Below are 229537 nucleotides of genomic sequence, written 5' to 3'. Positions count from 1 at the left end.
CGACGCGGTCACGCATGGTGCAGCCGACCTGAACGAAGGTGCGGATCAAGGCGTCGAGCGGGTCGATTCCCGGTCCGGGTTCGATCATCGCCCTCCGCATGAGCGATCCCTCGGCGTGCAGCACCGCGGTAGCGACCCCGTGCATGTCTCCGTGCAGGTGTGCGACGATCTCGACGTCGCAGCATGCGGCTGCGGCGACGTCGTCGAGACGGACTTCGACGAATGCACTCCGCGCGAGAAGGGTCGACGCGGCCCGTAGCACCCGGTCCTGCATCGCGCTGTCGGTGGCGTGGTCGCTCACGGGAGTTCCTGGTACGCCAGGCGTGCGTCCGCGTGCACGCCGTCCGACCCGAGCGACTCGACCACGAGATCGTGCATTCGCACGCCTCCCCGGTCGACGAGTGTGTCCCGCAGCACGCGTGTCGTCGTGTCGATCGCGACCGGAAGGGGTGCGGGCCGCGGGACGTCGGAGATCCGCATGGTCCGCATCCACAGGTTGCTCATGCGGTCGCGGTCGGTCGAGTTGAGCCCCTGCACGAGAGCCTGCACGAGCTGACCCATCGTGACGAGATGATCGATCACGGTGAGTGCCGGCCGGTACGCCGACTCGAGGCCGCCGACTGGGCCGAGGTCCGTCGGGTCGTCCGTGGCGAACGAGCGCACGGACCGCACGCTGCACGTCTCATGGTCGATCGGGTCGACCACCGTGCGGTTCGTCGTGCGCCGGGCGGACCCGCCGTAGACGCTGCCAATACTGGGCGTTGCCGACGCTTCCAGTGCTGGCGGCGTCATGATCACGGCCGTGCGGATGGTCCCGACCGTGCCATGCACACACAGACCGAGATCGGTCTCCTGGGCAACGAGGGCGAGCGGGACGTCGTCGAGCTCCCAGCACGGCTCGTGGCTCGCCCGCAGCTCGATCGCGCGCACCCAGCGGCCTGGAGCATCGGCACCGACCAACCTCTCGGCGGCGAGCACGGTGAGGGCGATCGCGTCGACCGAGCTCAGATGCGGACGCCGGGGAGTGCCGTCGGTGCCGACCGACCAGGCCGCCGGGTAGCTGACACGCGCACTGCCGGACCACGTCGGTCCATACTCGCCCGCCGACGGCAACCATCCGCTCACCTCGAGCGCATGCTCGACGTGACGGTATCCAGCGGCGAAGTAGCGTCCAGTGCTCGGTCCGAGGAGATCCTCCAGGGTGCTCACACGTGTCCGCGTCACCATGCGCCTCCGGTTAGTCGCATTACGCCGTCAGGCGTAAGCGAATCGTGAAACCGTCGGCCGTGCCATCGGAGGCAGGATCCTCGCGTGCCGCGGGCATCACACGAGGTGCCGTTGGTAGCGTCACCAGCATGTCGTCGTCGCCGCCGGGGCGGCCCCAGGACCCTGCGATCACCGACGCGCTGCTGCGCGTGGGCGAGCGCGTCATGCGCACCGACGGCTACTCGCGGCTCACCGTGGAGAGTCTGTGCAGCGAGATCGGCACGACGCGTCCGGCGTTCTACCGCCGCTTCCCGAACGTCGCGCACCTCGCGTTCGCCGTCATCGCGTCGCGGTACGGCAACGAGCCCACCCCGGACACCGGGTCGCTCGCCGGCGACGTGCTCGAGCTCCAGCGCGGCGAGGTCCTCATGTTCGCGGACCCGCTGCTGCACAAGAACCTGCCCGGGATCCTCGAGTCGGTGCGCACGGACCCCGACGTCGCGCGCCTGTACGGCGAGGGGTTCATGGGCCCGCGGCGGGTGCGGGTCGTGCGCGTGGTCGACCGGGCCGTCGCGCGCGGCGAGATCGGGCCGCCGCACGACCTGCCGTTCGTGTGCGACGTGCTCGTCGGGCCGATCCTGACCCGCGCCCTGCTGCCCGGGCCCGGCGGGCTCGACGAGGACCTCGCCCGCAGCACGGCCGACGCCGCGCTCGCGCTGCTGCGTCGGGGCCGCGCTGACTCCTTCTCGTAGGTGTGTCTCTTCCTGGCGCCGCTGATCTCGCCGCAGTTCCGCCCGAAGACCCACGAGCGGATGCCTGTGGGTGTGGCGCTGGGGGCAGCCGCGTGGCTTGTCTGGTGTGGGCCGGGTCGGGTGCCGGTGTGTGGGGCACCCGACCCGGTGCGTTGTGCTGAACGCCGTCGGGGCGGGCGTCAGCAGACTGCGGTCAGCAGATCACGATGAGCGAGGTGAGTGCGGTGCAGCTCGCCGTCGCGGTGTCGTTGGCCGGGTTGGGATCGTTCGGGGTGCTCGTCGTGCGCACGGAGGTTGCCGTGAACGGGCCGAGAGCCAGGAGTCCTGGCTGGACGGAGAACTCGGCCGTCGTCGAAGCCCCTGACGCCAGTGCGCCGATCGGGCACGAGACCGTTCCACCCGCAGAGGTGCACCCGTCGGGAGATGTGACGTTGGTGACCGCACCGGAGAAGGTCGTCGTGATCGTTGCCGCGCTGAGTGCGCCGGGACCGCCGTTGGCCACGTCGAGCTCGTACTTGACCGTCGAGGTGAGGATTCCGTTGGGCGATGCCGAGAGGTCAACTGCGAGATCGGCTGCTGGTGCCGTGATGTTGAACGCGGGCCCGTTGCCCGACCCGCGGGTCTGGCCGCCCGCGTTGAACGTGTAGTACAGGAACGCGTTGCTGGAAGGCGCGTCCGCGTCAACCTGCAGGGTCATGGTGAGGTTGATCGGCTGGCCGGTCGTCAGGTTCCCCAGGTTCACGCGCTGGGCCTCGAAGTGCTCCTCGCAGCTCGCCGCACCGCTGCAGGCAACCAGCGACGTCACGTCCGCGAAGTCGGGCGAGTTGGTGTTGCTGATGCGGAAGTTGGCGTCGGTGTAGTTGCCGTCGGACGTGCCCGTGATCGTCAACGTGAACTGGTCGCCGGGCGCGGGAGACAAGTTGCTCGACGTGAAGGTGACGCTCGGGGCAGCGCTTGCGGGTGCGGCGCCGAGCGTGATGCCAAAGAGTGCGGCCAGCGTGGCCGCCACGACGGCGAGGGCGACGCCTGGTCGCCGCGTGCGAGATGAATGCATGGGAGTGCTCCTTTTCCGTCGCCCGACCGCGAAGGGGTCAGGGCGGTTCGGCTCGCAAGAGATGTCCCACCAGTGCGATTGCGGTGGATCGCCACCGATGGCGCAGAAAGTTCCTCCCCCCCGGGCACGGCCGTTGGATCGACCCATGCAAAAGAACTGTGATGAGCGTCGACACGCACGAGTTGCGTCACCATTGAGCGCTCGCTGCCTGGACCATCGCCAGCATGCCATCCTCGATCGCCGCACCCCGAGCCTACGACTCCTCGCTGGACTCCGCGAAGGCTGCACGCACACGGCTTGCGCCTACTTGGGCGTGACTCATGCTTGTGGGTGCGGGGGGAGCGCACGGCGCGGACGCGACTGGTGCAGGGGAACCTCTCGCGGACCGCGAGGAGCAGGGCATGTCCATGCTGATCCGAACGATCGAACCCATCCCGTCCGAGGCGCACTCACGGCGGGTCGCGGCCCTGCGAGACGACATCCATGTCGCGCTCGACCGGGTCGTCGACGAGGGCAGGTTCCACAAGGGCAGTCAGGTGCGGGCTCTCGAACGCTTTGTCGAGGACTCCTGGGGCGGGCACGCGGTCGCTGTCTCGTCCGGCACCGTCGCGTTGCAGGTCGCTCTGCGGGCGGCAGGCGTCGGTCCGGGCGACGAGGTGGTGATGCCGGTGACGACGTTCGCGTCGACCGCGTTCGCCGCAGCATCCATCGGCGCGGTCCCGGTGCTCGTGGACGTCGACCCGCTGACGCGCACGCTCGACCCCGAGTCCGTCGCTGCGGCCGTGACGGACAGGACCACAGCCATCGTCCCGGTGCACATGCACGGCGCACCGGCGGATCTGCCTGAACTGTCCGTGCTGGCGGCCTCGCACGGCATCGCGCTGGTCGAGGACTGTGCCCAGGCCCACGGTGCCTCGATCGCCGGACGGCGGGTTGGGACCTTCGGCGACTTCGGGTGCTTCTCGCTGTGGGTCGGCAAGTGCGCGGGCGGTCTGGCGGACGGCGGCCTCGTGATCGCGCGCGACCCGTCGGCGACGCGTCGGGTCCGGCGGCTCACTGACCTCGGGCGTGATCCCGAGGATCGCTACGTCCACCACGAGCTGGGAACTCGGGGACGGATGGACGAGCTCACCGCGGCGGTGACTCTCTTGGAGCTCGATCGCCTCGACGCCTGGCGGGACCGGCGCGACGAGATCGCGCAGCACTACCTGAGTGCGTTCGCCGGCCTCCCGGTCGGGCTCCCGCAGGTGCCGGTCGGGGCACGGCACGCCTGGTACAAGTTCGCGATCGAGGTGGCCGACGCGGAAGCGTTCATCTTCGCGGCCGGCCGCCGCGGGGTCGTGTGCGAGCGCGTGTACCCGACCACCTTGGCGGAGCAGCCCGCGCTCACCGGGATGCCGCACCGTGCGACGTCGACCCCGGTCGCGGACGGGCTGACGCGGCGACTCGTATGCATCCCCTGCTACCCCGAGCTGACGTCTCAGGAAGTCGACCGCGTCGTGGAGGCCGTGCGCGTGTGTGCGCCAGCCCTCGACGCGGCGGCGCTCAGATGACCACAGGTCGGGCGTGGCATAGAGCAGGCCGTCGTTCGCATGCGGATGAGTCGGCTCGCCGGACCCGCAACGCGAGGGCGCGGTCGGTCTGACGGGGCGGTCCACAACGCCGTTCACAAGGCGAGCTTCCTCTCGAACGTCGGCACCGACCGCATCGCCAGCGCTTGTCCAGGCCAAGCAACCGGGCAGTCCATGCTCGGCGCGTCGACCTTGACTCGCACTCATGTCCACCAAGCCCGTCGTTGCGGACGGTCCGCACGTGCAGATCGTCGCGGTGCCGGTTGAACGCGGTGCCGATTGAACTCGGTGCAGCGGCTGCAGGTCTCCGCCAACGAGACCGAGGCCGTGAACGTCGGCGACACCGACCGACCGCAGACTTGTGATGCGCCCGGCACCCATACCAAGGAGCTCGATGGGCCGCCCGAGATATGACACTGCGCCCGACGCCTCTCTCCTGACGGCTGCCTGCCAGGGCGACGACCTCGCGTTCGAGGCGCTCTACCGCCGCCACGTCAAGGCCGTCTACCGCCACACGTGTCGTCGGCTCGCGCGCGTCGCATCCACGTCCGGGGAGAGTTCGTTTGCAGAGGACATCACGTCAGAGACGTTCCTGCACGCATGGCGTCGCCGTAGCGACATCGTCCTGGGGGATTCGATGCTCCCGTGGTTGCTCGCCACGGCGAACCGCGTCGGCGACAACTACCTGAGAGCAGCCCGTCGTCAGCGTCGCCTGTGGGCACGGCTCGCGTCCATGCGCGACGCTCTTTCGTCGGGTTCCGGTGCTGCGGAGATCGTTGTCGCAGGGGAACTGGGACGGAAGGTTGGCCAGGCGATCGGTCGGCTTGACGCGCGTGATTCTCAGGTCGCGGCGCTGTGCATTCTCGCCGACCAAAGCGTCAATGACGTCGCCCGATACCTGGGGATGCCGGTCGGGACCGTGAAGTCACGTCTCTACCGTGCTCGACACGCGCTGAGGCACGACCTCGGGCGTCCTGCGACATAGCCGACTGCCGGTGGAGAACCTTTGTCGGGGGGCCGGACATGTCCAGGGGTAGTCCTGCGAGCGGGCGTCAACGCGTCGTCCGCTCGTCTCAGGTCCGGGCGACGAAGCTCGGGCTTTGCCGCCACCTCGCGGTGCCGGCTCAGCAATGACTCACCTGAAAGGGTTCACCATGAGCGTCAAACGCGTACGTGCCAGATTCTTTGCCGCCCTCACAGTTGTCGCCGTCGCGGTGGGCGGCGCTGTCGCTTCGGCGAGCACGGCCACAGCTGCCGGTATCGCCGATCTCAGCGTCACGCTGACAGCATCCGGCACCACGGCACAGGTGGGGGGCACCCTCACCTACGACGTCCTTGTGACGAACAACGGGCCGGACGCCGCGACGGACGTGGTCCTCAAGGGAACACGGAGCGGAGCCGCCACGGGGAGCATCACGGGGACGTCCACGGCAGCCACATGCACGTCGGGGGCCACGTCGGACTGCACCCTCGCGAGTCTTGCCTCGGGGGACAGCTTCACCGCCACCTACTCGATCGAGTTCACGCAAGCGGGCAGGGGCGGCTTCAACGCCACCGTGTACTTCAACGAGAGCGACCCGTATCGCGCCGACAACGGTCGCGGCGCGACCTACACCATCTCTCCGGCACCGCTGTCGTCAGATTTCGGAGTCGAGGTGACTGACAGCCCTGACCCCGTGTCCGTGGGCGACACCGTCACCTATGAGGTCGAACTCTCCAACGACGGGCCCGACGCTGGCTCGGCCGGCTTCGTCGTGGACTTCTCCGGCGCAGGAGTCACCCTCGGCTCCCTCACTCCGCCAGGTGCTGCATGTACGACCAGCGGCTCGACGCTCGAGTGCTACCCGGTGAGTGTCGCTGACGGAGCGTCCACGACGATCTCGGTCGACGCGACGACGACGTCGGTGGGGGTGGTCACCGCTGACGCGGCGATTGCCGGGGCGAGCAACGCCGACCCAGCCGCGGGCAACAACACGGACTCGACCACAACAACCGTCAACGCGGCATCAGCGGATGTCGGAGTCACGCTGGGCGCAGTCGCCGGACCGATCCTGACGTCGTACATCACCTACACGCTGACCTCGAGCAACGACGGTCCAGGCGACGTGCTCGGAGCAACCGTGAGCATTCAGCTCCCGTCAGCAGTGACCTCAGCCTCGAACCTCCCTGCTGGGTGTGGGTACACCAGCAGCACCGACGTCGTCACGTGCGTGACAGGAGCGATCACGAACGGCAGCGCTGCTTCTCAGACGTTCCGCGCGAACCTGGGGTTGCTCTCACTCGGGTCGCTCTCGGCAACTGCGACTCGAACGTCGTCATCACCAGACGACCCGAACACGGCCAACGACACGGCGAGCACGTCGTGCAGCGTTCTGACGGGGCTCATCATCAGCTGCAGCTGAGCCCAGCGTGGACGGCGCCTCGCTTGATGAGTGGGACGCCGTCCACGCCTCCGCCCCACGCCATTCCACCCGACGCCGCCACAGGCGAAGGACAACGAGCAAGGCCGCGAGGAGCTCGGCGGGCGATCATGCCGAACGTTTCATCACCCCTACGGGAGAAGCGCCTAGGCGAGCCCGCCGCTCGTGGGCCGGTCGTCGTCGGTCGGGCGCTCGTCGGGCTCGTCGCCCGCGCCGGCGGGTCCGTCGGACGGCGCACCGCCCGCGGCCGCGTCGTCCGACCCGGGGCCGGACGGCGCGTCGTCCGTCCGGTCACCGGTCGGGGTGCCGCCGCCCGACTCGCGCTCGCGGCGACGGCGCTCCTGCTCGAGCTTCCACAGGAAGTCGGGGTCGTCGTCGGGCGCGACCGGGCCGCGACGCTGGGCGCCCCGTGCGGGGCGCGAGCCGGTCCCGGCGACCCGGGTCGTGCGCGAGCGCCGGGAGAGGATCCAGGCGAGCGGACCGAACAGCGGCAGCACGACGATGATCAGGTACCACAGCCACTTCGGGGCACCCCCGCGCTCGTTCGAGTCGCTGCTCGCGCAGTCGGCGAGGGCGTAGACGGCGAGGCCGACGGCGGCCAGGACCATGACGAGGCGGAACATGCACCCAGCCTATGCGCCTACCCTGGGAAGCGTGCCCCTCGTGACCTACACCGTCCTGCGCCTGCTGCTGTTCGCCGCCGCCCTCGGCGGTCTCTACCTCGCGGGCGTACGCGACTGGCTGCTCGTGCTCCTGGCCGCGGTCGTCGCGCTGCTCCTGTCGTACCTGCTGCTCGCCAAGCCCCGCGACGCCGCGGCGACCTACCTCGCGACGCGCGGCGAGCGTCGTCGCGAGCTCAAGGCCGACGGCAAGGGCAGCCGGTTCCAGCGCGGTCTGGCGGACGACGACGCCGCCGAGGACGCCGCGGACGACGCGCAGCGCTCCGCGGGCTGAGGACCGTCCGCCTGACGCCGGGCTAGAGCGCGAGCCCCAGGCCCAGCAGCACCCCGAACGCGAGCTCGTACATGCCCGTGCCGGCGAGCACGGGCACGAGCGCGCGTCCCCGCGCGCCCGCGACGACGGGCACCGTCAGCACCGCGGCGGGGGCGAGCAGCAGGATCAGCAGGAAGCTCCACGGCGCGACCGCCGCGCACGTGAGCCCGAGCACGAGCGGCAGCCAGACGAGCGCCGCGTACGCGAACCGCGCCCGCCGGTCGCCCAGGCGCACGGCGAGCGTGCGCTTGCCCGCGACCGCGTCGGTCGGGATGTCGCGCACGTTGTTGACCATGAGGATCGCGCACGCGATGAGCCCCACCGCGACCGCGCCCACCCACGCGACCCAGGGGACGGCGTCCGCCTGCACGTAGGTCGTGCCCACGGTCGCGACGAGGCCGAAGAACACGAACACCCCCACCTCGCCGAGCCCGAGGTACCCGTACGGGGTCTTGCCGCCCGTGTAGTACCAGGCGGCGACCACGCACGCCGCACCCACGGCGAGCAGCCACCAGTGCCCGCTGAGCACGACGATGACGAGTCCGAGCACCGCGGCGACGCCGAACGCGGCGAACGCCGCGACCTTGACCTGACGCGGGGGCACGAGCCCCGTGGCGGTCAGCCGCAGCGGCCCGACCCGGTCGACGTCGGTGCCGCGCACGCCGTCCGAGTAGTCGTTGGCGTAGTTGACGCCCACCTGCAGGGCGAGCGCGACGCCGAGGGCGAGCAGCGCGCGCAGCAGGTCGAACCCGTCAGCGTAGGCGGCGGCGCCGGTCCCGACGATCACGGGGGCGGCGGCGGCGGGCAGCGTGCGGGGTCGAGCGCCCTGGAGCCACTCGGAGGCGGAGGCCATGCGTGTCCTGTCTGTGGTGCGGGCCGGGGCGGGGAGGGTCCCGGGCGGGTCGGTCGTGGTCACCGGCCGAGCGCGCGCGTCGCGTGGGCACGCACGGCCGACCGGTCGATCTTGCCCGGTCCGCGGTGCCAGAGCGCGTCGACGACGAGCAGGTGGCGGGGCGCCCAGGGCGAACCCAGGGTAGTCGCGACGCGCACGCGGGCCCGCCCGAGCAGCGTCTGCTCGTCGCGGGACGCGCCCGTGGCCGTGACGACCGCGACGACGACCTCGCCCCACTCGGGGTCGGGGACGCCGACGACGCACACCTCGCCGATCCCGTCGACGCCCGAGAGGGCGGCCTCGACCGCGGCGGGCGCGACGTTGACGCCTCCCGTGAGCACGACGTCGTCGGCGCGCCCGAGCACGGTGACGCGCGCAGCGCGACCAGGGCTGGCATCGACCGTGCTCACCTCGACCGTGCCCACGTCGCTCGTGCGGAACCAGCGCACGCCCGTCGCGTCGGTCGTGAACGCGGCCGCGGTCGCGTCGTCGTCCCCGAGGTAGGCGGTCGCGAGCGTCGGCCCGGTGATCTCGAGCAGCCCGCCGTCCCCGACCCGCACCCGGACGCCGTCGAGCGGGACGCCGTCGTACACGCAGCCGCCGCTGGTCTCGGTCATGCCGTAGGTCGTCACGACCCGGACGCCGCGCGCGCGGGCGTCGGCGAGCAGCGCGGGCGGGGTCGCGGCCCCGCCGAGCAGGACCGCGTCGAGGGTGCGCAGCGCGGCGAGGGCCGCCGCGCCGTCCGGGTCGCCCGCGTCGGCGGCCTCGAGCGCGCGGTGCAGCTGGGTCGGCACGAGCGACGCGTAGCGGCGCGGCCCGGGCGCCGAGCCGACGAGGCGAGCGAGCGCTCCCAGGTCGACGCGCGTGCCGGGCGGCGGGGCGACGAGCGGAGTCCCGGCGAGCACCGAGCGCACGACGACCTGCAGGCCCGCGACGTGCGCCGTCGGCAGCGCGAGCACCCAGGTACCGGGCCCGCCGAGCCGCGCGTGGGTCGCGTGCGCGGACGCCGTGAGCGCGTCCGCACCGAGCGCGACCCCGCGCGGGGTGCCCGTCGACCCGGACGTCGCGACGACGAGCGCGGTCCCGGCAGGGACCTCACCGACCACCGGGGCGTCACCCGCGACGACGCACGGGCCGCCTGCGAGCGCCGCGGCGAGCGCGGCCCGCAGCGCGTGGGGGTCCGACGGCGCGCGCAGCGTGCCTCCGGCCGGGGCGTCGGGGGTGGTGGGACGATCAGGCACGGACCCAGCCTAGGCTCGCCCTCGGGCGGCACGCACACGCCCGCCGCGCGGGCGGAGGGAGCACCATGAACCGGTCGACGAGGACCCGTCCGATGCTGGCGTGCGTGGCGTTGGGGGCGATCGCGCTCACCGGGTGCGGTGACGACGGCGAGGCCGAGCCCGCCGTTCCCGACGCGTGGCCGTTGACCGGCGTGCGGTCGGACGACGTGACGGTGCGTCCGGCGCTCGCGGTCAAGATCGAGAACTCGGTCCCGGCCCGGCCGCAGACGGGTCTCGACCAGGCGGACGTCGTCTGGGAGGAGGTCGTCGAGGGCGGGATCACGCGCTTCGTGGCGGTCTACCACTCGCAGGTGCCGGGCGAGGTCGGCCCGATCCGCTCGGTGCGTCCCATGGACCCGGCGGTCGTCGCCCCGCTGGGCGGGCCGTTCGTGTTCACGGGCGGGCAGGACCCGTTCCTCGCGGACGTCGCGGACGCGGGCATCCAGGCGATCGTGATGGACGACGGTGACCCGGGCTTCTACCGCACGGACGACCGTGCGGCGCCGCACGACGTCTACGCCGACCCGCAGGACTTCTGGGATCAGGCGGACGCCGACCACGACGACCTGCCGCCCGCGCAGTTCGCGTTCGCCGAGTCCGCGCAGGAGTCGACCGCGGCGACGGCCGGCGACGCGGCCGGCACGCTCACGGCGAGGTTCTCGGGCGTGCAGACGACGGTGTGGACGTGGGCGTCGGGCGCGTACGAACGCTCGGACGGCGACGTCCCGGCCGTCGACGCGGGCGGTTCGCGGCTCACGGCGGCGAACGTCGTCGTGCTCTCGGTCCGCATGGTCGACACGGGATACCTCGACCCGGCCGGGAACCCCGTCCCGGAGTCGGAGCTCGTCGGGACCGGCACGGGCCTGCTGCTCTCGCAGGGCAAGGCCGTCGAGGTCGCGTGGTCGAAGGACGACGTCGGGGCCGTGCTCGCGCTCACCGGTCCGGACGGCGAGCCCGCGCTGCTCGCGCCGGGCAGCACCTGGGTCGAGCTCGTGCCGAGCGAGGGCGGGTCGTTCACGACGAGCTGACGACGCACCCCCGGGCGGGTGGTCGTCCGCGGGGTTCGTCGTCCGCGGGGTTCGTCATCCGCGGGGTGGTCCTCCGTGGGGCCGTCGCCCGCGGGGTTGTCCTCCTCAGGGCCCATCGTGCGCGCACGGGTATCCCCCGCGGGGACGATGTGCCGGGCCTGGTCGCCGGGCGAGGATCGTCCTATGACGACGCCCGCCCGCTCCTCCCGTCCGCTCTCCCCGGCGCTCGTCCCGCCGATCGACGGTCGGGACGAGCGCCGGGCGGTGCGGCGCACGACGGTCCGGGCCGTGGTGGGCGCGGTGCTCGCGCTCGCGGTGCTCCTGGGCGTGGTGACGGCGGTCGTGGTCCAGCTCGCCGAGGGCGTCCTCGGCTCGGTCGGCGGCGCCTGAGGCTCAGTAGGCGTACGGGAAGCCCGACCAGTCGGGCGCACGGCGCTCGAGGAACGCGTCGCGCCCCTCGACGGCCTCGTCGGTCATGTACGCCAGGCGCGTGGCCTCGCCCGCGAAGACCTGCTGGCCCACGAGCCCGTCGTCGGGCAGGTTGAACGCGAACTTGAGCATGCGCACGGCCTGCGGCGACTTGGTCGCGATCGTCCGGCCGTACTCGATCGCGAGGCGCTCGAGCTCGGCGTGGTCGGCGACCTCGTTGAGCGCACCCCAGCGCTCGGCGTCCTCGGCGGAGTACTCGCGGGCGAGGAAGAAGATCTCCCGGGCGCGCTTCTGGCCGACCTGCCGGGCGAGGTAGGCCGAGCCGTACCCGCCGTCGAACGAGCCGACGTCGGCGTCGGTCTGCTTGAACCGCCCGTGCTCGCGGCAGCCGATCGAGAGGTCCGCGACCACGTGCAGCGAGTGGCCCCCGCCCGCGGCCCAGCCGTCGACGACCGCGACGACGACCTTGGGCATGGTCCGGATGAGCCGCTGCACCTCGAGGATGTGCAGCCGCCCGGCCCGGGCCGGGTCGATGCTGTCGGACGTCGTCCCGAGCGTCCCGTCCTCGTCCGCGGTCGCGTAGCGGTACCCGTCCCGGCCGCGGATGCGCTGGTCGCCGCCCGAGCAGAACGCCCACCCGCCGTCCTTGGGCGAGGGGCCGTTGCCGGTGAGCAGGACCGTCCCGACGTCCGAGCTCATGCGCGCGTGGTCGAGCACGCGGTAGAGCTCGTCGACGGTGTGCGGGCGGAACGCGTTGCGCACCTCGGGGCGGTCGAACGCGACGCGGACGATCGCGAGGTCGCGCTCGCCGTCCGGCCCACGCTCGACGCCGCGGTGGTAGGTCACGTCGGTGAGGTCCTCGAACCCGGCGACGTCGCGCCAGGCCTGGGGGTCGAACGTCTCGGACACGGTGCGGGGGAGTGCGCTCACCTGTTCAGCCTAGCCGGGCGACGGGTCGACGGCGGAGCGCGGTGCGGGCGGCCCGCACGGGAATCTGGTACGGTCGTCCAGGAAATGACGGTCGAACCGGAGGTGTGACGTGGCGTGGGCCGTGCTGGTGGTCTCGGGGATGCTCGAGGCGGGATGGGCGCTGAGCCTCAAGGCGTCGGACGGATTCAGCCGGCTGTGGCCGAGCGTCACGTTCGTCGTGCTCCTCGCCGCGAGCATGGGCGGCCTCGCGTTCGCCCTGCGCACGCTGCCCGTGGGCACCGCCTACGCGGTGTGGGTCGGCATCGGCGCGACCCTCACCGCGGTGATCGGGATGATCTGGATGGGGGAGACTGTCTCCGTGCTCAAGCTGATGTCGATCGTCCTCATCGTCGCCGGGGTCGTCGGCCTCAACCTCGCCTCGGGCGGTGACCGGTGACCGGGCCCGCAGCGGCGACCACGGACGCCTCGACCACCGACGCCTCGACCGCACAGGCGCCGGCAGCAGACGCGACGACAGCCGCAGACGCGACGACCGCGGCCGCCGGCACCCCGGAGGCCACCGGGAGCACGCCGCGCCGCCAGGCCCGCGGCACACGCCGGCACGACGCGATCGTGCGGGCCGCCGCCGACGTGATCCTGCGCGACGGGCCCGCGGCGCTCACGCACCGCACGGTCGCGGCCGAGGCGGGCGTCCCGCTCGCGGCGACCACGTACTACTTCCACGGCCTCGACGAGCTCGTCGCCGAGGCCGGCGCGGTGCTCGCCGCCGGGTGGGCCGACCACGCCGCGCAGCACGTCGAGGTCGCCCGCGCGGCCGTCGCCGACGGGATCCGGCCCGGCACCGACGGGCATCGCCGCCGTGCCGAGCTCCTGACCGACGCGATCCTGCCCGTGGGCGACCGGACCGCGACCACCGGGTTCTACGAGCACCTCGTCGGCGCGGCGCGCAGCACGGCGCTCGCCGCCGCCTACGCGAGCGGACGCGCTGCGCTCGACGCCGCGCTCGCGCAGATGCTCGACGTGCTCGGCCTCGGCCTCGACGAGATGCTCGTCGTCGCCGTGGTCGACGGCGCCGCGGTGAGCGCGCTCGCCGAGGGGCGTGACGTGCGGGCGCACGCGACGGACCTGCTGGAACAGCTGCTCAGCGCACTCGACCGCTGACCCCTCGGGCCGTGCGCCCGCCGACGATCACGCCTCGTCCGGCGTCGGGGTCTCCTTGCGCTCGACCCCGGAGATCTCGGGGAACTGGTGGTCGAGCACCTGGAAGAACTGCAGGCCCGACTGCAGGCCGCACTCGATGTGCTGCGCGAGCTGGTCGTCGGCCGCACCGAACTCGAGGTCCGTCGAGACGTCGACGAACACCGACACCGTGCCCTCGGCCGAGCGCCAGAACGTCTTGGGCCAGAACCGCTCGAGGTTCCACGCGTTGGTGATCCCCGCGATGCGACCCGTCTCGGACGCGTCGAGCGTGTGCTGCCACTGCCCGCGCACCTGCAGGATCTCGTCGTTGCGCCCCGTGACCATGAAGTGGAAGGTGTTCCCGTTCCACGCGCCCGCGAGGTCGCCCTTGCCGGCCTCGGTGAACTGCCACTCGCGCAGCTCGAGGTAGGCGGCCACGCGCTCCGTCGAGAGCGGACGGTTCGACGGGACGTGGACGAGGCCTTCGATGTTCTCCATGCTCCGACGATAACCGCGCCGAGCCTGCCCGCGGCGCACGCGTCCGCGGCTCGGCCGCCAGGTGCGGCATAGCCTGGGAGCGTGCAGCCGCCCGTGAATCCCGTCCCCGCCGCGACCCGGCCCGGGGCGACGACCCCGCCCCTCGACGTCCGCGTCTGGAGCACGCCCCTGCACGTGCGGTTCCGGGGGATCACGGTGCGCGAGGGGGTCCTGCTGCGCGGCCCCGCGGGCTGGGGCGAGTTCTCGCCGTTCCGCGAGTACGACGACGCGGAGGCCCTCGCGTGGTGGCGGGCGGCGCGCGAGGCGTGCGACGTGGGGTGGCCCGCGCCCGTGCGCGACGTCGTGCCCGTGAACGTGACCGTGCCCGCCGTCGGCCCCGAGCAGGCCGCCGCGATCGTGCGGGCCTCCGGGGGCTGCCGCACGGCCAAGGTCAAGGTCGCGCAGCGGCTCGCGGACGGCACGGTCGAGCCGGTCGACGTCGAGGCCGAGCGTCTCGCCGCGGTCCGCGACGCGCTCGGCCCGGGCGGGCGCATCCGCATCGACGCGAACGGTGGCTGGGACGTGGACGAGGCCGTCGCGCGCGTGCGCCGGCTCGACCGGGCCGCAGGCGGCCTCGAGTACGTCGAGCAGCCGACCGCGGACGTCGCCGGGCTGGCCCGCGTACGCCGCGCGGTCGACGTGCCCGTGGCCGCGGACGAGTCGATCCGCCGCGCCGAGGACCCGTTCGCGGTCGTGCGGGCCGAGGCCGCCGACGTCGTGGTGCTCAAGGTCCAGCCGCTCGGCGGGGTGCGGGCCTGCCTCGAGCTCGCCGAACGCGTCGGGCTGCCCGTGGTCGTCTCGTCCGCGATCGAGTCGTCCGTGGGGATCGCGGCAGGCGTCGCGCTCGCGGCCGCGCTGCCCGAGCTGCCGTACGCGTGCGGGCTGGCCACGACCCAGCTGCTCGTGCGCGACGTCGTCGCCGAGCCGCTCGCGCCCGTCGACGGCGCGATCCGGGTCGCCCGCCCCGTGCCCGACGACGAGCACCTCGACGCCCTCGCCGCCGACGACGCGACGTCCCGCTGGTGGCGCGAGCGGCTCGAGAGGGTCGCGGCCCGTGCGGTGACCGCCTGAGCGCCGTGGCATCGTGAACCCCGTGCCACCCACGACCCCCGACCCCACCCCCGAGCCCCCGGCGGTCACCGCCGCCCGCCGCACGGTCGACGCGCTCGTCGCGCACGGCGTGCAGGACGTCGTGCTCGCGCCCGGGTCGCGCTCCGCGCCCCTGGCGTACGCCCTGGCCGCGGCCGACGACGCCGGGCGCCTGCGCCTGCACGTGCGCGTCGACGAACGCTCGGCCGGGTTCCTCGCGCTCGGTCTCGCGCGCGGCGCGACCCTGCGCACCGGCCGCCCCACCCCGGCGGCGGTCGTCACGACCTCCGGCACCGCCGCCGCGAACGTGCACCCCGCGGTGCTCGAGGCCCACCACGCGCAGGTGCCGCTCGTCGTGCTCACGGCCGACCGCCCGCACGAGCTGCGGCGCTCGGGCGCGAACCAGACGACCGACCAGGTCGGCCTCTACGGCTCCGCGGTGCGCGACGCGACCGACGTGCCCGCCCCCGACGGCCGCACGGGCGAGACGCGCGACCTGCGCGCGACGCTCGACCGGGTGCTCGCCGCCGCCCGCGGGGTGCGCAGCGCATACCCGGGGCCCGTCCACCTGAACCTCGCCTACCGCGAGCCGCTCACGCCACCCGCCGGCGTCGTGCCGTCGTCGGGAGCGGGAACGTCCGCCGTTCTCCCGCCCGACGTGCCGGGCAGCATCGTCGTCGAGGGCATCGTCGTCGAGGTCGCAGGCGCCGGACACACCAGCGCCGGCCTCACCAGCGTCGAGTTCACCAATGCCGGACACGCCAGCGCCGAACACCCGGGCGCACCGAGCGTCGTCCTGCCGGACGACGTGCCGCCCGCCCTCGTCGCGACCGGACCCGACGAGCCCCCGACCGTCGTGGTCGCGGGCGACGGCGCCGGTCCCGAGGCCCGGGCGCTCGCCGAGGCCCGGGGCTGGCCCCTGCTCGCCGAGGCGTCGTCGGGCGCCGCGGGCGGCACGCACGCGATCGCCGTGCACCGGATCGTGCTCGACGTGCTCGGGCCGCAGGTGCGTCGCGCCGTCGTGCTCGGACGTCCGACCCTGTCCCGGCCCGTGCAGGCGCTGCTCGCGCGGGACGACGTCGCGACCGTCGTCGTCGCCCCCGGTGCCGGGCCCTGGCCCGACGCGAGCCGCACCGCGGCGCTCGTGCTGCCCGGCATCCCCGCGGCGTGGGGCACGGGGACCGGGGCGCCCGCGCCGTGGCTCGCGACATGGCGCCGGGCGGGGAAGACTGCGCGCGACGTCGTGCTCGCGAGCACGACCGACACGAACCACACGACCGGCACCACGACCACGACGGGCGCCACGACCACGACCGGTGTCAGGACCACGGGACCCGCAGCCGCCGACGGGGTCGCCGTCGCCCGCGCCGTCGTCGACGCGTGCGGGCCGGACGACGTGCTCGTCGTCGGCTCGTCCAACCCCGTGCGCGACCTCGACCTCGTGGTCGGCGACACCCCGCCCGTGGTGCTCGCGAACCGTGGCCTCGCCGGGATCGACGGGACCATCGCGACCGCGACCGGCGTCGCGCTCGCGTCCGGACGCCGCACCCGCGCGCTCGTGGGTGACCTGACGTTCCTGCACGACGCCGGCTCGCTGCTGCGCGGCCCGCTCGAGCCCGCGGCCGACCTGACCGTCGTCGTCGTCAACGACGACGGCGGCTCGATCTTCTCGACCCTCGAGCAGGGCGCCCTCGCCGGCAGCTCGCCCACCGCGGCGCGCACGTTCGAGCGCGTCTTCGGCACCCCGCACGGCGCCGACCTCGCCGCGCTGTGCGCCGGGTACGGCGTGCGGCACGACCTGGCCGACGACGCGGCCGCGGTCTCCCGGCTCGCCGCGGGGCCGCCGTCCGGCACCCGGGTGATCGAGGTGCGGGTCACGCGCGACGACCGACGCGAACGGGGGCGGGCGCTCGCGGACGCCGTCCGGCGCGCGGTCCGCACCGCGACGGGGCAGGATTCCTAGGGAGCTCGATTCCTAGAGAACTCCCAGCAACGCTCAAGCCGCGGCCCAGCCGGGGGGTGTGGAGTAGTCACCGAACGAGGAGGCCACGCGATGAGCGACGAGACCACGCCGGACCAGCCGGTCGATCCCAGGACACCCCACGCCCCGCACGAACCGCAGCACCCCACGCACCAGCCGACCCAGGCGATCCCGGCGCAGACGCCGACGCCCGCTGCACCCCAGCCGGCACCGGCACCGCCCGCCCCTGCCCCGCAGGCCGCGCCCGGGTACGAGCAGTCCGCCCACCAGCCGACGGCGCCCCAGGCGCCCGTGCCGCAGGCGGCACCCCAGCAGGCTGTGCCCCAGCAGGCTGAGCAGACGACGCACCAGGGTCCCCAGGAGCACCTGACCGCGCCGATCCCCGTGCCGCTCGCGCAGGGCACGGGCTACCCGGAGCAGGGCTACCAGCCCACCGCACCGGGTGGTCCGGGTGCGCCGGGTGGTCCAGGTGCGCAGGGCGGGCCGGGCGACCCGGCGACGCCGACGCCGGCCGAGCCCCGGCAGCGCAAGCAGTCCGTGTGGCTCCCGGTCACGGTGACCGCCGTCGTCGCGGCCCTGCTGGCCGCGGGCGGCACGGCCTGGGCGACGGGCGCGTTCGACGACGACGGAGGGTCGTCGTCGGCCTCGCTCGCGGACGTCGGCTCGAACGACAAGGCCGACCCTCCGGTCTCCGACTCCGCGGGCACCGCGGTCGACTGGTCGACCGTCGACGCGACCGTCGCGCCGTCGGTCGTCGCGATCGCGATCACGACCCAGTCGGGCGGCGCGGAGGGCTCGGGCGTCATCATCGACGACCAGGGCCACGTCCTGACCAACAACCACGTGGTCTCCGGGGCGGAGTCCGTGCAGGTCACGCTGAGCGACGGGCGGCTGTACGAGGCGGAGATCGTCGGCACCGACCCGACGACCGACCTCGCGGTCATCCAGATCACCGACCCGCCCAAGGACCTCGCGCCCGCGACGCTCGGCGACTCCGACGACGTCGTGGTCGGCGACCCCGTGCTCGCGGTCGGCAACCCGCTGGGCCTCGCGAACACCGCGACCACGGGCATCGTCTCGGCGCTCGACCGACCCGTGTCGGCCTCGGGCGAGGACGGCAGCGACGCGGTCGTGACCAACGCGATCCAGATCGACGCCGCGATCAACCCGGGCAACTCGGGGGGCCCGCTGTTCAACGAGAACGGCGAGGTCGTCGGCATCACGTCGTCGATCGCGACCCTCTCGAGCGGCGCCTCGGGGCAGTCCGGGTCGATCGGTCTCGGCTTCGCGATCCCGGTCAACCTGGCCAAGAACATCAGCGACCAGCTCATCGCGGACGGCTCGGCTGAGCACGCGTTCCTCGGCGTGACGCTGCGCGACTCGACCGCGACCGCCGACGGCGTGACCCGCCGCGGCGCCGAGGTCGGCGAGGTGACCGAGGGCTCGCCCGCGGCCGACGCGAAGCTCCAGGCAGGTGACGTGATCGTCGCGATCGACGACGAGGCCGTCAACGGTGCCGAGTCGCTGACCGCGCAGGTGCGCGAGCGTGCGGCCGGTGCCGATGCGACGCTGACCTACGTGCGCGACGGCAAGGCCGCCCAGGTCGACGTCACGTTCGCGACGCGGCCCGCCGACCAGCAGGTCACGGGCAGCAGCGACGACCAGAGCGGCTCGGGCGACGGGTCCCAGGGTTCCGACGGGCAGGGTTCCGACGGGCAGGGTTCCGACGGGCAGGGTTCCGACGGCTCGCAGGGCGGTCAGAGCGACCAGGGCCAGGGCGGGTCGACCGACCCCGGTCAGGTGCCGGACTGGCTCAAGCAGTTCTTCGGTGACGGCAGCTGACGTCACCGTCCGATGATTCCCGCCGCGTGCACCCCCTGCGCGCGGCGGGAGACCGAGGAGCCTGCGATCCCCCCTGCGGGGCGCCTCGGGTGCCGGGCCCGGCCGGTGCGCCACGTGCGCACCGGCCGGGCCCGCGTTCTGTCGGCAGGTCTCGGGCGGGAGCGCTCCTACACCCAGCCCTGTCGCACCGCGTGCCAGCCGAGCTGGACCCGTGAACCCACCCCGGCGAGCACCATGAGCGCCTTGACGCGCCGTTGCACCGTGCGGGCCGAGAGCCCGACGTGCGTCGCGACGGCCGCGTCCGTGAGCCCCGCGAGCATGAGCTCGAGGATCCGGCGGTCCTCGGGCTCGAGACCGGCCCCGCCCTGGAGGTAGGGGCGGGCGGAGCGCCACGTCGCCTCGAAGAGCTCGCGCGCGAGCACCACGAGCGGACGTCGCAGCATGACCGACGTCCGCGGCGTGACCTGGACCATCGCGACGTCGTCGTCCGCGATCGCGAGCTTGGTCACTGGCTCGTCCGAGACCCGGATCTCCTCGCCCCGGGCGACCCAGGTGTCGAGTCGCTGGCTCGCACCGGGTTCACGGAGGTAGGCGGGATCGACGACGATCCGGAGCCGTCGTCCGGTCGTGCTCGGCGGCGTCGTGCCGTCGGCGGCACCGTTCGAGCCGCCCGTGCGGCCACGGTCGTCCGGCGCGCCTGCGGGTGACGCCTCCTGCGGCCGGCGCAGGAGGGGTACGACGGTGTTGCTGCCCGACTGCAGCGCGCAGATCTCGCGCCGCGCGCTGCGCTCGAGCTGCCGCAGACGCAGGGCCTGCGCGGCCGAGCCCTCGACGAGCTCGACGAGCTCCGAGCCCGTCCGCGGGGAACGTTCGCGGTGGTAGGTCTCGACGAGGTCCTCCATGACGCTCTCGGCCCGGCGCAGCCGCTCGCGCGAGCGGGCGAGCACGGGCCCGAGCACGAGCTCCGGGGGCGACGCGGTCCAGCGCTGGTCCGCACGGTGCGGTGCCGCGGGGTCGTCCGACGGCTCGTCGGCGCGGGCGACGAACGACTGCGCGGCGAGCCGGTCGAGGGCGGCGAGCACCTCGTCGACCTCCCAGCCGAGCGTGCCGGCGACCTCGTGCGCGTTCGGCGCGGGCGCGGTGATGACCGCGCGGTAGACCGCCTCGTCGTCGGCGTCCCCGGGGAGGCCAAGATCCGTCAGCACAGCGCGATTGTCGCAGATGGCGACATCCCGCCATGTCGTCATCCCGCCACCGTGAGGTCTCCCGCCGGGCATGTGCCCTGGGCGATCGTTGGTCGCGGAAAGGAGTCCACACATGGATGCACGACGATGGCGCAAGGTCGGGGTGGCGGTCACCACGCTCGCCCTGCTCGCCACAGGGACGACGGCCGCGACCGCGGGACCGGGAGACACCGGGTCCGGGACGCCGCCGACCACGCAGGACGAGGACGGGGGGTCGTCCTCGGCGGTCTTCACGCTCGTCACGGGTGACACCGTCGAGGCCCGGGTCGACGCCGACGGCCGGGTCACCCCCGGCGCGGTGCGCGGTCCGGACGGCGAGGCGGTGCTGGCCTCGACCGTGATCGACGGTGACGACGTGTACGTGCTGCCTGGCGGCGTGCAGGCGCTCATCGACGCCGGCACGGTCGACCGTGAGCTGTTCAACGTCACCAAGCTGTGGACGAGCGGCTACGACGACGCTCACCGCGACACCCTCCCCGTGATCCTGCAGTACGCGGGCGGCCGCCAGGCGCGGACGACGACCCCGGGCGTCGACGTCACGGCCTCGCTCGGCTCGATCGGCGGCGCGGGCGCGCAGGTCGACAAGGCGCAGGCGGCGCAGGCGTGGGCCGCGCTGGTCCCCGCGTCCTCCGCGAAGGCCCGCAGCGCGGGCGCGGTCGAGAAGATCTGGCTCGACGAGGTCGTGCACGGCACGGCCGTGACCGACCTTCCCGACCCGACGGTCCCGCTCACGGGCGCCGGGACGGCGCACGAGGCCGGGTTCGACGGCAAGGGCGTCACGGTCGCCGTCCTCGACACGGGCTTCGACGAGACCCACCCCGACCTGGCCGACCAGGTCAGCGTCTCCAAGACCTTCGTCGGCGGCACGACGCACGACGTCAACGGGCACGGCTCGCACACCGCGTCGACCGTCGCAGGCTCGGGCGAGGCGTCGGACGGCGCGTACGCGGGCATGGCCCCGGGTGCGGACCTCATCGTCGGCAAGGTGCTCGGCGACGACGGGTCGGGCTCGACCTCGGGCATCATCCAGGGCATGCAGTGGGCCGTCGACCAGGGCGCCGACATCGTGTCGATGTCGCTCGGCGCGGACGGCGCGAAGTCCTGCACGGGCCCCGACGTGGACGCGGTGCAGGCGCTGTCGAAGGACGCGCTGTTCGTGATCGCGGCCGGCAACGCGTCGCTGCGCAAGACCGTCTCGACGCCGGGCTGCGCGCCCGCCGCGCTCACGGTCGGCGCGATCGACCGCGAGGGCGAGACCGCCCCGTTCTCGAGCCGCGGCCCGTCGGTCGACGGCTGGAGCGCCAAGCCCGACATCGCGTCGCAGGGCGTCGACGTGGTCGCGGCCCGTGCGAACGGCTACCCGACCAAGCCCTACGTGGCCTACTCGGGCACGTCGATGGCGACGCCGCACGTCGCCGGCGCCGCAGCGATCCTGCAGCAGGCGCACCCCGACTGGAGCCCGGTCGAGCTCAAGGACGCGCTGACGTCGTCGGTCGCCGAGACCGCGGCGCCCGTGCTCGAGCAGGGCGCCGGGCCCCTCGACGTCGCGCGCGCCGTCACGCAGCCGGTCATCGGCGCCCCGAACCTGCGGCTCGGGTCGTTCACGTACCCGCAGGCCGACCTCGAGGCGGTCACGAAGGACGTCACGCTGACCAACCTGAGCGACCACGACGTCACGCTCGACCTGTCCGTGAGCGCGATCGGCGACGGCGGCGACCCCGTCGGGTCCGACCTGTTCACGGTCGACGACGACCCGGTCGTGGTGCCCGCGCACGGGACCGCCGACGTGCCCGTGCGCATCGACCCGTCCGCGGGTCTCACCGCCGACGACTACGGCACGATCACCGGACGACTGGTGGGCGTGGGCGACGACGTGCGGGTCACGGTCCCGTTCTCGATCGCGTTCCAGGCGCCGTACGCGACCGTGCACCTCGTGACCAAGGACCGGTTCGGCAACGCACCCGACTCGCTCTCGGCCGTGCAGATCATCAACAGGCACGACGGGACCGGCAACGGGTACTCGGCCGCCGGCGGCGACCTCGCGGTGAACCTCACGCACGGCACGTACGACTTCGCGGCGACGATCATCACGCGAGACACGGCCCAGGGGGGCCTCGCGCGCTCGGTGACGCTCGACTACGCGGCGCACGTCGAGATCGACGGCGACACGACCGTCGTCCTGGACGCCCGCGACGCCGACGAGCTGTCGTGGAAGACCCCGCAGGAATCGCAGACGCAGGGCTACTCGCTGGGGTACACGTACGGTCTCGCCGAGGACGGCTGGGTCAAGACCGGCAAGCTCACGACGATCCCGTCGACCGTCGAGCACCTCTACGCGACGCCGACCACGGTCGACGACCGCTTCACGTTCGAGGCCACGACCCGGGCGTTCGCGCCCGAGCACACCCTGACCGCGGACGACGGCTACGCGCTCGACCCGATCCCGATGTTCCTGGGCGCCGAGCTTGACGCCCAGGGCGCGGCCCCGGTGGTCGACGTCGGACCGGGGACGGACGCCAACCTCGCGGCGACGGACGTGCGTGGCAAGATCCTGCTGGTCGACGCCTCGACCGCGAACGCGGGCGGGAACCCGCTGGGCTGGGACCGCGCGCTCAAGGGCCGCGGCGCGCAGGCCGTGCTGGCCTACGTGCCCGGGACGGTCGGGCGCTTCCAGAGCTCGGGCAACGGCACGACCGTCCCGATGTTCACGATCACCGCGCAGGACGCCGAGCACCTGCAGGCGTTGCTCGCGGACGGCGGCGGGACCGTCGCGTGGGACGGCACGGGCCTCTCGACGAGCCCGTACGCCTACAACCTCGGGATCGTCCAGGAGGGCAAGATCGTCACGGGCGAGCACAAGGTCAAGAACAAGGACCTCGCGAAGGTCTCGGCCGACTACCACGCGCAGGGGTACGACGCGCGCAAGTGGATCTCCGACCTCGGGCTCTCGATGCCCGGTGCCGGGTCCGTCTACGCGAGCGCCTCGTTCATCCCCGTAGCCCCGCAGAGCCGCACCGAGTACTTCTCGGCGTCACCCGACGTGCGGTGGACCTCGATCATGCGGGCCAGCACCAACCTGCAGGGCACGGCGTCGTTCGACGGCCCGCGCTCGTACGAGCCCGGCGCCAAGGAGTCGACCTCCTGGTTCGACACCCCGTACGGGGCGACGCTGCGCACCGACGGCGTCGACCTCGCGAACCGTGACATCGACCGGATGACGCTCTCGGTGCCTCACTTCGGTGATGCCGCGGGGCACGACTCGCTCGGTCAGTACGGCGACGGGACGCTCAAGAACGTGTCCGTCGGCGACACGCGACTGGTCCCGACGGGCGGCGCCTACGAGCTGCCGTCCGAGCCCACCCGGGTCACGGTCGAGCAGGGCTTCGACCGGCGCGAGACGACCAACCAGTCGTTCGGGCTGTCGTTCCGCACCACCTGGGGCTTCACGACGAGCACCGCGGTCGAGGGCCCGCAGCCGCTGCTCGTGCCCACGGTCGACGTGCCGATCGGTCTCGACAGCCGACTGCCCGCGGGCGAGCCGGTCAAGATCGCGCTCGGCGCCGTGAGCGACGCGCACAACGGTCCGGTCGACCTCGACTCGGTCCGCCTCGAGTACGCCTACGGCACCGAGACCCAGGTGACCAAGGTCGCGAGCTGGACGACCGCGTCGATGAAGCACAACGCCGGCAAGGGGACGTGGACCGCGACCGTGCCGAACGACGGCGAGGCCGGGCAGTACGTCAACCTGCGCGTCGTCATGGAGGACTCCGACGGCAACACCGTCACGCAGTCCATGGCCCGGACGTACCAGCTCGGGGCCGAGTACGCGTTCTCCGTCAGCGCACGCAGCCAGTGCGTGAACGGTGACGCCGCGGTCGCGGTCTACGCGTACAACACCGGGACGCTCCCGGCCGACGTCACCCTCGCCAGCCCCTGGGGCAGCACGGTGGTCGAGGACGTCGCGCCCGGCAAGGCCGCGTACACGCTCTTCGACACCGGGCTCGACGCGGTGTGGGCGGGCGAGGCCGACGTCACGGCGTCCGGCACCGTGGGCACCCTCGCGGTGACCACGCCGTTCGCGAAGGACTACGCCGCGGTGACCTGCGGCTGACCTGCGCCCGACCGGCGGACGACGGCCGCCCGGCTCCCACGAGGAGCCGGGTGGCCGTCGTCGTGCGCCTCGGGCGACGTCGGATTCAGTCGAGGTCGGTCGTGAAGTACGTCGCGTCCTCGCGGTACCCGAGCGCGCGGTAGAAGTCGCCGCTGAGCGGGGTCGCGAGGCTCATGCGCACGGCCCCGACGCTCCGGCTCCACGTCTCCGCGGCGGCCACGAGCGCACGCCCGACGCCGCGCCCGCGCACGTCGGGCAGCACGGCGACCTCCTCGACCCACACGACCGTCCCGCCGGCCGCCATGGTGCGGTGGTAGTTGGCGAGCAGGTAGCCGACGAGGCCCTCGGTAGGGTCCTCCGCGACGACCAGGTAGGTGTCGAGGGCGCTCACGAGCGGGCCGAACGAGCGGTCGTACGCCGCCCGGTCCGGCTCGTCGCCGGGGATCTCCTGGACGAGCGGCCAGACGGCGTCGCGGTCGCCGATCGTCGCGCGGCGCACGAGCAGGTCGTCGAGGGAGGCGGCTGGTGCGGGGTCTGTGGACAAATCGGGCACGGCGGCGACGTTACCAGTGGGTCACCGTTTCGTCGCGGGATGCCGCGCCTCGGGCGAATGTTCGCGCCGGGTACGTGGTCGGCTCAGAGGCCGAGCGCCCCCGTGATCGGCTCGAGCTTGGCCTCGGACTCCGCGAGCTCCGCGTCCGGGTCGGACGCGCCGACGATCCCGCAGCCGGCGAAGAGCCGCACCGCGAGCGGGTCGGACGGCAGGATCTCGCACGACCGCAGGGCGATGCCCCACTCGCCGTCGCCGTCCGCGCCGAGCCAACCCACGGGCGCGGCGTACCGCGCCCGGTCGAGGCCCTCGATCTCGCGGATCAGCGCGCGCGCGTCCGCCGTAGGCGTGCCGCAGACCGCGGCCGACGGGTGCAGCGCCGCGGCGAGGCCGAGGCTCGTGGGTGCCGGACCGTCCTCGGGCGAGGCGAGCACGCCCGTGACGTCGGAGGCGAGGTGCAGCACGTTCGGCAGGTGCAGCACGAAGGGGGCCTCGGGCACGTTCATCGAGCTGCACGAGGGCGCGAGCGCGTCGGCGACCGAGCGCACCGCGTACTCGTGCTCCTCGAGGTCCTTGGACGACTGCGCGAGGAACAGCGCCGGGTCGTGGGGCGCGCCGGCACCGGGCTCGCGGCGGATCGTCCCCGCGAGCACGCGCGACGTCACGAGACCCTTCTCCGAGCGCACGAGCAGCTCGGGCGTCGCGCCGACCATGCCGTCGACGCTGAACGTCCAGCACGCCTCGTACGACGCCGCGAGCCGGCCCAGCAGGTAGCGCGGGTCGACGGGGTGCTCGGTCGTGGCGACCGCGTCGCGCGCGAGCACGACCTTGTCGAGGTGCCCGGCCCGGATGCGCCGCGCGGCCTCGGCCACGAGATCCTTCCAGTCCTGCGCCGCGACCGACCCGTCGCGCAGCACGACCCGGCCCGGCGACGTCACGGGCGCGGGGCGCGGCAGCACGTGCGCCCCGGGCGGGGACGCGAGCGACCCCGACGTCTCGAACGTCGTCATCCACGTCGTGCCGCCGCGTCGCCCGACGACCACCCGCGGCACGACGAGGACGCCGTCCGGCCGGCCGTCGTCCGCCACGTCGGGCCCGTCGGTGCCGGCGTCGTCCGCGGCACCCGGCCCGGCGTCGTCGAACGCGAACGACCCGAAGGCGACGGCGCCCGTGCCGGGCAGGTGGACCTCGTCGCGCACGACGGCGCGGCGCAGCACGGCCCGCCACGCGGCGTCCGCGTCGGCGAACCGGCCCGGCCCCCACGACTCGATGCGTGCGACCTCGCCCCAGCCGACGATCCCGTCGCCGCGGCGCACCCACGCGAGCGGGTGCGCGTCGGGCAGGAGGTCGACCAGCGCGGTCGGCCCGCCGGGCAGCGCGTCGATCGCGACGGTGCGGACCACCAGCGTGCCCGGGGCGGGGCTGGTCCGGGGGGCGGGGGCCGACGCGTGCTCTGCAGTCATCAGGATCCAGCGTAGACGTGAAACGATGGGAGGCATGTCGCGCGCCAGCCTGGACAAGAAGCCCGCCGAGGTCGCCTCGATGTTCGACGGCATCGCCTCGAAGTACGACGTCACCAACGACATCATGTCGCTGGGGCAGGACCGCCGGTGGCGGCGCCTGACGGTCGACGCGGTCGCCGCGCTGCCGGGGGAGCGCGTGCTCGACCTCGCGGCGGGCACGGGCACGTCGTCGGAGCCGTTCGCGGACGACGGCGTCGAGGTCGTCCCGTGCGACTTCTCGATCGGGATGCTGCGCGAGGGCAAGCGCCGGCGCCCCGACCTGCCGTTCGTCGCGGGCGACGCGACGCACCTGCCGTTCGCGGACGAGAGCTTCGACGCCGTGACGATCTCGTTCGGCCTGCGCAACGTGGTCGACACGTCGGCCGCGCTGCGCGAGATGCTGCGGGTCGTGCGCCCGGGCGGCCGCGTCGTGATCTGCGAGTTCTCGCAGCCCACCTGGAAGCCGTTCCGTACGGTGTACACGGGCTACCTGATGCGCCTGCTGCCGCGCGTCGCGGGACTCGTGACCAAGGACCCGGGCTCGTACGACTACCTCGCCGAGTCGATCCGCTCGTGGCCCGACCAGCCCGCGCTCGCGCACCTCATGATCGACGCCGGCTGGGACTCCGTCGCCTACCGCAACGTCACGGGCGGCGTCGTCGCGCTGCACCGCGGGACCCGCCCCGCCTGACCGCGCCCTGCCCGCGGACGCCGCGACCGGCGTCCGCGCGCCGCGCCCGCCTCAACCAAGGTGAGCCTTGGTACACAACGGGCGGCGGGTGTGGTTAGAGTGTCGCCTGCGCGTTGTGACCGACTTCACAAGTCGTCTGGATGCGGCGCGTGCACGGCCGGAGCAGGGTGGGGCGCAAGCGCGGCCCGCGACGGTCGTCCGGATCGGACCGAGGACGTCCGCGCAGGTGAGCGGGCCGCACGAGCGAGGAGGTCGGGGTGAGCACGAGCGACGACGCCGACGTCATCGTCGTCGGCGCGGGCCCGGCCGGGTCGACCGCCGCGCACTACTGCGCCGCGGCCGGTCTCTCCGTGCTCCTGCTCGAGAAGGCCGAGTTCCCGCGCGACAAGATCTGCGGCGACGGTCTGACCCCGCGCGCGGTCGCCGAGCTCGTGCGCATGGGCGTGCCCGTGCGCCCCGAGGACGGCTGGATCCGCAACGAGGGCCTGCGCGTCGTCGCGGGCGGCCGCAGCTGGGAGCTCGCCTGGCCCGACCTCGCCTCGTACCCCTCGTACGGCCTGGCACGGTCGCGCATGACGCTCGACCACACGCTCGCGCAGCACGCGCAGCGCACCGGCGCCAAGCTCCAGGAGCGGACGGCGGTCACCGGCCCCCTGCTCGACGAGCGCACGGGCCGCGTGGTCGGCGTCACGGCACGCCCCGTCGACGGCAAGGGCCGGCGGGCGGGCGACGAGACGACCTACCGGGCGCCCGTCGTCATCGCCGCGGACGGCGTCTCGTCGCGCTTCGCGCTCGCGCTCGGCCTCGAACGTCGTGAGGACCGCCCCATCGGCGTCGCGGTGCGCACCTACTTCGAGACCCCGCGGCACGACGACGCGTGGATGGAGAGCCACCTCGAGCTCTGGGACGGCGAGCCCCAGGCGTCGAACCTGCTGCCCGGGTACGGCTGGATCTTCGCGCTCGGTGACGGCACCGCGAACGTGGGCCTCGGGGCCGTGAGCTCGACGCCCGCACGGCAGTCCGCGGCGAACGTCGACTACAAGGACCTCTTCGCCCGGTGGATGGCCAACGCGCCCGCCGCGTGGGAGTTCACGCCCGAGAACCAGCGCGGACCGGTGCGCGGTGCCGCGCTGCCCATGGGGTTCAACCGCAAGCCCCTGGCCACGCGCGGCATGCTGCTCGTGGGCGACTCGGGCGGCATGGTCAGCCCCTTCAACGGCGAGGGCATCGCGTACGCGATGCAGGCCGCGCGCGTCGCGGCCGACGTCGTCGCGCAGTCCCGGGCCCGCGGCACCGACGCCGCGCGCGACCGGGTGCTCGCGCGGTACTCGCGCACCATGCGCGACGAGCTCGGCGGGTACTACACGCTCGGCCGGTACTTCGTCCGGCTCATCGAGCACCCCGAGATCATGAGGATCTGCACGCGCTACGGCCTCCCGCGGCGCGTCGTCATGCGGTTCGTGCTCAAGCTCCTGTCGGACTGCTACGAGCCCCGCGGCGGCGACTGGGTCGACCGCGTGATCGCCGGCCTCACCAGGGTGGTGCCGGCGTCATGACCTGACGAACCCGACGCACCGAGTCACGAAGCACTGTCAACGACGACACACCCACGAGACCTTCGCTCGAGGAGCTTTGAGATGACCGACCCGTACGTCCCCGTCCTCGTCCTCATGGCGATCGGCGCCGTCCTCGCCCTCGGTGGCGTGGGCGCGAGCGCCGTCATCGGCCCGCGCCGGTACAACCGCGCCAAGCTCGACGCCTACGAGTGCGGCATCGAGCCCACTCCCCACGCCGTCGGCGGCGGCCGCTTCCCGATCAAGTACTACCTCGTCGCGATGACGTTCATCGTGTTCGACATCGAGGTCGTGTTCCTCTACCCCTGGGCGGTCGACTTCGCGACGCTCGCGACGTTCGGGCTCGTCGCGATGCTCTCGTTCCTCGCCCTCATCACCGTCCCGTTCGTCTACGAGTGGCGGCGCGGGGGCTTCGAGTGGGACTGACCGGGCACGGACCAGGGGCGGCCCGCGCGGGCCGCCGCACACGCACGCAGCGGGCTGGAAGGTAGAGGCGCATGGGGATCGAAGAAGCTCCGTCAGGGTTCCTCCTGACCACCGTCGAGGACCTCGCGGGGTACTTCCGCAAGGCCTCGCTGTGGCCCGTGACGTTCGGGCTCGCGTGCTGCGCGATCGAGATGATGGCCGCGGGCGCGTCCCGGTTCGACCTCTCGCGCTACGGCATGGAGGTGTTCCGCGCCTCGCCCCGCCAGGCCGACCTCATGATCGTCGCGGGCCGGGTGAGCCAGAAGATGGCGCCCGTCGTGCGGCAGGTCTACGACCAGATGTCGGAGCCCAAGTGGGTGCTCTCGATGGGCGTGTGCGCGTCGAGCGGCGGCATGTTCAACAACTACGCGATCGTCCAGGGCGTCGACCACATCGTGCCGGTCGACATCTACCTGCCCGGCTGCCCGCCCCGCCCCGAGATGCTCATCAACGCGATCACGACCCTGCACGAGCAGATCGGCGCCGAGCCGCTCGGCGCCAACCGCCGCGACGCCGCCAAGGCGGCCGAGGCCGCCGCGCTCGAGGCGACCCCGACGCACCAGATGAAGGGACTCCTGCGGTGAGCGCGAACGGCGCCGAGGGCGCGAAGGGAGCCGACGGCGCGACGTCCGACGGCACGACGTCCGACGCCGCCGTGACCGGCCCGCCCCCGCAGGGCGCGCCCCAGCCGGACGACGCGCAGGGCCCCCGGGCAGACGACCTCGTCACGGGCAGCGAGGGCCGCAGCACGCTCGAGGTCGTCGAGGTCCGCACCGGGCTGTTCGGCGTGCACGGCTCGGGCGACACGTCCGGGTTCGGCGGGCTGCGCCGCCCGGTCGCGATGCCGGGCGCCTCGACCCGCCCCTACGGCGGCTGGTTCGACGAGGTCGTCGACGTGCTCGGCGAGGTGCTCGCCGAGGGCGGGCTGAGCCTCGACGCCGCGGTCGAGGGCGTCGTCGTCGACCCGCCCGGCGCGCACGCCGAGCTCACGCTGCGCGTGCGGCGCGAGCACCTCGTGGCCGTGTGCCGCGCACTGCGCGACGACCAGGACCTCCGGTTCGAGCTGAGCCTCGGCGTGAGCGGCGTGCACTACCCGCACGACGCGGGCCGCGAACTGCACGCCGTCTACCACCTGACGTCGGTCACGCACGGACGCAGCCTGCGCCTCGAGACCACCGCGCCCGACGCCGACCCGCACGTGCCGTCGACTGTCGCGGTGTACCCCACCAATGACTGGCACGAGCGCGAGACCTGGGACTTCTTCGGGCTCGTGTTCGACGGCCACCCCGCGCTCGCGCGCATCGAGATGCCGGACGACTGGCCCGGCCACCCGCAGCGCAAGGACTACCCGCTCGGCGGCATCCCCGTCGAGTACAAGGGCGCCACGGTGCCCCCGGCGGACCAGAGGAGGTCGTACTCGTGAGCACCACCGGAGCGCCCCACGCCACGAAGAACGCGCCGGACGACGCGTCGTCCGCCCCCATGTTCGAGGCCTCGGGCGGGGACTGGTCCGAGATCGCGGACTCGATCGCCGAGGCGGCCGCGCTCGGCGAGGAGCGCATCGTCGTCAACATGGGCCCGCAGCACCCCTCGACCCACGGCGTGCTGCGCCTCATGCTCGAGATCGACGGCGAGACCGTGCGCGAGGCCCGCTGCGGCATCGGCTACCTGCACACGGGCATCGAGAAGAACATGGAGTTCCGGACGTGGACGCAGGGCGTCACGTTCTGCACCCGCATGGACTACCTCGCGCCACTGTTCCAGGAGTCCGCCTACTGCATGGGCGTTGAGAAGATCCTCGGCATCACCGACGACGTGCCCGAGCGCGCGCAGGTGATCCGCGTGCTCATGATGGAGCTCAACCGGGTCTCGTCCCACCTCGTGTGCCTCGGCACGGGAGGCAACGAGATGGGCGCCACGACCGTCATGACGCTCGGGTTCACGGCGCGCGAGGAGATCCTGCGGATCCTCGAGGCTGTCTCGGGCCTGCGCATGAACCACGCGTACGTGCGCCCCGGCGGCGTCGCGCAGGACGTGCCCGACACGCTCGACGCGCAGGTGCGCGACGCGCTCCCGCGGATCCGCGGCTACCTCGGCCAGCTCGGCGACCTCATGCTCGCCAACCCGATCTTCAAGGCGCGCCTCGTCGGCGTGGGCCACCTGTCGCTCGCGGGCTGCATGGCGCTCGGCGTGACCGGCCCGGTGCTGCGCTCGGCCGGCCTGCCGTACGACGTGCGCAAGGCCGCGCCCTACGGCGGCTACGAGACGTACGACTTCGACGTGCCGACGTCGACCGACGCCGACTGCTACTCGCGCGTCGTGCTGCGCATCGAGGAGTGCTACCAGTCGCTGCGCATCGTCGAGCAGTGCCTCGAACGGCTCTCGGCCTCGACCGGGGCGCCCGTCATGGTCGCCGACAAGAAGATCGCGTGGCCCGCGCAGCTCGCGATCGGCAGCGACGGCCAGGGCAACTCGCTCGACCACATCAGGGAGATCATGGGCACCTCGATGGAGGCCCTGATCCACCACTTCAAGCTCGTGACCGAGGGGTTCCGGGTGCCCGTCGGCCAGTCCTGGACCACGGTCGAGCACCCGCGCGGCGAGCTCGGCGTGCACCTCGTCTCGGACGGCGGCACGCGACCCTACCGGGCCCACTTCCGGGACCCGTCGTTCAACAACCTGCAGGCGGTCGCCGCGATGTGCGAGGGCGGTCAGGTCGCCGACGTCGTCGTCGCCGTGGCGTCGCTCGACCCGGTGCTCGGAGGGGTGGACCGATGACTCTGGAGACGCGGCGCGAGGGAACCTGCGCCTACGACGACGCCACGTACGAGCGCCTCGCGGCCGACGCCGCGGCGATCGTCGCGCGCTACCCGCAGGCCCGCTCGGGCCTGCTGCCCATGCTGCACCTCGTGCAGTCCGAGGAGGGGTTCGTCTCGCGCGACGGCATCGCGTTCTGCGCCGAGCAGCTCGACCTGAGCACCGCCGAGGTCTCGGCCGTCGCGACGTTCTACACGCAGTACAAGCGGCACCCCAACGGCACCTACACCGTCGGGGTGTGCACCAACACCCTGTGCGCGGTCATGGGCGGCGACGAGATCTTCGACGCGCTCAGCGACCACCTGGGCGTGGGGCACGACGAGACCACCGACGACGGCGCGATCACGCTCGAGCGCGTCGAGTGCAACGCGGCCTGCGACTACGCGCCCGTCGTGATGGTCAACTGGGAGTTCTTCGACAACCAGACGCCCGACTCGGCCCGCGCGCTCGCGGACGGCCTGCGCCTCGGGCAGGACGTCGCCCCGACGCGCGGCGCCGCGTCGGTGTGCACGTTCAAGCAGATGAGCCGCGTGCTCGCCGGGTTCTCCGACGGGCGGGCGGACGAGGGCGTCGGCGCCGGGCCGGCGACGCTCGAGGGGCTGCGCATCGCGCGCGAGCAGGCCGGCCCGTCCCGGCCCGGCCCGGGAACCGGCACGGGGGCGGACGACGGCCCCGCGGCGCCGTCCGACGGCGCGGCTGTGGACGGCGCGGCTGACGACGGAACCGCGGCAGGCGGCGCGGCGGCAGGCAGCGCGCCCGAGCCCGGCGACGAGCAGTCGAGCGCCGAGCGGGAGCCCGCGACCCCGTCCGACACGACGCCCGGCGGGCCACCGCCCTCGGACGAGACGCCCGGCGCCCCCAGCACCTCGACCCCCGGCACCTCCACGGCGTCCGGCACGGCGGAGCCGAAGGAGGACGACGAGTGAGCACCCCGCTGACCCCGGTCCTGAGCGACACCTGGGACGCCGAGCGGTCCTGGACCCTCGACGCCTACCGCGCGCGCGGCGGCTACGACGCCCTGCGCGACGCGCTCTCGCGCGACCCGGCCGACCTCGTCCAGCTCGTCAAGGACTCGGGCCTGCGCGGGCGCGGGGGAGCCGGGTTCCCCACGGGCATGAAGTGGGGGTTCCTGCCGCCCCCGGACGGCGGGCCGCGGTACCTCGTGGTCAACGCCGACGAGTCCGAGCCGGGCACGTGCAAGGACATCCCGCTCATGCTCGCCTCGCCGCACCTGCTGCTCGAGGGCGTCGCGATCACGTCGTTCGCGATCGGCTGCCACCACGCGTTCGTGTACGTGCGCGGCGAGGTGCTGCACGTGTACCGCCGGCTGCTGCGCGCGGTCGAGGAGGCGTACGAGGCGGGCCTGCTCGGCAAGGACGTGCTCGGCACGGGGTACGACCTCGACGTGACCGTCCACGCGGGCGCCGGGGCGTACATCTGCGGCGAGGAGACCGCGCTGCTCGACTCGCTCGAGGGCCGGCGCGGGCAGCCGCGGCTCAAGCCGCCGTTCCCCGCGGTCGCGGGCCTGTACGCGCGGCCCACCGTGGTCAACAACGTCGAGTCGGTCGCGAGCGTCCCGGCGATCGTGGCGCGCGGCGCCGACTGGTTCACGGCGATGGGCACCGAGCGCTCGGCGGGGCACGGGCTGTTCTCGCTCTCGGGGCACGTGGTGCGGCCCGGGCAGTACGAGGCCCCGCTCGGGGTGACGCTGCGCGAGCTGCTCGACCTCGCCGGGGGCGTGCGTCCCGGGCACGAGCTCAAGTTCTGGACGCCGGGCGGGTCGTCGACGCCGATCTTCACGGCCGAGCACCTCGACGTGCCGCTCGACTACGAGTCGGTCGGCGCGGCCGGGTCGATGCTCGGCACGCGCGCGCTGCAGATCTTCGACGAGACCACGTGCGTGGTGCGCGCGGTCACGCGCTGGACGGAGTTCTACGCGCACGAGTCGTGCGGCAAGTGCACGCCGTGCCGCGAGGGCACCTACTGGCTGCAGCAGGTGCTGCGCCGCATCGAGGGCGGCGAGGGCACCGAGGCCGACCTCGACCTGCTGCTCGACCTGTGCGACAACATCCTCGGCCGGGCGTTCTGCGCGCTGGGGGACGGCGCGACGTCGCCCGTGACCTCGAGCGTGCAGCTGTTCCGCGACGAGTACGAGGCCCACATCACCGGTGGGGGCTGTCCGTTCGACCACTCGCGCTCGGCGCTGTTCGAGTACACGCCGCGCGCGCCGAAGGCCCTGACCGGGGCGGGGGTGCACCGATGACGGCGACGACCACGGGGTCCGGGGGCGCGGAGCTCTCGGCCCCGCCCGAGCAGGTCACGTTCACGATCGACGGCATCGAGACCTCGGTGCCCAAGGGCACCCTGGTGATCCGTGCGGCCGAGGAGCTCGGCATCACGATCCCGCGGTTCTGCGACCACCCGCTGCTCGCGCCCGCGGGGGCGTGCCGGCAGTGCCTCGTCGAGGTCGCCGCGCCGGACCGCTCGGGTCAGGTGCGGCCCATGCCCAAGCCGCAGGCCTCGTGCACGCTCGAGGCGACGCCCGGCATGGTCGTGAGCACGCAGCGCACGTCCGAGGTCGCGGACAAGGCGCAGCACGGGGTCATGGAGCTGCTGCTCATGAACCACCCGCTCGACTGCCCGGTGTGCGACAAGGGCGGCGAGTGCCCGCTGCAGAACCAGGCCATGAGCAACGGCCGCTCGACGAGCCGGTTCGTGGACGTCAAGCGCACGTTCCCCAAGCCGATCGCGGTCTCGACGCAGGTGCTGCTCGACCGCGAGCGCTGCGTGCTGTGCCAGCGCTGCACCCGGTTCTCGCAGGAGATCGCGGGCGACGCGTTCATCGACCTGCAGATGCGCGGCGCGCACCAGCAGATCGGGCGGTTCGACGAGGACGTGCTCGACTTCGCGGCCCCCGCGGCCCCCGCGGGGGCCGCGGGCGACCCGGGGGACGCGCCCGTGGGCGCGGCGCTGCTCGACGAGTCGGGCCGCACGTTCGCGTCGTACTTCTCGGGCAACACGGTGCAGATCTGCCCCGTGGGCGCGCTCACGAGCGCGGCGTACCGGTTCCGGGCACGGCCGTTCGACCTCGTCTCGTCGCCGTCGGTCGGCGAGCACGACTCGTGCGGCTCCGCGATCCGCGTCGACCACCGCCGCGGCGTCGTGATGCGGCGCCTCGCGGGCGACGACCCCCTGGTCAACGAGGAGTGGATCACCGACAAGGACCGCTTCGCGTTCGCGTGGCAGAGCGCGCCCGACCGGCTCACGACGCCCCTGGTCCGCGACCGTGTCGTCGCGCCCGACGGCACGACGACGCGTGGCGAGCTGCGCCCCGCGAGCTGGGTCGAGGCGCTCGAGCTCGCGGCCGAGGGGCTCACGGCCGCGCGGGCCGCGGGCGGCGTCGCGGTGCTGCCCGGCGGCCGGCTCACGGTCGAGGACGCCTACGCGTACGCCAAGCTCGCGCGCGTCGTGCTCGGCACGAACGACGTCGACCACCGGGCACGCACGCACTCCGACGAGGAGGCCGCGTTCCTGGCGCACACCGTCGCGGGCAGCGGGATCGGGGTGACGTTCACCGACCTCGAGAAGGCTCCCGCGGTGCTGCTCGTCGGGCTCGAGGCCGAGGAGGAGGCCGGCGTCACGTTCTTGCGGCTGCGCAAGGGCGCCGAGCGGCACGGCGTGCGGGTGTTCTCGGTCGCGCCGTACGCGACGCGGGGCCTGCAGCGCATGCACGGCACGTTGCTGCCGGCCGCGCCCGGCACTGAGGCCGAGTGGCTCGACGGCATCGCCGGCTCGGGCACGCTCGACACCCCGGACGTCGTGGACGAGGCGACCGAGGCGCTCTCGCGGCCCGGTGCCGTCGTTCTCGTGGGCGAGCGGCTCGCGGGCGTGCCCGGCGGGTACAGCGCGGTGCTGCGGCTCGCCGGGCGCACGGGCGCCCGCGTCGCGTGGGTGCCCCGGCGCGCGGGTGAGCGCGGCGGCGTCGAGGTCGGCACGCTCCCGGGCCTGCTGCCCGGCGGTCGTCCCGTGGCGGACGCCGCGGCGCGCGTCGACGTGGCCGCGGCCTGGGGGGTCGGGACGCTGCCGGCCGAACCCGGCCGGTCGACGTCCGAGATCCTCGACGCGCTCTCGGTGGGCCAGCTCGCGGGCGTCGTCGTGGGCGGCGTCGAGCCCGCCGACCTGCCCGACCCGGCGCACGCGCTGCGTGCGCTCTCCGCCGCGTTCGTGGTCTCGCTCGAGGTGCGCGCCTCGGCCGTGACCGAGCTCGCCGACGTCGTGCTCCCCGTCGCCCCGCCCACCGAGCGGGCCGGGTCGTACTGGAGCTGGGAGGGGCGGGTGCGCGCGTTCGACCGCGTGCTCGACTCGTCCGCGATGGCCGACCACCGGGTGCTCGACGCGCTCGCCGAGGCCTGCGGCACGCCGCTCGGCCTCGCGACGCCCGACGCGGTGCGCGAGGAGCTCGGCGCGTTCGGGCCGTGGGACGGCGCCCGCACCGACGCGCCCGACGTCGCGGCGGTCGAGCCGCCGCGCGTCGACCCTGGCCACGCCGTCCTCGCGTCGTGGCGCCTGCTGCTCGACGCGGGCCGGGGGCAGGACGGCGAACGGTTCCTCGCGGGGACCGCCAAGCGGCCCGTGGTGCGGATGTCCGCGGCGACCGCCGCGGGCGTCGGTGTCGAGCCCGGCGCGCCCGTGCGCGTCGCGACCGAGCGCGGGGCCGTCACGCTGCCGGTCGTCGTCACCGACATGGTCGACCACGTGGTCTGGCTGCCGATGCGCTCGCCCGGCAGCGCGGTGCTCGACGTGCTGGGCGTGGAGCCCGGCGCGGTCGTGCAGGTCACGGCGGCTGACGGCACGGCGGATCCGTACGGCACGACCGAGGGAGGGGCATGATGCGCGCGTTGCTCGCGACCCCGGGGCTCGCCCCGCTCGCCGACGGCACCCCGGGGATCCCCGGGATCCACGCAGACTTCTCGCAGGACACGTTCTGGTCGTACCTCGTCAAGGCCGTCCTGATCATCGTGTTCCTGCTCACGAGCGTGCTGATCGCGATCTGGTTCGAGCGCAAGGTCGTGGCGCGCATGCAGCTGCGCCCCGGCCCGAACGTGCACGGCCCGTTCGGGCTGCTGCAGTCGCTCGCCGACGCCATGAAGCTCCTGCTCAAGGAGGACGTCACGGTCACGGCGGCCGACAAGTTCGTCTACCTGCTCGCGCCGATGATCTCGGTGTTCTGCTCGCTGCTGGTGTTCGCCGTCATCCCGTTCGGGCCCGAGGTCACGATCCCGTTCACCGACTACACGACGCCCGCGCAGCTGACCGACTTCCCGGTCGCGGTGCTGTACATCCTCGCGTGCGCGTCGCTCGGCGTGTACGGGATCGTGCTCGGCGGCTGGTCGTCGGGCTCGACGTACCCGCTGCTCGGCTCGGTCCGCTCGACCGCGCAGGTCATCAGCTACGAGCTCGCGATGGGTCTGTCGCTCGTCACGGTGTTCATCATGGCCGGGTCGATGTCGACGTCCGAGATCGTCGAGTCCCAGACGCAGATCTGGTGGGCGATCCCGCTCGTGCCCGCGTTCGTCATCTACATCATCGCGATGATCGGCGAGACGAACCGGCTCCCGTTCGACCTGCCCGAGGCCGAGGGCGAGCTCGTCTCGGGCTACATGACCGAGTACTCGTCGATGAAGTTCGCGTGGTTCTTCCTCGCCGAGTACATCAACATGCTCAACGTCTCGGCGATCGCGACCACGCTGTTCCTCGGCGGGTGGCGCGCCCCCTGGCCGCTGTCGACCGTCAACGACGGGATGTTCAACGAGGGCTGGTGGCCGATCCTGTGGTTCCTGGTCAAGCTGTGGGCCCTGATGTTCGTGTTCGTGTGGGTGCGCGGCACGCTCCTGCGCCTGCGGTACGACCAGTTCATGAAGTTCGGCTGGAAGGTGCTCATCCCGGTCGCGCTGACCTGGGTCGTGCTCCTGTCGATCTCCCAGGCGGTGCGCCGGTTCATGGACGTCGACACGTCGGGGATCCTCATCGGCGCCGGGGTCGTCGCGGTCGTGGTGATGCTCGCGATCCTCTTCTGGCCCGACAAGGTGGCCCGCGCCGAGAAGGAACGGGCCGAGGCCGCACGCCGCTCGCCCTACCGCACGCCCGTCGAGACCGCACCGTTCGACGCGTTCGCGGACGGCTACCCCGTCCCGCCCCTGCCCGGCCAGAAGCTCCCGCCGTCGCCGCGCCGTCGTGCGGACGTCTCGACCACCACCGAGGAGGCACCCCGTGGCTGACCGCCCCGCAGACGAGGGCACCGGATACGAGCCGCTGCGGCCGCAGCCGAAGGGCCTCAAGGAGCTCTTCGCGCCGGTCGCCGGGTTCGGCGTCACGTTCTCGTCGATGTTCAAGCCGGTCGTGACCGAGCAGTACCCGCGCCAGAAGGTGCCGCCGCAGCGGCGGTACCACGGGCGGCACCAGCTCAACCGGTACGCCGACGGGCTCGAGAAGTGCATCGGGTGCGAGCTGTGCGCGTGGGCGTGCCCGGCCGACGCGATCTACGTCGAGGGCGCGTCGAACGCCGACCTTCCCGACGGCGCGCACGTGTCGCCCGGCGAGCGGTACGGCCGCGTCTACCAGATCAACTACCTGCGCTGCATCTTCTGCGGCCTGTGCATCGAGGCGTGCCCGACGCGGGCCCTGACGATGACCACCGAGTACGAGCTCGCCGGCCCCACGCGCGAGGGGATGATCTGGGAGAAGCAGGACCTCCTGGCACCGCTGCGCGAGGGCATGCTCCAGGGCCCGCACCCGATGGTCCCCGGCACCGACGACACCGCGTACTACCGGGGCGAGGTCACGGGCCCCACGCCCGAGCAGGAGCAGTGGGTCGCCGACCACCCCGACGCCGCGGACGCCGTCCGGCACGCCGGCGAGCCCACTGAGGGGGTGACCCGATGAGCACGGGGGAGGACGTGCTGTTCTGGGTGCTCGCGCCGCTCATGGTGCTCGCGGCGCTCGGGCTGCTGTTCGCGCGCAAGGCCGTGCACGCCGCGGTGTGCGTCGTGTTCGTCATGATCAGCCTCGCGGTCATGTACATCGCGCAGGACGCACCGTTCCTCGGCGTCGTGCAGATCGTGGTCTACACCGGCGCGGTCATGATGCTCTTCCTGTTCGTGCTGATGCTCGTGGGCGTCGACGCGTCCGACTCGCTCGTCGAGACGATCCGCGGCCAGCGCTGGATCGGCGTGCTGCTCGGCCTCGGCCTCGGCGCGGTGCTCGGCGGCGTCGTCGCGCAGGCGACGTTCCCGCCCGCGGTCGGGCTCGCGTCGCCCGACGAGGAGAACCCCGTGACGCTCGCGCGCGTGCTGTTCGGCGACTACGTGTTCGCGATGGAGGTCGTGGGCGTGCTGCTCGTCACGGCCGCGGTCGCGGCGCTCGTGCTCACGCACCGGCGCTCGCTCGAGCCGCGCGTGGGGCAGAAGGAGACGGCCGACGCGAAGGTCGCGGCGCTGCCCTCGGGCGGCCGGCTCACGCCGCTGCCCGCCCCGGGCGTCTACGCGCGCAACAACGCGATGGACACCCCGGCGCTCGACGCGAGCGGACGACCGATCCCCGAGTCGGTCTCGCGCATCCTGCGCATCCGCGGCCAGGAGCGGTCCGCGACGGCGATCCTCGCCGCCGAGCACGAGGTGCTCGCCGACCACGAGCCGACGCGCCACCGCGACCGGCGCGACGACGACGCGCACCCCGACCGCGTGACGCGCACGACCGACGAGGAGGCCTGACGTGGAGCTCACCCACTACGTGGTGCTGTCCTGCATCCTCTTCGCGATCGGCGCGACGACGGTGCTGCTGCGGCGCAACGCGATCATCGTGTTCATGGGGGTCGAGCTCATGCTCAACGCCGCCAACCTCGCGTTCGTGACGTTCGCCCGCATGCACGGCGACCCGCACGGCCAGGTCATCGCGTTCTTCGTCATGACGGTCGCCGCGGCCGAGGTCGTCGTCGGGCTCGCGATCATCGTCGCGATCTTCCGCACGCGCCGCACCGCGTCGGTCGACGACGCCAACCTCCTGAAGAACTGAAGGGCACACCATGCTGCAGGGAGCACAGCTGCTCGCCGCCGAGGTATCGACCGACGTCCCGTCCCCGATCGGGCTCGCCCCGCTCGTGATCCTGCTGCCGCTGGTCGGCGCCGCGGTGCTGCTCCTCGCGGGCCGGCGCAGCGACCGCTGGGGCCACTGGCTCGGGCTCGCCGCGTCGGTCGGGGCGTTCGTCGTGGGCGTCGTCCTGCTCGTGGGCCTGCTCGGCCAGGACGCCGAGGCGCGCGCCTACGACCAGCACCTGTTCGACTGGATCCCGGCGGGCACGCTCGACGTGAGCGCGGGCCTGCGCGTCGACCCGCTGTCGGTCACGTTCGTGCTGCTCGTGACGTTCGTCGGCTCGCTCATCCACCTGTACTCGGTCGCCTACATGGAGCACGACGACGACCGTCGCCGGTTCTTCGCGTACCTGAACCTGTTCGTCGCGGCCATGCTCGTGCTCGTCCTCGCCGACTCCTACCTGCTGCTGTTCGTCGGGTGGGAGGGCGTGGGCCTCGCGTCCTACCTGCTCATCGGGTTCTGGTACCGCGAGCGCAAGAACGCCGTCGCGGCCAAGAAGGCGTTCATCATGAACCGCGTGGGCGACATCGGGCTCATCGTCGCCCTCATGCTCATGCTCGCGAACTTCGGCGGGGTCGACTTCGCGACCGTGCACGCGCAGGCGCCCGCGGCGTCGACGGGCATCACGACCGCGATCGGCCTGATGCTCCTGCTCGCGGCCTGCGGCAAGTCGGCGCAGGTGCCCCTCCAGGCCTGGCTCGGTGACGCCATGGCGGGCCCGACGCCGGTCTCGGCCCTCATCCACGCCGCGACCATGGTCACGGCCGGCGTCTACCTCGTGGTGCGCTCGGCCCCCGTGTTCGAGGCCGCGCCCGACGCGCAGCTCGTCGTCGTGATCGTCGGCGCCGTAACCCTCGTGTTCGGGGCGATCGTGGGGTCGGCCAAGGACGACATCAAGAAGGCGCTCGCGGCCTCGACCATGTCGCAGATCGGCTACATGATCCTCGCGGCGGGCCTCGGCCCGATCGGCTACGCGTTCGCGATCTTCCACCTCGTGACGCACGGGTTCTTCAAGGCCGGGCTGTTCCTCGGGGCCGGGTCGGTCATGCACGGCATGGACGACCAGGTCGACATGCGCCGGTTCGGCGGGCTGTCGCGGTACATGAAGGTCACGTTCGTGACGTTCGGCCTGGGGTGGCTCGCGATCCTCGGCGTCCCGCCCTTCTCGGGCTTCTGGTCCAAGGACAAGATCATCGAGGCGGCGTTCGTGCCGGTCGACGGTCAGGAGTGGCGGGCCTGGGTGTTCGGCACGGTCGCGCTCGTCGGCGCGGGCATCACCGCCTACTACATGTCGCGCCTGTTCTTCATGACGTTCACGGGTCGCCGGCGCTGGAACGACGGCTCGGGCTCGCTCGACGGCACCGGGCCGCAGGACGGTCCCGTGCGGCACCCGCACGAGTCGCCCGCGCTCATGACGGCGCCGATGGTCGTGCTCGCGGTCGGGTCGGTCGCGCTCGGCGGCCTGCTCGCCTGGGGCGACACGTTCGTGACGTGGCTCGAACCCGTGACCGGGCACGCCGAGCACGGCGAGCCCGTGCTGCCCGCGTGGCTCCTGATCGTCCTGACGCTCGTGCTCGTGCTCGCCGGGATCGCGCTCGCCTGGCGGCAGTACACCGTCCAGGCGGTCCCCGTGGTCGCGCCGCACGGGAACGCGCTGACCCGCGCGGCCCGCCGCGACCTGTACCAGGACGACGTCAACGAGAACCTCGTGATGCTGCCCGGCCAGGTCGTGACCCGCACGCTCGTGCACGCCGACCGCGAGGTCGTGGACGGCGCGTGGACGGGGCTCGCGGGGACGCTCGGCCTGCTGGGCGACCGGTGGCGTCGTGCGCAGACCGGGTACGTCCGCTCGTACGCGGCCACCATGCTCGGTGGCCTCATCGTGATCGTCGTCGTCGCTCTGGCGCTGGCGAGCTGAGGAAGGTGACCGACATGATCGACCTCCCCTGGCTGACGACGCTCGTCGTCGTGCCGTTCGTCGGAGCCCTCGTGGTGTGGGGCCTCGGCGCGACCCGGGCACGCACCCGTGTGCGGGGCGTGGCGCTCGCGTTCTCGCTGGTCGAGGTCGTGGTGCTCGTGGCCGCGATCACGCAGTTCGACACCTCGCGCGCGCAGGAGTTCCAGCTCGCCGAGACGGCGTCGTGGATCCCCTCGATCGGTGCGAGCTGGGCGCTCGGCGTCGACGGCGTTTCGCTCCTGCTGGTCGCGCTCGCGGTCGGCCTGGTGCCGCTCGTGATCGGCGCGGCCTGGAAGGAGAACCTGACGCCCGACGGCGGCCTCGGCCGCACGGGCACGTACCTCGTGCTCGTGCTGCTGCTCGAGGCGTTCATGGTCACGGTGTTCGCGGCGCGCGACGTGTTCCTGTTCTACGTGGTCTTCGAGGCCATGCTCATCCCCGTCTACTTCATGATCGGCGGGTTCGGGCAGGGGGCACGGCGGCGCTACGCGGCCGTGAAGTTCCTGATGTTCTCGCTCGCGGGCGGCCTCGTGATGCTCGCCGCCGTCATCGCGCTCTACCTCCAGGGGCCGGGCGGCGACCAGGGCTTCCTCACCGACAACCTCACGGGCCTGGCGCTCGACGAGACCACGGGCCGCCTGCTGTTCTGCGGCTTCTTCCTGGCCTTCGCGATCAAGGCGCCCCTGTTCCCGGTGCACTCCTGGTTGCCGGACGCCGCGCAGTCGGCACCCGCCGGCACGTCGGCGCTCCTGGTGGGCGTGCTCGACAAGGTCGGCACGTTCGGGATGCTCACGCTGTGCCTCCCGTTGTTCCCGGAGGCCTCCCGGTGGGCCGCGCCCGTGGTGCTCGTGCTCGCGGTCGTGTCGATCCTGTACGGGGCGATCATGGCGATCGGGCAGTCCGACATCATGCGGCTCGTGGCGTTCACGTCGGTCTCGCACTTCGGGTTCATCGTGCTCGGGATCTTCGCGTTCACGTCGCTCTCCGTGACCGGCTCGTCGTTGTACATGCTCAACCACGGCATCTCGACGGGGGCGCTGTTCCTGCTCGCCGGGTTCCTCGTGGCCCGGCACCCCCGGCGCTCGCAGCGGATCGCCGACTACGGCGGCATGCAGAAGGTCGCCCCCGTGCTCGCGGGCACGTTCCTCGTCGCGGGCCTCTCAGCGCTCTCGTTGCCGGGCCTGTCGACGTTCGTCTCCGAGATCATGGTGTTCCTCGGCACGTTCGCCCGGCACGAGCCGCTCGCGCTCGTCGCGACGCTCGGCGTCGTGCTCGCCGCGCTCTACGTGCTGCTGACCTACCAGAAGGTCTTCACGGGCGCGGTGCCCGAAGGCCTCGAGACCCTGCCCGACCTCGGGCACCGCGAGCGGTGGGTCGTCGCGCCGCTGGTCGCCGGGCTGCTCGTGCTCGGCCTCTACCCGGCGCCCGCGCTCGACGTGCTGCGCGACCCCGCGCAGCAGACCCTGACCGCGGTCGGGGTCGAGGACGTCGCGGTCGACCTTCCGGCCGCCGGGCCTGACGAAACCACCAGTGACGACACGACAGCCACGCACGACGGGAGTGACCAGTGACGACGTTCTTCGCCCCCACGGTCGACTGGGCGTACCTCGCGCCCCTGGTCGTCGTGCTCGGCGCCGGGGTGGTCGGCGTGCTCGTCGAGGCGTTCGTGCCCGCGTCGGCCCGCCGTGCGACGCAGCTCGCGCTCGCGCTCGTCGCGCTCGTCGCCGCGATCGTGCTCGTCGGCACCCTGTGGACGGACGTGACCGACCAGGGCTACGTCGACGTGCTCGGCGGCGCGCTGCGGCTGACCGTGACGACGCTCGGGATCCAGGCCGTGGTGCTCGTCCTCGCGCTCGTCGCGGTGCTCGTGGTCGCGGACCGCAGCGCGGACGGCCTCGACGCGTTCGCGCCGACCGCCGCGGCGGTGCCGGGCTCGCCCTACGAGGAGCTCGCGCGGCGCAAGGGGCTCGTGCAGACCGAGGTCTTCCCGCTCACGATGTTCGCGGTCGGCGGGATGATGATCTTCGGCGCGACGATCGACCTGCTGACGATGTTCGTCGCGCTCGAGGTGCTCTCGCTCCCGCTGTACGTGCTCACGGCCTCGGCCCGGCGGCGTCGGCTGCTGAGCCAGGAGGCCGCGCTCAAGTACTTCCTGCTCGGGGCGTTCGCGTCGGCGCTGTTCCTGTTCGGCACGGCGCTGCTGTACGGCGCGACGGGCTCGGTCAACCTCGAGGCGATCGCCGAGGCGCTCGCCCAGGGTGGGGCGGGCGGCCCCACGGCCGGCATGACGGGGATGGTCGTGGTCGCCGTCCTGCTGCTGCTCGCGGGCGTGCTGTTCAAGGTCGGCGCGGTGCCGTTCCACGTGTGGACGCCCGACGTCTACCAGGGCGCACCGACGCCCGTGACCGGGTTCATGGCGGCGTGCACCAAGGCGGCCGCGTTCGGTGCGCTCGTGCAGGTCGCGCTCTACGTCGGCACGGGCCTCCAGGCCGGTGCCCCGGACACGTTCCGGGCCCTCGAGGTCGCGCTGTGCGTCGTCGCGGTCGCGTCGATGGTCGTCGGCACGGTCGTGGCGCTCCCGCAGACCGACATCAAGCGCGTGCTCGGCTACTCCGCGATCGCGCACACCGGGTTCGTCCTGGTCGCGGTCCTCGGGCTCCTGGGGCGCCCGACGCCGGAGGCCGGGGTCGATGCGCTGGGCGCGGTCGTGTTCTACGTCCTCGCGTACGGGCTCGCGACGATCGGGGCGTTCGCGGTCGTGACGCTCGTGCGCGAGTCGGACGGCGCGCGTGACGGCGTGGTACTCGGCGAGGCGACGCAGATCCGGCAGTGGTCGGGCCTCGGCCGGCGCAGCCCCTGGCTCGCGGGGCTGTTCGCGCTGTTCCTGCTCTCGATGGCGGGCATCCCGCTCACCGCAGGCTTCATCGCGAAGTTCGGGGCGTTCCGCGCGGGCGTCGACGGCGGCTTCGCGTGGCTCGCGGTCGTGGGCGTCCTGGCCTCGGCCGTCGCGGTCTTCTTCTACGTCCGGATCGTCGTGATCATGTTCTTCGCCGACGCCCCCGCGGACGACGACGCCGCGCCGCGTCCGGACGGTGACGCCCTCGTCCCGGACGTGCCCGTGCGCGCCGTGCGACCGCGCGCACCGGTGCTCGTGGCGCTCGTGCTGTGCGCGCTCGGCGTGATCGGTCTGGGCGTGTTCCCCGCGCCGGTTCTGAATCTGCTCGGGTAGGGCGCTAAGTTCATACCGTGACACCCGTTCCCAGCGCCTCGGCCATCGCGTTCCCGCTCCCCGACCCCGAGCTCGCGGCACGCGTCTCGGAGCGCATGGAGCTCGTCGAGACGCGGCTGCGCGCGTCGGTCGCGCAGTCGGACCGCCTCGCGGACACCGCCTCGCGCCACCTCGTCAACGCGGGCGGCAAGCGGTTGCGCCCGATGCTCGCGCTGCTCGCGGCCGAGCTGGGCGACGGCGCGGCCCCCGAGGTCCTCGAGGCCGCCGTCGGGGTCGAGCTCACGCACCTCGCGACGCTCTACCACGACGACGTCATGGACTCCGCGCCGGTGCGCCGCGGGGCGCCGGCCGCGCACGAGGTGTGGGGCAACAGCGTCGCGATCCTCGTGGGCGACCTGCTCTTCGCGCGTGCGTCGACGACCGTCGCGGGGCTTGGCCCCGAGGCCGTGCTCATCCAGTCGCGCACGTTCGAGCGACTGTGCCTCGGCCAGCTGCACGAGACGACCGGCCCCGACGAGGGCGAGGACCCGGTCGCGCACTACCTCCAGGTGCTCGCCGACAAGACCGCCTCGCTGCTCGCGACGTCGGCCCGGCTGGGCGCGATGTTCGGCGGCTGCCCGCAGGACGTCGTCGACACGGTCGCCGCGTACGGGGAGAAGCTCGGCGTGGCGTTCCAGCTCGCGGACGACGTCCTCGACCTCGCGTCGACGGGTGCGGAGTCGGGCAAGACGCCGGGCACCGACCTGCGCGAGAAGGTGCCGACCATGCCCGTGCTCCGGCTGCGTGCCCGCGCGACCGCGGGGACGGCGTCCGCGGACGACCTCGCCCTGCTCGCGACGCTCGACGGGGACCTGTCGGACGACGCGGTGCTGGCCGGCGCGGTGCGCTCCCTGCGCGAGCACGCCGTGCTCGACGAGACGCGCGCGCTCGCGGCGCGCTGGGCCCAGGACGCGGTGACCGAGCTCGACGGGCTGCCCGAGGGCACGGTCAAGGCGTCGATGGTGGCGTTCGCCGAGGCGCTCGCGGAGCGCGCGTCCTGAGTCCGTCGACCCCTGCCGTCTGAGATCGCGCGCCCGAGGACCGGACGGATTCACGCTCGCAGCACCTGAGCGGCTATGGTATGGCCGCAGTTGACCGGAGCATCCTGTGCAGCGATGCCGGAGGTCGACGTCGGCGAGCGCGGGGGAGCGGTTTCTGTGGGTGTGTTGGGACGACTTCGTGGTCGTGGACGATCGATCGCGTCCGCCGGCGCCGTCACGGTCTTCGCGACCGTGCTCGTCGCGCTCGCCGTCACGGCGCAGGGCGAGGAGACCGCCGACATCGACCTGAACGACTCGGGCGTGTGGATCACCCGCTCGGCCGGGGCCCAGGTCGCGCGCTTCAACGACGAGGCGCAGGCGATCGACGGCGAGGTCGTGGTCGGGTCGGCGACCTTTGACGTCCTCCAGGACGCGGGCCAGGTGCTGCTCGACGACTCGTCGTCGGCCGCGGCCAAGACCATCGACCCGGCGCGGCTCGACTACACCGCGACCGCCGACCTCCCCGAGCAGGCGACCGTGGCGATGGCCGGTGCCGCCGTCGCGGTCGTGGACGGGAAGAAGGACGAGCTGTGGGTCCTGCCCTTCGAGGACCTGCGCAGGTTCGACGCCGAGGAGACCGAGCCCACCGCGACGCTCGGCGGGCCGAGCCTGCTCGTGGGGGCGACCACCGGCGACGTGTACGCGGTCTCGGCCGCGGCGGGCCAGGTCGTGCACGTCGCGACCGACGCGGACGGGAACCCGGGCGAGGTCTCGACCTCGAGCCTGGACGTCGCGGCGGGTGACGAGCTGGATGCGACCGCGGTCGGCTCCGACCTCGTGGTGCTCGACCGCACGAGCGGCCTGCTGACGCTGCCGGGAGGCGACGAGGTAGAGGTCCGCGACGCCGGGCGCAGCCGCCTTCAGCAGCCGAGCGCCGCGAGCGACGAGGTCGCGTACGCGACGAGCTCGACCTTCGTGATCCAGCCGCTCGGTGGCGGCGAGGCGGTCGTGCACGACGCGATCGGGACGCCCGCCGCCCCCGTGCACGTCGCGGGCTGCTACTACGGCGCGTGGTCCGGATCGGGCAAGTACCTGCGCGACTGCGCGGGCGACGCGCACGACGTCGCCGGCACCCTCGACGGGTTCGACGAGGACAACCCGCTCGAGTACCGCGTCAACCGCAAGGTCGTCGTGCTCAACGACCTCGCCTCGGGCACCGTGTGGATGGCCGCCGAGCAGTTCGAGAAGGTCGACGACTGGGAGGTCCCCGTCGACGAGAGCGCGGCCGAGGGCGAGGAGTCCGACGCGTCCGAGACCATCCCCGAGGTGACCGACGAGTTCCTGGTCAACCGTGGCGAGAAGAACCGCGACCCGGTCGCGGCGAACGACGCGTTCGGCGTCCGCCCGGGCACGTCGACGCTGCTGCCGGTGCTGGGCAACGACATCGACCCGGACGGCGACGTCATGACCGCGACGGTCAAGGGCGACGGCCCCGAGAACCTCGACGTCCAGCGGGTGCTCGACGGCGGTGCGCTGCAGGCCGTCGTCCCCGAGGACGCGACCGGGACCGCGACGTTCACCTACCAGGTCGACGACGGACGCGGCGGCACCGACGAGGCAACGGTCAAGCTCACGATCTCGCCCTGGGACAAGAACGAGGGCGCCGAGCAGATCGGCACCCCGGTGCTCACGCTCGAGCGCGGCACGACCGCCTCGATCAACGTGCTGCAGTACTTCCGCGACCCCGACGGGGACCCGCTCCAGCTCGTGCGCGCCGAGGTCGAGGGCAAGGACGACGTCGAGGCCCGGCCCGACGGCACCGTGACCTTCCGCGACGCCGGAGGGTCGACGGGGCGCAAGGAGGTCAAGATCACCGTGAGCGACGGCAAGATGGTCGCCGAGGGGCAGCTCTGGGTCCAGGTCAAGCCCAACGAGCCGCTCCCGCCCGTCGCGGTCGCCGACCACGTGACCGTGCCCGCGGGCGAGACGATCACGGTCGAGCCGCTGACGAACGACACCGACCCCAACGGGGACGAGCTGCGGCTCGCGGGCGTCGACCAGGCGAAGGGCGCGACGATCAGCACGAACGTCGGCGCGGGCACGTTCCGCTTCACCGCCCCCGAGGTCGGGGCCTACGACGTGCTCTACAAGGTGACCGACGGCCCCGAGACGGTCACCGGTGTGGTCCGGGTCGACGTCGTCGACCCCGAGGCCAAGGACGCCCCGCCCATCGTCGTCGACGACGTCGTGCTGCTGCCCAGCGGCGGATCCGCGCTCGTGGACGTGCTCGCGAACGACCAGGACCCGTCAGGCGGCGTTCTCGTCGTGCAGGACGTCGAGGTCGCCGACGACGCGGGCGTCACGGTCGCGGTGCTCGCGCACCAGGTGCTGCGCGTGACCGAGCTCCGCCGACCCGCGTCGACCGTCCTCGTGCGCTACACCGTGTCCAACGGCACGGCGACCGCGACGGGCACGGTGCGCGTCATGCCGGTGCCCGAGCCGGAGGAGTTCTCCCCGCCCCAGGCGGTCGCCGACGACGTGGTGGTCCACACGGGTGACGTCGTCGACATCCCCGTGCTGCGCAACGACACCCACCCCGACGGCCTCTCGATCGAGCTGGTCGACGAGCTGACCGAGAACACGGAGCCCGGACTCGGCGACGCGTTCGTCTCGGGCGACATCGTGCGCTTCAAGGCGGGCGACGACGCGGGGACCGCGCACGCCGTCTACTCGGTGCGCGACGTCAACGGCCAGGTCGACTCGGCGCAGATCACGATCCGCATCCAGGAGGGTGAGGACAACTCGCCGCCCCAGCCGCGCGACGTCGTCGCCCGGGCGCTCGCGGGTCAGCAGGTGCGCATCGAGATCCCGACCGCCGGGATCGACGCGGACGGTGACTGGGTCCGGCTGACCCGCGTCACGAGCGCACCCACGATGGGATCGGTCAAGGTCGACGACGGCGCGGTCGTGTACAGCCCGATCGACTCGGCGACCGGCACCGACAGCTTCACGTACGAGGTCAAGGACTCGCGCGGCCTCAGCGCGACCGGCACGGTGCGCGTCGGGATCGCGGCACCGCCGCAGTTCAACCAGCCGCCGGTCGCGACCGACGACGTCGCGCTCGTGCGCCCGGGCCGCGACGTCGCGATCAGTGCGCTCGCGAACGACTCCGACCCCGAGGGCAACGCGATCTCGCTCGTGGCGAGCGAGATCTCGGACGACAGCACGCTCGAGCCGACCGCTCAGGGCACGTCGATCGTCGTGACGACGCAGGACGAGGGCACGCAGGGCTTCTACTACACGATCGAGGACACGTTCGGCGCGCGGGCGTCGGCCGCGGTCTCCGTGACCGTCGACGCCGAGGCTCCGCTCCTGCGGCCCGTGCCGCACGACGACGTCGTGCCCGACGAGGACGTCGTCGACGCGACGAGCGTCACGGTCGACGTGCTCGACAACGACGCCGACCCCGACGGCACCGCGGACGCCCTCGAGGTCTCGACCGAGGCGCCGACCGCGACGGTCGGGGACGACGGGGTCATGACCGTCGAGCTCACGGACGCCCCGCAGCTCCTGCGCTACGTGGTGACCGACCAGGACGGTCTCGCCGGGCAGGCGTTCGTCCGTGTCCCGCCGCTGCCGGGCTCGGAGGACGCTGCGGCGGACGACCCGGAGAACCGGCAGCCGCCGATGCTCCGCCCCGGCGCGCCCGAGCTCTCGGTGCTCGACGGCGAGCAGCTGACCTTCGCGCTCTCCGACCAGGTCGTCGCCGCCGACGGGCGCTCGGTGCGCCTGACCGGCGCGAGCTCGCTGCGCGCGCTCAACGGGGACGTCACGGCGCCCGACACCACGTCGCTCACGTTCACGCCGCAGCCGGAGTTCACCGGGACCGCGACGGTCTCGTTCGAGGTCACCGACGGCGACGGGCCTGGAGATCCGGACGGCCTCACCTCGGTGCTCTCGGTGCCCGTGACGGTGCTCCCGCCGGCCAACGTGCCGCCCGAGATGCAGGCCTCGGCGCTCGACGTCTCGTCGGGCGACCACAGCACGCTCGACCTCGCCAAGACCGCGACGGACGCCGACGGCGACCCGTTGACGTTCACCGTCGGGCAAGGGGCGCCCGCGGGCGTGACCCTGACGCTCGTCGGCTCGACGGTCACCGCGGAGGCCGACCCGAGCGCGGTCAAGGGCACGGTCGCGGACGTTCCCGTGACGGTCACGGACGGCGAGAGCGAACCCGTCGCGACGAGCCTGCGCGTGAGCGTGGTCGCCTCGACCCGGCCTCTCGCAGTCGCGAACGAGGACGTCGTCGCGGAGGCCACGCAGGGGATCGCGAGCACGGTCGACGTGCTCGGCAACGACATCGACCCGTTCAAGAACGAGGGGACGGGCCTGGACCTCAAGTCGGCACGACTGACGAACCCCGACGGCGAGGTCCGGATCGACGGGGACTCGGTCGTCGTCACGCCCAACCCCGAGTTCCACGGGTCGATGGTCGTGGTGTACCGGATCGGCGACTCGACCCACGACCCTGACCGCGAGGTCGAGGGCAAGATCACGCTCACGGTGCTGGGACGTCCCGACGCGCCGGCCATCCCGACGATCGACGACGTCCGCAGCAAGACCGTGGTGCTCTCGTGGGAGCCGCGCGCCGACAACGGCACCCCCATCACGGGCTACGTCGTGACGTCGGACCAGGGCGACACCTTCGCGTGCGAGACGACGACGTGCACGCTCGAGGGACTCACGAACGACGTGACCTACACGTTCACGGTCGTCGCCGAGAACAAGGTCGGCCCGTCCGACCCGTCGCCGCCCTCGCCACCGGCGCGCCCGGACCAGAGCCCCGACGCGCCCGACGCCCCGACGCTGGGTCTGGGCGACGGACAGCTCACGGTGACCTGGGAGAACAAGACCTACTCCGACCGGTCGCCCATCCACTCCGTCAACCTCATGATCTCGCCCGCACCGCCGACCGGATCGGCCGAGAAGAAGGGCGTGACCGGCACCGAGATCGTGTGGGACGGCCTCGCGAACGGCACGCCGTACACCGTGATGGTGCAGGCCGTGAACGACGCGCCCCTGCCGTCGGACTGGAGCGTCGCGTCCAAGGCCGAGACGCCCACGACCGTGCCGAGCGCACCGGGCACCCCGACCGTCTCGATGGGCGGCCTCGGCAGCACGGTGCAGGCCGAGGTGTCGTGGAAGGCGCCGTCGGACAACGGTGGCTCTGACATCTCGGGCTACGTGCTCGAGGTCTACGAGGGCAGCTCGCTCAAGAGCACGCTCGAGGTCAAGGGCGCGACCACCTCGCAGGCCGTGGACCTCAAGGCCAGCACGTCGGGCTACCAGTTCCGGGTCAAGGCCAAGAACCGGGCGACCGAGGAGCTCAAGATGACCGCGCCGTGGTCGGGCAAGTCGAACGCGGTGCGTGCCTATGCCAAGCCGGGCACCGTCACGGGGGTCAAGGCCACCCCGACGGGCTCCAACGGGCAGGCCAAGGTGACGTTCTCGGCGATGTCCGTCGCGGGCGTCGCGTCCGGCGAGCTCTCGTACCAGGTGTCCCGCGACAACAACTCCTGGAGCGCCTTCTCGAGCGGCGGGACCGTCAGCGGCTTCACCAACGGGAAGACGCAGGACGTCTACGTCCGTGCCGTCGTCAAGGTCGGCGGCGTGACCACCCCGGGTGGGTCCGGGTCGGCGTCCGTCTCGACGTACGGGCCGATCCCGACGCCGCAGATCTCGGCGTCCCGGGCGAACAACGGCGTGTCCTTCTCCTGGAGCAGCTCCGGCAACGGGCGCAGCTACACCGCGACGCTCTCGGGCGCGGCGAGCGGGACCGTGGGTGCCAGCGGATCGAGGACGGTCTCGGCGGGTCCGGGCCAGTCCAAGGAGGTCTGCATCACCGTCACGGCGGCCAACGGCGAGGGCGGTAGTGCCAAGGACTGCGCGAGCGGGAGCGCGTTCGACGTCGAGCTGACGTCGTCCGCCGGGTCACGCGTCTCGATGTCCGACTGCCGTAACAACTGTGCCTACATGGTGGTCACGGTCCGTTATGCCCAGCCCAACACCGACTTCACCGCGCATTGCCACGACCCCAACTGGACGAACAGCTACGCGAACCCGGGTCGCACCAACGCCGACGGCTACGCCTCGATGCAGCTCTCCTGCTACCACGACGTCAGTGAGACGGCGTGGACGTCGACCGACAAGTGGGGCAAGGCATCGAACTGGTAGGTCCGGAGGCGCCACGCGGCGCCTCCGGGTCCACCGTCCGCACCTCGACCGATCAGAAGGACTCCCGATGACCACGACCATGACTCCCGAGCAGGCGACCTGGTTCGCCCAGACGTTCACACGCCTGACCCAGAACGTCGGCACCGCCGTCCTGGGCAAGGACGAGGTGGTGCGTCTCGCGATGACCTGCATGCTCGCCGAGGGGCACCTGCTGCTCGAGGACGCGCCCGGCACGGGCAAGACCGCGATGGCGCGCGCCATCGCGGCGAGCGTGCAGGGGTCGCACAAGCGCATCCAGTTCACGCCCGACCTCCTGCCGTCCGACGTCACGGGCGTGACGATCTACGACCAGAAGACCGGGTCGTTCGACTTCCACGAGGGTCCGATCTTCGCGTCGGTCGTGCTCGCGGACGAGATCAACCGTGCGTCGCCCAAGACGCAGTCGGCGCTGCTCGAAGTCATGGAGGAGGGCAACGTCACGGTCGACGGCGTCCGGCACTCCGTGGGACGCCCGTTCATGGTCGTCGCGACGCAGAACCCGATCGAGCAGGCCGGCACCTACCGCCTGCCCGAGGCACAGCTCGACCGGTTCCTGATCAAGACCTCGATCGGCTACCCGAACCACGCGGCCACCGTCGAGCTCCTCGCGGCGGCGTCGGTGCGAGACCGCAGCGCGGCGCTGTCCCCGATCGTCACGACGCAGGCCGTGACCGAGATGGCCGACCTCGCGGCGACCACGCACGTCGACGGTGCGGTGCTCGACTACGTCTCGCGGCTCGCGGAGGCGACGCGCGAGTCGTCGAGCACCCGGCTGGGCGTCTCGGTGCGTGGCGCGCTCGCGCTCGTGCGCTGCGCCAAGGTCTGGGCCGCGACCCAGGGTCGGCACTACGTGCTGCCGGACGACGTCAAGCACCTGCTCCAGCCCGTGTGGGCTCACCGCGTGGTGCTCGACGCCGAGGCGGAGTTCGCCGGGGCGACGGCCGAGGGCGTGATCGACGACGTGCTCGCCGCGGTCGCCCCGCCGCAGGAACGCATGTCGGCCTGACCATGTCCCGTCCCTCCTTCGCAGACTCCCGCCTCGTGACCTCGGGGCGTCGCACGCTCGCGCGCGCGAGCGCCCCGCTCGTGCGGGTCACGGCCCGCCCGGTCGCGGCGGTGCGCCGCGCCGGCGCGGCCGCGCGGCCCGTCCTGGCGCTCGTGAGCCCGTTCGGCTGGGCCGTGCTCGTCGCCACCCTCGCCTGCTGGGCTGCGGGCCTCGCGCTCGGGTGGGAGGAGCTCGTGGTCGTCGCGGTCGTGTGCACCGTGGCGCTCCTGGGCGCGGTCGTGTTCGTGCTCGGGCGGCTGCGCTACGAGATCGGCGTCGACCTGGCCGACCACCGCGTCGTCGTCGGGGACCGCGCGTTCGGCCGCCTGCTCGTGACGAACGCCGGCGCGCGACCCGCGCTGCCCGCGACCGTCGAGCTCGTCGTGGGTCGGGGCGTCGCGACGTTCCCGGTCCCGCGGCTCGCGGCGGGCGCCGCCCACGAGGACGTGTTCCGCGTGCCGACGTCGCGACGCGCCGTGATCCCCGTGGGGCCGGTGCGCTCGGTGCGCGCCGACCCGTTGGGCCTGCTGCGCCGTGAGGTCGTGTGGGACGACGCGCACCAGCTCGTGGTGCACCCACGCACCGTGCGACTCAGCGGTACGTCGGCGGGGTACATCCGTGACCTCGAGGGACGAGCGACGAGCGACCTGTCGCAGTCCGACATCTCCTTCCACGCGCTGCGCGACTACGTCGCCGGCGACGACCGGCGGCACGTGCACTGGAAGTCGACCGCGCGCACGGGGCAGCTCGTCGTGCGGCAGTTCGAGGAGACGCGGCGGTCGCAGCTCGCGGTCGTGCTCTCGACGCGTGCGGACGACTTTGCCGACGCGGAGTCGTTCGAGATGGCGGTCAGCGTGGCCGGGTCGCTCGGGCGCCAGGCGCTCATGGAGTCGGGCGCGCTGACGCTGCTCACGCACGCGGGCACGCTCGCGGGCACGGACCGCACGCGCATGCTCGACGACCTCTCGGCCGTGCAGACCGTCGCGACGCGGCTCCAGCTCGCGGACGTCGTGCGCTCGGCCCACGCGTCCCTGCGCGACGCGTCCGTGGTGGCGTTCGTCGTCGGGTCGCGGCCCGCGCCTGCCGACCTGCGAGCCGCCGCGGCGCGGCTCCCCGCCGACGTGCGCGCCATCGCGGTGCAGTGCGTGCCGGGGGAGACCCTCGCACGGCACACGATCGCCGACCTGGTCGTGCTGACGCTCGGCACGCTCGACGACCTGCCCCGGGCCATGCGGAGGTTGAACGACTGATGTCCACCACCGTGCAGGGGGCCGTGACGCCCCCCGGGATCGACGAGGTCGTCGTCCCGCAGTGGGGCGGCGCAGGGCCGCACACCGCGCCCACGACCCCCGCGGGTCAGGGCCGACGCCGCCCGCGGCGCGCGCTCACGCTCGGCGGCCTGGCCGACGGGCTCGTCGTCGTCGTGCTGCTGGTTGCCGCGGCCGTGGGCCTCGGCCCGGTCTGGGGCGACTCGACGTGGGTCGTCCCGGCCGCCGCCGGGCTCGTCCTCGGTCTGGTCGTCGCGTGGGTCGGGGCGGTGCGCCGCTGGCCCGCCGTCGCCGTCGCTGCCGCGACCGTCGTCGCGTACCTCCTCGTCGGCGGGGCGGTCGCGCTGCCCGACACGACGGTCGCGGGCGTCGTCCCCACCCTGGACACGCTGCGCGAGCTGCTCGAGTCGTCCGTGACGGTGTGGAAGGACGCGCTGACCGACGTCCCCCCGCTCGGCGGGTTCCCCGAGCTCAAGGTGCTGCCGTTCCTCCTGCTCCTGCTCGCGGGAGTGACGACCGCGACGATCGCCTGGCGTGCGCGGGCCGCCGCGTGGGCGGTCGTCCCGCCCGCTCTCACGCTCGCGCTCGTGATCGCGTTCGGCACGACCGAAACCGCGTGGCCCCTCGCGCAGGGCCTCGTGCTCGTCGCGGTCGGGCTGCTGTGGTCGTCGTGGCGCGTGACCGAGGCGCGCATCGCCCGACAGGGCGAGATCACCCAGGCCTCGGCCGACGCGACGAGCCGGTTGCGTCGACACCGTCTGCTCACGGGGACGTCCCTCGTGCTGGTCGCGGTCGCGGTCGCGGCGCTCGCGGCCCCGGCGATCTCTCCCGGGGACCGCACGGTGCTGCGCGAGACGGTCGTGCCACCGCCGGACCTGCACGAGTACACGAGCCCGCTCGTCGGGTTCCGCGACTACGCCAAGACCAACGCCGACGTCGAGATGCTCACGGTCGAGGGGCTGCCTGCGGGCGGTCGCGTGCGGATCGCGACGCTCGACACCTACGACGGCGTGGTCTACGACGTGTCGAACGGCGAGCCGGGCTCGGGAGTCTTCAGCCGGGTCGGCCCGAAGATCCTGACCGACGCGACCGGCACGCCGGCCGACGTCCGGATCACCGTCAAGGGCTATCACGGCCCGTGGCTGCCCGACGTCGGCACCCTGACCGCGATCGACTACGAGGGGCCGCGTGCGGCGGACCTGCTCGCGTCGACGTACTACAACTCGACGACGGGGACCGCGATCGCGTCGGCCGGGATCCGCGAAGGCGACACCTACACGCTCAGCGCGCTCGTCCCCGACGTGCCGAGCGTCGACGACCTCGGCGGGTCGACCGTCGTGGACGAGCCGCTCCCGCAGGCGATCAACGTGCCCGACTCGGCCGTCGCCAAGGCGAGCCAGTTCGGCGGGGACGAGACCGACCTCGTCGAGCGCCTCCTGAACATCCGCACCGCGATCGTCGCGGACGGCGTGTACTCGAGCGGCCTCGCGAACCAGGCCCCGTCGCGCCCCGGCCACTCGACGGCGCGCATCGACGAGCTGCTCGGCGGCGACACGATGGTCGGCGACGACGAGCAGTTCGCCGTCGCCTTCGCGCTCATGGCCCGCCAGGCGGGGATCCCGGCGCGCGTGGTCATGGGCTTCTACCCGGACGAGGGCGAGCTCGTCGACGGGGCCCCCTGGGTCGCGACGGGCAGCGACGTGCACGCCTGGATCGAGGTCCCGCTCGCGGGCTACGGCTGGGTCCCGATCGACGCGATCCCGGACGACGACGTCGCCGCCAAGCCGCGGCCCAAGACCGAGAAGGTGCCCAAGCCGCCGGTCATCGACGACCCAGTGCCGCCGGAGGAGCCGTCGCAGGCCGACGTCGGCGACGCCGAGGACGACGACGAGATCGTCGACACCGAGGGCTTCGACTGGGGTCGGGCCGCGCTGATCGCGACCGTCGTGGTCGTCCCGCTCGCACTCGTGGCGGCTCCCTTCGCGGCGATCCTGGCCGCGAAGGCACGACGCCGTACGCGACGCCGTACCGCGCCCCGCGCCGTCGACCGCTACAGCGGCGGGTGGAGCGAGGTCGTCGACACGGCGACGGACCTGGGCCGACCGGTCGCGCTGGGCGCGACGCGGACCGAGGGTGCCGCGCAGCTCGTGGAGTCGTTCCCGACCGCGGACAGGTCCGCCGTCGCGGTGCTCGCGCACTCGGCCGACGTCTCGGTCTTCGGTACCGCGCTGCCCTCGGAGGCGGACGCGGGGACGTACTGGACCGGGGTGGACGGTACGGTGCGGGCCATGCGCAAGGACGCCGGGTGGCGTGCGCGCGTGCGGGGCGCGGTGTCGCTGCGCTCGTTGCGAGGACAAGGACGGCGCGCGACGGGCGCGACGCGAGAGGGGACGAGATGAGCACCCAGGTGTGCGCCGCGTGCGGTGCCGTGATACCCGAGGTCGCGACCTACTGCACGACCTGTGGCTCGCCCGTGCAGGCACTGGCCCCCGCCGCGCCGAGCGCTCCGGAGCACTCCGAGCAGCGGTTCGCCGCGACGACCGAGAAGCTCGGCGGCCCGCCGCGCGTGGCGTCGGGCCAGGGCCTCCTGGGTGCGCCGGCCGGGGCAGGGACGCCGCTCGCCGCGGCCCCCCTCGCCGGTGTCGGACGCCGCGTGGGGGCCTTCGCGATCGACCTCGTCGCGCTGATCGTGGTCGAGGTCGTCGTCGCGATCCTGCTGCTGCTGGCCGACCCCGACGCCGCCATGGACCCGGCGCGCACGCAGGTCGTCTCACTCGCCGTCATCGCGGTGTGGGCGATCGCCCTCGGTGTCGTGGAGGGCGCGACCGGACGCACGCTCGGCGGCGCCGTGCTCGGCATCCGCACGCTCGGTGCGCAGAACCTCGGGAATCCCGGCGTCGGGCGCGGGCTCGTGCGGTGGCTCCTGCTCGCCGTGGGCTCGGCCTTCGCGCTGCTCCCGCTCGTGCTGCTGCTCGTGAGCCCCCGGTTCGACCCCGTGCGTCGGCAGGGCTGGCACGACAAGGCCGCGGGGACGGTCGTGGTCGACGTGCGGGGCGGCGGTTTCGCCCCCGCGCGCACGCCGTCCCTCGAGAGCATCGCCACGCCCGGGCCGGGCTACGGGCAGCCCTTCCCAGGAGCGCCCGTCGGGTCGGTGCCTGGGCCGCAGGGGCAGGCGTTCCAGAACGACGGCTTCCAGAACGGCCGTGCCCAGGGCGGTGCCGGTCAGAACGCCGGTGGCCTGCAGGCGCCCGCACCCGCACCCGTGGCTGGTGGCTATCCCGCCGCGATCGCGGGACCGATCACGGGCGTCCCCGGGATGTCCGGTCAGGTGCCCGCGCAGGCCCCGGCCCCCGCGCCCGGGCAGTTCGCTGCTCCTGCTCCTGCTCCTGCTCCTGCTCCTGCTCCTGCTCCCGCACCCGTGCCGACGTCCATGCCGACACCCGCTCCTGCTCCTGCGCCTGTGCACGCCTCTGCTCCTGTGCCGGCCCCTGCGCCTGCGCCCTCTGCCGCCCCTGCGCCCGCGCCCGCGTGGCCGCAGGCACAGAACGCCCCCGGAGACGAGTTCGACGAGCACACGCACCTCGGCGGCGGAGGCGCGCTCGGCACGCCGCGTCCGGTCGGGTACTCGATCGAGCTCGAGTCGGGCGAACGGTTCGACGTCACGGGGCCCGCGCTGCTCGGGCGCAGCCCTCGGAGCGCGGACCCGCGTTACGTGCTGCTCGTCCCGCTCAACGACCCCACGGTGTCGCGCACGCACCTCGAGCTCGGCGTCGACGGCGGCTGGTGGGTCCAGGACCTCGGCTCGACGAGCGGGACCGTCGTGGTCCCGCAGGTCGGGCCTCCCGTGCTCGCGGAGCACGGCCGCCGGATCCCGGTCTCGGACGGCGCCGTCGTCCAGGTCGGCGACCGCAGGCTCGTGGTGCGAGCGGCGTCGGACCGATGACGGCGCGTGCAGGGGCGCGCCACCACCTGGTCTCCGGCGCCCGGTCGCACCGTGGCATGCGGCGTCTGCTCAACGAGGACAGCTTCGTCGCCGAGGGCTCGATCTTCGTCGTCGCCGACGGCATGGGCGGGCACGAGGCCGGCGACGTCGCGAGCGCGGCGGCCATCGAGGCCGTCCGCCCGCTCGTGGGTCTCGGCGTCCTCGCGGCGGAGGACGTCGTCGCGCACCTCGAGATCGCGCAGGCCGCGGTCCGGTCGATCGACACCGCCGCCGGGCGGGGCGCCGGGACGACCTTCACGGGCGTCGTGGTCGCCGAGCAGGACGGCGAGCCCTACTGGCTCGTCGTGAATGTCGGCGACTCCCGCACGTACCAGATGTCGGGCGGATGCCTCGAGCAGGTGAGCGTCGACCACTCCGAGGTCGAGGAGCTCGTCGCCGCCGGCACGATCACGCGCGCCGAGGCGGCGACGCACCCGCGCCGGCACGTCGTGACGCGCGCACTCGGCTCGTGGCCCGCCCCCGAGCCCGATCTCTGGTACGTGCCGATGGTGCCGGGGGACCGTATGGTCGTGTGCTCCGACGGGCTCACGGGCGAGCTCGCGGACGCGCGGATCGCGGAGGTGCTGCGCGAGCACGCGGGCCCGCAGGAGGCCGCCGACGCGCTCGTCGCCGAGGCGCTCGCCGCGGGCGGGCGTGACAACGTGACCGTCGTCGTGGTCGACGTCGTCGCCGAGCGGGGGCGTGCCGGGGCCGACGCCGCGGCCGCCGTCCCGGGCGCCGAGGACCCCTGGGACGACACGCTGCCGCGCGAGAACCGAGAGATGGAGGGAGTGGGCTGATGCTCCGCTACGACGACGGCGACGGGTGCGCCCTGGTGACCGAGCGGGCCGTGGTCCTGCTCGCCGAGCGCCCCGTGCAGACGCTCACCGACGCGCTGTGGCAGGCGCTCACGGCCGACGCCGGGGTGCTCGACCTGCTCCAGGTGCTGACCGGCACGGGAGGCCTGCGCGACCTGCCCTCGTTCGCGATCGTGGTCGACGACGGCGCCGGCACCCACGTCGCGGTGCGCGGTGACGTCGACGTCCGGCTCGTCGGTGCGGCGGGTCGCGTCGAGGTCGACGGGCGCGGCGTCATGACGTGGGCCGAGCGGACCGTCGACGGTGTCGTCGAGTTCGACGTGGTCGCGTCCGCGATTCCCGGCTCCCGCTCGTACCCGCTGGTCGCGGGGGTCGTGGCCGCCGGGCGCGTGCGACGCGGCACGCAGGTCGTGTCGGGGTCCGAGGCACCGACGTCCGAGGTCGAGGCGCCGTCGCCTTCGTCGGCGTCGCCTTCGTCGGCGTCCTCCCCGTCGGCCCCTGCGTCGGCTCTCGCTCCGGGAGCGGTGCTGGGCGTCCCGGCGTCCTTCGCCGAGCCGCAGGCCACCGCCGACGTCTCGTCGGGCGATGCCTTCAGCGACGCCGCGTCAGAGAGCACCCCCTCGGACGTCGCTCCCGACGCCGTCGCTCCCTCGGACGACGCTCCCGGCGCCGGCGTGCCCGCGGGCGACGCGTCGTCGGACGAGCCTCCGGCAGCGGATGCTCCCGCCGACACTGCGCCCGGGACGGACGTGTCGTCCGACGACGCGCCGTCCGACCACGCGCCGTCCGACGAGGCTCTCGACGAGGTCGGGGCCTCCGACGGTGAGCCGGTCGAGGCAGCACCGGTCGAGGAGCCCGAGATCGACGGCTACACGCACCTGTGGGGCCGCACCGTCGCGAGCACGGTCGAGGCGGCGGCCGTGCGCCCCCTCGAGGAGGACGAGGACGCGCAGGATGCCGACGCGCAGGACCGCGACGCGGCGGGCCACGGCGCAGCCCCCGGCCCCGTGCCCTCCCCGGCGGGCGACGCCGCCCCCGACCCCGTCGTGCTCGAGACGATGGTCCCCGAAGCGACCGTCCCGCCGACGCGACCGCTGAGCGAGGGCATGATCTCGGGCATCCCGCGCGAGCTGTCGACGCCCGGGCCCGTGCACGCCGCGGCGGTCCCGAGCCCGCCCTCGCCGAGCCCCGCGGGTGGTCCTGCCGGACGGCCCGCCGCGCCCCCGCCGCCCACGGACGACGAGCTCGAGGCGCACACCGTGCACTCGTCGGCCATCGCGAGCCTGCGCGTCGCGGCGCAGGCCGCGTCCGCGGCGTCCGGCCCTGCACCGGCACCCGGCCCGTCCGGGCCGATGGTCCTGGCGCGCGTGTGCGCGTGCGGGCGCACGAACCCGCCGCAGTACGAGCGGTGCGTCGCGTGCGGCGCGTCGCTCGAGGCCGACGCGGTCCAGGTGCCACGGCCCTCGCTGGGCACGGTGCGGGTCTCGGACGGGCGCACGGTCGACCTCGACCGCCCGCTCGTGGTGGGTCGGCGTCCGCGCTCGACGACGGCGGCGTCGTCCGACCTGCCGCGGCTGGTCACGGTCGCGAGCCCGCAGCAGGACATCTCGCGCTCGCACGTCGAGGTGCGGATCGAGGGCTGGCACGTGCTCGTCAACGACCTCGACACGACCAACGGGACGGTGCTGCGACGCGAGGGTGCGGCGCCGCGACGACTGCACCCGCACCTTCCCGAGCTCGTCTCGGCGGGCGACGTGATCGACCTGGGTGACGACGTCACCCTGACCTTCGACGACCTGCTGTGACGGAGGACGACCAGTGAGCTCGCGCAGGGTGGCGGCCCCTCCGCCGCGGATCGACGGCTACGAGTACGTCTCGACCATCGGGTCGGGCGGCTTCTCCGACGTCTACTGCTACCAGCAGCACCGACCGCGACGTCGCGTCGCGGTCAAGGTGCTGCTCCAGGAGTGGTCGAGCGAGGCGCAGCGCGCGGCGTTCGACGCCGAGGCCGACCTCCTGGCGACGCTCTCGACGCACCCGTCGATCGTCACGATGTACGAGGCGCGGGTCGCGGACGACGGCCGCCCGTTCCTCGCGATGGAGTACTGCTCGCGGCCCAACATGGGGTCGCGGTACCGCACCGAGCGGATGGGCGTGCCCGAGGTGCTGCGCACCGCGGTGCTCATCGCGGGGGCGGTCGAGACCGCGCACCGCGCCGGGATCCTGCACCGCGACATCAAGCCCGCGAACCTCCTCGTGACCGACTACGGGCACCCGGTCCTGACGGACTTCGGCATCTCGTCGACCGTCGCGCAGGCCGAGCGCGCCGAGGGCATGTCGGTGCCGTGGTCGCCGCCCGAGTCGTTCGCCGAGGTGCCGACGAGCTCGGTCGCGACCGACGTGTGGGCCCTCGCCGCGACCACGTACTCGCTCCTGGCGGGACGCACGCCGTTCGAGGTGCCGGGCGGTTCCAACGGCAACGCCGCGATGATGGCCCGGATCGAGTCGTCGCCCGTGCCGCCGATCGGGCGCACCGACGTCCCGGCGTCGCTCGAGCGCGTGCTCGCGACGGCGATGGCGAAGAACCCGAGCGCCCGCTACGGCTCGGCGCTCGCGCTCGCGCGCGCGTTCCAGAGCGTCCAGGCCGAGCTCTCGCTCGCCCCCACGCCGATCGACGTGCTCGCCGACACGGGCGTCGTCCAGGACCCGGTCGACGACGTCGCCGACGACCCGTTCGACGCCGACCCGGGCACGAGGCTCCGGCAGGTCGTGACGATCGACCCGGACGGCCCGGGCCTGGTCGAGGGGACCGTGCTGCGCCCCGCGGGGGGCCGGGCCCCTGCCCCGGCTCCGGTCCCGTCGCCGTCCACGACCGGGACCCGGCCGACCACGCCCGCGTTCGGACCTCCGGCGCCCGCGCCGACGCCGTACTTCGACCCGGCAAGCGCCGAGGCGGTCGAGGACACGCTCTACCGACCGGTCACGGTCGGTGCCGACGGCCAGGACCCGTCGAAGGGCGCACCGCACGCCACGACCGGTGCGCACCCGGGCCCCGAGCAGGCGCGGGGCGGGCGTGCGGGCTGGGTCCCGTTCGCGGTCGGCGCGGTCGTGCTCGCCGGCCTCGGGGCCGGCGCGTTCGCGCTCCTGTCCGACGCGGGCGACGAGCCGGCGGGCGTCGAGCGCACGGCCGACGAGACCGACGCGGTCGACGACGTCCCCGCCGACAACATCGGCGGGATCGTGCCGCCCGTGACCGACCTCCAGGGCGAGCCCTCGGCGGACGGCTCGACGATCGAGTTCACCTGGACGGGCCCCGAGGGGATCGACGACCAGCGGTACATCGTCCGCAACCTCGACCCGGCCAAGGACTATTCGCCCGTCATCACGAGCGTCGCGTCGTACGTCGCGCCGGCGTCGTCGGGCGACACGTGCGTCGAGGTCGCGGTCGTCGTGGGCGGCCGGGAGTCCGCCAACCCGGAGAAGCTGTGCGTCGGCGCCGACGGCGAGGCGTCGTCGTGAGCGAGATCGCGCTCGAGTACTGCGGCGAGTGGTTCTACCCGAACGACGAGGGGACGATCGACGTCGGCCGGGACGGCGACCTCGCGATCGACGACAACCCGTACCTGCACCGCCAGTTCCTGCGCGTGCTGCAGGACTCGGGCATCTGGTGGCTCGTCAACCGAGGCTCGCGCATCTCGGCGACCGTCTCGGACGCCGTCGGCGGGGTCCAGTCCTGGCTCGCGCCCGGGACCCGGCTGCCCGTCGTCTTCCCGACCACGACCGTGGTCTTCACGGCCGGCCCGACGACGTACGAGCTAGGGCTGCGGCTCACGGGCGCGCCCTACCAGGAGATCCGCTCGGACGACCCGGTGGGCGGCGCGACGACGATCGGCGCGGTCGGGTTCAGCACCGGCCAGAAGCAGGTCATCGTCGCGCTCGCCGAGGCGATCCTGCGCCGCGACGGCACGGGGCTGTCCGAGATCCCGTCGACCGCGGACGCCGCGGCCCGGCTCGGCCTGCCCGTGACGACGTTCAACCGCAAGCTCGACACGGTCTGCGACAAGCTCGACCGCATCGGCGTCAAGGGACTGCGCGGCGGCCCCCGCTCGCTCGCGACCAACCGTCGCGCCCGCCTGGTCGAGTACGCGGTCGCGTCGCGTCTCGTCACGGCGGACGACCTGCACCTGCTCGACGACAAGGACGGCTCCTCGTGCGCCTGAAGGTGACGCTGGTCCGTGCGGACCACAGCTCGGACGACCTGGTCGTGACCGCGGACGCCGCGACCACGATCGGCGAGGTCGCCCGCACGGTCGCGACGCGCGACCCGCGCGCGGTGCCCGGCACGCAGGTGCCGCCGCAGCTCACGCTGCACGCGCAGCTCCCCGGTCAGGACGCGCCCGTGCTCCTGCCGCCCGACGCCGCGCTCGGCGAGGCGTGGATCGGCTCGGGGGCGCGGCTCTCGCTCGTCGACCACGCCACGTACCGGTCGAGCGTCGTGACGGACCGCACGCCGCGCGCGAGCGTGCGCGTGGTCGAGGGGCCGGACGCCGGGCGGTCCGTCGACCTGCCGGAGGGCAGCTACGTCGTCGGCCGGGCGCCCGGGGTCGACCTCATCCTGTCGGACCGGCTCGCGTCCAAGCGCCACGCGCGCATCGACATCGGCGACACGATCGAGATCGTCGACCTCGGCTCGGCGAACGGGGTGGTCGCGGACGGCGCGTCCGTGACCCGGCTCCGGGTCGAGCAGGCGGTCACCGTGCAGATCGGCGACACGTTCCTCGTGGTCGAGCCGCACGCCGCACGGGCGACCGCGGGCGTGGTCGCCAAGGCCGGGCCGGTGCCCTTCAACCGGTCGCCCAAGGTCGAGCCGCGCTACCCGGGGGAGACGTTCACCGCGCCCGAGCCTCCGCGCGAGGAGGAGGAGCAGACCTTCCCGTTCCTGGCGCTGCTCGCCCCGGTCCTGCTCGGTGTCTCGATGTTCGCGATGACGGGGCGCGTGTCGTCGCTCATGATCGTGCTGATGAGCCCCCTCATGCTGATCGGGAGCCACATCACGTCCAAGCAGCGCGCCAAGCGGCGGCTCGCCAAGGCGATCGCCCGGTTCGACGAGCGACTCGAGACGCTGCGCGACGCGCTCGCGACCGAGGAGACTCTCGAGCGCTCGGCCCGTCTCGTCGAGGCCCCCGCCACGCCTCTGGTGTACGCCGAGGCGATGCGTCGCGGACCGGTCCTGTGGACGCGCCGACCTGAGCACTGGTCGTTCCTCAACGTCCGGTTCGGCACGGGCACGATGCCGACCCGCTGCACGGTCGACACCCCGGGCAAGGGCGAGCTGCTCGCCGAGTTCCAGGAGCGGCTCGACGACCTGCTCGCGAAGCACACCGAGGTCAGCGGCGTGCCCGTCGTGGAGAACCTGCACGACGCCGGCGCGATCGGCCTCGCGGGCGACCAGCAGCACCTCGTCGGCCCCCTCAACGCGCTGCTCGTGCAGCTCACGGCGCTGCACTCGCCCGCCGAGCTCGTCGTCGCCGCGATGGTCTCGCCCTACTGGACGTCGTCGCTGCGGTGGCTCACCTGGCTCCCGCACACGTCGTCCGCGCAGAGCCCGATCGAGGGCACGCACCTCGCCGACTCGGCGGGCAGCGCGGGCGCGCTGGTGGCGCAGCTCGAAGAGATCGTGCGCGTGCGTCTCGCCGAGCGGCGCGGGGCGGCGGCGCGCCGTGGAGCGATCCGCGAGGACGACGCGGCCCTCGACCGCGGCGCCGACGTGTCGGAGGGCAAGGTCGACGGCACGCAGTCCCCGCTGCCCGCGATCGTCGTCGTCGTCTCGGGCGACGTCGACGTCGACCGGTCGCGCCTGGCGCAGCTCGCCGAGGCGGGGGCCGACGCGGGTGTCTTCCCGATCTGGGTCGGGGCAGACGTCGCGTCCCTCCCGGCGGCGTGCCGCACGTATGTCCAGGTCTCGGCCACGGGGGCGCGGGTCGGTCTCGTGCGCCTCGGCCGCACCATCGACGACCTCGTGCCCGAGGTCGTCGAGCCGGACGCCGCGCTCGAGTACGCGCGCCGCATGGCGCCCGTGTTCGACGCGGGCGCGCTCGTCGAGGACTCCTCGGACATCCCGCGCTCGGTGTCGCTCGTGACGCTGCTGGGGCACGAGATGGCCGAGTCGTCCGACGCGGTCGTGGACCGGTGGCGGCAGAACCGTTCCCTGCGCGACCGGACCCAGCCGCCCACGCGGCGCAAGGCGGGGAGCCTGCGCGCGATCGTGGGCTCGGCCGGCGTCGACCCGATGCAGCTCGACCTGCGCACGCAGGGACCGCACGCGCTCGTGGGCGGGACCACCGGCTCGGGCAAGTCGGAGTTCCTCCAGGCGTGGGTGCTGGGCATGGCCGCCGAGTACAGCCCCGACCGCGTGACGTTCCTGTTCGTCGACTACAAGGGCGGGTCGGCGTTCGCCGAGTGCACCAACCTGCCGCACTGCGTCGGTCTCGTGACCGACCTGTCGCAGCACCTGGTGCGTCGCGCGCTGACGAGCCTGCGCGCCGAGCTGCACCACCGTGAGCACCTGTTCAACCGCAAGAAGGCGAAGGACCTGCTCGAGCTCGAGAAGCGCGGGGACCCGGACGCACCTCCCGCGCTGGTCATCGTGATCGACGAGTTCGCGGCGCTCGTGGGCGACGTCCCCGAGTTCGTCGACGGGGTCGTGGACGTCGCCCAGCGAGGGCGCTCGCTCGGCATCCATCTCGTGATGGCGACGCAGCGCCCGGCGGGCGTGATCAAGGACAACCTGCGCGCCAACACCAACCTGCGCATCGCGCTGCGCATGGCCGACGAGTCCGACTCGAGCGACGTCGTCGGCGTGCCCGACGCCGCGCACTTCGACCCGGGCATCCCCGGGCGCGGCGTCGCGAAGTCCGGGCCGGGGCGCCTGCAGGTCTTCCAGTCCGCCTACGCGGGCGGGTGGACGACGGCCGAGCAGCAGACCGCCGGGATCGAGGTCGCGGCGCTGCGGTTCGGCGGCGAGGTGCGCTGGGAGGAGCCCGAGGGCACGGTCGTCGAGATCGAGGACGACCTGGGCCCGAACGACCAGGAACGCCTCGTGCGCACGATCGTGGCGGCGGCGAAGCACGCGCAGGTCGAGCCACCGCGCCGGCCGTGGCTCGACGAGCTCGCGACGGCCTACGACCTGCTCCGGCTGCGCCAGCGCACCGACGCCGAGCTCCTGGTGGGTGTCGCCGACCTCCCGCAGGTCCAGGCGCAGGAACCCATCTACTTCCGGCCCGACGTCGACGGCAACCTCGCGGTGTACGGCACGGGTGGTGCGGGCAAGAGCACCGTCCTGCGCACGCTCGGGGTCGCGGCCGGGATCACGCCCCGCGGCGGGCCCGTGCACGTCTACGGGCTCGACTTCGCGGGCGGCAGCCTGCGGATGCTCGAGTCGCTCCCGCACGTCGGGTCGGTCGTGATGGGCGACGACGTCGAGCGTGTGGTGCGCCTGCTGCGCATGCTGCGCTCCGAGCTGGACCGGCGCGGTCCGCTGTTCGCCGAGGCCTCGGCGTCGAGCATCAGCGAGTACCGGGCGCTCACCGGGAACGTGCACGAACCGCGCATCCTCCTCCTGGTCGACGGTTTCGGCGGGTTCCGCGACGACTTCGAGTCGGGCACGGGCAGGGCTGCGTGGTTCGACGTGTTCCGTGACGTGCTGGCCGAGGGCCGCCAGCTCGGGATCCACGTCGCGCTCACCGCGGACCGCGCGGGCGCGGTGCCGACCGCGGTGCGGTCCGCCGTGCAGCGCAACGTCGTCCTGCGCCTGTCCGACGACAGCTACGGACTGCTCGACGTCCCGGGCGACGTCCTCACCCCGGCCTCGCCGCCGGGACGCGCCGTGGTCGACGGCGCCGAGACCCAGGTCGCGGTCGTGGGCGGCACGACCTCGGTCGCCGAGCAGGCGCGTGCGTGTGCGCGGCTCGGGGAGTCGATGCGTCGGGCCGGCGTCGCGCAGGCGCCGCGCGTCGGTGCGCTGCCGCGCGAGTACACCGCCGACGTCCTGCCCGGCTCGACGGAGGGGCTGCCGGTGCTCGGGATCGGCGACGAGACGCTCGGCCCGGTGGGCTGGGCTCCGCAGGGCACCTTCCTCGTCTCGGGCCCGGTCGGGAGCGGTCGCACGACCGCGCTCGCGGCGCTCGCGCGGTCGCTGGTGCGCGCGGTCCCCGGGGTGCGGCTCGTGCTCGCGGGCCGCCCGGGATCCCCGCTCCTGGACGCCGTCGCCTGGGAGCGCACGGCGCACGACGTCGACGCGGTCGCCGCCCTGGCCCAGGACGTCGCGCAGGATCGTGCGGACGCACCGTTCGCGATCTTCGTCGAGGGCGTCGACGAGTACCTCCAGTCGGCTGCGGACGCTCCGCTCGTGGCCCTCATGAAGGCGGCGCAGCGAGGCCAGGGTCTCGTGGTCGCCGAGGCCGAGTCCTCCGGGTGGAGCTCGCCGTGGCCACTGCTCGCCGAGATGAAGAACGGCCGTCGCGGTCTGCTGCTGCAGCCCGAGGCGATGGACGGCGACGCGCTGCTCAAGACCTCTCTGCCCCGGGTCTCCCGCGCGGAGTTCCCGCCCGGGCGGGGCTACTACGTCGCACGCGGTGCGGTCACACGGGTCCAGGTGCCCGTGGGATGACGTGTGCGCATGGGGAGAACTCCCCATACCCAGGCGCCGTGCCGTTCGGTACGGTTGCCACGACAACGGGCCGCACGGCCCACGACGGATCAAGAAGGCAGGGATCGACATGGCGAACGTCAACGTCACCTACAGCGAGATGCGGGACGCAGCGGGCCGTCTGGAGATTGGCAAGGGGCACCTCGACGACATCCTCGCGGACCTCATGAAGCAGGTGACGGCGCTCGTCTCCTCCGGCTTCGTGACGGACCAGGCCTCGACCCAGTTCATGGCGTCGTACGACCAGTTCAACCTGGGCGCGAAGAACGCCGTCGAGGGCCTCGTGGAGATGCACACGTTCCTCACGCGTGCGGCCGACTCGATGGAGGAGCTCGACGCGCGTCTCGGCTCCGCCATCGCGCGGTGACCTCGGCACGACCCTCGGACGGCCGCCCCGACGTGGGGGCGGCCGTCCTGCCGTACGTCGAGACGGGCGGCGGCTACGGCCGCGCGCTGCGCTGGGTCCTGGTGCCCGCGGCGCTGGGATTCGTCGTCGACACCGCGGTGCGGGGATGGTGGGACGCCCTCGTGTGGCCCATGGTCGCCCTCGTCGTCGGGCCGATCGTGCTCCTGACCGTCTGGTCGACCCGCCGGTACGAGAAGGTCGTGGTCGACCGCGCGGGCCTCACGGCGGGACGCGAGCGCTTCCCGGCGTCGGCCATCGACCCGGTGGTGGTCGATCACGTCGCGGCCCACGGCATGCTCGCCCCGGGGCAGCTGCTCCCGGACGGCTCGACCGTCACCGACGGGCGGCTGGTGGGCGGGGCCTACGCGCCGACGGTCGGTGCCGGCGTGCTGCGCCTCCGCCTGACCGACGGGACCTGGATCCGGGTGCAGTGCAGCGCTCCGCCCCGCGTCGTCGCAGCGCTGCAGGCGTGCCTGGCGGGCGGCGACGCGCACCGGGCCTGAGGCCCGTCAGACGGTCCCGCTCCACCAGCTCAGCGCGGCGGACCAGACCAGCAGCGCCTCGTCGTCGGACCGCGGGTCTCCCAGCGTCAGCAGGCGCTCCTTGCCCTCCGTGCGGACCGACGCGAGCTCGCGCGACCCGCGCCACGCGCGCGCGGCCGACGGCCGCGAGGGGTGGAGCACCTGCGGGTCCGCGCGGATCGGCTCCGCGGCGGCACCGACGACGGGGACGACCTCCCAGGGCCCGTGCGTGCCGGCGGGAGCCACGACGTGCGCGATCACGGTGCCGTCCGCGAGGCTGACGTCGCGGATCGTGCGGTCCCCGCGGCGTCGGCGCGCCGGGGTGCTCCGCAGGAGCACCTGGCCGTCCGTGCCGATCAGCTCGACCGGGGCCGGGTCGTCGTCACCGCCGTAGGAGTTGGCCAGGGTGTCGACGGCCAGGTCGACCGCGAGCCTCGCGGCGGACGAGGCCCTGGACTCCCGCGGCGGCGGGACGACCCGCACGAGGGCGACCGACTCCGGCGCCCCCACCCCGTACATCCGACCGGTCCACCCGAGCGTGCCGACGTCGCCGCGCACGAGCGACGTGCTGAGCACCACGGACCGTGGCAGCAGCCGCGCGACCTCGCCCACGTCCCGCACGAGCACGTCGTCCGGGGCGGCGGGCACCCCGACGGCCGGTGCGACGGGCCCGAGGAGACCGCCGGGCGCTCGCACTCGCCGCCCGAGGGCGCTCACGCTCGCCCGGGCGGACCCGGCCCCCGAGAGCGCCGCGCGCCCGCGGTCCACCAGGGATCCAGGCACGAGCCCTCCGAGACGCCGTCCTGTGCCGGCCTCGGACCGAGGGGTCCCGGACGACGTGCCTGGACCGGTCGGTGGCTCCTGCGAGGGGTGGTCGGGGTGCTCGGGCTGGTCGCTCACATCGACACGCTACCGCCCCGCTCGCGGGCCGGGCACCGGCAGAGGGGAGTTCTCCCCATGGTGCTGCGGCTCCGCCGTCTGGCACGATGGCGGCGCGCGGTCCACGACCGCCCGAACGAGAGGAGACGACCATGACGCTTCGCGTCGACACCGAGGCGATCGACGCGGCGGCGACGTCGCTCGGCAGCCTCGCGGGGGCGCTCGCGGACCACGCGGGCGACGCCGTCACCTCGGCCTCGGCGGCGTCCGGTGCCGCCGGGCACCCGCACGTGACGACGGGCGCGACGGAGTTCGGCGAGTACTGGGGGGCCGGGCTCGGCGCGCTGGCGGTCGCCCTCGGCGAGCTCGCGACCCAGTTCGGCGACGCGGGCGCGGCCTACGAGGAGCAGGACCGCGTGCTCGCGCGCGGCGCCCAGGAGATGCGATGACCTACGTCGGGGGCGCGTGGGCCCCGTCCGCGCCGGTCCTGACGCCGGTCGACGGCGATCCCGAGGCGATCAGGTCGGCCGCCCGTGGGCTCGACGCCGTGCACGACGAGCTCGCCGCGGTCATGCGGTCCATGCGGGCGCGGGCGCGGTCCCTGGGTGACGCCTGGGTCGGGGTGGCGGGGGACGCCGCCCCGACCGCGGTCGAGGGCGTCGCGCTGCTCGTGGAGTCGGCGAGCACCGCGATGACCACCGGGGCGGGGGCTCTGCGGACCTACGCCGACGCCCTCGAGACGGCGCGCACGACGGTCGCCACCGCGCAGGGGCACGCGGACGACGCCGCCACGCGCTGCGCGACGAACCTGCGGACGATCGACGCGACGACCACGCCCGACATGGCCTACTACACCGACCAGCAGCGGCAGTCGGCCGTCTGGGACGCGCAGCTGGCGTTCGCGGCGCAGAGCGCTGCGGCGGACCGGGCGCGCGAGACGCTCGCGAGCGCCGCGCTCACGTGCCGGCGGGCGCTCGAGGACACGCGGTCGGCCCTCGTGCGCGGGCACCGCGAGTCGTTCGAGGACTACGTGAACGGGATCGTGGTCGCGGGCCTGGGCCAGCTGCCGGGCATGGACGGGCACGAGGGGACGCTGGGCTCGGCGGTCTGGGCCGCGACCTCGGCCGGCGGGGTCGCGGGTGCCGCGACCTACGCGGGGCGGTACGGCGCGAAGCTCTGGATGCACTGGGCCAAGGACAAGGCCCTGACCCAGAACTCGATGTCCAGCGTCCTGGTCAAGGCCCTGAGCCCGCGCCTGGACGCGCTCGGCTCGCGGCTCGGCCTCGCCGGGAGGCTCGGCGCCGAGACGTTCGGCGGCATCAACCGGTTCGGCAGCGTCGTCTTCGGCACCTCCGGGGTGACGGGGACCGCGGGCGGTACGCCCTGGGCGGCGGCTCGCGGCGCGGCGGCCGCCGCGGGGGACTCGGGCGCGCTGCGCGCCGGGCTGACGGCGGGCGCGAAGAGCGCGGGGCTGCTGCGCGGCCTGGGCGTGGTCGGCGCGGTCGGGGCGACGGGCATGAGCGCCGTCAACGTGATCTCGCAGGGCAACCCGGTCGACGCGTTCAAGGAGAACGGGATCGACTACGTCGCGGACGTCGCGGAGCTCGGCTTCAACGTGAGCCTCACGGCTGCGATGATCGCACCGAACCCTGTGACGATCGGCGCGGCCGTGATCACGGGCGCGATCTACGGCACGACCGAGATCATCGCGCACTGGGACGAGATCGAGGACCTCGCCGCGAACGGCGCGGAGATGGTCGCCGACGGATGGAACGCCACGACCGAGGTCGTGGGCGACGCGGTGGACGCCGGCGTCGAGAAGGCGAAGGAGTTCGGTTCATGGCTCAACCCGTTCGACTGACCGACGGTCTCCCGGCGGCCATGGACCGCCGTCGGCGACGTTTCCTGCTGTTCCCCGACCACCTGGCCGTGCTGGGGCTGCTCTCCGAGGGCGCGACGCTCGACGAGGCGCTCGCGCCCGCGCGGGACGCGCTGGTGGAGGCAGGGGTCGTCGACGCGGACGGCCGGCTCGACCCGGCCGCGGTCGAGCTCTCGGCGGCGCTCGCCGGGTCGTCGGTGCTGGTCGACGTCGAGACCAGCGCGGACGACGGGATCGTCTACCACGGGCTGGCGTTCGCGCAGGTCGACGGTGCCGCCGTCTGCTGGGCGCGCTCGGGCTGGCCCGGCACGGCGCAGGCCGAGTACCTGCCCGTCGACGTGGGCATGGTCGTTCCCTGGATCGCGACGACGGTCGCGCTGGGTCGCGACGGGGGCGTGGGCGCGCAGCACCTGCCCGCGGTGATCGAGACCACCGTCGGCGAGATCGAGGGTGCGCAGGGTGACGTCGCGCGCGTCGTCGACGCGTCGCGGCTCTCGTGGCGCGTGACGGTGCACGGCCCCGGCCGGGCGACCCGCGCGCTCGCCGTGACCGACGCGGGTGAGCTCGGGCTGTGGGAGCGCACCGCTCCTGCGGAGCCGTTCGGCCTCGACGTGCCCGACCCGGCCACGCGCGTCGTTCTCGAGCGGCGTGCCCCGGGCGACCTCTGGCGCGCGCTCGTGGGGTTGCTCGAGCGCACGGACGAGGACGCCGCGGCCTGACCGCGGCCGTGCGCGGCGGGTACGGCGCGCACGGCATCATGGACCTATGACGAGCGTCGCGTACCCCAGCCCGCAGTTCCCCGGCCCGCCGCAGGTCGGGCTCGAGATCCCGGACGGCTGGTCGCCGGTGGTCGGGCTCGGCCCGGCGATCACGGTCGAGCGCGACGCGGGCACGCCGAGCGCAAAGGTCGAGGTCGTCGTCACGCGCCTGCGCGACTGGGAGAGCCTCGACGAGGCGTCGATGCGGATCGCGGGGGCGCTCGAGAAGCTCCCCGGCTACGACGAGATCGCGCGCGACGCCGACGACGTCGCGGGGCACCCGGGGTTCCGGCTCGACGCGACCGTGCAGAACCCGGCGGGCGGCACGTTCGTCCAGGCGATCCGGTACGCGCTCGTCGAGCGCGAGAACGCGCGCGACCTGGTGCAGGTCATGGGCTCGTGCGCGGGCGCGCAGCGCGACCCGGCCCTCGCCGAGATCCACGCGATCCAGGACTCGCTCACGATCGGCTGACGGCTCCCGAGGCCGTCGCGGTTCGAGCCGTGGACGCGGACGCCGGCGGGCGGGGCGGGCTGGGACGATGCGCTGGCCCGGCGGCCGTCGGGCGCACGCACGAAGGGGAGCGGACGATGGACGCGAAGTCGAGGCGCTGGATCTGGATCACGTCGCTGGTGGTGTTCTGCGTCCTTGCGGCGGGCAGGCTCGCGACGAACGGCACTGACGGGCAGACGTTCCTCATCGCGTTGCTCGTGGTCGTGCTGATCGGCGCGTGCGTCTTCCCGTGGCTCGTCCGTCGGCTCACCAAGGTCGTCGCGAACGCCCGCACCCACCGTCCGGGCGCCGTCGTGATCCCCGGCTACACGGCGTCCGAGATGCTCGACGTCGCACGCGCGGCCGGAGCCTCGACCGCCGGGATCGCGAGCCAGGGCGGCAGTCCCGTGGCGATCGTCGTGCTCCCGCACGCGTACGAGGTGTGGGTGCGCACCGAGTCGGCCCCCCGCTGGTCGGTGCCGCGCGGTCCGAGCACCGAGGTCGGCGTGCTTCCCGGCGTCTACGGGTCGCGGTCGGTGCCGAGCGTCGCCGTGCTGGTCGAGGGCTACCCGGGCCTCGTCGTGATCCCGGCGTACCGTCCGCTGCGCAACTCCGCGGGCAGCGACCAGGCCGGCATCGAGCGCGCGCTGGTCGAGCTCGGCGGGGCGTCCGTCGCCCCGCACGCCGCGTCCTGACCGTTACATTCGCCCACCGGGTGGACGGCGCCTGTCCGGTCGGCGGGACGGGTGGCAGAGTGAGGGTCGGCTAAGTCAGTCGTACACTGGAACCGGCTCCACGGGCGCCGTCACGGCTCGCGCGATCGCGCGGGGCGGGGCGCCGACGGCCCGGAGCCCCCGGCTCCCCGCGTGCCGCGCACCGAGGAGCCCCGTGCACGAGTCACCCGATCGGAAGGCGCACGTCCCTGTGAGCAGCAACCGTCCCTTGCGCGTAGCAGTCGTCGGCGCGGGTCCCGCCGGGATCTACGCGTCGGACATCCTGTCCAAGACCGACCTCGACGTGAGCATCGACCTGTTCGAGCGCCTGCCCGCGCCGTTCGGCCTCGTGCGCTACGGCGTCGCGCCCGACCACCCGCGCATCAAGCAGATCATGGTCGCGCTGCACAAGGTCCTGGACCGCGGCGACGTGCGCCTCATCGCGAACGTCGACTACGGAGTCGACCTCAAGCTCGACGACCTGCGCCAGTTCTACGACGCCGTGATCTTCTCGACCGGTGCGATCAAGGACGCCGCGCTGCCGATCCCGGGCATCGACCTCGAGGGCTCGCACGGCGCCGCGGACTTCGTCTCGTGGTTCGACGGGCACCCCGACGTGCCGCGCACCTGGCCCCTGCAGGGGCAGCAGATCGCGGTGCTCGGCGCCGGCAACGTCGCGCTCGACGTCGCCCGCATCCTGTCCAAGCACGCGGACGACCTGCTCACGACCGAGATCCCGCAGAACGTCTACGAGATCCTCAAGGCCTCCGAGGTCACCGACGTGCACGTGTTCGCGCGTCGCGGCCCGGCGCAGGTCAAGTTCTCGCCGCTCGAGCTCCGCGAGCTCGGCCACGTGCCCGACGTCGACGTCGTCGTCTACCCCGAGGACTTCGACTTCGACGAGGGCTCGACCGCCGCGATCAACTCGTCGAACCAGACCAAGCAGGTCGTCAAGACCCTCACGGACTGGACCCTCAACGACCCGGCCGACATGAAGGCCTCGCGTCGCCTGCACCTGCACTTCCTGCACCGCCCCGCCGAGGTGCTCGGCGAGGACGGCAAGGTCGTGGGCCTGCGCACCGAGCGCACGCAGCTCAACGGCGACGCGACCGTCTCGGGCACCGGCGAGTACCACGACTGGCCCGTGCATGCCGTGTACCGCGCGGTCGGCTACTTCGGGTCCCCGCTGCCCGAGATCCCCTTCGACGAGCTCAAGGGCGTCATCTCGAACCGCGAGGGGCGTGTCGTCGACATCGACGGCGAGCAGGTCCCCGGCGTGTACGCGACCGGCTGGATCAAGCGCGGCCCGATCGGCCTCATCGGCCACACCAAGTCGGACGCCTCCGAGACGATCCGCCACCTCGTCGAGGACGTCACGTCCCGCGAGGACGAGGGCCGCACCGCCCCGCACGGGTCGCCCGACGCGATCCTCGACTTCCTGCGCGAGCGCGGCGTCGGGTTCGTCGAGTGGAACCACTGGCAGGTGCTCGACGCGCACGAGCGCACGCTCGGCGAGGCGCAGGGCCGCGAGCGCGTCAAGGTCGTCCCGCGCGACGAGATGATCGCGATCGCGCACGGCACGTACGAGATCTGACGTCCCGACGACGGCCCCCGACCCCGCCCGGGTCGGGGGCCGTCGTCGTCCCCCCGGGGGAACGACGCACGGCGCGCGGACGTTGAGCAGACCAGGACGAGCACGACACGTGCGGGACGAGGACGACAGGAGGACCCGTGGGCAGGCGTCACTACAACGGTCTCAAGACGGCGATGCTGTTCGGCGGCATGTGGGCCGTCCTGCTCGGTCTGTGGTGGCTGTTCGGCCGCAGCGCCGGCACGCTGTGGATCTTCATGGCCGTGGGCCTGGTGACCACGGCCTACGGGTACTGGAACTCCGACAAGATCGCGATCCGCGCCATGCGCGCACGGCCCGTGAGCGAGATCGAGCAGCCCGCGATGTACCGGATCGTGCGCGAGCTCTCGACCGCGGCACGCCAGCCCATGCCGCGCCTGTACGTCTCGCCCACGCCCGCGCCCAACGCGTTCGCGACCGGGCGCAACCCCCGCAACGCCGCGGTCTGCTGCACCGAGGGGATCCTCGCGATCCTCGACGAGCGCGAGCTGCGCGGCGTGCTCGGCCACGAGCTCATGCACGTCTACAACCGCGACATCCTGACCGCGTCGGTCGCGTCGGCGCTCGCGGGCGTGATCACGTCGCTCGCGCAGATGCTGCTGATCTTCGGGGGCGGGCGCGACCGCGAGGGCGGGGGCAACCCGCTCGCGGCGCTCGCGATGGTGATCCTCGCGCCGCTGGCCGCGACCGTCGTCCAGCTCGCGATCTCCCGCACGCGCGAGTACGACGCCGACGAGGACGGCGCGCGGCTCACGGGCGACCCGCTGGCCCTCGCGTCGGCGCTGCGCAAGCTCGACGCCGGCACGCGCAAGGCGCCGCTGCCGCAGAACCGCGACCTCGTGGACGTCTCGCACGCCATGATCGCGAACCCGTTCCGCGGGGGCGGCGTCGGCAAGCTGTTCTCGACCCACCCGCCCATGGCCGACCGCGTCGCGCGGCTCGAGCGCATGGCGGGCCCGACCGGCCCCGGCGGCATCACGTACCACTGACGGGCTACGGCGAGCGGACGACCTGCGGTGACCGGCGTCGAGCGGCGACCGGCGGCGAGGCTCAGGACCCGCCCGTGAGCCGGGCGTCGAGCCAGTCGCGGGTGCGCGTCCACGAGGTCGACGCCGGGTCGAGCTGCGCGAAGTGCTCCTCGCCGTCGACGACCTCGAGCGTCACGTCGTCGCCCGCGGCGCTCGCGGCGTCCGCGTACCCGGTCGACTGCGCGACCGGGACCGTCGTGTCGTCCGCCCCGACGACCACGAGCGTCGGGACGCCCGTGGGCAGGCGACGGGCCGGGTCGGCGAGCGCGTAGCGGTCGTCGGTCACCTCGTCGGGGGCGCCGCCCATGAGCGCGTCCACGGCCCCGCCGCCCGCGCCCGCGGCGCTCGCCGCGGCGAGGTCGTTCACGCCCGCCTGGCTCACCACGACGTCGGGCACGAGCCGCGGGTCGGCGCCCGGGGCCCCGTCCGGCAGCGTGTCCCGCGAGGCCAGCCACAGCGCGAGTGTCCCGCCCGCCGAGTGCCCGACGACGGCCGTGGGGCCGCGCTCGACCCCGGCCTCGGCGAGGGCGTCGGGCAGGAGGTCGACGGCTGCGGCGACGTCCTCGAACGTGCCGGGCCAGCCCCCCTCGGACGCCGGGTCGGTCGCGCCCACGCCGCGGTACTCGACGTTCCACACCGCGTAGCCGTCGCCGACGAGGTCGCGCACGAGCGCGTCCTCGAGCGACCGGTCGTACTGCGCCGACCAGTATCCGCCGTGCACGAGCACGACGACCGGCACGGGGCCGACCTCGGTCCCGGTCGGGAGCCAGAGGTCGGCGACCTGCTCGGGCGCGGTGCCGTAGGAGAAGCTCTGCTGCGTCCCGTCCGTCGCGCTGCCGTCCATCCCGCCGTCGTCCGTCCCGCCGTCGTCCGTCCCGCCGTCGGACGGCGCAGCCGGGCTCGCGCCGTCGTCCGACCCGGGTCCGGGCGAGCACGCGGCGAGGGCGGCGCAGACGGTGACGGCGGCGAGCACGAGGACCAGGGGACGGCGCGAGGGTCGGGGCACCCGCACAGTCTCGCGCACGTCGCGGAGCGGTTCGCCCGGTGGGGGCCTCGTGCGGCACCATGGTCGCCCGTGACCAGGGTCGAGCAGTGGGAGAAGCAGACGGAGTGGCCGCTCGCAGGGGCGGCGGTGCTGTTCCTCGCCGGGTACGCGGTGCCGATCGTGTGGCCTGACGCGAGCCCGACGGCCTTGGGGGTCGCCTCGGCGGTCGTCGCGATCACGTGGGTCGTGTTCGGCCTCGACTACCTCGCGCGGCTCCTGCTGAGCGACGACCGGCGCGCGTTCGTGCGCAGCCATCTCTTCGACCTCGCGATGCTCGTGCTGCCCATGCTGCGCCCGCTGCGGCTGCTGCGGCTGTTCACGCTGCTCCAGGTCCTCAACCGGACGACGGCGGGCGGCCTGCGCGGGCGCGTGGTGACGTACGCGGTCGGCGCGACGGCCCTGCTCGTCGTGTGCGGCGGGCTCGCGATCACCGAGGCCGAGCGTGGCGCCGAGGGGTCGACGATCGACGGCGTCGGCGACGGCACCTGGTGGGCCATCGTGACGATGACGACGGTCGGCTACGGCGACACGTTCCCGGTGACGTTCACGGGCCGGTGCGTCGCCGTGGCGCTCATGGGCACCGGGATCGCGCTGCTCGGTGTGGTCACCGCGACGCTCGCGTCGTGGCTCACGGACCGCGTGAGCGAGATCGACGACGACGCGCACGACGAGACGCAGGCGCAGGTCGCCGAGCTCACGGCCGAGGTGCGCGCGCTGCGCGAGCAGATCGCGCGGCTCCTGCCCGTGGACGCGGACGACGGTGCCGGGCCCTCCGCCGTCCCCGCGGTCGCGCTCGCCCGGCCGTCAGCCCGCGAGCAGCGTCCCGACCACTAGCGCCGCGGCCCAGAGCGCACCCACGACCGCGGGGCGCGAGGGGCGGCGGCGCACGTCGGTGTCGGCGCTCGCGGGGGCGGCCGCCTGCGCGCGCCGCACCGCGTCGCACGCCTCCTCGGGCGTCGACGTGCCGCGCACGAGCGGCAGCGACGGGTCGTGCTGCGCGCACCAGTAGGCGTCGGCGGGCGAGACGCGCGTCGCCGAGACGCGCACGACGACCGAGAGCTCGTCCGCGACGACCCGCTCGACCCGGGACCAGGGCAATACGGTGTCGAGCACGCCCGAGCGCAGCACCAGGCCCCGGGAGGTCGGCCGCGCCCAGGGCAGCGGCGCGCCCGACCACGCGGAGCCCCACCAGGCGGCCGTCGCGGCGCCGCCGGCCACGAGGTACCAGGGCGAGTCCGCGAGGACGAGGACGCCGACGAGCGCCAGCACGGGCACCGCGAGCCACGGCCCGAGAGACCCGGTCCGCCGCGCGGCGCGCAGGACGGGCCCGGCGCCCGTGGGGGCGGGTGTGCCTGCGTCACTCGTGCCTTCGTCAGCAGTGCGTTCGTCGGTCGTGCCGGTCGGGTCGAGCGAATCGACCCCGTTCCCGTGGCCGATGTCGTCGGACAGGTCCGACACGCTCGGGGTGCCCGGGGCGAGCGTCCCGTCGGCCTCGTCGTCGTTCACCGGCGCGAGCGGGAGTCCGCCCCGCCCGGGCCATGCCACGGGGTTCCCTGCGGTCGCGAGGTACCAGGCGCCGTCCGGCCCCTGGAGCGCGAGCGGCGCACCGTCGCGCACGAGACCCACGACCACGACCGGCGTCCTGGCCCAGTGATCGGGTGCGGCAGGATCGGTGCCGGGCGCCGCGTCCTGGTCGTGATCGTCGACACCGGCTGCGGCCATCCGGAGCAGCTCGTCGTCGTCGACCTCGGTCACCGCGCGGTGCGCGAGCTCCTCCCAGGGGTCGGTGGAGTCCGGGCCGTCGGGGAGCAGCGCGAGCCCCTCGACGTCGTCGGCGAGCACCACGGGCGCCGGGTCGTCGACCGCCGTGAGCACGACCCCGCCCGCGTGCCACGTGGCGTGCATGAGGACGGCGGCCCCGCCGTCGTCGAGCAGGTGCCGGCGCGCGCGGCGCCGTCGTCGGGCCGTCACGAGCAGGACGGCGCCCGGCGGCACGAGGGCGCCCACCGCCAGGAGCGGCATCGCGGGGTCGAACACGTCGTCGACGAGCTCCGCGCGGCCGGGGGAGTAGCGCACCTCGACGCTCTCGCCGACCGTGCGGTCGAGCGTGGGGGTCGGGACCTGGAGCTCGACCGCGCCGTCCGCGGTGCCGTCGTCGGGGCCGACGGCGACCGTGACCGAGTCCTCGTCGACCTCGAGGACGGTCCCCGGCGCGACGGTCGCCGAGGCGCGGAACGCGCGCGCCGCGGCGTCGTCGTGCAGCCAGAGCCCGACCGCGGCCGCGCCCACGGACAGCAGGACGACGCCCGTCACGGCGCGCGCGGGCCAGGCGCGCAGGTGGTGCCCGAGCACGCCGGGGTGGCCGTCGGGGACGGCGCGGGGCGCCCGGACCGCCCAGCCGGCGGCGGCGGACGCCTGCCGCGCGGGCGTCGAGCTCGCGACGAGCGCGCACACCGTGAGCGCGAGCGCGACGACGGCGCACCACGGGACCGTCGGGGGCCACGCGACGGTCGCGAACGCCCCGGCCCACAGGGCCGTGAGCCACAGCCCGACGCGGGGCGCGACGCCCAGGACCACGAGCAGGCCCAGCGCGCGGCCGACGAGCAATCCCGTGAGCCAGTACACCGGGTCCTCGACGAGCTCGGCCGGGTACGGGATCGCGGGCAGGGAGAACTCCGCGACGATGTCGCGCGCGCACACCGCGACGATCCCCGCCCACCCGAGGGCGGGCAGCACCAGGCGGGGCGGGCGGGCGCGCCAGAGCGCCACGTCGGCGGCCTGCAGCGGCAGGGCGCGCACCAGGGAGTCGTTCGTCACGGCCGGATCGTAGGGCCTGGCCCTCGTGCCGGACGACGGACGCCCGGCGCGTCGCGGGGACACGCCGGGCGTCGGGGGAGGCGGGGTGCCTCAGCGGTAGTTCGTGAACTGCACCGCGAAGTCGAGGTCGGCGCCCTTGAGGAGCGACTGCACGGCCTGGAGGTCGTCGCGCGACTTGCTGGTCGCGCGCACCTCGTCGCCCGTGATCTGCGTCTTGACCCCCTTGGGGCCCTCCTCGCGGATGATCTTGGTGACCTTCTTGGCGTTCTCGCCCGCGAGGCCCTCCTTGAGCGACCCGGCGAGCACGTACTCCTTGCCCGAGAGCTGCGGCTCGTTCTCGCCCGTGTCGAACGCCTTGAGCGAGATGCCGCGCTTGATGAGCTTGGTCTGGAACACGTCGAGGATCGCGAGCACGCGCTCGGCCGAGTTGGCCTTCATGACGACGTTCTCGCCGCTCCAGGCGATCGACGCCCCGATGTTCTTGAAGTCGTACCGCTGCGAGACCTCCTTGGCGGCCTGGTTCACGGCGTTGTCGACCTCCTGGCGGTCGACCTTGCTCACGATGTCCATCGACGCATCAGCCATGGCTGTCTCCCTCGGGTGGGTTGGGGTGCGCGGGTCTGCTGGTCCCCGCCGCTTCTGGTCCCACGGTAGTGCGTCGGGCCAGGCGGGCGCCCTGCACGGCACGCAGCGCGTCCGCGGTCAGGATCACGAGCGCGACCCACACGAGCGCGAACCCGACCCAGCGCGCGGTCGGCATCGGCTCGTGGAGCACGAGCAGCCCGACGAGGAACTGCAGCACCGGCGCGAGGTACTGCAGCATCCCGACGACCCGCAGGGGGACGCGCCGTGCGGCGGCCCCGAACAGCAGCAGCGGCAGGCCGGTGACGACGCCGCACGAGGCGAGCAGCAGCGCGTGGCCCACGCCCTCGGTCGTGAACGTCCCGCTGCCGGTCGCGGCGAGCACCGCGAGGAACGCGAGCGCGAGCGGCGCGAGCACCCCGGTCTCGACCGCGAGGGCCGGCAGCGCCGCGACGTGCGCCCCCGTGCGGTTCTTGACGAGCGCGTACAGCCCGAAGGACACGGCGACGCTCATCGCGATCCAGGGGAACGTACCCACCCCGACCGTGAGGACGACGACGGCCACGCCGCCGAACCCGAGCGCGACCCACTGCGCGGGCCGCAGGCGCTCGCGCAGCACGACCACGGCGAGGCCGATCGTCACGAGCGGGTTGATGAAGTACCCCAGCGCGGCGTCGAGCACGTGGCCGTGCAGCACGCCCCAGACGTACACGGTCCAGTTGACCGCGACGAGGACGGCGCCCACGGCGAGGCGGCCCAGCAGCCGGCGGTCGCGCAGCACGGGGGCGACCTGCGAGGTGGTCCGGGTCGCCACGAGCAGGACGACGCAGAACACCAGGGACCACACGATCCGGTGGGCGATGATCTCGAACGCGCCCGCGGGCTCGAGCAGCGGGAAGAACAACGGCATCGCGCCCCACAGGAGGTACGCGGTCGCGCCGAGCAGGACTCCCTGGCGGGCGGCGGACGGGGACGGTGTGGTCACGGTCCCAGGCTAGGGCCGGGGGCGGCGTCCGGCGTCGTGCGACCGGGGCGGACGACGCGCGGCCCGGCCCGCAGGAGCCGGGCCGGCCGGGCCGATTTCAGTTTGGGGCGCGCGGGGTTGTAGTGTTGGCTCGCTCCCGCGGGCCCGGTCCGGCCGCAGGGGACAACTCAACACTGGCAGGTTGCCCGAGCGGCCAAAGGGAGCTGACTGTAAATCAGCCGTCATCGACTTCGGGGGTTCGAATCCCTCACCTGCCACGCCTGACGGGGCGGCACCTCACGGTGCCGCCCCGTCGTCGTTGTCGTGCGACCCCGTCGACGCGGGCCGGCGCGCGAACGACTCCCGGAGTGTGGTCCGGGTCACGGTGCGGGCGCCCTCGGGCGGCCCCGGAGCCGCGGGATCGTGCGGATTTCTCATCCACCCCGGAACCCGTGTAGAGTTTCCGTCGCTGCCCCGATAGCTCAGTCGGCAGAGCGTCTCCATGGTAAGGAGAAGGTCAAGGGTTCGATTCCCTTTCGGGGCTCTGTGATGATGGACGTCTGCACCGCAGGAATTCTGCGGTGCAGACGCCTGTTGTCCCATGCGGCGGGGTAGCTCAGCTGGTCAGAGCGCACGGCTCATAATCGTGAGGTCGCGGGTTCGAGCCCCGCCCCCGCTACCAAACCTGACATCTATCGCACGGCGGCCGGCGCCGATGCGGTTCGCGAGACACGTAGCGCCCCCCGGCGGCGCGAGAGGTGGCACTGCCATGGCTAGCAAGAGCTCAGACGTTCGCCCGAAGATCACGCTCGCGTGCGTGGACTGCAAGGAGCGCAACTACATCACGAAGAAGAACCGTCGGAACAACCCCGACCGGCTCGAGCTCGCGAAGTTCTGCCCCCGCTGCGGCAAGCACACCGCGCACCGCGAGACCCGCTGACCCAGCGCCCCGCGCAGCTCGACACCGATCGCTGACGACCGATGCCGATCAACGCCGACTACAGCGGCCGCGAGTACCCGGCGACCGCGCCGTACTCGGTCGGTCGCGAGAAGCTCCGTGAGTTCGCGTCGGCCGTCGGGTCGACCCACCCCGTGCACCACGACATCGTGGCGGCGCGGGGTTCGGGCTATCCGGACCTGGTCGCTGCGCCCACCTTCGCGGTGGTCGTCGCGCAGCGTGCCGAGTCCCAGCTCATCGAGGACGAGGCCGCCGGGATCGACTTCACGCGCGTCGTCCACGCCGACGAGCGCTTCACGCACCACCGTCCCATCGTCGCCGGCGACGAGCTCGTGACCGTGCTGCACGTCGACTCGATCGTCGAGCGCCGCGGGCTGTCGATGGTGACCACGCGCTGCGAGATCGCGGCGCTCGCGGCCGACGGCTCGACCGAGCCCGTCTCGACCGTCGTCTCGACGCTGGCCGTCCGGGGGGACGACGCATGAGCACGCAGGCTCCGCGTCCGCAGATCGCCGACCTCGCGGTCGGTGACGTCGTCGGCTCGCGCGAGGTCGTCGTCGACCGTGCGCGCCTCGTGCGCTACGCGGGCGTGAGCGGCGACTTCAACCCCATCCACTGGAACGAGCGCTTCGCGACCGAGGTCGGTCTGCCCGGCGTGATCGCCCACGGCATGTTCACCATGGGTGCGGCCGTCGCGCTCGTCGAGGACTGGGCCGGCGACCCGGGGGCCGTCGTCGACTACCAGACGCGCTTCTCGCGTCCCGTGCCCGTGCCCGACCCGGGCAGCGCGACCGTCGCGGTCGAGGCCACGATCGGCGCGATCGACGCCGAGGCCGGGACCGTGCGCGTCGACCTCGCCGTGACGTTCGAGGGCCAGCGCGTGCTCATGAAGGCCCAGGCGGTCGTCCGCCTCTGACGGCCGTCCGGCCAGGTGCCGGGTCCGCCGAGGGCGTGGCCACCGTCGCCGTCCGCCCCGTCCACGCGTCGTCTCCGCGCACTCGCTATTCGTCGTGCCGCGTCACGGCGGCACGCTGCCCCGGAGGGCTCCGCTCAGCGCTGCGGCGCGGGTCCCGTCGTCGTGCCGACCACGAGCTCGACGGGCATGTCGACGCGGGCCGGTGCCTCGCCCGCCAGGAGCGCGAGCACGGCACGGCCGAGCTCGGCCCCCTTCTCGGCGAGCGGCTGCGCGACGGACGTGAGGCGGTCCGGTGCGAGCCAGGGCAGGTCGAGCCCGTCGAACCCGGCGACCGACACGTCCTGCGGCACGCGCAGGCCGAGCTCGTGCGCCGCGAGCACCGCGCCGCCCGCGAGCAGGTCGGAGTGCGCGAGGATCGCCGTCGGGCGCTCGTCGCCCGCGAGGATCGCGAGGGCGGCGGCCTTGCCGTGCTCGACGAGCGACGCCTCGGTCTCCCAGGTCACGACGGGCTCGAGCACGTCGCGCACGCCGGCGAGCCGGTTGGCGGTGGGGGTCTTGTCGACCTGCGCGAGCCGTGCGGCGTCGACCGGGCCGGTGCGGCCCGTGTTGTCGAGGGGCAGCGAGATCTCGGCGACGCGCGTGTGCCCGAGCGACGTCAGGTGGCGCGCGACGTCCGCGGTGCCCTCGCGGTCCTGGATGCTCACGAGCGGCACGCCCTCGACCGCGCGTCCCTCGCCGATCACGACGGGGAGCCCGCGACGCTGGATCGCGTCGAGCGTGGCGTCGTCGCGGCCGATGCCCCACACGAGGACGGCGACGTCCATCGCGGCGGACTCCACGAGCGGGTCGACGGGTCGCGCGGTCGGGTCGGTCGAGGGGATCCCCGGGATCAGCAGCACGCCGAGGCCGTGCGTGCCGAGCGTCGAGACGAGGCCGTCGAGCACCTGGACGGCGACCGGGTCGCGGAAGGTGCGCGTGAGCTGGCCGCCGATGACGACGCCGACGATCCCCGAGCGGCCCGAGCGGAGCTGGCGGCCGAGCGGGTTGGGACCGGCGTAGTCGAGCTCCTGCGCCGCGGCGAGCACCTTGTCGCGGGTCTCGGGCGTGATCGGGCCGGCGCCCGAGAACGCGAGCGAGGCGGTCGAGACCGACACCCCGGCCCGCTCGGCGACGCGCGCGAGCGTGGGTCGTGCAGAGCCGGACATGGTCCCCCTCGTGATCTGCGGGCCGCCGTCGGGCCCGGCGCGTGGTGCGAAAACTCCGCTTGACGGCGGCGCCAGCGTACTAGGACACTTCTGATCATGCCTCGAAACGATTCGAAGGCGCGAGCGCAGCATCATGCCGAATCGATTCGAGACGACGCTGCCGCGGAGACGCGCCATGCCCGCCTGACCCTGCTGGGGATGTTCGCGCTGCTCGGCATCACGATGTCGAGCTGGCTCTCGCGCATCCCGTCGATCCGTGACGCCCTCGACCTGTCGACGAGCACGCTCGGCGTCGTGCTGCTCGCCGGGGCGGTCGGCGGCCTGCTGACCGTGACGGTCGCCGGACCGATGGTCACCCGCTGGGGCGGGCGCCTCGCGTTCCTCGTCTCGGCCGCCGCCTTCGCGGTCGGGTTCGTCCTGCTCGGCGTCGGCCCCGCGACCGGTTCCGTCGCGCTCCTGGCGACCGGGATCTTCCTCTCGGGCGTCGGTGCCGCGCTCGGCAACGTCGTGCTCAACGTCGAGAGCGCGGGCGTCGAGCGGCGGCTCGGACGCACCGTGCTGCCGCAGTTCCACGCGGCGTTCAGCATCGGCGCCGTGATCGGCTCGCTGCTCGGCGCCGCGTGCGCCTGGGCGGACGTCCCCGTCGCGGTCCAGCTCGTCGCGACCGCGGTGCTCGCGACCGCGTGGCGCCTGCACGCCGTGCGGGCCATCATCCACGACACGGCCCGCGGTGCCGGTGCCGGCGCCGGCACCGGCACCGGTTCCCGTGCCGACGCGGGCGTCGAGCCCGCGGTGCACGGCACCCTCGGCGACGCGGTCGCCGACGTCGAGACCGTCCACGCGCCCCGGGCCGGCCGCGGCGTGCGACTGGGCGCCGCGCTCGGCGCGTGGCGCGAGCCCCGCACGCTGCTCATCGGCCTCGTGGTGCTCGCCGCGGCACTCTCGGAGGGAGCCGCGAACGACTGGCTCTCGATCGCGGTCGTCGACGGCTTCGACAGCCCCGAGGCCGTCGGTGGGCTCGTGTTCGGCACGTTCGTCGCGGCCATGACGGTCATGCGCCTCGCGGGCACCCGCCTGCTCGACCGGTTCGGACGTGTCGCGGTGCTGCGCGCCTCGGGCCTCACCTCGATCGTCGGCCTCCTGCTGTTCGGCTTCGCACCGACCCTCGGGCTCGCCGGGATCGGCGTGGTGCTGTGGGGCTTCGGGGCCGCGCTCGCCGTGCCCGTCGGCATCGCGGCCGCGTCGGACGACCCGCGCCGTGCCGCCGCCCGCGTGTCCGTCGTCTCGGCGTTCGCGTCCGTCGCGTCGCTCGCCGCCCCGCCGCTGCTCGGCTTCGCCGCCGAGCACGTCGGCGCGCGCCACGCGCTCGTGCTGATCGTCGCCGGGATGCTGCTGAGCACGCTCGTCGCCGGGGCCGTGCGCCGCGTCGAGGCGCCGGGATACGCTCGCCCGGCACCCGTGCCGAGCAACCCCTCCCCGGAGGGCCATGCCCCCGGCGTGCGGACGCCGTCGTCCGACACCGTCCACGAAGGAGCCTCCGCATGACCGCCCCCACGACCACCACGTCCGCGGTCCGCCGCGCCACCTGGGCCGTGCTCGCCGTGTTCTTCGTCGCCGGCTTCGGCTTCGCGAGCTGGGCCTCGCGCATCCCCGCGGTGCGCGACGAGCTCGGCTACAGCGAGGGGCAGATGGGCCTGCTCCTGCTGTTCATGGCGATCGGGTCGATCGTCTCGCTGCCGCTCGCGGGCATGGTCGTGCAGCGCCTCGGCGCCTCGCGCACCGTGCTCGCGTTCGCGGGGCTCAACGCGGTCGGCTGGATCGGCACGGTCGTCGCGATCGACCTCGGGCAGCCCGTGCTCGTGCGCGTCGCGCTGCTGCTCACGGGCATCGGGACCGGCGTGTGGGACGCCGCGATGAACCTCGAGGGCGCCACGGTCGAGCAGCGCCTCGGCCGCGCGATCATGCCGCGCTTCCACGCGTTCTTCTCGTTCGGCACGGTCGCCGGCGCCGGCCTCGGGTTCGTCGCGGCGTGGGCCGGGGTGCCGGTCACGGTCCACCTGGTCGTCGCGGTCGGCGCCGGCCTGGCCGTCGTCGCGTGGGCGGTGCGCGCGTTCCTCGCCCCCGCGGACGACGCGGGCGCCGGGAGCACGGTGGCGGCGTCCGACGCGCACGAGGTCGTGGACGTCGCGGCGGGCCCCGCGACCATGTCGGACAAGGCGACGCCGAGCACGGCGACGCCGAGCGCCGCGAAGGCCGCACTCGCGGCCTGGCGCGAGCCGCGCACGCTCCTCATCGGGTTCGTGGTGCTCGCCGCGGCGCTGACCGAGGGCGCGGCGAACGACTGGGTCAGCCTCGCGGTCGTCGACGGGTTTGACACCGCCAACGAGGTCGGCGCGCTGGGCCTCGCGGTCTTCCTCGCCGCGATGACGGGCATGCGGCTGCTCGGCACGGGCCTGCTGGACCGGTTCGGACGCGTCGCCGTGCTGCGCATCTCGGCGGGCCTCGCGCTCGCGGGCCTGCTGGTGTTCACGCTCGTGCCGTCGCTGTGGGCCGCGCTCGTCGGCGTCGCGCTGTGGGGGCTCGGCGCCGCGATGGGCTTCCCGGTCGGGATGAGCGCGGCCTCGGACGACCCGGCGCACGCGGCCGCGCGGGTCAGCGTGGTCGCGACCATCGGCTACTCGGCGTTCTTCATCGGTCCGCCGCTGATCGGGTTCCTCGCCGAGCACATCGGCGGCTACCGGCACGCGCTGCTCGTGATCGCCGTCCCCCTCGTCGTGGGTCTCGTGGTCGCGGGCGCGGCACGCCCGCTGCCGTCCACCGACACGACCGGTTCCCCGCGGGCGGACGCCGCGGCCTAGGCTGGTCCGGTGAGCCCCGACACCCGGCACGACCTCGAGCCCACGGTCGACGACGTCGACCCGAACCCCTACCTCGCGGACATGACGTCGCTGCGCGTCGGCGGACCTGCCGACCGCTACGTCCTCGCGTCGAGCGAGGCCGAGCTGGTCGAGACGGTGCGTGCCGCCGACGACGCGGGGATCCCGGTGCTCGTCATCGGCGGCGGGTCCAACCTGCTCGTCTCGGACGAGGGGTTCGGCGGGGTCGTGGTGCGGGACGGACGCCAGGGCGTCGAGGTCGACGCGCAGGACACCTGCGGTGGCGCGAGCGTCCACGCGCCCGCGGGCCAGGACTGGGACGCGCTCGTCGCGCGCGCGGTCGGCGAGGGATGGGTGGGCCTCGAGGCGCTCTCGGGCATCCCCGGCACGCTCGGCGCCGCGCCCGTGCAGAACATCGGCGCGTACGGGCAGGAGGTCGCGGGGGTCGTGGCGTCGGTGCGCACGTACGACCGCGCTCAGCAGCGTGTGCGCACGCTCGCGTTCGGCGAGCTGGGGTTCGCGTACCGCACGTCCCTGCTCAAGGAGTCGATGTACTCGCCCGCCGACGGTGGGCCCTGGTACCCGACGCCGCGGTTCGTGGTGCTCGACGTCGCGCTCCAGATGCGTCTGGGCACCCTCTCGGCGCCCGTGGCGTACCCCGAGCTCGCGCGCACGCTCGGCGTGCAGGTCGGCGACCGCGCGCCGAGCGACGAGGTGCGGGCCGCGGTGCTCGCGCTGCGCGCCGGCAAGGGCATGCTGCTCGACCCGGCCGTGCGGCCCGACGCGCCGTCCGTGGGTCGGCCCAACGGGTCGGCGTCGGACGGCACGGTCGCGCCCGACCACGACCGGTGGAGCGCCGGGTCGTTCTTCACGAACCCGGTGATCCCGGTCGAGGGCGCCGACCGTCTGCCCGAGGGCGCCCCGCGCTACCCGGTGCGCTCGCCGCTGCCGAGCACCACGACCGGGCCGAGCCTGGGCGTCGTCGACCCGGCGTGGGTCAAGACGTCGGCCGCCTGGCTCATCGAGCACGCCGGGTTCGGCAAGGGCTGGGGGGTGCACGGCGAGGCGAGCCTCGCGCGCCTCTCGACGCGGCACACGCTCGCGCTGACGAACCGGGGCGGCGCGAGCGCGCAGGACGTCGTGCAGCTCGCCCGGGCCGTGCGCGACGGCGTGCTCGACGCGTTCGGGGTCGAGCTCGTGCCCGAGCCGGTGCTCGTGGGCCTGTCGCTCTGAGCCCGACGACCTCCGGGGACGCGTGGGGTCAGTAGACCAGCACGCGGGTCCCGGGAGGTGCGCCCCACACGTCCCAGATGTAGTTGATCGACGCGTTCGTCACGCGCACGCACCCGTGCGACGCGGGCCAGGCCGGTACGGACGGCGACCCGTGCACCGCGATGCCGCCGTTGAAGAACTTCGGGCGGTACATGTCGCCGAGCTCGAGCCCGGACGCGTAGTTGCCGTCGACCTGCCGCCCGACGGCGTACGAGCCGGTCGGGGTCGTCGCCCAGTAGGTGTGGCCCTTGGCCTCGAACTCGTCGCCGTTGCCCGACGACGCGTTCATGATCGCGCCGACCGTGCCGTCGTCGACGAGCAGCACGAGCTGGCGGGCGACGTCGAACTCGAGCACGTGCCCGGACGTCGAGCGGGCCTTCGGCCGCACGCCGTCCTCGACCGCCGCGAGCGTCGCGGGCCCGACGACGCCGTCGCGCGCGAGGCCCGCCGCCTTCTGCAACGCCCACACGGCCTGCGTCGTGCCCGCCCCGAACGACCCGTCGACGCCCGTGCCCCGGTAGCCCAGGTCGACCAGGGCCTGCTGGAGCTCGCTCACCCGCTCGCCGCTCGACCCGGGTCGCAGGTAGTCCGCCGTCGGGTCGGGCCTCTCGGTCGGCGCGGGGGTCGGGCCGGCGTCCGCGTCGGCCGGCGGCTCGGTCGCGTGGCCCTCGGCCTCGTCGGTGGGGGCGCCCGTGGGTGCGTCGGTCGGCTCGCCGGCCGCTTCGTCGGTGGGCACGTCGGTGGGCACGTCGGCCGGCACGGTGGGGGTGGCGGACGTCGCCGGGTCGGCCGTGGCCGTCGCGGTGGCCTCCCGCGTCGGTGCCGTCGTGCTGGTCGCCGAGGCGCTCGCCGACCGGTCCGGTGCCGCGGTCCCGGAGCCCTGGCTGCAGCCGCCGAGCGCGAGCAGGCCCGCCAGGATCAGTCCCAGGCCTGCGGGGACTGCGGTGGGTCGACGTCTCGGCGTCGGAGCTGCTGGCACGGATCCCCCTCGGTCACGCCCGCACGGCGCGCGGCGCAGCACAACGCTAGGGCACCTCGGACGACGCGCACGCCCGCGGGCCGCGTCGTGGCCGAGCCGTGACCGAGCCGTCACCGAACCGTCGCAGAACCGTCGCCGAACGGGTGCTGCCCCCGGGTCAGTCCTCCCGCGTGCGTGCGAGCTCGCCGCGCACCACGTCGAGCGCGGCCTCGTCGTCGAGCCCCGCGGCGCGGGCCGCCTCGACGTACTCGCGGGCCGCGGTGCGCACGAGCACGTCGGCCGCGACAGCGCCGTCCGCGACGACCGTCCCGGCCCGGCGGCGTCCGACCACGACCCCCGCCTCCTCGAGCTCGCGGTACGCGCGCGCGACCGTGCCGGGGGCGATCCCGAGCTCGGTCGCGAGCGCGCGGATCGTGGGCAGGCGGTCGCCCGGGCGCAGGTGCCCGGCGCTCACGTGCGCGACGACCTGGGTGCGCACCTGCTCGTAGGGCGGCACGCCCGACGCGAGGTCGACCGTGACGTCGAGGCGGGCGACGTCAGGTCCCGTCATGCGTCCGTGGACCGCGTGGCCGCGGCGGCGCCCGCGACCGCCGGGTCGCCGCCCGTCGCGCGTGCGGCAGGTGCCGGGTCGCGGGGCACGGGCCCGGGCACGAGCGCCACGCCGACGCCCACGAGGAGCAGGAGCACCCCGGGTGCGGCGGCGAGCGGGACGCCCGCCACCGCGGTCGTGAGGAGGGAGCCCGCGCCCACGAGCACGACGAGGAGCGCCGCGCCCCGCAGCACGCGGTGCGCGGCGAGGCGCCGCAGGTCCGCGTCCCAGCCCGCGTCGACGCCCGGGGTGGCGGTCCGGGTGGCGACGACACCGAGCACGAGGTGCGCCCCGAGCGCGGTCCCGACCGCGACCACGAGGAGGCCGCCGAACCCTCCGGCGGTCGCGACGACCTCGGCGGTGCCCTCGGTGAGCCCGAGCAGCACCGCGCCGGGCAGGGCGACCGCGACCGTGGTGATGCCGAGGGCGACCGTGAGCCAGACGCGCAGACCGCGGGGCGCGACGTCGGCGGCGGACGGGGGCGTGAGCGACGCGGTGCGGACCACGCCGCGCTCGCGCGGGCGACGACGCTCGCCGAGCGCGTGCACGCCCAGGAACGTCGCGCTCGCGGCGGCCGGGACGAGCCCGACGAGCACCGCGCCCGCGACCCACGACGACCGGACGGCGACGAGGACGACGAGCGCGACGGGCGGGGCGACCACGAAGGCCGCGACCGCCGCGAGCGCGGCGGTCAGGCCCGCGTGGCGCCGGGACTGCCGGGCCGCGGCGAGCGCGGTCTCGGCCGGCGTCGCGCCGGTCGCGGGTGCGGCGCCGCACGATCGCTCGAGCAGCACGGCGAGGACGATCGCGGGGACGACGCTCGCGCACCACAGCGGGGCGAGCAGCAGCACGAGCACGGTGTAGTTGGCCACGGGGAGCTCCAGGGACGGACGACGGTAAGTAGCAAAATGCTAGATCATTGATACAAATGGTGTCCAGGGGTGAGCGGCACGCAGCACTGCCTCCTCACCTCGGGTCGTGCGCGAGCCACGCGTCGACCCCGGCCAGCAGGCGCTCGCGCGTCGCGGCCGTCGCCCGGCTCGCGCGCACCGACGACCGCGCGAGGTCCGCGAGCGCCGCGTCGTCGAACCCGTGCACCGTGCGCGCGGCCTCGTACTGCGCCACGAGCCGCGAGCCGAACAGCAGAGGGTCGTCGGCACCGAGCGCGACCTGCGCACCCGCGTCGACGAGCGTGCGCAGGGGCACGTGCGCGTCGTCCGCGTACACGCCGAGCGACACGTTCGACGCGGGGCACACCTCGAGCGCGACCCCGCGACCCACGAGGTCGTCGAGCACGCGCGCGTCCTCCGCGGCCCGCACGCCGTGACCGAGCCGGTCCGGCACGAGGTCGCGCACGACGTCGTGCACGTGCGCCGGGCCCAGGAGCTCGCCGCCGTGCGGGACCGACGCGAGGCCCGCGTCGCGGGCGATCCGGAACGCGTGCGCGAACTCCGCCGTGTCGCCGCGGCGCTCGTCGTTGCTCAGCCCGAACCCCACGACCTCGCCCGCACCCGACCCGGCGTACTGCGCCGCGAGCCGCGCGAGCGTGCGCGCGTCGAGCGGGTGCCGCATGCGCGACGCCGCGACCACGACCGCGACCTCGATCCCGTGCGCGGCGCTCGCGGCCCGCGCGGCGTCGAGCACGATCTCGACCGCGGGCGTGATGCCGCCCACGAACGGGGCGTACGACGTCGGGTCGACCTGGATCTCGAGGCGGCCCGAGCCCTCGGCGGCGTCGTCCTGCGCGGCCTCGTCGACGATGCGCCGCATGTCGGCCTCCGAGCGCACGCACGCGCGTGCCGCGTCGTACAGGCGCTGGAACCGGAACCACCCGCGCTCGGTCGGCGGCAGGCGCAGCGGGTCGCCGTCGACCAGCGCGGCGGGCAGCCGCACGCCGTACCCGGCGGCGAGCTCGCGCAGGGTGTCGACCCGCATCGAGCCGGTGAAGTGCAGGTGCAGGTGGGCTTTCGGGAGCTTCGACAGGTCGCGCACCGGTGCAGTCTCGCACCCCCTCAGGTGCCCGGCAGGTCGTCCCGCGGCGTCGCGACCGTGACCGCGTGCGCGCGGTCGTCGGCGCCGAGCGTGGCCTAGGCGCGCAGCAGGTGCGTCGTGACGGTCGCCTCGGCCACGGACGGCCGTCGCGCGAACTTCGCGTCGGCACCAGGCTGTCGTCCGCCGGGCCCGCCCGCCAGGCACCTCCCGGCGGGTCCTGGCGTCCACCGGACGGTGGGCACGCGGCGGACGCACGGTGGTCGCGGGCCGGGCGCGGATCCGGACGCCGGAGGGCGGTTCGACCCAGCGCCCCGGTTCGCGTACAGTGGTCCCTCGGTGGTTGACGTCCACCATGATGAGTTGCGCCACACGGTGCTGCCCGTCGGACGTCGGTCGCGAAGGGTAGTGGCGCAATTGGTAGCGCAGCGGTCTCCAAAACCGCAGGTTGCAGGTTCGAGTCCTGTCTACCCTGCTCGGCGAGCACGTCGCACCACGGTGCGGGTGACCGTCATCCGGAGCGGGCGGGTCCGCGAGGTGCCACCCGGCACCGCGCAGGGGCTCGGTCGCACACACCGAGTGGGGAAGATCAGTGAGCGAATCGCCGTCCGGTGCAGTCGGTGCCGAGGGTGCCCGCGCCAAGGAGCCGCGCTCCGGCGAGAAGCGGCCGGGGTTCTTCGGCCGCATCGCCCTGTTCGTGCGCCAGGTGGTGGCCGAGCTCGGCAAGGTCGTCGCACCGACGCGTTCCGAGCTCGGGACCTACATCGCCGTCGTGCTCGTGTTCCTCGTCGTCATGATGGGGTTCATCACCGTCCTCGACCTTGGCATCGGCAAGGTCGTCGAGTGGGTCTTCGGGGCGTAACCACCCGTCGAACCGCCCGAACGATGTGCGTCGCCCGAGCGTCCCGCCAGGGGTGCCCGGGCATTCACGTCCCATCCGCAGGCCAAACGTAGAAAGCAGGTCGTCCGTGTCCGAGGAGTCGCTGGACCAGACTGAGAACGTCGAGCCGGACGCCGAGACCGCACCCGCGGACGAGGCCGAGCCGGCCGTCGTCGACCCCGCCGAGGAGTTCCGCCGCGAGCTGCGCATGCAGCCGGGCGACTGGTACGTGATCCACTCGTACGCGGGCTACGAGAACCGCGTCAAGGTCAACCTCGAGAACCGCACCCAGTCCCTCAACATGGAGGACTACATCTTCCAGGTCGAGGTGCCGATGGAAGAGGTCGCGGAGATCAAGAACGCGCAGAAGAAGATCGTGCGCCGGGTCCGCATCCCCGGCTACGTCCTCGTGCGCATGGACCTGACCGACGAGTCGTGGGGCGCGGTGCGCCACACTCCCGGCGTGACCGGCTTCGTCGGCCACACCCACCAGCCCGTGCCGCTGACCCTCGACGAGGTGTTCTCGATGCTCGCGCCGGTCTTCGAGGAGGCGCCGGTCGCCGGCAAGCCCGCCCAGAAGTCCAAGGCGCCCGTCGAGGTCGACTTCGAGGTCGGCGAGTCCGTGACCGTCACCGACGGTCCCTTCGAGACCCTTGACGCGACGATCTCCGAGATCAACGCGGAGAGCCAGAAGCTCAAGGTCCTCGTCTCCATCTTCGGCCGGGAGACCCCGGTCGAGCTGTCGTTCGACCAGGTCTCCAAGATCTGATCCTCGCGGCGCGAGCCGCACGGCAGCACTGCAACCGGGTCATCGCCCAGGGCGTCGGTCCACAACACCAGGAAGTCAGGGAACAGCATGCCTCCCAAGAAGAAGGTCTCCGGCCTCATCAAGCTCCAGATCAAGGCCGGCGCGGCCACCCCCGCGCCGCCGATCGGTCCGGCGCTCGGTCAGCACGGCGTCAACATCATGGAGTTCTGCAAGGCGTACAACGCGGCGACCGAGTCGCAGCGTGGCAACGTCGTGCCGGTCGAGATCACCGTGTACGAGGACCGCTCGTTCACGTTCATCACCAAGACCCCGCCGGCTGCGGAGCTCATCAAGCAGGCCGCGGGCGTCGACAAGGGCTCCGCGACCCCGCACACCGTCAAGGTCGCCAAGATCACCGCCGAGCAGGTCCGTGCCATCGCCACGACCAAGCTCGAGGACCTCAACGCGAACGACCTCGAGGCCGCCTCGAAGATCATCGCGGGCACCGCGCGCTCGATGGGCATCACGGTCGAGGGCTGACCTCACGGTCACCGCACCACCGGTGCGGCGCCCTCGCGGCGCCGCACCGCAGCACGACCAGCATGACCTGCACCACCAGCAGCATCAGCATCACCAGCACGCCCGGACGTCCGTCCGGGCAGTGGGAGGGTCCGCGCGGACCCGCACCACGACTGCTCGACACGAAGGAGAAGCAGATGGCAACGCGCAGCAAGGCGTACCGTTCCGCCGCCGAGAAGATCGACCGCGAGAACCTGTACACCCCCCTCGAGGCCGTGCGCCTCGCGAAGGAGACCTCGTCGACCAAGTACGACGCGACCGTCGAGGTCGCGTTCCGCCTGGGCGTCGACCCCCGCAAGGCCGACCAGATGGTCCGCGGCACGGTCAACCTGCCGAACGGCACGGGCAAGACCGCCCGCGTCATCGTCTTCGCGAACGGTGAGAAGGCCGAGCAGGCCCTCGCCGCGGGCGCGGACGAGGTCGGCGGCGACGACCTGATCGCCAAGGTCGCGGCCGGCTACACCGACTTCGACTCGGCCGTCGCCACGCCCGACCTCATGGGCAAGGTCGGTCGTCTCGGAAAGGTGCTCGGCCCCCGCGGCCTGATGCCGAACCCGAAGACCGGCACCGTGACCATGGACGTCGCGAAGGCCGTGAGCGACATCAAGGGCGGAAAGATCGAGTTCCGCGTCGACAAGCACGCGAACCTCCACTTCATCATCGGCAAGGTCTCGTTCTCCGAGACCGCGCTCGTGGAGAACTACGCCGCCGCGATCGACGAGGTCCTGCGTCTCAAGCCGTCGTCGTCCAAGGGTCGCTACATCACCAAGGCGACCATGACGACGACCATGGGCCCGGGCATCCCGCTCGACCAGTCCAAGACGACGAAGCTGCTCGAGGGCGACGAGGCCTGATCCTCGCCCCTCGCGGTCGCTCCGCACGCACGAAGGCCCGGTACCTCGCAGGAGGTACCGGGCCTTCGTCGTTCACCCTCGCGGGGCGCCGGGCGGGCGAACGCCCCGGCCCCGCGACCGCCGGCGCCCGTGGGGGCGCCGGCGGCGGTGGATCAGCAGGCGCCGAGGTCGGTCCACACGCCCCACTGGCTGGGGGCGGGCTTCTCGTTCGTCGTCCACCACTTGGCCTTCCACTGGTGGCCGTCCGCGGAGACCACCGCGCCGCCCGTGTAGACGGCCGAGGCCGACCACGCGGGAGCGGTGCAGGCGCCGGGGTTGCCGGTCGCCGTGGGGGTCGGGGTCGCGGTCGCCGTGGCGGTCGGCTTCGGCGTGGTCGTGGCGGTCGGCGTCGCGGTCGCCGTGGGGGTGGTCGTCGGGGTCGGCGTCACGGTCGGCGTGCCGCTGCCCGAGCCCAGCTTGGGGCCGAACAGGTTGGCGAGCGCGTAGTTGTTGGTCTTGTCCCAGTTGATCGACCAGGTCATGACGCCACCGATCTTGCCGTACTGCTTCGCGGGCTTGAACGAGCCGCAGCCCGTGCCCTTCTCGAGGCAGTCGACGGCGTTCGCGACGTTGGCGAGCGGCTGGTAGCCGCCGCCCGCGGCCTTCTGCACCGCGGGCACGCCGATCCCGACCTGGTCGGGGCGCAGGCCCATCTCGAGCTGGATGCAGGTGAGCGACGTCAGGAAGTCGACCGAGCCCTGGCTGTAGACCTGCTGGTTGCAGCCCATCATCGCGCCCGAGTTGTAGTACTGCGTGTTGACGATCGTCAGGATGTCCTTGATCGCGAGCGTGAGCTGGTAGTAGCCCATCGACGTCGCCTGGTAGTCGATCGTCTGCGGCGCCATCGCGATGATGAGGTCGCTGCCGGCCTTCGCGCGCAGCTGGTGCAGCGCGTCCGACATGTACGTCGCGTTGATGCCGTGCTCGAGGTCGATGTCGACGCCGTCGAAGCCGTACTCCTGCATGAGGGCGTACGCGGTGTCGGCGAAGTTCTTCGCCTCGGTGGCGTTGGAGACGATCACGTTCCCCTTCTCGCCGCCGACCGAGATGATGACCTTGCGGCCCTGGGCCTGGATCGCCTTGATGTCGGCCTTGAACTGCGGGACCGTGTAGCCCTTGAGCTCGGCGCTCGCGAGGTTGAACGTGATGCCGCCCGGCGTGCCGGTCTTGTTGTCGGCGAACGCCACGGCGATCAGGTTGTACGCGGACGGGATCTCGCTGAGCGGGAACACGACCGAGCCGTTGTCGAAGTTGTGCCAGTAGCCGGTGAGCCACTGCGAGTTCGCGGACGGCGCGGCGGCGGGGACCGCGGCGGGCGCGGCCGCGGGGACCGAGGGCGTCGTCGCCCCGGCGGTGCCCACGATGCCGAGGCTCGCGACGGCGAGGGCCGCGGTCGTGGCGAGCAGGCGGGCGACCCGGCCGGCTCGGGGGGTCTGGGAGTTTCTCACGGATGCTCCTCACCCGACGTCCGACATCGGCCGCCGGGGGTGAAATGGTAGGGACGTGCTGACGGTACGCATGCCGCGGGTCGGGCGGGATGAGGGATTCCACGGCTTCTGGCCGCGACCTACGTGACTCCACGTACCCCCGGAACCCGGTCGTCAGGGATGTATCAGACACGGGTCCCGTCCCTCTCTCCGGGGTGATGGTGCGCGAGCGTCGCCGGCAGGGGCCGGGGACGTCGCACCCGAGGAGGGGCATGCGACCCGTTGGCTCTGTGGAGCGCGCCGCCATAGGCTCGAGGCACGAACGCCCGGCCCCGCGACGCCACGGACCGCCACGCCGTGCACCGACCGGGGGCCCTCACCGAGGAGACCGCCCGATGACCCGCCTCGCAGAAGACGCGCCCCAGACGGGGGAGGAGCCGACCGAGACGCTCGGCGACCGCGGCGCGCGAGCGGTGCTCGCGTACCGTGACGGCCGCACCGAGCCGCTCGGGGAGTTCGTGCGCGAGGCCACGCCGCTGCTGTGGCACACGGTGCGCTCGCAGGGCGTGCCCTACGACCTCGCGGACGACGTGGTGCAGGGCGTGTGGGTCGCGCTCGTGCGGCACGTCGAGACCATCCAGGAACCGCACGCGGTCCTCAAGTGGATCCTCGTCGCGGCCAAGCGTGCGGCCTGGGAGGCGACGCGCAAGCACCGCGGCGAGCAGTCGCGCACCACGGCACTGCCCGACGACAGGGACGACGGCGCCCCGCGCGAGCTGCCGGACCGTGAGCCGGGGCCCGAGGCGGAGGTCCTCACCTCGGAGCGCGACCGCATCCTGTGGGCGGCGGTCGCCGAGCTCGCACCGCGGTGCCAGACGCTGCTGCGTCTGGTGGCCCGCGCCGACCGGCCCGACTACCGCGCGATCGCGGAGGCGATCGGCATGCCCGTCGGGAGCATCGGCTCGACGCGCGGCCGGTGCCTGGCGAAGCTGCGCACGATCCTCGACCACAACGGTGACGACCTCTGGGGGCAGGTATGACCGTCCACGACGCACGAGGACCGGTCGACGACGTCGACGTCGCGATCCTCGACGACCTCGCCCGGATCCACGACCTGCTCGACCCGGTCCCCCCGGGCCTCGCGGAGCGCAGCCTGTTCGCGATGACGCTCGCGGCGCTCGAGACCGAGGTCATGGAGCTCGCGGAGGTCGTCACCGACCCCGCGGGCGTGCGCTCCGCCGAGCCCGTGCCCGCACGCACGGTCACGTTCACGTCGGCCGCCACGACCGTCATGATCACGTTCCAGGCGTCCGGCCCGTCCGTGGTCCGCCTCGACGGCTGGGTCGCGCCCGTCGGCGAGGGCGTCGACGTCGAGCTGCACAGCACCGACGGCGTGGTCCCGGGACGCGCCGACGAGGACGGCCGCTTCGCGTTCCCGCAGGTCGCGCACGGCCCCGTGAGCCTCGTCGTGCGGCCCGTCGGCGGGGCGGCGATGAGCACGCCCGTCGTCGAGGTCTGACCACCCGCGCAGCACCCGCACCACCCGCAGCCCTGAGCCGTGCGGTCCGCCAGGGCCGCGCGGACGCCCCGGCCCGCCGTCCGGCGCGCCGACACTCGACGACGAGCAGGAGCGACCATGACCGAAGGACCAGTCGACGGCGTGCCCGACCGCCGCGGCGCGACGCGCCCCGTGCGCACGCTCGACCCCGAGCGGGTGCGCCGCAGCCCCGGCCGCCGTCAGGTGCAGGCGACGACGTACGTCGCGGACCGCGTGATCGTGCCGGGTACCTTGCCCGCGGCGGTGCGCCGCGCGCTGCTCGCCGAGGACGACGGCACGCTCGAGCTGGAGTCCGCCGACCCGACGTGGGACGCGCCCCTCGCGGACGTGTGGCGTGCCGCGGACGACGCCGGGTACGTCGTCGTCCTCGACGCGGACGACCTGGTGCGCCGGAGCCCCGCGGGCCAGGGCCTCGCCGTGGACGACGACGCGGACGACGACACGGACGACGACGCGGACGACGACACGGACGACGACGCGTCGGCCGGGTTCGTCGTCCGTCTGCGCCCGCGCGACCCGGACGTCGAGCCGGACGCCTGGGACGTCGTCGGACGTCGGCCGGGCGGGTCGGGGGAGCGGCCGCACCTCGACCACGTGATGCGCGCCCACCGGCACCTGTTCCCGTTCCCCGTGGTCCCCTCGGCCGAGCCGTTCACCACGCCGTGGCCCTACGAGGGCGTCGAGCAGTACGGGCAGCCGGGCTGGGGCGGGCGCGCCCCCGTCGCGCGCGTCGGGGCACCGCCGCGCCGCACCCTCGCCGACGGCGACTCCCCGTGGGTCGCGGCAGACGGCGTGCGGCGGCCCGTCGTGGCCGTGGTCGACACGGGCACGGGCACCCACCCGTGGCTCGGCACCTACGACCCCGACGCGCCGACGGACGGCCCGCACGGCGTCGTCGTGCGCGACGCGCTGCTCGACGGCGCACCGCTCGGCACGTTCCCGCACCCGCGCTACCCGGCCGAGGACCCCGAGATCGGCGGGCTGAGCGTCAACCCGCTCGTCGGGCCGCTCGACCCGGTCGCGGGCCACGGCACGTTCATCGCGGGCGTCGTGCACCAGGTGTGCCCCGACGCCACGATCCTGTCGGTGCGGGCCTTCGGCGGCAGCGGCGAGGTCTCCGAGTGGGACGTCACGCACTCGCTGCGCCGCGTCCTCGAGTTCCACCGGCGCGGGCTCGCGGGCGTCGACGGGTGCGAGCCCGTCGACGTGCTCGTCCTCGCGACGGGGTACTACCACGAGCAGGCCGAGGAGGGCCGTCGCGCCCGCCTGCGCGGCGTCCTGCGCCGTCTGCGCCGCGCCGGGGTCCTCGTGGTCGTCTCGTCGGGCAACGACGGGAGCCCGCGCGAGCTCTTCCCCGCCGCGTTCGCGCAGCACGTGGACCGGACCGGGCCGCAGGTGCGGTGGGCGGACGGCGCCACGGTGCCCGCCGACCGCACGCCGCTGCTCGCGGTGGGCGCGGCCAACCCCGACGGCACGACGGCGCTGTTCAGCAACGAGGGCCCCTGGGTCACGTGCGACCGGCCCGGCGCCGCGGTGATCAGCACCATGCCCACCACGCTCGACGGTCCCGCGACGCCGAGCCGCCGCCTCGCCGACCGGCTCAGCAGCGGCGTGCGCGCCACGATCGACCCGGACGGCTTCGACGGCGGGTTCGCGACCTGGAGCGGGACGTCGTTCGCGGCGCCCGTGCTCGCGGGCGAGCTCGCGGCGAGCATCCTCGCGGCGCGTACGGGCGGGACGGGCGCCGAGCGGTCGGACCGCGATACCGTGGACGCGGCGGCAGGCCGCGTGGCCGAGGCCTGGGCCGCCGTCCAGGAGGTGCTGGGCCTGGCCCCGACCGACTGACCCCGACGCCGACCCACCAGCACGCCGGCCGACATCCGGAGGACCGATGGCGCACGTGCCGACCGAGGAGCTCCTCGAACGGCTCGGCCGGGCCCGGGGGCTCAACGCCCGGGCCCGGGTCGCGGACGCCGCGCAGGCATTCGACGAGGTCCTCGACGCCCTCGGTGCGGCCGCCGACCCGGCGGCCCCCGACGCCGCGACGCTCGAGCACGACCGCCAGACCGTGCTCGTGCGGGCGCTCGCGGGCCGCGCCGCGTGCTCCCTCGCGCTCGGCGGCACGATGGACGCCAGCGGCACGGTGCTCGACGTCGCCCGCGACCACGCGCGCCGGGCCCGGCGCCCCGACCTCGAGGGCGTCGTCGCCGGCCAGCGCGGCATGCTCCGCGTGCGCACGGGCGACGTCGCCGGCGCCCTCACCGCGTTCGACGAGGCGCTCGCGCTCCTGCCCGACGACGACGTCTCGGACCAGGTCGTGCTCCGCCTCAACCGGGGCTCGGCGCTCGCGGACGCGGGCGAGCTCGAGCGCGCCGAGGCCGACTACGCCGAGGCGCAGGAGCTCGCGACCGCGGCGGGCCTCACCGTCTACGCGGCGGGCGCCCTGCACAACCTGGGCTACGTGAGCTACCTGCGGGGCGACCTGCCGGCCGCGCTGCGGGCCATGGACGCCGCGACCGAGATCACGGGCGAGCAGCCCGCGGCGGTCGCGCTGCGCGGGCGCGCCTACGTGCTGTTCGAGGCGGGGCTCGTGCGCGAGGCCGACGCCGCGCTCGCGACCGCGGTCGAGCTGCTCACGGCCGAGGGCAACGAGGTCGAGCTCGCGGACGTCGAGCTCGACCGTGCCCAGTGCGCCCTGGGTCTGCGCCGGCTCGACGACGCAGCCCGGCTCGCGACGTCCGCGGCCCGCCGCTTCGCACGCGTCGACCACCAGGTCCCGGCCGTGCGGGCCGGGGTGCTCGCCGCCGAGGTCGAGGTCGAGCGCGCCGCGCAGGCCGACGACCCCGCCCGGTGGGACGCGCTGCTCGCCGCGGTGCAGGGGCTCGTCGCGCAGGCCGTGCGGCTCGACCCGCGCACCGCGCGCAGCCTGCGGGTGCACGCCGAGCTCGTCGAGGCGGAGGCCTACCTGGCCTCGGGCCGCGCGGAGGCCGCGCAGGAGCGTGTGCGGGCGCTGCGCCCGCGCACGCGGTCCGAGTCGCTCCAGGTGCGCGTGCGGCTCGAGCTCGCCTGCGCGCGCCTCGCGTTCGACGCGGGCGACCGCCGCACGGCCCTGCGCGCGGTGCGGCGCGGGCAGCGCCTGCTCGCCCAGCACCGCGGGCACCTCGGGTCGGTCGAGGGCGTCACGGCCTCGGCGCGGCACGGCGTGCACCTCGGCCGGCTCGACGTCGAGCGCGCGTTCGACGCGGGGCGCGCCCGTGCGGTGTTCGACGCCCTGGAGCGGGGCCGTGCGACCTTCGCGGGGCTCGGCTCGGTCTCGCCGCACCCCGACCCGGTCGCCGCGGGGATGCTCGCCTCGGCGCGGCGCGCGCTCGAGGAGGCGCGCGAGATCGGTCCCGACGCCTCGCCGGACGACGCGGCCCGCCGGCTCGAGCTCGTCGCCGCGGCACGACGGGACGAGGACGCCGCGCGCCTGCGCTCGCTGCACCGCGCCGGGGACGGCGGGGTGCCGGCCCCGGCGAGCGCCCGCGACGTCGCCGAGCGGCTGCGTGCGGGCGGCAGCGACCTCGTCGTGGTGAGCCTCGCGGTGCACGACGGTGCGGTGCACGCCGTGCGGGTGGGTGCGCGCGGCGCACGGCTGGTGCGGCTCGCCCCGATCGACGAGGTGCGCGAGCGCGTGCTGCGCGTGCGGTCGGACCTCGCGCACGTGGCGAACGGACTGCTGCCCGTCGAGATGCGGCGGGCGGTGCGCGCGTCGCTGCGGCGCTCGCTCGCCGCCCTCGACGACACGCTGCTCGTGCCGCTCGACGTCCCGGGCGCGCTGCACGTCGTCGCGCGCGGCGACCTGCTCGGCGTGCCGTGGTCGTCGCTGCCGTCGCGCGCGGGCCTGCGCACGAGCGTCAACTCGTGGGTCGACGCGACCCTCCTGGACGCGTCGTCCCTCGTGGACCCGCTCGTGGACGGCGCGGCGGGCGGGGCGCCGTCCGACCACGGCGGGGTGCTCGCGCTCGCGGGGCCGGGACTGCGCTGCGCCGAGGAGGAGGTCGAGCGGGTCGCGGCGCGGTGGCCGGGCGCGGAGGTGCTCGCGGGGGACGCGGCGACGTGCGCGGCGGCGACCGAGGGCGTCGCTGGCCGCGCGGTGGTGCACGTCGCGGCGCACGGGAGCCACGAGGAGGACAACCCGTTGTTCTCGTCGATCCGGCTCGCCGACGGTCCGCTGTTCGCGCACGAGCTCGAGCAGGTGCCCCTGCGGGGGAGCGTCGTCGTGCTCTCGGCGTGCGAGACGGGCGCGGTCACGACGCGGGTCGGGGGAGAGGTGCTGGGCCTGACGCAGGTGCTCCTGCGGCTCGGCGCACGCGCCGTGGTCTCGGCCCTCGCGCCGCTGAGCGACGCCGAGGCGCTCGAGCTCATGCCCGCGCTGCACGAGAGCCTGCGGCGCACCGGCTCGCCCGAGGTCGCGCTCGCCGACGCGCTCGCGCTCGCGCAGGACCCGGTGCCGCTCGTGTGCTTCGCCCCCGTGGTGCGCTAGCCCCGCGATCCGGGGCCCCGGCCGGGATTTGGTCCTCGCTCCCGCGTCGCGTACAGTGGTCCGGTACCCAAGACCGCCGGTCGTCCGATCGTGCCCCGAGCCTGTGCCCGGAGCGGGATCGACCGAAGTTCCGCAGCAGCGGAGACCAGCGCAGGTGATGTTCCCGAGACTGCACGGTTCTCCGTGCGGCGTTGAGAGCCCCGCCTGCGCGGGGCTCTTTTTCTTTGCCCGGGACGGTACGCCACGAGGCTCCGCCTCGGGGCGCCGGCGGCACCACCACTGGAAGGATTGCCATGGCGAGGCCGGACAAGGCAGCCGCAGTCGCAGAGCTCTCGGACAAGTTCCGCGAGTCGAACGCGGCCGTGCTGACCGAGTACCGCGGGCTCACCGTCGCGCAGCTCAAGCAGCTGCGTCGGTCGCTCAGCGGCAACGCAACCTACGCCGTGGTGAAGAACACGCTGACGTCCATCGCGGCCAAGGAGGCAGGTGTCGAGGGTCTCGACGCCAGCCTCGAGGGCCCCTCGGCGATCGCCTTCGTGACCGGTGACCCGGTCGAGGCTGCCAAGGGTCTGCGTGACTTCGCCAAGGCGAACCCCGCACTGGTCATCAAGGGCGGTGTCCTCGACGGGCGCCCCCTGACCACTGAGGAGATCACCAAGCTCGCGGACCTCGAGTCCCGCGAGGTGCTGCTGGCCAAGCTGGCCGGCGCTTTCAAGGGCAAGCTGTACCAGGCGGCTTACCTGTTCACGGCGCCCACGGCCCAGGCCGTGCGCACGATCGATGCCCTGCGTCAGAAGCAGGAGTCGGAGAGCGCCGCAGCCTGATCGCGTCGGGGCCCCGCCCCGTCGAGTTCGTGCGGCACTCGCTGTCATCACCTGATCCACACCCTGCTTCGTGCGGGCCCGGTCCCGGGCCGACGACCAGCACCAACCGAAAGGAACGCCATCATGGCGAAGCTCAGCACCGACGAGCTGCTCGACGCTTTCAAGGAGCTCACCCTCATCGAGCTCTCCGACTTCGTGAAGGCCTTCGAGGAGACCTTCGAGGTCACCGCTGCTGCCCCCGTGGCCGCTGCTGCCCCCGCCGCTGCCGGTGGCGGCGCCGCCGCTGAGGCCGAGGAGGAGAAGGACGAGTTCGACGTCATCCTCGAGGCTGCCGGCGACAAGAAGATCCAGGTCATCAAGGAGGTGCGCGCCCTCACGAGCCTCGGCCTCAAGGAGGCGAAGGACCTCGTCGACGGCGCTCCCAAGCCCGTCATCGAGGGCGCCAACAAGGAGACCGCGGAGAAGGCCAAGGCTGCCCTCGAGGGCGCCGGCGCCACCGTCACGCTCAAGTGACCTCCGCCTTCGGGCGACCCTGACGGAATACGCGGCCCCGCCGCGACGTTCCCGTCACCAGGCGACGAGGCCCGCACCCTTCGGGGTGCGGGCCTCGTCCGGCCTGTGGCATGTTTCTCCACGGAGCGCCTCGCGCTCCTCGTAGTTGTCGCCCGCCCTCGCGTGCGACCTGCGGCCCGGCGGCGACGTCGGACGGCGGGTGGTGCGTCCCGGGGCGGGAGTGTTCTTGGGCGGCAAATGGCGGCCACCGAGAAGACGTCCGCACCGGTCGGTGCGCGGCGGTGCAGCGCGTGCGAACGACCCGTCCTCGTCACCCCTGGGGTGGCGGCGCGGGACGAGCATCCACGTGCTGGACAGTCTTGCGCTGACCGGGTATGCTAACGCTTTGCGCTCGCGTGCGCCCTCGGCCCCTCGTCCCCGTCTCTCCTCGCCTGTCGTGCGTCCATCGTGCACCCCAGGCGGCCCAGGCGGAAGAGACCCTGCAGCCACGCAGCGTACAGCGTGCCATCGATCTGCAGGGAAGGACCCCTCTTGGCTGCCTCGCGCACCCCTTCTGCTCCGTCCGCCGACGCCATCGCGAACCGCACCGCATCCCGTCGCCTCTCCTTCGCCAGGATCTTCGAGCCCCTCGAGGTGCCCGACCTCCTCGGCCTCCAGACCGAGAGCTTCGACTGGCTGCTCGGCAACGCCGCCTGGCGCTCGCGCGTCGAGGCCGCGAACTCGTCGGGCCGGCAGGACGTCCCGACGACCTCGGGCCTCGAGGAGATCTTCGAGGAGATCTCCCCGATCGAGGACTTCGGCTCCTCCATGTCGCTCTCCTTCTCGGACCACCGCTTCGAGCCGCCGAAGTACACGGCGGACGAGTGCAAGGAGAAGGACTTCACCTACGCGGCCCCGCTGTTCGTGACCGCCGAGTTCGTCAACTACACGACCGGTGAGATCAAGAGCCAGACGGTGTTCATGGGCGACTTCCCGCTCATGACGGCGCGTGGCACGTTCATCATCAACGGCACCGAGCGCGTCGTCGTCTCGCAGCTCGTCCGCTCGCCGGGCGTCTACTTCGAGCGCGTCGCCGACAAGACGAGCGACAAGGACATCTTCTCCGCGAAGATCATCCCCTCGCGCGGTGCGTGGCTCGAGTTCGAGATCGACAAGCGCGACGCCGTGGGCGTGCGCGTCGACCGCAAGCGCAAGCAGCCCGTCACGGTGCTGCTCAAGGCGCTCGGCCTGACCGAGGCCGCGATCCGCGAGGAGTTCGCCGACTTCCCGTCGATCCTCGACACCCTCGAGAAGGACCACGTCCACACCGAGGAGGAGGCGCTCGTCGACCTCTACCGCAAGATCCGTCCGGGCGAGCCGCCCACGGTCGAGGCGGGGCGGTCGCTGCTCGAGAACTTCTACTTCAACCCCAAGCGCTACGACCTCGCGAAGGTCGGCCGCTACAAGGCCAACAAGAAGCTCGGCGTCGACGCCGCGATCGACGACTCGACCCTGTCGGTCGGCGACATCGTCGCGACGATCAAGTACCTCGTGTCGCTGCACGCGGACCGCACGACGATGGACGGCACCAAGAACGGCGAGGCCGTCGAGGTCCGCGTCGAGACGGACGACATCGACCACTTCGGCAACCGTCGCATCCGTGCGGTGGGCGAGCTCATCCAGAACCAGGTCCGCACCGGCCTGTCCCGCATGGAGCGCGTCGTCCGCGAGCGCATGACCACGCAGGACGTCGAGGCGATCACCCCGCAGACCCTGATCAACATCCGCCCCGTCGTGGCGTCGATCAAGGAGTTCTTCGGGACGTCGCAGCTGTCCCAGTTCATGGACCAGAACAACCCGCTCGCGGGCCTGACGCACAAGCGTCGCCTGTCGGCGCTCGGCCCGGGCGGTCTCTCGCGCGACCGTGCCGGCATGGAGGTCCGTGACGTCCACCCGTCGCACTACGGCCGCATGTGCCCGATCGAGACCCCTGAGGGCCCGAACATCGGCCTCATCGGCTCGCTCGCGTCGTACGGGCGCATCAACCCGTTCGGCTTCATCGAGACGCCGTACCGCAAGGTCGTCGCGGGCAAGGTGACCGACGAGGTCCAGTACCTGACCGCCGACGACGAGGACCGCTACGTCATCGCCCAGGCGAACCAGGCGCTCAACGCGGACGGCTCGTTCGTCGACGACCGCGTGCTCGTGCGCACCAAGGGCGGCGAGGTCGACATCATCCCCGGCACCGCCGTGGACTTCATGGACGTCTCGCCGCGCCAGATGGTGTCCGTCGCGACGGCCCTGATCCCGTTCCTCGAGCACGACGACGCGAACCGCGCCCTCATGGGTGCGAACATGCAGCGCCAGGCCGTGCCGCTCGTGCGCTCGGAGGCCCCGCTCGTGGGCACCGGCATGGAGCGTCGTGCCGCGGTCGACGCCGGCGACGTCATCGTCGCGACCAAGGCGGGTGTCGTGACCGAGGTCTCGGCCGACCTGATCCTCGTCGCGAACGACGACGGCACGACCGGTTCGTACCGTGCCGCGAAGTTCCGCCGCTCGAACCAGGGCACGAGCTACAACCAGCGCGTGCTCGTGGACGAGGGCGCCCGCGTCGAGGTGGGCTCCGTGCTCGCCGACGGCCCGGCCACGGACGACGGCGAGCTCGCGCTCGGCCGCAACCTCATGGTCGCGTTCATGTCGTGGGAGGGCCACAACTACGAGGACGCGATCATCCTGTCGCAGCGCCTCGTGCAGGACGACATCCTCTCGTCGATCCACATCGAGGAGCACGAGGTCGACGCGCGCGACACCAAGCTCGGCCCCGAGGAGATCACGCGGGACATCCCCAACGTCTCGGAGGAGGTCCTCGCGGACCTCGACGAGCGCGGCGTGATCCGCATCGGTGCCGAGGTCGGCGCGGGCGACGTCCTGGTCGGGAAGGTCACGCCCAAGGGCGAGACCGAGCTGACCCCGGAGGAGCGCCTCCTGCGCGCGATCTTCGGCGAGAAGGCGCGCGAGGTGCGCGACACCTCGCTCAAGGTCCCCCACGGCGAGTCGGGCACCGTGATCGGCGTCCGCGAGTTCAACCGTGAGGACGGCGACGAGCTGCCCGCCGGCGTGAACCAGCTGGTCCGCGTGTACATCGCGCAGCGCCGCAAGATCACGGACGGCGACAAGCTCGCCGGCCGTCACGGCAACAAGGGCGTCATCTCGAAGATCCTGCCGGTCGAGGACATGCCGTTCCTCGCCGACGGGACCCCGGTCGACGTCATCCTCAACCCGCTGGGCGTGCCCGGGCGCATGAACGTCGGCCAGGTCCTCGAGACCCACCTCGGGTGGATCGCGAAGCAGGGCTGGGACGTCGAGCTCGCCGAGGGCGACGACCTGTCCTGGAAGGACGACCTGCCCGCGGTGGCGGCGAAGTCCGAGCCGGGTCGCCCGGTCGCGACGCCCGTGTTCGACGGCCTCCAGGAGAACGCGCTCTCGGGCCTGTTCACCGCGACGCTGCCGAACCGTGACGGCGAGCGCATGGTCAAGGGCGACGGCAAGGCGCGGCTCTTCGACGGCCGCTCCGGCGAGCCGTTCCCCGAGCCCGTGTCGGTCGGCTACATGTACATCCTGAAGCTCCACCACCTGGTCGACGACAAGATCCACGCGCGCTCGACCGGCCCGTACTCGATGATCACGCAGCAGCCGCTGGGTGGTAAGGCGCAGTTCGGTGGTCAGCGCTTCGGCGAGATGGAGGTGTGGGCCCTTGAGGCCTACGGCGCGGCGTACACGCTGCAGGAGCTCCTCACGATCAAGTCGGACGACGTCCCAGGCCGTGTCAAGGTCTACGAGGCGATCGTCAAGGGCGAGAACATCCCCGACTCGGGCATCCCGGAGTCCTTCAAGGTGCTCCTCAAGGAGATGCAGTCGCTCTGCCTGAACGTCGAGGTGCTCTCGAGCGACGGGACGCAGATCGAGATGCGCGAGTCGGACGACGAGGTGTACCGCGCCGCGGAGGAGCTCGGCATCGACCTCTCCCGCCGTCCGAACGCCGCCTCGAGCGTCGACGAGATCTGATCTCGGGCACGGTGACGGCGGCCCGTCCAGCACGGGCCGCCGGCACCGCCGCTCATCCGAGGGGTTTCCCCTCGTTGGAACTCCACCGCGCCGACCGGGCACCACGCACCGGTCGGCTACGAAGGAAGTAGGACACCTTGCTCGACGTCAATGTCTTCGACGAGCTGCGCATCGGACTGGCCACTGCCGATGACATCCGTGCCTGGTCGCACGGTGAGGTCAAGAAGCCCGAGACCATCAACTACCGCACCCTCAAGCCCGAGAAGGACGGCCTCTTCTGCGAGAAGATCTTCGGCCCCACCCGGGACTGGGAGTGCTACTGCGGCAAGTACAAGCGCGTGCGCTTCAAGGGCATCATCTGCGAGCGCTGCGGCGTCGAGGTGACGCGCTCGAAGGTGCGCCGTGAGCGCATGGGCCACATCGAGCTCGCCGCGCCCGTGACCCACATCTGGTTCTTCAAGGGTGTGCCCTCGCGCCTGGGCTACCTGCTGGACCTCGCCCCGAAGGACCTCGAGAAGGTCATCTACTTCGCGGCGTACATGATCACGTCGGTCGACGTGGACGGTCGCCAGGAGGACCTGCCGAACCTCCAGAACGAGATCGACCTGGAGAAGAAGGAGATCGCGGACCGCCGCGACAACGACATCAACGCGCGCGCCCAGCGCCTCGAGGCCGACCTGGCCGAGCTCGAGGCCGAGGGTGCGAAGGCCGACGCGCGCCGCAAGGTGCGCGACTCGGCCGAGCGCGAGATGGCGCAGCTGCGCAAGCGTGCCGACGCCGAGCTCGACCGCCTCGAGCAGGTCTGGGACCGCTTCAAGAACCTCAAGGTCGCCGACCTCGAGGGCGACGAGATGCTCTACCGCTCGCTGCAGGACCGCTACGGCACCTACTTCGAGGGGTCGATGGGCGCTGCCGCGATCCAGAAGCGCCTGCAGGACTTCGACCTCGAGGCCGAGGCCGCGTCGCTGCGCGAGATCATCACGACGGGCAAGGGCCAGCGCAAGACGCGTGCCCTCAAGCGCCTCAAGGTCGTCAACGCGTTCCTGACGACGACGAACTCGCCGACCGGCATGGTGCTCGACGCCGTCCCGGTCATCCCGCCGGACCTGCGCCCCATGGTGCAGCTCGACGGTGGCCGGTTCGCGACGTCGGACCTCAACGACCTGTACCGCCGCGTGATCAACCGCAACAACCGGCTCAAGCGCCTGCTCGACCTGGGTGCGCCGGAGATCATCGTCAACAACGAGAAGCGGATGCTCCAGGAGGCCGTCGACTCGCTGTTCGACAACGGCCGTCGTGGACGCCCGGTGACCGGTCCGGGCAACCGCCCGCTCAAGTCGATCTCCGACATGCTCAAGGGCAAGCAGGGTCGTTTCCGTCAGAACCTGCTCGGCAAGCGCGTCGACTACTCGGGCCGTTCGGTCATCGTGGTCGGCCCGCAGCTCAAGCTGCACCAGTGCGGTCTGCCCAAGCAGATGGCTCTCGAGCTGTTCAAGCCGTTCGTGATGAAGCGCCTCGTGGACCTCAACCACGCGCAGAACATCAAGTCGGCCAAGCGCATGGTCGAGCGCGCGCGCCCGGTCGTGTGGGACGTCCTCGAAGAGGTCATCACCGAGCACCCCGTGCTGCTCAACCGTGCACCCACGCTGCACCGCCTGGGTATCCAGGCGTTCGAGCCGCAGCTCGTCGAGGGCAAGGCCATCCACCTGCACCCGCTCGTGTGCGGCGCGTTCAACGCCGACTTCGACGGTGACCAGATGGCGGTCCACCTGCCCCTGAGCGCAGAGGCGCAGGCCGAGGCCCGCATCCTCATGCTCTCGAGCAACAACATCCTCAAGCCGTCGGACGGCCGTCCGGTGACCATGCCCTCGCAGGACATGATCATCGGTCTGTTCCACCTGACGAGCGACAAGGACGGCGCCGAGGGCGAGGGCCGCGCGTTCTCGTCGGTGGCCGAGGCCGTCATGGCGTTCGACCAGGGCACGCTCGACCTGAACGCGGTCGTCAAGATCCGCATGGACGGCCTCGTGTTCGACGAGGGCGACGCCCCCGAGGGCTTCGTCCCGGGCGAGTCGTTCGTGTTCTCGACGACGCTGGGCCGCGCGCTCTTCAACGAGACGCTCCCCGTCTCGTACGGCTACGTCAACGGCGTGGTCGACAAGAAGAAGCTCTCGACGATCGTCAACGCGCTCGCCGAGCGCTACCCCAAGGTCGAGGTCGCCGCCTCGCTCGACGCGCTCAAGGCCGCCGGCTTCCGGTGGGCGACGCGCTCGGGCGTGACGATCGCGATCTCGGACGTCGCGACGCCGAGCGCCAAGGCCGAGATCCTCGAGGAGCACGAGGCCAAGGCGCTCAAGGTCCAGCAGGAGTTCGACAAGGGTCTGATCACGGACGACGAGCGCCGCCAGGAGCTCATCGAGATCTGGACCCAGGCGACCGACAAGGTCGCGTCGTCGATGCGCAAGAACCTCGAGGCGAACGACCGCAACACCGTGTTCCGCATGGTGGGCTCGGGCGCGCGTGGTAACTGGATGCAGGTCCGTCAGATCGCCGGTATGCGCGGTCTCGTGGCGAACCCGAAGGGTGAGATCATCCCTCGCCCGATCAAGTCCAACTACCGCGAGGGCCTGTCCGTCCTCGAGTACTTCATCGCGACGCACGGTGCCCGCAAGGGCCTCGCGGACACCGCCCTGCGTACCGCCGACTCGGGCTACCTGACCCGTCGTCTGGTGGACGTCTCGCAGGACGTCATCATCCGCGAGGAGGACTGCGGCACCGAGCGCGGCCTCAACCTGCCGGTGGGCGAGCGCCTCGCCGACGGGTCGCTCGTGGAGCACCCGAAGGTCGAGACGAGCATCTACTCGCGCACCCTCGCGACCGAGGTGTCCGACAAGGACGGCAACGTCATCGCGGGTGCGGGCGACGACGCGGGCGACGACGTCATCGAGCGTCTGCTCGCGGCGGGCGTCGACACGGTCAAGGTCCGCTCGGTCCTGACCTGCGAGTCGCGCGTCGGCACGTGCGCCAAGTGCTACGGCCGGTCGCTCGCGACCGGCAAGCTCGTCGACATCGGCGAGGCCGTCGGCATCATCGCGGCCCAGTCGATCGGTGAGCCCGGCACGCAGCTCACGATGCGTACCTTCCACACCGGTGGTGTGGCCTCGGCCGACGACATCACGCAGGGTCTGCCGCGTGTCACGGAGCTCTTCGAGGCCCGCACCCCCAAGGGTGAGGCGCCCATCGCCGAGTTCTCGGGCCGCGTCGTCATCGACGACTCGGAGCGTTCGCGCCGTCTGGTGCTCACGCCGGACGACGGCTCGGAGGAGATCGCCTACCCGGTGACCAAGCGTGCGCGCCTGCTCATCAACGACGGCGACCACGTCGAGGTCGGCACGCAGCTCGTCCAGGGTGCGGTGGACCCCAAGAAGGTCCTGCGCATCCTCGGCCCGCGCGCGACGCAGAAGCACCTCGTGGACGAGGTCCAGGAGGTCTACCGCTCGCAGGGCGTGGACATCCACGACAAGCACATCGAGGTCATCGTCCGGCAGATGCTGCGGCGCGTCACGGTGCTCGACTCGAGCAACTCCCGGCTCCTGCCGGGCGAGCTCGCGGAGCGCACCAAGTTCGAGGACGCCAACCGTGCGACGGTCGCCGAGGGCGGCACGCCCGCGGCCGGTCGTCCGGAGCTCATGGGCATCACGAAGGCGTCGCTCGCGACCGACTCGTGGCTCTCGGCCGCGTCGTTCCAGGAGACCACGCGCGTGCTCACGGAGGCCGCCATGAGCGGTCGCCGCGACCCGCTGCTGGGCCTCAAGGAGAACGTCATCATCGGTAAGCTCATCCCGGCCGGCACGGGTCTCCCGCGCTATGGCCAGGTCGACGTCGAGCCGACGGAGGAGGCGAAGACGGAGCTCTACCCGAGCTTCGGCTACGACGAGATCGACTTCCCGGCGCTCGGCATGGGCTCCGGCGAGGCGATCCCGCTCGAGGACCTCGACTTCGGCGACTTCCGCTGATCGACGCCGGCCACGGCCGGCGAGCTGGACCGCGAGGCGCGGCACCTTCGGGTGCCGCGCCTCGCGGCGTTCGGGCGCCGGGTCCGGGGCCGTCGTGGCTCGCAGTGGCTTGTCGGACGGCAGGGGAGCCGTGGCGTCCAGTAGCGCCGTACGGCGTACGGACCTGAGACCCTCCCGACGCGGTACCGCTCTCGCCGGCCCGGATCCGCGGTACCGCTCTCGCGGTGTCTCCCTCGCGGCATGTCGCCGCGTGTGGCCGGGCGCACGTTGACTCGTGCAGCCTCGGAGAGTAACGTTGGAGGCCGTGCCCGCGCCGTCGGGCCCTTCGTGCTGTTCCACACGACAGAACTGGTCGAACCCGGTGCAACCGGACCCACCAGAAGATGTCGGCGCGACCCCCGGGTCGCGCACCCCGGTCGCCGGGGTGGACGCGTCCCGCCGATCCGAGTCCTCTCGGGTCGCCCCGGGCACCGCGCCGAACAGCTCCGCAGGGCGTGATGTGAGTGCCCGGGCGCTCCGGAGCTCGACCCGCAGCCTGCTGCGGCGCAGAGCCCCGGACCATCGAGCCGGTGGTAGGTGGCTGTCGCGACGCGAGCGTTGCGCGGACGTCGTGCTGTCGGCTCCGCCAGACCACCCGTCGGGGCTGCGGCCCCGAGCAGTTCGAGAAGACCGGAGCCGTAGTGCCTACGATCCAGCAGCTCGTCCGCAAGGGGCGGACCTCGAAGGTCGGGAAGTCCAAGACTCCCGCCCTCAAGGGTTCCCCGCAGCGGCGCGGCGTGTGCACGCGTGTGTACACCACCACCCCCAAGAAGCCGAACTCCGCGCTCCGCAAGGTCGCGCGCGTCAAGCTCTCCTCCCAGGTCGAGGTCACGGCCTACATCCCCGGCGTCGGCCACAACCTCCAGGAGCACTCCATCGTGCTCGTGCGCGGCGGTCGTGTGAAGGACCTCCCGGGTGTGCGCTACAAGATCGTCCGCGGCGCGCTCGACACGCAGGGCGTGAAGGGTCGCAAGCAGGCTCGTAGCCGCTACGGCGCCAAGAAGGAGAAGAGCTAATGCCTCGCAAGGGTCCGGCCCCGAAGCGGCCGCTCATCGTCGACCCGGTCTACGGGTCCCCGGTCGTCACGCAGATGATCAACAAGATCATGCTCGACGGCAAGAAGTCCACGGCCGAGGCCATCGTCTACGGCGCGCTCGAGGGCGTCCGTGCGAAGGTCGACGGCGACCCGGTCGTCGTGCTCAAGCGTGCGCTCGACAACGTGCGCCCCGCGCTCGAGGTCCGCAGCCGCCGCGTCGGTGGCGCGACCTACCAGGTGCCCGTCGAGGTCCGCCCCGTGCGCGCCACGACGCTGGCCCTGCGCTGGCTCACCGACTACTCGCGCGCCCGTCGCGAGAAGACGATGACCGAGCGTCTGATGAACGAGATCCTCGACGCGAGCAACGGCCTCGGTGCCGCGGTCAAGCGTCGCGAGGACATGCACAAGATGGCCGACTCCAACAAGGCCTTCGCGCACTACCGCTGGTGACCCCGAGGGCCGGCGTCGAGCACGAACCGACGCCGGCCCCGGGCCCACGCGGCCTGCGCACCCGACCCACCCCACGACCCAAGGGAACTCACCGTGGCACTTGACGTGCTGACCGACCTGAACAAGGTCCGCAACATCGGCATCATGGCCCACATCGATGCCGGGAAGACGACGACCACCGAGCGGATCCTGTTCTACACCGGGGTCAACTACAAGATCGGTGAGACGCACGACGGTGCGTCGACGATGGACTGGATGGAGCAGGAGCAGGAGCGCGGCATCACGATCACGTCCGCCGCGACGACCTGCTACTGGAAGAACAACCAGATCAACATCATCGACACCCCGGGCCACGTGGACTTCACGGTCGAGGTCGAGCGCTCGCTGCGCGTGCTCGACGGCGCCGTCGCTGTCTTCGACGGCAAGGAGGGCGTCGAGCCCCAGTCCGAGACGGTCTGGCGCCAGGCGGACAAGTACAACGTCCCGCGCATCTGCTTCGTCAACAAGATGGACAAGCTCGGTGCGGACTTCTACTTCACCGTCGACACCATCATCAACCGCCTCAAGGCCAAGCCGCTGGTCATCCAGCTGCCGATCGGCTCCGAGAACGACTTCACCGGCGTCGTCGACCTGCTCGAGATGAAGGCGCTCGTCTGGCACGGCGAGACCAAGCTCGGCGAGGCGTACGACATCGAGGAGATCCCGGCCGACCTCCAGGAGAAGGCCGAGCAGTACCGGGCCGAGCTCGTGGAGGCCGTCGCCGAGGCCGACGACGAGTTGCTCGAGAAGTTCCTCGGTGGCGAGGAGATCTCGATCGCCGAGATCAAGGCCGGCATCCGCAAGCTCGTCATCGCGAGCGAGGCGTTCCCGGTCCTGTGCGGCTCCGCGTTCAAGAACAAGGGCGTCCAGCCCATGCTCGACGCGGTCATCGACTACCTCCCCACCCCCCTCGACGTCCCGGCCGTGGACGGCCTCGACGTCAAGGACGAGACGGTCACGATCCAGCGCCACCCCGACGCGAACGAGCCGTTCTCGGCCCTCGCGTTCAAGGTCGCCACGCACCCGTTCTTCGGCAAGCTCACCTACGTCCGGGTCTACTCGGGCAAGGTCGCGCAGGGCGCCCAGGTGCTCAACTCGACCAAGGGCAAGAAGGAGCGCATCGGGAAGCTCTTCCAGATGCACTCCAACAAGGAGAACCCGGTCGAGGAGGCCACGGCCGGCCACATCTACGCCTTCATCGGCCTCAAGGACGTCACCACGGGTGACACGCTGAGCGCGCTCGACGCGCCGGTGATCCTCGAGTCGATGACCTTCCCGGAGCCCGTCATCGACGTGGCCATCGAGCCGAAGACGAAGGGTGACCAGGAGAAGCTCTCGGTCGCCATCCAGAAGCTCGCCGAGGAGGACCCGACCTTCCGCGTCAAGCTCGACGAGGAGACCGGCCAGACCGTCATCGGCGGCATGGGCGAGCTCCACCTCGACATCCTCGTCGACCGCATGCGTCGCGAGTTCAAGGTCGAGGCCAACGTCGGCAAGCCGCAGGTCGCGTACCGCGAGACGATCCGCCGCACGGCCGAGAAGATCGACTACACGCACAAGAAGCAGACCGGTGGTTCGGGTCAGTTCGCCAAGGTCCAGGTGACCTTCGAGCCGCTCGACATGACCGAGGGTGGCGAGCTCTACGAGTTCGAGAACGCCGTCACCGGTGGTCGCATCCCGCGTGAGTACATCCCCTCGGTCGACGCCGGCATCCAGGCTGCGATGCAGCACGGCGTGCTCGCGGGCTTCCCGCTCGTCGGCGTCAAGGCCATCCTGCTCGACGGCGCCTACCACGACGTCGACTCGTCGGAGATGGCGTTCAAGATCGCCGGTACCCAGGTCCTGAAGGAGGGCGTCAAGCGCGCCGACCCGGTCCTGCTGGAGCCGGTCATGGCGGTCGAGGTGCGCACGCCCGAGGAGTACATGGGCGACGTCATCGGCGACCTGAACTCACGTCGTGGAATGATCCAGTCCATGGAGGACGCGACGGGTGTGAAGGTCGTGCGCGCCCAGGTACCGTTGTCAGAGATGTTCGGGTACATCGGTGACCTGCGTTCCAAGACGCAGGGCCGTGCGGTGTACTCGATGCAGTTCGACAGCTACTCCGAGGTTCCTCGGGCAGTTGCCGAAGAGATCATCAAGAAGACCCGGGGCGAGTGAGTCCCCACAGGTCGACCCCTGCACCACCCATCAACCTGTAGCGACCCGCACGCCCCGCAGATGCATCTCGCATCTGCATCGTTCGGCACAACTACCCAAGTCCCAGGAGGACCCCAGTGGCGAAGGCCAAGTTCGAGCGGACCAAGCCGCACGTCAACATCGGCACCATTGGTCACGTTGACCACGGTAAGACGACGCTGACGGCTGCGATCTCGAAGACGCTCGCTGACAAGTACGGCGACCTGCCGGCGAACAAGCAGCGCAACTTCGACGAGATCGACGCGGCGCCGGAGGAGAAGCAGCGCGGTATCACGATCAACATCGCGCACATCGAGTACGAGACGCCTGCGCGCCACTACGCGCACGTCGACGCTCCGGGTCACGCCGACTACATCAAGAACATGATCACGGGTGCGGCGCAGATGGACGGCGCCATCCTCGTGGTCGCCGCGACCGACGGCCCGATGGCCCAGACGCGTGAGCACGTCCTGCTCGCCCGTCAGGTCGGCGTGCCCTACCTGCTCGTCGCGCTCAACAAGTCCGACATGGTCGACGACGAGGAGATCCTCGAGCTCGTCGAGATGGAGGTCCGTGAGCTGCTGTCGAGCCAGGGCTTCGACGGCGACAACGCTCCCGTCGTGCAGGTCTCGGGCCTCAAGGCGCTCGAGGGCGACGAGAAGTGGGTCGAGAAGGTTCTCGAGCTCATGACGGCCGTGGACGAGAACGTCCCGGAGCCGGAGCGCGAGCTCGACAAGCCGTTCCTCATGCCCGTCGAGGACGTCTTCACGATCACCGGTCGTGGCACCGTCGTCACCGGCAAGGTCGAGCGTGGCACGCTCGACATCAACTCGGAGATCGAGATCGTCGGTATCCGCGCGCCGCAGAAGACCACGGTCACGGGCATCGAGACGTTCCACAAGTCGATGGACCAGGCCCAGGCCGGCGACAACACCGGTCTGCTCCTGCGCGGCATCAAGCGCGAGGACGTCGAGCGTGGCCAGGTCCTGGTCAAGCCCGGCTCGATCACGCCGCACACGCAGTTCGAGGCCCAGGTCTACATCCTCGGCAAGGACGAGGGCGGGCGTCACAACCCGTTCTACTCGAACTACCGCCCGCAGTTCTACTTCCGCACCACGGACGTCACCGGCGTCATCACGCTGCCCGAGGGCACCGAGATGGTCATGCCCGGCGACAACACCGAGATGACGGTCGAGCTGATCCAGCCGATCGCCATGGAGGAGGGCCTCGGCTTCGCCATCCGTGAGGGTGGCCGCACCGTGGGCTCGGGCCGCGTCACCAAGATCCTCAAGTGATCTCCCGCTGATCCCCGGCCGGTCCGCCGGCCGGGGATCAGCACCGGCGGAGGCCCGGCACCCCTCGGGGGGCCGGGCCTCCGTGCGTCCCCCTGCACGCGCTCCTGCCCTCGGGCGGTCCTCGCGTGCAGAAGCCTCGTGCACGTTCCTCGTGCAGAGCCCTCGTGCAGGGCCTTCGTGCGGGGAGCCCTCGTGTGGAGATCCCTTGCGGGCCCGGTCCCGAGGGTCTGGTCCCGTGGGTGCCCGTGCCCGTTCCCGTGCCGGACGCCGGTCACGTCGTCTCCCGACAGGCCGGCCACGCGCCGTCCGACCGTTCGGACGGGCGCGGCGCGAGGGTGGTACCACGGAGACATGGATCGGGGGACCGAGGTCACACCCGGGCGGGCTTGGATTCAGGCCGCGGGTGTGTCAAGATAGTCAGGTTGCCTGTTACGGGCGCGCTCTTTCAAGTTTCGAACAGTGTGTTGAACCGCCCTCGGGGGAACCGAGGCGCTGCGGCCGAGGCCGCGGGTTGAGCTCGCTGTCGACGAGGATCGAGCGCATCGCGGAACACACGTTCTGAGACAGGCTGAAAACGTTGCGGCACGCTGCCGCGTCCACCGGTTCGCCGGCGGGGCACGGCGTGACGCATATCCAACGGCCCCACATCATGCTGGTGTGCGCGTCGAGGTGGGTCGCACTACGCGACACGCCCGAGCGCGGGGGTCGGACAGCTAGCGGTTCGAGAGAGAGAGTCAGACGACGCCATGGCGGGACAGAAGATCCGCATCCGGCTCAAGTCCTACGACCACGAGGTGATTGACAGCTCGGCGCGCAAGATCGTCGACACTGTCACCCGCGCTGGTGCAACGGTCGTGGGCCCGGTGCCGCTGCCGACGGAGAAGAACGTCTTCTGCGTCATCCGATCGCCTCACAAGTACAAGGACAGCCGCGAGCACTTCGAGATGCGCACGCACAAGCGGCTGATCGACATCATCGATCCCACGCCGAAGGCCGTCGACTCGCTCATGCGACTCGACCTGCCTGCGGACGTGAACATCGAGATCAAGCTCTGAGGCTGGAGGACATCATGACTACCCCCCAGCAGAACGCACGCGCCGTGAAGGCCGTGCTCGGGACCAAGCTCGGGATGACCCAGGTCTGGGACGAGGCCGGTCGCCTCGTGCCCGTGACCGTCGTGGCCGTCCCCACGAACGTGGTGACGCAGGTCCGCTCCGCGGACGCCGACGGCTACGCCGCGATCCAGCTGGCCGCAGGCCAGATCGATCCGCGCAAGGTCACCAAGCCCCTCAAGGGTCACTTCGAGAAGGCCGGCGTCACGCCGCGCCGTCACGTGACCGAGGTCCGCACGAGCGACGCCGCCGAGTTCACGCTCGGCCAGGAGATCAGCGCGGCGGCCTTCGAGGCCGGCGTGAAGGTCGACGTCATCGGGACCACCAAGGGCAAGGGCACCGCCGGTGTGATGAAGCGTCACGGCTTCTCCGGCGTCGGCGCCTCGCACGGTGCTCACCGCAACCACCGCAAGCCCGGCTCGATCGGTGGGGCCTCGACCCCGTCGCGCGTGTTCAAGGGTGTGCGCATGGCGGGTCGGATGGGCTTCGACCGTCAGACCACGCAGAACCTGACCCTCCACGCGGTCGACGCCGAGAAGGGTCTGCTGCTCGTCAAGGGCGCAGTGCCCGGCCCCAAGGGCGGCGTCGTTCTCGTGCGCAGCGCCGTGAAGGGAGCCTGACACTCATGGCTGCACAGACTGTTGACGTCCTCGACGCCAAGGGCGCGAAGGCCGGCACCGCCGACCTCCCCGCCGAGGTGTTCGACGTCCAGACGAACGTCCCGCTGATCCACCAGGTCGTCGTCGCCCAGCGCGCTGCCGCGCGTCAGGGCACCGCCTCGACCAAGACCCGCGGCGAGGTCCGCGGTGGTGGGCGCAAGCCGTACAAGCAGAAGGGCACCGGCCGAGCCCGTCAGGGTTCGACGCGTGCTCCGCAGTTCGCCGGTGGTGGCACCGTCCACGGCCCGCAGCCGCGCAGCTACGACCAGCGGACGCCCAAGAAGATGAAGGCTGCCGCGCTCCGCGGTGCGCTCTCCGACCGGGCTCGCGCCGGTCGCGTGCACGTCGTGTCGGGCTTCGGCATCGACGGCGTGCCCTCGACCAAGTCCGCTCTGGCGACGATCGCGACCCTGTCGCCGCGCCCGAACGTGCTCGTGGTGCTCGAGCGTGGCGACGAGCTCTCGCTCAAGTCGCTGCGCAACGTCGAGCAGGTGCACCTCCTGGTCGCCGACCAGCTGAACACCTACGACGTGCTCGTCTCCGACGACGTCGTCTTCACCGAGGGCGCGCTCGCCGCGTTCCTCGCCGGGCCGGCCGCTGGTCGCTCCGCGAAGGCCGTCGCCACGTCCACCGAGGCCGACGAGACCGTCGCTACCGAGGAGGACGCCAAGTGAGCGCCGAGAACACCGCTCCCGAGCGGATCGTCATCCCGAAGGACCCGCGCGACATCCTGATCGCGCCGGTCGTCTCGGAGAAGAGCTACGGGCTGCTCGACGAGGGCAAGTACACCTTCATCGTGCACCCGAGCGCGAACAAGACCGAGATCAAGATCGCCGTCGAGAAGGTCTTCGACGTCAAGGTCAAGTCGGTCAACACGATCAACCGCAAGGGCAAGGCCCGTCGTACGCGGTTCGGTCTCGGTAAGCGCAAGGACACCAAGCGTGCGATCGTCACCCTCCGCGAGGGCACGATCGACATCTTCGGCTGAGCCGACGAGAGCAGATTGAGGACAGATCCCCATGGGAATCCGTAAGTACAAGCCGACGACGCCAGGCCGCCGCGGCTCGAGCGTCGCCGACTTCGTCGAGGTCACGCGCTCGCAGCCGGAGAAGTCGCTGGTCCGTCCCCTGTCGAAGACGGGTGGCCGCAACAACTCCGGTCGCATCACGACCCGCCACAAGGGCGGTGGCCACAAGCGCGCCTACCGCGTGATCGACTTCCGTCGTCACGACAAGGACGGCGTGCCGGCGAAGGTCGCACACATCGAGTACGACCCCAACCGCACCGCGCGCATCGCGCTCCTGCACTACGCGGACGGCGAGAAGCGTTACATCGTCGCGCCGAACAAGCTCAAGCAGGGCGACATGATCGAGAACGGTGCCGGGGCCGACATCAAGCCCGGCAACAACCTGCCGCTGCGCAACATCCCGACCGGTACGGTCATCCACGCCATCGAGCTGCGGCCCGGTGGCGGTGCGAAGATCGCCCGTTCGGCCGGCGCCTCGGTGCAGCTCGTCGCCAAGGACGGCCCCTACGCCCAGCTGCGTATGCCGTCCGGCGAGATCCGCAACGTCGACCTGCGCTGCCGCGCGACCATCGGCGAGGTCGGCAACGCCGAGCAGTCGAACATCAACTGGGGCAAGGCCGGCCGTATGCGCTGGAAGGGCAAGCGCCCGACCGTCCGCGGTGTCGCCATGAACCCGATCGACCACCCGCACGGTGGTGGTGAGGGCAAGACGTCCGGTGGACGTCACCCGGTGAGCCCGTGGGGCCAGCCCGAGGGCCGTACCCGTCGTCCGAACAAGGCGAGCGACAAGATGATCGTCCGCCGCCGCCGCACCGGCAAGAAGCGCTGACAAGGAGCCTGAAAGATGCCACGCAGCCTCAAGAAGGGCCCCTTCGTCGACGGCCACCTCCAGAAGAAGGTGGACGTGCAGAACGAGAAGGGGACCAAGAACGTCATCAAGACGTGGTCCCGTCGGTCGGTCATCACGCCCGACTTCCTCGGCCACACCTTCGCCGTGCACGACGGCCGCAAGCACACTCCGGTGTTCGTCACCGAGTCGATGGTCGGCCACAAGCTCGGCGAGTTCGCCCCCACCCGGACCTTCCGCGGCCACGTGAAGGACGACAAGAAGGGCCGTCGCCGCTGATCCGTGGGCTCTGCCCGCGAGAACAGCAGCGACGACCCCGACGGTCATAACGAGACAAGAAGGCAGGACAGCAATGGAAGCCAAGGCGCAGGCGCGGTTCGTCCGTGTCACGCCCCAGAAGGCCCGGCGCGTCGTGGACCTCATCCGTGGCAAGCAGGCCTCTGAGGCCGTGGCGGTGCTCAAGTTCGCACCCCAGGCTGCGAGCGAGCCGATCCGCAAGGTCGTGGAGAGCGCGATCGCGAACGCACGGGTGAAGGCCGACAACGCGAGCGTCCGGTTCGACGAGCAGGAGCTCGTCGTCTCGGAGGCGTTCGTGGACGAGGGCCCGACCCTCAAGCGGTTCCGGCCTCGTGCGCAGGGTCGCGCGAGCCAGATCCTCAAGCGGACCAGCCACATCACCGTGGTCGTGGCTCCGCGCGAAGACACGAAGGGAAGGGCCCGATAGTGGGACAGAAGGTTCACCCGCACGGGTACCGTCTCGGCATCACCACCGACCACCGGTCGCGCTGGTTCGCCGACAGCACCAAGCCCGGCCAGCGGTACCGCGACTACGTCCGCGAGGACGTGCAGATCCGCAAGCTCATGAGCACGGGTCTCGAGCGCGCCGGCATCTCCAAGGTCGAGATCGAGCGCACCCGTGACCGCGTCCGCGTGGACATCCACACGGCGCGCCCGGGCATCGTCATCGGTCGCCGTGGCGCCGAGGCCGACCGCATCCGCGGCGAGCTCGAGAAGCTCACGGGCAAGCAGGTCCAGCTGAACATCCTCGAGGTCAAGAACCCCGAGATCGACGCTCAGCTGGTCGCCCAGGGCATCGCCGAGCAGCTCGCGAGCCGTGTGTCGTTCCGTCGCGCCATGCGCAAGGGCATCCAGTCGGCGCAGCGCGCCGGCGCGAAGGGTATCCGCGTGGCGGTCTCGGGTCGTCTCGGCGGCGCCGAGATGTCCCGCTCGGAGTTCTACCGCGAGGGTCGTGTGCCGCTGCACACGCTGCGCGCGAACATCGACTACGGCTTCTTCGAGGCCCGCACGACCTTCGGGCGCATCGGCGTCAAGGTCTGGGTCTACAAGGGCGACATGACCGAGAAGGAGTTCGCCGCACAGCAGGCGACCGCCGCTCCGCGCCAGGGCCGTGGCGGCCCCCGCGGTGGCGAGCGTGGCGGGGACCGTCGTGGTCCGCGTCGTGGCTCCGAGCGTCCGGCCGAGCGTGCCGCCGAGGCTCCTGCTGCAGAGCAGGCCGCCCCGGCCGAGGCACCCGCGGCCCCTGAGTCCGGAACGGAGGCCTGACCATGCTGATCCCTCGCAGGGTCAAGCACCGCAAGCAGCACCACCCGTCGCGCTCCGGCGCGGCCAAGGGCGGCACGCAGATCGCTTTCGGCGAGTACGGCATCCAGGCTCTCGAGCCTGCGTACGTCACGAACCGTCAGATCGAGTCGGCGCGTATCGCCATGACCCGTCACATCAAGCGTGGCGGAAAGGTCTGGATCAACATCTACCCGGACCGTCCGCTCACGAAGAAGCCTGCCGAGACCCGCATGGGTTCCGGTAAGGGTTCGCCCGAGTGGTGGGTCGCCAACGTCAAGCCGGGCCGGATCGTCTTCGAGCTGGCCGGCGTCCCGGAGGACCTGGCTCGCGAGGCCATGCGCCGCGCGATCCACAAGCTCCCGATGAAGTGCCGTTTCGTGGTGCGTGAGGGTGGTGGCAACTGATGGCTGTCGGTACCAAGGAGCTGGAGACCAGCAACCTGGACGGGTTCGACAACGAGCGTCTCGTCGCCGAGCTCAAGAAGGCCAAGGAGGAGCTTTTCAACCTCCGTTTCCAGTCGGCCACCGGCCAGCTGGAGAGCCACGGCCGTCTCAAGGCCGTGCGTCGTGACATCGCGCGGATCTACACGATCATCCGTGAGCGTGAGCTCGGGATCCGCACCGCACCGAGCCCGAGTGAGTGAGGCTGTAATGAGCGAGAAGGCAACTGAGTCGCCCGCCGTCGCGGCCGACCAGCCCACCGAGGCCCGGGCCAACCGCAAGACGCGGCGCGGGTACGTGGTGAGCGACAAGATGGACAAGACCGTGGTGATCGAGGTCGAGGACCGGGTCAAGCACCCGCTCTACGGCAAGGTCATCCGTCGCACGACCAAGGTCAAGGTGCACGACGAGCAGAACTCTGCCGGCGTCGGCGACCTCGTCCTGGTCATGGAGACCCGCCCGCTGTCCGCCACCAAGCGGTTCCGGCTCGTGGAGATCCTCGAGAAGGCCAAGTAGTACCCCCTGATCGCGGTGGGCCGGGTGCCGTATCCTGGTACCCGGCCCTCCCCGCGATCACCCAGTGACTGACCCAGCCACCGCCGAGGCGATCACGCCAGTGGCGAGCGGCTGACACTGACAGCTATCCGTTCGGCAAGGCTCGCGCAGCGAGAACCGGCTCGACGACAGGAGTTCACTACATGATCCAGCAGGAGTCGCGACTTCGTGTCGCCGACAACACGGGTGCGAAGGAAATCCTCTGCATCCGCGTTCTCGGTGGCTCGGGCCGTCGCTACGCCGGAATCGGCGACACCATCGTCGCCACCGTCAAGGACGCGATCCCCGGCGGCAACGTGAAGAAGGGCGACGTGGTCAAGGCCGTCGTCGTCCGGACCGCCAAGGAGCGCCGTCGTCCGGACGGTTCCTACATCAAGTTCGACGAGAACGCCGCCGTGATCCTCAAGAACGACGGGGAGCCGCGCGGTACGCGCATCTTCGGCCCCGTCGGTCGCGAGCTTCGTGACAAGAAGTTCATGAAGATCATCTCGCTGGCACCGGAGGTGCTCTGACCATGGCGAAGATCAAGAAGGGCGACCTCGTCGTCGTCATCTCCGGCAAGGACAAGGGCAAGCAGGGCCGCGTCCTCGAGGTCCTCAAGGACAGCGACCGTCTGGTCGTCGAGGGTGTCCAGCGCGTCACGAAGCACGTCAAGGTCGGGCAGTCGCAGCGCGGCACCCGCACCGGCGGCATCGAGACCGTCGAGGCCCCGATCCACGTGAGCAACGTGATGGTCGTCGACCCGGAGACCAAGAAGGGCACCCGCGTCGGGTACCGCACCGAAGAGGTCGAGCGTGACGGCCGTACGCGTACCGTTCGCGTGCGCGTCGCCAAGCGTTCCGGGAAGGACATCTGATGAGCGAGAACACCACGCTCGAAGCCCCCGCCCTGCCGCGCCTCAAGTCGCGGTACCGCGAGGAGATCATCGCCGGCCTCCGCGAGGAGTTCGGGCACGTCAACGTCAACCAGGTCGCCGGTCTGTCGAAGATCGTCGTCAACATGGGTGTCGGTGACGCCGCCAAGGACTCCAAGCTCATCGAGGGCGCGATCCGCGACCTGACCGCGATCACGGGTCAGAAGCCGCAGGTCACGAAGGCCCGCAAGTCCATCGCGCAGTTCAAGCTGCGCGAGGGCATGCCGATCGGCGCGCACGTCACGCTGCGCGGCGACCGCATGTGGGAGTTCCTGGACCGTCTGCTCTCGACGGCCCTGCCCCGCATCCGTGACTTCCGCGGTCTCTCGGCCAAGCAGTTCGACGGTCACGGCAACTACACGTTCGGCCTCACGGAGCAGTCGATGTTCCACGAGATCGATCAGGACAAGATCGACCGTGTCCGCGGTATGGACATCACGGTCGTCACGACCGCGACGACCGATGCTGAGGGCCGCTCCCTGCTGCGCCAGCTCGGCTTCCCCTTCAAGGAGAACTGACATGGCGAAGAAGGCCCTGGTCAACAAGGCGGCCGCGAAGCCCAAGTTCGCGGTCCGTGCCTACACCCGGTGCCAGAAGTGCGGTCGCCCGCACTCGGTGTACCGCAAGTTCGGCCTCTGCCGCGTGTGCCTTCGCGAGATGGCCCACCGTGGTGAGCTCCCCGGCGTCACCAAGAGCAGCTGGTAACAACTACGTCGCAGGTCTGACGACGTCGCCGGCCCCTCGGGGCCACAGCGCGGCAGGTCAGATACCCCGGCGAGGAAGGGCTGAAGCCCAATGACGATGACCGACCCGATCGCAGACATGCTGACGCGTCTGCGAAACGCGAACTCGGCGCACCACGACACGGTCACCATGCCGTTCTCGAAGCTGAAGTCGCACATTGCTGAGATCCTGCAGGCCGAGGGATACATCTCCGGCTGGAGCGTCGAGGACGCTCGCGTGGGCAAGAACCTGACCATCGAGCTCAAGTACGGGCCGAACCGCGAGCGCTCGCTCGTCGGGATCACCCGTGTCTCGAAGCCCGGTCTTCGCGTGTACGCGAAGTCGACCAAGCTGCCGACCGTCCGTGGCGGCCTCGGCGTGGCGATCCTGTCCACGTCGTCGGGCCTCCTCACGGACCGCCAGGCACACTCCAAGGGCGTCGGCGGCGAAGTCCTCGCCTACGTCTGGTAATCGGAACTCGGAAAGGAGAGATACGCCATGTCTCGTATCGGCAAGATCCCCGTTCCGGTTCCCGCCGGAGTGGACGTCACCATCAGCGGCGCGCTCGTCACGGTCAAGGGGCCCAAGGGCACCCTTGAGCACACGGTGCCCGCACCCATCTCGGTCGAGCAGGAGGACGGCACGCTCGTCGTGTCCCGTCCGGACGACGAGCGCGCGTCGCGCTCGCTGCACGGCCTGACCCGTACCCTGCTGGCCAACATCATCACCGGTGTGACCCAGGGCTACGAGAAGAAGCTCGAGATCGTCGGTACCGGTTACCGCGTCGCGGCCAAGGGCTCGGAGCTCGAGTTCGCGCTCGGTTTCAGCCACCCCGTCGTCATCGCTGCGCCGGAGGGCATCTCCTTCGCCGTCGAGTCGCCGACCAAGTTCTCGGTCGCCGGCATCGACAAGCAGCAGGTCGGCGAGGTCGCGGCGAACATTCGCAAGATCCGCAAGCCCGAGCCGTACAAGGGCAAGGGTGTGCGGTACGCCGGCGAGGTCGTCCGCCGCAAGGTCGGAAAGGCTGGTAAGTGATGGCTCTCAAGGTTCTGGGCAAGGGCAAGGCCGTCTCGCGCCGCCGTCGCCACCTGCGCCTGCGCAAGAAGGTCGTCGGGACCGCGGCTCGTCCGCGTCTCGTCGTGACCCGTTCGTCGCGTCACATCACGGCTCAGGTCGTGGACGACGCCGTCGGCCACACGCTGGCCTCGGCCTCGACGCTCGAGGCCGACGTCCGTGCGGCCGAGGGCGACAAGAGCGCCAAGGCCCGCAAGGTCGGCGAGCTCGTCGCCGAGCGCGCGAAGGCCGCTGGCATCGACTCGGTCGTCTTCGACCGCGGTGGCAACAAGTACCACGGCCGGGTGGCAGCAGTCGCCGACGGGGCCCGCGAAGGCGGTCTGGCCCTGTGACGACGCTCACCATCTCCGCACGGAAGCAAAGGATTCTCTGATGGCTGCAGGGCAGCGCAGCAGCACCGGCGCCCCCCAGGGTGCCGCCAACGAGTCGGCCGGCCAGGCCGGTCGCGGCGACCGCCGCGGCCAGGGCGGCCGTGACGGCGGTCGTCGCGACGGCCGCCGCAACGAGGCCGCCGAGAAGAACGCCTTCGTCGAGCGCGTCGTCACGATCAACCGTGTCTCCAAGGTCGTCAAGGGTGGTCGTCGCTTCAGCTTCACCGCCCTCGTCGTCGTCGGCGACGGTGACGGTCAGGTCGGCGTCGGCTACGGCAAGGCCAAGGAGGTGCCCGCGGCGATCGCCAAGGGTGTCGAGGAGGCGAAGAAGAGCTTCTTCCGCGTCCCCCGCATCCAGGGCACCATCCCTCACCCCATCCAGGGTGAGGCCGCCGCAGGCGTCGTGTTCCTCCGTCCGGCCGCCCCGGGTACCGGTGTGATCGCCGGTGGTCCGGTGCGCGCCGTCCTGGAGTGCGCCGGCATCCACGACGTCCTGAGCAAGTCGCTCGGTTCGTCGAACGCGATCAACATCGTCCACGCAACGGTCGAGGCTCTCCGTAACCTGGAGCAGCCGGAGTCGGTCGCCGCGCGTCGTGGCCTTCCGCTCGAGCACGTCGCCCCGGCGGCGCTGCTGCGTGCGCAGGCTGCGGGCAAGGCCGTGGCAGCAGAGGCAGGTGCGTGATGGCTCGTCTCAAGGTCACCCAGACCAAGTCCGCCATCGGCGGCAAGCAGAACCAGCGCGACACGCTGCGCACTCTGGGCCTCAAGCGGATCGGCGACACCGCCGTGAAGGAGGACCGCCCGGAGATCCGCGGCATGGTCGCGACGGTGGCGCACCTCGTCGCCGTTGAGGAGGTCGACTGATCATGGCTGAGAAGGCCAAGAAGGACGTCGTCGAGGCTCCGGCCGAGACCGTCAGCACGCTGAAGATGCACCACCTCCGTCCGGCTCCGGGCGCCAAGACCGCCAAGACCCGCGTGGGTCGTGGTGAGGCGTCGAAGGGTAAGACGGCAGGTCGCGGTACCAAGGGTACGAAGGCTCGCTACCAGGTTCCGGAGCGCTTCGAGGGTGGGCAGATGCCCCTCCACATGCGTCTCCCGAAGCTGCGCGGGTTCAAGAACCCGTTCCGCACCGAGTACCAGGTCGTGAACCTGGACAAGCTCTCCGCGCTGTACCCCGAGGGTGGCTCCGTCACCGTCGAGGACCTGGTCGCGAAGGGCGCGGTCCGCAAGGGCCAGCTCGTCAAGGTTCTCGGTACCGGCGAGGTCACGGTCAAGCTCGAGGTCGCGGTCGACGCGTACTCGGGTTCCGCGAAGGAGAAGATCCTCGCGGCCGGTGGCTCCGTCTCGGAGGACTGACCGACTGACAGGGCCGGTGGCGCACGATGCGCTGCCGGCCCTGTCGGCGTATCCGGGGCCGTCCGACGGGCCGCGGGTGCAGCTCTGCTCCCCGGAGCACGTAGAATCTCTGACCGTTCGACTTGTCATGACGCATCGACGAGGGTGCAGCACGGGCTAAGGTGCCTGTGGCGCCCGTCACGGTGGTGTCAGCTCTCGCCGCTCGCGGCGCACTAGCTCCCGCTTCGGCGGGCCAGGAGGATAGGTGCTCAGCGCATTCGCCCGGGCTTTCCGGACGCCCGACCTGCGGCGCAAGCTGTTGTTCACGCTCGGAATCATCGTCATCTACCGCGTCGGCTCGTTCATCCCCGCGCCCGGTGTCGACTACCCGAACGTCCAGCAGTGCATCGCGCAGCAGGGCAACAACGACCTTCTCGGTCTGGTGAACCTGTTCAGCGGCGGAGCCCTGCTCCAGCTCTCGATCTTCGCGCTCGGCATCATGCCGTACATCACCGCGAGCATCATCGTGCAGCTGCTGCGCGTCGTGATCCCTCGTTTCGAGGCGCTCCACAAGGAGGGCCAGTCGGGTACCGCGAAGCTCACGCAGTACACGCGCTACCTGACGATCGCCCTCGCGATCCTCCAGTCGACGACGGTCATCACGACCGCGCGCAACGGCGTGCTGTTCCCGGGCTGCGGCGTCGACGTCATCCCTGACGACAGCTTCATGACCCTCACGATCATGGTCATCACGATGACCGCCGGCACGGGCCTGATCATGTGGCTCGGCGAGCTCATCTCGGAGCGCGGCATCGGCAACGGCATGTCGCTCCTCATCTTCACGTCGATCGCCGCGAGCTTCCCCGCGGCGCTCTGGTCGATCTCGGCCGGCGTCGGCGGCATCGGCAAGTTCGCGATCGTGATCGTCGTGATCATCATCGTGATCGGGCTCGTGGTGTTCGTCGAGCAGTCGCAGCGACGGATCCCGGTCCAGTACGCCAAGCGCATGGTGGGCCGCAAGATGTACGGCGGCTCGTCGACGTACATCCCGATCAAGATCAACATGGCCGGCGTGATCCCCGTGATCTTCGCGTCCTCGATCCTGGCGGTCCCGGGCCTCGTCGCGCAGTTCGGCGACCCGACCGCCGGGTGGGTGCAGTGGGTCTCGCGGAACCTCGTGCCGCAGTCGGCGCCCCTGCACATCGCGCTGTACGTGCTCATGATCATCTTCTTCGCGTTCTTCTACACCGCGATCACGTTCAACCCGGACGAGGTCGCCGACAACATGAAGAAGTACGGCGGCTTCATCCCCGGGATCCGGGCGGGCCGCCCCACGGCGGAGTACCTCGACTACGTCATCACCCGCATCACCTCGGCGGGTTCCATCTATCTCGCGCTCGTCGCGCTGCTGCCGACGCTGGTGCTCGTCGCCCTCGGCGTCTCGACCAACATCCCGTTCGGTGGGAGCTCGATCCTCATCGTCGTCGGTGTCGGCCTGGAGACCGTCAAGCAGATCGACTCGCAGCTGCAGCAGCGCCACTACGAAGGGTTCTTGCGTTGAGCCAGAACGACCAGAAGTCCGCCCGCCTGATCATCATGGGCCCGCAGGGTGCCGGCAAGGGCACCCAGGCCGCGCGCCTCGCCGAGCGGTACGACGTCCCCGCGATCTCCACGGGCGACATCTTCCGGGCCAACATCAAGGGCGGCACCGAGCTGGGTCGCCTGGCCCAGGAGTACTCGGCCAAGGGCGAGCTCGTGCCCGACGAGGTCACGAACGCGATGGTCCGCGACCGTCTCGCGGCCGACGACGTCGCGCAGGGCTTCATCCTCGACGGCTACCCCCGCAACGCGGCGCAGGTCGTCGAGCTCGACGCGATCCTCGGTGACCTCGGCGTCTCGCTCGACGCGGTGCTCGAGCTCACGGCCGAGCGCGGCGAGCTGCTCGAGCGTCTGCGCAAGCGTGCCGAGCTCGAGGGTCGCGAGGACGACACCGAGGAGGCGATCGCCCGCCGCCTCGACATCTACGACGAGCAGACGGCTCCGCTCACGTCCGCCTACGCCGAGCGTGACCTGCTCGAGCGCGTGGACGGCATCGGCGACATCGACGAGGTGACGGCGCGCCTGGTCGCGGCCCTCGCCCCGCGCGTCACGGCCTGATGTTCGGTCGGGAGCGCATCGAGTACAAGACGCTCGAGCAGGTCCGCGTGATGCGCCGGGCCGGTCTCGTCGTCGCGGACGCTCTCGACGCCGTGCGCACGGCCGCCCGGCCGGGCATGACCACGGCAGACCTCGACGCGCTCGCCGCCGGTGTGATCACCGCGGCGGGCGCGTCGCCGTCGTTCCTGGGGTACCACGGGTTCACGGGCGTGATCTGCGCTTCGGTCAACGAGGAGGTCGTGCACGGCATCCCCGGCTCCCGGGTGCTCGCCGTCGGCGACCTCGTGTCGATCGACTGCGGGGCGATCGTGGACGGCTGGCACGGCGACTCGGCGCTCTCGTTCGTGCTGGGGGAGGACGGCGCGCTCGACCCCGCCGTCCCGGAGCGTGCGGTCGGCGCCCGGTCCGCGGACGACGTCGTGGCCGACCTCGCGCTCGTGACCGCGACCGAGCGCTCGATGTGGGACGGGATCGCGGCGCTCGCGACCGCCGCACGGCTCGGCGAGGTCGGCGACGCGATCGACGACTCGATCACGGCCGCCGGCGACGAGAACGGTACGGCGTACGGGATCGTCACGGAGTACACGGGCCACGGGATCGGCACCGCGATGCACCAGCCGCCCGACGTGCTGAACTTCCGCAGCGGGCACCGCGGGCCGCGCGTGCGGCCGGGGCTGTGCGTCGCGATCGAGCCGATGATCACGCGCGGGAGCGCGGAGACCGCCGTGCTCGCGGACGACTGGACCGTCGTCACGACCGATGGCTCGCGCGCCGCGCACTGGGAGCACTCGGTCGCCGTGACCGAGCGCGGCGTGGTCGTGACCACGGCGCGCGACGGGGGAGCGGCGGAGCTCGCGGCCCGCGGCGTCACGATCGCTTCGCTCGACTGACCGGATCGCCGGCGGCTGACCGGATCGCCGGGGGCCGACCGACCGAGACCGTTCGACCGACCGACCGGCCGCTCGACTGGTCGGTCGCTCGCCCCGCCGATCGCACGCCGTGCGCGCCCGGTGTGACCGCCCGCTGAGTTCGCCAGTTGTGACCGCCCGCTGTGTGTGACCGCTGCGCTCGCCTGCTGTGACCGGTCTCTCTGCCCGCGGCGGGGTCGGCGTGGTTTCCCGATCGTCGGCGATGCCGTACGATAGACCGTTGGGTGTAGTCCGTTCGATCGATCCTCCCCGCACCGGCCGTCGTCACGACGCGCCCGCGCGTGAAGGCATGAGCTGACGGCGCACGCGAACAACCACGTCACCTCGACCGTACGGTCGTGTCGTCGTGGGGAAGCAGTCAGACGAGAGTTAGCGGAGGACATGGCAAAGAAGGACGGTGTCATCGAGATCGAGGGCAGCGTGATCGAGGCTCTGCCGAACGCGATGTTTCGCGTGGAGCTGGCCAACGGTCACAAGGTTCTCGCACACATCTCGGGGAAGATGCGACAGCACTACATCCGTATCCTCCCCGAGGACCGGGTCGTGGTGGAGCTCAGCCCGTACGACCTGTCCCGCGGCCGGATCGTCTACCGCTACAAGTAACCACCACTCGATCGAACGCCGTCAGCACGGCACGGACCACCGTGACCTGCGCACGGCGGCGGAGGAACTCTGATGAAGGTCAAGCCCAGCGTCAAGAAGATCTGCGACAACTGCAAGGTGATTCGTCGCCACGGTCGCGTCATGGTGATCTGCGACAACCTGCGCCACAAGCAGCGCCAGGGCTGACGCCCTCGCTCCTTGGGTGCCGGGGCGTCACGCCCTGATCACCAGGTGACCTGATCCGTCACCACCACGACGCACCACCACGAACCCGCACACCGCACCGGCACGGCCGGCGCACGGTGCGGGGGAACCCTCGGCTCGGAGGCCGGGGCCCGCGACACTGCGGGAGGGCGGTGCGACAGACCTCCGAACGAAGTACAGGAGCCGGAAGGCATGGCACGTCTTGTCGGCGTCGACCTCCCCCGCGAGAAGCGGCTCGAGATCGCGCTCACCTACATCTACGGCGTCGGCCGTACCCGCGCCCAGCAGACGCTGGCAGCGACGGGGATCGACCCCAACCTCCGCGTGAAGGACCTCGGCGACGCCGAGCTCGTCGCGCTCCGCGACCACCTCGAGGGCAACTTCAAGCTCGAGGGTGACCTCCGCCGCGAGGTTGCTGCCGACATCCGCCGCAAGGTCGAGATCGGCTGCTACGAGGGCCTGCGTCACCGCCGCGGCCTCCCCGTGCGCGGTCAGCGCACGAAGACGAACGCGCGTACCCGCAAGGGCCCCAAGCGCACCGTGGCCGGTAAGAAGAAGGCCCGCTAAGCAGCAGTCCGTCGCGCGACGACCGGCCCCGGCCGGTGCCCGTCGCCGCGGTCCGAAGACCTCAGACCAGGAGAACCACAGATATGCCTCCCAAGACTCGCGCGGCCGCCGGCCGCAAGCCGCGTCGCAAGGACAAGAAGAACGTCCCGCTCGGCCAGGCGCACATCAAGAGCACCTTCAACAACACGATCGTCTCGATCACGGACCCCTCGGGCGCCGTGATCTCGTGGGCCTCCGGCGGCGACGTCGGCTTCAAGGGCTCGCGCAAGTCGACCCCCTACGCCGCCGGCATGGCTGCCGAGGCGGCGGCCCGCAAGGCCGCCGAGCACGGCGTCAAGAAGGTCGACGTCTTCGTCAAGGGCCCGGGCTCGGGCCGCGAGACCGCGATCCGCTCGCTCCAGGCCGCCGGCCTCGAGGTCGGCTCGATCTCCGACGTGACGCCCCAGGCGCACAACGGCTGCCGCCCCCCGAAGCGTCGCCGCGTCTGATCCCGCACCACGCGTCGTCGTCCGGTCCTGCTCTGCGCCGCAGGCCGGGACCGGACGACGACGCACCTGCGCCCGACGGGTGGACCGAGACTCCCGGGCGGCTTCTCCTGCGTGACCGTGATGCGTCAAATGGCGGACGCACACTGAAAGGAACTGACCCTTGCTGATCGCACAGCGCCCCACGCTGACCGAAGAGGTCATCTCCGAGGACCGTTCGCGGTTCTCGATCGAGCCGCTCGAGCCCGGCTTCGGCTACACGCTCGGCAACTCGCTGCGTCGCACGCTGCTCTCGTCCATCCCGGGCGCGGCAGTGACCTCCATCCGCATCGACGGTGTGCTCCACGAGTTCACCACGGTCGCGGGTGTCAAGGAGGACGTCACCGAGATCATCCTCAACGTCAAGAACCTCGTGGTCTCCTCGGAGAACGACGAGCCCGTCGTGATGTACCTGCGCAAGACGGGTCCGGGCGTGGCGACCGCGGCGGACATCGTCCCGCCGGCCGGTGTCGAGGTGCACAACCCCGACCTCGTGATCGCGACGCTCAACGAGAAGGGCAAGCTCGAGGTCGAGCTCACGGTCGAGCGTGGCCGCGGCTACGTCTCGGCGAACCAGAACAAGTCGTTCGAGGCCGAGATCGGCCGCATCCCGGTCGACTCGATCTACTCGCCGGTCCTCAAGGTCACGTACAAGGTCGAGGCGACCCGCGTCGAGCAGCGCACGGACTTCGACAAGCTCGTCGTGGACGTCGAGACCAAGAACGCGATCAGCCCGCGTGACGCGCTCGCCTCGGCGGGCAAGACGCTGGTCGAGCTGTTCGGCCTGGCCCGTGAGCTCAACGTCGAGGCCGAGGGCATCGAGATCGGTCCGTCGCCGACGGACGCCGCTCTCGCTGCGGACCTCGCGCTCCCGATCGAGGAGCTCGACCTCACGATCCGGTCGTACAACTGCCTCAAGCGCGAGGGCATCCACCAGGTGGGTGAGCTCGTCGCTCGCAGCGAGGCCGACCTGCTCGACATCCGCAACTTCGGTGCGAAGTCGATCACGGAGGTCAAGGAGAAGCTCGCCGAGCTGGGTCTGGCACTCAAGGACTCGCCGCTCGACTTCGACCCCGCCAAGGCCGACTACTACGAGTCGGACGACGAGACCTTCTCGGGCGACCAGAACTACTGACGAACTCTGCGGGGTCTGGTCCGGCTGGACCCCCTGACCCTGCACGACAAGGAGCATGACAATGCCTACCCCCACCAAGGGTCCGCGGCTCGGCGGAGGCCCGGCTCACGAGCGCCTCATCCTCGCGAACCTCGCCACCGCGCTCTTCGAGCACGGCCGCATCACGACCACCGAGACGAAGGCCAAGCGCCTGCGTCCGCTGGCCGAGCGTCTCATCACGTTCGCCAAGCGCGGCGACCTGCACGCGCGCCGTCGCGTCATGACGGTCATCCGTGACAAGGGCGTCGTGCACACGCTCTTCACGGAGATCGCGCCGACCATGGCCGAGCGCCAGGGTGGCTACACGCGCATCACGAAGGTCGGCAACCGCAAGGGCGACAACGCGCCCATGGCGGTCATCGAGCTCGTGACCGAGCCCGTAAGCCCCAAGCAGGCCGTCGTCAAGGAGGCCGAGAAGGCCACCGAGAAGGGCGCCAAGAAGGCCCCGGCGAAGAAGAAGGCCACCACGGTCGAGGAGGCACCCGTCGAGGACGCCGCCGTGACCGACGCACCGGTCGAGGACGCACCGGTCGAGAAGGACTCCTCCGACAAGGAGGACTGAGCGAACGGCCGGCACCCCCGGTCCCGCTCACGACGGCCCGGCCCCGAGACACCCTCTCGGGCCGGGCCGTCGTCATGCCCGGCGTCGTCATGCCCGCCCTCGTCATGCCCGCCCTCGTCATGCCCGGCGCCGTCATTCCCGCAGTCGTCGTGCCCGGCCCCGGCCTAGGCTGGGTCGATGGAGCCCGACGACGTACGGCCCCGACAAGCCACCCGCACGCCCGGGCGCACGCCCGTGGTCCTCGTGCACGGCTCGCGCACGTCGTCGACGATGTGGCGCGCCCAGGTCGCCGCGCTCGAGAGCGACGGGCGCCGCGTCGTCGCGCCCGACCTTCCGGGTCACGGCCGACGCCGCGGCGAGACCTTCACGCTCGACGGCGCGGTCGACGCGGTGCGGGCGGTCGCGGACGACGTGGGGGCTCCCGTTCTCCTGGTCGGGCTGTCGCTCGGCGGGTACCTCGGGATCGAGGTGCGGGCGCGTGAGCCGGGCCTGGTCGCGGGGCTCGTCGCGGCGAGCTGCTGCACGGTCCCGTCGTCACCGCTGCGCGGCGCGTGGCTGCGCGCCGCGCGCCGTATCGAGGCGTCGGCGGACTCGGGGGAGCGCCTCAACCGGTGGATGGTCGACCGGACCGTGCCGGCCGCGGGACGTGCGGACCTCGCGGCCGGAGGCTTCGCGCTCGACACGATGGCCGCGATCCTCGAGGCCGTCGGGGCGACGGACCCGCTCGGGAGCCTCGCGCGCGCGTCCTCGCCGGTGTGGCTCGTGAACGGACGGTTCGACCACTTCCGGCTCGACGAGCGCCGCTTCGTCGAGGCCGCGCGCGCCGGTGGCGCGCCGGTGCGCCACGTCGTCGTGCCCGGGGCGAAGCACCTCGTGAGCCTCGACCGGCCGGTCGCGTTCACGCGCGTGCTGCTCGAGGCCGCGCACCTGCTCGACGCGGACGGCGCCGGGCACGGCGGCGATCAGGGAGCGGGCGTGCGCCCCGGCAGGTCCCAGCTGCGCGAGCCACCGACCAGTGCGGCCGAGTTGGGGACGACGACGACGTCGTCGCCGAGCCGGCCCAGCGCCGTCGGCGTGATCGCACGCGAGTTGCCGCCACCCAGGTAGACGCGGTCCCACCGGAACACGGGGCGCAGCCCGTCGACGACGTGCAGCACGCGGCGCGACCACAGCGCGTTGCCGAGGCGCCGCCGCTCGACCTCGCCCACGTACTCGTCGTAGGTCGTGGCGCGCCGCACGGGAGCGTGCGACCACTCGAGGTGCGGGGCGAGCCGGCCGCCGTCGAACAGCGCCGAGCCGAGCCCGGTGCCGAAGGTCAGGACGAGCTCGAGTCCCGTCCCCGCGACGACCCCCGCGCCGTGCACCTCGGCGTCGTTGAGCACGAGCACGGGCAGGCCGAGCCGCTCGCCGAGCGCCGCCTGGACGTCGAAGCTCGACCATGCCTCGACGAGGCCCGGGTCGACCCTGGTCCGCGGCCCGCTGCGCGTCACGTAGTGCGGGGTGTGCACGACGACGCCGTGCCGGATCATCCCGGGCATCCCGACGGTCACGCGGTGCGCGCGGGGGAGGCCCGCGGCGATCCCGGCGATCGTCTCCACGAGCCGCTCGGGCGGCAGGGGGTAGGGCGTGGGCACGCGCACGGGCGCGGCGTGCGCCGTCCCCGACGCCGCCAGCACGCCGGCCTTGATCGACCCGCCGCCGCAGTCGACCGAGAGCGTCCGCACCCGCGCGTCGTCGGACGCCGCGGGGCCGGGCACCGCAGAGGCGGACGCCGGGGGGCCGGGCGCCGCAGAGCCGGACGCCGCGGGGCCGGGCCGGTCGTCGGACGGAGCGCTCATGCTCGCACCCTAGCCCCGCCGAGGTGACCGGGCCGGTCGGTGCTCGCTACCGTTGTCCCGTGAACGGCGGACCTCTCGACGACCGCGCGCAGGTGCGCGTGCGCATCGACCTCGCGTACGACGGCACGGACTTCGCCGGGTGGGCCACCCAACCGGGGCTGCGCACCGTGCAGGGCGTGCTCGAGGCCGGGCTCGTGCGGATCCTGCGTGACGTCGCGCCGCGCGTGACGGTCGCGGGGCGCACCGACGCGGGTGTGCACGCGCGCGGTCAGGTCGTGCACGTCGACATCCCGGCGCAGCAGTGGCAGCGACTCCCGGGGCGGTCGGACCGCACGCCGGGCCGGGCCCTCGTCGACCGGCTCGCGGGCGTGCTGCCGGGCGACGTCGTGGTGCGGCGCGCGTGCCTCGCACCCGCCGGGTTCGACGCGCGGTTCTCGGCGCTCGACCGCAGCTACACGTACCGGATCGTCGACGACGTCGAGCGCCGCGACCCGCTGCGCCGCGACTGGGTGCTGTGGCACAAGCGGCCGCTCGACGTCGCCGCGATGCACGCGTCGATGCAGCCGCTGCTCGGCCTGCGCGACTTCGCGTCGTTCTGCAAGCCCCGCCCGGGCGCCTCCACGATCCGCGAGCTCCTGCGCATGGACTGGGAGCGGGTCGTCGGCGGCCCTGAGGACGGGCTCGTGCTCGCGCACGTGCGGTCCGACGCGTTCTGCCACAACATGGTGCGCTCGCTCGTCGGCGCGGCGATCGCGGTGGGGGAGGGGCGGCACCCCGTCGAGCACCCCGCCGAGGTACTCGCCGCGCGGTCGCGCGACGTCGCGCCCGCCGTCGTCCCGCCGCAGGGTCTCGTGCTCGAGGCGGTCGCGTACCCGGCCGACGACGCGCTCGCCGCCCGCGCCGAGCGCGTGCGCGCGCGCCGCATGGACGAGGAGGTCGCCGAGCCGGCCGGTCGGCCTGGGGCGTCGGACGTCGCGGGGCGGCCGGGCGCGTCGGAGGTCGTAGGCCCGGCCTAGGTCGTCGGACGTCGCTCGCCCGGCGGAGGTCGTCGCGTGCGGCTGGCGGAAGCATCCGGAGATGCGCCCTGGCGGCGGTCGTCGAGCGTAGGGCGTAGGTCGTCCGGCGTGCGGCTGGCGGAAGCAGCCCGAGTTGCGACCTGGCGGAGGCTGTCAGGCGTCGCGGGACTGGCGGACGTCGTCGGGCGGACTCAGCAGGGCGGGCGGGCAGGTCCCGGAAGGATCCCGGTCGTCGCGCCATCGCCCGGGTGACCGGTCCGGAGGGTCAGCGGGTCGCAGGTCGCGGCGCGGTGCTGCCGGACCCGGGCGGGACTCGACGCCAGAGCGCGCGCCACGCGGCAAGCGGCCGGGGGCTCTCCGACGACGGGCCGGCGACGGGCGTGGGCGCCGCGGTCCGGTCGGCCCCGGCATCCTCGGCGCTCGCGGACCGCCGCGCGGACGTTCCGCTCGCGGAGCCTGACCTCGCGGAGCCCGACCTCGCGGAGCCCGACCTCGCGGAGCCCGACCTCGCGGCGACGCCGGACCTCGCGGCGACGTCCACGCCGCGTGCGGCGACTCGCGCGCCGTGCTCGATCTCGTCCAGCTGCCAGGCGTGCGCGGTGCGCACCTGCTCGTGCCGCTCGGCCGCGGCGAGCAGCAGCGTGGCGGGTCGCGCCCACGTCCCGGGCGACGGCAGCGACGGCACGGGGCTCAGCCCGAGCGCGCGCGAGAGGGGCCGACCGTGGGCCAGGCGCCCGACGGCGGCGTCCCACCACGCGTCGTCGTCGCGCGTGGGCGCCCCGACCCGGGCCAGGTGCGCACGCACCTCGGGGGCGCGGTCCCGCAGCTCGGCGGCGGCCGTGGAAACCTCCGACGTCCACCGGCTCTCCGGGCCGAGCAGGTAGTCCGTGAGCCCGAGGTGGGCGGCGGTGCCGCGCACCCGCGCGGCGTGTAGGGGGTCGTCGACGAGGCCGAGCCAGGGTGCTCGCGCGCGGCCCGCGACGAGGGCCGCCTCGTAGCCGTCGCCCACGACGAGCGCCGCGTGCGCGGCGACGTCCGTCAGCACGTCGAGGTCACGGGCGCTCGCGGACCGGACCCGGGCGTCGTCCGCGACGGCGCACACCCGCGCGACGCGCCGCTGCGCGCGGGTCGGGGCCGAGCCCGGCGGACGCTCGCGCGTGGGGACGACGAGCACGGGGACGCCGTGCAGCGCGGCGAGCCCGACGAGCGTCGCCGCCCAGGTGGCGTCGGTCGTCGCGTCGGGGTCGCCGGGTCGGGCTGCACCCGAGAGCAGCGCGAGCACGACCGGGCCGTCACCGTCGCGCGGTCGCCGACCGTGCGGCAGAAACACGTCGGGGGGCATCACGCCGTGGGACATCACGTCGTGGGACGCGAAGGCCAGGCGACCGTCGTCGTCCGGCGGTCCGGGCCGCTGCGGAAGGGCGGCGTGATCCTGCGACAGGTCACCGGAGGTGCCCCGCACCGACGCGGCGCCGACGCCGAGCGCGACGTGGCGTGGCCACGGTTCGACCGTGCGCACCAGGCGGTCGTCGAGCGCACCGTGCGCGGCGGCGAGCGCGAGCGTCGCGTCGTCGACCGCCCCCACCGCGGCCGCACGGGCGAGCAGGGGCGTCAGGAGCGCCTCGTCGGCGCGGTGCACCACGGGCTCGACCGACTGGCCGACGAGCACGACCGGCACGTCGAACCGGTTCGCGACGGCGGCCACGGTCGCGCGCTCGCGCAACGCGGACGGGCGTCGTGACGACAGCGGAGCGGCGCCCGTCACGATAACGCCCGCGCACGAGCGCACGGTCTCGATCACGAGCCGTGCCGGGTCGTGCACGCCGAGGCGTTGCGTGCCGTGCGCGGCCGCGTCGAGCACCGTGCGGTGCCGGAGCATCGCGTACCGCCGGTCGAGGTCGCTCCAACCGCCGACGGCGCCGACGGCCGCGACGTGGTGCCGGGCCGCGACGAGGTCGGGGCGTGGCGCGCTCACGACGAGGTCGCCCTCCCCGCGCGCGCGGAGCGCGGCGAGCGTCCCGGCGAGCGCGGCGTCGGCCGCGAGGTCGAGCGTGCCGCCCGCGCCGACGTCGCTCACGACGAGGATCGACATCCGCAGCCCGCCCGACCCGCGTGGCCCTCACGCGTAGGCGTCCATCCCAGCGCAGGGACGTGACCTCCGGGCGAACTCCGTCCGCAGAGGATCGGTGCGTGAGGTGAACGTCGTGCGCAGACGCACTCGACCGCGGGGCCGGACGCGGAAAGTCGACCACCTACCGGCGCGACGACCACCTACCGGCGCGACGTCGACCGACCGCCGGCCCGACGTCGAGCGCGCGTCGGCACGACGTCGGGTCGGCACCGTGTCGACCGCGCCGCGGCCCGACGCAGCGTCCTAGATCTCGTCGACCACGTGCATCGAGGCCTCCTCGGCGCTCGCACCCGCGCCGTCGATCCCCGCGTCCTCGGCGTAGAGGTCGTTCTGCCGGCCGTCGGCCGCGTCCGGGTCCTCGGCGAGTCGTCCCGCCCGCCGCTCGTCGCGCGGAGCGTCGGTGTCGGGCTCCTCGGCGGCGAGCCGTCGGTCCAGGCCCTCGCCGTGCAGCTCCTCCCAGGCGGTCTCACCGTGGTGGTTCGACCGGTCGCGCTCCGGGGGCGAGTAGCCCTCGTCGAGGAGGTCGGCCACCCCGCGGTCGAGCAGGGTGTCGTTCGCGGAGAGCTGGTCGCTGTCGCCCTCACGCGTGCCGTCGGGTTCGGGGCTCGTGGCGCTCGTGTCGTTGCTCATGACTCCACGGTCGCACCGGGCCGCGCACCTCGCAGCGTGTCGTGCCGTCGTGCCCGGGATGCGTGGTGCGTCGTGATCGCTCGGGATGTGCTGAGCCGACCGAACGCGGGTGATTCATGACGGGTCGTCCGCACATGGTGGAGGACGACACCTTTGCGGTGGTAGCGTTCCCGCGCGCACGGGAACGGCCCCACGGGCCAGGGGATCCCTGCGCCCTCGCGCGCCGGGAACGGACCCGGCGCGACCGACAAGGAGCCGTGCACGTTGAGAACCCGACGCCCTGCCCTGCTGACCGCGCTCGCCGTGGCGCTGACCCTGACCTCGAGCGCGACCGCGGCCACCGCCGTCGGGCCTGCCGCCACCGGTCACGCAGCCACCGGTCACACCGCCACCACGCGCGCGGGAGATGCACCCGCCAGCGATGCACCCGCGTACGCGGTGTCCTCGCCCGGAGGCACGATCCACCGCGCGCACCGTGACGCGACGTCCCACGAGGTCGCGGTCTACCTCTACAAGAAGGACGACACGGCCCGCCCCGCGTCGTGGGAGAACTCGCTCGAGCAGGTCCTGCTCACCACGACGGAGCGCTCGACCTGGCTCGACGAACTCCCGGCGGGCCTCCTGCCGGCGACCGCGATCGTCGACGACGTCGTGACGCCCGTCTGCGGCGACGGCTGGGCCCTGCAGCAGGACGCCGCGGACGTCGAGGTCACCTGGCCCGAGACCGTCGAGTACCCGTTCATCACGTTCGGCTGGGCGGCGGACAAGATCGTGGACGCCAAGCACACCGACCTCGTGGGCCTGCCCGCGTGCGGGAGCACGACGCCGGCCGTGCCGGTCGTCACCGTGACCCCGCCCACCTGCGACGCGCCCGAGAGCACCGTCGCGGTCGAGCCGCGCTCGGCCGACGTGCGCCTCGAGACCGTCGTCGACGGCGAGGCCGTGCGCATCCGGATGGAGGACGTGCCCGCGGACGGGTTCGGGCTCGAGAGCGCGCTCGCCGCGCACGGGATCACGCCCGCGTACGGCACGCTCGCGCTGCGCGCCGTCTACTACGACCGCACGGCGAAGCGCGACGTCCCGCTCGGCACGCTCGACGTCACCGTCCAGGACCCGGCCTCGCTCGAGTGCGCGACGGCGCCCGCGCCCACGCCGGTCGCGCTCGCGACGCCCGCCCTCGTCGACCAGTGCGGCACCGACCTCGACGGCCTCGCGCCCCTCGCGACCGAGGGCGTCGAGTACGCGCTCGACACGACCGACGGCGGGTGGACCGTGATCGCGACCGCGACCCCCGGCCACGTGATCGAGGCCGCTGAGGGGTGGACCGCGGTGGGCGACGGCACGTACGCGTTCGACCTCGGTACCGGACCGACCGACGAGGCCTGCGACGAGGGCACGACCGACGACGGCACGACCGGCACGACCGACACCACGGACGTCGACACCACGGACGTCGGCGGCTCGGGCGAGGACGCCACCGACGCGCCGTCCGACGCCGTGCCGTCGGCCGAGGTGCTCGGCACGTCGGTGCCCTCGCCCGGTGAGGTGCTCGACGCGTCCGACGACCTCGCGAGCACCGGCTCGGACGCGCTGCTGTGGGGCGGGATCGCCCTCGCGCTCGTCGCGGCCGGCGGTCTGACCGTGGTCGTCGTGCGCCGTCGCCGCGCCTGACCCGCTCCGCGGGGGGCCGGGACCCGGCCCCCCGCGGCCTAGGCTTGTCGCCATGGCAGTGAACAAGATCGTGCTCTTCTACGGCTTCGCGCCGCTCGCCGACCCGGAGGCCGTGCGCCTGTGGCAGCGGGCGCTCGCCGAGCGCTGGGAGCTCACGGGTCGCGTGATCGTCGCCGCGCACGGCATCAACGCGACGCTCGGCGGGACCGTCGAGAACCTCAAGCAGTACGTCCGCACGACGCGCTCCTACGCGCCGTTCGCGGGCGTCGACGTCAAGTGGTCGGACGGCACGGGCCGGGACTTCCCCCGGCTCTCGGTCAAGGTGCGCCCCGAGCTCGTGAGCTTCGGCGACCCGGGCGCGGTGCGCGTCGACGACGGCGGGGTGGTCGGCGGGGGAGCGCGCCTGACCCCCGACGAGCTCGACGCGCTCGTCGCCGAGCGCGGGGACGACGTCGTCCTGTTCGACGGGCGCAACGCGTTCGAGGCCGCGATCGGGCGGTTCCGCGGGGCCGTCGTCCCCGACGTCGCCACGACCCGGGACTTCGTCGCCGAGCTCGACTCGGGACGGTACGACGACCTCAAGTCCCGGCCCGTCGTGACGTACTGCACCGGCGGGGTGCGGTGCGAGGTGCTGAGCTCCCTCATGGTCGAGCGCGGCTTCTCGGAGGTCTACCAGCTCGACGGCGGGATCGTGCGCTACGGCGAGCAGCGCGGCGACGCGGGCCTGTGGGACGGGTCGCTGTACGTGTTCGACGAGCGCCGGCACGTCGAGTTCGGCGACGCGACCGTGCCGCTGGGCCGGTGCGCGACGTGCGCCGCGCCGACCGCGCTGTACGAGAACTGCGGCGACCCGTCGTGCAGCACGCTCACGCTGTGCTGCGACGACTGCGTGGGGGCCCACCGGGCCGCGCAGTGCGAGGCCTGCTCCGCCGTCCGCCCGGGAGCGGAGCTGCGGGACACGCGGTCGTGGGCGCGGGTGTGACCTATCTGCTTTTGACCCGCCCGCCCGCCGCCCGGTATTGTTGGTAGCCGTTGTGCTTCCCGCTCGGAATCCGATGTCACGCGTGTCTCCCACTCGCCGTCTGACGAAGCCCGGTTGATCGAGCACCGACAACGACCTCGTCGGCCGCAGTCCTCTGCGCCGAAGAAGACATCGAAGACATCGAAACGAAGGCTACGACCGTGCGTACGTACACCCCGAAGCCCGGCGACGTCCAGCGTGACTGGTACGTCATCGACGCGACCGACGTCGTCCTGGGCCGCCTCGCGACCCACGTGGCTACCCTGCTGCGTGGCAAGCACAAGGCGACCTTTGCACCGCACGTCGACGGCGGCGACTTCGTCATCGTGATCAACGCTGACAAGGTCGCACTGACCGGCAACAAGCGCGAGCAGAAGCTTGCCTACACCCACTCGGGCTACCCGGGTGGTCTGCGGGCCGTCGCCTACGGCGACCTGCTCGAGAAGCACCCCGAGCGTGCTGTGGAGAAGGCCGTGCGCGGCATGATCCCCAAGACGTCGCTCGGGCGCGCGCAGTTCGGCAAGCTCAAGGTCTACGCAGGCTCTGAGCACCCGCACGCCGCGCAGCAGCCGAAGACGTTCGAGATCACCCAGGTCGCTCAGTAACGCAGGAGCACCGGAGCACAGCGCTCACGCGCCGCCCGACTTCCCAGAATTCCCTTAGGACGCGAGGACACAGTGGCCGAGACCACCGTCGAGAACGACACGCTGGACGAGACCCCCAGCAGCTACACCTCTGAGACCGCCGCCCCCACGGGCCAGGGCCAGAGCATCACCGCACCGGGCCAGGCGCTCGGTCGCCGCAAGGAGGCGATCGCTCGCGTTCGCCTGATCCCCGGCACCGGTCAGTGGAAGATCAACGGTCGCACGATCGAGGACTACTTCCCGAACAAGGTGCACCAGCAGCTCGTCAACGACCCGCTCAAGCTGGTCGACGTCGAGGGTCGCTTCGACGTCATCGCCCGCATCACGGGTGGCGGCGTCTCGGGCCAGGCCGGCGCGCTGCGCCTCGGCATCGCCCGTGCGCTCAACGCGATCGACGAGGACAGCAACCGCGCCGCCCTCAAGAAGGCCGGCTTCCTGACGCGCGACCCCCGTGCGGTCGAGCGCAAGAAGGCTGGTCTCAAGAAGGCCCGCAAGGCTCCGCAGTACTCGAAGCGCTGATCCAGCGCCTCACCCTCGACGGCCCCGACGGACACTGTCCGCCGGGGCCGTCGGCGTTCCAGGACGCATTTGCACGCCCTGCTCACTATCGTGGGCACCCGATCACCCTCACGGAGGACTGACCCATGGCCCGCTTGTTCGGCACCGACGGCGTGCGAGGGCTCGCCAACAAGGACGTCACGGCCGAGCTCGCGCTCGACCTCGGGGTCGCCGCGGCGCACGTGCTCGGGACGACCGGCGAGTTCGGCGGGCACCGACCGCGCGCCGTCGTCGGCCGCGACCCGCGCGCCTCGGGCGAGTTCCTGTCGTCCGCGGTCGCCGCGGGCCTCGCGAGCGCCGGGGTCGACGTCGTCAACGTGGGCGTGCTGCCCACGCCCGCGGTCGCGTACCTGACCGCGACCACGGGCGTCGACCTGGGCGTCATGCTCTCGGCGTCGCACAACCCCATGCCGGACAACGGCATCAAGTTCTTCGCGCGTGGCGGGGTCAAGCTCGACGACGACATCGAGGACCAGATCGCCGCGCGGCTCGAGGAGCCGTGGGAGCGGCCCGTCGGGCCCGAGGTCGGGCGCATCCAGACCGACTCGGGACGCATGGGCGAGCGGTACGTCGAGCACCTGATCTCGACCATCGGCGGGGGCGAGTACTCGCGCCCGCTCGCAGGCCTGCGCATCGCGGTCGACTGCGCGAACGGCGCGGCGAGCGACGTCGGCCCGGCCGCGCTGCGCGCCGCGGGCGCCGACGTCGTCGTGATCAACGCGAGCCCGGACGGGCGCAACATCAACGAGAAGTGCGGCTCGACGCACCCCGAGCAGCTCCAGGCGGTCGTGGTGGCCTCCGAGTCCGACTTCGGGGTCGCGTTCGACGGCGACGCGGACCGTTGCCTCGCGGTCGACCACGGCGGCGTGCTCGTCGACGGCGACCAGATCATGGGCGTCCTCGCGCTCGCCGAGCACGACCTGGGCCGCCTCGCGCAGGACACGCTCGTGGTCACCGTCATGAGCAACCTCGGCCTCCTGCTCGCCATGAAGGACGCGGGCATCGCGACCGTCCAGACGGGCGTCGGCGACCGCTACGTGCTCGAGGAGATGCGCGCGCACGGCTACACGCTCGGCGGCGAGCAGTCGGGGCACATCATCCTCTCGGAGTACGCGACCACGGGCGACGGCGTGCTGACCGCGCTGCACCTCGCGGCGCGCGTCAAGGCGACCGGGCAGAAGCTCGCCGACCTCGCCGCGGCCGTGCGCCGGCTGCCGCAGACCCTGCTCAACGTCGGCGGGGTCGACAAGGCGCGCGCGGCGACCGACGAGGGCGTGCTCGCGGGCGTCGCTGCCGCCGAGTCGCGCCTCGGCGCGACGGGTCGCGTGCTGCTGCGCCCCTCGGGCACCGAGCCCGTCGTGCGCGTCATGGTCGAGGCCGCGACGCAGGCGCAGGCCGACTCGGTCGCGCACGACCTCGCGGACGTCGTGAGCGACAGGCTCGCGCTGTGAGCGCCGCGCACCCGGCGCCGTCCGCGGACGGCGCGGGCCCGGCCTGGGACGGCGTCGTGGCCGACGACGCGCGCGTCGACCCCGCGCTGCGCGACGACGTCGCGCGCCGGCTCGCCGCCGCGGTCGACGGCGTGCTGCCGATCGTGCACGCCGGACACCCGGTGCTGCGCACGCCCGCCGCGACGTACACCGGTCAGCTCGGCACGCTCCTGCCCGCGCTGCTCGACGCGATGCGCGCGACTATGCTCGACGCCCCGGGCGTCGGGCTCGCCGCGCCGCAGGTCGGGATCGCGCTGCGGCTCGCGGTGATCTGGGACCCCGGGTCGCAGGACCCGGCCGACCCGCGCGAACGCACCCCGGTGCCGCACCGCACGCTCGTCAACCCCGCGTACGCCGCGACGTCCGACGACGAGGTGTCGTTCTACGAGGGCTGCCTGAGCGTGCCGGGCTGGCACGCGGTGCGCACCCGGCACCGCACGGTGCGGCTCACGGGCCAGGACGCCGACGGCACGCCGCTCGACGAGGAGCTCACGGGTTGGCCGGCACGGATCGTGCAGCACGAGACCGACCACCTCGGCGGCGTGCTCTACGTCGACGCGGCCGAGCTGCGGTCGCTGAGCACCGACGAGAACATGGGCCGGTTCTGGGCGGGCACCGCCGACCCGTCGCCCGCGGCGCGCGTGCTGGGGTTCGACGTCGCGCAGCGGCCCGACGCGTCGGGTGCGCCCACGGTCTGAGACCTCTCACAGGATCTCCCCCTCAGGGGCGAGGTGGAGGCCCCCGGGATGCGAGAGGATCAGGGTCGGGCCAGGGCGACCCCTGATGCTCGCGGGTCGACCGTTCCCTAGGCTCGTCCCGAGGGCCGACGGCCCTGCTCGACTCCCGCCTGACCGCGTCCCGCGCGGCCGACGAACCGAGGTCCTCCGTGCACGACCCGTTGACTGTGTTCCTCGAGAACCTCGAGACCTGGATCATCGCGCTGTCGTCGTCGCTGTGGGTGTACCCGGCGCTGTTCACCATGGTCATGGTCGACGGGTTCTTCCCGCCCGTCCCCAGCGAGTCCGTCGTCATCACGCTCGCGGTCGCGTCGTGGGGCGAGAGCGCGGCGAACCTCTGGGTCGTGCTGGGGGTCGCGATGGTCGCCGCCTGGACGGGCGACCAGGTCGCCTACTGGCTCGGGCGCCGGATCGGCACCGAGCGCATCCCGTTCCTGCGCTCGCGGCGCGGCCTCAAGGCCGTCGTGTGGGCGCGGCACGCGCTCGCCACGCGCGGGGCGTCGTTCATCCTCGCGGCCCGGTACGTGCCCGTGGGGCGCGTCGCGGTCAACATGTCGGCCGGGGCGCTCGGGTTCCCGCGCCGCCGCTTCATGGTCTACTCGGGCATCGCCGCGGTCGCGTGGGGCCTGTACGCGGTCGCGATCGGGATCGTCGCCGCGCAGTGGCTCGGCCACAACATGCTGCTCGCCATGGCGGTCGGCGTGGTGCTGGGCGTCGCGACCGGGCTGCTGGTCGACCGTGCCGTCGCCTGGTGGAGCTCGCGCCCCGGCGCGCGCCCGCTCTCGCCCATCCCGCCGTTGCCCGCCGAGCTCGTCGCCGGCGCGGCGGAGGCCGGTGCCGAGACCGCGGACGCGGTCGACGCCACGGCGCCCGAGCACGCCGGCCGGGCGGCGTCCGAGGCCGTGCGCGCCCCGGCGCGGGCCCGCGCCGACGGCTGACGCTCAGAGCTTGCGCAGCCGGACCCTTTGGACCGTGTGGTCCAGCCCCTTGGTCATGACGATCGTCGCGCGACCCCGCGTCGGGAGGATGTTCTCCTCGAGGTTCGGCGCGTTGATCGAGTCCCAGATCCGCTTGGCGGTCGCCACGGCCTCGTCGTCGCTCAGGCCCGCGTAGCGGTTGAAGTAGGACGACGGGTCGGCGAACGCGGTCCGGCGCAGCTTGAGGAACCGGTCGACGTACCACTGCCGGATGTTGCGCGTGCGCGCGTCGACGTAGATCGACAGGTCGAAGAAGTCGCTCACGGCGACCGTGGACCCGTCGGCGCCGCTCGGTCGCGCGGGCTGGAGCACGTTCAGTCCTTCGACGATGAGGACGTCGGGTCGGTGCACGACCGCCTCGGCGCCCTTGACGATGTCGTACGTCAGGTGGTCGTAGACCGGGGCGCGCACCTCGGACTGCCCAGCCTTGACGCGCGAGAGGAACCGCACGAGCGCGCGCCGGTCGTACGACTCCGGGAACCCCTTGCGCTCCATGAGCCCGCGCCGACGCAGCTCGGCGTTGGGGTAGAGGAACCCGTCGGTCGTGACGAGCTCGACGCGCGGGGTCTCGGGCCAGCGCGCCATCATCTCGCGCAGCACGCGCGCGGTCGTCGACTTGCCGACCGCGACCGACCCGGCGACGCCGATCACGTACGGCGTACGGGCCGGGTGCTCGCCCAGGAACGTGCTCGTCACGTCGTGCAGCCCCGAGGTCGCCTGCACGTACAGGTTGAGCAGCCGCGACAGCGGACGGTAGATCGCGTCGACCTCCGCGAGGTCGATCGGGTCGCCCAGGCCGCGCAGGTGCTCGACGTCGGTGTCGGTGAGCGGCAGCGGGGTCGAGGACGAGAGCCTGCTCCACGCGGCGCGGTCGAGGTCGACGTACGGGGTCGGGTGCTCGCTCAGGTGCGCGAACGGTGTGCCCGCGAGGGGCTCCAAGGGCTGTGCCACACGTCCGATTCTGCCTGATCCGCGTGCGGCGGCGCGCCGCGGTCGGGCCGGGGCGGCGTCCGTCGGAGGTTCGGGAATCGTTGGGGGTGGTCGCAAAAAACCGCAGGATCGTGCGGCCGAGAGGGTGTCGCGGGGTCGGGATACACTCCCAGATCATGTGTGGAATCGTGGGATACGTAGGGCCGCAGGAGACCTCGGGGCGACCCCTCGACGTCGTCCTGGAAGGGCTGCGCCGGCTCGAGTACCGGGGCTACGACTCGGCGGGCGTCGCGCTCGTCGGAGCGGGTGACGGACAGGTCGCGGCGGCCAAGAAGGCGGGCAAGCTCGCCAACCTGGTCGCGGAGATCGACGCGAACCCGCTGCCCGCGGCCAGCGCCGCGATCGGGCACACGCGCTGGGCGACGCACGGCGGACCGACCGACCGCAACGCGCACCCGCACCTCGCGGACGACGGCCGCCTCGCCGTGATCCACAACGGGATCGTCGAGAACTTCGCGGTGCTCAAGGCCGAGCTGGTCGACGAGGGCGTGACGTTCGCGTCCGAGACCGACACCGAGGTCGCGGCCCAGCTCCTCGCGCGGGCCTACCGCGACAGCAAGGACCTCACGACCGCGATGTGCGAGGTCGCGCGCCGCCTCGAGGGCACGTTCACGCTCCTCGCGGTGCACGCCGACCTGCCCGGCACCGTCGTCGGCGCGCGCCACGACTCACCCCTCGTCGTCGGCCTCGGCGACGGCGAGAACTTCATGGGCTCGGACGTCGCGGCGTTCGTCGCGCACACGAGCGAGGCCCTCGAGCTCGGCCAGGACCAGGTCGTCACGATCCGCCCCGACGCGGTCGAGGTCCTCGACTTCGACGGCGCGCCCGCCGAGGCCAAGCACTTCACGGTCGACTGGGACGCCGCGGCCGCCGAGAAGGGCGGCTTCGAGTCCTTCATGGACAAGGAGATCCACGACCAGCCGCAGGCCGTGGGCGACACGCTGCTCGGACGCACCGACGCGGACGGGCGCCTCGTGCTCGACGACGTGCGCATCGACGAGGCCGTGCTGCGCTCGATCGACAAGATCATCGTGATCGCGTGCGGCACCGCCGCCTACGCGGGGCACGTCGCCAAGTACGCGATCGAGCACTGGTGCCGCATCCCCGTCGAGGTCGAGCTCGCGCACGAGTTCCGCTACCGCGACCCGATCGTGAACGAGAAGACCCTCGTCGTCGCGGTCACGCAGTCCGGCGAGACGATGGACACGCTCATGGCGGTGCGGCACGCGCGCGAGCAGGGCGCCAAGGTCGTCTCGATCGTCAACACGCACGGCTCGACGATCCCGCGCGAGTCCGACGCGGTGCTCTACACGCACGCGGGCCCCGAGATCGCGGTCGCCTCGACCAAGGCGTTCCTGTCGCAGATCACCGCCGCGTACCTGCTCGGCCTGTACCTCGCGCAGCTGCGCGGCAACAAGTTCCCCGACGAGATCGCGACGCTGCTCGACGACCTGCGCGACATGCCCCGCAAGATCCAGACCGTGATCGAGCGCGGCGAGTACGTGCGCGCGGTCGCGCGGTCGATGCGCGGGGCCTCGTCGGTGCTGTTCCTCGGCCGGCACGTCGGGTTCCCGGTCGCGATGGAGGGCGCGCTCAAGCTCAAGGAGCTCGCGTACATCCACGCCGAGGGCTTCGCCGCGGGCGAGCTCAAGCACGGACCGATCGCGCTCATCGACGAGGGCCAGCCAGTGTTCGTCGTCGTCCCCTCGCCGCGCGGGCGCGACTCGCTGCACTCGAAGGTCGTGTCGAACATCCAGGAGATCCGGGCGCGCGGGGCGCGCACGCTCGTGATCGCGGAGGACGGCGACGACGCGGTGCTGCCCTACGCCGACGAGATCTTCTGGATCCCGCAGGCGCCGACGCTCCTGCAGCCCCTGCTCGCGACCGTGCCGCTGCAGATCTTCGCGATGGCGCTCGCGACCGCGAAGGGCCTCGACGTCGACCAGCCCCGCAACCTGGCCAAGTCGGTCACGGTCGAGTAGCACGGACCATTGCTGCGCCGAACCGGCGATTGTCGTCGTTCCCGGATCTCGGGGCGATCACGATCGCCGGGTCGGCGAATCATGACCCGTAGGCTGGCGCGATGATCATCGGTGTCGGGATCGACGTGGTGGACGTCGACAGGTTCATGGCGACGCTCGCGCGCACCCCGAGGCTGCGCGAGAAGCTCTTCACGCCCGCCGAGCGCGAGCTCGCGTCCGCGTCGCTCGCCGCGCGGTTCGCCGCCAAGGAGGCGATCGCGAAGGCCCTCGGGGCGCCCGGTGGCATGTCGTGGCAGGACGCGACCGTGCACCGGGTGCCGGGCGGACCGCCCGAGGTCGAGATCACGGGGACGGTCGCGGCCCGGGCGGCCGAGCTCGGGATCGTGAGCTTCCACCTGAGCATCTCGCACGACGCGGGGATCGCCTCGGCAATGGTCGTCGCCGAGGGCTGAGCCCCCTCCTGCCGGCCCTGCCCTCCTGCCGGCCCTGCCCTCCTGCTGGCCCCGCCCTCCTGTCGCCGAACCGGCGATCATGGTCGCTCACGGGCCGTCGAACCACCACGACGACCGGATCGGCGGGACAGGATCGCCGGTTCGCGCCCGGGCGAGCACGCCGCGCACCGTCGTCCCGATCCGCCCGAGGTCGTGCGACGTGAACCGCAGCACGTCGATCCGCCCGGTGCCGACGAGGGCGTTCTGCCGACTGCGGTCGGCGTAGACCGCGTCGGGCAGACCGTGGACCTCACGCCCGTCGACCTCGGCGACGAGCCAGCGGCCGTGGGGAAGCCGCCAGGCCATGTCGCCCCGGGCGCGCACTCGACCCGCCAGGTCCAGGACCGGCAGCTGCAGGACGTCGGGCGGCACCCCGGCGTCGATGCAGTCGAGCCGCGCGAACGACTCGAGCGGCGACTCCGACCGCGCGTCCGCGAACGCCCAGAGCTCGTGCCGGGAGGCGACGCCGCGACGTCCGCGCGCGAGGTCGTGCACACGGTCGAGCCCTGACCGGTCGAGCAGCCCCCGGTGCAGGACGTCGTCGAGGACCGCGAGCCCGTGGGCGCGGGAGAGCTCGGGGACCGCCTGCGCCAGCGCGAGGTCGAGGGCGACGACCCGCCGTCCGGCGACGAGGACGGTCCGCAGGTCGGTGTCGAAGTGGCGGCACACGATCTGGTCGCGGGTGCGGCGTCGGTCGGCCCCGGGCATCGCGACCTCGGGCGTGATGCGCGACGGCAGCCCGGCGACCCGGTGCATCACGAGGGCGCACGCGCCGACCGCCACGGCGTCGGGCCCGAACGCGAGGAGCGCGGTCCAGGCGGCCGCGCGGCGTCCGTCGTCGACCGAGCGCGGACCGGGCGTCGTGTCGTAGACCCCGCGTCCTGGTCGGGTCCACTCCCGGCGGGCGACGAGGCCCCGGCGCACGGTGGGGCCGATCCCGGCGGCGTCGCACTGCCGGGTGCTGACGAGTCCGGCCTGAGCACGGGCCAGACGGAGGATCTGAGGGGGCAGGGGTGTGCGGCGCATGCGCTGATCCCAGCGCGCGCGGACGTCGTCGTGCGGCGGGTGTCGACGCGGGTGTGGACGGCGGCGCCTCGGCGCGCCCTGTGGCCGACCGTCGAACCGGTGGTCGTGGGCCGGCGACCCGGCACGTGTGATCACTCAGGATGCCGCGAGCGAGCACGATCGCCGGTTCGGCGGCTGGAGGGGGCGGCGGGTCACGGTGTCTCGGCGATGCGGCGCAGCGCCCCGAGGTACCTCAGCGCGATGGCCTGCTGGCCGAGGATCCCGACCGCGCCGAGACGGCGCAGGACCGGCCGGGGAGACGACACCGACGAGACGTCGCCCCAGACCGCGCCGTCGCTGGTCGTGAAGAGCGCGAAGGTCTGCGTCCCGGACTCGGCGTGACCGTCGAGGGTCTGGTACGTCATCGTGAAGGTCCCCGGGCCGTCCTCGACGTGCACCACCACGCACGACCCGTGCAGGCCCAGCAGCGCCGGGCCCAGGCGGACGGCGACGACCCCACCCACGACGGCGGGCCCGTCGGCCCGGACGCGGACGCCGGCACGGCGATGCATCTGCCACGTGAGGACGGCGTCGCGCGCGGCGGCGAGGGCGCCGGGTCCGGTACCGACCCGCCGCACGACGGCGAGGCCGTGTGGCGGGTCGGGTCGGTCCCGGGCGCCCCGGGTCGGGTCGGTCCCGGGCACCGCGGTCAGCCCTGCAGCGCCGGGACGACCTCGCGCGTGAACAGCTCGAGCGACGCGCGGTCGTACGCGGCGTCCGGGAAGTACGTGATCGCGTACTCCATGCCGAGGCCCTGCAGCGTGGTCAGCGTCTCGACGATCTGCTCGGGGGTGCCGACGAGCGGACCGTTGCGCAGGCTCTCGATCTCGCCGTCGGCCTTCGCGGGCACGACGCGACGGTAGTGGTCCTCGGCCCACGCGAGGCGGTCGCGCACTGCCGCGTCGTCCGCCCCGATGATGACGTTGTAGTTGCCGGACCGCGTGATCTCGCCGAAGTCCCGGCCCACGTCCGTGCAGTGCGCCTCGAGCACCGACGACTTGTGCGCGAACCCCTCGGGCGAGCCGTCGAAGTTCGTGTACTGCGCGTACTTCGCGGCGGTCCGCAGGGTCTTCTTCTCCCCGCCGCCCGCGATCCACAGCGGGATCGACGGCCCGACGCCGTCGCCGGCCCCGTGCTGGAGCGGCTGCGGGTAGCACAGGGCGCCGTCGGTCGAGTAGTACGAGCCGTGGAAGGTCGACGAACCCTCGCGCCACATCGACGCCATGATCTGCACGCCCTCGTCGAGCGCGGCGAGGCGGTCCCCGGCGGTCGGGAACCCGTAGCCGTACGCGCGCCACTCGTGCTCGTACCAGCCCGCCCCGATGCCCATCTCGGTGCGGCCGCCCGAGATCGTGTCGACCGTCGCGGCGACCTTCGCGAGGTAGGCGGGGTTGCGGTAGGCCATGCACGTGCACATCTGCCCGAGGCGCACGCGCTCGGTCGACGCGGCGAACGCGGCCATGAGGCTCCAGGCCTCGTGCGTGGCCTCGGTCGAGGGCTCGGGCACGGTGTGGAAGTGGTCGTACACCCACACCGACTCGAACGCCGGCGCGTCGCCCGGCAGGCCCTCGCCCGCCGCCGTGGTGTCTGCGTACCGGGCGAGGGAACGCATGGTCTCCCACTGCTCGGAGGGGTCGATGCCGACGAGGTCGTGCCGCCAGCCCTGCGGGATGAAGAGTCCGAATCGCATGCGTCCAACGTACCCGGGCGCCTCCTGGCTCGCGGGTCGGGCGTTCGCGCCGGGGCGGGCGCTGCGTGGCCCCGGCCGAACCGGCATCATGAGCGCATGATCGAAGCCTGGACCGCGGCCGACGTGCGCGCCGCCGAGGAGCCCCTGCTCGCGCAGGGCGTGCCGCTCATGACGCTCGCCTCGACCGCGCTCGCCGCGGCGTCGTCGCCCGAGCTCGTCGCGGCGGCCGGCGACCCGGGGGCGAGCCTCGACGGCATGCGCGTCGCGCTCCTGGTGGGCAGCGGGTCGAACGGCGGCGACGCGCTGCACGCGGGCGCGATCCTTGCGGGCAGGGGAGCGCAGGTCACGGCGTTCGCGACGAGCGCGACGGTGCACGACGAGGGGCGGGAGGCGCTCGCGGAGGCGGGCGGGACGCTCGTCGACCTCTCGGGCGGGCCTGCCGCCGACGGCTGGTCGAGCGCCGTCGCGGACGTGCTCGCGGCCGACATCGTGTTCGACGGGATCCTCGGCATCGGTGCGCGCGGCGCCCTGCGCGGCGCAGCCGCCGACCTCGTGAGCGCGCTCACTGGTGCGGGCGAGCTCGAACGCGTGCTGGACGCCGCCCGTCCGAGCACGGGCCCCGGTTTCGTGATCCAGGGCTCGACCGACGGCGAGGACGCGCGCACGCGCCCGGCCCGGCGTCGGCGTCCGCGGGTCGTCGCGGTCGATGTGCCCAGCGGGATCGGTGTCGACGACGGCACGGTGCCCGGCCCGGTCCTCCGGGCCGACCTCACGGTCACGTTCGGCGCGACCAAGCCGGGTCTGCTGCTGCCGCCCGCGACCCACCTCGCGGGAGACCTGCGGTTCGTCGACATCGGGCTGAGCCAGCCGATCGTCGAGCTCGGGGTCCAGCCCGCGGTGCGCCGTCTGCGCGACGACGACGTCGCCGAGCTGTGGCCCGTGCCCGGCCCGCACGACCACAAGTACTCGCGCGGCGTCGTCGGCGTCGTCGCGGGCACGCCGTCGTTCCCCGGCGCGGCCGTGCTGACCACGACCGCCGCCGTGCGCGCGGGCGCGGGCATGGTCCGGTACGTCGGGCCCGACGCGGTCGGGTCGCTGGTGGTGACGATGCGACCCGAGGTCGTGCCGGCCGTCGGGCGGGTCCAGGCGTGGGCCCTCGGCCCCGGCGTCCCCGCCGACGGCGCGGACGACGCCGGGCAGCGCGCCCGGATCCAGGACGCGCTGGCCGACGTCACCGCGCCGCTGCGCGACGAGGGTCGCGACGACGGCGACGGACGTCGGCGCGTGCCCGCGGTCATCGACGCGGGCGCGCTCGACGTCGTGGCCGAGCTCCTCGCCGCGGACGACGCGGCCCGGCTCCCGGCGTCCGCGCTCCTGACGCCGCACGCCGGCGAGCTCGCCCGGCTGCTGCGCGCGCTCGGGCAGCGCGTGACCCGCGAGGACGTCGAGGCCGCCCCGCTCGAGCACGCGGTGCGTGCGCACGAGCGCACGGGCGCGACCGTGCTGCTCAAGGGATCGGCGACCGTCGTGGTCGGGCCCGGGGTCGTGTACTCGCAGGCCGACGCGCCGCCGTGGCTCGCGACCGCGGGCGCCGGCGACGTGCTCACCGGCATCGTCGCGACCCTGCTCGCGGCGTACTCCGAGCGCCTCGTGCACGAGCCGCAGGGCGTGGCGCGGCTCGCGGCGTCCGCGGCGCTCGTGCACGGGCTCGCCGCCGACCGCCTCAACCCCGGCGGGCCCGTCGCGGCGCTCGACGTGGCCGACACCGTGCCCGGGGTGATCGCGGAGCTGCTCGAGGACGACGAGTGACGGGCGTCGCGGCGCTCGCCGAGCGGTGCGTCCGGCTCGCCCGCGACCGCCGCGCGCTCGTGGGCGTCGCGGGAGCGCCCGGCGCGGGCAAGTCGACGGTCGCGGCCGCGCTCGTCGCGGCGCTCGGCGAACGCGACGTGCCCGCCGTCGTCGTGCCCATGGACGGGTTCCACCTGGCCGACGCCGCGCTCGTGCGCCTCGGACGACGCGAGCGCAAGGGCGCGCCGGACACGTTCGACGTCGCGGGGTACCTCGCACTCCTGGGACGGCTCCGCGACGAGGGCGCGACGGTCTGGGCGCCCGAGTTCCGGCGCGAGATCGAGGACGCCGTGGCCGGGGCGATCGAGGTCCCGCCCGCGGTGCGCGTCGTGGTGACCGAGGGCAACTACCTGCTCGGCTCGCTGACCCCGGACCGGACCGTGGTCACGAGCGCCGCGGACCCGTGGGTCGGCGTCCGCGGCCTGCTCGACGAGGTCTGGTACCTCGACCTGCCCGACGACGTGCGGCGGGCTCGGCTCGTCGCGCGGCACGTCGCGCACGGCCGCACCCCGGCCGACGCCGAGGCCTGGGTCGCACGCTCGGACGAGGCGAACGCGCGCGTGGTCGCGGCGCTGCGCGACCGCGCCGACCTCGTGGTCGACGGCAGCGGTCTCGAGCGCCACCTCCCGGCCCCTTCCCGCCCCGAGGAGGGGGCCAGGACGTGACCCTCGAGGGCGACCGGCGGTCTACGCTGCGCGGATGAGGATCCGGCGCACCACGAAGGACGACATCGGCGTCGACGGGGTCGCGATGACGCTCGCCCTCGACTGGACGCGAGGGACACGCTCGCGCGTCGACCTCGCGTACCTCGAGCCCGGGGCGAGCCTGCCGCGGCACCCCGCGGGCGCCGACCAGACGTTCCTCGTGATCGGCGGGGAGGGCCTGGTCGCGGGCGACGACGACGTCGCGCACCCCGTCCGCGCCGGGGACGCCGTCGAGTGGGTGCGCGGCGAGCAGCACACCTCGTGGGCGACGACCGCGATGCAGGTGCTGATCGTGCAGCGCACGCCCGAGGGCTGACGGCGCCCCGGCCCGGCTTAGGCTCGGGGCATGCCCGCCCGCCGCACCACGCGCCGCCGTGCGCCCGTCCCCCCGCTGCGTGACGGGCTCAACCCGACCCGCGTCGTCCTGCCGCCGCTCGACGTGCTGCGCGGGCTCGCGACCGAGGGGACGCCCGACCCGGCGACAGTGCTCGACTACCTGGTGGGTCGGTTCCCGGACGACGCGGCGCGGGTCGCGCAGAAGGTCGTCGAGGGCGAGGTGCTCGACGCGTGGCTGCAGCCCGTGACGGCCTCGACTCCCTACCGGCCCGGCGCCACGGTGTTCGTGCACCGCGACCCGCCCGCCGACGAGCCGCACGTCCCGTTCGAGGTCGACGTGCTGCACCGTGACGACGACCTGCTCGTCGTCGACAAGCCGCACTTCCTGTCGACCATCCCGCGCGGGGCGTGGGTCGTGCAGTCCGTGCTCGTGCGCCTGCGCCGCGACCTCGACCTGCCCGAGCTCGTGCCCGCGCACCGGCTCGACCGCGCGACCGCGGGCGTGCTCGTGCTGACCGTGCGGCCCGAGGCGCGCGGGCCCTACCAGACCCTGTTCGCGCAGCGGCGCGTGCGCAAGGAGTACGCCGCCGTCGCACGGTTCGACCCCGACCTCGCGCTGCCCGCGACGGTGCGCAGCCGCATCGTCAAGGAGCGCGGGGTCCCGCGCGCGTTCGAGGTCGACGGCGAGCCGAACGCCGAGAGCCTCGTCGAGATCGAGACCGCCGGGCACGATCTCGCGGGCTACCGGCTGCGGCCCCGCACCGGCAAGACGCACCAGCTGCGCCTGCACATGCAGCGACTCGGGGTGCCGATCCTCGGCGACGACTTCTACCCCGAGCTGCGCCGCCGCGCGCTCGACGACTTCACCGACCCGCTCCAGCTGCTCGCCCGGTCGATCGAGTTCGACGACCCCCTCACGGGCGCCCCGCGCAGGTTCGAGTCCCGGCGCACGCTGGAGCGCTGGCCCGGAGTGAGACAATCGCAGGCGTGAGCGACGACCGTGTGAGCACCAGCACCACGTTCCCGGCCCGTGCCGTCGTCGACCTCGACGCGATCGCGGGGAACGTCGCGGCGCTGGCCGCCCACGCGCCGTCCGCGGCCGTCATGGCCGTCGTCAAGGCCGACGCCTACGGCCACGGGCTCGTCCCCGCCGCCCGCGCGGCGCTCGCGGGCGGTGCGACGTGGCTCGGCACCGCGCAGGTCGCCGAGGCGCTCGCGCTGCGCGCCGCGGGGATCACCGCTGCGGACGCCCGCGTGCTGACCTGGCTGTACGCGCCCGGGGCGCCCCTGGCCGCGCTGCTCGAGGCCGACGTCGACGTCTCGGTGCACGCCGACTGGGCGCTCGCCGAGGTCGTCGCGGCCGCCCGGGCGACGGGCCGCGTCGCGCGCGTGCACCTCAAGGTCGACACCGGGCTCGGTCGCAACGGCCTCGTGCCCCCCGACCTCGCGCGCGTGCTGCCCGACGCGATGACGGCGCGCGCCGAGGGACTGATCGACGTCGTCGGCGTGTGGTCGCACCTCGCGTTCGCGGACGAGCCCGGCAACCCGACCGTGCTGCACCAGGCCGAGGTGTTCGACGACGCGGTGCGCCTCGTCGAGCAGGCGGGCGCCGCGCTCGAGGTGCGGCACCTGGCGAACTCCGCGGCCACGCTCACCGCGCCGCGCATGCACTACGACCTCGTGCGCCCCGGGATCGCGGTGTACGGGCTCACGCCCGTGCCGCAGATCGCGTCGTCCGCCGACCACGGCCTGACCCCCGCGATGACGCTCGAGGCGCGCCTCGCGAACGTCAAGCGCGTGCCCGCCGGCCAGGGCGTCTCGTACGCCCACCGGTACGTCACGACGCAGGAGACGACGCTCGGCGTCGTCCCGCTCGGCTACGCCGACGGGATCCCGCGGCACGCGTCGGGCGAGCCCGGCCACCCCGGCGGGCCCGTGCTCGTGGGCGGGGCGGACGCCGCGGACGCCGCGAGCGGGGCGCTGCCCGACGGCGCGCGCGTGCTGCACGTCGCGGGGCGCGTCTGCATGGACCAGCTCGTGCTCGACCTCGGCCCGTACGCGACCGAGCGCGCGGGTGACGTCGTGACGCTGTTCGGCGCCGGCGCGGGCCTCGCGCACGGCGGTGCCCCGACCGCGCAGGACTGGGCGGACGCCGCGGGCACCATCAGTTACGAGATCGTGACCCGCCTCGGCGCGCGCGTGCCGCGCACCTACGTGGGCGGGCTCGCCGGCGACCTGCGGGAGCAGGGTCCGGACGGCGAGAGCTCGCGTGGATCGGGCCCGCACGACGAGGTTCCGTACGACCGGGGGACCGCATGACCACCGAGAACAAGGAGGACCTCGTGCGCGAGGTGAGCTTCGACCTGCCCGACGCCGACGCGACCCGCGCGTTCGGCCGTGCCCTCGCCGACGTGCTGCGCGCGGGCGACCTCGTGGTGCTCACGGGCGACCTGGGCGCGGGCAAGACGACCCTGACGCAGGGCCTCGGCGCGGGGCTCGGCGTGCGCGGTCAGGTCGCGTCGCCGACGTTCATCGTGGCGCGCGAGCACCCGCCGCTCGCCGACGGTCCGGCGCTCGTGCACGTCGACGCGTACCGGCTCGGGTCCCTCGACGAGCTCGACGCGCTCGACCTCGACTCGAGCCTCGACGAGGCCGTGACCGTGGTCGAGTGGGGTGCCGGGCTCGCCGAGGCGCTCGCCGAGGACCGGCTCGAGATCGACCTCGCGCGCCCCCGGGGCGGGATCGCCGCGCACGACGCCGATCTCGACGGTCTCGAGGCGGGCGTGCGGCGCGTGACGCTGCGTGCGCTCGGCGCGCGCTGGGACGCGGTCGCGCTGCCGGGCGCCCCGGCCTGACCGACCGGCCACACCCCCGGCCGAACGCAACCTTGTGCACCACGATCGGCCCGTTCGCGGTGCACAAGGTTGCGTTCGGCCGTGGGGGATCCGGTCGGCCGTGGGGCAGGGGTCGTAGGCTGGGGCCGTGGCACTCGTATCGATCGACACCTCCGCATCCGTCGCTGCAGCGATCGTCGCCGACGACGGCACCCGCCTCGCCTCCGCGAGCGTCCCCGAGCAGCGTCGGCACGCCGAGCTGCTCGCCCCGCTGATCACCGACCTGCTCGCCGAGGCCGGCGTCGCCCGCACCGACGTGCGCGCCGTGGTCGGCGGCACGGGACCGGCGCCGTTCACCGGGCTGCGCGTCGGCCTCGTGACCGCGCGGACCTTCGCCCTCGCGCTCGGCGTGCCCGTGCTCGGCGTGCCGAGCCTCGACGCCGTCGCCGCGCAGGCCGTCCTCGACCTCGCCCTGGTGGCGGACGACGCGGTGCTCGTCGCGACCGACGCGCGCCGCAAGCAGGTCTACCGGGCCCACTACGTGGTCGAGACCGCCGACGGCCCGTACGGCGTACCGCGGCTCGTACGCACGCACGACTTCGACGTGTGCGCCGCGTCCGACGCCGCGGCGCTCGCGGCGGACGGCGTCGGTGCCCGTGCCGTCGCCGTCGGCCCCGGCGTCGGCCTCTACGCCGACGCCTTCGCAGGGCTGCGCACCGCGCCCGACGTCGCGCTCGACCCGGTCGTGCTCGCGCGGCTCGCGCTCGCGCGCCGCGACGCGGGCGAGGACCTCCCGACCGAACCCCTGTACCTGCGACGCCCCGACGTGCAGCTGCCGGCCGAGCGCAAGCGCGCGACGGCACCGGCCGCAGGAGCGGCAGGACGATGAGCGTCGCGGGCGCCCCCGACGTCCACGCGGACGACGCGGGGCGGGCCGAGACGCCCGAGCCCGGACCCGCGGCGCCCGAGACGCCCGCGCAGACCGGCCCTGTGCAGCCTGTACCTGTGCAGCCTGGATCAGCGCAGACCGGACCTGTGCAGCTTGGACCCGCGCAGACCGGCCCCGCGCAGCCGGCGTCCCTCGCCGACCGTGCGCCGTACGAGGTGCGGCTGCGGCCGCTCGAGGCGCCCGACCTGCGTCGCGTCGTCGAGCTCGAGCAGGTGCTGTTCGGGCGCGGCGCGTGGAGCTACGGGATGCTCGCCGACGAGCTCGGGGGCTGGGGTCGCTGGTACGTCGCGGCCGAGCCCGTACGCCCCGACACGGTCGGCCCGCAGGACGTCGTCGGCTACGCGGGCCTGTGGTTCGACGACGAGGTCGTGCAGATCATGACCATCGGCGTCGACCCCGCGGTCCAGCACCGTGGCGTCGGGCGCGCGCTGCTCGAGGCGCTGCTCGACCGGTCCCGTGCCGTGCGCGCGCAGGCCGTGCTGCTCGAGGTCCGGGTCGACAACGAGCCCGCGATCCGGCTCTACGAGGGGTACGGGTTCACGCGCATCTCGGTGCGCAAGAAGTACTACCAGCCCGAGGGGGTCGACGCGTACGTCATGCGGCTCGAGCTCCGCGCCGCCGACGCCGGCCCCGGACCGGTCGGCGCATGAGCCGCGCCGATGTGCTCGTCGACGTCGCCGGGCTCGCGGCGGCGCTCGGGCTCGCCGACGCCCCGGGGGAGCAGGTCGCGGGGGCGTTCGACGACGTCGAGCCGCCCGTCGTGCTCGACGTGCGGTGGGCGCTCGGGCAGACCGACGGACGCGAGCGTTACCTCGAGGCGCACGTGCCCGGCGCGGTGTTCGTGGACCTCGAGACCGAGCTCGCCGGCCCGCCGTCCGCGGCCGAGGGACGGCACCCGCTGCCCGACCCGGCCGTGCTGGAGGCCGCCGCACGGCGCTGGGGCGTGCGCGCCGGCGCGAGCGTCGTGGTGTACGACGCGGTGGGCGGCACGTCCGCGGCGCGCGCGTGGTGGCTGCTGCGCTGGGCCGGGCACACCGACGTCCGCCTGCTCGACGGCGGCCTTGCCGCGTGGGAGCGGGCCGGGCTCCCGGTCGAGGACGGCGAGGTGCGGGCCGAGCCCGGCGACCTGACCGTGACGCCGTCCGGGGGCACGGTCGACGCGGACGACGCGGCCCGGCTCGCGTCGTCGGGCGTCCTGCTCGACGCCCGCGCGGGCGAGCGCTACCGCGGCGAGGTCGAGCCGGTCGACCCGCGCGCCGGTCACGTCCCCGGGGCGGTCAGCGCCCCGACGTCCGACAACCTCACGGCCGACGGCACGTTCCTGCCCGACGACGCATTGCGGGCCCGGTTCGCGGCGCTCGGCGTCCCGGGGCGGGGGGAGGTCGGCGTGTACTGCGGGTCCGGCGTGACGGCCGCGCACGAGGTCGCGGCGCTCGCGATCGTCGGCGTCGACGCGGTGCTCTACGCGGGCTCGTGGTCGCAGTGGTCGAACGACCCGGACCGCCCGGTCGCGACGGGCGCCTGAACACGACGGCGCCTGATCGCGACCGGCACCTGAACACGACGGGCGGCTCAGCCGCCGGGCGCTACCCGGCGAGGTGCCGACCGAGGAACGTGAGCTGCGCGGGCGCCATGCGGCGCCAGTAGTCGTTGGTGTGCTCGCCCGGCTCGAACCCGCCCGCGGGCGGCGTCGCGAACCCGTCGCGGTAGGCGCGCGTCGCGGGAGCGAACGGGTCGGCCGTGCCGCAGTCGACGCGCACCGGCGCGCCGGCGAGGTCGGCCTGGTGGCCCATGACGTCGTGCTCCGCAAAGTCCTCGGCGTCGTCGAACGCGCCCGGGGCCGTGTCGGCGGCGTCCTCCCAGAGCGCGGGGCTCTCGGCGACCACGGCCGCCGTGCCCGCGCCGCGCAACGCCCCGAGGCGCAGGGCGCCGTAGCCGCCCATGGACCAGCCGAGGAACCCGATCCGGTCGGTCGCCAGTCCCAGCTCCGCGAGCCGGGGGACGAGCTCGTCGAGCACCATCGCGCCGGCGTCGTCCCCCGACGCGCGGGGGTGCCAGTACCCGTTGCCGCCGTCGACGCTCGCGAGCGCGAAGGCGGGGGTCCCGGCGGCGACGGCGGCCGCGAGGTAGCGGTCGAGGTGCAGACCCGTGTCGAAGGCCGAGGTGTGGTCGCCTCCCTTGCCGTGCAGGACGACGCACACCCCGAGCGTGTCGCCGGGGGTCGAGCCCGGCGGGTAGGCGACGGTCCAGGCGACGTCCGTGCCGCGCGCGGCCGAGGTGAACGTCGCGTCGTGACGCGGGCCGGGGACGTCGTCCGGCACGACGCCCGGCTCGCCCACCAGGCCGAGGTGACGCAGCGCCCAGCCGCGGCCCGGCAGGACGTCGGTCGCGACCCCGGCGGCGACGCCCGCGCCCACCAGCACGGTGGACGCGCCGGCGACGAGAAACCCTCTGCGGCTCAGCACGCACCGAGTGTGCCACCGCGCGCCCCACGAGGGTCGGCGGGACGCGCCGAGGGGGTCGGGCACGCGCGGCGGCGCCGCGCGTGCCCGACCCCTCGGTCGTGCTCGACCTCGTGGTCGACCTCGTGCTCGGCAGGGTCCGTGCGTCAGACGGCGGTCGAGACCTCGTCGAACGACAGGCGCGCCTGGCGCGGGTACGAGGCGCCCTCGGCGGCGGGCGTGCCCACGTTGATCACGAGCTGCGAGCGCCAGCCGTTCTCGGCGAAGAACTCGGCGTCGACACCGTCCTTGTCGAACCCGCCCATGGGGCCGGCGTGCAGGCCCGCGGCGCGCAGGCCGACGACGAGGTAGCCGATCTGGATGAGCGCGGACTGCTGCGCGACGTCCGCGCGACCGTCGACGCCGTAGCCCTCGAACATGTCGTGCGCACCGGGCATGTGGGGGGCGAGCACGTCCATGCGCTCGTGGAACGCCGGGTCGGCGGCGGCGACGATCGTCAGCGGCGCGGCGAGGGTCTTGGCGCGGTTGCCCTCGTTCATGTGCGCGGCGAGGCGCTCGCGGGCCTCGGGGGTGCGCACCAGGAGCAGGCGCAGCGGCAGGGTGTTCATCATGGTCGGGCCCCAGCGCACGAGGTCGTACGCGGCCTGGACCTGGGCGTCGCTCACGTCGCCGTCGTCGAACCGGACGACGGTGCGGGCCTCACGGAAGAGGAGGTCGGCCGTCTCGGGGTCGATCGTCAGGAGGTCGTCGTGGGGGGCGTCGACGGCGGGGGCGAGGATGTCAGTGCTCATGCCTCGGGCAACGATCTGGTGCCGGGGGTGCATTCCTGCTCGGCGTGTGACGTCAGCGACACGGCGGCCCGCGAGGGCGTCGTCCGAGGCCGGGGGCCGTGCCCGCGCCCGCCCGCGCCGACTATCCTCGGACGCATGGCATCCGGAGATCCCCTCGTCCTCGGCATCGAGACCTCGTGCGACGAGACGGGCGTCGCGCTCGTGCGCGGCAACGACCTGCTGTTCGACGCCGTCGCGAGCTCGATGGACGAGCACGCGCGCTACGGCGGGATCATCCCCGAGGTCGCGTCGCGCGCGCACCTCGAGGCGATGGTCCCCACGATCGAGCGGTCGCTCGGCGAGGCGGGCGTCTCGCTCGACGAGGTCGACGCGATCGCGGTGACCGCGGGCCCGGGCCTCGTGGGGCCGCTCACGATCGGCGTGTCGGCCGCGAAGTCCCTCGCGGTCGCGCTCGACAAGCCGCTGTACGGCGTCAACCACGTGATCGGGCACGCCGCGGTCGACCAGCTCGTGCACGGCGAGTTCCCCGAGCGCGTCATGGCGCTCGTGGTCTCGGGCGGGCACTCGTCGCTGCTGCTCGTCGACGACGTCGCGACGTCGGTCACCGAGCTCGGCTCGACGCTCGACGACGCCGCGGGGGAGGCGTTCGACAAGGTCGGGCGCCTGCTCGGCCTGCCGTACCCCGGCGGCCCGCACATCGACCGGCTCGCGCGCGAGGGCGACCCGACCGCGATCCGGTTCCCGCGCGGCCTGACGGCGCGCAAGGACCAGGCGGAGCACGCGTACGACTTCTCGTTCTCGGGTCTCAAGACGGCGGTCGCCCGCTGGGTCGAGACGCGTCAGGACGCTGGGGAGGCGTTCTCGCTCGAGGACGTCGCGGCGTCGTTCGCGGACGCCGTGGCGGACGTCCTCACGGCCAAGACCATCGCGGCGTGCCAGCGGCACGGCGTCGACACGCTCGTGGTCGGCGGCGGGTTCTCGGCGAACAGCCAGCTGCGCGACATGGCGGCACTGCGCTGCGCCGAGGCGGGCATCGAGCTGCGCATCCCGCCGATCCGCTACTGCACCGACAACGGGGCGATGATCGCCGCGCTCGGCTCGGCGGTCGTGCGCGCGGGCGTCGCGCCGTCCGACCTGGGCATCGGTGTCGACTCGTCGATGCCGCTCACGACCGTCACGGTCTGACCTCCCGACCGCCCGCGCAGGTTTCCGCGGGCGGCCCGACGGACGACGACGGCGCGTGACCCCCGCGGGGGTCACGCGCCGTCGTCGTGCCGGGCTCGGGTCAGGCGCGCGGCGTCGCCTCGCGCGACTCCTCGGGCGTCCCGGCCGGGGCGTCGGCCTCGGCGTGCGGGTGGTGCCGCTCGAGCGCGGCCCCCTCGACGTCGACGTCGGGCATGATCCGGTCGAGCCAGCGCGGGATCCACCACGCCTTGTCGCCGGCGAGGTGCATGACGGCGGGCATGATCGTCATGCGCACGAGGAACGCGTCGACGAGCACGCCGAACGCGAGCGCGAACCCGATGGGCCGGATCATCGACAGGTCGGAGAACACGAACCCGCCGAACACCGAGATCATGATGATCGCGGCGGCCGTGACGACAGCGCGGCCGGCGCGCACGCCGTGCACCACGGCGACGCGGGCGGGCGCGCCGTGGACGTACGCCTCGCGCATGCCCGAGGCGATGAACAGCTGGTAGTCCATCGCGAGGCCGAACAGCACGCCGATGAGGATCGTCGGCAGGAAGTTCAGCACCGGGCCCGGGTCGTGCACGCCGAACACGCTGCCGAGCCAGCCCCACTGGTAGATCGCGGTGACCCCGCCGAACGCGGCGAACAGCGACAGGATGAACCCGAGCGTCGCGACCACGGGCAGCAGGATCGAGCGGAACACCAGGATCAGGATCAGCAGGGACAGGCCGATCACGACCGTCAGGTACAGCGGCAGCGAGTCCGAGAGGATCTCGGAGATGTCGATGTTGCCGCTCGCGGCGCCCGCGACCTCGAACGTCGCGTCGGTGCCGGGGACGGTCGTGTCGCGCAGGGTGTGCACGAGCTCCTCGGTCGAGACGCTCGACGGCCCGTCGACGGGCACGACCTGGAACGCGAACACCGTGCCGTCGTCGGAGACGCCCACTGGGGCGACCGCGACCACGTCGTCGAGGCCCATGAGGGCCTGCCCGAGCTCGACCTGCTCGGCGGTGGTCTGGTCGGCCGGCACGGCCTCGTCGAGCTCGGCGACCGCGAGCAGCGGGCCGTTGACGCCCGCGCCGAACTTGTCGGCGGTGATCGCGTACGCCTGGTACTGCGGCGAGTCGACCGCCTCGGACGAGCCGTCGGGCAGGCCGAGCCGCATGTCGAGCGAGGGGATCGCGATGACGAGCAGCGCGGCGACGCCGAGCACGAGGCGCAGCACGACGCGCGGCGTCGACATGGGGCGGTCCGCCGCGGGGTCGGCGGCGGTCTCGGCGGCGGCGGCGGGGCCGGGCGCCGCGGCGAGCTCGGCGCGGGCCGCGCGCTCGGAGCGCTTGAGCACGCGCTCCTGGACGAGGCCGAGCATCGCGGGCAGCAGGGTGATCGCGACGAGCACCGCGACGAGCACGCCGCCGGCCGCGACCGAGCCCATGACGCCGAGGAACGGGATGCCGGTGACGTTGAGCGCGAGCAGGGCGATGAACACGGTCATGCCGGCGAACACCACGGCGGTGCCGGACGTCCCGGTCGCGAGCCCGATGGACTCCTCGACCGTGTACCCCTCGCGGAGCTGGCGCCGGTGCCGGTGCAGGATGAACAGCGAGTAGTCGATGCCCACGGCGAGCCCGATCATGACGCCGAGCATCGGGGTCGCGGTCATCATCTCGACGCTGCCCGAGAGCGCGAGCGCGGCGAGCGCGGCGACGCCGACGCCCACGAGCGCGTTGATGAGCGGCAGGCCCGCGGCGACGATCGTGCCGAGCATGACGAAGAGCACGATCGCGGCGATCACGACGCCGAGCACCTCGGCGATGCCGAGCGAGGGGAGCATCTCGGCGAGGTCGGCCGAGACGTACGACTCCACGCCGTCGATCTGCGCGGCGTCGACCTCGTCACGGACCTCGCCCTTGACGTCCTCGCTGACCTCGAAGATGGGCTTGTCGAACTGAAGGATGCCGACGACGGTCGTGCCGTCCTCCGAGACGGTGCGGATGTCCGAGGCCATGTCGAGCAGGGCCGTGCCCTGGTCGATCTGCGCCTGCTGCGCGTCGAGCTCGTCGGCGGCGGCGTCGAGCTGGGCCTGCTGCTCGGGCATGTCGACGCCCGCGGCGTCGAGCTGGGCCTGCTGCTGCGTGAGCTGGTCGCGTCCGGCGTCGAGCTGCGCCTGGCCGTCGGCGAGGTCCTGCGACTGCTTCTCGCGGTCGACCTCGGTCGAGAACGGGTCGATCGCGGCGCTGACGCCGTCGACGTCGGTCAGGTCCCCGAGCAGCGTCGAGATCGCGGCCTGCTGGTCGTCCGTGAGGGGCGCGTCGTCGGCCGACGTGAACACGATGTTCGCGGTGCCGCCCGAGGTCGAGGGGATCTCCTCCTCGAGCATGTCGGTCACGTCGGTGGTCGGGGTCCCGGGGATCGTGACGGCGCTCGAGAGCGTGCCGCCGAACGCGGCGTAGGCGCCGCCGGCGGCGGCGAGCGCCAGGATCCAGACGACGACGACGAGCCAGGCCCGTCGGGCCGAGCCCCGGCCGAGCCGGTACAGCAGTTCTGCCATGGAAGGTGTCTCCTCGATGGGGCCGGTCCGCGTGCCCGTGTCGTCGGGCGCGGGGGTGCTGCGTGCCACTGTACGGCGAGCGGATACGGGCTATCCAGTTATCTCGGTAGGATGTCCGTGTGACGTCTCCCACCGTACGCGGAACCCCCGTCGACGCTCGGCCGCTGCGCGCCGACGCCGAGCGCAACCGACGCCGCATCGTCGACGCCGCGCGCGAGGTGTTCGCCCGCCACGGGCTCGAGGCCGGGCTCAACGAGATCGCCCGGCACGCGGGCGTCGGGGTGGGGACGGTCTACCGGCGGTTCCCGGACAAGGACTCCCTCGTCGCGGCGGCCCTCGACGAGGAGGTCGCGCGCATGCTCGCGGTCGCGGACGCGGCCCAGCGGTCGGACGACGCGTGGTCGGGTCTCGTGCTGCTCCTCGAGGAGGGCCTCGTGCTGCTCTCGTCCAACGTGGGCCTGCGCGACCTGCTGCTCTCGCAGCGCACGGACCCTCTCGACGACGGTCCCGAGCACCTGTTCCTGCCCTACGTCGAGAGCCTCGTCGACCGGGCGCGCGTCGAGGGCACGGTGCGCCCCGACGTCACGGTGCAGGACGTCGGCATGCTCTGGTGCATGGTCAGCGAGCTCGCGCGGCACAGCGTGGACCTCGCGCCCGACGCGTGGCGCCGCTACCTCGCGCTGTTCACCGCGGGGCTGCGCGCGGGCGCCGTGCCCGACGTCCCCCCGCCCCTGGACGAGGAGGTCGCGCAGGAGGTGCTCACGCGCTGGATCGGGCTGGGCGGCACCCGCGCGCCGGGCGCCTCCTGAGGGCTCGGGCCACGGCGCTCGTGGCGTGAGGCCTCAGAGCGTGATGACAGCGCGCGACGCCTCAGAGCGTGACGCTCCTGCGCACGAGCACGAGCTCCGAGGTGTGCGATCCCATGACCCCGACGTCGTCGGGCCGCGCGACGAACCCGGGCAGGTCCTCGAGCCCCTCGCCGCCGTCGAACAGCTGCAGGTCGAGCGGCCCGCCCGCGGCGGTCTCGAGCACGACCTGCACGCCGTCGGCGTCGGGCGCGTAGTAGCGCGCGTCGAGGTGGCCGTCCTCGACGGGCACGTCGCGCCCGGCGACGGTCGCCGAGCGCACGCCGTCGCCGACCACGTCGACGTAGCGGACGTCGCGGCCCGGGCGCAGAGTGAACGTGAGGGTGCGCGTGTCGCCCGACGTGATGTCGGCCGTGAGCTCGGCGGTGGGCGCCGGCAGGTCGGCGGCCTCGGCGGGGCCGGTCCAGACGTCGCCGTGCACCATCGGGTACTCGGCGGAGACGTCGGTCGCGGTGCTCACGTACTGCGCGGTCCACGGGCTCGGGCTGCTCTCGCCCGAGACCCACTGCGCCTCGCCCGTGTCGGCGTCGAGCGCGTACATGAGCTGCGTCGGCTCGGGGTGGTCGGCGTCGAACCCGTCGACCGCGAGGCCCGTCGCGGTGAACGCGACCGCGAGCGCCGCGAACCCTCCGACGAGGCTCATGGACCACCGCCGGTCGCGCGGCAGGAGGGTGCCGAGCAGCGGCACGAGCGCGAGCCCGAGCAGCACGGCGCACACCGCGGGCGCGGCGCCCGTCGCGAGCCCGAGCGCGGGGAAGAACAGCAGGGTCACGGGCACGAGCACGAGTACGCCGACGGCGGCTCCCGCGGTGGTCGCGGCGCGTGCGGCCCAGCCGTCGCGCAGTCGTACGGCGACGAGGCCGCCGATCGCGCACGCCAGCGCGGGGAGGGTCGCGAGGTACGCGCCGCCCGGCACCGCGGCCGCGAGCCCGACGCCGACGAGCGCGAGCAGCACGAGCGACCCGATCGCGAGCGCGGGCGCGCCGAGCCAGCGGCGGAACGCGACGAACCATCCGGTCAGCACGGTCGCGACGATCGCGAGCACCGCGACGCGGAACCACCACGGGCGCCACGGGTCGAGCATCTCGCCGTACCCGGGCCGGACCGCGACGAGCAGCAGCCAGAAGAGCTGCGCACCGACCGCGGCGAGCGCGACGGGTACGAGCGCCGCCGCGGTGCCGAGCGCGACCCGGGCGGGCGTCGTCCGACCCCGGCGGACCGTGACGACCGCGAGGCCCAGCGCCGCGACGACGGCGAGCGCGGCGAGCGGCCACACGAGGGCGCCGGGGTAGCGGGCGAGCACGCCGCCGGGCAGGGGGAAGTAGGTGGAGTCGGACGACGCGGGGCGGGCGAGCGCCGCGACGTCGGCGTCGCCGATCGAGCGCACGAGCGCGAGCATGTTCGACCCGTGCTGCTGGAGGCTCGCGAGGTCCATGCGGTCGGGCGTGTCCTGCGGCGCGTGGTAGGTCGCGGAGCCGTCGATGTACGCGGAGTTGAGGCCGGTGAAGCGGTCGTCGTCGCGGAACGGCGAGAAGTCGGTGTCGTTGGGCAGGATCCGGTAGACCTCGACGGCCATCGAGCTGCCGACGGGGTAGGGGACCTTCGCGTACTCGTCGACGAGGTCGGCGTTGCCGCGTGAGGTCTCGAACATGATGGCCGGGCCGGACGACCCGCGGGCCTCGACGTTGAGCACGACGCCGCCGTCGGCCGCGCGCGGGTCGGACGTCGCGAACGCCTCGGCGCCGCACAGGCAGGCCTCCTCGGCGTCGGTCAGCACGAGCACGACGTCGTTGCGCAGCGCGGGGCCCTCGCGCAGCGCGCGGGCGGTCTCGAGCAGGGTCGCGACGCCCGCGCCGTCGTCGTTCGCGCCGTGCGAGACCTCGGCCGAGTCGTAGTGCGCGACGAGGAACACCGGCAGGGTCGGGTCGGTGCCGGGGATGGTCGCGACGACGTTCTGGACGCTCGCGACGCGGGCCTGGTCGCCGAGGCTGCCCTCCTCGCCGACCGAGCGCGTGACCTCGGGGTCGAGCCCGAGGTGCTCGAGCTCGCGCACGAGGTGGTCGCGCACGTCGTCGGCGGCCGCGCTGCCGTGCGGGTGGACCTCCTGGCCCACGGCCTCGACGTGCTCGAACGCGCGCTGGGCGCTGAACTCGTCGGCCGGGGCGTCCGCAGCGTGCGGCGCGGGCGGGCGGACGGCGAGGACCGCGAGCACGGTGAGGACGAGCAGGGCGAGGAGGCTGGCGAGCGTCGTCGCTCGCGACGTGGTCTGCGTCACGCAGCGCACCGTACAGGGTGTTCGCGCGATGCGAAGAATCAGAGCGGCTTGCCCGCGCGCATCTCCTTGACGAGGGACGCGACGACCGCGTCGAGCTCGCCCGCGTTGCGCCGGGCGACCGCGCGCTGGCGCTGGTACGACGCGCCACGGCGCAGCGTGATGCGCAGGTCCTCGAGCTCGTCCGCGCAGCCCAGCCGCGAGGCGACCGGCGCGAGCTCGTCGATCAGCCGCGCGACGGCGTCGGTGACCAGCCCCTCGTCCCCCGCGCGGTCGAGGATGATGATCGCGTCCATGCCGTAGCGCGCCGAGCGCCACTTGTTCTCCTGCAGGAACCACGCCGGCAGGGACGGCAGCTCCTTGCCGCGGTCGAGCAGCGTCGAGAAGTGCTCGACGAGGCAGTGCGTGAGCGCGGCCATGGCGCGCAGCTCGGTCACGTTGGTGATGCCGTCGCAGATGCGCATCTCGAGCGTGCCGAACCGCGGCGAGGGGCGGATGTCCCAGCGCACCTCGTCGAACCCGTCGATCACGCCCGTGTGCATCATGTCGCCCACGTAGTGCTCGAGCTCGGCCCACTCGTCGAACTGGAACCCGAGGCCCGCGGTCGGCAGCTGCTGGAACATCAGGGCGCGGTTCGACGCGTAGCCCGTGTCCTTGCCGCCCCAGAACGGCGACGACGCCGAGAGCGACTGCAGGTGCGCGAACACGGTGTGCATCGCGCGCTGGATCGGCAGCACCTTGTCGCGGTTCTCGATGCCGACGTGCACGTGCACGCCGTAGATGAGCATCTGCCGCCCCCACCACTGGGTGCGGTCGATGAGCTCGTTGTAGCGCTTCTTGTCGGTGACCTTCTGGTGGTCCCAGCGGGCGAACGGGTGCGTGCCCGCGCACATGAGCTCGACGCGCAGCGGGTCCGTCACGGCGCGGATGTCCTCGATCGAGCGTTCGAGGTCGTCCGCGGCCTCGCGCACGGTCGCGCGCGGGTTGCTCACGACCTCGACCGTGTTGAGCAGCAGCTCCTGCGTGACGTTCGGGTGCGCCGCGCCGTCGGGTCCCCGGACGCCGTCGAGCACGGTCGTGGCGACCTGGCGCAGGTCGCCCGAGTCGGCGTCGACGAGCGCGAGCTCCCACTCGATCCCGATCGAGGAGCGTCCCGACTGCGCGAACGGGAGCGTGAACGGGCGTGCGGCGTGCGCCATGGTCGCCCCTTCCTGTCGTGGCCCGGGGGCCGTGGTCGGTCCGGTGGTGGTGGGCCCTCAGCGCACCGGGTCGACGACGACGACGTGCTGCGCGCCGGCGATCCTGGTGAGAATGATCGTCGCCTCGGCGGTTCCCCGCAGGTCCAGCTGCTTGCGCAGCTGCTCGGGGACGACGGCGGTGCCGCGCTTCTTGATCGTCAGCCGCCCCACCCCGCGCTCGCGCAGCGCGGTGCGCAGCCGCTTGAGCCCGAACGGCATGACGTCGAGCACGCGGTAGCCCGTGGCGAGGCCTGCCGCGAGGCCGCCCGCACCCTCGGGCGCCGGCGAGTCCGTCGTGACGTACGCGATGGTCGGGTCCACGAGCCGCCCGCCGAGCTCGGCCGCGGCGTGCGCGACGAGCCCCGCGCGGATGACCGCGCCGTCGGGCTCGTACAGGTACCGCCCGAGCGGGCCGACCTCGGGCTCGGGCTCGGGGTCGCCCGCCGCCTGGCGCAGCGTCCGGGCCGAGGTGCGCGGGGCGCCGTCCGCGGCCGTGGTCGTCCGCAGCACGAGGGCCGAGCGGCCCGGGCCGTCGGGGGCGAGCGGGCCGAACCAGATCCCGGCCTCGACCACGTCGCCGTCGACCGAGACCCACTGGGTCTCGGCGTCGGCCGGGAGCCCGGCGTGCGGGATCCCGGGCCCGACCTTGATCCCGACAGCCGGGACGACGTCGCGCAGCGCCCACACGTCGTCGAGCGGGGGAGCGTAGGCGCGCGGGTCGAACACGCGACGCCCGCCCTGGCGGCGGGCCGGGTCGGCGTACACGCCGTCGACCCCCTCGGCCGCGAGGTCGAGCGCGAGCCCGTCGGCGTGCCGCACGACGGCCTCGGGGAACGGCATGAGGTTCACGGTCGCGATCGCGGCGGTCGCCTCGTCGACGTCGGTCGCCAGGACCGCGAGGCCGAGGCCCGCGAACCCGGTCGCGTCGGCGCCGATCCCGCACGTGAGGTCGGCGACGCGCGTGACGCCCGCGTCGACGTACCGCTGCGCGTGCCGGGCCGCGACCACGAGGCGCGTCGCCTGCTCGAGCCCGTCCTGGGTGAAGAGCATGCGGTCGGCGAACTCGCCGAGCTTGCCGCGCGCGGCGGCCCGCAGCCGCGACTGCGTCATGGCCGCGGCGGCCAGCTCGGGGTCGACGCCCTGCGCGCGCAGCCCGGCCGCGAGGGACATGGCCTGCGCGGGGTCGTACGGGGGCAGCGCGTTGAGGAGCTCCCAGCCTGCCGGGGTCAGGAGCTTGGTGAGTGCCGCGGCGTCCATGCCTCGAATCCTTGCACGCCGGGTGCGCGCGCGGCCTGCGCCCGGGGCGAACGGCTGGCACTCGTGTTGACCGAGTGCTAACGCGGACCTAGATTTGTCCCGAGCACACACCGTGACCGGTCGGCACCCGCGACGACGGCCGGACGCAAGGAGTGCGCCACCCATCCGTGCGTAGTTCTCACAGCGAAAGGGGAGTCCCGACGTGTCGGTCTCCATCAAGCCGCTCGAGGACCGGATCGTCGTGAAGGCCCTCGAGGCCGAGACCACGACCGCATCTGGTCTCGTCATCCCGGACACCGCCAAGGAGAAGCCCCAGGAGGGCGAGGTCCTGGCCGTGGGCCCGGGCCGTGTCGACGACAACGGCAACCGCGTCCCCGTGGACGTCGCCGTGGGCGACAAGGTCATCTACAGCAAGTACGGCGGCACCGAGGTCAAGTACGACGGCCAGGAGTACCTGGTCCTCTCGGCGCGCGACGTGCTCGCCGTCGTCGTGAGCTGACAAGCTCCCGCGCAGCACGAAGGCCCCCCGACCGTGAGGTCGGGGGGCCTTCGTCGTCCGGCGTGCGCGCGGGCGGTCGAGCGGCGATCACCTCGCCGGCTGACCGGGCCGCGCCGCGCGTGCGTCGGACCAACGGGTACCTCTGACGGACGCAGCCCCCGTTGCGTCTGGAGGGTCGTGCTGTCGCTGACGACCTGGTGCAGGCTGGAGCGAGTTGTTCAGGGTGGGTCACGAGGTTGTTCAGGCGGGGTGCCGCTCAGGCGGTGCCGCCGTCCGACCCCGGTCCTGCACCGGCCAGGTCAGGCCGGTTGGGGAGACGCTCAGACGGCCTTGCCGGCCTGCTGCGCGAGGATCGCGCTGCGCTCGTCCTCCGAGAGGCCGCCCCACACGCCGTAGGGCTCGCGCACGCGCAGCGACTGCTCGCGGCACTCCATCATCACGGGGCACGAGTGGCAGATCGCCTTCGCGGCCTCCGCGCGGCGGCGGCGGGTCGAGCCGCGCTCGCCCTCCGGGTGGAAGAACAGGGTGTCGTCGACGTCCCTGCACGAACCCTGGTACTGCCACTCCCACAGCTCCATCACCGGACCGGGCAACCTCGAGATCTCCGTCATGACGCACAACCTACAAGCGTTGCAGAAGTTGTTCAAGGGGTTTCGGGTGACAAAGTTCACGCGACGGTGAATCGATCCCAATCGCGCCAGCCCTCCGGGAGGCGTGGATCGCCCGCGGACATACACGGCCCGTGACCTGCTCGCACATGGTGGACGGGGTGGCATGTGCCGGTGACGGTCGGCACAATCGACCCATGACGCCTCCCCGGTCCACGCCCGAGAACAGCGGACCCGTGGACCCTGCGCCGCGCGGGCCCGCCCTCACCGTGGCCGCCGTGGCCCGCCGCCTCGGCGTCGCCCCGGCCACCCTGCGCACGTGGGACCGCCGGTACGGGCTCGGCCCGTCGGCGCACACCGCGGGCTCGCACCGCCGCTACACGGGCGACGACGTCGCCCGGCTCCTCGTCATGCGCGGCCTCACGCTCGAGGGCGTCGCGCCCGTCGACGCCGCCGGGGCGGCGCTCGAGGCCGACGTGAGCGAGGTCGACCCGTGGGCCGAGCTCGAGCGCGTGGGCGCGGACGACGCCGACGACGGGCCCGAGCCCGACGCCGAGCCCGCACCCCCCGCCGTCCGACCGATGCTGCGCGCCGTCCAGGGCGGGGCCCAGCCCGGCGGGGCCGCCCGCCGCGACCCCGTCCGGCTCGCGTCCTCGTCCGGCGGCGGGGTCTCCGACGTCGTCGACGCGGCCATCGCCTACGACCAGGCCGCGTGCGACCGCCTGCTGCACCTCGGCCCCGACGACGACCCGGGCACCTGGTGGCCCTCGCTCGTCGAGCCCGCCTTCCGTCGCCTGGGCGAGCGCACCGTGCTCGCCGGCCCGGGTGAGGACCCCGTCGTCCTGCTCGCCAACGCGACCCTGCACGCGCTGCGCCGCCACACGCGCGAGCGGGAGGACGCCGTCGTCGCCGCGGGCGGCCCGCCCGCCAACCACCCCAGCCGCATGCGCAAGATCGTGCTGATCTTCGTCGCCCCCGAGGAACGGCTCCCGCTCGCCGCGCACGCCCTCGCCGCGGCGCTCGCGGCCCACGACGCGACCGCGAAGATCGTGACCGGCCCCGCCAACACGCACCGCTCGCTCGAGATCGTGACGATGGTGCGGCCCGCCGCGATGGTCGCCGTGACCTCGCTCGAGATGCCGCGCCTCGACGTGGTCGACGCCGTGCACGAGGCCAACCCGGACCTGCCGATCTTCGTCGGCATGTCGCACGACGAGGCGACCGCCGAGATCCCGCTCGCCCCCACGGTGCTGCGCGTGCGCACGTTCACGGGCCTGCTGCACGAGGTGCTCGCGACCGTCCGCTAGACCCGGACCGTACCCACCGGCACGAGACGTAGGATTGGGTGGTGACCGACGCGCTCACCACCCCCAGCCCCGTGCCCGCCCACGACCCGTTCGGCTTCACGGGTCTGACGTACGACGACGTCCTGCTGCTGCCGAACGAGACCGACGTCATCCCCAGCGAGACCGACACGACGTCGCGCCTCACGCGCGAGATCGACGTCGCCGTCCCGCTCTCGTCCGCTGCGATGGACACCGTGACCGAAGCGCGCATGGCGATCGCCATGGCCCGTCAGGGCGGCATCGGGATCATCCACCGCAACCTGTCGATCGAGGACCAGGCCCACCACGTCGACCGCGTCAAGCGGTCCGAGTCGGGCATGATCACCGACCCCGTGACGGTCGGCCCCGACGCGACGCTCACCGAGCTCGACCGCCTGTGCGGCCAGTACCGGGTCTCGGGCCTGCCCGTCGTGGACGGCGACGTGCTCGTCGGCATCATCACCAACCGCGACCTGCGGTTCGTGAACCACAAGGACTTCGACACGCTGCGCGTGCACGAGGTCATGACGCGCATGCCGCTCGTGACCGCACCCGTGGGCATCTCGCGCGACGACGCCCAGGCGCTGCTCGCCAAGCACAAGATCGAGAAGCTCCCGCTCGTGGACGACGCCGGGCGCCTGAGCGGCCTCATCACGGTCAAGGACTTCGTCAAGACCGAGCAGTACCCCCTCGCGACCAAGGACGGCGAGGGTCGCCTGCGCGTCGGCGCCGCCATCGGATTCTTCGGCGACGCCTGGGACCGCGCGACCGCGCTCGGCGAGGCCGGCGTCGACGTGCTCGTCGTCGACACCGCAAACGGCCACGCGCGCCTCATGCTCGACATGATCCGCAAGCTCAAGGCCGACCCGTTCTTCTCCGGCGTGCAGGTCATCGGCGGCAACGTCGCCACGCGCGCGGGCGCCCAGGCGCTCGTCGACGCGGGCGCCGACGCGGTCAAGGTCGGCGTCGGTCCCGGCTCGATCTGCACCACGCGCGTCGTCGCGGGCGTGGGCGTCCCGCAGGTCACCGCGATCTACGAGGCGTCGCTCGCGTGCAAGCCCGCCGGGGTGCCGGTCATCGGCGACGGCGGCCTGCAGTACTCGGGCGACATCGCCAAGGCGCTCGTCGCGGGCGCCGACACCGTGATGCTCGGCTCGCTCCTCGCGGGCTGCGACGAGTCGCCCGGGCAGCTCGTGTTCGTCAACGGCAAGCAGTACAAGCACTACCGCGGCATGGGCTCGCTCGGGGCCATGGCCTCGCGCGGCAAGAAGTCCTACTCCAAGGACCGCTACTTCCAGGCGGACGTCGCGAGCGACGACAAGATCGTGCCCGAGGGCATCGAGGGTCAGGTGCCCTACCGCGGCCCGCTCGGCGCTGTCGCGCACCAGCTCATCGGCGGGCTCGCGCAGTCGATGTTCTACGTCGGCGCGCACACGATCCCCGAGCTCCAGGAGCGCGGCCGGTTCGTGCGCATCACCTCGGCCGGGCTCAAGGAGTCGCACCCGCACGACATCCAGATGACCGTCGAGGCGCCCAACTACACGGGTCGCTGACCGGGCGCGGGGCCGCACTCCCGGCTCGCCCCGCGCACGGCGTCGGACGACGAAGCCCGGCCCTCGTCCGAGGGCCGGGCTTCGTCGTGCGCGGGCAGCCGGCGTCAGTCGCGGAACGTCTCGATCTGCGCGCCGAGCTCGATCAGGCGGTCGGCGAGCTGCTCGTAGCCGCGCGCGATGATGTCGACGTTGCGCAGCACCGAGGTGCCCTTCGCGGCGAGCATCGCGAGCAGGATCACGACCGCGGGGCGCAGGGCCGGCGGGCAGCTGATCTCGGCGCCCGACCAGTGCGTGGGCCCGGTCACGTCGAGCCGGTGCGCGTCGAGCAGGCGCACGTTCGCGCCGAGGCGGGTCAGGTCGGTCAGGTGGATCGCCCGGCCGTCGTAGACCCAGTCGTGGATCAGCGTGCTGCCCGTCGCGCACGCCGCGATGACGGTGAAGAACGGCAGGTTGTCGATGTTGAGGCCGGGGAACGGCATGGGGTGGATCGTGCCGAGCGGCGCGACGAGCTCGCTCGGGTGGACGGTGATGTCGACGAGGCGCGTGCGACGGTTGCGCGCGACGTACTCCTCGGACAGCGTGTACCGCAGGCCCATCTCGGTGAGCGTCGTGAGCTCGATCTCGAGGAACTCGATCGGGGCGCGCTCGACCGTGATCTCCGAGCCGGTCACGATGCCCGCGGTCAGGAGGCTCATGGCCTCGACCGGGTCCTCCGAGACGGCGTACTCGACGTCGGCGTCGATCTCGGTCACGCCGTGCACGCGCAGCGTCGTGGTGCCGATGCCCTCGATGCGCACGCCCAGGAGCTCGAGGTAGAAGCAGAGGTCCTGGACCATGTAGTTCGGGCTGGCGTTGCGGATGGTCGTGACGCCGTCGTGCCGGGCCGCGGCCATGATCGCGTTCTCGGTCACGGTGTCGCCGCGCTCGGTGAGCACGACGGTCAGGTCGCCGCTCGAGCTCGCGACCCGGGCGTCGTAGAACCCGGAGGCGGCGCTCACGTGCAGGCCGAACGGCCGCAGGGCGATCATGTGGGGCTCGACCGTGCGGGTGCCGAGGTCGCAGCCGCCCGCGTAGGGGAGCGCGAACTCGTCCTCGAGGCCCAGCAGGGGGCCGAGGAACATGATGATCGACCGGGTGCGGCGCGCGGCGTCGGCGTCGATCGCGGCGAGGTCGAGGCGGTCGGGCCGCACGATCTCGAGGTCACGGCCGTTGGGCGACCAGGTCGCCTGCACGCCGATGCTCGTGAGCACCGCGACGATGCGGTCGACCTCGACGATGCGCGCGACGTCGCGCAGGGTCGTGCGGCCCCGGTTGAGCAGCGACGCGCACAGCAGCGCGACGGCCGCGTTCTTGGACGAGTTGACCCGGATGCTGCCCGAGAGCTTGCGGCCGCCGGTGACCCGCAGGTGCGAGTGCTTGGGGCCGCCGAGCGTGATGAGCTCGGCGGACAGCGCCTCGCTGATCCGGGTGACCATGTCGAGGCTGATGTTCTGCGCGCCCTGCTCGATGCGGTGCACCGCGCTCTGGCTCGTGCCGAGGCGCTCCGCGAGCTGGCTCTGCGTCAGCCCCTGGTTCTGGCGCGCGCTGCGGATCAGCGTGCCGACCTGCGCGAGGTGCTGGGGAGCGTCGTCGAGAATCGTCATGCGAGGACGCTAACTCATGGATGAGTTCTCGCAACGGCAACCGGGGACGAACTTGGACATCTTCACGGGACGTGCACGATCCGACATTCGTCCCGTGAGATAAGTGCGGACCCTGAACTGTCGTCCACGCGTCCTGCGTCCCGCGTCCCGCGTCCTAGGTCCCGCGTCCCGCGTCCTAGGTCCCGCGTCAGCGGCCGAGGGTGACCGTCTCGCGCGACGTCGTGGGCCACTCGAGCGACGCGCCGGGTCCCGGGAGCCCCTCGCGCTCGCGCCACGCGTTGAAGCTGCGCGCCCACGTCTCGTGCGCGTCGATCTGGAACGAGTGCAGCGCGGCGAGGTCGAGCGCGGTGACGTCGTCATGCACCGCGACGATCGCGGCGAGCACGTCGAGCGTCGCGACCACGTCGACGTCCGCGGTGTGCAAGCCCTCGGCGCCCGCCTGGACGCCGTAGTGCTCGCACAGGTCGCCGAGGCGGCGCTTGCCCTTGCGGTAGCGGTCGAGCGCGCGGTCGAGCACGAGCGGGTCGACCACGGGGCGCACGGGGTGCCCGAGGCGCTCGGGGAGCGTGCGCAGGCCGTGCCGGACGAGCTCGGCGTCCAGGAGCGTGAGGTCGAACGCCGCGTTGTAGGCCACGACCGGCACGCCGCGCGCCGCGGCGGTCGCGAGCTCGGCGGCGATCTCGTCGAGGGCGTCGGCCGGCGGGCGGCCGTGCGCGCGGGCGTGCTCGGTCGTGATTCCGTGGATCGCGGCAGCCTCGGCGGGGATCTCGACGCCCGGGTCGAGGAGCCACGTGCGGGCGACCGTGCCGCCCGCGGGGTCGCGGTGCACGAGCGCCGCGGTCACGATGCGGTCGGAGGTCACGTCCACGCCCGTGGTCTCGGTGTCGAAGCCGATCAGCGGTCCGTCCGTCCAGCCCATGGTGCACTTCCTCTCGTGCGACGTGCGGCCCTGGCGCCGCGGTTCCGTCGTGCCCGAGACAACCAGGAGCCACCGACACGGGCGTCGGCCGCCCCCGGTAGGCTGGCCCCGTGAGCAACGAGATCGAGATCGGCCGTGGCAAGCGCGGACGCCGCGCATACTCCTTCGACGACATCGCGGTGGTGCCCTCGAGGCGCACGCGCGACCCGAAGGACGTCTCGGTCGGGTGGCAGATCGACGCGTACCACTTCGAGCTGCCGATCATCTCGGCCCCCATGGACTCGGTCATGAGCCCCGCGACCGCGGTGCAGTTCGGGCGTCTGGGCGGGCTCGGCGTGCTCGACCTCGAGGGCCTGTGGACGCGCTACGAGTCGCCCGAGCCGATCCTCGCGGAGATCGCGGCGCTCGAGCCCGAGGCCGCGACCCGCCGCATGCAGGAGGTCTACGCCGAGCCGATCAAGGCCGACCTCATCACCGCGCGCCTCAAGGAGATCCGCGCCGCTGGCGTGACCGTCGCGGGCGCGCTGTCGCCGCAGCGCACGCAGGAGCACTACCAGACCGTGATCGACGCGGGCGTCGACCTGTTCGTCATCCGTGGCACGACCGTCTCGGCCGAGCACGTCTCGGGCAACGCCGAGCCGCTCAACCTCAAGCGCTTCATCTACGAGCTCGACGTGCCCGTGATCGTGGGCGGCGCGTCGACGTACACCGCGGCGCTGCACCTCATGCGCACGGGCGCGGCGGGCGTGCTCGTCGGGTTCGGGGGTGGCGCGGCGCACACGACGCGTGTCTCGCTCGGCATCCACGCGCCCATGGCCTCGGCCGTCGCGGACGTCGCCGCGGCCCGCCGCGACTACCTCGACGAGTCGGGCGGCCGCTACGTGCACGTGATCGCCGACGGTGGCGTCGGGCGCTCGGGCGACCTCGTCAAGGCCGTCGCGTGCGGTGCCGACGCCGTCATGATCGGCGCCGCCCTCGCCCGCGCCGAGGAGGCGCCCGGCCGGGGCTGGCACTGGGGCCCCGAGGCGCACCACCCGCAGCTCCCGCGCGGCGAGCGCGTGCACGTGGGCACCGCGGGCACGCTCGAGGAGGTCCTGTTCGGTCCTGGTCGCCAGGCCGACGGCACCCTCAACATGGTCGGCGCGCTGCGTCGCGCCATGGCGACCACCGGCTACTCGGACCTCAAGGAGTTCCAGCGTGTCGAGGTCGTGGTCTCGCCCTACCAGCCGCGCTGACGTGGTCACGTTCGTCGAGATCACGGACGAGGACGTCGCGCACGTCGTCGCCCTGTGGCAGACCTGCGGCCTGACCCGGCCCTGGAACGACCCGCACGCCGACGTCGCGCGGGCACGCGCGACGTCGACCTCGACCGTGCTCGTCGCCCGGGGCGGCGACGGCGTCGTCGCGTCGGTCATGTGCGGCCACGACGGCCACCGCGGCTGGATGTACTACGTCGCGGTGGACCCGACCGTGCAGGGCCAGGGTCTCGGCCGTGCCGCGGTCGAGGCGAGCGAGCGGTGGCTCGCCGCGCAGGGCGTGCGCAAGGCCCGGCTCATGGTGCGCGACACCAACGCGCGCGTGCTGGGCTTCTACGCGGCCCTCGGCTATGCCGACCAGGAGTGCGTCGTGCTCGGGAAGGACCTCGCGCCCGCGTGACGCGTCGTGTGCGTGACACGTCTGGCACGTGACGCCTCTGGTCCGTGACGCCGTGCGACGTCTGCAGGTCCGCCCGGTCGTCCACCCACCGGGCCATGCGCCGTCCGCGGCGTGGGTGGTCACCGGTAGCCTGAGCCCCATGACCAGCGAGGACGCTCTGCAGGGGGACCGCACGACGCCGGGGGCGGCCGGACCTCTCGACCCCGACGACCCGGCCGCGGCGTTCGCGCTCGAGCCGTGCGTCGTCGCCCCCTGGCTGCGGCGCCTCGCGAGCGGGCAGGACTCTGGCACCCGCACGAGCACGCTCGCCTTCACGGGCGCGCCGCTCGCGACGTTCCCGCTGTCGTCGGCCGACGACGCGCGCGCGGCCGTCGCGCACGTGCGCGGGGCGCACCGGGCCTGGGCCGCGCGCGGCGCGCGCGAGCGCACCGCGGTGCTCCTGCGGGGGTCCGACCTGCTGCTCGAACGCCAGTCGACCGTGCTCGACCTGCTGCAGATGGAGTGCGGCGTCGCGCGCGCGGCCGCGGTCGACGAGGTCGCGCACGCGGTCGGCGTGGTGCGGCACTACGGGCTGCGCGGCACGCGCTACCTGCGCACGCGCCGCGCGAGCGCGGTGCTCGCGAGCTCGCGCACGCGACGCCGCCCGGCGGGCGTCGTCGGCGTCCTCACGGGGCGCACGGCGCCGCTGGCCCAGCTCGTGGACGCCCTCGCGCCCGCGCTCGTCGCGGGCAACGGGGTGGTGCTGCGACCCGACCCGCAGTGCACGCTCTCGGCGCTGTGGCTCGTGACGTTGCTCGAGGAGGCGGGGCTCCCGTCCGGGCTCGTGCAGGTCGTCGCGGGCGACGAGCACGTCGTGGCGGCCCTCGCGGCGGCGGTCGACCACCTCGTGGTGCGCGGCGCCGACGCCGACGCGCGCGAGCTCGCGGCCGACGCCGCGCGGCGGTGGTCCGGCGTGACCGCGCTGCCCGACACCCAGAACTCGATGTACGTCGCGGCGGACGCCGACCCGTCGGCGGCCGCGCGCGTCGCGGTGCGCGCGTGCTTCACGGGTGCTGCCGGCCCGGGCGGCCGGGTCGAGCGGATCGTCGTGCACGAGGACGTCGCCGACGCGTTCCTCGCCGCGTTCGGCGAGGACGTGCGCGGCCTGCGGCAGGGCACGGGTCTCGACTACACCGCGGACGTCGGGTCGCTGCCGACCGAGCAGGACCTCACCCGGGTGGTCGCCCAGGTCGAGGACGCGATCGGCGGGGGAGCGCGGGTGCTCGCCGGCGCCGTGCACCGGCTCGACGTCGCACCTTTGGCCTACGCCCCGACCGTGCTGGACCGCGTGGCCCCGGACGCGCGCGTGCGCCTGGAGGTCACGGACGGCCCCGTCGTCGTGGTCGACCGCGTGCCGGACGACGCGGCCGCGGTCGCGCTGCTCGGCCGGGACGCCGTGGTGCCGCCCGCGCGCGTGTCCGTGGTCGCGGGGGACGTCGCCCGGGCGCGGCGCATCGCCGTGCACGTGGACGCCCCGACCGTGACGGTCGCGGCGAGCGGGGCGGCCGGTGCGCCCGCGTCCGTCGAGGTCGCCGCGGGCGCCGGGGCAGGGACCGGGCGCCTGCTCGGGCGTGCGGGGGTCGAGGCCGTGACCGTGCCGTCGACCGTCGTGGTGCGTCGTGGCGGGAGCGCGGTGCGCGGGGTGCTCGAGGGCGACGGCCTCGACGCGGCGCTGCGCGCCGACCTCGTGGCCGTGGGGTTGCGCGTCGCGCGGGCGCTGCGCATCGCCTGACCGGCGTGACCATAAAGACCATAACGCCCTGCATGTCTCCGATGTCCGTACTGTGACCGGTCAGCGGGAGGAGCCACCGCCCGCAGGAGACGGAGGTGCGCCATGCGCAACCAGATGCTGGGAACGATCGGCGGGATCGGGGTGCTGCTCCTGACCGCGTGCAGCGGCGGGGAGAGCGACCCGGTGCCCTCGGCCGGGTCCGCGCACGTCGAGCCGTCCGGGCAGGGCTCGGACGGGTACGCCTCGGACGGGCATGAGTCGGACGGGAACGAGTCGGACGGGCACGACTCGGGCCAGAACAGTGACGGCTGGAGCTACACGGGCGACACGGGCCCCGAGGCCTGGGCCGAGCTCGACGCCTCGTACGCGGCCTGCGCGGGCGACGCGCAGTCACCCGTGGACCTCTCCGCCGGGGCCGCCGCGGGCGCGACCGCGGCGCTCGAGCTCGCGTACACCGCGTCGTCCGCCACCGTGACGGACGACGGGCACACGCTCAAGGCCGAGGTCGGGGAGGGCGGGTCGACCGCGACCCTCGACGGGGTCGCGCACGACCTCGTGCAGATGCACTTCCACGCGCCGTCGGAGCACACGGTCGACGGCGAGCCGGCAGCGGCCGAGATGCACTTCGTCCACGCCGCGGACGACGGCGGGCTGCTCGTCGTCGGCGTCCTGGCGACCGAGGGCGTCGAGGACGTGGCCTGGGCCCCCTACCTGAGCGCGGCCGACCTCCCGGCGGGCAGGAGCGTCGAGGTGCCCGTCGACTGGGCCGGTATCGCGCCCGACGTGAGCGCGTACCGGCAGTACCCCGGCAGCCTGACCACGCCGCCGTGCAGCGAGACCGTGACCTGGGTCGTCGCCGACGCGCCCCTCGAGCTCTCGGCCGAGCAGATCGCCGCGCTCGACGCCGCGTTCGACGACAACGCACGCCCCACCCAGCCGCTCGGCGACCGGGAGGTCGTGCTGCACGAGTGACCCGTCAGGCGGTCGCCTCGACCGCCTGACGCGCGATCGCGAGCTCCTCGTTCGTGGGCACGACCATCACGAGCGTGCGCGCCCAGTCGGGCGAGATCGTGCGCGGCTCGCGCGAGCGGGCGGCGTTGCGCTCCGGGTCGACCGCGAAGCCCATGCCCTCGAGGTCGGCGAGGACGGCCGCGCGGACCACGTCGTCGTTCTCCCCGACGCCCGCGGTGAACGAGATGACGTCGACGCGGCCGAGCACCGCGGCGTACGCGCCCACGTACTTGCGCAGCCGGTGCACGTACACGTCGAGCGCGAGGCGCGCCGACGCGTCGCCCTCCTCGATCAGCCGGTGCAGCTCACGGAAGTCGTTCTCGCCCGAGATCCCCTTGATGCCGGAGCGCTTGTTGAACAGGTCGTCGACCTCGTCGACGCTCATGCCCGCGTTGCGCACCAGGTGGAACACGACCGCCGGGTCGATGTCGCCCGTGCGCGTGCCCATCACGAGCCCCTCGAGCGGTGTCAGGCCCATCGAGGTCTCGACCGCGACGCCACCGCGCACGGCCGACGCCGAGGCACCGTTGCCGAGGTGCAGCACGATCTGGTTGATGCTCTCGAGCGGGCGGCCCAGCACGCGCGAGACCTTGCCCGAGACGTAGTGGTGCGACGTGCCGTGGAACCCGTACCGGCGCACCCCGTGCTCGCGCGCGACCTCCTGGTCGATCGCGTACGTCGACGCGGCCTCGGGCAGGGTCGCGAAGAACGCGGTGTCGAACACCGCGACGTGCGGGACGTCGGGCATGAGCTCGCGCGCGACCTCGATGCCCGTCGCGTTGGCCGGGTTGTGCAACGGCGCGAGCGGCGCCAGGTCGCGGACCTGGCGCACCACCGCGTCGTCGACCACGACCGGGGCCGAGAAGACCGCGCCGCCGTGCACGACCCGGTGCCCGACGGCTTGCACGTGCGCGTCGTCGAGCGACGGACCGATCTCGTCGAAGATGCCCAGCGCGAGGCGCAACGCCTCCCCGTGGTCGGCGATCGGGACCTCGCGCACCGTCGTGTTGCCCGCGAACGTGTGCTTGACCCGACCGTTGCCGGACTCGCCGATCCGCTCGACCAGGCCCGACGCGATCGCCTCGCCGCCCACCGGGTGCACGAGCTGGTACTTGAGCGACGACGACCCGGAGTTCAGCACGAGCACCGAGCCGTGCGTGCCGCGCACGCTGCGTCCGGGGGAGGTCGGGGTGCTCATGCGGGGTCTCCGTCCGTCGAGGTGGTCTGCGCCTGGATCGCGGTGATCGCGACCGTGTTGACGATGTCCTGCACGAGCGCGCCGCGCGACAGGTCGTTGACCGGCTTGTTGAGGCCCTGCAGGACCGGTCCGATCGCGACCGCGCCCGCCGAGCGCTGCACCGCCTTGTAGGTGTTGTTGCCCGTGTTGAGGTCGGGGAACACGAACACCGTCGCCTTGCCGGCGACGTCCGACCCCGGCATCTTCGACGCCGCGACGCTCGCGTCGACCGCGGCGTCGTACTGGATCGGCCCCTCGACGAACAGGTCTCCGGCGCGCTCGCGCACGAGCGACGTCGCCTCGCGGACCTTGTCGACGTCGACGCCCGTGCCCGACTCGCCCGTCGAGTAGCTGAGCATCGCGATGCGCTGCTCGACCCCGAACTGCGAGGCCGTGCGCGCCGACGAGATCGCGATGTCGGCGAGCTGCGTCGCGGTCGGGTCCGGGTTGACCGCGCAGTCGCCGTACACCAGGACGCGGTCCTGCAGGCACATGAGGAACACCGACGACACGACCGAGACGCCCGGGACCGTCTTGATGATCTCGAACGACGGGCGGATCGTGTGCGCGGTCGTGTGCGCGGCCCCCGAGACCATCCCGTCCGCGAGGCCGAGGTGCACCATCATCGTGCCGAAGTACGACACGTCCGTGACGATCTCGCGCGCGCGCTCGACCGTCATGCCCTTGTGCGCCCGCAGTCGCGTGTACTCCTGGGCGAACCGGTCGACGTACCCCGGGTCGTGCGGCGACAGCACGCTCGCGGCCTCGAGGTTGAGGCCCAGCTCGATCGCGCGCGCCCGCACCTCCTTCTCGTCGCCCAGGATCGTGAGGTCCGCGACCTGCCGGCCCAGCAGCGTGGACGCGGCCCGCAGGATCCGGTCGTCCGAGCCCTCGGGCAGCACGATGCGCTTGCGGTCCGCCCGGGCGCGCGAGAGCAGCTCGTACTCGAACATGAGCGGCGTGACCGCCGTCGGGCGCGGCAGCGCGAGCGTGCTCAGCAGCGCCTCGCCGTCGACGTTCTGCTCGAACAGCGCGAGCGCGGTGTCGATCTTGCGCTGCGAGTCCTTGGTGACCCGCCCGCGCACGCCCGCCGCGGCGCTCGCGGTGCGGAACGTGCCCATGTCGGTGCGGATCACGGGCAGTCGGGGGTCGAGGTCGGCCACGAGGTCGGCGCTCGTGGGTGGCGGGTAGAAGCCGCCGTTGAGGATGATCCCGGCGAGCGACGGGAACCCGGGCGCGGAGTGCGCGGCGATGAGGCCGATGAGCAGCTCGGCGCGGTCGCCCGGCGTGATCACGAGCGCGCCGTCCGTGAGGCGTTCGAGCAGGTGCTCGAGGTTCATGGCGCCGACGAGCACGTCGAGCACCTCGCGCTTGAGCAGGTCACGGTCGCCGAACGACAGGCGACCGTTGACGGCCTTCATCATGGCCTCGACCGTGGGCGCCGTGAGGAACGGCTCGTCGGGGATCGCCCACGCGGGCAGGTCCGGACGCGCGGTGGTGCCGTCCGCGAGGGCGGCGCGCACGTCCTCGAGGGAGGTCGGGACGCACCGGTTCGCGATGACGCCCACGAGCTGGGCGTGGTTCGCGACGAGCTCGGCGACCGAGACGTCGACGAGCTGGCGCACGTCCGCCGCGGTGCGGTCCCGCCCGGAGACCACGAGCAGCACGGGAGCGCCGAGGTTCGCCGCGATGCGCGCGTTGTACGCGAGCTCGGTCGGGCCCGCGACGTCGGTGTAGTCGGTGCCGAGCACGACCACGGCCTCGCACTTCGCGGCGACGTCGTGATAGCGCGCGACGATCGTCGCGAGCGCGGCCTCGGGGTCGGCGTGGATCTCGTCGTACGTGACCCCGACGCACTCCTCGTAGGTCAGGTCCACGCCGTCGTGCGCGAGCAGGAGCTCGAGCACGTAGTCGTGCTCCTCGCCCTCGACCCGCGAGGTCGTGCGCGCGACGGGGCGGAACACGCCCACGTTGCGCGCACGGCGCGCGAGGAGGTCGAGGAGGCCGAGCGCGACGGTGGACTTGCCCGTCTCTCCCTCGGGGCTCGTGATGTACACGCTGCGAGCCGGCTCGCTCATTCGTCGTCCTTCGTCGAGATGGTGCGTGACCCCGGTCCGCGGACCGGGGTCACGCGGTGCGGGTCACTCGTTGTCGCCCCCGGTGGAGGCCGCCGCGTCGAGGTCCTGCGCGAGGCCCGAATCGCCCGCGTCGGGCCAGACCCAGTCGCGCACCGCGGGGATGTCCTCGCCGTGCGTGCGCGTGTACTGGCGGGCCTCGAGCCGGGCGTCGACCATGCGCTGGCGCAGGCCCGCGTAACGGGTCCGCAGCGACGGCACCCGGTCGATCGTATCGATCACCAGGTGGAACCGGTCGAGGTCGTTGAGCATGACCATGTCGAACGGCGTCGTCGTGGTGCCCTCCTCCTTGTACCCGCGCACGTGGATGTTCGCGTGGCCGGTGCGGCGGTAGGTGAGGCGGTGGATGAGCCACGGGTAGCCGTGGTACGCGAAGATCACGGGCTTGTCCGGGGTGAACACCGTGTCGAAGTCCTTGTCGGAGAGCCCGTGCGGGTGCTCCTTCTCGTCCTGCAGCCGCATGAGGTCGACGACGTTCACGACCCGCACCTTGAGGTCGGGGACCTCGCGGCGCAGGATGTCGGCCGCGGCGAGGACCTCGAGCGTGGGGACGTCGCCCGCGCAGCCGAGCACGACGTCGGGCTCCTCGCCCTCGACCTCGGTGCCGGCCCAGTCCCAGATGCCCAGGCCGCGCGTGCAGTGCGCGACGGCCTGGTCCATGGTCAGGAAGTTCGGCGCCGGCTGCTTGCCCGTCACGACGACGTTGACGTACTGCTTGCTGCGCAGGCAGTGGTCGTACGTCGACAGGAGCGTGTTGGCGTCCGGCGGCAGGTAGACGCGGACGATCTCTGCCTTCTTGTTGACCACGTGGTCGATGAAGCCCGGGTCCTGGTGGCTGAACCCGTTGTGGTCCTGGCGCCACACGTGCGACGAGAGCAGGTAGTTGAGGCTCGCGATGGGGCGCCGCCACGGGATCTCGTCGGTGACCTTGAGCCACTTGGCGTGCTGGTTGAACATCGAGTCGATGATGTGGATGAACGCCTCGTAGCAGTTGAACAGCCCGTGGCGCCCCGTGAGCAGGTACCCCTCGAGCCAGCCCTGGCACTGGTGCTCCGAGAGCATCTCCATGACGCGGCCGGCCCGTGCGAGGTGCTCGTCGACCTCGGGGCCCTCGAACTGCGCGTTCCACTGCTTGTCGGTGGTCTCGAACACGGCCTGCAGGCGGTTCGACGCGGTCTCGTCCGGTCCGAAGATCCTGAAGTTGTCCGGGTTCTGGCGGATCACGTCCGTGAGCCACTGGCCGAGCACCTTCGGCGCCTCGCTGATCGAGCCGCCCGGCACGGGCACGTCGACCGCGTAGTCGCGGAAGTCGGGCAGCCGCAGGTCCTTGAGCAGCAGGCCGCCGTTGGCGTGCGGGTTGTCGCTCATGCGCAGGCCGCCGGCGGGCGCGAGGCCACGGACGTCGTCCGCGACCCTGCCGTCCTCGTCGAACAGCTCCTCGGGCTTGTACGACGCGAGCCAGTCGCCCAGCACCTCGAGGTGCTCGGGGGTGTCGCGCGCGTTGGCGAGCGGCACCTGGTGGGCGCGCCACGAGCCCGTGGTCTTCTTCCCGTCGATCGTGTCCGGCCCGGTCCATCCCTTGGGTGTGCGGAACACGATCATGGGCCACATCGGGCGGGTCAGGTCGCCCTCGGCAGCGCGCGCCTTGATCGCCGAGATCTCGTCGAGGACGTCGTCGAGCATCGTCGCGAACCGGCGGTGGACCTCGACGTGCGGCTCGTCGTCGAACCCGGCGACGAACACGTGCGGCTCGTGCCCGTACCCGCGCATCAGCGCGACGAGCTCGTCGTCGCTGATCCGGGCGAGCACGGTCGGGTTGGCGATCTTGTAGCCGTTGAGGTGCAGGATCGGCAGCACGACGCCGTCCTGGGCCGGGTTGACGAACTTGTTCGAGTGCCAGCTCGTGGCCAGGGGGCCGGTCTCGGCCTCGCCGTCGCCCACGACCGCCGCGACCAGGAGGTCGGGGTTGTCGAACGCCGCGCCGTACGCGTGCGAGAGCGCGTAGCCGAGCTCGCCGCCCTCGTGGATCGACCCGGGGGTCTCGGGCGCGACGTGCGACGGGATGCCGCCCGGGAACGAGAACTGGCGGAACAGCCGGCGCACGCCCTCGGCGTCCTGCGTGATGTCGGGGTAGACCTCGGAGTACGTGCCGTCGAGGTAGGCGGACGCCACGAGTCCGGGGCCGCCGTGGCCAGGACCGGTCACGTAGATGGTCGACTGCTCGCGCTCCGCGATCGCGCGGTTCAGGTGCGCGTACAGGAACGTCAGGCCCGGCGTGGTGCCCCAGTGGCCCAGCAGCCTCGGCTTGACGTCCTCGATCGTCAGGGGCTCGCGCAGCAGCGGGTTCGCGAGCAGGTAGATCTGGCCGACCGACAGGTAGTTGGCGGTGCGCCACCACCGGTCGATCGTCTCCAGCGTCTCGGTGCTGACGTCGCCCGATCCGGCGCGCCAGGCGGTCGAGGTGGGGGTGGTCGTGGTCGTGCTCATCTCACGCTCCCAGGTGCTCGGTGTGGTGACTCCATCCAACCGCAGACGCCTGCCTCCCGCCTGGGAGCGCGCGGCCGTGTGACGAACCAGCACCCCGGAGACGTGACGCAGTCGACCGGCCCGCGGTGCCGGAGCCGTGCCGGGCGGCGGCTACGGTAGGTCCGTGACCGAGCCCGACACCCCGCGCCGCTCCTTCTGGCAGGTCGCGCGCACGCCGCGCATGGTCGGACTGCTCGTGCTGTTCCTCGCCGCGGCCGCGGTGTGCGGCTGGCTCGGGATGTGGCAGATCGACCGCGCGCACGAGCGCGGGCAGCTCGCCGAGAAGCAGGCCGAGGCCGAACGGCTCGACCAGGAGACCGCGGGGCTCGGCACGCTCCTGCCGCCCCAGCAGGGATTCCCCGGCGACCTCGTGGGCCGCAAGACCTGGGTCGAGGGCACCTACGAGCCCGACGGCCAGCTGCTCGTGGTCGACCGCGTGCTCGACGGCGTCGCGGGCTACCTCGTGCTCAGTCCGCTCCGGGTGTCGGACGACGGAACCGGCGGCGCGTCGTGGGCCGACCTCTCGGGGCCGCCGGTGGTGCCCGTCGTCCGCGGCTGGGTCCCGGACACGGCCGCGCTCGACGACGCGGCGCTCGTGCCGCCGTCCGGCACCGTGCGGGTCACCGGGTACCTCCAGGTGGGCGAGGCGACCGACCAGGGCGGGCTGCCCGCGGGGCAGACCGACGCGATCTCGACCGCGGCGCTCGCGAACCAGTGGGGTCCGCCGATCTACTCGGGCTACGTGGTGCTCGCGGAGTCCGACCCGGCGCAGCCCGACGCGGCCGCGGGCGGTCCCGCGCTGCTGCCGCGCCCGACGCTGTCGGGGAGCGAGGGGCTCAACCTGCAGAACGCGTTCTACGCGATCGAGTGGTTCGTGTTCGGCGGGTTCGCGCTGCTCCTGTGGGTGCGGCTCGTGCGGGACGAGGCGTCCGGACGCAAGGGGATCAGCGAGCTCGACCCTGACGCGATCGATCCCGAGGGCGTCGACGCCTGAGCCGACCGGTCGTACTGCGCTAAGGGTTGAAAGCGGACAAGTCTCACGACGTGGGACACCCCTCGCGCATCGATAAGTTCTGACTCCATCCTTTTCCTGCAGGGCGCTGGTGCCCTGCAGCGGACACCGACGTCCGCCGACGAAGGGGAGTCGACATGAAGAAGCACCTCGCACCTGCCGCTGCCGCGCTGATCGCGCTCGGCATGGTGGTCGTTCCCGCCGGCGCGGCGAGCGCCGCGGTCAAGAACGGCACCTTCAGCTGCGGTTCACGCATCGTGGCGGTCACGGCGAGCGCGCCAACCCAGGTCAGCCTCACGGTCGACGGGTACTCGGCATCGCAGCGTTCCGCGCAGGGCGCCGCCGTGACCCTCTACGCATACGACGGAGTCGCGACGTACAGCGCCCGCTCGACCGACAGCTCCGTGGCCGTCAGCTTCCGGTGCCTTCCGCGCTGACCTCCCCTGCTGCTGCACCCGAACGGCCACACCCACGAACCACCGCGCCCGACGACGGACGCGGGACTGCACCACCGAGAGGAACCACCATGAAGCGCAAGATCCTCGCCCCCCTCGCCGCCGGCGTCGTCGCGATCGGCCTCGCCGTCGTGCCGGCGACCGCCGCGAGCGCGGGCTCGACCGGCAGCAAGTCCTTCTCCTGCCCGAACGGCCGCTACGCGGTCGTGACGGCCTCGGCCCTGTGGCAGGTGTCGCTCACGGTCAACGGCGTCACGAAGCAGACCACCTCGAACAACGGCGCGGTGGTCAGCATCCGGACGGGGCGCGTCGCGAACTACTCCGCGAGCACGGTCGCCACGGGTTCCGTGCCGAGCGTGTCGATCGACTGCCGGATCTCCTGACGTCTCGCTCGCCGAACCCGGCGTCCGGGCACGGCGGCTCGCGCCGTGCCCGGACACCGATCTACTCCTGCTGCCAGGACTCCCACAGCCGCGCGTAGTCGCCGCCCGCCGCGACGAGGTCGTCGTGCGGACCGATCTCCGCGATGCGCCCGGCGTCGACCACGGCGACGCGGTCGGCGTCGTGCGCGGTGTGCAGGCGGTGCGCGATCGCGACCACGGTGCGGCCCTCGAGCACGGCGTTGAGCGAGCGCTCGAGGTGCCGGGCGGCGCGCGGGTCGAGCAGCGACGTCGCCTCGTCGAGCACGAGCGTGTGCGGGTCGAGCAGCACGAGCCGGGCGAGCGCGACCTGCTGCGCCTGGGCGGGCGTGAGGACGTGCCCGCCCGAGCCGACCGCGGTCTCAAGGCCCTCGGGCAGCGACTCGGCCCAGCCGAGCGCGTCGACCGCGTCGAGGGCCCCGCGCAGCTCGTCGTCGCTCGCGCCGACCGACGCGAGGCGCAGGTTCTCGGCGAGCGACCCGACGAACACGTGGTGCTCCTGCGTCACGAGCGCGACCTGGCCGCGCAGCTCCGCGAGCGGCAGGTCGACGAGCGGCACGCCGCCCACGGTGACCGTCCCGCCGGTGGGCGGGTGGATGCCCGCGAGCATGCGGCCCAGGGTCGACTTGCCCGCGCCCGAGGGGCCGACCACGGCGAGCCGTTCGCCGCGCGCGAGGTCGAGGTCGATGCCGTGCAGCACGTCATGGCCCTCGCGGTACGCGTACCGCACTCCGCGGGCCTCGAGGGCGTCGCCGTCGGGGCGTTCGCCGGTCGCGGTGCGGTCGTCGTCGACGAGCTCGACCCCGACGATGCGCGCGAGCGCGGTCGCGGCGACCTGGATCTCGTCGAGCCAGAAGATGAGCTCCCACACGGGTCCCATGAGCTGGAACGTGAACATCGCGACGGTCGTGACCGCGCCGAGCGTGACCTGGCCCTGCGAGATGAGCCACCCGCCCCACACGAGCACCGCGATCGGGGCGATCACGAACGACAGGTCCATGCCCGGGTTGAGCACGGTGCGCAGGTTGAGGGTGTACCGCTCGGAGAGGAACGCCTCGTGGATGTCGGCGTCGATGCGTGCCTCGCGCCGGGCCGAAAGGCCGAGCGCGTCGACCGTGCGCGCACCCTCGACGGTCTCGGTGATGGTCCCGTTGAGCTCGGCGTAGGCGGCGGCCTCGCGCAGGTACCCGGCGCTCGCGCGCCGCAGGTACCAGCGCACGGTTGCGAGCATGATCGGCAGGCCGACGAACATCGCGACCGCGACGAGCGGCGCGACGACGAGGGACGCGACGACGGTCAGCGCGACCGTCACGACCGCGACGATGAGGCGCGGCACGCCGAATCGCACGGCGTGCTGGATGCGGTCGACGTCGTTGGTCGTGCGGGCCACGAGGTCGCCCGTGCCGGCGCGCTCGACGGTCGACAGCGGCAGGCGGGTCACGGTCTCGACGAACCGCTCGCGGATCGCCGCGAACACGGTCTCGCCGAACACCATCGACCGCTGCTGCGCGAACCGCATGAGCACGGCCTGCGCCACGACCGCGACGAGACCGATCGCGATGACCTTCGCGACGTACGCGTCGGTCGTGCCCTCGACGACGGCGTCGACGAGGCGGCCGAGGATCAGCGGTCCGACGAGCCCCGCGAGCGCGGCGAGGGTGTGCAGCACCGCGACGAGCACGAGCGGACGCCGGTAGGTGCGCGCCAGGTCGCGCGTGTGCTCGCGCACCTGGCGGGCGTCGGCGACGGGAAGCTTCACGAGCGGGCTCCGATCGAGGTGGCGGGTTCGTCGAGGTTGCGCCCGACGACGGCGCGGTAGCGGGCGGCGGCCGCGCCGCCCTCGGCCTCGGCCGGTCGGTGCAGCAGCTCGCGGTGGGTGCCGTGCGTGGTCACGCGCCCGTCCTCGACGAGGACGACGTCGTCGACGTGGTCGAGCACGAGCGGGCTCGCGGTCACCACGAGCGTCGTCCGCCCGGCGCGGGCCTCGGCGAGGCGCTGCGCGATCCGCGCCTCGGTGTGCGCGTCGACCGCGCTGGTCGGCTCGACGAGCACGAGCACCTCGGGCTCGGTCAGCAGGGCGCGCGCGAGCGCGACGCGCTGGCGCTGGCCGCCCGAGAGCGACCGGCCCTTCTCGGGGAGCTCGCCGTCGAGGCCGTCGGGCACCGAGGAGAGCACGTCGTGCGCGTCCGCGACCTGGATCGCGGCCATGAGGTCGTCCCGGGTGGCGCGACCGCGCACGTCGAGCTCGCCCGCGAGCACGCCCGAGAACAGCTGGGGCGTGGCCTCGGCGACGACGACGCGCCCGCGCACCTCGTGCTTGTCGATGTCGGCGAGCAGCACGCCGCCGAGCCGCACGGGCGTCTCGACCTCGGCTGCGTCGTCGAACCGGCCCAGGCGGGTCGCGATGCGTGCGGACTCGTCGGGGTCCTGGCTCACGAGCGCGACGACGCGGCCCGGCGCGAGCTCGAGCCCGCTGACCTCGTCGACCAGCGGCGACCCGGCGGGCGGTGCGGGCACCCGGCCGGGGGTCGAGCCCGAGGACGGCACGGTCGAGAGCACGCCGACGATCTTCTTGGCCGCGACGTACGCCTTGGTGCTCATCTGGAGCATCTGCATCGCGTTCTGCAGCGGCCACGCGAGGAACGCCGCGTAGCCGTAGAACGACGCGAGCTGGCCGGGCGTGATCTCGCCCGCGACCGCGGCGGTCGCGCCGAGGTACAGCACGAGCGCGACGAACAGGCCGGGCAGCAGCACCGAGAGCGCGTCGAGCAGCGACTGGGTCGCGGCGACCCGCACGCCCGCGCGGCGCACCTGCTGCGACTGCGCGCGGTAGCGGGACGTGAAGACGTCCTCGCCGCCGATCCCGCGCAGGATCCGCAGGCCCGAGACCGTGTCGGCACCGAGCGTCGTCAGACGGCCCGACGCCTCGCGCTGGGCGGCCTGCCGACGCTGCAGCGGCTTGACCAGCAGGGCGAGGATCGCGGCGACCGCGGGCAGCCCGAGGACGATCACGAGCCCGAGCTCGAACGACTGGCTCAGCATGATCCCGGCGACCACGAGGTACGCGACGAGGCTGCCGACGAACCGCGGGAACATGAGGAACACGTCACCCATGCGGAACGCGTCCGTCGCGACCGACGCGACGACCTCGCCCGTGGGGAGCTTCTCCGTGATCGCGTCGCCCGAGCGCGAGACCGACCGGCCGATGAGCTGCGACGTGCGGAACGTCGCGCGCATCCAGTTCGTCAGGTCCCAGCGGTGCCCGAGCGCGGCGGCGACCGTCAGGACGATCCCCACGCCCAGCAGCGCCCCTGCCCAGGTCCACAGGTCGGGGCCGAAGCCTGCCGAGAGCCCGTCGTCGATCGCGCGGCCTAGCAGGTACGGCTGGACGGCCTGCGCGGCGAACGTGATCGAGGACAGCAGCGTCGCGACCGTGAGGACGCCCCACTGCTTGCCGGCGATCCACCGCAGGTAGGCGGCGGGTCCGCGGAGGTCGGGGGTCCCGGGGTCGGTGAGGGGGAGGGATCGCACATGACTAGCATGAGTGAGGTTCGCGGACGCGATCCACACTTTTGAGTCGGCACGAAGGACGAGCGATGAGCACCCCGGACACCCCCGCCCCCGCGAGCCAGGCCCCGACCGACGGCACGAAGCCCGGGAACCCGGGCAACGCCGTCGTCCGCGAGGCCGTCCGCAAGGCGCGGGCCTCGCTCGCGCGCTACCGGTTCATGGCCCTCGTCACCGGTGTGATGTTGCTCATCCTCTGCGTCGAGATGCTCTACAAGTACGCGCTGGTCGAAGGGCTCGGGACGTCCGACGCCCTGCTGCCGTACATCTCGTGGATCCCGTACGCGCACGGCTGGATCTACGTGCTGTACCTCGTGACGGTGGTCGACCTGTGGTCCAAGATGCGCTGGAGCCTCGGACGTCTCGTGACGATGGTGCTCGCGGGCGTCGTGCCCGTGATGTCGTTCGTGCTCGAGAAGAAGGTCCACGCCGAGGCCGACGCCAAGCTCACCGCGCTCGAGCAGCGGGTCTGACGTGACCGGCACGCCGCGCCTGGCACCCCTGGTCGACCCCGGGCCGCCGCTCGGCCCCGACGAGCTCGCCCGGTACGCGCGGCACCTCGTGCTGCCCGGCGTAGGGCCCGACGGGCAGCGGCGCCTCGCCGCGGCGCGCGTCGCGGTGATCGGTGCGGGCGGCCTCGGCAGCCCGGCGCTGCTGTACCTCGCGGCCGCGGGCGTCGGCACGATCGGGATCGTCGACGACGACCGCGTCGACACGTCCAACCTGCAGCGTCAGGTGATCCACCGCGGGCAGGACGTGCGCCGGCCCAAGGTCGACTCGGCGCGCGACGCCATCGCCGCCGTCAACCCGTTCGTCACGGTCGAGCGGCACCGGCTGCGCCTCGACGCGGCCACGGCGCTCGACGTGCTGCGCGGGTACGACCTCGTGCTCGACGGCGCCGACAACTTCGCGACCCGCTACCTCGTCTCCGACGCCGCCGAGGTGCTCGGCATCCCCGTCGTGTGGGGGTCGATCCACCAGTTCCAGGGCCAGGTCTCGACCTTCTGGGCGGCCCCCCACCTCGCGCCCGACACCGACCCGCAGGGAGCGGACGCCGCCACCGCGGCCCCGCTCGACCCCGCCCTCGCGGCCGGGGTCACCTACCGCGACGTCTTTCCTGAGCCCCCGCCCCCCGGGGCCGTGCCCGACTGCGCGACCGGCGGCGTGCTCGGCGCCATGTGCGGCACGATCGGCTCCGCCATGGCGACCGAGGCGATCAAGCTAGTGACCGGCACCGGTCGCACCCTCCTCGGGCGGCTCACGGTCTACGACGCGCTCGACGTGACGTGGCGCGAGCTCGCGGTGCGCCGCGACCCCACGCGCGAGCCCGTGACCGCGCTGCTCGACGGGCCCGACGCGTACGCGGCGTTCTGCGGGCTCCCGGGGGCGGTGGCGGCGTCCGCGTCGACGGCGTCCGCCGTGGGGGAGCCCACGGTGGGTGGTCCCGCGGCCGGGGGCGACGCGACGGTGGACCGCGCGACCGCGGACCGCACGACGGTGCGACCCGCGGACCTCGACGCGCTCGTCGACGCCGGCGCGCTGCTGCTCGACGTGCGCGAGGAGTGGGAGACGCAGATCGTCGCGGTCCCCGGCGCACGCGTCGTGCCGAGCGGCACGTTCCTCGGCACCTCCGCCGCGGCCATGGCGGCGCTCGCGGACCTCCCGCTCGACCGGCCCGTGCTCGTGCTGTGCAAGTCGGGCGCCCGCTCGGCGCGCGTCGTCTCGGCGGCGCGCGAGGCGGGGGTCGACGCGCACGACGTCGAGGGCGGCGTGCTCGCCTGGGTGCGCGACGTCGCACCCCACCTGCCGACGTACTGACGGGTCCCGCGTCACTGAGGTCTCAGGTCGCCGAGACTCCGGATCACCGAGACTCGGGATCGCCGGGGCCTCAGGTCGCCGAGATAGAGGCGAGCGTGCCGAGGTAGAACTCCGAGAGCTCTATCTCGGCCGCACGGTTCTACCTCGGCGAGGGACGGCGACTCACGCCGGGTCAGAGGGCGAGGTCGAGCCGGCCACCCGTCGGGGACGACGCGAGCGCGCCCTCGCGGCGCGGGATCCGACCGGCGAGGCGCGCCCCGCGCCCTGCCGCGACCGCGTCGCGCATCGCACGGGCCATGCGCACCGGGTCGGCCGCGCGGGTCACGGCCGTCGCGAGCAGCACGGCGTCGCACCCGAGCTCCATCGCGAGCGCCGCCTCGGACGCGGTGCCGATCCCCGCGTCGAGGATCACGGGCACGCGCGCGGCGTCCGCGATCGCCTCGACGTTGCGCGGGTTGAGGATCCCCAGGCCGCTGCCGATGGGCGCGCCGAGCGGCATGACGGCCGCGCAACCGACGTCCTCGAGGCGGCGCGCGACGATCGGGTCGTCGGTCGTGTACGGCAGCACGGTGAAGCCGTCGCGCACCAGGATCTCGGCGGCCTCGACGAGCCCGAGCACGTCGGGCAGCAGCGTCACGTCGTCCGCGACGACCTCGAGCTTGACCCAGTCGGTGCCGCACGCCTCGCGCCCGAGCTGGGCGGTCAGCACGGCCTCGCGCACCGAGAAGCACCCGGCGGTGTTGGGCAGCGCGCGGATCCCGAGCCGTTCGAGCATCGCCCACGTCCCGGCGTCCTCGCCCGCACCGGGTGCGGCGACGCGGCGCAGCGCGACGGTCGTGAGCTCGGTGCCGGACGCGACCAGCGCCTCCTCGAGAGTCAGCAGGTTCGCGGCGCCGCCCGTGCCCATGACGAGGCGGGAGCCGAGCGGTCGGCCCGCGATCACGAGGGCGTCGTCCACGGCGCTCACCCGCCCTGCACCGCGGTCACGACCTCGACCTGGTCGCCCGCCGCGAGCACGGTCGTGGACCACGCGCCGCGCGGCAGCACGGCGTCGTTGAGCGCGACCGCGACGCCGCGCGGGGCGCCGTCCGCGACGAACTCGGGCAGCAGCGCCGTCACGAGCGTGACGACGTCGGTCGGCGCGGTCAGGGCGTACGGCTCGCCGTTGACGGTCGCGGTGGGGCGGGGGTTCATGGGACCTTCCAGAGTTCGGGGGCGAAGCGGGCCGGGTCGACCGCGGCGACGGCGTCGGGCGGCGGGGAGCCGGTCAGGACGGCGTCGACCGCGGCGGCGGTCACGGGGGCCAGGAGCACCCCGTTGCGGTGGTGGCCGGTCGCGAGCACGAGGCCCGCGACGCCGGACTCGCCCAGGTAGGGCAGGTTGTCGGGCGAGGTGGGGCGCACGCGCGGCGTGACCTCGACGAGCGCGAGCTCGTCGAGCGCGGGCAGCACCGCGCGCGCGTCGCGCAGCAGCGCGAACACGCCGCCCGCCTCGGCGCGGCGGTCGTCGGGCTTCTCGTCGGACGTCGCACCGACCACGACCTCGCGCGTGCCGTCGGGCCGTGGCGCGCGGGGCACGACGTACACGGGCCGACCCTGCACGCGACCGCGGACCACGTGGTCGAGGTCGAACCACGGCTCGGCGTCGAGGCGCAGGGTCAGCCCCTTGACGGGGCGTACGGGCGCGTGGACCTCCGGCAGGTCGCGCAGCAGCGCGGGGGAGCGGTCGCCCGCGGCGAGGACGACGACGCCCGCGTGCCACACGTGCCCCGCGTCGTCGACCGCACCGACCACGGGGCCGCCGTCGAACCCCCGCACGAGCCGGGTCGCGGCCCTGCGCACGACCGTCCCGCCGTGGGCCGTGACGGCGCGGTGCAGCGCGCGGTGGGTCGCGCGCGGGTCGACCTGGTGGTCGTCGGGCACCCACACGGCGCCCGCGACGGGGCCGAGCAACGGCGAGCGCCGGCGCGCCTCGGCGACCGTGCAGGGCTGCGCGTCGAGGCCCCAGCCCCGCTGGAGGTCCACGAGCCGACGGACCTCGGCCGCGTCGTCCGCGTCGTACGCGACCGTGAGCGTGCCCGTGCGCACGAGGCCCACCGGCAGGCCCGACTCGCGCTCGAGGTCGGCCGCGAAGCCGGGCCAGCGCAGCGCCGAGTCGACGTTGAGGCGCGCGAGCCGCTCCTCGCCGAAGTCGGCCTCGGTCACGGCCGCGAGCATGCCCGCGGCGGCGTGCGTCGCGCCGTCGCCGGGTGCGGGGTCGAGGACCGTCACGGTCAGCCCCGCCCGTGCGGCCCGCCACGCGGCGGTCATGCCGACGATGCCGCCGCCGACGACGAGCACGTCGACCGTGCCGCCGGCGGGGGTGGTGACCGCTGACGTGCCGATTGCTGAGGTGCTGCTTGAGGTACTGCCTGCTGGTGCGCTCACGCGCTCGCTCCCTTCGCCGGCATGACCCGGATCAGGTTCGACGGTCGGCGACCTTCGCCCTCTCAGCCCCGGCGGGGCTCCCGTGCAGCGGCCAGGCTATCGCGTCGGTGCGCTAGCCTCCGGCGCATGACACCACCCGGACACCCGCGGCTCGTGGACGCCCGCCTGTACCTGTGCACCGACGCGCGCGAGGACCGGGGCGACCTCGAGGAGTTCCTGCACGCCGCCCTGCGTGGGGGAGTCGACGTGGTCCAGCTGCGCGACAAGGGGCTCGACGTGCGCCGCGAGCTCGAGCTGCACGAGCTCGTGGCGGCGGTCGCGGCCGAGCACGGCGCGCTGTGGTGCGTCAACGACCGGGCGGACGTCGCCCGGCTGACCTCCGCCCCCGCGCTGCATACCGGCCAGGACGACCTGCCCGTCGCGGCGTCGCGCCGTCTGCTCGGCCCCGACGTGGTGCTGGGCCGTTCGACGCACTCGGCCGCGCAGGCCGCGCAGGCCGAGGCCGACCCGGACGTCGACTACTTCTGCGTCGGCCCGCTGTGGGCGACCCCGACCAAGCCCGGCCGCAGCGCCGTCGGGCTCGACCTGCTGCGGGACGTCGCGGCGTCCGCGCCCCGCACGCCCTGGTTCGCGATCGGCGGGATCGACCTCGACCGGGTCGACGAGGTCGTGGCGGCGGGTGCCCGGCGGGTCGTCGTCGTGCGGGCGATCACCGGGGCCGGCGACCCCGAGGCCGCGGCGCGCGCCCTGCGCGCCCGGGTCACGGCGGGCGACCCCGCCGCCTGACGACGCGGGCGACGACGCGGCCGACCAGGGCGCCTGGTCCGGCCTCCGCGGACGGCGCACGGCCGGGCGGACGCCGTCGGGCCGCGTCCCGCACGCTTGCTAGGTTGAGCGCATGCGCACCCCCTCCCTGCGGCTCGCCGCGCTCGCGGTCGGCGCCCTGCTCGCGGTCTCCGCGTGCAGCCCCGACCCCGACGCCGACGCGCCCAGCATGCTCGACGAGCCCGTCGAGACCAGCGAGCCGTACGTGATCGAGCCGCTCGACGCGATCAACGGGTCCACGCCCTGGACCAGCGACGGTGTGACGCTGCTCGTGCCGGCCGGCTACGAGGCGACCTCCTCGACCTCGCAGGGCATCGCGACGACCGAGTTCCACGACGGCGACGAGGTCGCGCTCACGCTGGCCGTCGCGGAGGCCCGCGAGGCGGCGGACGGCGACGTGTACCTCTCGGCGCGCGTGACCGAGGCCGAGATCACGGCCGAGGGCGGTGACGGCATCGTGCTGTCGCCCGCCGAGCTCGAGGGATGGGCCACGGCGTACGCCGTCCGCGGCACGCAGGACCCGACCGCCACGGACGCCGACGCGACGGGCGGCGTCGTCGACGTCGTCGCCGTGACCGCGCGCGACGACGCGGGCAGCATCCTTGTGACCGCGACCGCGCACGCGCCCGAGGGCACGTTCGAGGGATCGCCCGGCGAGCAGATGCTCCGCACGATGCGTCCCGCGCCCTGACGCGTTCGGCCGCGCCCGCGCGGCCAACTATCCTGGTGCCGTGACCGCCACCCCTGATTCCTCAGCGACCACCGCTGCCGCGACCCCGAGGCCCGTCCTCGTCGTCGACTTCGGCGCCCAGTACGCCCAGCTCATCGCGCGCCGCGTGCGCGAGGCGAGCGTGTACTCCGAGATCGTGCCGCACACGTTCACGGTCGAGCAGATGCTCGCCAAGGACCCGGCGGCGATCATCCTCTCGGGCGGGCCGTCGTCGGTCTACGCCGCGGGGGCGCCGTTCGTCGACCCGGCGCTGTTCGACGCGGGCGTGCCCGTGCTCGGCATCTGCTACGGGTTCCAGGCGATGGCCGCGGCGCTCGGCGGCACGGTCGCGCAGACGGGCCGGCGCGAGTACGGCGGCACCGAGGTCGAGGTCTGCTCGGCCGGCGTGCTGCTCGCGGGCACCCCCGAGAACCAGACCACCTGGATGAGCCACGGCGACGCGGTGCACGCCGCGCCCGAGGGCTTCGAGGTCCTCGCGACCTCGGCCGGCTCGCCCGTCGCGGCGTTCGAGGACGGCGCCCGCCGCCTCTACGGCGTGCAGTGGCACCCCGAGGTCAAGCACTCGGCGCACGGGCAGACCGTGCTCGAGCACTTCCTGTACGAGGGCGCGGGGCTCGCCCCCGACTGGACCCCGAGCAACGTCGTGCACGACCAGGTCGCCGCGATCCGCGCCCAGGTGGGGGACGCGCGCGTGATCTGCGCGCTCTCGGGCGGCGTCGACTCGGCGGTCGCGGCCGCGCTCGTGCAGCAGGCCGTGGGCGACCAGCTCACGTGCGTGCACGTCGACCACGGGCTCATGCGCGCGGGCGAGGTCGAGCAGATCGAGCGCGACTTCGTCTCGGCGACCGGCGTGAACCTCGTGATCCGTGACGAGAAGGAGCGGTTCCTCACCGCGCTCGCGGGCGTGAGCGACCCCGAGACCAAGCGCAAGATCATCGGCCGCGAGTTCATCCGCGTGTTCGAGGACGCGCAGCGCGACATCGTCGCCGAGGCCGGCGAGCACGGCGCCGAGGTCAAGTTCCTCGTGCAGGGCACGCTGTACCCGGACGTCGTCGAGTCCGGCGGCGGCGAGGGCGCGGCCAACATCAAGAGCCACCACAACGTGGGCGGGCTGCCCGACGACCTCGAGTTCGAGCTCGTCGAGCCGCTGCGCACGCTCTTCAAGGACGAGGTGCGCGCGGTGGGCCGCGAGCTCGGCGTCCCCGAGGAGATCGTCGCGCGCCAGCCGTTCCCCGGCCCGGGCCTCGGCATCCGGATCGTCGGCGAGGTCACCGCGGAGCGCCTCGAGATCCTGCGCAAGGCCGACGCGATCGCCCGCGAGGAGCTCACGCGCGCAGGCCTCGACGGCGAGATCTGGCAGTGCCCCGTGGTGCTGCTCGCCGACGTCCGCTCGGTCGGCGTGCAGGGCGACGGCCGCACCTACGGCCACCCGATCGTGCTGCGCCCGGTGTCGTCCGAGGACGCCATGACGGCCGACTGGACGCGCCTGCCCTACGACGTGCTCTCGATCATCTCGACGCGCATCACGAACGAGGTCGACGACGTCAACCGCGTGGTGCTCGACGTGACCAGCAAGCCGCCGGGCACCATCGAGTGGGAGTGACCTCCCCGCACGCCGACGGCGTCCGCCCCCGCGAGGGGTCGGGCGCCGTCGGCGTCTGACCGTCCGCGGATCAGTGCCCGGGCGCGAGCGGCGGGTCGGCGAGCTCGACGAGCTCGCGCGCCTGCTCGGGGAACCACGTGCCGGCCGGGGGGCGACGGAGCCCCGCGCCGGGTCGACCGTGCCCGACGTGCCGCGCAGGCACGCGCCGTCCGACGTCCCCGGGACCTTGACCCAGAGGTACGCGTCGACCTCGACCGTGCCCACCGGGTCGACCTCGACCGTGCCCACCCCGACCGTGCCCACCCCGACCGTGCCCGCCGGGCCGACGCCGAGCGTCGGTCGCGCCCCGGCCCCACGCCCGGGCGGGTTGCACCACGCCTCGGCGTCCGCGCCGTCCGCGAACCCGCCCGCGGGCGGCGTCCACGGGCCGCGCCCGTTGCGCGAGGTGTCGACCACGAGGTGCGGTGCGAGCGCGGGGTCGCGCGCGATCCCGGCCGCCGCGTACGCGTCGTCGTACCAGGACGTCGCCGCCCCGGGGCAGTCCGTGACGTGCACCCCGCCGCGGCGGGCCAGGTCGACGCACGCGCTCACACGCGCGCCGAACGCGACCTCGTCCGCGGTCGTGCGGTAGTTCGACGCGTTGAGGAACTGCCGTCGGCGTCCGCGACCCCCGCGCGCAGCAGGCGGTCCGCGGTGTCGCCGACCGCCCCCCACGCGGAGTGCCCCGCGTCGAGGTAGACCTGCGTCGCGTCGAGCGCGCCCCCCGCCCTTCGTCCGGGTCCCGCCCGCGAGCGCGGACGCGCCACGCTATCGAGGGCGTTCGTGCAGGTCAACGGCGTTCCGCGGGCTGGTGCGCGCAGGCGGTGGGGCGTGGGCGACGCGTGAGGTCCGGGCGGTTCCTCCTTCTGCGCGACGAAACGCCCGACCTGCACTAGCGTGAAACGTGGACAGTGCAGTGGATTCACGCAGGGCGGGGGCCGTGCGGCCCCCGGAGTCACGTCACGATTGGGGAACCGGAATGTCCAACGTCACCGTTCGACCGACCCGCGGAGCACGCGGGATCGGGCTCTTCAGCATCATCGCGGGCATCATCCTCATCATCGCGGGCGGCGTCACCTGGTACGTCGTGACCGACCAGCTCGCGGCCGAGGACATCACGGTCTCGGAAGACGCGGACTTCCTCGGGGGCGACGACGTCAACGGGCCCTTCTCCGCCTACGCGCAGGCCGAGGTCATCAACAAGCACGCGCTCGAGATGGCCGACGGCCGGACCTACGCCGAGCTCGACCAGGACGACCCGACGCGCGCCACGGTCATGGACGCCTCGTTCCTGCGCGCCTCGCTGTTCACGTCGGTCGTCGCGTTCGGCGTCTCGGCGCTCGTGATCGGTCTGGGGCTCATGTTCATCCTGTTCGGCGTCGCGTTCCGTCGCCTCGGCAGCGGTCCGGAGATCTCGGTGGACGCGGGTGCCGCGCCGACGCGGGCCCCCGCGCACGCCGCCCCGCCCGCCCCTGCTGCTGCGGCTCCCGCGGCTGCTCCTGCTGCTGCGGCTCCTGTCGCTCCGGAGCGCCCCGTCGCCCCCGAGCGCACGTCCGCGACCGCGGCACCCCAGGCGCAGGCTGCCCCCACGTCGGCCGCGCCGGCCGAGCCCGTCGTCCCGGCCGAGCCCGCGTCGCCCGGCTCGCCGGCCGACGACGCGACCCGCACCCTCCCGACGGACGGCCACGCCGTCCCGGAGGCCGAGACCCCGGCATCACCGGGAACGCCCGTCGAGGGCACCGAGGGCGACGGGCCGACACCCCGGCACTGACCCCGGCACACCGAGGCCCGGCCACCCGCAGCACCGGGGGCCGGGCCTCGTCGTGTCACGAGCATGTCGTGTCGCAAGCTCGTCGTCACGTGCGACTCGGTCAGGCCCCCGCGCCGCGCTTGCGACGCACGCCCGACCACACCGAGCCGACGAGCAGCGCGAGACCCCCGCCGCCGAGGACGACCACGAGCGCGAGGTCGAGGTCGAACCGTGCACCGAGGCCCAGCGAGGCGATGCCAACCCCCACCGCGACCAGCACGAGACCCCAGACGATGGTCGCGACGGTCGCTCCGCCGTCCGGCACGCTCGGTGGTGCGGAGCTCGTCGCGCCGGCGCTGGTCCCCGTGCCAGTCCCCGTGCCGTACGCCGGAGCGACCTTGGGTGCGGGCGCGGGGACCGACTCGGTGGGGTACTGCTCGGTGGGGTACCGCTCGGTCGGGTACTGCTCTGTGGGCTGCTGCCCGGTCGGATAGGCCTCGGTCCCGTAGGCCGCGGTGCCGTATGACTCAGTGCCGTACGCCTCAGAGCCGGGCCCCTCAGTGCCGTAGGCCTGGGTCGGGTGCCCGTCGGCGGGGTACGCCTGGGTCTGGTCCGTCTGGTCCGTCTGTGCCTCGCGGCTGGCGATCCCCCCGTCGGCGGCACCCTCGTCCACCCTCCCGGTGTCCCCGGGCAGCGGGCCGGTCGGGTCCGCGGACGGGTCCGCGGCGTCGTCGCGCGGGTCGTTCGTTCCGGTCGGGTTCATGACTGCTCCTCCACGATGCGCACGGCGCCGGTGCGGCCCGTGATGTCCAGGACGATCCGGGGGTCCTCGCCCGCCGCGACCTCGTCGCTCGAGAGCGTGCCGGCGCCCGGGTTGATGCCGGCCCACGAGGTCACGCCGCCGTCCTCGTCGCGCCACGTGGTCTCGCCGGCCCAGATGTCGACGTGTGCCGTCACGGGCACGCCGTCGGGCACGCGGACCGTGAGCTGGCCCGCCCCGAAGCTCGCGTCGATCTCCACGGGGTCGCTCGCGGCGTCCGCGGGGAGGTCGAGCGCGGTCAGGTCGATCGTCGCGTCGCCGACGAGGAACGACACGCCGTCCTCGGCCTCGGCGACCGTCGTCGGCCGGGTGTCGATGCCGCCGTCGGCGACGACGGTCCGGTAGCCCTCGGCCACACCCAGGGCGCTCCACGCGACGGCCGGGACGAAGGCCACCAGCAGCACCCACGCGATGCCGGTGAGCCCGCCCGAGCGGCGTCCGCGCAGGCCCGTGACCACCGTGACAGCCCCGACGAGGACGATGCTCGCGCCGAGCCAGACGAGCAGCGGGGCGTCGCCCGCGCCCGACGTGCGGTCGAGCAGCAGCACGACCGCGCCGAGCAGGAGCACGAGGCCGAGCGTCGCGACGACGGTCGAGCTGCCTGCGCTGCGGGCGCGCCGCGCCTTGGCCTCCTCGTGCTGCCGGCGCTGCGCCTCGGACCGCAGGCGCGCGGCCTCGGTCCGTGCCTCGGCCCGGGCCTTGTGGGCGTCGGTGCGGGCGCGGTGGGCCTCGGCCCGGGCGTGGGAGATCTCGTCGTGCTTCCGGGCGTGGGCGTCCGCCGTCCCGGCGGGTGCCTGCGCGGCGGGCGGCGTCCACGTCCCGGCGGGGGCCTCCGTGCCCCAGGCGGGGTCGCCCCCGGCGGGCGGGGCCTTCGGGCCGCCCCAGGTGTCCGGGGCGGGGCCCGCGAGCTGACGCGAGCGCACCACGAGGTAGACGACGACGCCCACGGCCGCGAGCCAGAACAGCCCGTTGAGCCAGCCGAGCCCGACCCGGTTCGTCAGCGACCACCAGCCGTCGCCCCACGTGAGCCCGACCACGACGGTCGCGGCGGCGCCCACGAGCGCGACGTCCACGTCGCCCCGGATCGTCTGCTCGAGGTGGATCCGGCCGTCGCGCGCCTCGGGCAGCAGCGCCCACGCGATGCCGTACAGCACGAGGCCGGCGCCCGAGAGGAAGAACGAGACGAACAGCAGCCCGCGCACGAGCAGGGGGTCGAGGCCGAAGCGGTCGGCCAGGCCACCCGCGACGCCACCTACCCAGCGGTCCTCGGACCTGCTCAGGCCGCTGCGGCGCAGCGAGTCGAAGAACCGGGCCATGGGGTCGGACGACGGGGGCGGCGGCACGTCGTCCGCCGGCCGTGGGTCGGGGCCGGGGTGTGCCGGGGGAGGGGTCTGGTCGGTCATGCGTCCATCGTGTCGGGCGCGGGGCGCGCGCACCATCAGGTGCCACCCTGAGCCGACCCTGGTTCTCGCCCCCGAGCACCCTGGTCCTAGGCCCCGGCGGGCTCCTGAGCGCGCGGGACGTGTGACGATCAGGGGGTGCAGCCGAACCCGACGACCGCGCGGCCCGTGGCCCGCCCCCCGATGCGTCGCCCCGAGCAGGGGCGCGTGGTCGGGGGCGTGTGCGGTGCCCTCGCCACGCACCTCGGCCTGCCGCTGGGCGGCGTGCGCGTCGCGATGGTGTTCCTCGGCCTCGCGGGCGGGGCGGGCGTGCTCCTCTACGTCTTCTGGTGGGTCACGGTGCCGAGCGCGGACGCCGACCGCGACGCCGCGGCCGCCCGGCCCGCCGCGTTGTCCCGCCTCGCCCGCCGCCCCGTCGAGGCGGGGCGACGGCTCCCGGTGCGGGACGTCGCGCTCGGCCTGATCCTGCTCGGCGCGGCCGCGCTGCTCCTGGCCGCCCGCCACGGCGTCGACGTCGCCGGGAGCTGGATGCTCCCCGTGCTCGTCGCGCTCGCGGGCGTGGGACTCGCGTGGAGCCAGCTCGACGCCGCGCAGCGCGGCCGGTGGCTCTCGCAGGCGGGTGGACGCACGCCCGCGGGCGTGCTGCGGCTCGTGGGCGGCCTCGCCCTCGTGGTCGTGGGCGTCGTGCTGCTCGTGGTGCAGGGGTCGAGCGTGTCGACCGTGCTGCGGGCCGCCGTCGCGGCGCTCGCGGTGCTCGCCGGCGTGGTCGTGGTGCTCGCGCCCTGGTGGCTGCGCCTCGTGCGCGAGCTCGGCGACGAGCGTGCCGCGCGGGCGCGCGAGGCCGAGCGCGCCGACATCGCGGCGCACCTGCACGACTCGGTGCTGCAGACGCTCGCGCTGATCCGGCGTGCCTCGCACGACCCCGAGGCGGTCGCGCGCATGGCCCGCAGCCAGGAGCGCGAGCTGCGCGAGTGGCTCTACAACGACCGGCCCTCGCCCGGCACCTCGGTCGCGGCCGAGGTGCGCACGCTCGTGGGCGAGGTCGAGGACACGCGCATCGCGCAGGCCGACGGCGTCTCGGCCGCCGTCGCGGTCGACGTGGTCGTGGTCGGTGACTGCGCTCCGGACGACCAGACCGCGGCGCTGCTGCAGGCCACGCGCGAGGCGCTCGTCAACGCCGTCGCGCACGGCGCCCCGCCGGTCTCCGTGTACGTCGAGGTCCGGGACGAGCACGTCGAGGCGTTCGTGCGCGACCGCGGCGACGGGTTCGACCCCGACGACGTCGCCCCCGACCGGTTCGGGCTGCGCGAGTCGATCCGCGGCCGGGTCGCGCGGCGCGGCGGGACGACCGAGGTCGTGAGCAGGCCAGGATGGGGCACGGAGGTGCGCATGAGCGTGCCGCGGACGACGGCCCGGGCGCAGGCCACGGGCGAGCAGCGGGCAGGAGAGGGATCGTGACACCGGTCGACGTGGTCCTCGTGGACGACCACCACATGTTCCGGGCGGGGGTGCGCGCGAGCCTCGACGGCCGCGTGCGGGTCGTGGGCGAGGCCGACGCGGTCGACGACGCGGTCGAGGCCGTCCATCGGCTGCGCCCCACGGTCGTGCTGCTCGACGTGCACCTGCCGGGCGGCGCGGGCGGCGGCGGCGCCGAGGTGCTGCGGCGCTCGCAGGACCTCCTGCCCGGCACCCGGTTCCTGGCGCTGTCGGTCTCGGACGCCGCGGAGGACGTCGTCGCGGTGATCCGCGCCGGCGCCCGGGGATACGTCACGAAGGCGATCTCGGGCCCGGACCTCTCGGCCGCGGTCGTGCAGGTCGCGGGCGGGGACGCCGTCTTCTCGCCGCGGCTCGCGGGGTTCGTGCTCGACGCGTTCGGCACCTCGGCGGCGGACGTCGCGATCGCCGACGACGAGCTCGACCGGCTCTCGGCGCGCGAGCAGGAGGTCATGCGGCTCATCGCGCGCGGGTACGCCTACAAGGAGGTCGCCTCGGAGCTGTTCATCTCGATCAAGACGGTCGAGACGCACGTCTCCGCGGTGCTGCGCAAGCTCCAGCTGTCCTCACGGCACGAGCTGACCCGCTGGGCCGCCCAGCGCCGTCTGCTCTGACGGCCGGCACCCACCGCTGCCGACCCACCGCCGACCGCGCGATCTGTCTCGGGTTTTCGCCGTTTTGCGGTACAGATGGCGCGCTCGGCGGTGGGTTCACCGGGTTCAGCGGACAGATGGCGCGCTCGGCGGTGGGTTCACCGGGTTCAGCGGGCAGATGGCGCGGTCGGCGGTCGGCGGTCGCGGCGGGGGAGCACCCCGGGCCGCTTGTGAAGGAGTTCACATGTACAACGGCATCCTGCCGCGGTAGATTAATTGTGAAAACTTTCACTAGAGGGGACGAGGGGAACGATGATGAGCACCACGCAGAGCACCAAGAAGTTCGTCCGATGGACGGGCATCATCTCGATCGTCGCGGCGGTCGTGATGATCCTGGCAGGGGCCGTGACCTGGGCGACCGTGAGCTCGCAGCTCAGCGAGCAGCAGATCACCGTCTCGGAGGACGCGGACTTCCTCGCCGGCGACGAGGTCGACGGGCCGTTCTCGGCCTACGCGCAGGCCGAGATCATCGACCACCACGCGCTCGAGGCGACCGGTGGCCTGACCTACGCGCAGCTCGACCAGGACGACCCGGCACGCGCCACCGCGATGAACGCCTCGTTCCTGCGGGCCTCGCTGTTCACCTCGGTCGTCGCCTACGGCGTCTCGGCCCTTGTGATCGGGCTCGGCGTCCTGTTCGGCGTCGTCGGCGTCGCCTTCACCAAGCTCGGCTCGAGCAAGGGTGAGACCCCGGCGCTCGACGCCCGCACCCACGAGCGGATCCCCGAGAACGTCTGACGCGAGAGACGTCTGACGCAGCACGAGCACGGACGACGAAGGGCCCCGGCACCGCCGGGGCCCTTCGTCGTACGTCCGGGGTCAGCCGGCCTCGACCCACGCGGGGGAGAGCCGCACGACCTCGCCGACCACGGTCACCGCGGGCGGACGCACGCCCGCCGCGGCCGCGACCTCGGCGATCGTCGAGAGGGTGCCGACCGTCGTCCGCTGCCGGGGGCCGTAGCCGTCCTCGACCACGGCGACCGGGGTCTCGGGCGACCGCCCGGCCTCGACGAGCGCCGCCGCGGACTCCGCGAGGCGCGAGACCCCCATGAGCAGGACGACGGTGTGGTCGGGCGCCGCCGGCACGCGGCCGATGTCCTCGTGCCCCGTGAGCACCGTGAAACCGCGCGACAGCCCCCGGTGCGTCACCGGGATCCCGGCGGCCGCGGGCACCGACACGGCGCTCGTGACGCCCGGCACGACCTCGACCTCGATGCCGTGCTCGCGGCAGGCCTCGGCCTCCTCGCCGCCGCGGCCGAACACGTACGGGTCGCCGCCCTTGAGCCGCACCACCTGGCGCCCGGCGAGTGCGTGCTCGACCAGGATCGCGTTGATCTCGTGCTGCGGGACGGGGTGGTGGCCCGACGTCTTGCCGACGTCGACGACGACCACGTCGTCCGCGAGGTCGTCGAGCAGCCCGCGCGGGCCCAGACGGTCGACCACGACGACGTCGGCCTGCGCGACGAGCGCACGACCGCGCGCGGTGACGAGGCCCGTGTCGCCGGGGCCACCGCCCACGAGCGCGACCCGGCCCGGCGTCGTCCGACCCTCGGCCGCGGTCGGGCGGACCCGGCGCACGGGCAGCACGCCCGCGTCGAGCTGGGCCGCGACCGCGTCGCGCACGCGCTGCGCACGGCGCGGGTCCCGGCCCGCGGAGACGGCGACCGTGACCTGCGCGCCGTCCTCGAGCGTCGTGCGTGCGACCGCCGGGACCCAGGCCGAGCCGACCTCGGCGTCGCCCGCGGTCACGCAGAAGATCCGGTCGAGCTCGGCGTCGGCCGCGACGAGCGCGTCGACGACCGGGTCGCCCGTCGCGGTGTGCACGAGCCACGCGCCGTCCAGGTCACCCGCGAGGTAGTCGCGGCGCACCCACACGAGCTCGTGCGCCGCGGCCCGCTCGACCACGTCCTCGCACGCGAACGGCGCGACGACGGTCACGTGGGCGCCCGCCGCGAGCAGCCCGAGCGCGCGGCGCGCGGCCACCGGGCCGCCGCCGACCACGACGACCGCTCGGCCCGCGACGCGCAGGCCGAGCGGGTAGAGCGGCTCGGCCGCGCCCGCGGCAGGTCCGGTCGTCACGTCAGATCGCGTAGCTGGCGGTCAGGTCGCCGTGGCGGACGGCGGCGAGCGCGTCGCCCACCATGCCCGCCGCGAGCGTCATGCCGTCGTGCGCGTCGATCAGCAGGAACGCGCCCGTGCGGCGCGCGACCACGTACTCCTCGGCCGCGATCGGCGACGCGAGGCGCAGCGTCACGCGACCGATGTCGTTGAGCGCGAGCTCGTCCGCCGAGACCAGCTCGGCGGCGTCCAGGTCGAGGCGTCCGACGACGTCCTTGACCTTGGCCCGCACCGTGCGGGTCGTGTGCTTGAGCAGCACCGTCGCGCCGGGGCGAAGCGTGCCGTCACCCAGCCACGCGACCATGCCCTCGACGTCCTGCGTGACCTCGGGGGCGTCGTCCGCGGCCGCGATCAGGTCGCCGCGCGAGACGTCGACCTCGTCCGCGAGGCGGAGCGTGACCGACTGCGGCGCGAACGCCTCGTCGAGCGTGCCGTCCGCGGTGTCGATGCCCTCGACCGTGGTGCGGCGCCCCGAGGGGAGCACCACGACCGGGTCGCCGACACGCACGACGCCCGAGGCGACCTGCCCCGCGTAGCCGCGGTAGTCGCGGTACTCCTCCGAGATCGCGGCGCCCTGCGGGCGGATCGCGAGCTGGACGGGGAACCGGAACGACTCGACGTCGGGCTCGTCGGCCGTGGGCAGCGACTCGAGCAGCTCGAGCAGCGTCGGGCCCTCGTACCAGGGCGTGTTGCCCAGGCGGTCCACGACGTTGTCGCCGACGAGCGCCGAGACGGGCAGCGGGTGCACGTCCGCGACGCCGAGCGACGCGGCGGTCGCACGGATCTCGGCCGCGAGCTCCTCGTAGCGCTCCTGCGAGTAGTCGACCAGGTCGATCTTGTTCACGGCGACCACGATGTGCGGCACGCGCAGCAGGCTCGCGACCGCCAGGTGGCGACGCGTCTGCTCGAGCAGGCCCTTGCGGGCGTCGATCAGCAGCACGAGCGCGTCCGCGGTCGACGCGCCCGTGACCGTGTTGCGCGTGTACTGCACGTGCCCGGGGCAGTCGGCCAGGATGAACGCGCGGTGCGCGGTCGCGAAGTACCGGTACGCGACGTCGATCGTGATGCCCTGCTCGCGCTCCGAGCGCAGGCCGTCCGTGAGGAGGGCGAGGTCGGCGGTCTCGAGGCCGCGGTCGCGCGACACTCGCTCGACGGCCTCGATCTGGTCGGCGAGCACCGACTTGGAGTCGAACAGCAGGCGACCCACGAGGGTCGACTTGCCGTCGTCGACGGACCCCGCCGTGGCGAGGCGCAGGAGGGTCGACGTGCGGATGGTCTCGACGGTCTGGGCGCTCATTTAGAAGTACCCCTCCTTCTTGCGGTCTTCCATGGCGGCCTCGGAGATGCGGTCGTCGGCGCGGGTCGCGCCCCGCTCGGTGATGCGGGTCGCGGCGACCTCGGCGATGACCGCCTCGACGTCGCGCGCGTCCGACTCGACGGCGCCCGTGCACGACATGTCGCCCACGGTGCGGTAGCGCACCAGGCGCGTCTCGACGGTCTCGCCCTCGCGCGGCTGCGAGAACGGGCCCACGGCCAGCAGCATGCCGTCGCGCTCGAACACCTCGCGCTCGCTCGCGTAGTACAGGCCCGGCAGGTCGATGCCCTCGCGTGCGATGTACTGCCACACGTCGAGCTCGGTCCAGTTGCTCAGCGGGAACACGCGCACGTGCTCGCCCGGGCGGTGCCGGCCGTTGTAGAGGTTCCACAGCTCGGGGCGCTGGTTGCGGGGGTCCCACGAGCCGAACTCGTCGCGCAGCGAGAACACGCGCTCCTTGGCGCGCGCCTTCTCCTCGTCACGACGCCCGCCGCCGAACACGGCGTCGAACCGGTGCTCGGCGATGCCGTCGAGCAGCGGCTGCGTCTGCAGCGGGTTGCGCGTGCCGTCGGCGCGCTCGCGCAGGCGGCCGTCGTCGATGTAGTCCTGCACGCGCTGCACCTCGAGGCGCAGGCGCAGGCGGTCGGCCGTGGCGTCACGGTACGCGAGCACCTCGGGGAAGTTGTGCCCCGTGTCGACGTGCATCACGGGGAACGGCACGGGAGCGGGCCAGAACGCCTTGGTCGCGAGGTGGAGCATCACGACCGAGTCCTTGCCGCCGCTGAACAGCAGCACGGGACGCTCGAACTCGGCGGCCACCTCCCGGAAGATGTGGATCGCCTCGCTCTCGAGCGCGTCGAGCTGCGAGAGGCGGTGCGTGCCCGCGGCCGCGCCGTCGGTCGGGAGGGTCGAGGTCACCTGGGTCACCGGGTCGTCCTTGTCGGTCAGGTCGATCGTCATACGTGGAGCCCGCATTCCGTCTTGTCGAGGCCGGCCCAGCGGCCGGAGCGAGGGTCGTCGCCGGGGGCGACGCGCTTGGTGCAGGGGGCGCAGCCGATCGACGGGTAGCCGTCGTTCAGCAGCGGGTTCATGGTGACCTGGTGACGCGCGGCGTAGCCGAGCAGGTCGTCGAACGACCACGCGGCGACCGGGTTGATCTTGACCAGCCCGTTCTTGTCGTCCCACGTGACCAGCGGGGTGTTCGCGCGGGTCGGCGCCTCGTCGCGGCGCACGCCCGTGACCCACACCTCGTAGCCCTGGAGCGAGCGGTGCAGCGGCTCGACCTTGCGCATCGCGCAGCACAGGCCCGGGTCGCGCGCGAACAGGTCCTTGCCGTGCGCGGCGTCCTGCTCGGCCACGCTCAGCTCGGGCTTGACGTCGACGATCGTGACCTCGAGGGTCTGCTCGACCGCGTCGCGCGTGCCGTAGGTCTCCGCGAAGTGGTAGCCGGTGTCGAGGAACAGCACGTCGACCCAGGGCGCGGCCTGCGCGACCAGGTGCGGGAGCACGGCGTCCGCCATCGAGCACGCGACCGCGATCGACGTGCCGAACTCGCGCGCGGCCCACGCCACGACCTGCTCGGGCGTCGCCTCGTCGTCGGCCCCGATCCCGGAGCCGCCGAGCTCGGCCTGGCCGCGCTCGACGATCGCCTTGAGCTCGTCGACCGAGCGCTTGGGCGCCGCGGCGGCGCGCGCCGCCGCGGCCTCGGCGCGCCCGGCCTCGCGGGCGGCCGTGCGGGCCTGGGCGGCGGCGCGCAGCGCTGCCAGGGGGTCGGACGTCGCAGGCTGGGTGGTCCCGGTCACTTGAGTGCCTCCTCGTCGGCTCGGTGAGCCCACTGGGCGAACGTCTCGTCGCCCTCGTGGTTCGCCTCGTAGGAACGCACGACGCGCTCGACGTAGTCCGGGAGGTCGTCGTTGGTGACCTTGAGGCCGCGCACGGTCCGCCCGAGGCCGGCGTCCGCGCGGTCGTCCGAGGCCAGCCCGCCGCCCAGGTGCACCTGGAAGCCCGGGACCTGCTCGCCGTCGTCGTTCGTGACGAGCTGGCCCTTGAGCCCGATGTCGGCGGTCTGGATGCGGGCGCACGAGTTGGGGCAGCCGTTGATGTGCAGCGACAGCGGCTTCATGCCCGAGAGGTCGCCGAGCCGCTTCTCGAGGTCGTCGATGGCGCGCGTCGCCGCGGCCTTGGTCTCGACGATCGCGAGCTTGCAGTACTCGATGCCCGTGCACGCGATGGTGCTGCGGCGGAACGGGCTCGGGTTCGCGTCGAGGCCGAGGGCCTTGAGCTCGGAGACGACGCGGTCGAGGTGCTCGTCGGGCACGTCGAGCACGAGGAGCTTCTGGTGCGGGGTCAGGCGCACGCGGTACGAGCTCGCGGACTCCGCGAGGTCGGCGACGGCACGCAGCGTCGGGCCGGAGACCCGGCCCACGTACGGCGCGGCGCCGACGTAGTTGAGGCCGTCGCGCTGCTTGTGCACGCCGATGTGGTCGCCCGGCTGGTTCGGCTGCGGGGCGGGCGGGCCGTCGGGCAGCGCGTAGCCCAGGTACTCGTCCTGGAGCACCTGGCGGAACTTCTCCGGCCCCCAGTCGGCGAGCAGGAACTTCAGGCGGGCCTTGTTGCGCAGCCGGCGGAACCCGTAGTCGCGGAAGATCTGGGCGACGCCGTGCCAGACGTCGGGCACCTGCTCGGGCGTCGCGAACACGCCGAGGCGCTCGCCCAGGCGCGGGTTCGCGGACAGGCCGCCGCCGACCCACACGTCGTAGCCGACGCCCAGCTCGGGGTGCTCGTGCGCGACGAACGCGACGTCGTTGATCTCGTGCACGACGTCCTGGCTCGGGTGCCCCGTGATCGCGGTCTTGAACTTGCGCGGGAGGTTCGCGAGCTCGGGGATGCCGATGTACTTCTCGGTGATCGCGGCGATGGACGGCGCGGGGTCGATCAGCTCGTCGGCCGCGATCCCGGCGACCGGGCTGCCGAGGACGACGCGCGGAACGTCGCCGCAGGCCTCGGTCGTGCCGAGGCCGACCGCCTCGAGGCGGTCCCAGATCTCGGGGACGGCCTCGACCTCGATCCAGTGCAGCTGGATGTTCTGGCGGTCGGTGATGTCGGCGCTGTCGCGGCCGAAGTCCTCCGAGATGCCGGCGATGACGCGCAGCTGCTCGGTCGTGAGCGCACCGCCGTCGATGCGCACGCGGAGCATGAAGTACTTGTCCTCGAGCTCGTGCGGCTCGAGCGTCGCGGTCTTGCCGCCGTCGATGCCGGGCTTGCGCTGCGTGTACAGGCCCCACCAGCGGAATCGTCCGTGGAGGTCGTCTCCCGAGATCGAGTCGAACCCCTCCTTGGAGTACACGTCGATGATGCGCTGGCGGACGTTGAGGCCCGAGTCGTCCTGCTTGAACTGCTCGTTGTGGTTGAGCGGCGTGGTGCCGTCGACCTTCCACTGGCCGTTGGGCCGGGCGGGTCGTGCCGGGCGCGCGGGGGCGTGCTCCGTGGTGCTGCCGGGGGTGACGGGCGGCGTCATCGTGCTCCTCGATGGGGGATCAAGGGCGCGCGGGGCGCAGGCATCAGGGCTCGGGCCGTGGGGCACGAGAGCCGGCGTCGCGCGCCCACTCGTGCGTGCGCGGCCTCGGGCCGCGCGGAGTCAGGCGCGAATCAACAACAGCGACAGCTGTTGTCCGGACACGTCGACATGACGCAGAGCGCGGCGAGGCGCTGCGTGAGGTCGAGGTTCCGGGCCGTGTGCATGCCAGTACGGTACAGGGCCGTCTTGCGAGCCGGAAGACACGGTCCGGATGGTGGACCCGCGTCTCACGGGCGGCGTGCGGGGCGAGCTGCGGGGGCGGGCGGATCTCACACCCCGAAACCCCTGTGACGCTTTCACGACACCGGTGTCAGCAAACTAGGATGCGGGGCATGGAAATCGTCTACAACGTGTTCACCGTCCTGCACTTCGTCGGCTGGGCCATGGTCCTCGGCGGGTACTTCGCGAGCCTCAAGGGCCCGGGCATCAGCAAGGGCGTCTTCCACGGCGCCGCCACCGCCGCCGTCGCCGGCGTGCTCATGGTCGGCGTCGCCGAGATGGGCGGCCTCTGGGACGACGGCGGGCCGAGCATGACCAAGATCGGCATCAAGCTCGTCGTCGCGGTCGTCATCGCCGTGCTCGCCTTCGTCGCGACCCGCAAGGGCGACGACCTCTCGCCCGCGCTCAAGCACTCGATCGGCGCGCTGACGCTCGTCAACATCGTCGTCGCGGTGTTCGTCTGAACCCCGTGAGCCCCCACCCGCACGGCCCGTCGATCGTGGATCGGCGGGTCGCGTGAGCGCCTGGGGGGAGGTCCTCGTCGGCCTCGTGATCGCGGTCGGTCTCGCGGGCGTCGTCGTCCAGGTGCTCCCGGGATCGGTGATCGTCCTCGGCGCCGTGCTCGTGTGGGCGGTCGTGACCGGCGGGACGACGGCGTGGGTGTGCTTCGCCGTCGGGGCGGCCGCGGTCGTCGTCGCCGCGGTGGTCAAGTACCTGCTCGCCGGGCGCCACCTGCTCCGCCACGAGATCTCGTCGTCGACGCTCGTGTGGGGCGGCGTCGCGGGCGTGGTCGGGTTCTTCGTGATCCCGGTCGTCGGCCTGCTCGTCGGGTTCGTCGCAGGCGTGTGGCTCGCCGAGCTCGTCCGACGGCGCGCCGCGGGCCCGGCCTGGCGGGCGACCGTGGTCGCGCTCCAGGCGACGGGCATCTCGATCCTCGTCGAGCTCGCGGGCGCGCTCGTCGCGACCGGCGCGTGGGTCGTCGGGCTCGTCCTGACCTGACGAGGACCGACGCAGGCCGGACGGGCGTGGCAGGCCCGCCGTGACCCGGCCCGGACCTGCCGTGACCCGCGGTGACCCGGCCCACCCGCCGTCCGCCCCGTGCCGGACGGCGGGTGGGCCGGGTCAGGCGTGGCGGTCGAGCGCCGCCCGCAGGCCGTTGCGCACCGCGGGCCACTCGTGCGGCAGGATCGAGTACACGACCGTGTCGCGCAGCGAGCCGTCGGGCAGCACCATGTGGTTGCGCAGCACGCCGTCGAGCCGGGCACCGAGCCGCTCGATCACGGCGCGCGACTGCTGGTTGTGCCAGTGCGTGCGCAGCTCGACCGCGTTGACGCGCAGCTCCTCGAACGCGTGCCGCAGGAGCAGGAGCTTGGCCTCGGTGTTGATGCTCGTGCGCCGGGCCCCGAGACGCAGCCAGGTCGACCCGATCTCGACGCGCCGGTGCGTGGCGTCGACGTTCATGTAGGTGGTCATGCCGCCGACCTCACCGGTCTCGCGCCGCACGACCGTGAACGGCAGCATCGAGCCCGCCTGCGCGAGCGCGAGCCGGCGGTCGATCTCGGCGGTCATGCCCTCGGGCGAGGGGGCGCTCGTGTACCACAGGCGCCACGACTCGCCGTCGCGCGCGGCCTCCACGAGCCCCGCGTGGTGCTCGTGGCTCAGCGGGACGAGCTCGACCGTGCGTCCGGTGAGCGTCACGGGTGCGGTGAGGTCCATGGGCCGGGATTCTGCCACCGCGCTCGCGGGCGGCGCTGTGGGCGGGTGGTCCTAGGCTGGGAGGGCTATGACATCGCTCTTCGAGAACCTTCCGCTGCCCGGCCTCGACGACCTCGCGCGCCTGCCCTCGCTGCACCGCGACGGCGGGTACGACGACGTCCCCGACGCCGAGGAGCCCCTGGGCTGGGGCGACGCCGACGAGCCGTCGGCGCCGCGGCAGAGCCCGTTCGCGCACCTCGACCCCGAGGCGCTCGTCGCGGGGCTCAACCCGCAGCAGCGCGCCGCGGTCGAGCACGCGGGCAGCCCGCTGCTGATCGTCGCGGGCGCGGGGTCGGGCAAGACCCGCGTGCTCACGCACCGCATCGGCTACCTGCTCGCGACGCGCCGCGCGCGCGTGGGCGAGATCCTCGCGATCACCTTCACGAACAAGGCCGCGGCGGAGATGCGCGAGCGCGTGGCCGCCCTCGTGGGACCCGCGGCCCGGAACATGTGGGTCTCGACGTTCCACTCGGCGTGCGTGCGGATCCTGCGCAAGGAGGCCAAGGCGCTGGGGCTGCGCTCGAGCTTCTCGATCTACGACGCGGCCGACGCGCAGCGCCTCGTCACGATGGTCTCGCGCGAGCTCGACCTGGACGTCAAGAAGTACCCGGCGCGCACGCTCTCGAACAAGATCTCCGACCTCAAGAACGAGCTCGTCGGGCCGCAGGAGTACGCGCGCCAGGCCGCGGCCACGGAGGACGGGTCACGCTCGGGCGGCTCGTTCGACAAGGTGCTCTCGGACGTCTACACGCGCTACCAGCAGCGGCTCGTGCAGGCGCACGCGCTCGACTTCGACGACATCATCATGACCACCGTGCACCTGCTGCAGGAGCACCCGGCCGTCGCCGAGCACTACCGCCGCCGGTTCCGGCACATCATGGTCGACGAGTACCAGGACACGAACCACGCGCAGTACGTGCTCGTGCGCGAGCTCACGGGCGTCGCCGAGGTGCCCGCGGACGCCGCGCCGCAGGACGTCCCGGCGGGCTACGTCGCGCCCGCCGAGCTCACGGTCGTCGGCGACGCCGACCAGTCGATCTACGCGTTCCGCGGCGCGACGATCCGCAACATCCTCGAGTTCGAGGCCGACTACCCGGACGCGCGCACGATCCTGCTCGAGCAGAACTACCGCTCGACGCAGAACATCCTGAGCGCCGCCAACGCCGTGATCTCGCGCAACCCGGACCGCCGGCCCAAGCGGCTGTGGACCGACGCCGGGCCGGGACGCCAGATCGTCGGCTACGTCGCGGACAACGAGCACGACGAGGCCCGGTTCGTGGCCAAGGAGATCGACGCGCTCGGGGACGCGGACGGCGTCCGGCCGGGCGACGTCGCGATCTTCTACCGGACCAACGCGCAGTCCCGCGCGCTCGAGGAGGTCCTGATCCGCGTCGGGCTGCCCTACAAGGTCGTCGGCGGCACCCGGTTCTACGAGCGGCGCGAGATCAAGGACGCGGTCGCGTACCTGCGGGCGATCGCCAACCCGGACGACGACGTCAACGTGCGTCGCGTCCTCAACGTGCCCAAGCGCGGGCTGGGTGACCGCGCCGAGGCCTCGGTCGCGGCGTTCGCCGACGCGGAGCGCACGTCGTTCGGCGCGGCGCTCGACCGGTGCGACGAGATCCCCGGCCTGACCACCCGCACCCTCAACCCGCTGCGCCGGTTCCGCGACCTCATGCGCGAGCTCGGGGAGATCGCCGCGGGCGGGGCGACCCCCGCGGAAATCCTGGGCGAGGTGCTCGACCGCACGGGCTACCTCGCGGAGCTGCGCGCGAGCGAGGACCCGCAGGACGCCTCGCGCGTCGAGAACCTCGCCGAGCTGCACGCGGTGGCGACCGAGTTCAGCGAGGCCGACCCCGAGGGTGACCTGGCGGACTTCCTCGAGCGCGTCTCGCTCGTCGCGGACGCCGACCAGATCCCGTCCTCGGACGACGCGGGGCACGAGGGAGCCCCTGTCGTGGACCCGGGCGTCGTGACGCTCATGACGCTGCACACCGCGAAGGGCCTCGAGTTCCCGGTCGTGTTCCTCACCGGGATGGAGGACGGCACGTTCCCGCACATGCGGTCGCTGCACGACGACTCGGAGCTCAGCGAGGAGCGTCGGCTCGCGTACGTGGGCATCACGCGCGCCCGCGAGCGGCTCTACGTCTCCCGGGCGGCCGTGCGCTCGGCCTGGGGCACGCCCAACGAGTTCCCCGCGAGCCGGTTCCTCGACGAGATCCCCGAGGAGCTCTGGGACTGGCGCCGGCGTGAGTCGTCGATGTCGGCGCTGCGCGGGCCCGGCGGGTTCACGGGCGGGTGGGGGAGCCGTGGCGCGGGCGGCTCGTCGTCGGGCGGTTCGTCGTGGGGCGGCTCGTCGTCGGGTGGTTCGTCGTCGGGTGGTTACTCGCGGCGCGAGGTCGAGCAGACGGCGCGCGCCCGGGCGGCGCAACGCAGCGGGACGACGACGCCCCGTGCGTCCGGGGCGATCCCGTCCCTCGCCGTCGGGGACCGGGTGACGCACGACGCGTACGGGCTGGGCACGGTCGTGGGGCTCGAGGGCAGCGGGCAGAACGCCGTCGCCAAGGTCGACTTCGGCGCGGACGGCACCAAGCGACTGCTGCTGCGCTTCTCGCCCGTCACCAAGCTCTGAGGACGCGGCCGGACGCCGAGCGCCCAGCGCTCGGGGGCTGCGACGGCCCGGATGTTTCGCCGGCCCGGATGCTGTGGCGGCTTGGATGTTTCGACGGCCCTGATGCTGTGCTGGCCCTGATGCTGTGCCGGCCCTGATGCTGTGCCGGCCCGATTGCCCTGTCGACTCAGGGAGCCCGTCGGCCGAAGGGGTTCCCCACGTCGGGGTCGCCGGCCCGGTGCGGGCGGAGCCGTGCGGGCGCGGGCCAGGGCAGCACGTGGCGGGTCACGGGGGCGTCGATCGCGCCGTGGTCGTCGGTCTGGACGACGACGCGGTCGGGCGTGACCTCGACCATGCGGACCCGCAGCGGCGGGTCGCCGGGGAGCTCGGGCTCGAGGGTCCAGACGTCGGCGAGCCAGCGAAGCCCCGCGTCCTCGAGCGCCTCCTCGGCCTCGAGCCACTCGACCGGGCCGGTGACGTCGCGCCCCAGGAGCGAGACGGCGACCCAGTCGTCGCCCGCGGGTCGGATCCAGCCGATCGGCTCGCGGTCGTCGGGGCGGCGGTGGGGGATCCAGTCGGGTGGCAGCATGTCGCGAACGTACCGTGCGGCGCTGCCGATGGCCCGACTCAGGCGGGCTCGGTGCCGGTGCGGCGCAGGGACAGGTCGTCGTCGACGCCGGGCAGGTCGGGGCGCACGCCGCGCCGACGGCGGTCGAGAGCGACCTTGAGCAGCACGCCCACGACGGCCCCGAGGATCGCGGTCACGGTGACCGCGGGCCCGGCGCCGACCGTGAGGAGCACCGCGAGGGTCACGGACGTGAGCGGCATGCCGAGGGTCGCGGCACTGCCGGCCGCGATGCCGCACGCGACGAGCCCGGGGAGGGTCGCGCCCGGCACGAGTGCGCCGAGCGCGCCGACCGCCATGCCGAGGTACACGGCGGGGAAGATCGACCCGCCGCGGAACCCGGTGCCGAGGCTCAGGGCGTAGCCCGCGGCCTTGGCGATCGCGATGACGACGAGCGCCCCACCGCTCGCCCCGGTCAGCGCGGCCATGGTCGACTGCCCCGAGAAGAGCACGGTGTCGACGTCCTCGCCCGTGAGCGCGCGGGCCGTGACCGCGATCGCGGCGAGCAGGAGCGCCCCGCCGAGGATCACGGGCAGCGGACGCCGGTCGGCGTGCGGCCGCAGCGCCTCGGCCGAGCGGGTCGCGAGCACCACGAGCCCGCCCGCGACGACGGCGACCACGACCCCGAGGCCGAGGTCGACGGGCGCGACGGTCGGGTACGTGCCGAGGTCGCCCGCGTCGAGGTTGGGCGTGCTCATGCCCGGCCAGTCCGCGATGCCGACGTGGACCAGGTAGCCGGTACCGAGCGCGAGCAGCACGGGCACGAGCTGGGCGAGTGGCTGCGGCGACTTGGTGCCGGGCATCAGGAGCGCGGCCTCGAGGACGAGCAGCACGGTCACCAGCGGGTTGCCCATGACGACGCCCAGCGCGGCAGCGGCCCCGGCGAGCACCAGGATGCGCGCGCGCGGCGAGCGGGCGCGCGCGACCGCGACGAACCCGATGCTCGTGCCGATCGCGAGCAGCGGCGCCTCGGGCCCGATCACGGCGCCGCACACGAGCGTCGCGAACGCCGCGAGCAGGGTCGAGCCGAGCTGGCGGGGCGTGATGTCGAACGCGAGACCGTCGAGCGGGTGGTGGCCGCCGTGCCCGTGCAGGTGCTTGGCGCCCCAGACCGCGACGGCTCCGGTGGCAAGGACGAGGAACACCCACCACCAGGGGGCGTCGTCGTGGCCGAACGACTCGGGGGCGGAGTCCCACACGAGGTGCTCGGCCTCGTGCACGAGCGACGAGTACACGGTGGCCCCGAACGCGGCGAGCGCACCCACGAGCGCGGCCCAGCCGAGCACGGTCCAGGTCTCGCGGGGGCCGAGGGGTGCGGGTGCGTCGTTCGTGGTCACGGGCGAAGTCAAGCACCAGCCGACGTCGACCGCGAGAGGGCGCGGGCGGCGTCCGCGGCCCGATGTGGCCGACGGAACACCCGTGATCGGGGTCACCGGCTACGGGCGCGGCCCTGCGGCGGTCTACCCTGTAGGGGGATGTCTCGATGTCGAGACACTTCAGCCATAGCCGGTCAGGGCTTGTCAGACGGAAGGACGCAACAGGGTGGACCTGTTCGAATACCAGGCGCGCGACATCTTCGAGAAGCACGGCGTTCCCGTGCTGGGAGGCGTGGTCGCGACCACGCCGGAGGAGGCTCGTGCGGGCGCAGAGCAGCTCGGCGGTGGGACCGTGGTCGTCAAGGCCCAGGTCAAGACCGGCGGGCGCGGCAAGGCGGGCGGCGTCAAGCTCGCCCACTCACCCGAGGAGGCCGCAGAGAAGGCGTCCGAGATCCTCGGCATGGACATCAAGGGCCACACGGTCCACCGCGTCATGATCGCCGCGGGCGCGCGCATCGCCGAGGAGTACTACTTCTCGGTGCTGCTCGACCGGGCGAACCGCTCCTACCTGGCCATGTGCTCGGTCGAGGGCGGCATGGAGATCGAGCAGCTCGCGGTCGAGCGCCCCGAGGCGCTCGCGAAGGTCGCCGTCGACCCGATCGTGGGCATCGACCAGGCCAAGGCCGACGAGATCGTGACCGCGGCGGGCTTCGCGGACGACGTCAAGGCGCAGGTCGCCGACGCGATCCAGAAGCTGTGGACGGTCTACAAGGAGGAGGACGCGACGCTCGTCGAGGTCAACCCCCTCGTCAAGACCGAGGACGGCCAGATCGTCGCGCTCGACGGCAAGGTCTCGCTCGACGAGAACGCCGGGTTCCGCCACGCGGACCACGAGGCGCTCGAGGACAAGGACGCGGCCGACCCGCTCGAGGCCAAGGCCAAGGCGAACGACCTCAACTACGTCAAGCTCGACGGCGAGGTCGGGATCATCGGCAACGGCGCGGGGCTCGTCATGAGCACGCTCGACGTCGTCGCCTACGCGGGCGAGGCGCACGGTGGCGTCAAGCCGGCGAACTTCCTCGACATCGGTGGCGGCGCGTCCGCGGCGGTCATGGCTGCCGGCCTCGACGTGATCCTCAACGACCCGCAGGTCAAGTCGGTCTTCGTCAACGTGTTCGGCGGGATCACGGCGTGCGACGCCGTGGCCGACGGCATCGTCCAGGCGCTCGAGATCCTCGGCGACGAGGCCAACAAGCCGCTCGTCGTGCGCCTCGACGGCAACAACGTGGTCGAGGGTCGTCGCATCCTCACCGAGGCGAACCACCCGCTGGTGACGCTCGCCGAGACGATGGACGGCGGCGCCGACAAGGCTGCCGAGCTGGCCAACGCCTGAGACCCGCCCGAGACGAGAGAGAACAGACAACAGACATGGCAATCTTCATCAACGAGGACTCCAAGGTCATCGTCCAGGGCATGACCGGTGCCGAGGGGCAGAAGCACACGACGCGCATGCTCGCGTCGGGCACGAACATCGTCGGTGGCGTGAACCCGCGCAAGGCCGGGACCTCGGTCTCGTTCCCCGCGGGCGAGGGCACCGTCGACGTCCCCGTGTTCGGGTCGGTCGCCGACGCGATGGCGACCACGGGCGCCGACGTCTCCGTGATCTTCGTGCCGCCGGCCTTCACGGGTGCCGCGGTCGTCGAGGCGATCGAGGCGGGCATGCCGCTCACGGTCATCATCACCGAGGGCGTGCCGGTCAAGGACACCGCCGAGTTCTTCGCGCTCGCGGAGAAGAAGGGCGTGCGCCTCGTCGGCCCGAACTGCCCCGGCATCATCAGCCCCGGGAAGTCGAACGTCGGGATCATCCCGGCCGACATCACGGGCCCCGGCAAGATCGGCCTCGTGTCGAAGTCGGGCACGCTGACGTACCAGATGATGTACGAGCTCAAGGACTTCGGCTTCTCGACCGCGATCGGCATCGGCGGCGACCCGATCATCGGCACGACGCACATCGACGCCCTCGCGGCGTTCGAGGCGGACCCGGAGACCGAGGCGATCGTCATGATCGGCGAGATCGGCGGCGACGCCGAGGAGCGTGCCGCGGCGTACATCCAGGAGCACGTGACCAAGCCGGTCGTCGGCTACGTCGCGGGCTTCACGGCTCCCGAGGGCAAGACGATGGGCCACGCCGGCGCGATCGTCTCGGGCTCGTCGGGCACCGCGCAGGCCAAGAAGGAGGCCCTCGAGGCCGCGGGCGTGAAGGTCGGCAAGACGCCGTCCGAGACCGCCGCGCTCATGCGGGAGATCCTCTCCGCCTGATCCTCGGCGACCACCGGTCGCCCGCACCACGACGGCGCCCGTCCCCTCTCGCAGGGGGCGGGCGCCGTCGTCGTTCCCGGGCCTGACCTGCGCAGATGTACGAATCGTTTCGAACCGTGTCGGTCAGGTGTCGCGTGGATCACAGTCCGGTAACAGTTATCGAACTGACTTTAGGAAGGGGTCCTGACAGTGCATAGTGTGACGACGACCACTGGTCTAGACCCCTCGGGGTCACCAGGCTCGACCCGCGACGCGCCGCTGCGTCGCACCCGGACCCTCCGGGCCCTCGAAGGAAGGCTGACCCGATGAAGATCAACCGTTCCGCCCGCGCGATCGCGCTGCTCGCCGCAGCGTCGTTCGCCCTCACCGCCTGCTCCAGCGGCGACGACAGCGCCGCCCCCGAGGACGGCGCCTCTGCCGCCCCGGCCGACCTCAAGGTCTGGTTCATGGACGGCTCGGTCCCCGACGACGCCCAGGCGTGGCTCAAGACCGAGTTCGAGAAGGAGCACGAGGGCTCGACCCTCACGATCGAGATCCAGCAGTGGGACGGGATCGTCGAGAAGATCCAGACCGCCATGACGTCGGAGTCGCAGACCCCCGACATCGTCGAGGTCGGCAACACGCAGTCGCCCACGTACACCGCGGTCGGCGCGTTCAGCGAGCTCACGGACGAGGTCGACGCGCTCGGCGGCGACGACCTGATCCAGTCGTTCATCGCGGCCGGCTCGGTCGGCGACAAGGCGTACACGCTGCCCTTCTACGGCGGCTCGCGCATCTTCTACTACGACAAGGACACGTTCGCGAAGGCCGGCGTCGAGGTCCCGACCTCGCTCGACGAGTTCAACGAGGTCGCCAAGACCCTGACCGAGAAGAACCCGAACAAGGTCGACGGGTTCAAGGGCGCCTACATCGCGGGCGTCGACCAGCACACGCTCGAGGGCTGGCTCTACACGCACGGCGGCCAGTATGCGGTGCAGGACGGCGACGAGTGGGTCGGCAACCTCGAGAGCCCCGAGTCGCAGGAGGCGCTCGAGCAGGTCTCTGACCTGTTCGCGGGCAGCGTCCTGGGCGCCGAGGACTCGGTCGCCGCCGCGCAGGAGCCGTGGAACGACTTCAACGAGGGCTCCGTCGCGATGTTCTCCGGCCTGACGTGGGCCGAGCCGAACATCTCGGCCGACATCGACTACGGCGTCTTCGCGCTGCCGGGCATCGAGGCCGGCACGCTCGGCAAGACGTTCGCCGGTGGCTCGAACATCGGCATCGCCGCCAAGAGCAAGAACCAGGCACTCGCCAACGACGTCCTCGAGCTGCTGTTCTCCGAGGACTTCCAGGTCATGATGGCGCAGAACGGCTGGGTCCCCGGGAACACGACCTACGCCGACGCGCAGGGCACCGCCCCCAACGCCAAGCTGCTCGCCGACGTCGCCGCGAACTCGCAGCTGACGCCCGCCGCGCAGAACTGGGCCCTGGTCGAGGGCGCGAACCTCGACAAGGACTTCTGGAAGGCCATCGCGACCGGGGCCGACCCGGCCGCGACCGCCAAGGAGTACGACGCCAAGATGGTCGAGCTGCTCAACAAGAAGTGACCCGCACGGTGCAGGGGGCGTCGCGCGCCGCGACGCCCCCTGCACCACGGCCCGACCCTGGAGGTGATCCGTGGCCAGCCCCGCCCCCGTCGTCCGCGCCAAGCGACCGACACCCCCGACCGACGACGCGCCCGCGCCCGTCGTGCGCAACGTCAAGCGCCGTTCCGCGCTGCCCTACCTGCTCGTCCTGGGCGCCGTCGTCATGGTCGCCCTCGCGCTCGGCTACCCCCTGGTGCGGCAGTTCGTGCTCGCGTTCCAGGAGTACGGCCTCGCGCAGTCGTTCGGCATGCCTGCCGAGTTCGTCGGCCTCCAGAACTTCCAGGAGGTGCTGAGCGACCCGTACACCTACGAGGTGTTCGCGCGGTCCCTCATCTTCTGCTTCGTGACCGCCGCGGTCACGATGATCATCGGCGTGTTCTTCGCGTTCGTGATGATCCGCATGTCCGGGTGGGCGCGCACGCTCATCCAGACCATCCTGCTGCTCGTGTGGTCGATCCCGATCGTCTCGTCGCTCACGGTCTGGCAGCTGCTCTTCGACACGCGCTTCGGCGCTGTCAACTGGGTGCTCGAGCGCGCCGTGCCGTGGTGGCAGGACGACTACAACTGGCTCGGCCAGGCCACCGGGATGCTCGTCATCGCGTCGATCATCGTGACCTGGATGTCCGTGCCCCTCGTGTCGTTCATGGCCTACTCGGGCCTCGCCCAGGTGCCCGACGAGATCAACGAGGCGGCCGAGCTCGACGGCGCCAACGGCTGGGAGAGGTTCCGGTTCGTGACCGTCCCGGTCATCGCGCCCGTGCTCTACCTCATCGGCCTGCTGCAGATCATCTGGGACCTGCGGGTGTTCACGCAGATCAAGATCCTGCAGGACTCGGGCGCCTCGCTCGAGGACACCGACGTCCTCGGCACGTACATCTTCCGGCTCGGCATCGGCCAGGGGGACTTCGGCATGGCCTCGGCGACCGCCACGATCGTGCTGTTCCTGACCGTGTTCGTGACCCTGCCGTACGTCTACCAGCTCTTCAAGAACGACAAGGAGGAGACGGCATGAGCACCACGACCGCGCCCCCGAGCGCGAAGGACGAGGCCGTCGTCCCGCAGCGCAACCCGCACCGCGGGCGCAAGGTCCGCATCGCCGCCAACACGTTCGCGGTCGTCGTCGGGCTGATCTGGTTCTTCCCGATCTACTGGATGATCAGCTCGGCGCTGCTGCCGAACTCCGAGTTCCGCTCCTCGACGCCCGTGTTCGTCAACCTGCACCCCACGTTCGAGCACGTCCAGGGCGTGCTCTCGGACGACCGGTTCTGGTCGGCGCTGTCCGTGAGCGCACGCGTGACCGCGATCGCGGTCGTCGTCGCGGTGTTCCTCGCGTTCCTCACCGCCGTCGCGATCAGCCGGTTCCGGTTCGCGGGGCGCGGCGCGCTCATCGCGACGGTGCTCGTGATCCAGATGATCCCGGCCGAGGCGCTGTTCATCTCGCAGTACAAGATGCTCGACGGCTGGGGCCTGCTGAACTCGGTGTTCGGCCTCACGCTGCTGTACGTCGGGATCATCGTCCCGTTCAACGTCTGGATCCTCAAGGGGTTCATCGACGGCGTCCCGGTCGAGCTCGAGCAGGCCGCGATGATCGACGGCTGCACGCGGTTCGGCGCGTTCTTCCGGGTCACGCTGCCGCTGCTCGGCCCGGGCCTGGTGACCGCCGCGATCTTCGCGATCATCACCGCCTGGAACGAGTACACCCTCGCGCTCGTCGTCATGGGTGGCGGGAACGAGACGCTCCCGCTGTGGCTCCAGACCTTCTCCGGGGCCAACCAGGCGACCAACTGGGGAGGCATCATGGCCGGTTCGGTGCTCATCGCGCTGCCCGTCATCATCCTGTTCATGACCGTGCAGACGCGCATGGCGGCGGGGCTCACGGCCGGGGCGGTCAAGGGATGACGCCCGCGCTGTTCCCCGCGCCTCGCGCGCTGACGCCGCTCGACGGCCCCGGCGTCCCGGCGGACATCGCCCCCGTCGTCGTCCTCGACCCGCAGGTCCCCGCGCAGGGGTACGTGCTGCGGGTCGCGGACGGCGCGGTCGAGCTCCGGCACGCGGACGACGCCGGGCTGCGGTACGGCCGGCAGACGCACGCCCAGCTCGTCGACGCCGCGAAGGCAGAGTCCGTGCAGGCCGGCGCCGTGCAGGACACCCCAGTGCTCCTGGACCCCGTGCTCGTCGAGGACTCGCCCGACGTCCTGGTGCGCGGCTTCATGCTCGACGTGAGCCGCGACCGGGTGCCCACCCGGGCGACGCTCGCGCGGGTCGTCGAGCTGTGCGCGGCGGCACGGATCAACCAGCTCCAGCTCTACACCGAGCACACGTTCGCGTACGCCGACCACGAGGACGTGTGGCGCGACGCGTCGCCGGTCACGGCCGACGACATGCGCTGGCTCGACGACCTGTGCGACGAGAACGGCATCGAGCTGGTCGCGAACCAGAACGTGTTCGGCC

General features: G+C 73.1%; 208 protein-coding genes, 4 tRNA genes, 2 pseudogenes and 1 riboswitch (2 of these 215 cut by a window edge). Of the genes and pseudogenes, 156 read left to right on the top strand and 58 right to left on the bottom strand.

The genetic code is table 11. The features are described from left to right. Both CLV28_RS02910 and CLV28_RS02905 read right to left on the bottom strand, forming a co-directional pair. Positions 1 to 301, bottom strand: partial view of a hypothetical protein gene (locus CLV28_RS02910; protein WP_100421762.1) — the beginning only. It extends 311 nt beyond the left edge of the window; the window shows 301 of its 612 coding nt (coding positions 1–301); its start codon is at positions 299 to 301; its stop codon lies off the left edge, out of view. After that, on the bottom strand, positions 298 to 1227 hold the full coding sequence (locus tag CLV28_RS02905) for an AvrD family protein (RefSeq protein ID WP_100421761.1): 930 nt from the start codon (positions 1225 to 1227) through the stop codon (positions 298 to 300). Before CLV28_RS02905 ends, CLV28_RS02910 begins: the two co-directional genes overlap by 4 nt. A gap of 128 nt (positions 1228 to 1355) precedes the next feature. Between CLV28_RS02905 and CLV28_RS02900 the strand changes: the two genes are divergently transcribed. Further along, entirely contained in the window at positions 1356 to 1958 is a 603-nt protein-coding gene (locus CLV28_RS02900; RefSeq protein WP_100421760.1) for a TetR/AcrR family transcriptional regulator, read from the top strand. A gap of 193 nt (positions 1959 to 2151) precedes the next feature. Here CLV28_RS02900 and CLV28_RS02895 read toward each other — a convergent pair whose 3' ends face one another. Then, complete coding sequence (locus CLV28_RS02895; protein WP_157802460.1) at positions 2152 to 3012, bottom strand: DUF11 domain-containing protein; 861 nt, start codon at positions 3010 to 3012, stop codon at positions 2152 to 2154. A gap of 401 nt (positions 3013 to 3413) precedes the next feature. On the opposite strand from CLV28_RS02895, the gene CLV28_RS02890 reads away from it, so the two are divergent. From CLV28_RS02890 to CLV28_RS02880, 3 genes are all read left to right on the top strand, one after another. Next, a complete protein-coding gene (locus tag CLV28_RS02890; protein WP_157802459.1) occupies positions 3414 to 4565 on the top strand; it encodes a DegT/DnrJ/EryC1/StrS family aminotransferase in 1152 nt (383 codons plus the stop codon). Between the two features lie 412 nt (positions 4566 to 4977). Then, positions 4978 to 5568 (top strand): RNA polymerase sigma factor, encoded by a 591-nt coding sequence (locus CLV28_RS02885; protein WP_157802458.1) that lies wholly within the window; start codon positions 4978 to 4980, stop codon positions 5566 to 5568. A gap of 169 nt (positions 5569 to 5737) precedes the next feature. Continuing rightward, the gene (locus tag CLV28_RS02880; RefSeq protein ID WP_170062615.1) at positions 5738 to 6985 is read left to right on the top strand and encodes a DUF11 domain-containing protein; all 1248 of its coding nucleotides are present in this window, start codon (positions 5738 to 5740) and stop codon (positions 6983 to 6985) included. Positions 6986 to 7149: 164 nt separating this feature from the next. Here CLV28_RS02880 and CLV28_RS02875 read toward each other — a convergent pair whose 3' ends face one another. Then, positions 7150 to 7626: a PLD nuclease N-terminal domain-containing protein gene (locus CLV28_RS02875; RefSeq protein WP_100421755.1), complete on the bottom strand. Its 477-nt coding sequence runs from the start codon at positions 7624 to 7626 to the stop codon at positions 7150 to 7152. Positions 7627 to 7657: 31 nt separating this feature from the next. Between CLV28_RS02875 and CLV28_RS02870 the strand changes: the two genes are divergently transcribed. Then, on the top strand, positions 7658 to 7957 hold the full coding sequence (locus tag CLV28_RS02870) for a DUF4229 domain-containing protein (protein WP_239073159.1): 300 nt from the start codon (positions 7658 to 7660) through the stop codon (positions 7955 to 7957). A 22-nt stretch (positions 7958 to 7979) separates the two neighbouring features. On the opposite strand, the gene CLV28_RS02865 is transcribed toward CLV28_RS02870, so the two are convergent. Then, positions 7980 to 8849, bottom strand: a complete 870-nt coding sequence (locus tag CLV28_RS02865; RefSeq protein WP_100421753.1) for a 1,4-dihydroxy-2-naphthoate polyprenyltransferase — start codon at positions 8847 to 8849, stop codon at positions 7980 to 7982. A 59-nt stretch (positions 8850 to 8908) separates the two neighbouring features. After that, on the bottom strand, positions 8909 to 10129 hold the full coding sequence (locus CLV28_RS02860; RefSeq protein WP_239073158.1) for an AMP-binding protein: 1221 nt from the start codon (positions 10127 to 10129) through the stop codon (positions 8909 to 8911). A gap of 104 nt (positions 10130 to 10233) precedes the next feature. Here CLV28_RS02860 and CLV28_RS02855 point away from each other — a divergent pair, with 104 nt between their 5' ends. Beyond that, positions 10234 to 11196 (top strand): DUF3048 domain-containing protein, encoded by a 963-nt coding sequence (locus CLV28_RS02855; protein WP_239073157.1) that lies wholly within the window; start codon positions 10234 to 10236, stop codon positions 11194 to 11196. A 183-nt stretch (positions 11197 to 11379) separates the two neighbouring features. Beyond that, a complete protein-coding gene (locus CLV28_RS02850) occupies positions 11380 to 11586 on the top strand; it encodes a hypothetical protein (protein ID WP_100421751.1) in 207 nt (68 codons plus the stop codon). 3 nt (positions 11587 to 11589) lie between these two features. Here CLV28_RS02850 and CLV28_RS02845 read toward each other — a convergent pair whose 3' ends face one another. Then, positions 11590 to 12555 carry a 1,4-dihydroxy-2-naphthoyl-CoA synthase gene (locus CLV28_RS02845; RefSeq protein ID WP_100421750.1) on the bottom strand — a complete coding sequence of 322 codons (966 nt, stop codon included), beginning with the start codon at positions 12553 to 12555 and terminating at the stop codon, positions 11590 to 11592. 109 nt (positions 12556 to 12664) lie between these two features. Between CLV28_RS02845 and CLV28_RS02840 the strand changes: the two genes are divergently transcribed. Beyond that, on the top strand, positions 12665 to 12991 hold the full coding sequence (locus CLV28_RS02840; protein ID WP_100421749.1) for a DMT family transporter: 327 nt from the start codon (positions 12665 to 12667) through the stop codon (positions 12989 to 12991). Next, positions 12988 to 13716, top strand: a complete 729-nt coding sequence (locus CLV28_RS15745; protein ID WP_203968127.1) for a TetR/AcrR family transcriptional regulator — start codon at positions 12988 to 12990, stop codon at positions 13714 to 13716. The genes CLV28_RS02840 and CLV28_RS15745 overlap by 4 nt, the downstream gene beginning before the upstream one ends. 27 nt (positions 13717 to 13743) lie before the next feature. Here CLV28_RS15745 and CLV28_RS02830 read toward each other — a convergent pair whose 3' ends face one another. Next, positions 13744 to 14232 carry a type III secretion system chaperone family protein gene (locus CLV28_RS02830; RefSeq protein WP_100421748.1) on the bottom strand — a complete coding sequence of 163 codons (489 nt, stop codon included), beginning with the start codon at positions 14230 to 14232 and terminating at the stop codon, positions 13744 to 13746. Between the two features lie 93 nt (positions 14233 to 14325). Here CLV28_RS02830 and CLV28_RS02825 point away from each other — a divergent pair, with 93 nt between their 5' ends. The 3 genes from CLV28_RS02825 (at position 14326) to CLV28_RS02815 (ending at position 19183) form a co-directional block, all read left to right on the top strand. Further along, entirely contained in the window at positions 14326 to 15342 is a 1017-nt protein-coding gene (locus tag CLV28_RS02825) for an o-succinylbenzoate synthase (protein WP_100422358.1), read from the top strand. A gap of 22 nt (positions 15343 to 15364) precedes the next feature. Further along, positions 15365 to 17323: a 2-succinyl-5-enolpyruvyl-6-hydroxy-3-cyclohexene-1-carboxylic-acid synthase gene (menD, locus tag CLV28_RS02820; RefSeq protein ID WP_100422357.1), complete on the top strand. Its 1959-nt coding sequence runs from the start codon at positions 15365 to 15367 to the stop codon at positions 17321 to 17323. Positions 17324 to 17413: 90 nt separating this feature from the next. After that, positions 17414 to 19183 carry a S1C family serine protease gene (locus tag CLV28_RS02815; RefSeq protein WP_100421747.1) on the top strand — a complete coding sequence of 590 codons (1770 nt, stop codon included), beginning with the start codon at positions 17414 to 17416 and terminating at the stop codon, positions 19181 to 19183. A gap of 167 nt (positions 19184 to 19350) precedes the next feature. Here the strand turns inward: CLV28_RS02815 and CLV28_RS02810 are convergent, their stop codons facing one another. Beyond that, positions 19351 to 20388 (bottom strand): helix-turn-helix domain-containing protein, encoded by a 1038-nt coding sequence (locus CLV28_RS02810; protein WP_100421746.1) that lies wholly within the window; start codon positions 20386 to 20388, stop codon positions 19351 to 19353. Between the two features lie 112 nt (positions 20389 to 20500). Between CLV28_RS02810 and CLV28_RS02805 the strand changes: the two genes are divergently transcribed. Further along, entirely contained in the window at positions 20501 to 24538 is a 4038-nt protein-coding gene (locus CLV28_RS02805) for a S8 family serine peptidase (RefSeq protein WP_157802457.1), read from the top strand. Positions 24539 to 24623: 85 nt separating this feature from the next. Here CLV28_RS02805 and CLV28_RS02800 read toward each other — a convergent pair whose 3' ends face one another. Both CLV28_RS02800 and CLV28_RS02795 read right to left on the bottom strand, forming a co-directional pair. Next, a complete protein-coding gene (locus CLV28_RS02800; protein WP_239073156.1) occupies positions 24624 to 25091 on the bottom strand; it encodes a GNAT family N-acetyltransferase in 468 nt (155 codons plus the stop codon). A gap of 83 nt (positions 25092 to 25174) precedes the next feature. Next, positions 25175 to 26551, bottom strand: a complete 1377-nt coding sequence (locus tag CLV28_RS02795; RefSeq protein ID WP_100421744.1) for an isochorismate synthase — start codon at positions 26549 to 26551, stop codon at positions 25175 to 25177. Positions 26552 to 26585: 34 nt separating this feature from the next. On the opposite strand from CLV28_RS02795, the gene CLV28_RS02790 reads away from it, so the two are divergent. The 29 genes from CLV28_RS02790 to CLV28_RS02650 all read left to right on the top strand — a co-directional run bounded on the left by CLV28_RS02790 (position 26586) and on the right by CLV28_RS02650 (position 69492). Next, positions 26586 to 27281, top strand: coding sequence for a demethylmenaquinone methyltransferase (locus tag CLV28_RS02790; RefSeq protein ID WP_100421743.1), 696 nt, complete (start codon positions 26586 to 26588; stop codon positions 27279 to 27281). Positions 27282 to 27538: 257 nt separating this feature from the next. Next, positions 27539 to 28837, top strand: a complete 1299-nt coding sequence (locus tag CLV28_RS02785; RefSeq protein ID WP_100421742.1) for a geranylgeranyl reductase family protein — start codon at positions 27539 to 27541, stop codon at positions 28835 to 28837. Positions 28838 to 28918: 81 nt separating this feature from the next. Beyond that, positions 28919 to 29281, top strand: coding sequence for an NADH-quinone oxidoreductase subunit A (locus CLV28_RS02780; protein ID WP_100421741.1), 363 nt, complete (start codon positions 28919 to 28921; stop codon positions 29279 to 29281). Between the two features lie 71 nt (positions 29282 to 29352). After that, on the top strand, positions 29353 to 29904 hold the full coding sequence (locus tag CLV28_RS02775; protein WP_100421740.1) for a NuoB/complex I 20 kDa subunit family protein: 552 nt from the start codon (positions 29353 to 29355) through the stop codon (positions 29902 to 29904). Then, positions 29901 to 30743, top strand: coding sequence for an NADH-quinone oxidoreductase subunit C (locus CLV28_RS02770; RefSeq protein WP_170062614.1), 843 nt, complete (start codon positions 29901 to 29903; stop codon positions 30741 to 30743). The genes CLV28_RS02775 and CLV28_RS02770 overlap by 4 nt, the downstream gene beginning before the upstream one ends. A gap of 59 nt (positions 30744 to 30802) precedes the next feature. Beyond that, on the top strand, positions 30803 to 32098 hold the full coding sequence (locus CLV28_RS02765; RefSeq protein ID WP_100422354.1) for an NADH-quinone oxidoreductase subunit D: 1296 nt from the start codon (positions 30803 to 30805) through the stop codon (positions 32096 to 32098). Next, the gene (gene nuoE, locus CLV28_RS02760; protein ID WP_100421739.1) at positions 32095 to 33063 is read left to right on the top strand and encodes an NADH-quinone oxidoreductase subunit NuoE; all 969 of its coding nucleotides are present in this window, start codon (positions 32095 to 32097) and stop codon (positions 33061 to 33063) included. The genes CLV28_RS02765 and nuoE overlap by 4 nt, the downstream gene beginning before the upstream one ends. Beyond that, a complete protein-coding gene (gene nuoF / locus CLV28_RS02755) occupies positions 33060 to 34400 on the top strand; it encodes an NADH-quinone oxidoreductase subunit NuoF (protein ID WP_100421738.1) in 1341 nt (446 codons plus the stop codon). The genes nuoE and nuoF overlap by 4 nt, the downstream gene beginning before the upstream one ends. Then, entirely contained in the window at positions 34397 to 37027 is a 2631-nt protein-coding gene (locus CLV28_RS02750) for an NADH-quinone oxidoreductase subunit G (RefSeq protein ID WP_100421737.1), read from the top strand. The genes nuoF and CLV28_RS02750 overlap by 4 nt, the downstream gene beginning before the upstream one ends. Continuing rightward, on the top strand, positions 37027 to 38415 hold the full coding sequence (nuoH, locus tag CLV28_RS02745) for an NADH-quinone oxidoreductase subunit NuoH (RefSeq protein ID WP_203968130.1): 1389 nt from the start codon (positions 37027 to 37029) through the stop codon (positions 38413 to 38415). Before CLV28_RS02750 ends, nuoH begins: the two co-directional genes overlap by 1 nt. Beyond that, positions 38408 to 39079, top strand: a complete 672-nt coding sequence (nuoI, locus tag CLV28_RS02740; protein WP_100421735.1) for an NADH-quinone oxidoreductase subunit NuoI — start codon at positions 38408 to 38410, stop codon at positions 39077 to 39079. The genes nuoH and nuoI overlap by 8 nt, the downstream gene beginning before the upstream one ends. After that, positions 39076 to 39906, top strand: a complete 831-nt coding sequence (locus tag CLV28_RS02735) for an NADH-quinone oxidoreductase subunit J (protein WP_100421734.1) — start codon at positions 39076 to 39078, stop codon at positions 39904 to 39906. Before nuoI ends, CLV28_RS02735 begins: the two co-directional genes overlap by 4 nt. A 1-nt stretch (position 39907) precedes the next feature. Continuing rightward, on the top strand, positions 39908 to 40207 hold the full coding sequence (nuoK, locus tag CLV28_RS02730) for an NADH-quinone oxidoreductase subunit NuoK (protein WP_100421733.1): 300 nt from the start codon (positions 39908 to 39910) through the stop codon (positions 40205 to 40207). Between the two features lie 10 nt (positions 40208 to 40217). Further along, positions 40218 to 42203, top strand: coding sequence for an NADH-quinone oxidoreductase subunit L (gene nuoL / locus CLV28_RS02725; protein ID WP_100421732.1), 1986 nt, complete (start codon positions 40218 to 40220; stop codon positions 42201 to 42203). Positions 42204 to 42217: 14 nt separating this feature from the next. Further along, a complete protein-coding gene (locus CLV28_RS02720) occupies positions 42218 to 43813 on the top strand; it encodes an NADH-quinone oxidoreductase subunit M (protein ID WP_100422353.1) in 1596 nt (531 codons plus the stop codon). Then, positions 43810 to 45471, top strand: a complete 1662-nt coding sequence (gene nuoN / locus CLV28_RS02715; RefSeq protein WP_100421731.1) for an NADH-quinone oxidoreductase subunit NuoN — start codon at positions 43810 to 43812, stop codon at positions 45469 to 45471. The genes CLV28_RS02720 and nuoN overlap by 4 nt, the downstream gene beginning before the upstream one ends. A 95-nt stretch (positions 45472 to 45566) precedes the next feature. Beyond that, positions 45567 to 46511, top strand: a complete 945-nt coding sequence (locus CLV28_RS02710; RefSeq protein ID WP_100422352.1) for a polyprenyl synthetase family protein — start codon at positions 45567 to 45569, stop codon at positions 46509 to 46511. A gap of 114 nt (positions 46512 to 46625) precedes the next feature. Next, a complete protein-coding gene (locus tag CLV28_RS02705) occupies positions 46626 to 52724 on the top strand; it encodes a fibronectin type III domain-containing protein (protein ID WP_170062612.1) in 6099 nt (2032 codons plus the stop codon). Between the two features lie 67 nt (positions 52725 to 52791). Continuing rightward, complete coding sequence (locus CLV28_RS02700; RefSeq protein WP_239073155.1) at positions 52792 to 53769, top strand: AAA family ATPase; 978 nt, start codon at positions 52792 to 52794, stop codon at positions 53767 to 53769. Positions 53770 to 53804: 35 nt separating this feature from the next. Beyond that, positions 53805 to 55058, top strand: a complete 1254-nt coding sequence (locus tag CLV28_RS02695) for a DUF58 domain-containing protein (protein WP_244900134.1) — start codon at positions 53805 to 53807, stop codon at positions 55056 to 55058. Next, entirely contained in the window at positions 55058 to 57475 is a 2418-nt protein-coding gene (locus tag CLV28_RS02690; RefSeq protein WP_100421728.1) for a transglutaminase-like domain-containing protein, read from the top strand. Before CLV28_RS02695 ends, CLV28_RS02690 begins: the two co-directional genes overlap by 1 nt. Next, entirely contained in the window at positions 57472 to 59019 is a 1548-nt protein-coding gene (locus CLV28_RS02685) for an RDD family protein (protein WP_100421727.1), read from the top strand. The genes CLV28_RS02690 and CLV28_RS02685 overlap by 4 nt, the downstream gene beginning before the upstream one ends. Positions 59020 to 59075: 56 nt before the next feature. Further along, positions 59076 to 59858, top strand: a complete 783-nt coding sequence (locus tag CLV28_RS02680; RefSeq protein ID WP_239073154.1) for a PP2C family protein-serine/threonine phosphatase — start codon at positions 59076 to 59078, stop codon at positions 59856 to 59858. Next, on the top strand, positions 59858 to 61681 hold the full coding sequence (locus CLV28_RS15950) for an FHA domain-containing protein (RefSeq protein WP_100421725.1): 1824 nt from the start codon (positions 59858 to 59860) through the stop codon (positions 61679 to 61681). The genes CLV28_RS02680 and CLV28_RS15950 overlap by 1 nt, the downstream gene beginning before the upstream one ends. A 13-nt stretch (positions 61682 to 61694) precedes the next feature. After that, on the top strand, positions 61695 to 63395 hold the full coding sequence (locus tag CLV28_RS02670; protein WP_100421724.1) for a serine/threonine-protein kinase: 1701 nt from the start codon (positions 61695 to 61697) through the stop codon (positions 63393 to 63395). Then, the gene (locus tag CLV28_RS02665; protein WP_100422350.1) at positions 63392 to 64096 is read left to right on the top strand and encodes a hypothetical protein; all 705 of its coding nucleotides are present in this window, start codon (positions 63392 to 63394) and stop codon (positions 64094 to 64096) included. The genes CLV28_RS02670 and CLV28_RS02665 overlap by 4 nt, the downstream gene beginning before the upstream one ends. Further along, complete coding sequence (locus CLV28_RS02660; RefSeq protein WP_100421723.1) at positions 64087 to 68544, top strand: type VII secretion EssC family protein; 4458 nt, start codon at positions 64087 to 64089, stop codon at positions 68542 to 68544. The genes CLV28_RS02665 and CLV28_RS02660 overlap by 10 nt, the downstream gene beginning before the upstream one ends. A 109-nt stretch (positions 68545 to 68653) precedes the next feature. Continuing rightward, the gene (locus CLV28_RS02655) at positions 68654 to 68950 is read left to right on the top strand and encodes a WXG100 family type VII secretion target (protein WP_100421722.1); all 297 of its coding nucleotides are present in this window, start codon (positions 68654 to 68656) and stop codon (positions 68948 to 68950) included. Beyond that, positions 68947 to 69492 carry a hypothetical protein gene (locus CLV28_RS02650; protein WP_100421721.1) on the top strand — a complete coding sequence of 182 codons (546 nt, stop codon included), beginning with the start codon at positions 68947 to 68949 and terminating at the stop codon, positions 69490 to 69492. The genes CLV28_RS02655 and CLV28_RS02650 overlap by 4 nt, the downstream gene beginning before the upstream one ends. 6 nt (positions 69493 to 69498) lie before the next feature. Here CLV28_RS02650 and CLV28_RS02645 read toward each other — a convergent pair whose 3' ends face one another. Continuing rightward, a complete protein-coding gene (locus tag CLV28_RS02645; RefSeq protein WP_157802455.1) occupies positions 69499 to 70293 on the bottom strand; it encodes a hypothetical protein in 795 nt (264 codons plus the stop codon). Positions 70294 to 70541: 248 nt separating this feature from the next. Here CLV28_RS02645 and CLV28_RS15350 point away from each other — a divergent pair, with 248 nt between their 5' ends. The 7 genes from CLV28_RS15350 (at position 70542) to htpX (ending at position 76848) form a co-directional block, all read left to right on the top strand. Continuing rightward, positions 70542 to 70838: a hypothetical protein gene (locus CLV28_RS15350; RefSeq protein WP_157802454.1), complete on the top strand. Its 297-nt coding sequence runs from the start codon at positions 70542 to 70544 to the stop codon at positions 70836 to 70838. Then, entirely contained in the window at positions 70835 to 72250 is a 1416-nt protein-coding gene (locus CLV28_RS15735; RefSeq protein ID WP_203968126.1) for a WXG100 family type VII secretion target, read from the top strand. The genes CLV28_RS15350 and CLV28_RS15735 overlap by 4 nt, the downstream gene beginning before the upstream one ends. Further along, a complete protein-coding gene (locus CLV28_RS02630) occupies positions 72229 to 72987 on the top strand; it encodes a hypothetical protein (RefSeq protein ID WP_157802453.1) in 759 nt (252 codons plus the stop codon). Before CLV28_RS15735 ends, CLV28_RS02630 begins: the two co-directional genes overlap by 22 nt. 46 nt (positions 72988 to 73033) lie before the next feature. After that, on the top strand, positions 73034 to 73498 hold the full coding sequence (locus CLV28_RS02625; RefSeq protein ID WP_100421717.1) for a DcrB/PsbP domain-containing protein: 465 nt from the start codon (positions 73034 to 73036) through the stop codon (positions 73496 to 73498). A gap of 116 nt (positions 73499 to 73614) precedes the next feature. Then, positions 73615 to 74211: a hypothetical protein gene (locus CLV28_RS02620; RefSeq protein ID WP_100421716.1), complete on the top strand. Its 597-nt coding sequence runs from the start codon at positions 73615 to 73617 to the stop codon at positions 74209 to 74211. A gap of 229 nt (positions 74212 to 74440) precedes the next feature. After that, positions 74441 to 75823: an FAD-dependent oxidoreductase gene (locus tag CLV28_RS02615; RefSeq protein ID WP_100421715.1), complete on the top strand. Its 1383-nt coding sequence runs from the start codon at positions 74441 to 74443 to the stop codon at positions 75821 to 75823. Between the two features lie 137 nt (positions 75824 to 75960). Then, on the top strand, positions 75961 to 76848 hold the full coding sequence (gene htpX / locus CLV28_RS02610) for a zinc metalloprotease HtpX (protein ID WP_100421714.1): 888 nt from the start codon (positions 75961 to 75963) through the stop codon (positions 76846 to 76848). A 61-nt stretch (positions 76849 to 76909) separates the two neighbouring features. Here htpX and CLV28_RS02605 read toward each other — a convergent pair whose 3' ends face one another. Continuing rightward, positions 76910 to 77893 carry an alpha/beta hydrolase family protein gene (locus CLV28_RS02605; protein WP_203968125.1) on the bottom strand — a complete coding sequence of 328 codons (984 nt, stop codon included), beginning with the start codon at positions 77891 to 77893 and terminating at the stop codon, positions 76910 to 76912. Positions 77894 to 77962: 69 nt separating this feature from the next. Here CLV28_RS02605 and CLV28_RS02600 point away from each other — a divergent pair, with 69 nt between their 5' ends. Further along, positions 77963 to 78766 (top strand): potassium channel family protein, encoded by an 804-nt coding sequence (locus CLV28_RS02600; protein WP_100421713.1) that lies wholly within the window; start codon positions 77963 to 77965, stop codon positions 78764 to 78766. On the opposite strand, the gene CLV28_RS02595 is transcribed toward CLV28_RS02600, so the two are convergent. The 3 genes from CLV28_RS02595 to rarD form a co-directional block, all read right to left on the bottom strand. After that, complete coding sequence (locus CLV28_RS02595; protein ID WP_100421712.1) at positions 78737 to 80749, bottom strand: hypothetical protein; 2013 nt, start codon at positions 80747 to 80749, stop codon at positions 78737 to 78739. The two genes, CLV28_RS02600 and CLV28_RS02595, sit on opposite strands and share 30 nt — an antisense overlap. A gap of 90 nt (positions 80750 to 80839) precedes the next feature. Beyond that, positions 80840 to 81334: a YajQ family cyclic di-GMP-binding protein gene (locus CLV28_RS02590; RefSeq protein WP_100421711.1), complete on the bottom strand. Its 495-nt coding sequence runs from the start codon at positions 81332 to 81334 to the stop codon at positions 80840 to 80842. Continuing rightward, positions 81327 to 82316, bottom strand: a complete 990-nt coding sequence (gene rarD / locus CLV28_RS02585) for an EamA family transporter RarD (protein WP_239073153.1) — start codon at positions 82314 to 82316, stop codon at positions 81327 to 81329. Before rarD ends, CLV28_RS02590 begins: the two co-directional genes overlap by 8 nt. Positions 82317 to 82491: 175 nt before the next feature. On the opposite strand from rarD, the gene CLV28_RS02580 reads away from it, so the two are divergent. The 6 genes from CLV28_RS02580 to CLV28_RS02555 all read left to right on the top strand — a co-directional run bounded on the left by CLV28_RS02580 (position 82492) and on the right by CLV28_RS02555 (position 84169). Next, positions 82492 to 82573: transfer RNA gene (locus tag CLV28_RS02580), tRNA-Tyr, on the top strand. 193 nt (positions 82574 to 82766) lie between these two features. Further along, positions 82767 to 82839, top strand: a tRNA-Thr gene (locus CLV28_RS02575). A gap of 61 nt (positions 82840 to 82900) precedes the next feature. Further along, positions 82901 to 82977, top strand: a tRNA-Met gene (locus CLV28_RS02570). An 87-nt stretch (positions 82978 to 83064) separates the two neighbouring features. Beyond that, positions 83065 to 83235: a 50S ribosomal protein L33 gene (gene rpmG / locus CLV28_RS02565; RefSeq protein ID WP_100421710.1), complete on the top strand. Its 171-nt coding sequence runs from the start codon at positions 83065 to 83067 to the stop codon at positions 83233 to 83235. 41 nt (positions 83236 to 83276) lie between these two features. After that, complete coding sequence (locus CLV28_RS02560; RefSeq protein WP_100421709.1) at positions 83277 to 83738, top strand: FAS1-like dehydratase domain-containing protein; 462 nt, start codon at positions 83277 to 83279, stop codon at positions 83736 to 83738. Continuing rightward, entirely contained in the window at positions 83735 to 84169 is a 435-nt protein-coding gene (locus CLV28_RS02555) for a MaoC family dehydratase (RefSeq protein WP_100421708.1), read from the top strand. The genes CLV28_RS02560 and CLV28_RS02555 overlap by 4 nt, the downstream gene beginning before the upstream one ends. A 134-nt stretch (positions 84170 to 84303) precedes the next feature. On the opposite strand, the gene CLV28_RS02550 is transcribed toward CLV28_RS02555, so the two are convergent. Then, positions 84304 to 85374 (bottom strand): LacI family DNA-binding transcriptional regulator, encoded by a 1071-nt coding sequence (locus tag CLV28_RS02550; RefSeq protein ID WP_100421707.1) that lies wholly within the window; start codon positions 85372 to 85374, stop codon positions 84304 to 84306. A gap of 198 nt (positions 85375 to 85572) precedes the next feature. Here CLV28_RS02550 and CLV28_RS02545 point away from each other — a divergent pair, with 198 nt between their 5' ends. From CLV28_RS02545 to CLV28_RS02535, 3 genes are read left to right on the top strand one after another with little or no spacing between them, the layout of a single operon-like run. Then, positions 85573 to 86919, top strand: a complete 1347-nt coding sequence (locus CLV28_RS02545; RefSeq protein ID WP_239073152.1) for an MFS transporter — start codon at positions 85573 to 85575, stop codon at positions 86917 to 86919. Continuing rightward, on the top strand, positions 86916 to 88232 hold the full coding sequence (locus CLV28_RS02540) for an MFS transporter (protein WP_100421705.1): 1317 nt from the start codon (positions 86916 to 86918) through the stop codon (positions 88230 to 88232). Before CLV28_RS02545 ends, CLV28_RS02540 begins: the two co-directional genes overlap by 4 nt. A gap of 9 nt (positions 88233 to 88241) precedes the next feature. After that, positions 88242 to 89483: a UDP-N-acetylmuramate dehydrogenase gene (locus tag CLV28_RS02535; RefSeq protein ID WP_275405047.1), complete on the top strand. Its 1242-nt coding sequence runs from the start codon at positions 88242 to 88244 to the stop codon at positions 89481 to 89483. Positions 89484 to 89511: 28 nt separating this feature from the next. Here CLV28_RS02535 and CLV28_RS02530 read toward each other — a convergent pair whose 3' ends face one another. The 4 genes from CLV28_RS02530 to CLV28_RS02515 all read right to left on the bottom strand — a co-directional run bounded on the left by CLV28_RS02530 (position 89512) and on the right by CLV28_RS02515 (position 93082). After that, complete coding sequence (locus tag CLV28_RS02530) at positions 89512 to 90501, bottom strand: L,D-transpeptidase family protein (protein WP_100421704.1); 990 nt, start codon at positions 90499 to 90501, stop codon at positions 89512 to 89514. A 157-nt stretch (positions 90502 to 90658) separates the two neighbouring features. Further along, positions 90659 to 91051: a GntR family transcriptional regulator gene (locus tag CLV28_RS02525; protein ID WP_100421703.1), complete on the bottom strand. Its 393-nt coding sequence runs from the start codon at positions 91049 to 91051 to the stop codon at positions 90659 to 90661. Further along, positions 91048 to 91962 (bottom strand): hypothetical protein, encoded by a 915-nt coding sequence (locus tag CLV28_RS02520; protein WP_100421702.1) that lies wholly within the window; start codon positions 91960 to 91962, stop codon positions 91048 to 91050. Before CLV28_RS02520 ends, CLV28_RS02525 begins: the two co-directional genes overlap by 4 nt. Before the next feature lie 94 nt (positions 91963 to 92056). Next, positions 92057 to 93082, bottom strand: coding sequence for an adenosine deaminase (locus tag CLV28_RS02515; protein WP_157802452.1), 1026 nt, complete (start codon positions 93080 to 93082; stop codon positions 92057 to 92059). A 399-nt stretch (positions 93083 to 93481) separates the two neighbouring features. Here CLV28_RS02515 and CLV28_RS02510 point away from each other — a divergent pair. From CLV28_RS02510 to rplA, 5 genes are all read left to right on the top strand, one after another. Next, positions 93482 to 93554, top strand: a tRNA-Trp gene (locus CLV28_RS02510). 117 nt (positions 93555 to 93671) lie between these two features. After that, the gene (secE, locus tag CLV28_RS02505; protein ID WP_100421700.1) at positions 93672 to 93941 is read left to right on the top strand and encodes a preprotein translocase subunit SecE; all 270 of its coding nucleotides are present in this window, start codon (positions 93672 to 93674) and stop codon (positions 93939 to 93941) included. Positions 93942 to 94014: 73 nt separating this feature from the next. Beyond that, a complete protein-coding gene (gene nusG, locus CLV28_RS02500) occupies positions 94015 to 94728 on the top strand; it encodes a transcription termination/antitermination protein NusG (protein ID WP_373314269.1) in 714 nt (237 codons plus the stop codon). Between the two features lie 87 nt (positions 94729 to 94815). Further along, the gene (gene rplK, locus CLV28_RS02495; RefSeq protein ID WP_100421698.1) at positions 94816 to 95247 is read left to right on the top strand and encodes a 50S ribosomal protein L11; all 432 of its coding nucleotides are present in this window, start codon (positions 94816 to 94818) and stop codon (positions 95245 to 95247) included. Between the two features lie 176 nt (positions 95248 to 95423). Continuing rightward, entirely contained in the window at positions 95424 to 96140 is a 717-nt protein-coding gene (gene rplA, locus CLV28_RS02490; protein WP_100421697.1) for a 50S ribosomal protein L1, read from the top strand. A 152-nt stretch (positions 96141 to 96292) separates the two neighbouring features. On the opposite strand, the gene CLV28_RS02485 is transcribed toward rplA, so the two are convergent. Then, positions 96293 to 97627, bottom strand: a complete 1335-nt coding sequence (locus CLV28_RS02485) for a glycosyl hydrolase family 18 protein (protein WP_203968124.1) — start codon at positions 97625 to 97627, stop codon at positions 96293 to 96295. 374 nt (positions 97628 to 98001) lie between these two features. Between CLV28_RS02485 and CLV28_RS02480 the strand changes: the two genes are divergently transcribed. The 43 genes and pseudogenes from CLV28_RS02480 to CLV28_RS15945 all read left to right on the top strand — a co-directional run. Continuing rightward, on the top strand, positions 98002 to 98646 hold the full coding sequence (locus tag CLV28_RS02480; protein ID WP_100421696.1) for an RNA polymerase sigma factor: 645 nt from the start codon (positions 98002 to 98004) through the stop codon (positions 98644 to 98646). Then, entirely contained in the window at positions 98643 to 99125 is a 483-nt protein-coding gene (locus tag CLV28_RS02475; protein ID WP_100421695.1) for a hypothetical protein, read from the top strand. Before CLV28_RS02480 ends, CLV28_RS02475 begins: the two co-directional genes overlap by 4 nt. Before the next feature lie 117 nt (positions 99126 to 99242). Then, the gene (locus CLV28_RS02470; RefSeq protein ID WP_100421694.1) at positions 99243 to 101009 is read left to right on the top strand and encodes a S8 family serine peptidase; all 1767 of its coding nucleotides are present in this window, start codon (positions 99243 to 99245) and stop codon (positions 101007 to 101009) included. A 46-nt stretch (positions 101010 to 101055) separates the two neighbouring features. After that, the gene (locus CLV28_RS02465; RefSeq protein WP_100421693.1) at positions 101056 to 103689 is read left to right on the top strand and encodes a CHAT domain-containing protein; all 2634 of its coding nucleotides are present in this window, start codon (positions 101056 to 101058) and stop codon (positions 103687 to 103689) included. A 293-nt stretch (positions 103690 to 103982) separates the two neighbouring features. Continuing rightward, positions 103983 to 104513: a 50S ribosomal protein L10 gene (rplJ, locus tag CLV28_RS02460; RefSeq protein ID WP_100421692.1), complete on the top strand. Its 531-nt coding sequence runs from the start codon at positions 103983 to 103985 to the stop codon at positions 104511 to 104513. A 123-nt stretch (positions 104514 to 104636) separates the two neighbouring features. Beyond that, on the top strand, positions 104637 to 105026 hold the full coding sequence (rplL, locus tag CLV28_RS02455) for a 50S ribosomal protein L7/L12 (protein WP_100421691.1): 390 nt from the start codon (positions 104637 to 104639) through the stop codon (positions 105024 to 105026). 531 nt (positions 105027 to 105557) lie between these two features. Then, positions 105558 to 109070, top strand: a complete 3513-nt coding sequence (gene rpoB / locus CLV28_RS02450) for a DNA-directed RNA polymerase subunit beta (protein ID WP_100421690.1) — start codon at positions 105558 to 105560, stop codon at positions 109068 to 109070. A 137-nt stretch (positions 109071 to 109207) separates the two neighbouring features. Then, entirely contained in the window at positions 109208 to 113086 is a 3879-nt protein-coding gene (locus tag CLV28_RS02445; protein ID WP_100421689.1) for a DNA-directed RNA polymerase subunit beta', read from the top strand. A gap of 680 nt (positions 113087 to 113766) precedes the next feature. Further along, positions 113767 to 114141 carry a 30S ribosomal protein S12 gene (rpsL, locus tag CLV28_RS02440; protein ID WP_100421688.1) on the top strand — a complete coding sequence of 125 codons (375 nt, stop codon included), beginning with the start codon at positions 113767 to 113769 and terminating at the stop codon, positions 114139 to 114141. Next, entirely contained in the window at positions 114141 to 114611 is a 471-nt protein-coding gene (rpsG, locus tag CLV28_RS02435) for a 30S ribosomal protein S7 (RefSeq protein WP_100421687.1), read from the top strand. The genes rpsL and rpsG overlap by 1 nt, the downstream gene beginning before the upstream one ends. A gap of 93 nt (positions 114612 to 114704) precedes the next feature. After that, the gene (fusA, locus tag CLV28_RS02430) at positions 114705 to 116810 is read left to right on the top strand and encodes an elongation factor G (RefSeq protein WP_100421686.1); all 2106 of its coding nucleotides are present in this window, start codon (positions 114705 to 114707) and stop codon (positions 116808 to 116810) included. 116 nt (positions 116811 to 116926) lie between these two features. Beyond that, a complete protein-coding gene (gene tuf / locus CLV28_RS02425; protein WP_100421685.1) occupies positions 116927 to 118123 on the top strand; it encodes an elongation factor Tu in 1197 nt (398 codons plus the stop codon). A 746-nt stretch (positions 118124 to 118869) separates the two neighbouring features. Continuing rightward, positions 118870 to 119178 carry a 30S ribosomal protein S10 gene (rpsJ, locus tag CLV28_RS02420; protein ID WP_012867945.1) on the top strand — a complete coding sequence of 103 codons (309 nt, stop codon included), beginning with the start codon at positions 118870 to 118872 and terminating at the stop codon, positions 119176 to 119178. A gap of 14 nt (positions 119179 to 119192) precedes the next feature. Further along, entirely contained in the window at positions 119193 to 119855 is a 663-nt protein-coding gene (rplC, locus tag CLV28_RS02415; RefSeq protein WP_100421684.1) for a 50S ribosomal protein L3, read from the top strand. Positions 119856 to 119860: 5 nt separating this feature from the next. Continuing rightward, a complete protein-coding gene (rplD, locus tag CLV28_RS02410) occupies positions 119861 to 120568 on the top strand; it encodes a 50S ribosomal protein L4 (protein WP_100421683.1) in 708 nt (235 codons plus the stop codon). Further along, the gene (rplW, locus tag CLV28_RS02405) at positions 120565 to 120882 is read left to right on the top strand and encodes a 50S ribosomal protein L23 (protein WP_239073151.1); all 318 of its coding nucleotides are present in this window, start codon (positions 120565 to 120567) and stop codon (positions 120880 to 120882) included. Before rplD ends, rplW begins: the two co-directional genes overlap by 4 nt. A 31-nt stretch (positions 120883 to 120913) precedes the next feature. Then, on the top strand, positions 120914 to 121750 hold the full coding sequence (rplB, locus tag CLV28_RS02400; protein ID WP_100421682.1) for a 50S ribosomal protein L2: 837 nt from the start codon (positions 120914 to 120916) through the stop codon (positions 121748 to 121750). A gap of 15 nt (positions 121751 to 121765) precedes the next feature. Beyond that, positions 121766 to 122047, top strand: a complete 282-nt coding sequence (gene rpsS / locus CLV28_RS02395) for a 30S ribosomal protein S19 (RefSeq protein ID WP_012867940.1) — start codon at positions 121766 to 121768, stop codon at positions 122045 to 122047. A 73-nt stretch (positions 122048 to 122120) separates the two neighbouring features. Next, positions 122121 to 122492, top strand: coding sequence for a 50S ribosomal protein L22 (gene rplV, locus CLV28_RS02390; protein WP_100421681.1), 372 nt, complete (start codon positions 122121 to 122123; stop codon positions 122490 to 122492). Then, positions 122492 to 123331 (top strand): 30S ribosomal protein S3, encoded by an 840-nt coding sequence (gene rpsC, locus CLV28_RS02385; protein ID WP_100421680.1) that lies wholly within the window; start codon positions 122492 to 122494, stop codon positions 123329 to 123331. The genes rplV and rpsC overlap by 1 nt, the downstream gene beginning before the upstream one ends. A gap of 2 nt (positions 123332 to 123333) precedes the next feature. Next, positions 123334 to 123753 (top strand): 50S ribosomal protein L16, encoded by a 420-nt coding sequence (rplP, locus tag CLV28_RS02380; protein ID WP_100421679.1) that lies wholly within the window; start codon positions 123334 to 123336, stop codon positions 123751 to 123753. Then, positions 123753 to 123992 carry a 50S ribosomal protein L29 gene (gene rpmC, locus CLV28_RS02375; protein ID WP_100421678.1) on the top strand — a complete coding sequence of 80 codons (240 nt, stop codon included), beginning with the start codon at positions 123753 to 123755 and terminating at the stop codon, positions 123990 to 123992. The genes rplP and rpmC overlap by 1 nt, the downstream gene beginning before the upstream one ends. A 7-nt stretch (positions 123993 to 123999) precedes the next feature. Next, positions 124000 to 124305 carry a 30S ribosomal protein S17 gene (rpsQ, locus tag CLV28_RS02370; protein ID WP_100421677.1) on the top strand — a complete coding sequence of 102 codons (306 nt, stop codon included), beginning with the start codon at positions 124000 to 124002 and terminating at the stop codon, positions 124303 to 124305. A 182-nt stretch (positions 124306 to 124487) separates the two neighbouring features. Further along, the gene (gene rplN / locus CLV28_RS02365; RefSeq protein ID WP_100421676.1) at positions 124488 to 124856 is read left to right on the top strand and encodes a 50S ribosomal protein L14; all 369 of its coding nucleotides are present in this window, start codon (positions 124488 to 124490) and stop codon (positions 124854 to 124856) included. 2 nt (positions 124857 to 124858) lie between these two features. Beyond that, positions 124859 to 125200, top strand: coding sequence for a 50S ribosomal protein L24 (rplX, locus tag CLV28_RS02360; RefSeq protein ID WP_100421675.1), 342 nt, complete (start codon positions 124859 to 124861; stop codon positions 125198 to 125200). Then, positions 125200 to 125775 carry a 50S ribosomal protein L5 gene (rplE, locus tag CLV28_RS02355; RefSeq protein WP_100421674.1) on the top strand — a complete coding sequence of 192 codons (576 nt, stop codon included), beginning with the start codon at positions 125200 to 125202 and terminating at the stop codon, positions 125773 to 125775. Before rplX ends, rplE begins: the two co-directional genes overlap by 1 nt. A gap of 1 nt (position 125776) precedes the next feature. Beyond that, complete coding sequence (locus CLV28_RS02350; RefSeq protein ID WP_100421673.1) at positions 125777 to 125962, top strand: type Z 30S ribosomal protein S14; 186 nt, start codon at positions 125777 to 125779, stop codon at positions 125960 to 125962. Between the two features lie 90 nt (positions 125963 to 126052). Next, positions 126053 to 126451 carry a 30S ribosomal protein S8 gene (gene rpsH, locus CLV28_RS02345; protein WP_100421672.1) on the top strand — a complete coding sequence of 133 codons (399 nt, stop codon included), beginning with the start codon at positions 126053 to 126055 and terminating at the stop codon, positions 126449 to 126451. Between the two features lie 27 nt (positions 126452 to 126478). Further along, the gene (rplF, locus tag CLV28_RS02340; protein ID WP_100421671.1) at positions 126479 to 127015 is read left to right on the top strand and encodes a 50S ribosomal protein L6; all 537 of its coding nucleotides are present in this window, start codon (positions 126479 to 126481) and stop codon (positions 127013 to 127015) included. Continuing rightward, positions 127015 to 127386 (top strand): 50S ribosomal protein L18, encoded by a 372-nt coding sequence (gene rplR, locus CLV28_RS02335; protein WP_100421670.1) that lies wholly within the window; start codon positions 127015 to 127017, stop codon positions 127384 to 127386. Before rplF ends, rplR begins: the two co-directional genes overlap by 1 nt. 40 nt (positions 127387 to 127426) lie before the next feature. Beyond that, complete coding sequence (gene rpsE / locus CLV28_RS02330) at positions 127427 to 128107, top strand: 30S ribosomal protein S5 (protein ID WP_100421669.1); 681 nt, start codon at positions 127427 to 127429, stop codon at positions 128105 to 128107. Next, positions 128107 to 128289 carry a 50S ribosomal protein L30 gene (gene rpmD / locus CLV28_RS02325; RefSeq protein ID WP_100421668.1) on the top strand — a complete coding sequence of 61 codons (183 nt, stop codon included), beginning with the start codon at positions 128107 to 128109 and terminating at the stop codon, positions 128287 to 128289. Before rpsE ends, rpmD begins: the two co-directional genes overlap by 1 nt. Positions 128290 to 128291: 2 nt before the next feature. After that, positions 128292 to 128783, top strand: coding sequence for a 50S ribosomal protein L15 (rplO, locus tag CLV28_RS02320; protein WP_100421667.1), 492 nt, complete (start codon positions 128292 to 128294; stop codon positions 128781 to 128783). Positions 128784 to 129027: 244 nt separating this feature from the next. Then, on the top strand, positions 129028 to 130323 hold the full coding sequence (gene secY, locus CLV28_RS02315) for a preprotein translocase subunit SecY (RefSeq protein ID WP_100421666.1): 1296 nt from the start codon (positions 129028 to 129030) through the stop codon (positions 130321 to 130323). Further along, complete coding sequence (locus CLV28_RS02310) at positions 130320 to 130919, top strand: adenylate kinase (protein WP_275405044.1); 600 nt, start codon at positions 130320 to 130322, stop codon at positions 130917 to 130919. The genes secY and CLV28_RS02310 overlap by 4 nt, the downstream gene beginning before the upstream one ends. Then, the gene (locus CLV28_RS02305; protein ID WP_100421664.1) at positions 130919 to 131809 is read left to right on the top strand and encodes a type I methionyl aminopeptidase; all 891 of its coding nucleotides are present in this window, start codon (positions 130919 to 130921) and stop codon (positions 131807 to 131809) included. Before CLV28_RS02310 ends, CLV28_RS02305 begins: the two co-directional genes overlap by 1 nt. Positions 131810 to 132229: 420 nt before the next feature. After that, complete coding sequence (infA, locus tag CLV28_RS02300; RefSeq protein ID WP_012877432.1) at positions 132230 to 132451, top strand: translation initiation factor IF-1; 222 nt, start codon at positions 132230 to 132232, stop codon at positions 132449 to 132451. 72 nt (positions 132452 to 132523) lie between these two features. Continuing rightward, positions 132524 to 132637 carry a 50S ribosomal protein L36 gene (gene rpmJ, locus CLV28_RS02295; protein ID WP_100421663.1) on the top strand — a complete coding sequence of 38 codons (114 nt, stop codon included), beginning with the start codon at positions 132524 to 132526 and terminating at the stop codon, positions 132635 to 132637. Positions 132638 to 132847: 210 nt separating this feature from the next. Next, on the top strand, positions 132848 to 133222 hold the full coding sequence (gene rpsM, locus CLV28_RS02290) for a 30S ribosomal protein S13 (protein ID WP_100421662.1): 375 nt from the start codon (positions 132848 to 132850) through the stop codon (positions 133220 to 133222). Positions 133223 to 133305: 83 nt separating this feature from the next. Further along, positions 133306 to 133710 carry a 30S ribosomal protein S11 gene (gene rpsK / locus CLV28_RS02285; protein WP_100421661.1) on the top strand — a complete coding sequence of 135 codons (405 nt, stop codon included), beginning with the start codon at positions 133306 to 133308 and terminating at the stop codon, positions 133708 to 133710. Between the two features lie 160 nt (positions 133711 to 133870). Further along, a complete protein-coding gene (locus CLV28_RS02280) occupies positions 133871 to 134881 on the top strand; it encodes a DNA-directed RNA polymerase subunit alpha (protein ID WP_100421660.1) in 1011 nt (336 codons plus the stop codon). Positions 134882 to 134942: 61 nt separating this feature from the next. Further along, positions 134943 to 135482, top strand: a complete 540-nt coding sequence (rplQ, locus tag CLV28_RS02275; protein WP_100421659.1) for a 50S ribosomal protein L17, sunset domain variant — start codon at positions 134943 to 134945, stop codon at positions 135480 to 135482. 177 nt (positions 135483 to 135659) lie between these two features. Continuing rightward, positions 135660 to 136370: pseudogene (locus tag CLV28_RS15945) on the top strand (alpha/beta fold hydrolase); the annotation flags it as partial. 74 nt (positions 136371 to 136444) lie between these two features. Here the strand turns inward: CLV28_RS15945 and CLV28_RS15940 are convergent. Beyond that, positions 136445 to 137320 carry an ROK family protein gene (locus tag CLV28_RS15940; protein WP_100421657.1) on the bottom strand — a complete coding sequence of 292 codons (876 nt, stop codon included), beginning with the start codon at positions 137318 to 137320 and terminating at the stop codon, positions 136445 to 136447. Between the two features lie 59 nt (positions 137321 to 137379). Here CLV28_RS15940 and truA point away from each other — a divergent pair, with 59 nt between their 5' ends. Beyond that, the gene (gene truA, locus CLV28_RS02255) at positions 137380 to 138336 is read left to right on the top strand and encodes a tRNA pseudouridine(38-40) synthase TruA (protein ID WP_100421656.1); all 957 of its coding nucleotides are present in this window, start codon (positions 137380 to 137382) and stop codon (positions 138334 to 138336) included. Between the two features lie 265 nt (positions 138337 to 138601). On the opposite strand, the gene CLV28_RS02250 is transcribed toward truA, so the two are convergent. Together CLV28_RS02250 and CLV28_RS02245 are read right to left on the bottom strand one after the other, a co-directional pair. Then, on the bottom strand, positions 138602 to 140413 hold the full coding sequence (locus CLV28_RS02250; RefSeq protein ID WP_157802451.1) for a hypothetical protein: 1812 nt from the start codon (positions 140411 to 140413) through the stop codon (positions 138602 to 138604). A gap of 297 nt (positions 140414 to 140710) precedes the next feature. Further along, positions 140711 to 141097 (bottom strand): DUF5709 domain-containing protein, encoded by a 387-nt coding sequence (locus tag CLV28_RS02245; protein ID WP_100421654.1) that lies wholly within the window; start codon positions 141095 to 141097, stop codon positions 140711 to 140713. Between the two features lie 264 nt (positions 141098 to 141361). On the opposite strand from CLV28_RS02245, the gene CLV28_RS02240 reads away from it, so the two are divergent. From CLV28_RS02240 to CLV28_RS02210, 7 genes are all read left to right on the top strand, one after another. Continuing rightward, positions 141362 to 142768: a hypothetical protein gene (locus tag CLV28_RS02240; protein WP_157802450.1), complete on the top strand. Its 1407-nt coding sequence runs from the start codon at positions 141362 to 141364 to the stop codon at positions 142766 to 142768. Positions 142769 to 142820: 52 nt separating this feature from the next. Continuing rightward, a complete protein-coding gene (gene trhO / locus CLV28_RS02235) occupies positions 142821 to 143750 on the top strand; it encodes an oxygen-dependent tRNA uridine(34) hydroxylase TrhO (protein WP_100421652.1) in 930 nt (309 codons plus the stop codon). Between the two features lie 200 nt (positions 143751 to 143950). Further along, positions 143951 to 144394 carry a 50S ribosomal protein L13 gene (gene rplM / locus CLV28_RS02230; RefSeq protein ID WP_100421651.1) on the top strand — a complete coding sequence of 148 codons (444 nt, stop codon included), beginning with the start codon at positions 143951 to 143953 and terminating at the stop codon, positions 144392 to 144394. A gap of 72 nt (positions 144395 to 144466) precedes the next feature. Then, positions 144467 to 144952 (top strand): 30S ribosomal protein S9, encoded by a 486-nt coding sequence (gene rpsI, locus CLV28_RS02225; protein WP_100421650.1) that lies wholly within the window; start codon positions 144467 to 144469, stop codon positions 144950 to 144952. 125 nt (positions 144953 to 145077) lie between these two features. Then, on the top strand, positions 145078 to 146442 hold the full coding sequence (glmM, locus tag CLV28_RS02220; protein WP_100421649.1) for a phosphoglucosamine mutase: 1365 nt from the start codon (positions 145078 to 145080) through the stop codon (positions 146440 to 146442). Between the two features lie 56 nt (positions 146443 to 146498). Next, the gene (def, locus tag CLV28_RS02215; protein ID WP_203968128.1) at positions 146499 to 147179 is read left to right on the top strand and encodes a peptide deformylase; all 681 of its coding nucleotides are present in this window, start codon (positions 146499 to 146501) and stop codon (positions 147177 to 147179) included. A 206-nt stretch (positions 147180 to 147385) separates the two neighbouring features. After that, positions 147386 to 148156 carry a DedA family protein gene (locus CLV28_RS02210; protein WP_244900133.1) on the top strand — a complete coding sequence of 257 codons (771 nt, stop codon included), beginning with the start codon at positions 147386 to 147388 and terminating at the stop codon, positions 148154 to 148156. Between the two features lie 3 nt (positions 148157 to 148159). Here CLV28_RS02210 and coaA read toward each other — a convergent pair whose 3' ends face one another. Further along, positions 148160 to 149146: a type I pantothenate kinase gene (gene coaA, locus CLV28_RS02205; protein WP_239073149.1), complete on the bottom strand. Its 987-nt coding sequence runs from the start codon at positions 149144 to 149146 to the stop codon at positions 148160 to 148162. A 155-nt stretch (positions 149147 to 149301) separates the two neighbouring features. Between coaA and glmS the strand changes: the two genes are divergently transcribed. Together glmS and CLV28_RS02195 are read left to right on the top strand one after the other, a co-directional pair. After that, entirely contained in the window at positions 149302 to 151167 is a 1866-nt protein-coding gene (gene glmS, locus CLV28_RS02200) for a glutamine--fructose-6-phosphate transaminase (isomerizing) (protein WP_100421648.1), read from the top strand. A gap of 101 nt (positions 151168 to 151268) precedes the next feature. Continuing rightward, the gene (locus tag CLV28_RS02195) at positions 151269 to 151619 is read left to right on the top strand and encodes a holo-ACP synthase (RefSeq protein ID WP_100421647.1); all 351 of its coding nucleotides are present in this window, start codon (positions 151269 to 151271) and stop codon (positions 151617 to 151619) included. Positions 151620 to 151706: 87 nt separating this feature from the next. Here CLV28_RS02195 and CLV28_RS02190 read toward each other — a convergent pair whose 3' ends face one another. The 3 genes from CLV28_RS02190 to CLV28_RS02180 form a co-directional block, all read right to left on the bottom strand. After that, positions 151707 to 152684 (bottom strand): type IV toxin-antitoxin system AbiEi family antitoxin domain-containing protein, encoded by a 978-nt coding sequence (locus tag CLV28_RS02190; RefSeq protein ID WP_100421646.1) that lies wholly within the window; start codon positions 152682 to 152684, stop codon positions 151707 to 151709. A 191-nt stretch (positions 152685 to 152875) separates the two neighbouring features. Next, positions 152876 to 153367, bottom strand: coding sequence for a DUF1990 family protein (locus CLV28_RS02185; protein WP_170062611.1), 492 nt, complete (start codon positions 153365 to 153367; stop codon positions 152876 to 152878). 5 nt (positions 153368 to 153372) lie between these two features. Beyond that, positions 153373 to 154413, bottom strand: a complete 1041-nt coding sequence (locus CLV28_RS02180) for an LLM class F420-dependent oxidoreductase (RefSeq protein ID WP_100421645.1) — start codon at positions 154411 to 154413, stop codon at positions 153373 to 153375. Positions 154414 to 154509: 96 nt separating this feature from the next. Here CLV28_RS02180 and CLV28_RS02175 point away from each other — a divergent pair, with 96 nt between their 5' ends. The 9 genes from CLV28_RS02175 (at position 154510) to CLV28_RS02135 (ending at position 162609) form a co-directional block, all read left to right on the top strand. After that, positions 154510 to 156222 carry a bifunctional ADP-dependent NAD(P)H-hydrate dehydratase/NAD(P)H-hydrate epimerase gene (locus CLV28_RS02175; RefSeq protein ID WP_100421644.1) on the top strand — a complete coding sequence of 571 codons (1713 nt, stop codon included), beginning with the start codon at positions 154510 to 154512 and terminating at the stop codon, positions 156220 to 156222. Then, positions 156219 to 156926 carry a nucleoside/nucleotide kinase family protein gene (locus tag CLV28_RS02170; protein WP_100421643.1) on the top strand — a complete coding sequence of 236 codons (708 nt, stop codon included), beginning with the start codon at positions 156219 to 156221 and terminating at the stop codon, positions 156924 to 156926. The genes CLV28_RS02175 and CLV28_RS02170 overlap by 4 nt, the downstream gene beginning before the upstream one ends. A gap of 34 nt (positions 156927 to 156960) precedes the next feature. Further along, on the top strand, positions 156961 to 157281 hold the full coding sequence (locus tag CLV28_RS02165) for a cupin domain-containing protein (protein ID WP_100421642.1): 321 nt from the start codon (positions 156961 to 156963) through the stop codon (positions 157279 to 157281). Positions 157282 to 157311: 30 nt separating this feature from the next. Beyond that, positions 157312 to 158292: a pseudouridine synthase gene (locus CLV28_RS02160; RefSeq protein WP_100421641.1), complete on the top strand. Its 981-nt coding sequence runs from the start codon at positions 157312 to 157314 to the stop codon at positions 158290 to 158292. Beyond that, positions 158289 to 159620, top strand: coding sequence for an alanine racemase (gene alr / locus CLV28_RS02155; RefSeq protein ID WP_239073148.1), 1332 nt, complete (start codon positions 158289 to 158291; stop codon positions 159618 to 159620). Before CLV28_RS02160 ends, alr begins: the two co-directional genes overlap by 4 nt. Continuing rightward, a complete protein-coding gene (gene tsaE, locus CLV28_RS02150; RefSeq protein WP_100421640.1) occupies positions 159617 to 160156 on the top strand; it encodes a tRNA (adenosine(37)-N6)-threonylcarbamoyltransferase complex ATPase subunit type 1 TsaE in 540 nt (179 codons plus the stop codon). Before alr ends, tsaE begins: the two co-directional genes overlap by 4 nt. 127 nt (positions 160157 to 160283) lie before the next feature. Further along, a complete protein-coding gene (gene tsaB / locus CLV28_RS02145) occupies positions 160284 to 161024 on the top strand; it encodes a tRNA (adenosine(37)-N6)-threonylcarbamoyltransferase complex dimerization subunit type 1 TsaB (RefSeq protein WP_100421639.1) in 741 nt (246 codons plus the stop codon). A gap of 146 nt (positions 161025 to 161170) precedes the next feature. Next, positions 161171 to 161734 carry a ribosomal protein S18-alanine N-acetyltransferase gene (gene rimI / locus CLV28_RS02140; RefSeq protein ID WP_239073147.1) on the top strand — a complete coding sequence of 188 codons (564 nt, stop codon included), beginning with the start codon at positions 161171 to 161173 and terminating at the stop codon, positions 161732 to 161734. Then, positions 161731 to 162609 (top strand): sulfurtransferase, encoded by an 879-nt coding sequence (locus tag CLV28_RS02135; protein WP_100421637.1) that lies wholly within the window; start codon positions 161731 to 161733, stop codon positions 162607 to 162609. Before rimI ends, CLV28_RS02135 begins: the two co-directional genes overlap by 4 nt. A 61-nt stretch (positions 162610 to 162670) precedes the next feature. Here CLV28_RS02135 and CLV28_RS02130 read toward each other — a convergent pair whose 3' ends face one another. Next, a complete protein-coding gene (locus CLV28_RS02130; RefSeq protein WP_203968123.1) occupies positions 162671 to 163549 on the bottom strand; it encodes an alpha/beta hydrolase in 879 nt (292 codons plus the stop codon). A 143-nt stretch (positions 163550 to 163692) separates the two neighbouring features. Then, positions 163693 to 164337, bottom strand: a complete 645-nt coding sequence (locus CLV28_RS02125) for a malonic semialdehyde reductase (protein ID WP_100421636.1) — start codon at positions 164335 to 164337, stop codon at positions 163693 to 163695. 135 nt (positions 164338 to 164472) lie between these two features. Between CLV28_RS02125 and tsaD the strand changes: the two genes are divergently transcribed. Continuing rightward, positions 164473 to 165522 carry a tRNA (adenosine(37)-N6)-threonylcarbamoyltransferase complex transferase subunit TsaD gene (tsaD, locus tag CLV28_RS02120; RefSeq protein WP_100421635.1) on the top strand — a complete coding sequence of 350 codons (1050 nt, stop codon included), beginning with the start codon at positions 164473 to 164475 and terminating at the stop codon, positions 165520 to 165522. A gap of 100 nt (positions 165523 to 165622) precedes the next feature. On the opposite strand, the gene CLV28_RS02115 is transcribed toward tsaD, so the two are convergent. After that, positions 165623 to 168079 (bottom strand): MMPL family transporter, encoded by a 2457-nt coding sequence (locus tag CLV28_RS02115; RefSeq protein ID WP_100422338.1) that lies wholly within the window; start codon positions 168077 to 168079, stop codon positions 165623 to 165625. Positions 168080 to 168198: 119 nt separating this feature from the next. Here CLV28_RS02115 and CLV28_RS02110 point away from each other — a divergent pair, with 119 nt between their 5' ends. Beyond that, positions 168199 to 168888: a TetR/AcrR family transcriptional regulator gene (locus tag CLV28_RS02110; RefSeq protein WP_100421634.1), complete on the top strand. Its 690-nt coding sequence runs from the start codon at positions 168199 to 168201 to the stop codon at positions 168886 to 168888. Positions 168889 to 168949: 61 nt separating this feature from the next. Here CLV28_RS02110 and CLV28_RS02105 read toward each other — a convergent pair whose 3' ends face one another. From CLV28_RS02105 to CLV28_RS02095, 3 genes are read right to left on the bottom strand one after another with little or no spacing between them, the layout of a single operon-like run. Next, a complete protein-coding gene (locus CLV28_RS02105; RefSeq protein ID WP_100421633.1) occupies positions 168950 to 171220 on the bottom strand; it encodes a M28 family peptidase in 2271 nt (756 codons plus the stop codon). Positions 171221 to 171258: 38 nt separating this feature from the next. Beyond that, a complete protein-coding gene (locus CLV28_RS02100) occupies positions 171259 to 172416 on the bottom strand; it encodes a glutamate--cysteine ligase (protein ID WP_100421632.1) in 1158 nt (385 codons plus the stop codon). A gap of 57 nt (positions 172417 to 172473) precedes the next feature. Further along, positions 172474 to 173712, bottom strand: a complete 1239-nt coding sequence (locus CLV28_RS02095; RefSeq protein WP_100421631.1) for a class I SAM-dependent methyltransferase — start codon at positions 173710 to 173712, stop codon at positions 172474 to 172476. 202 nt (positions 173713 to 173914) lie between these two features. Between CLV28_RS02095 and groES the strand changes: the two genes are divergently transcribed. Continuing rightward, positions 173915 to 174211, top strand: a complete 297-nt coding sequence (gene groES, locus CLV28_RS02090; RefSeq protein ID WP_100421630.1) for a co-chaperone GroES — start codon at positions 173915 to 173917, stop codon at positions 174209 to 174211. 320 nt (positions 174212 to 174531) lie between these two features. On the opposite strand, the gene CLV28_RS02085 is transcribed toward groES, so the two are convergent. Further along, positions 174532 to 174822, bottom strand: a complete 291-nt coding sequence (locus CLV28_RS02085; RefSeq protein ID WP_100421629.1) for a WhiB family transcriptional regulator — start codon at positions 174820 to 174822, stop codon at positions 174532 to 174534. A 194-nt stretch (positions 174823 to 175016) separates the two neighbouring features. Between CLV28_RS02085 and CLV28_RS02080 the strand changes: the two genes are divergently transcribed. Both CLV28_RS02080 and guaB read left to right on the top strand, forming a co-directional pair. After that, entirely contained in the window at positions 175017 to 176126 is a 1110-nt protein-coding gene (locus CLV28_RS02080) for a MerR family transcriptional regulator (protein ID WP_100421628.1), read from the top strand. A 41-nt stretch (positions 176127 to 176167) separates the two neighbouring features. Next, complete coding sequence (gene guaB / locus CLV28_RS02075) at positions 176168 to 177697, top strand: IMP dehydrogenase (protein WP_239073146.1); 1530 nt, start codon at positions 176168 to 176170, stop codon at positions 177695 to 177697. Between the two features lie 104 nt (positions 177698 to 177801). On the opposite strand, the gene CLV28_RS02070 is transcribed toward guaB, so the two are convergent. After that, entirely contained in the window at positions 177802 to 179340 is a 1539-nt protein-coding gene (locus tag CLV28_RS02070) for a helix-turn-helix domain-containing protein (protein WP_100421626.1), read from the bottom strand. Positions 179341 to 179527: 187 nt separating this feature from the next. After that, positions 179528 to 180259 carry an exonuclease domain-containing protein gene (locus CLV28_RS02065; protein WP_100421625.1) on the bottom strand — a complete coding sequence of 244 codons (732 nt, stop codon included), beginning with the start codon at positions 180257 to 180259 and terminating at the stop codon, positions 179528 to 179530. Between the two features lie 110 nt (positions 180260 to 180369). On the opposite strand from CLV28_RS02065, the gene CLV28_RS02060 reads away from it, so the two are divergent. The 4 genes from CLV28_RS02060 (at position 180370) to CLV28_RS02045 (ending at position 184658) form a co-directional block, all read left to right on the top strand. Then, positions 180370 to 181494 carry a GuaB3 family IMP dehydrogenase-related protein gene (locus CLV28_RS02060; RefSeq protein ID WP_100421624.1) on the top strand — a complete coding sequence of 375 codons (1125 nt, stop codon included), beginning with the start codon at positions 180370 to 180372 and terminating at the stop codon, positions 181492 to 181494. 1 nt (position 181495) lies between these two features. Further along, positions 181496 to 181915 (top strand): GNAT family acetyltransferase, encoded by a 420-nt coding sequence (locus tag CLV28_RS02055; protein ID WP_239073145.1) that lies wholly within the window; start codon positions 181496 to 181498, stop codon positions 181913 to 181915. 139 nt (positions 181916 to 182054) lie between these two features. Next, a complete protein-coding gene (locus CLV28_RS02050) occupies positions 182055 to 183686 on the top strand; it encodes an aldehyde dehydrogenase family protein (RefSeq protein WP_100421622.1) in 1632 nt (543 codons plus the stop codon). A 102-nt stretch (positions 183687 to 183788) separates the two neighbouring features. Further along, positions 183789 to 184658: a carbonic anhydrase gene (locus CLV28_RS02045; protein ID WP_100421621.1), complete on the top strand. Its 870-nt coding sequence runs from the start codon at positions 183789 to 183791 to the stop codon at positions 184656 to 184658. A 4-nt stretch (positions 184659 to 184662) separates the two neighbouring features. On the opposite strand, the gene CLV28_RS02040 is transcribed toward CLV28_RS02045, so the two are convergent. The 3 genes from CLV28_RS02040 to CLV28_RS02030 all read right to left on the bottom strand — a co-directional run bounded on the left by CLV28_RS02040 (position 184663) and on the right by CLV28_RS02030 (position 190556). After that, positions 184663 to 185895 (bottom strand): acetate kinase, encoded by a 1233-nt coding sequence (locus tag CLV28_RS02040; RefSeq protein WP_100421620.1) that lies wholly within the window; start codon positions 185893 to 185895, stop codon positions 184663 to 184665. Next, positions 185892 to 188012, bottom strand: coding sequence for a phosphate acetyltransferase (gene pta / locus CLV28_RS02035; protein ID WP_100421619.1), 2121 nt, complete (start codon positions 188010 to 188012; stop codon positions 185892 to 185894). Before pta ends, CLV28_RS02040 begins: the two co-directional genes overlap by 4 nt. A 63-nt stretch (positions 188013 to 188075) precedes the next feature. After that, positions 188076 to 190556 (bottom strand): phosphoketolase family protein, encoded by a 2481-nt coding sequence (locus CLV28_RS02030; protein ID WP_100421618.1) that lies wholly within the window; start codon positions 190554 to 190556, stop codon positions 188076 to 188078. Between the two features lie 163 nt (positions 190557 to 190719). On the opposite strand from CLV28_RS02030, the gene CLV28_RS02025 reads away from it, so the two are divergent. From CLV28_RS02025 to CLV28_RS02015, 3 genes are all read left to right on the top strand, one after another. Then, positions 190720 to 191589, top strand: coding sequence for an SURF1 family protein (locus CLV28_RS02025; protein ID WP_239073144.1), 870 nt, complete (start codon positions 190720 to 190722; stop codon positions 191587 to 191589). Between the two features lie 155 nt (positions 191590 to 191744). Further along, positions 191745 to 192044, top strand: coding sequence for a hypothetical protein (locus CLV28_RS02020; RefSeq protein WP_100421617.1), 300 nt, complete (start codon positions 191745 to 191747; stop codon positions 192042 to 192044). 89 nt (positions 192045 to 192133) lie between these two features. Beyond that, on the top strand, positions 192134 to 192445 hold the full coding sequence (locus CLV28_RS02015) for a hypothetical protein (RefSeq protein ID WP_100421616.1): 312 nt from the start codon (positions 192134 to 192136) through the stop codon (positions 192443 to 192445). 61 nt (positions 192446 to 192506) lie between these two features. On the opposite strand, the gene CLV28_RS02010 is transcribed toward CLV28_RS02015, so the two are convergent. Continuing rightward, a complete protein-coding gene (locus CLV28_RS02010; RefSeq protein WP_100421615.1) occupies positions 192507 to 194240 on the bottom strand; it encodes an ABC transporter ATP-binding protein in 1734 nt (577 codons plus the stop codon). Further along, complete coding sequence (locus CLV28_RS02005; protein ID WP_100421614.1) at positions 194237 to 196012, bottom strand: ABC transporter ATP-binding protein; 1776 nt, start codon at positions 196010 to 196012, stop codon at positions 194237 to 194239. The genes CLV28_RS02010 and CLV28_RS02005 overlap by 4 nt, the downstream gene beginning before the upstream one ends. A 65-nt stretch (positions 196013 to 196077) precedes the next feature. On the opposite strand from CLV28_RS02005, the gene CLV28_RS02000 reads away from it, so the two are divergent. Both CLV28_RS02000 and CLV28_RS01995 read left to right on the top strand, forming a co-directional pair. Then, positions 196078 to 196521, top strand: coding sequence for a DUF3817 domain-containing protein (locus CLV28_RS02000; protein WP_100421613.1), 444 nt, complete (start codon positions 196078 to 196080; stop codon positions 196519 to 196521). A 1-nt stretch (position 196522) separates the two neighbouring features. Further along, on the top strand, positions 196523 to 197866 hold the full coding sequence (locus CLV28_RS01995) for a ThiF family adenylyltransferase (RefSeq protein WP_100421612.1): 1344 nt from the start codon (positions 196523 to 196525) through the stop codon (positions 197864 to 197866). 172 nt (positions 197867 to 198038) lie between these two features. Here CLV28_RS01995 and CLV28_RS01990 read toward each other — a convergent pair whose 3' ends face one another. From CLV28_RS01990 to thiO, 3 genes are read right to left on the bottom strand one after another with little or no spacing between them, the layout of a single operon-like run. Further along, complete coding sequence (locus CLV28_RS01990) at positions 198039 to 198833, bottom strand: thiazole synthase (RefSeq protein WP_203968122.1); 795 nt, start codon at positions 198831 to 198833, stop codon at positions 198039 to 198041. Then, entirely contained in the window at positions 198830 to 199060 is a 231-nt protein-coding gene (gene thiS / locus CLV28_RS01985; protein WP_100421611.1) for a sulfur carrier protein ThiS, read from the bottom strand. Before thiS ends, CLV28_RS01990 begins: the two co-directional genes overlap by 4 nt. Next, positions 199057 to 200292, bottom strand: coding sequence for a glycine oxidase ThiO (thiO, locus tag CLV28_RS01980; RefSeq protein WP_239073143.1), 1236 nt, complete (start codon positions 200290 to 200292; stop codon positions 199057 to 199059). The genes thiS and thiO overlap by 4 nt, the downstream gene beginning before the upstream one ends. A gap of 5 nt (positions 200293 to 200297) precedes the next feature. Beyond that, positions 200298 to 200379: riboswitch (TPP riboswitch) on the bottom strand. A 39-nt stretch (positions 200380 to 200418) separates the two neighbouring features. On the opposite strand from thiO, the gene thiE reads away from it, so the two are divergent. From thiE to guaA, 3 genes are all read left to right on the top strand, one after another. After that, entirely contained in the window at positions 200419 to 201078 is a 660-nt protein-coding gene (gene thiE, locus CLV28_RS01975) for a thiamine phosphate synthase (RefSeq protein WP_100421609.1), read from the top strand. 112 nt (positions 201079 to 201190) lie between these two features. After that, the gene (locus CLV28_RS01970) at positions 201191 to 201808 is read left to right on the top strand and encodes a hypothetical protein (RefSeq protein WP_100421608.1); all 618 of its coding nucleotides are present in this window, start codon (positions 201191 to 201193) and stop codon (positions 201806 to 201808) included. Positions 201809 to 201848: 40 nt separating this feature from the next. Further along, positions 201849 to 203450 (top strand): glutamine-hydrolyzing GMP synthase, encoded by a 1602-nt coding sequence (gene guaA, locus CLV28_RS01965; RefSeq protein WP_100421607.1) that lies wholly within the window; start codon positions 201849 to 201851, stop codon positions 203448 to 203450. Between the two features lie 70 nt (positions 203451 to 203520). Here guaA and CLV28_RS16175 read toward each other — a convergent pair whose 3' ends face one another. Both CLV28_RS16175 and CLV28_RS01960 read right to left on the bottom strand, forming a co-directional pair. Beyond that, positions 203521 to 203652 carry a hypothetical protein gene (locus CLV28_RS16175; RefSeq protein WP_275405042.1) on the bottom strand — a complete coding sequence of 44 codons (132 nt, stop codon included), beginning with the start codon at positions 203650 to 203652 and terminating at the stop codon, positions 203521 to 203523. 47 nt (positions 203653 to 203699) lie between these two features. Continuing rightward, positions 203700 to 204005, bottom strand: a pseudogene (locus tag CLV28_RS01960) (glycoside hydrolase family 6 protein); the annotation flags it as partial. Between the two features lie 463 nt (positions 204006 to 204468). On the opposite strand from CLV28_RS01960, the gene CLV28_RS01950 reads away from it, so the two are divergent. Beyond that, entirely contained in the window at positions 204469 to 205260 is a 792-nt protein-coding gene (locus CLV28_RS01950) for a hypothetical protein (protein ID WP_239073142.1), read from the top strand. 100 nt (positions 205261 to 205360) lie between these two features. On the opposite strand, the gene CLV28_RS01945 is transcribed toward CLV28_RS01950, so the two are convergent. Together CLV28_RS01945 and CLV28_RS01940 are read right to left on the bottom strand one after the other, a co-directional pair. After that, positions 205361 to 206002, bottom strand: coding sequence for a hypothetical protein (locus CLV28_RS01945; protein WP_100421605.1), 642 nt, complete (start codon positions 206000 to 206002; stop codon positions 205361 to 205363). Continuing rightward, positions 205999 to 207462 (bottom strand): PspC domain-containing protein, encoded by a 1464-nt coding sequence (locus CLV28_RS01940; RefSeq protein WP_170062610.1) that lies wholly within the window; start codon positions 207460 to 207462, stop codon positions 205999 to 206001. Before CLV28_RS01940 ends, CLV28_RS01945 begins: the two co-directional genes overlap by 4 nt. A gap of 135 nt (positions 207463 to 207597) precedes the next feature. Between CLV28_RS01940 and CLV28_RS01935 the strand changes: the two genes are divergently transcribed. The 3 genes from CLV28_RS01935 (at position 207598) to CLV28_RS01925 (ending at position 210344) form a co-directional block, all read left to right on the top strand. Further along, positions 207598 to 208917 (top strand): ATP-binding protein, encoded by a 1320-nt coding sequence (locus CLV28_RS01935; RefSeq protein ID WP_483407204.1) that lies wholly within the window; start codon positions 207598 to 207600, stop codon positions 208915 to 208917. Continuing rightward, entirely contained in the window at positions 208911 to 209567 is a 657-nt protein-coding gene (locus CLV28_RS01930) for a LuxR C-terminal-related transcriptional regulator (protein ID WP_275405048.1), read from the top strand. The genes CLV28_RS01935 and CLV28_RS01930 overlap by 7 nt, the downstream gene beginning before the upstream one ends. Positions 209568 to 209861: 294 nt before the next feature. Beyond that, a complete protein-coding gene (locus CLV28_RS01925) occupies positions 209862 to 210344 on the top strand; it encodes an aromatic ring-opening dioxygenase LigA (protein ID WP_100422334.1) in 483 nt (160 codons plus the stop codon). Between the two features lie 81 nt (positions 210345 to 210425). Here the strand turns inward: CLV28_RS01925 and cobA are convergent, their stop codons facing one another. The 5 genes from cobA to CLV28_RS01900 form a co-directional block, all read right to left on the bottom strand. Continuing rightward, positions 210426 to 211685 (bottom strand): uroporphyrinogen-III C-methyltransferase, encoded by a 1260-nt coding sequence (gene cobA, locus CLV28_RS01920; protein WP_100421602.1) that lies wholly within the window; start codon positions 211683 to 211685, stop codon positions 210426 to 210428. A 1-nt stretch (position 211686) separates the two neighbouring features. Further along, a complete protein-coding gene (locus CLV28_RS01915; protein WP_100421601.1) occupies positions 211687 to 213021 on the bottom strand; it encodes a sulfate adenylyltransferase subunit 1 in 1335 nt (444 codons plus the stop codon). Then, positions 213022 to 213999 carry a sulfate adenylyltransferase subunit CysD gene (cysD, locus tag CLV28_RS01910; RefSeq protein WP_100421600.1) on the bottom strand — a complete coding sequence of 326 codons (978 nt, stop codon included), beginning with the start codon at positions 213997 to 213999 and terminating at the stop codon, positions 213022 to 213024. It lies immediately after the preceding gene. Further along, positions 213996 to 214685: a phosphoadenylyl-sulfate reductase gene (locus CLV28_RS01905; protein WP_239073162.1), complete on the bottom strand. Its 690-nt coding sequence runs from the start codon at positions 214683 to 214685 to the stop codon at positions 213996 to 213998. The genes cysD and CLV28_RS01905 overlap by 4 nt, the downstream gene beginning before the upstream one ends. 152 nt (positions 214686 to 214837) lie before the next feature. Beyond that, positions 214838 to 216556 (bottom strand): nitrite/sulfite reductase, encoded by a 1719-nt coding sequence (locus CLV28_RS01900; protein WP_100421599.1) that lies wholly within the window; start codon positions 216554 to 216556, stop codon positions 214838 to 214840. Between the two features lie 392 nt (positions 216557 to 216948). Here CLV28_RS01900 and CLV28_RS01895 point away from each other — a divergent pair, with 392 nt between their 5' ends. Then, complete coding sequence (locus tag CLV28_RS01895) at positions 216949 to 217299, top strand: hypothetical protein (RefSeq protein WP_100421598.1); 351 nt, start codon at positions 216949 to 216951, stop codon at positions 217297 to 217299. A 52-nt stretch (positions 217300 to 217351) separates the two neighbouring features. Then, the gene (locus tag CLV28_RS01890) at positions 217352 to 217834 is read left to right on the top strand and encodes a DUF456 domain-containing protein (protein WP_100421597.1); all 483 of its coding nucleotides are present in this window, start codon (positions 217352 to 217354) and stop codon (positions 217832 to 217834) included. Positions 217835 to 217957: 123 nt separating this feature from the next. Here the strand turns inward: CLV28_RS01890 and CLV28_RS01885 are convergent, their stop codons facing one another. Beyond that, complete coding sequence (locus tag CLV28_RS01885; protein ID WP_100421596.1) at positions 217958 to 218551, bottom strand: GNAT family N-acetyltransferase; 594 nt, start codon at positions 218549 to 218551, stop codon at positions 217958 to 217960. 67 nt (positions 218552 to 218618) lie between these two features. Here CLV28_RS01885 and CLV28_RS01880 point away from each other — a divergent pair, with 67 nt between their 5' ends. Then, positions 218619 to 221222 carry a UvrD-helicase domain-containing protein gene (locus tag CLV28_RS01880; RefSeq protein WP_100421595.1) on the top strand — a complete coding sequence of 868 codons (2604 nt, stop codon included), beginning with the start codon at positions 218619 to 218621 and terminating at the stop codon, positions 221220 to 221222. Between the two features lie 166 nt (positions 221223 to 221388). On the opposite strand, the gene CLV28_RS01875 is transcribed toward CLV28_RS01880, so the two are convergent. Both CLV28_RS01875 and CLV28_RS01870 read right to left on the bottom strand, forming a co-directional pair. Next, positions 221389 to 221790 (bottom strand): hypothetical protein, encoded by a 402-nt coding sequence (locus CLV28_RS01875; protein ID WP_100421594.1) that lies wholly within the window; start codon positions 221788 to 221790, stop codon positions 221389 to 221391. A gap of 38 nt (positions 221791 to 221828) precedes the next feature. After that, positions 221829 to 223163 (bottom strand): chloride channel protein, encoded by a 1335-nt coding sequence (locus CLV28_RS01870; RefSeq protein WP_157802448.1) that lies wholly within the window; start codon positions 223161 to 223163, stop codon positions 221829 to 221831. A 205-nt stretch (positions 223164 to 223368) separates the two neighbouring features. Between CLV28_RS01870 and sucC the strand changes: the two genes are divergently transcribed. From sucC to CLV28_RS01840, 6 genes are all read left to right on the top strand, one after another. After that, complete coding sequence (gene sucC / locus CLV28_RS01865) at positions 223369 to 224535, top strand: ADP-forming succinate--CoA ligase subunit beta (RefSeq protein WP_100421592.1); 1167 nt, start codon at positions 223369 to 223371, stop codon at positions 224533 to 224535. A 35-nt stretch (positions 224536 to 224570) separates the two neighbouring features. After that, positions 224571 to 225461, top strand: coding sequence for a succinate--CoA ligase subunit alpha (gene sucD / locus CLV28_RS01860; RefSeq protein ID WP_100421591.1), 891 nt, complete (start codon positions 224571 to 224573; stop codon positions 225459 to 225461). Positions 225462 to 225766: 305 nt separating this feature from the next. Continuing rightward, complete coding sequence (locus tag CLV28_RS01855; RefSeq protein ID WP_100421590.1) at positions 225767 to 227047, top strand: extracellular solute-binding protein; 1281 nt, start codon at positions 225767 to 225769, stop codon at positions 227045 to 227047. Positions 227048 to 227117: 70 nt separating this feature from the next. Further along, positions 227118 to 228098 (top strand): carbohydrate ABC transporter permease, encoded by a 981-nt coding sequence (locus CLV28_RS01850; protein WP_100421589.1) that lies wholly within the window; start codon positions 227118 to 227120, stop codon positions 228096 to 228098. Further along, the gene (locus tag CLV28_RS01845) at positions 228095 to 228985 is read left to right on the top strand and encodes a carbohydrate ABC transporter permease (protein ID WP_100421588.1); all 891 of its coding nucleotides are present in this window, start codon (positions 228095 to 228097) and stop codon (positions 228983 to 228985) included. The genes CLV28_RS01850 and CLV28_RS01845 overlap by 4 nt, the downstream gene beginning before the upstream one ends. Beyond that, on the top strand, positions 228982 to 229537 hold the start of the coding sequence (locus CLV28_RS01840; protein WP_100421587.1) for a glycoside hydrolase family 20 zincin-like fold domain-containing protein. It continues 1265 nt past the right edge of the window; only the first 556 of its 1821 coding nucleotides appear in the window; its start codon is at positions 228982 to 228984; its stop codon lies beyond the right edge, outside the window. The genes CLV28_RS01845 and CLV28_RS01840 overlap by 4 nt, the downstream gene beginning before the upstream one ends.

The sequence above is a fragment of the Sediminihabitans luteus genome, from assembly GCF_002797595.1.
GTDB classification, from domain to species: domain Bacteria; phylum Actinomycetota; class Actinomycetes; order Actinomycetales; family Cellulomonadaceae; genus Paraoerskovia; species Paraoerskovia lutea.
Note: the sequence above shows the minus strand (reverse complement) of the source record. Positions and strands in the feature narration are given on the sequence as shown.

Excerpts from the sequence above, each read along its gene's own strand:
- CLV28_RS02905 (WP_100421761.1), bottom strand. The coding sequence starts at position 1,227 with ATGGTGACGCGGACACGTGTGAGCACCCTGGAGGATCTCCTCGGACCG.
- CLV28_RS02900 (WP_100421760.1), top strand. The coding sequence starts at position 1,356 with ATGTCGTCGTCGCCGCCGGGGCGGCCCCAGGACCCTGCGATCACCGAC.
- CLV28_RS02895 (WP_157802460.1), bottom strand. The coding sequence starts at position 3,012 with ATGCATTCATCTCGCACGCGGCGACCAGGCGTCGCCCTCGCCGTCGTG.
- CLV28_RS02890 (WP_157802459.1), top strand. The coding sequence starts at position 3,414 with ATGTCCATGCTGATCCGAACGATCGAACCCATCCCGTCCGAGGCGCAC.
- CLV28_RS02885 (WP_157802458.1), top strand. The coding sequence starts at position 4,978 with ATGGGCCGCCCGAGATATGACACTGCGCCCGACGCCTCTCTCCTGACG.
- CLV28_RS02880 (WP_170062615.1), top strand. The coding sequence starts at position 5,738 with ATGAGCGTCAAACGCGTACGTGCCAGATTCTTTGCCGCCCTCACAGTT.
- CLV28_RS02875 (WP_100421755.1), bottom strand. The coding sequence starts at position 7,626 with ATGTTCCGCCTCGTCATGGTCCTGGCCGCCGTCGGCCTCGCCGTCTAC.
- CLV28_RS02865 (WP_100421753.1), bottom strand. The coding sequence starts at position 8,849 with ATGGCCTCCGCCTCCGAGTGGCTCCAGGGCGCTCGACCCCGCACGCTG.
- CLV28_RS02850 (WP_100421751.1), top strand. The coding sequence starts at position 11,380 with ATGACGACGCCCGCCCGCTCCTCCCGTCCGCTCTCCCCGGCGCTCGTC.
- CLV28_RS02830 (WP_100421748.1), bottom strand. The coding sequence starts at position 14,232 with ATGGAGAACATCGAAGGCCTCGTCCACGTCCCGTCGAACCGTCCGCTC.
- CLV28_RS02815 (WP_100421747.1), top strand. The coding sequence starts at position 17,414 with ATGAGCGACGAGACCACGCCGGACCAGCCGGTCGATCCCAGGACACCC.
- CLV28_RS02805 (WP_157802457.1), top strand. The coding sequence starts at position 20,501 with ATGGATGCACGACGATGGCGCAAGGTCGGGGTGGCGGTCACCACGCTC.
- CLV28_RS02795 (WP_100421744.1), bottom strand. The coding sequence starts at position 26,551 with ATGACTGCAGAGCACGCGTCGGCCCCCGCCCCCCGGACCAGCCCCGCC.
- CLV28_RS02790 (WP_100421743.1), top strand. The coding sequence starts at position 26,586 with ATGTCGCGCGCCAGCCTGGACAAGAAGCCCGCCGAGGTCGCCTCGATG.
- CLV28_RS02780 (WP_100421741.1), top strand. The coding sequence starts at position 28,919 with ATGACCGACCCGTACGTCCCCGTCCTCGTCCTCATGGCGATCGGCGCC.
- CLV28_RS02775 (WP_100421740.1), top strand. The coding sequence starts at position 29,353 with ATGGGGATCGAAGAAGCTCCGTCAGGGTTCCTCCTGACCACCGTCGAG.
- CLV28_RS02765 (WP_100422354.1), top strand. The coding sequence starts at position 30,803 with ATGTTCGAGGCCTCGGGCGGGGACTGGTCCGAGATCGCGGACTCGATC.
- nuoE (WP_100421739.1), top strand. The coding sequence starts at position 32,095 with ATGACTCTGGAGACGCGGCGCGAGGGAACCTGCGCCTACGACGACGCC.
- CLV28_RS02750 (WP_100421737.1), top strand. The coding sequence starts at position 34,397 with ATGACGGCGACGACCACGGGGTCCGGGGGCGCGGAGCTCTCGGCCCCG.
- nuoH (WP_203968130.1), top strand. The coding sequence starts at position 37,027 with ATGCGCGCGTTGCTCGCGACCCCGGGGCTCGCCCCGCTCGCCGACGGC.
- CLV28_RS02735 (WP_100421734.1), top strand. The coding sequence starts at position 39,076 with ATGAGCACGGGGGAGGACGTGCTGTTCTGGGTGCTCGCGCCGCTCATG.
- nuoL (WP_100421732.1), top strand. The coding sequence starts at position 40,218 with ATGCTGCAGGGAGCACAGCTGCTCGCCGCCGAGGTATCGACCGACGTC.
- CLV28_RS02720 (WP_100422353.1), top strand. The coding sequence starts at position 42,218 with ATGATCGACCTCCCCTGGCTGACGACGCTCGTCGTCGTGCCGTTCGTC.
- CLV28_RS02710 (WP_100422352.1), top strand. The coding sequence starts at position 45,567 with ATGGAGCTCGTCGAGACGCGGCTGCGCGCGTCGGTCGCGCAGTCGGAC.
- CLV28_RS02705 (WP_170062612.1), top strand. The coding sequence starts at position 46,626 with ATGCCGGAGGTCGACGTCGGCGAGCGCGGGGGAGCGGTTTCTGTGGGT.
- CLV28_RS02700 (WP_239073155.1), top strand. The coding sequence starts at position 52,792 with ATGACCACGACCATGACTCCCGAGCAGGCGACCTGGTTCGCCCAGACG.
- CLV28_RS02690 (WP_100421728.1), top strand. The coding sequence starts at position 55,058 with ATGTCCACCACCGTGCAGGGGGCCGTGACGCCCCCCGGGATCGACGAG.
- CLV28_RS02685 (WP_100421727.1), top strand. The coding sequence starts at position 57,472 with ATGAGCACCCAGGTGTGCGCCGCGTGCGGTGCCGTGATACCCGAGGTC.
- CLV28_RS02680 (WP_239073154.1), top strand. The coding sequence starts at position 59,076 with ATGCGGCGTCTGCTCAACGAGGACAGCTTCGTCGCCGAGGGCTCGATC.
- CLV28_RS15950 (WP_100421725.1), top strand. The coding sequence starts at position 59,858 with ATGCTCCGCTACGACGACGGCGACGGGTGCGCCCTGGTGACCGAGCGG.
- CLV28_RS02655 (WP_100421722.1), top strand. The coding sequence starts at position 68,654 with ATGGCGAACGTCAACGTCACCTACAGCGAGATGCGGGACGCAGCGGGC.
- CLV28_RS15350 (WP_157802454.1), top strand. The coding sequence starts at position 70,542 with ATGACGCTTCGCGTCGACACCGAGGCGATCGACGCGGCGGCGACGTCG.
- CLV28_RS15735 (WP_203968126.1), top strand. The coding sequence starts at position 70,835 with ATGACCTACGTCGGGGGCGCGTGGGCCCCGTCCGCGCCGGTCCTGACG.
- CLV28_RS02630 (WP_157802453.1), top strand. The coding sequence starts at position 72,229 with ATGGCTCAACCCGTTCGACTGACCGACGGTCTCCCGGCGGCCATGGAC.
- CLV28_RS02625 (WP_100421717.1), top strand. The coding sequence starts at position 73,034 with ATGACGAGCGTCGCGTACCCCAGCCCGCAGTTCCCCGGCCCGCCGCAG.
- CLV28_RS02620 (WP_100421716.1), top strand. The coding sequence starts at position 73,615 with ATGGACGCGAAGTCGAGGCGCTGGATCTGGATCACGTCGCTGGTGGTG.
- CLV28_RS02590 (WP_100421711.1), bottom strand. The coding sequence starts at position 81,334 with ATGGCTGATGCGTCGATGGACATCGTGAGCAAGGTCGACCGCCAGGAG.
- rpmG (WP_100421710.1), top strand. The coding sequence starts at position 83,065 with ATGGCTAGCAAGAGCTCAGACGTTCGCCCGAAGATCACGCTCGCGTGC.
- CLV28_RS02560 (WP_100421709.1), top strand. The coding sequence starts at position 83,277 with ATGCCGATCAACGCCGACTACAGCGGCCGCGAGTACCCGGCGACCGCG.
- CLV28_RS02555 (WP_100421708.1), top strand. The coding sequence starts at position 83,735 with ATGAGCACGCAGGCTCCGCGTCCGCAGATCGCCGACCTCGCGGTCGGT.
- CLV28_RS02550 (WP_100421707.1), bottom strand. The coding sequence starts at position 85,374 with ATGTCCGGCTCTGCACGACCCACGCTCGCGCGCGTCGCCGAGCGGGCC.
- CLV28_RS02545 (WP_239073152.1), top strand. The coding sequence starts at position 85,573 with ATGTTCGCGCTGCTCGGCATCACGATGTCGAGCTGGCTCTCGCGCATC.
- CLV28_RS02540 (WP_100421705.1), top strand. The coding sequence starts at position 86,916 with ATGACCGCCCCCACGACCACCACGTCCGCGGTCCGCCGCGCCACCTGG.
- CLV28_RS02525 (WP_100421703.1), bottom strand. The coding sequence starts at position 91,051 with ATGACGGGACCTGACGTCGCCCGCCTCGACGTCACGGTCGACCTCGCG.
- rplK (WP_100421698.1), top strand. The coding sequence starts at position 94,816 with ATGCCTCCCAAGAAGAAGGTCTCCGGCCTCATCAAGCTCCAGATCAAG.
- rplA (WP_100421697.1), top strand. The coding sequence starts at position 95,424 with ATGGCAACGCGCAGCAAGGCGTACCGTTCCGCCGCCGAGAAGATCGAC.
- CLV28_RS02480 (WP_100421696.1), top strand. The coding sequence starts at position 98,002 with ATGACCCGCCTCGCAGAAGACGCGCCCCAGACGGGGGAGGAGCCGACC.
- CLV28_RS02475 (WP_100421695.1), top strand. The coding sequence starts at position 98,643 with ATGACCGTCCACGACGCACGAGGACCGGTCGACGACGTCGACGTCGCG.
- CLV28_RS02470 (WP_100421694.1), top strand. The coding sequence starts at position 99,243 with ATGACCGAAGGACCAGTCGACGGCGTGCCCGACCGCCGCGGCGCGACG.
- CLV28_RS02465 (WP_100421693.1), top strand. The coding sequence starts at position 101,056 with ATGGCGCACGTGCCGACCGAGGAGCTCCTCGAACGGCTCGGCCGGGCC.
- rplJ (WP_100421692.1), top strand. The coding sequence starts at position 103,983 with ATGGCGAGGCCGGACAAGGCAGCCGCAGTCGCAGAGCTCTCGGACAAG.
- rplL (WP_100421691.1), top strand. The coding sequence starts at position 104,637 with ATGGCGAAGCTCAGCACCGACGAGCTGCTCGACGCTTTCAAGGAGCTC.
- rpsG (WP_100421687.1), top strand. The coding sequence starts at position 114,141 with ATGCCTCGCAAGGGTCCGGCCCCGAAGCGGCCGCTCATCGTCGACCCG.
- rpsJ (WP_012867945.1), top strand. The coding sequence starts at position 118,870 with ATGGCGGGACAGAAGATCCGCATCCGGCTCAAGTCCTACGACCACGAG.
- rplC (WP_100421684.1), top strand. The coding sequence starts at position 119,193 with ATGACTACCCCCCAGCAGAACGCACGCGCCGTGAAGGCCGTGCTCGGG.
- rplD (WP_100421683.1), top strand. The coding sequence starts at position 119,861 with ATGGCTGCACAGACTGTTGACGTCCTCGACGCCAAGGGCGCGAAGGCC.
- rplB (WP_100421682.1), top strand. The coding sequence starts at position 120,914 with ATGGGAATCCGTAAGTACAAGCCGACGACGCCAGGCCGCCGCGGCTCG.
- rpsS (WP_012867940.1), top strand. The coding sequence starts at position 121,766 with ATGCCACGCAGCCTCAAGAAGGGCCCCTTCGTCGACGGCCACCTCCAG.
- rplV (WP_100421681.1), top strand. The coding sequence starts at position 122,121 with ATGGAAGCCAAGGCGCAGGCGCGGTTCGTCCGTGTCACGCCCCAGAAG.
- rplP (WP_100421679.1), top strand. The coding sequence starts at position 123,334 with ATGCTGATCCCTCGCAGGGTCAAGCACCGCAAGCAGCACCACCCGTCG.
- rpmC (WP_100421678.1), top strand. The coding sequence starts at position 123,753 with ATGGCTGTCGGTACCAAGGAGCTGGAGACCAGCAACCTGGACGGGTTC.
- rpsQ (WP_100421677.1), top strand. The coding sequence starts at position 124,000 with ATGAGCGAGAAGGCAACTGAGTCGCCCGCCGTCGCGGCCGACCAGCCC.
- rplN (WP_100421676.1), top strand. The coding sequence starts at position 124,488 with ATGATCCAGCAGGAGTCGCGACTTCGTGTCGCCGACAACACGGGTGCG.
- rplX (WP_100421675.1), top strand. The coding sequence starts at position 124,859 with ATGGCGAAGATCAAGAAGGGCGACCTCGTCGTCGTCATCTCCGGCAAG.
- rplE (WP_100421674.1), top strand. The coding sequence starts at position 125,200 with ATGAGCGAGAACACCACGCTCGAAGCCCCCGCCCTGCCGCGCCTCAAG.
- CLV28_RS02350 (WP_100421673.1), top strand. The coding sequence starts at position 125,777 with ATGGCGAAGAAGGCCCTGGTCAACAAGGCGGCCGCGAAGCCCAAGTTC.
- rpsH (WP_100421672.1), top strand. The coding sequence starts at position 126,053 with ATGACGATGACCGACCCGATCGCAGACATGCTGACGCGTCTGCGAAAC.
- rplF (WP_100421671.1), top strand. The coding sequence starts at position 126,479 with ATGTCTCGTATCGGCAAGATCCCCGTTCCGGTTCCCGCCGGAGTGGAC.
- rplR (WP_100421670.1), top strand. The coding sequence starts at position 127,015 with ATGGCTCTCAAGGTTCTGGGCAAGGGCAAGGCCGTCTCGCGCCGCCGT.
- rpsE (WP_100421669.1), top strand. The coding sequence starts at position 127,427 with ATGGCTGCAGGGCAGCGCAGCAGCACCGGCGCCCCCCAGGGTGCCGCC.
- rpmD (WP_100421668.1), top strand. The coding sequence starts at position 128,107 with ATGGCTCGTCTCAAGGTCACCCAGACCAAGTCCGCCATCGGCGGCAAG.
- rplO (WP_100421667.1), top strand. The coding sequence starts at position 128,292 with ATGGCTGAGAAGGCCAAGAAGGACGTCGTCGAGGCTCCGGCCGAGACC.
- CLV28_RS02305 (WP_100421664.1), top strand. The coding sequence starts at position 130,919 with ATGTTCGGTCGGGAGCGCATCGAGTACAAGACGCTCGAGCAGGTCCGC.
- infA (WP_012877432.1), top strand. The coding sequence starts at position 132,230 with ATGGCAAAGAAGGACGGTGTCATCGAGATCGAGGGCAGCGTGATCGAG.
- rpmJ (WP_100421663.1), top strand. The coding sequence starts at position 132,524 with ATGAAGGTCAAGCCCAGCGTCAAGAAGATCTGCGACAACTGCAAGGTG.
- rpsM (WP_100421662.1), top strand. The coding sequence starts at position 132,848 with ATGGCACGTCTTGTCGGCGTCGACCTCCCCCGCGAGAAGCGGCTCGAG.
- rpsK (WP_100421661.1), top strand. The coding sequence starts at position 133,306 with ATGCCTCCCAAGACTCGCGCGGCCGCCGGCCGCAAGCCGCGTCGCAAG.
- rplQ (WP_100421659.1), top strand. The coding sequence starts at position 134,943 with ATGCCTACCCCCACCAAGGGTCCGCGGCTCGGCGGAGGCCCGGCTCAC.
- CLV28_RS15940 (WP_100421657.1), bottom strand. The coding sequence starts at position 137,320 with ATGAGCGCTCCGTCCGACGACCGGCCCGGCCCCGCGGCGTCCGGCTCT.
- CLV28_RS02245 (WP_100421654.1), bottom strand. The coding sequence starts at position 141,097 with ATGAGCAACGACACGAGCGCCACGAGCCCCGAACCCGACGGCACGCGT.
- trhO (WP_100421652.1), top strand. The coding sequence starts at position 142,821 with ATGGCAGTGAACAAGATCGTGCTCTTCTACGGCTTCGCGCCGCTCGCC.
- glmM (WP_100421649.1), top strand. The coding sequence starts at position 145,078 with ATGGCCCGCTTGTTCGGCACCGACGGCGTGCGAGGGCTCGCCAACAAG.
- glmS (WP_100421648.1), top strand. The coding sequence starts at position 149,302 with ATGTGTGGAATCGTGGGATACGTAGGGCCGCAGGAGACCTCGGGGCGA.
- CLV28_RS02195 (WP_100421647.1), top strand. The coding sequence starts at position 151,269 with ATGATCATCGGTGTCGGGATCGACGTGGTGGACGTCGACAGGTTCATG.
- CLV28_RS02190 (WP_100421646.1), bottom strand. The coding sequence starts at position 152,684 with ATGCGCCGCACACCCCTGCCCCCTCAGATCCTCCGTCTGGCCCGTGCT.
- CLV28_RS02180 (WP_100421645.1), bottom strand. The coding sequence starts at position 154,413 with ATGCGATTCGGACTCTTCATCCCGCAGGGCTGGCGGCACGACCTCGTC.
- CLV28_RS02175 (WP_100421644.1), top strand. The coding sequence starts at position 154,510 with ATGATCGAAGCCTGGACCGCGGCCGACGTGCGCGCCGCCGAGGAGCCC.
- CLV28_RS02165 (WP_100421642.1), top strand. The coding sequence starts at position 156,961 with ATGAGGATCCGGCGCACCACGAAGGACGACATCGGCGTCGACGGGGTC.
- CLV28_RS02160 (WP_100421641.1), top strand. The coding sequence starts at position 157,312 with ATGCCCGCCCGCCGCACCACGCGCCGCCGTGCGCCCGTCCCCCCGCTG.
- tsaE (WP_100421640.1), top strand. The coding sequence starts at position 159,617 with ATGACCACCGAGAACAAGGAGGACCTCGTGCGCGAGGTGAGCTTCGAC.
- CLV28_RS02135 (WP_100421637.1), top strand. The coding sequence starts at position 161,731 with ATGAGCCGCGCCGATGTGCTCGTCGACGTCGCCGGGCTCGCGGCGGCG.
- CLV28_RS02125 (WP_100421636.1), bottom strand. The coding sequence starts at position 164,337 with ATGAGCACTGACATCCTCGCCCCCGCCGTCGACGCCCCCCACGACGAC.
- tsaD (WP_100421635.1), top strand. The coding sequence starts at position 164,473 with ATGGCATCCGGAGATCCCCTCGTCCTCGGCATCGAGACCTCGTGCGAC.
- CLV28_RS02115 (WP_100422338.1), bottom strand. The coding sequence starts at position 168,079 with ATGGCAGAACTGCTGTACCGGCTCGGCCGGGGCTCGGCCCGACGGGCC.
- CLV28_RS02100 (WP_100421632.1), bottom strand. The coding sequence starts at position 172,416 with ATGGCGCACGCCGCACGCCCGTTCACGCTCCCGTTCGCGCAGTCGGGA.
- CLV28_RS02095 (WP_100421631.1), bottom strand. The coding sequence starts at position 173,712 with ATGGACGCCGCGGCACTCACCAAGCTCCTGACCCCGGCAGGCTGGGAG.
- CLV28_RS02085 (WP_100421629.1), bottom strand. The coding sequence starts at position 174,822 with ATGACGGAGATCTCGAGGTTGCCCGGTCCGGTGATGGAGCTGTGGGAG.
- CLV28_RS02080 (WP_100421628.1), top strand. The coding sequence starts at position 175,017 with ATGACGCCTCCCCGGTCCACGCCCGAGAACAGCGGACCCGTGGACCCT.
- CLV28_RS02070 (WP_100421626.1), bottom strand. The coding sequence starts at position 179,340 with ATGACGATTCTCGACGACGCTCCCCAGCACCTCGCGCAGGTCGGCACG.
- CLV28_RS02065 (WP_100421625.1), bottom strand. The coding sequence starts at position 180,259 with ATGGGCTGGACGGACGGACCGCTGATCGGCTTCGACACCGAGACCACG.
- CLV28_RS02050 (WP_100421622.1), top strand. The coding sequence starts at position 182,055 with ATGACCAGCGAGGACGCTCTGCAGGGGGACCGCACGACGCCGGGGGCG.
- CLV28_RS02045 (WP_100421621.1), top strand. The coding sequence starts at position 183,789 with ATGCGCAACCAGATGCTGGGAACGATCGGCGGGATCGGGGTGCTGCTC.
- CLV28_RS02040 (WP_100421620.1), bottom strand. The coding sequence starts at position 185,895 with ATGAGCACCCCGACCTCCCCCGGACGCAGCGTGCGCGGCACGCACGGC.
- pta (WP_100421619.1), bottom strand. The coding sequence starts at position 188,012 with ATGAGCGAGCCGGCTCGCAGCGTGTACATCACGAGCCCCGAGGGAGAG.
- CLV28_RS02030 (WP_100421618.1), bottom strand. The coding sequence starts at position 190,556 with ATGAGCACGACCACGACCACCCCCACCTCGACCGCCTGGCGCGCCGGA.
- CLV28_RS02020 (WP_100421617.1), top strand. The coding sequence starts at position 191,745 with ATGAAGAAGCACCTCGCACCTGCCGCTGCCGCGCTGATCGCGCTCGGC.
- CLV28_RS02015 (WP_100421616.1), top strand. The coding sequence starts at position 192,134 with ATGAAGCGCAAGATCCTCGCCCCCCTCGCCGCCGGCGTCGTCGCGATC.
- CLV28_RS02000 (WP_100421613.1), top strand. The coding sequence starts at position 196,078 with ATGAGCACCCCGGACACCCCCGCCCCCGCGAGCCAGGCCCCGACCGAC.
- thiS (WP_100421611.1), bottom strand. The coding sequence starts at position 199,060 with ATGAACCCCCGCCCCACCGCGACCGTCAACGGCGAGCCGTACGCCCTG.
- thiE (WP_100421609.1), top strand. The coding sequence starts at position 200,419 with ATGACACCACCCGGACACCCGCGGCTCGTGGACGCCCGCCTGTACCTG.
- CLV28_RS01970 (WP_100421608.1), top strand. The coding sequence starts at position 201,191 with ATGCGCACCCCCTCCCTGCGGCTCGCCGCGCTCGCGGTCGGCGCCCTG.
- CLV28_RS01950 (WP_239073142.1), top strand. The coding sequence starts at position 204,469 with ATGTCCAACGTCACCGTTCGACCGACCCGCGGAGCACGCGGGATCGGG.
- CLV28_RS01945 (WP_100421605.1), bottom strand. The coding sequence starts at position 206,002 with ATGAACCCGACCGGAACGAACGACCCGCGCGACGACGCCGCGGACCCG.
- CLV28_RS01940 (WP_170062610.1), bottom strand. The coding sequence starts at position 207,462 with ATGACCGACCAGACCCCTCCCCCGGCACACCCCGGCCCCGACCCACGG.
- CLV28_RS01925 (WP_100422334.1), top strand. The coding sequence starts at position 209,862 with ATGAGCACCACGCAGAGCACCAAGAAGTTCGTCCGATGGACGGGCATC.
- CLV28_RS01915 (WP_100421601.1), bottom strand. The coding sequence starts at position 213,021 with ATGAGCGCCCAGACCGTCGAGACCATCCGCACGTCGACCCTCCTGCGC.
- cysD (WP_100421600.1), bottom strand. The coding sequence starts at position 213,999 with ATGACGATCGACCTGACCGACAAGGACGACCCGGTGACCCAGGTGACC.
- CLV28_RS01900 (WP_100421599.1), bottom strand. The coding sequence starts at position 216,556 with ATGACGCCGCCCGTCACCCCCGGCAGCACCACGGAGCACGCCCCCGCG.
- CLV28_RS01895 (WP_100421598.1), top strand. The coding sequence starts at position 216,949 with ATGGAAATCGTCTACAACGTGTTCACCGTCCTGCACTTCGTCGGCTGG.
- CLV28_RS01885 (WP_100421596.1), bottom strand. The coding sequence starts at position 218,551 with ATGGACCTCACCGCACCCGTGACGCTCACCGGACGCACGGTCGAGCTC.
- CLV28_RS01880 (WP_100421595.1), top strand. The coding sequence starts at position 218,619 with ATGACATCGCTCTTCGAGAACCTTCCGCTGCCCGGCCTCGACGACCTC.
- CLV28_RS01875 (WP_100421594.1), bottom strand. The coding sequence starts at position 221,790 with ATGCTGCCACCCGACTGGATCCCCCACCGCCGCCCCGACGACCGCGAG.
- sucD (WP_100421591.1), top strand. The coding sequence starts at position 224,571 with ATGGCAATCTTCATCAACGAGGACTCCAAGGTCATCGTCCAGGGCATG.
- CLV28_RS01855 (WP_100421590.1), top strand. The coding sequence starts at position 225,767 with ATGAAGATCAACCGTTCCGCCCGCGCGATCGCGCTGCTCGCCGCAGCG.
- CLV28_RS01845 (WP_100421588.1), top strand. The coding sequence starts at position 228,095 with ATGAGCACCACGACCGCGCCCCCGAGCGCGAAGGACGAGGCCGTCGTC.